Origin of the sequence: Tamlana sp. I1, from assembly GCF_015355625.1 — a bacterium.
GTDB lineage: Bacteria > Bacteroidota > Bacteroidia > Flavobacteriales > Flavobacteriaceae > Pseudotamlana.
This window is the reverse complement of the sequence record NZ_JACLAF010000003.1, coordinates 115344-310860: the sequence shown is the minus strand read 5'-3', so window position 1 is coordinate 310860 and position 195517 is coordinate 115344. Positions and strand designations below refer to the sequence as shown.

The following is a 195517-nucleotide window of genomic DNA, read 5'->3' as shown; positions in this document are numbered from 1 at the left end:
TAGTTTCTAATTGGATTTACAAATAATTCAAAATTCATATCCCCTATTATAAATTTATCTAAAAAGACAAATGAAATCCGTGATTGTCAGACTGAGCTTGTCGAAGTCTTTTTCATAAAAAACTATTTTTTAAAAACGCTTCGACAGGCTCTGCGTGACAGTTTCGTTTCGATTTGGATCAAAAAATGGTTCAAATATTTTAATTCCAATTAGCATTTTCAGTATAAAATATATTTCAAAAAACAACATGTTCCACGTGGAACGTATAAATTTTTACATCAATATATAGTTATCAAAACAAAAAGATTCATGTATTCTTTGGAATTATCTTCCCATATAAACTAGCAATACAGAAATGTCATTTGGTGAAACACCACTAATTCTTGATGCTTGAGAAACCGTTGCCGGTTGAATTTTTTTAAGCTTTTCACGTGCTTCAAAACTCATGGATTTGATTTGAGAATAATCAAAATTCTCTGGAATCTTTACATATTCTAAACGCGATAATTTATCGGCATTACTTTTTTCTTTAGCGATATAACCAGCATACTTTACTTGAATTTCAGTTTGCTCGATTACTTCACGATCTAAATTATTTTCTTCAATATAATCTGAAATACTTTTAATCTTACGCATATCGTCCATCTCGATATTAGGGCGTGCAAAAACCTTAAATATCTTTCCAGATTGATTTACCAAAGCAGAACCTTTTTCTTCTAAAACAGGATTTATTTCTTCTGGTTTAACACTCGTTGTTTCGAAAAAACTAACGAATTTTTCAGCAGCTTCATGCTTCTCCTCCATCCGTTTTAATCGTTTTTCTGAAGCTAAACCTAATTCAAATCCTTTAGGCGTCAAACGTAAATCAGCATTATCCTGACGCAGTAAAGTTCTATATTCAGCACGAGAGGTAAACATACGATAAGGCTCTTCTGTACCTTTTGTAATTAAATCATCAATTAAAACTCCAATATAAGCTTCATCCCTTTTCAATGTAAAAGGATCACGTTCTTGAACTTTTAAACTTGCATTTATTCCAGCCATTAATCCTTGCGAAGCGGCTTCTTCATATCCTGTAGTTCCGTTAATTTGACCAGCAAAATACAAACCATCAACAAGCTTTGTTTCTAAAGTATGTTTTAATTGTGTAGGCGGAAAATAATCATACTCGATAGCATATCCAGGCCTGAAGAATTTCACATTTTCAAAACCAACCACAGAACGCAATGCTTTAAATTGCACATCCTCTGGAAGCGAAGTTGAAAAACCATTTACATAAACCTCACAGGTATTCCAGCCCTCTGGTTCAATAAATAATTGGTGACGGTCTTTATCTGCAAAACGATTTATTTTATCTTCAATAGACGGACAATAACGCGGCCCTAAACTTTTAATTCGACCATTAAACATTGGCGAACGATCGAAGCCTTCACGAAGCAAATCATGCACCTGAAGACTCGTGTAAGTCATGTGACAAGATCGTTGTTTTTCTAAAGGTTTTGTAATATCTAAATAAGAGAATTTTTCAGGATTATCATCACCGGGTTGCTCCGTCATTTTAGAATAATCTAAACTACGCCCATCTACCCTAGGCGGGGTTCCTGTTTTCATTCTACCAGATTCAAAACCCAAACTGACAAGCTGTTCAGTAATTCCTGTTGCAGCACTTTCTCCTGCTCTACCACCACCAAAATTTTTATCTCCAATATGAATTAAACCGTTTAAAAAAGTACCGTTTGTAAGCACTACAGATTTCGCTTTTATTTTAATACCAAGCGAAGTTTTTACACCTACCACCTTGTTATTTTCAACCAATAAACCAGAAACCATTTCTTGATAAAAATCAAGATTAGGCGTACCCTCCAATAACAAACGCCAATCTTCAGCAAAACGCATACGGTCGCTTTGAACCCTCGGACTCCACATTGCAGGACCTTTAGATTTATTAAGCATTTTAAATTGAATTGCCGATGTGTCGGAAACAATTCCGCTATACCCACCAAGCGCATCAATTTCACGAACAATTTGCCCTTTAGCAATACCGCCCATAGCAGGATTACAAGACATTTGAGCGATGTTTTGCAAGCTCATAGTAACAAGCAGTGTTTTACTACCCATATTCGCGGCAGCGGCAGCGGCTTCGCTTCCAGCGTGACCAGCACCAACTACAACAACATCATATACTTCGTTAAACATAATTTTCGTTTTCAATAACATGTTCCACGTGGAACACTAAATTTAATTTTGCAAATATACACTGAAATACTGAATTCTATTTAAATTGCTTTAAGTAGAAATTTTCCTTCTCTCGCATGATTTTAGCTTCTTCATCAGACTTATCCTTATAACCACAATAATGTAAGACACCATGAATAATAACACGTTTAATTTCCTCTTCAAAAGGCACACTATACTCATTAGCATTATCAATAACACGTTCTACAGAAATAAAAATATCGCCTTGAATAAGCTTTCCAATAGAATAATCGAAACTGATAATATCTGTTAAGGTATCATGATCTAGAAATTCTACGTTAAGTTTATGAAGGTATTCATCATCGCAAAACACATAATTAATTTCTTCTAATTTGTAGTTTTCAGATGCTATGGTATTAGTAATCCATTTTGAAATTTCATTCTCTGCATCGAGATTGAAATCAGTTTCGTAATTAAAATTAATCATTGTTTTCCTTAAAATATTCTTTTACACGTGCTTTATAAACCTGCTGCAAAGGTAAAGCTTGTCGGTTTAATATTTCGGTAGTTTTAAAATATTGTTTAGCCTGTGGAATTTGATTATTTGAAGAGTTAAAATAAGATTTAGTATTAGATTCAGATTCTCGCTTTTCTTCTTCGCCTTGCTGAAAAGTTGCGTTTTCCATCTTTAGTAATTGATGTTTTAATTGCATCATTTTTTGAAGTGTTGCCGTTGTGAAACCCTTATTTAACAATTCCATTTCTACAGCTTCCATTTGACGCACTAAAGAACCTGCAGCACCAGATTTACCTTCTTTAGCCAAACGGTCTTCAAGAGCTTGGCGTAATTGTTGTTGCTCTTTATAAATTTCAAAAAGCAAGCCTTCTTGGTCTTCAGAATTCCCCTCACCTTCACCAGGGTTTCCACTTTCTCCAGGTTTTCCATACTTACCTTTTTTACCTTTTTCTCCGGACTTACCATTTTCACCTTCCTTTTCTCCCTCGCCCTCCTTAGAACCTTCACTTTCTTTTGGCTTGCCTTGCTCTCCTTTTTTAAGCCCCTCTTCAATTGGATTTACAAATAATTCAAAATTCATATCCCCTATTATAAATTTATCTAAAAAGACAAATGAAATCCGTGATTGTCAGACTGAGCTTGTCGAAGTCTTTTTCATAAAAAACTATTTTTTAAAAACGCTTCGACAGGCTCTGCGTGACAGTTTCGTTTCGATTTGGATCAAAAAATGGTTCAAATATTTTAATTCCAATTAGCATTTTCAGTATAAAATATATTTCAAAAAACAACATGTTCCACGTGGAACGTATAAATTTTTACATCAATATATAGTTATCAAAACAAAAAGATTCATGTATTCTTTGGAATTATCTTCCCATATAAACTAGCAATACAGAAATGTCATTTGGTGAAACACCACTAATTCTTGATGCTTGAGAAACCGTTGCCGGTTGAATTTTTTTAAGCTTTTCACGTGCTTCAAAACTCATGGATTTGATTTGAGAATAATCAAAATTCTCTGGAATCTTTACATATTCTAAACGCGATAATTTATCGGCATTACTTTTTTCTTTAGCGATATAACCAGCATACTTTACTTGAATTTCAGTTTGCTCGATTACTTCACGATCTAAATTATTTTCTTCAATATAATCTGAAATACTTTTAATCTTACGCATATCGTCCATCTCGATATTAGGGCGTGCAAAAACCTTAAATATCTTTCCAGATTGATTTACCAAAGCAGAACCTTTTTCTTCTAAAACAGGATTTATTTCTTCTGGTTTAACACTCGTTGTTTCGAAAAAACTAACGAATTTTTCAGCAGCTTCATGCTTCTCCTCCATCCGTTTTAATCGTTTTTCTGAAGCTAAACCTAATTCAAATCCTTTAGGCGTCAAACGTAAATCAGCATTATCCTGACGCAGTAAAGTTCTATATTCAGCACGAGAGGTAAACATACGATAAGGCTCTTCTGTACCTTTTGTAATTAAATCATCAATTAAAACTCCAATATAAGCTTCATCCCTTTTCAATGTAAAAGGATCACGTTCTTGAACTTTTAAACTTGCATTTATTCCAGCCATTAATCCTTGCGAAGCGGCTTCTTCATATCCTGTAGTTCCGTTAATTTGACCAGCAAAATACAAACCATCAACAAGCTTTGTTTCTAAAGTATGTTTTAATTGTGTAGGCGGAAAATAATCATACTCGATAGCATATCCAGGCCTGAAGAATTTCACATTTTCAAAACCAACCACAGAACGCAATGCTTTAAATTGCACATCCTCTGGAAGCGAAGTTGAAAAACCATTTACATAAACCTCACAGGTATTCCAGCCCTCTGGTTCAATAAATAATTGGTGACGGTCTTTATCTGCAAAACGATTTATTTTATCTTCAATAGACGGACAATAACGCGGCCCTAAACTTTTAATTCGACCATTAAACATTGGCGAACGATCGAAGCCTTCACGAAGCAAATCATGCACCTGAAGACTCGTGTAAGTCATGTGACAAGATCGTTGTTTTTCTAAAGGTTTTGTAATATCTAAATAAGAGAATTTTTCAGGATTATCATCACCGGGTTGCTCCGTCATTTTAGAATAATCTAAACTACGCCCATCTACCCTAGGCGGGGTTCCTGTTTTCATTCTACCAGATTCAAAACCCAAACTGACAAGCTGTTCAGTAATTCCTGTTGCAGCACTTTCTCCTGCTCTACCACCACCAAAATTTTTATCTCCAATATGAATTAAACCGTTTAAAAAAGTACCGTTTGTAAGCACTACAGATTTCGCTTTTATTTTAATACCAAGCGAAGTTTTTACACCTACCACCTTGTTATTTTCAACCAATAAACCAGAAACCATTTCTTGATAAAAATCAAGATTAGGCGTACCCTCCAATAACAAACGCCAATCTTCAGCAAAACGCATACGGTCGCTTTGAACCCTCGGACTCCACATTGCAGGACCTTTAGATTTATTAAGCATTTTAAATTGAATTGCCGATGTGTCGGAAACAATTCCGCTATACCCACCAAGCGCATCAATTTCACGAACAATTTGCCCTTTAGCAATACCGCCCATAGCAGGATTACAAGACATTTGAGCGATGTTTTGCAAGCTCATAGTAACAAGCAGTGTTTTACTACCCATATTCGCGGCAGCGGCAGCGGCTTCGCTTCCAGCGTGACCAGCACCAACTACAACAACATCATATACTTCGTTAAACATAATTTTCGTTTTCAATAACATGTTCCACGTGGAACACTAAATTTAATTTTGCAAATATACACTGAAATACTGAATTCTATTTAAATTGCTTTAAGTAGAAATTTTCCTTCTCTCGCATGATTTTAGCTTCTTCATCAGACTTATCCTTATAACCACAATAATGTAAGACACCATGAATAATAACACGTTTAATTTCCTCTTCAAAAGGCACACTATACTCATTAGCATTATCAATAACACGTTCTACAGAAATAAAAATATCGCCTTGAATAAGCTTTCCAATAGAATAATCGAAACTGATAATATCTGTTAAGGTATCATGATCTAGAAATTCTACGTTAAGTTTATGAAGGTATTCATCATCGCAAAACACATAATTAATTTCTTCTAATTTGTAGTTTTCAGATGCTATGGTATTAGTAATCCATTTTGAAATTTCATTCTCTGCATCGAGATTGAAATCAGTTTCGTAATTAAAATTAATCATTGTTTTCCTTAAAATATTCTTTTACACGTGCTTTATAAACCTGCTGCAAAGGTAAAGCTTGTCGGTTTAATATTTCGGTAGTTTTAAAATATTGTTTAGCCTGTGGAATTTGATTATTTGAAGAGTTAAAATAAGATTTAGTATTAGATTCAGATTCTCGCTTTTCTTCTTCGCCTTGCTGAAAAGTTGCGTTTTCCATCTTTAGTAATTGATGTTTTAATTGCATCATTTTTTGAAGTGTTGCCGTTGTGAAACCCTTATTTAACAATTCCATTTCTACAGCTTCCATTTGACGCACTAAAGAACCTGCAGCACCAGATTTACCTTCTTTAGCCAAACGGTCTTCAAGAGCTTGGCGTAATTGTTGTTGCTCTTTATAAATTTCAAAAAGCAAGCCTTCTTGGTCTTCAGAATTCCCCTCACCTTCACCAGGGTTTCCACTTTCTCCAGGTTTTCCATACTTACCTTTTTTACCTTTTTCTCCGGACTTACCATTTTCACCTTCCTTTTCTCCCTCGCCCTCCTTAGAACCTTCACTTTCTTTTGGCTTGCCTTGCTCTCCTTTTTTAAGCCCCTCTTCCATCATTTTGTTAAGCTCTTCTTGTCCCATAATGATGTCTGGCAATTGCATTTCGCCTTGACCGCCTTTACCTTGCGACATGCTCATACTTTCTTCCATATTATCTAAAACATCACTTAAAAAATCGGCTAAATTATTAGTCGCCGTGATAGCGAATTGCTGATTGGAAATCCCCTGATAAACTTGGTTCTCGGCAAATAATTCTAAAGCTTTATCGATATTATAATACACCTCTGAAATTTCCTTATTAACCTGCTCGGATAGTTTAGGCTGACGTAAAGAAAGCGAAAACAAACTATCATCGACATGAGAAAAATGCTCACGCAAATAATTCTGTTTCTTTAAATAAGTAGCAAATTTATTATGATCACCTTCTATGTTTTTAAAATCATTCATTAGCGCTTCTTCATCAAAAGAAAACAAAACCAAATTATCTAAAATTTGACGAAGCATATCCATATCTTCTTGCATTTGTTCTGCTCCACCAGATTGCATAGCGTCTTGCATTTGAGCACTCATTTGCTTCATTTTTTTGGCAGCCTTTTTTTGACTTTCTTTAGTTTTTTGAAAATCCTTTTGAATTTTCTCTTGGTTGGTTTCGGAATTTTGAGAAGGTTCGTTCTCTAATTTTTCAAGCGATTCTGAAGCCTTTTTTTGTTCATTTTCAACTTCATTTTCATCCAATTTATCTCTAGGAATATCAACTGGTTTTTTCAAAGCCTTACTTTCCTTTTCTAAATCTTCAAGCTGTTTTTTATAATCTTCAAAAGCATTACTCAAAGAATCTTGTGCCTGTTTCGTATTTTCTTCTTTAGATTTATTTGATAGTGCTTCTTGTTCATCAGCCAACTTATCTAAATCGTCTTGTAGCTTTTCTAATTTCTTTTCAACATAAAAACGCTTGGTAAGTTCAAGCATTTGTTCAAGGCTACGCTTCTTATTTTTATTTTGTTTAGAAAGCTCTTCCATTTTATTTAATAAATCTTCTTTATTAATTTTTTCTTGAAGACGTTCTAATTCACGAAGCAACCTTTCATCTTTTTTAAGTTGCTCTTCGTTATCTTTTAAACGCTTTTGAAGTTCTTCTTTAAACTTATCTTCTTTCTTATTTTCCTTTTGAAATTCTTCTAAATTATCGTTCAGCTTTTTGTTGAAATTTTTCATCATTTCATCCTGCTGCTTTTGCTGTTTTATAAACGATTCTAACTTCTTTTTATCGTTAAAATTTAAATTGTTTTTTTCGCGCTGCGTCTTGGTTAGCTCCTCTAATTTTTTATCCTGTTCATCAAACTTATCAAGCGATTTATTTAAATCTTGAATGCTTTCTTGCTGTTCTTGTAAATGACGTTGGTCTTCCTCATCTTGGGTACGTTTTCTATAAGTAAACACCTGACTTTTAGCACTTTTATACTTATTAACTACATCATTATCAAATACTTGAAAGTATAAATCATAAGAAACACCAGCTTCAACAGTAAAATTATTAGGGAATGCACTAATAAATTCGGAAATATTTGTATTTGAAGTAGGAATACTAACAACCTGTTTATCCATGTCATTCTTTGAAGGATAATAAACCATTTGAAGTTTACTAAATCCGTAGTCGTCGCTAACCTGACCATAAAAATACAGACTTTGTAAATCCAAACTATCTTGCTGAACTTTCAAATGTATTTCAGGATACTCGTCTTTAATCACATCGATATTAAAAGCTAAATTTTCGTAATTATGAAGATGTTTATTGCTTGTACTAAGCGTATAATTAAAATTGTTATAAATGCTTTTAGAAGCTTCAAAAGCACCATTTTTATCAGAAATAAAATCAATAGTATCTTTAGAAAATAATTGCACAGCATCAGTCGCTTTTGCCTGAAGCTCCCATGTAATTTGAGTGCCTTCTGGCACAAGAGCATTTCCTGTACTTTCTAAAACTTCATCTTTCTTTTTTGTGTAAGCGGGATAATTTAAAACCATATTGAAACTAACCAACGAAGGCGTTTCAATAATAGCTATGTTATAATCTTTTGAAACAACATTATTGGCAGATAAACGAAATTCTATAGACGATTTTGGTTTGGAAAAAACATATTCAAATTCGCCAACGCCATTTTGTTCTAAAAAATAAGTTTCGTTGTTGTAAGTGATTTGAACATTTTCAGGAACCACCTCCCCTGCTGTTTTTACAATCAGTTTGAAATCTTTATTTTCAATGGCATTCAAATTTTCATTCAATACAAAAAACTGAAATGGTGCTGGTGGTTCGTAAGCGGTTTTATAATCGATCACCCGTTTATAACTATCGCTAAACCAATTATGATTTCCGAATAAAAAAGTAATTAATAAAATAAGAATTGGAATCGCTGCATATTTTAAATAACCAATATTGTCTTTAAAATTAACAGCCATTTTAAATGGCACTGGTTGTAATTCGATGGACTTTTGTTCTATACTTGCCAAAAGTAATTCCGATTGCGAAGCGTCCTGATGAAGCTGTAAAACGTTTAATAATTTGTCGTTCACTTCTGGAAAATGTTTTCCTATTATTTTGGAAGCATCTTCGTAATTAATTCCTTTTTGAAGTTTGAATAACTTCGCCAATGGCAGAAAAATAAATTTTACAAACAGCGAAAATTCAACAGCAATAAACAACCAAAATAAAACCGTTCTAAAAGTGGTATTTAGCCATAAAACGTATTCGATAAAAAGTGTGAATAACAAATACAACAAGCCAATGGCAAAAAATAGAATCACACCTTTTAGTAATTCATTAGTGTAATACCTTCTAATAAAGGCTTCTAATTTTTGCTGTATGGCTCTGAAATTAGTCATGATTGGGATAGATTCCTGCTTTAAAGGAAATTAAAAAATAATTTAATAGACTAAACTACAATTTTATTTCTACAAGAGTAAAAAATGGCTGAAATTTTAAGAAGCTATTAGTCAGATATTTTGACACAAATTACAGGCATTAGCACCGTATTTTAATAAAGAAAATGATTTAATTCGTGAAAAACTATGAAATCGGTGTCGAGAAACAAAAAATTCAAGCTTATCCCTTTCGGCTTCTCGCTTAATACATATCTTTGCCACAAATTTAGAAAACATGACCAAAAAAGTTCGTGTGCGTTTTGCACCTAGCCCAACGGGACCCCTACATATTGGTGGCGTAAGAACCGCTTTATTCAACTATTTATTTGCAAAAAAACATGGTGGCGATTTCATTTTACGTATTGAAGATACCGACCAAAACCGTTATGTTGAAGGTGCAGAGCAATACATTATCGATGCCTTAAAATGGTGCGGAATGCCTTTTGATGAAGGCGTAGGAAACCCAGGAAAATTTGGCCCGTACAGACAAAGTGAACGTAAAGCATTATATAAAAATTACGCTGATGAGTTGATTGCTTCAGGCAATGCCTATTATGCTTTTGATACTGCTGAAGATTTAGATTTTCACCGTAAAGACCATGAAACAAAAGGAAAAACTTTTATTTACAACTGGCATAACCGCTTAAAATTAAGCAATTCTTTATCGCTTAGCGCGGAAGAAACGCAAGCTAAAATTGATGCTGGCGAGGATTATGTAATTCGTTTTAAATCGCCTCAAGATGAAACCCTTCATCTTAAAGATATTATTCGTGGCGATATTAAAATTGATACCAATATTTTAGATGATAAAGTGTTGTTTAAAAGTGATGGCATGCCAACCTACCATTTAGCGAATATTGTAGACGACCATTTAATGGAAATTACACATGTTATTCGTGGTGAAGAATGGCTACCATCTTTAGCCTTACACTACCAATTGTACACGGCTTTTGGTTGGGAAGCTCCAGAATTTGCACATTTACCTTTAATTTTAAAACCAACAGGTAAAGGGAAATTAAGCAAACGTGATGGCGATAAATTAGGCTTTCCTGTATTTCCTTTACAATGGGAAGACCCAAAAACTAACGAAATTTCAAGAGGTTATAAAGAAGATGGTTATTTTCCGGAGGCCATGGTTAATTTCTTAGCCTTTTTAGGATGGAATCCAGGAACCGAACAAGAAATTTTTAATCTTGACGAACTTATTGAAGCCTTCGATTTAGAACGCGTAAATAAATCTGGAGCACGTTTTGATCCGGATAAAACAAAATGGTTTAACCACCATTATATGCAAGAGCAAAATGATGATGAATTGGCCGAATTGTTTAAACCAATTGTAGACGAAAAATTAAATGCTGATATCGACGCGCAATACATTGCTATGGTAGTTGCCTTAATAAAAGAGCGTGCCACTTTTGTGTCAGATTTCTGGGAATTAAGTCATTATTTCTTTACTGCGCCTACTTCATACGACGAAAAAGCATCGAAAAAAGCCTTTAAAGAAGAAACTAAAGGTATTTTATCTGAAGTTATTTCTATTGTAAATGGAATTGAAGATTTTTCGGTTGAAAACATTCAAACTGAAATAAAAGGCTGGATTACAAGCAACGAAATTGGTTTCGGAAAAGTAATGATGCCTTTGCGTTTAGCTTTAGTTGGTGCTTTACAAGGCCCAGATGTTTTTGATATTATGTATATGATTGGTAAAAACGAAAGCATCAATCGTATTGAAAAAGTAGTTTCAATACTTTAATAATTTCTTTATCCTGAACCTGTTTTGATTGAATTTCAGAATAGGTTCAGGATTTTCAAAATTCTTCACTAAAAATTGATTTCAAAATAAAAGAAATATGGGATTAGACATGAGACCAATGGGCAAACCTAAACAAGGGTTTGAAAAAAGATTTAAAGAAATTTTTAAAATGGTTGAATCTAATAATATTCCCGAATTAAGTTTTATTGACAAAATACTTGGTAAAAAGAAACCTACTAAGGATGAATTAATTCAAGAATGGTTTGAAAATCAAATACCTACTTATGAAACCATAAAAGCTCCAATGGTTGGAAGAGATAAAGAAGCTGAAGAATGGATTATTAAAAGATATGAAGAGTTAGAAAACAAACCTCCTTTAGAAGAATTTTTAAAAGAGCACAATGGATTTTATGTTATTCCTTTAGCAAAGGAACAAGATGGTGTTCCTTGTTATATTTCGTTTGGTCAAGATGAAAATGTGTTTAGGGGGCAATTTTTGGCAGAATGTGAAGACTTAATAGGTGAAGATTTAGTTAATGAAGCATGGGGAACAAAGCTCGCAGAAGACACACTCGATTATGGAAATAGATTAATGAGTGCAGCTGATGTAATTGCTAAAGAAAATAATCTTGAATATTTAAAAGATCAAAAAAATGCTCCTGAAACAGATGAAGACCAAATAGAATCTAAATTACATATCATATTTTCATTAGCCAAATGGCTGATTTTTTATGGTAAAAATGGACACGGATATGAAGCAGATTTCTAATTGAAAAAATTAATTTTTCAATAATTTAATAAAAAAATCAGTGAAAATCTTTGCACATAGTAATAACATTTTAAAACGTAACAATTGCAGCAAAAACTAGCATTTGTTGATTTCCTTTAAAGCTAGATTCTCCCCCAATAGTATCCAAAGCATTCGTGTTTAGCTTATTCAGAATATTGGTAAAACCATAAATATATTGAGCTTTCAGCATAAAATTTCTAATACCAACCGAAGCGCCAATAACACCATTAACATTAAATTTTGAAAGATCGGTAATGTCTTCAGCCGTTAAATTTGTGTAATTATTTACGTAATAATCTTTTTGATTGTCTTCTTTAAATTCTAGTTGTCCATTATGTTGCAGCATGGGCCCTACATCAATAGTAAAATGATTTCGGTACACTTTTATATGCAAAGCAAAATCCAATTGAACTACTAAAAGTTTATATTTAATATATTCGTTTTCTGAACTTAATAAAGAAGGTCTTCCTAAAATTTCAACATTATTTTCTGATAACTGCATGCCATAACTTAGGTTATACCATTTATGCGGTAAATCGACAGAAGCGCGTAATCCACCCAAAAAACCATTAGAAGATTTGGTTGTAAAATTATCGGTAAGTATATCATATTGGGTAAGTCCACCAGTGATTCCAAACCCATTAGAAGCTCGGTAATAGCCTTTTTGAGAAAAACTTTTTGTAACAAAACATAGTAATAGTGCTACTAATACTAAAAATGACTTATATTTCATACGTTTAGCGGTTTAGCCGCCAAATATAGTATAAATTTTGTATTTTAATTATTCTAAACTTTTTAACAAAAAACTATCATGAATTTCATTTCCATCCCCTTTATTATCATCACATTGCTTGTTATTATTTCGGCATTTTTTACTGTAAAACAACAAAGCGCAGCCATTATTGAGCGTTTTGGGAAATTCCAAAGTATTCGTCATTCTGGACTACAGCTTAAAATTCCGTTGGTAGATCGCGTTGCAGGACGCCTGAGTTTAAAAATTCAGCAATTAGATGTTATTGTTGAAACCAAAACCAAAGATGATGTTTTTGTTAAACTGAAAGTTTCGGTACAATATAAAGTGATTAGAGATAAGGTTGAAGATGCCTTTTATAAACTAGATTATCCGCATGAGCAAATCACGTCTTATGTATTTGATGTGGTACGTGCAGAAGTTCCAAAAATGAAATTAGATGATGTCTTTGTTAAAAAAGATGATATTGCATTAGCTGTAAAAGCTGAATTAAATGATGCGATGCTAGATTATGGTTTTGATATCATTAAAACCTTAGTTACCGATATTGATCCAGACCCACAAGTGAAAGCCGCCATGAATCGCATTAATGCTGCCGATAGAGAAAAAACAGCAGCGCAATATGAAGGTGATGCCCAACGTATTTTAATTGTTGAAAAAGCAAAAGCTGAAGCCGAAAGTAAACGTTTACAGGGTCAAGGTATTGCCGATCAGCGTCGTGAAATAGCTCGTGGTTTAGAGGAGTCTGTTGAAGTATTAAACCGTGTTGGCATAAACAGTCAAGAAGCTTCGGCATTAATCGTTGTCACGCAACATTACGATACGCTGCAATCTTTGGGCGAAGAAACCAATAGCAACCTTATTTTATTACCAAATGCACCACAAGCAGGTAGCAACATGCTAAACGATATGGTGGCTAGCTTTTCGGCAAGTAATCAAATTGGCGAAATGATGAAGGAAAATAAAAAGAAAGCTCAAGAGAATAAAGATTAATTTACTCTTTGTTGATTTGTTGATTTGACAAAACGCAACTGTTTGCAAAATTTTAAATAAATAAAAAAGCCTTATGTTATAACGACGTAAGGCTTTTTTATTGAAGATTGTAACTGTGTTGAATTTGAAACTAAGTTGTTCTTTATGAATTTTAGTTTAAACAAGTTACAATTGTTTGTTTTTCGTCATGCCGAACTTGTTTCGGCATCTCATAATGTATCAATCTATATTTTATAATATGACCCTGAAATAAATTCAGGGTGACGTGAAACTTTACTAACAACAGCAGTTATTCAAAAAATTAACACACTTAAACAAATCAACAATCTTCAAAAATTAAACAGAGATTCCTCCTAGTGTCGGAATGACAAAAAATAAACAGAAAACACATCCACAAATAAACAACCCTACTTAAACGGATGCCGTTCCTCCCACTCCTGCTTGGGATTCATGAGTTGAAAAACAGGTTTTAGCAACCCATTTAAATACGGATTTGTGTGTTTCATGTACACTTGCATGGGTTTTGCATAGGCGCCAACCGAACTCTTAATGGCCATAGCAGTTCGGGCATAAACGATGTTTTTAAAGTTGTTTTCTATACCAAATTGAAGCATATCATAAAGCATGTTTAAATAAAGCTGATTGCTATATTGGTGCTCGGAATCATAACCCAAGAAGTAGGTTTCTAACTGATTTCCGTTTAAAATAAGGGAATAAAAACCAACCAAGACATCATCTAAGAAATAACCGAAAACTTTAAAATTTTCACCCAAATGTGTCTTAAAACTTAAAAAATGATTTTCGGGAAGTATAAAACTATTAAACTTCGCATTGTTTGAAACATTTAAATACAGCTTATGTAATTTTTGATTATTAGCCTGTACCGCTTCTAAATTCAATTCAACAGTCGTAATTTTTCCTAATTTCTTTTTTGAACGTTTGTAACGGTCTCTATATTTTTTGGTTAACGCCGAAGTATAATCTTGAATATTTAACCAATCTGATGGGATGTCTAACATCATATTGGGTTGCACCGAAACTTGATGTAAATGTTGTTTTTTAAAAACCAGAGGTCTGTTGTAAACGGTATCATCAATAAAGAAATCTTTAAACACGATTAAACGCACCGTTTTACCTTGTCTCTGTTTAATTTCAATTTTAATGTCGTTTAAAGCATTTAAAATTAAATCTGTATACTCTGTTTCAGAAATAAGTTTTTCTTCAAAAAATAAGCCGTGTTGCCCTGTATGGGTTAAGTTACCCACAACTAATATATTTCCCTTTAAAACCTTTGAAATAGCATTCTGAAAAACCTCTTTTAAACAAGACACTTCGGTTTTTCTAAACATGTCTTTCAAATATAATTTTACCCGCTGTATAATGGCTACACCTACCAAATTTTCATCTAAAAAAACACCCACATAAAAAAGCTGAATATTATCGGGAGCACCGTTTTCCAGAGCTTCTAAATAATGTGATTGCAGAAAAATATCATGACGCACTAAAGCATCCCAAGAATTAGGAAGGGTTTTACTAGAGTAATAAATGCGATAGGTTTTCAAAAGGAATAAAAAAAGACTGAAAAATATTAATTCTCAGTCTCAATATAAGTTAAAAGTTTACAAATTTATTGCCATCCGCAAATAATGCCACCCATAACGGCTAAAGTAACAATCCAATAGCCACTATTTATAAAAATGTATTTAGCACTTTTACGCTCGAATAAGGCATTGGTTCCTAAAACAGGTAAAACAATAAAAATGCCTGTAAGTACACCGTGTAACGCACCATGTTTAAAGGTTCTAAAGGCATTAGAATAATCGGCTAAAAAAGCAGAGTAAGAAGGTAAAGCTTGCGATGCATCGCCACCAATTAAACTTAAAGCACCCATTTGATGAATAACAATTCCTGGAAGAGCTGTAGCAAGCATAAACGCAAAAATTAAAGCCAAAATAAAAATTTTGGCCATGTTGCCTCCTTTAATTTTTTCATCGGTCATGCCAGCAGCATGCATCCAAGCGGTTCCAAAAACTTTGGGGTTGTACCAAATAAAGCCAATAACTAATGCTGAAATTGCAGCAACAAGCATGGCAACAGGGTTAAGATATTCCATTTTAAAATATTTAGTGTTAGTATATAAATATAGTTAAAATAATGCCAATCACTTTATTAAGATTGAAAGTCATTCCTAACCTAAACAATATTTCTGTTCATTTTTTCCATTGATGAAAAAACGAACCAATCCTTCGTCAAGCTCTGGACAGGCAAATCTAGGCTTACGAATATTTATCTAAATTTTTTGTTCCACACCTAAATTCCAGGAACTCGCTATCAAAATTATAGATAACTTAAAAAATACCTTTAGCTCAAACAGCCTGAAATTTTACGGTGTTTTCACTTCAAATTTTACGATAAATTTTCGATAGGCCATAAAAAACTTGTATCAATAAAAACAATCCGAATTCGTCAATATTTTAGAATTTTAATTAAAGTCCCTGAGCTTCAGCTACTAAAATTTCATTTTTATCTTCCAATGCTTTTGTTATAAAATCGTTTATATCGTCGTTTTTAGTTTGTCCGTTTTTCAACAACACACCTAAAACCAGCATGGCTGCAATACGTGTTCCTACTTTTTTAACAGCGGTTCCAAACAAAGGTTGTAATTCCTCATAAGAAATGTTTTCAGCTAAAGTTTGAATTTCAGCTTTTACCTTTTCTTGCTTAGCTTCAGGCAAATTGGTGTATTTTTTACCCAATTGCTGAATCACATCTATAGCCTTACGTTGTGGTAAATTTTGCTTTTGCTTGTTGTTGTTTTGGGCAGGTTTGTCAGCTGTTTTAGGCTGAGCTTTAGCCCAAGAATCGCGTAAACCAACGGTTTTATTAAAAACTAATTGATCTGAAGAGGAATCGTTATCCACATTAAAATACCCCAAACGTTGAAATTGGAAACGCTCCCCTACTTTGGCATCTTTTAAACTTGGCTCGACAAATGCGGTAATGACGTTTAAGGAATTCGGATTTATAAACTCCATAAAATCTTTGTCTTGATGGCTATCTGGAGCCTCATCATTAAACAAACGATCGTATTCTCTAACTTCAGCTTTTACAGCATGCGGAATTGATACCCAATGTAAAGTACCTTTCACACGTTTTGCAGTATCATTGGAATACGTACAATGAATTTCGGTTATTTCGCCATTTTCATCTTTCACAACACTTTCAGCTTTAATGATGTAAGCATTTTTAAGACGGACTTCACCTCCTAATTTTAAACGGAAAAACTTGTTGCCTGCTTCTTCTTTAAAATCTTCTTTTTCAATATATATTTCGCGTGAAAACGGTACTTTTCTATATCCTGCAGACTCGTCTTCCTGATTATTTTCAGCATCAAACCACTCTACTTTATCTTCAGGGTAATTGGTAATTACCACTTTTACAGGATCTAAAACCGCCATAACTCGCGGTGCTGTTTTGTTTAAATCTTCACGAATACAAAATTCTAAAAGCGACACATCAATAATATTATCGCGTTTAGCAACGCCTACGGTTTCAACAAATTTTCTAATGGCGTTTGGCGTATACCCTCTTCGGCGTAAGCCAGAAATGGTAGGCATTCTTGGGTCGTCCCAACCGTTTACAACACCTTCTTCAACCAATTTAAGCAACTTACGCTTGCTCATAATGGTGTAACTTAAATTTAAACGTGCAAATTCGCGTTGTTTTGGTCTAAGCTTATCGTCTTCTACAACTTGGTCTAAAAACCAATCGTAAAGTTCTCTGTGGGGTTTAAATTCTAAAGAACATAAAGAATGTGAAATTTGCTCTAAATAATCACTTTCACCATGTGTCCAATCGTACATCGGATAAATGCACCAATCGTTTCCTGTTCTGTGGTGATGCTTCTTTAAAACACGGTAAATAATAGGATCGCGCATTAACATATTAGGATGCTGCATGTCTATTTTAGCACGCAAAACATGCTCCCCTTCATTAAATTCGCCTTGTTTCATGCGTTCGAATAAATCTAGATTTTCGGCAACAGTTCGGTTTCTAAAAGGCCCATCAACTCCTGGTTGCGTAGGGGTTCCTTTTTGTTCGGCCATGGCTTCACTAGATTGCGAATCGACATAAGCTTTACCTTCTTTAATTAAAAGGATCGCCCAATCGTAAAGTTGTTGAAAATAATCGGATGAAAATAATTCTTTATCCCATTTATAACCCAACCAAGCCACATCTTCCTTAATCGCATCTACATACTCCTGCTCTTCTTTAGCAGGGTTGGTATCGTCGAATCTTAAATTAACTGGCGCATTATAAAATTCGCCCAAACCAAAGCTAATGCCTATGGCTTTCGTATGGCCAATATGTAAATAACCATTGGGTTCTGGCGGAAACCTAAAACGTAAACTGTCTTTTGGCATGCCATTAGCCAAATCTTCTTCTATAATTTGTTCAATAAAATTGAGTGATCTTCTTTCTTCAGACATTTTCTGATAATTTTCAACTGAATAAGCCCCAAAATTACGGAAATTCAAGTTATTTTTGCCTAATATATCTAATAAGCGTTACAAACTTTTATTTCATTCTTAATAGCATCGCAGCGATTTTAAGAAGAATGAAAAAATTAAAAGCTGAATTCAATTTTTTTACAAACAACATGGGAATTATTACAGTTGAAAATATCAGGATTTTTGCACACCACGGATGTTTAAAAGAAGAAACAACCATTGGAAGCGATTATCGTGTCGATTTAGAAATTGAAGCCGATTTACAAACCTCAGCACTTTCTGATAAACTTAATGATACTGTTGATTATGTGTTTCTAAACCGCATTATAAAAGAGGAAATGAACAAACCTTCACAGCTTTTAGAAACGGTAGCTAAACGTATTTTAACGCGTATTTTTAATGAAGATAAACTCGTTAATAAAGCAACGGTTTGGGTGAGTAAATTAAACCCACCAATTGGTGGCGATGTGGAACGCGTAACCATAAAAATGAGCGAAATACGTAAAAAGTGATTTTATACATTATAAATTCACAATTTTTTTTACATTTGCAGCAGATTTCAGGATTCTTGGAATTTAATTATAATTGGCGTCATGGCCGAGTGGCTAGGCAGAGGTCTGCAAAACCTTCTACAGCGGTTCGAATCCGCTTGACGCCTCAAAAAAAAAGCTTTCAGTTTATTCTGGAAGCTTTTCTTTTATAGGACTAATTTGTTCTAATTTCTCTTTATTTTTTTCGTAAGCTTCTGGAAATAATCCTTGTAGAAAGAGTAAAATTCCGAAGCCAAAAATAACAATCGCTATAATTTTCTTGGTTTTAAAAATTAAACGTGGTGTTAATTTAGCTTTAAGGCGCTTAGCAATTAGTATTTTAACTAAATCGCTAATAAAATAAGCGCTTAGCATAGAAATTATAAAAATAGCGCCGCCGTTTTTAGAGGTGGTTAACGAATCTCCTAAAACGATAAAACCCAGCCAGCCTAATAAAACACCTATGTTTATAAAATTGAGTAAAAAGCCTTTAATAAAAAGCTTTCCGTAGTCTTTTTGAATTTCAACCTTATGGTATTCTTTAACAATAGACCGAAATGATTTTGATGTTTTTATAAAAGAAATAATGCCATAAACAATAAGTAACGCACCGCCAAAGATTAAAAAACTAGGGTCGTTTCCTATTTTTCCTCTTAAATTATTGGTGCTATAAAAGGCGATTAAAATAAAAATTATATCGGCAAAAATAACGCCTAAATCGAATATTAAAGCTGCTCTAAAACCCTTAGTTGCACTAGTTTCAAGCAACACAAAAAAAACAGGCCCTATGGTAAAAGCGAGTATAATCCCGAAAGGAACGGCTGTTAAAATATCATCAAACATCTATGTGGAAGTCTTTACACAAAGTAAAGAAATATTTAAATTAATAGGATAAAGAAACCTATATAAAATAAAAAGTCCTTTAAAATTTAGGTTTTAAAGGACTTATAATTAAGTAAATACGTTTAATCCATACGTTTTACGGTACCGCCTAAAGCTTTGTTTTCGTTAATAGTTTCTGGGTGCCCATAAATATAAGCGTTACCCCCTGCTCTAATTTTTACATTAACTTCATCGGAAGCATGTACATAAGCATCGCCACCAGCTTTAATAGACACATCGGTGTTTTCGGTTTTTAATTCTTCACCTTTGTAAATACCACCTGTATATAAATCTACTTTTTGGTTTTTAGCTGTACCTGTAGTGGTTATAATACCGCCTGTAACGGCTTTAAAATTACCGTGTGTAACATCAACCGGAATGGTTATTGTACCACCTTCTTGAACGCTTAAATCGATTTCAAATTGCTTGATAACCTCTTTTGAAGTTACTTGAGCGCCTTCATTAACATCAATAACATCCAAATGTTCATAATGTAAAGTCACTTTGGTGCTATTGCCATTAAACGCTTTCTCAAGATCCATTTTTATTTTAAGCTTCCCGTTTTTATTATTGGTTAAAACATGTTTTACATTTTCTCCAGTAATAATAATTTTATTTTCGGTCGATTTAACCAATTCCACTTGTATTAAATCGTAAACCTTAACTTCGGTAAAATCACCAATTTTCTTTTCAATCGTTTCTTGGGCAAAAAGTGCTCCAGAACAGATTACTGTTAACATAAAAAATATACGTTTCATAACTATGGTTTTTAATTAATAACGAACAAAACTATCAATAATTATGATAATCTGTATCGTCTTTAATACAATTTTAAATCGATTCTTCAGCTTTTCCTAATAAGGTAAAATCTAAATGTTTTTTAACTAAATCGGTGTTTTTAACTTTTACAACAACTTCATCGCCAAGCTGATACATGATTGAAGAATTTCTACCAACCATAGCATATTGATCTTGATCGAAAGCATAATGATCGTCTTTCATATCGCGCACACTTACCATGCCTTCACATTTATTGGAGATGATTTCTACATAAATACCCCAATCGGTAACACCAGAAATAACCCCTACAAAAGCCTCATCTTTATGGTCTTCCATAAAACGAATTTGCATGTATTTTATAGAATCGCGTTCGGCTTTAGTGGCTAAATTTTCCATGTTACTGGAATGCTGACATTTTTCCTCGTAAATGGCTTCATTAGCCGATTTTCCGCCATCTAAATACTGTTGTAATAAACGGTGCGCCATCACATCGGGATAACGACGAATAGGCGATGTAAAATGACTATAATAATCGAAAGCCAAACCGTAATGCCCAATATTATGGGTGGTATATTCGGCTTTACTCATAGTTCTAATGGTTAAAGTATCTACTAAATTTTGTTCCTTTTTACCGTTTACATCTTTAAGTAAACCGTTTAAGGATGAAGACACACTTTTACGATCTTTAAGATTTAATTTATAACCAAATTTACTAACCACAGTTTGTAAAGTGGCTAATTTACTTTCGTCTGGCTCATCATGAACACGATAAATAAACGTTTTTTTAGGCGATTGTTTACCAACAAATTCCGAGACTTTTCGGTTGGCTAATAACATAAATTCTTCAATGAGTTTATTAGCATCTTGACTGGTTTTAAAGAATACACCAATTGGATTAGCTTCTTCATCTAAATTGAATTTTACTTCAACTTTATCAAAAGAAATCGCACCAGAACGCATTCGTTTAGATCGCATTTTTTTAGCCAATTCGTCCATTTTTAATATGGCATCGGCTATTTTTTGATCGGTTTGATATGTTTTTCCTGTTAGAGAAACTTCGGCTGGAATGGTATTGGTTTCAGATTCTATAATGGCTTGAGCTTCTTCATAAGCAAAACGCGCATCGCTATAGGTTACGGTTCTACCAAACCATTCGTTTTTAATTTCACATTTATCATTCATTTGAAACACTGCTGAAAAAGTATATTTTTCTTCATGCGGACGTAAAGAACAAGCATTGTTTGAAAGCACTTCGGGCAACATAGGTACCACACGATCGACTAAATACACCGAGGTTGCACGCTCGTAAGCTTCATCATCTAAAACGGTGCCTTCTTGTAAATAATGCGATACATCGGCAATATGTATGCCTATTTCGTATAAACCATTCTCTAAGACTTCAAAAGATAAAGCATCATCAAAATCTTTAGCGTCTTTCGGGTCTATGGTAAAGGTTAAATCTTTACGCATATCGCGACGTTTTGCTATTTCTTCTTCAGTTATTGAGGTATCTATTTGATTTGCAAACTGTTCTACTTCAAAAGGGAACTCGTGCGGTAAACCATATTCGGCTAAAATGGCATGAATTTCGGTATTGTGTTCGCCTGGTTTTCCTAAAACCTGAATCACTTTTCCGTATGGAGAATCGGCTTTTTCTGGCCAATCTTCCAATTTTACTAACACCTTATCGCCGTCTTCAGCTTTAAAAGTTTTATTGATAGGAATAAAAATATCCTTATACATTTTATTGCTATCGGCAATTACAAAAGCGTAATTATCGTGTAATTGAATTACACCAACATACTCCGATTTAGCACGTTTTATAATATTAGTAATTTCGCCTTCTAATTTACCACGATTTCTACGTTTGTAAACGTAAAATTCAACTTCATCATCGTGTAAAGCTTTATTAATATTGTTTGATGAAACAAAGACATCATCATCGAAATCTTCGCAAATGATATAACCATTTCCTTTGGCTGCTAAATCCAGTTTACCAATGTGGTATTCTGTGTTTATAACCGCTTTAAATTTACCACGCTCTACTTCTTCAATTTCTTGTTTGCCTTGTAAATCGCGTAATTTTTTTATGATTTGATTTCTGCTACTCGCATCGTTAACGCCAAGTTTGGCCGCTATTTGTTTGTAGTTGAAGGTTTTGGTTCTTTCTTTTTTTAAAATACTTAAGATTGTATTTGTAAGGTTGGAAATACCTTTATTTTTGGATTTCCCTTTTCGTTTTCTTGTCATTTAATTTTGTAATCATTTTCATTTCCTAAGATACTGGAAATTGTGTTATTAAATAGCATGGTTTTGGGAGAAGATATGCTATTTATTTTCTACAAAGCTACGGTTTATAATTTAAAGCCATGTTTCCTTAAGTTTATTAAAAGAAAAAGACTTACAATTTCATGTATATTTTAAATTTTTTGAAATACCAATTTAGTTTTAGGAATTAGAAAATCAAATTTAAAAAAACGTTAAACCGAAGTTATCCACACATATCTATATATTATTATTTTTCTTTTAAAATTTAAAAAAAACAATGGTGGTTATTATAGGGTGTTAATAAGTGGTATAACTTTTTTAAGTTTTGTTTTGATGGCGTTAAATTTACAGTTTGTTAATAGGTTCTTAACATAGTATAATTTTTTAAAAGCTTTATTTTGAATGATTTTCAATTTTATATACACAGTTGTTAACAACTCCATTTAACCACTTTTTACTCATAAGTTTTTTCAATTTTATGTTTATAGCGATCAATTTTTAGGCTCATAACATTGAAAAAAAAAGTGAGTTAAATATTTGCTTTTTTAGTTCCGGTTTTTGATTGGAAAAATAAATGGATATTCAATATTTTTCTTTTAAAAAACTATCAACAGTTATTAACAAGTTGTTAAAAGCGATGTTTAAAGTAATCAACATTTATAAGGGATGGCAGTGATTTATGAATAAAAATACGCCATTAATTTGATTATGAACCACTTGTGTTTTTTAGGGTAAAAAGTGTTGGTAAAAACACTTTGTGAAGATTATTTTTAGTATAAAAAAATAACAGTCTCGTATATCATTTGTAGTGTGATTCTGTACCAAATTTAGCAAATAAAAACGAATAGATAATTAGAAAGGATTTTGGTAAGCAAGCTTGAACTAGTCCTAAATTTTACATTGCGTTGTGCTCAATTATTTTATACGATAAATTGTCTTATTTTTTTCTCCGATTTTTTCAAATAAACCTAATTCAGTTCCTTTTTTTAAATCTCTACTAGCTGTTGCTGAAGAAATATCTTTAAAAATATTCATATAATCTTTTCTCGAAAATTCAGTTTTATTTAATGAAACAAAATATTCTAACCTATCTTTTTCATTTAACGTTCGATTATTAAAATCTAATAATTCACTTATTGACATGTTAATTACGTTTAGCATATATTCAATAAATTTCGTTGATTTTCCTGATTTATCACTTTCAGCCAAAGCTTGATAATATTTATCTTGGTCGTTACTAATTAAAGTTTCAAAAGGTAAAAACTCAAATACTGGATATTTTTCCATTAAAATTAATGTTTGCCATAATCTTCCCATTCTTCCATTTCCATCTAAAAAAGGATGTATAAATTCCATTTCATAATGGAAAACGCAACATTTAATTAATTCAATGTCATCAGACTTTTTCAAATATTCAAAAAGGTCTTTCAGTAAGTATCTCACATTTTCAAAAGGAGGTGCTAAATGTTCAACTTTTGAACCTTTTACAATTCCGACACTTTGATTTCTATATTTACCTGGATTTTCAATTAATCCTGTCATTAAATCTTTATGAGCTTTTAAAAAAGATTTTTCATTAAAAGGATTGTATTGTTCTAAGTTTTCATAAATTTTGATAGCATTTAAAACCTCCAGAACATCTTTTTTAGGACCAATAACTTTTTTGTTTTCAAGAAGTGCTGTTATTTGTGCTTCTGTTAGTGTATTACCTTCTATTTTTAAAGAGGAATGAATCGTTTTAATTCTATTTTGTTTTCTCAATTTTGGTGAAGGTTTGTTTAGTAAATTAGCGTTTACTTCACCTATTTTCTCTGAAATAGAAGTTATTAATTTTAAAATGGTTGATGTAATTTCGTATGGTGGTTTCATTTTATGATACTATCATTTGATACTATCAAATATACTATCATTTATTCTGAATTATCTTATCAAATTATATTTTTTAATAGACGATTTTAAGTCCTTTTTAAAAAAGTCAAGATTATTGATGCTCTTATCAAAGCGATCCAGATTCTTAACAACAAAACAATGATATATTTAGTAACTTTGCCACTTAAAATAATTAGAACTTAAATCATGACAATTTCTATAGGTAACGATCACGCTGGAACAGAATATAAATTCGCTATTAAATCATTATTAGAATCGAAAGGTATTACCGTAATTAATCACGGAACCGATGCGAATGATAGTGTAGATTATGCCGATTTTGTGCACCCTGTTGCTGAAGATGTTGAAAACCAAAAATCGACTTACGGTATTTTAATTTGCGGAAGCGCTAATGGTGTAGCGATGACGGCAAATAAGCATCAAAAAATTCGTGCGGGATTATGTTGGAACAAAGAAATTGTACACCTTATTAGAAGTCATAATAACGCTAATATTTTATGTATTCCAGCGCGATTTACTGCTATTCAGCAAGCTTTAGAAATGGTTGAAGAATTTTTAAATACCGATTTTGAAGGTGGCAGACACCAAAATAGAATTGACAAAATTCCATTGTCTTGCTAGATGAGTCATCATCATGGGCATCATCACACACATGATCATCCCGATTTAAAAGGTCGGAATCTTGTTATATCCATACTTTTAAATATTGTTATCACCGTTGCCCAAGTTATTGGCGGACTCCTTTCTGGGAGTTTAGCCTTACTTAGTGATGCCTTACATAATTTTAGCGATGTTATTTCATTAATTATTAGTTATATAGCTAATAAGTTAACCAAAAAAAAAGCATCATTTCAAAAAACATTTGGCTATAAACGTGCCGAAATTTTAGCTGCTTTTATTAATGCGGCCACTTTAATTATTGTGGCTATTTTGTTAATAATTGAAGCTGTAAAACGTTTTCAAAACCCGGAGACTATAGAATCCGATTTAGTTATTTGGTTGTCTATAGTCGCTATTTTAGGAAACGGTTTTAGTGTCCTTTTATTAAAAAGAGATTCTAAATCTAACATGAATATGAAAAGTGCGTATTTGCACTTACTAACCGATATGATGGCGAGTGTTGCCGTATTGGTTGGTGGAATTTTAATGAAATATTTTCAGCTGTATTGGGTAGATAGTGTGCTAACTTTTGCCATCGCTATTTATTTAGTGTGGATGGGTATGGATTTGCTAAAAGATTCCACTAGAGTACTCATGCTTTTTACGCCAGATTCCATTCCAATAAAACAAATTGTTGATGAAATTAATGCTTTTGAAAGTATTAAAAACGTGCATCATGTACATGTTTGGCAGTTAAATGAAGACGAAGTGCATTTGGAAGCCCATATCGATTTTAACGAGAATATTACCTTATCTCAGTTTGATGAAATTTTGCATAAGATTGAAGATTTAGTTTTTAAAAAATACGACATCAATCATGTTAATATTCAGCCAGAATATGGTAAAGATGATGCTAAAGACGTGATCGTTCAAGATTAATTCCTGCGAAGGCAGGAATCCCATCATAAAAGGCAGTAAATTTCAATCTAAAAAATAGTTTTAATGATGCTGCGTAAATTTTAGAATCTGCGTTCACAAATAAATAAGGCTTTCGAAGTCGAGAAGTGAAAATTAAATCAATATAAAAGTTCTCGTCTCCGCTCCTTTAAATTAGAAATTTTAAACTCAATTATATTTTTTCAAACTATGACCTTAGACATCAAACTCAAATCTTTTGAAGCATTAAGCAAACAAGAACTCTACGATGTTTTGCAATTACGCAGCGAAGTTTTTGTAGTAGAGCAAGATTGTGTGTATCAAGACATTGATGGAAAAGACCAAAAAGCATGGCATGTTTTAGCTTATAAAGAAGGAAAATTAGTGGCTTACACACGTATTTTTAAATCGGGTATTTATTTTGAAGAATCTAGCATTGGTAGGGTAGTTGTGGCTAAAAATGAACGTAAACACAAATATGGTTATCAAATTATGGAATTTTCTATTAATGCGATTAAAACACATTTCCGCGAAAGCGTAATAAAAATTTCGGCACAGTATTATTTAAAACAATTTTATACTAATTTAGGGTTTAAAGCGGTGGGCGATACTTATTTAGAAGATGGTATTCCGCATATAGCGATGTTTCAAAACCTATGAAACAATTTGTAGATTATATAAAACTCAATTATCTAATTTTAATAATTAAACTATTAATAATAGCTTTATTTATTTTACCAATCGTTGGTAATTATGATAGAATCTATTTTGATTATCTTTTTATTTCAGAACAGGACAAAGGTTTATTACACAATCTGTTTGTTATTATACAAAACACTAATTTTAGACCAATTTTAATAGTATTTATACCATTTATTGGTGTGTTTTTAAATAGAAAAATTGGATGGATGTTAATAAGCTCTTTTTTTTATTTCTTACTTTCATCTTGTGTTTTTAAGTTTGATGAATTAGATTTTTCAAATGAGATTTTCTTATTTATAATTATTATTACAATACTCTTATCTATTATTTTTATAATGAATATTAGAAGAATCAGTTATTTGTATTATGGTATTCCCAAAACTGAATTATTAGGTGAAAATGTTATTGCTACTATTATCGGTATGTCCTTAACTATTGGAGTACTTTTATTACAGTAATTATTTTAGAAAACATAAAAATGGAAGAAACATCAAAAAGCATCATTATTCAACATCTTGAAAATCAACGCGCTTTTTTTTCTACCCATAAAACGAAGGCTATTCATTTCAGGTTGGAGCAACTTTATAACCTGAAAAAAGCCATTTTAAAAAATAAGAAGCAACTTGAACAGGCTTTATGGGAAGATTTGCATAAATCGCCTGAAGAAGCTTACCTCACCGAAATTAGCATTGTTACAGCCGAAATAGACAACCATATTAAACACTTAAAAAAGTGGGCCAAACCTAAAAAAGTTTCAACACCTATACATTTATTACCGTCTTCAAGTCAAATAAATTACGAACCATTAGGATTAGCGCTTATTGTTGCGCCTTGGAATTATCCGTTTCAGTTGTTAATAAATGCTTTAGTGGGTGCAATTTCAGCAGGTTGTTGCAGTCTTTTAAAGCCATCGCCAGACGCACCAAAAACGGCAAAAGCAATGCAAAACATGATTGAAGACACTTTCAATTCCAATTACATTGCTGTTGTACAAGGCGGTAAAGACACAAATACCATTCTATTTAAGGAACGTTTTGATATTATTTGCTTTACAGGAAGCCCGAAAGTAGGGAAAGTGGTTATGAAAGCTGCTGCCGAACATTTAACCCCTGTTATTTTAGAATTGGGCGGAAAAAGCCCTTGTATTGTTGATGCAGATGCGAATATTGACGTGGCTGCAAAACGGATTGCTTGGGGCAAATTAATAAATGCCGGACAAACCTGTATTGCGCCAGATTACCTTTTTGCCCATCACACGATTAAAGATGAGTTATTAGATAAAGTTGCCAAAAACTTTACGGAAATGTATGGCAGTTCCATTAAAGAAAGTCGTTTTTATCCGCGTATTGTAAATAACCAGGCCATGGATCGGTTAGAAAACTTAATGAAACAAGGCAAAATACACACTGGCGGAACTGTTGATAAAAACGAAAAATTTATTGAACCCACGATTATTGATCAAGTAGATCCAGATTTTCTCATCATGCAAGAAGAAATATTCGGACCTATTTTACCGGTGATGACTTTTAATCATATTGATGAAACCTTCGATTATATCAATAAAAACGAAAAACCTTTAGCCTTTTACTATTTTGGTAAAAATGAAAATGCCAAACAGGTTCTAGCGAAAACAACTTCAGGAGGCGCTTGTATTAACGATACTTTGTTACATGTTGCCAACCATAATTTACCTTTTGGTGGCGTTGGAAATAGCGGATTTGGTAGCTACCATGGATACGATAGTTTTCTAGCTTTTAGTAACAAAAGAGCCGTTGTAAATACACCAACTTGGATCGATTTACCTTTAAAATATGCGCCCTTCAAATATTTTAAATGGATTAAAAAGTTAATTTGATAAGGCATAAACTACTACTAACTGAAGATGTATTACAACAATTAAGGCATTCATATTATTCAAGAGGATTGTTAAACTTTCCAATTGCTCTAAAATTTTAAAATATTAAGTGAATCTAATAAGTTTGATTTGAAAATAAAGCAGATGCCCTTTAACGCTTCAACGCAAAACAGCCTCTTACAATTTCACCAGAATTTAAAACCATTTCGTACCAATAACTATCGCTAGACATGGGTTGTCCTCTGTACTGGCCATCCCAACCGCTAGAATTTGGTGGTAAAAACTTAATGAGTTTACCATATCGGTTATAAATGGAAATAGTATTAACGTGGTTTGATGCGTCTAATATTTGCCAAACATCATTTTGACCATCGTTGTTGGGGGTAAAATATTTTGGAATATAATAAAGGGCAGCGCTAATAATAACATTAAAAACCGATTCGTTGCTGTAACAGTTTATTTCGTTGTAAATATAAATACTCTGCGATGTTGAAATTAAATCACCTGCAAATAAAGGCGTTCCCATACCTCCAGAAGCTGTAAAATAATTGCCGTTATTAATTATAGGCAGTTGGTAACTTTGGCCAAAATAATCGTTTAAAACATCTACAGGCACGGTTTGTTTACACGCTTCATTAGAATTTACATAATTTGGAAAGCTGCTAGGTTGCCAGGTACTAAAATCGGCTTGAGGATTATCAACAACCACACAATTTAAAATTGGGTTTCCACTAAAATTTACAGAAGTCATCTTCATGTTATTACCGTTTTTAATGTTTAATTGACACAATTCATTATAACTGCAATCTAAATCGCTTAGCGTTTTGTTTTGTGAAAAATCTAAAGATTTAATGGCATTATTAAAACATAAAACGACGTTTAGTTCGTTGTTTTTACTCAGGTTTAAGCTGGTTAATAGATTGTTTTCGCAAGCCAAATAACCTAATATGGTATTGGTTGAAAGCTCTAAATTTAAAAGTAAATTGTTGCTACATTCAAAACGGCTTAGTATAGTGTTTGTTGAAACATCTATTGCCGTTAGGTTATTATCCGAACACACCAAAACGTTTAAATTCAAGTTGTTTGAAATGTTTAAAACCGATAAATCATTGTTTTCACAACGTAAGGAAATCAGTTTTGTGTTTTTAGAAACATCAAGGTTTTGAAGCCCATTATTAAAGCACCAAAGCCGTATTAAATTATCGATCGGATTAACGTTTATAACGGAAATTAGGTTATTACTGCAGTATAATTCGGTTAAATTGGTGTTTGCTGAAATGTTTAAAACCGTCAATAAATTATCGGAACAATCTAAGTTTTTCAATGCTAAAAAGTCTTCGATTCCTGTAAGATCTTGAATGTTTTTTTGGGCAACATCTAAATCTGTAATACCGCTAATATTTGCTGTGGGAACAAAGGAATCTAAAGGCCCTGAATCTAACCCCAAATCGATTAAAACTTGCTCAAAATTAGGATCTGGAACATAGGTATTTTGAGAAAACCCTTGTAGTTTTAAAAAGTATAAAACAATGAAAAAGCACCCGATTTTAGGCATAGTTTTTATTTTACTTTGTCGTCTACGTAGGTAATCACGATTTCTACGCGTCTGTCAAATTTAGGGTCGCCGCCAAGCGGAAATTTTCTGCGCATGCCTAAGTGTCGCATGCGTTTTTTGCTTACGCCTTTTTTTGCAAAATAATCGTAAATATATTCGGCTCGTGCTTCAGAAAGATTGCGTTTTTTAGTTTTTCGGTCTACCGCATCTCTTGTAAATTGGGTACAACACACATGGCCTTGAATGGTAAAATATATTTCTTTTCTTTCTACTAAGGCATCAGCAATAGCTTCTAAATTTTGCTTAGAATCTGATATCATTGAAGCCTCGCCAGAATTAAATAATATGTCTTTAAAAATGATTTTGTCTCCTTTTTCAGCTTCTTTAATAAGTTCTACCGTGGTTTTTTCTTTTTCAACTACTGGCGGTTCTACTTCAACAACAGGTGCTGGTTTTGGTAATTTGGGTTTTACAATAACTTCTACTTTTCGGTTTAAACCTCGAATTTTTAAAATATTTTCTTCTTGAACAATTTTCAGTAGAATTTTGCCTTTACCATCTACATTGGTAATTAAACTTTCGCTTATTTCATTATTTGAAAAAACGGTTTTTATAGCATCGGCACGTTGTTGGGAAAGGATTAAATTATAATTATCGGCACCACGATCATCACAAAAACCAAATATTGAAATAGATTCAATATCAACTTCACTTAAATTGGCAATGAATAACAGCAGGCGGTTTTCTTCGGTGCTAGGGACTTCGTATTTATCGGTTTCAAAATAAACTTCATGGGTAAGCTCTGTTTGCGAAAAAGCAAACATAAACCGAAGTGTTATTAATATGGATACCAATAATTTAGTCATAGTAGGCCGTCGTAATCGATATAAATATAATATTTTTAATCGATAAAAACACGAGATGACTATGTATCTAGGTTTTTCATGGATGAAGTGTAGATCCGTGAAAAAAAGAGGTAAAATTAACCGATTAAACGTAGTTTATTTTACTTTAAATACCCTTGATAAGCGGTTGGGTTGCCTAAAATTTCGGTAGCTTTTTTAATTTCAGAATCGTGTATTTTATAATATTCATACAAACCTTCACGGTACACGTAACATTTTACAATGTCTTCGGTTAGTAGCTCCAATAAAAAGTCTTTATTTTCATCGATAAGCTTGGTTTTAGACTGATTTAAATTTGAAATTAACGTATTATAATCACTTTCAATATTATCGTTTAAAGCTTCTTTTTTCGAGGTTTCGAAGGCTTTTTTAAGCGCTTTTTCGGTTTCGGTTTCAAATGAAAACTGATTCTTTTTTAAATAATTTTTAAAGTTAGAAAAGTCCTTATCTGTAAGCGTTAGGCTATTAACATCTTCAACTTTATGGGTGTAATAATAATCGGTTGCAAAATTGAAAATTAAATCGTTGTTAATAATAGCATCTGTAATAGTAGGATTTTTAGTTTTCCCAATAGCTACATCTGGAAACACGCCACCACCGTCAAAAACTTGACGTCCATTTTTAGTTTTAAATTCGTGATAATTTTCTTTTTTCACACGAACGGCTTCGCCTTTTTCATTTCTATTCCAATAATCTAAGGACTGAATGCAACGTCCTGAAGGGGTGTAATATCTAGAAATGGTAATTTTAACCTGCGTGCCGTAAGTAAGTTGTTTGGGGCGTTGCACCAAGCCTTTTCCAAAACTTCTAGACCCTACAATAACAGCGCGGTCTAAATCTTGTAAAGCACCAGACACAATTTCGCTCGCCGATGCACTAGAACCATCAATTAAAACCACTAAAGGGATTTCGGTATCAATAGGTTGACTTTGTGTGATGTAGGTGCGGTTGTATTGTTTTACTTTAGATTTTGTAGTAACTACTAATTGGCCTTTAGGCACAAAAAGGTTTACAATTTTAATGGCTTCATTTAATAAGCCGCCAGGGTTTCCTCGTAAATCTAAAATTATTTTTTGAGCGCCTTGTGCTTTTAAATCACGCAATGCATAATTAGTTTCGATATAGGCTTTATTGTTAAAACGGCTTAAAACAATATAACCGGTTTGCGCATTAACCATTGAAAAATGGGGCACGGCTTTAATATCGACTTCGGCGCGTTTTATAGTGGCTGTATGTGTTTTTCCTTGGCGTAAATAAGTCACTTCAACCGAGGAATCGGCGGTACCTTTTAGCAATTCGCCAGCATGGTCTTTGTAACCTTTAACTAGGGTATTTCCTATTTTAATAATTTCATCACCAGGTTTTAAACCCGCTTTATCGGCTGGATAATCTTTATAAGGTTCTACAACTAGCAGTTTGTCTTTTAGAGTTTTTATTCGGGCACCAATGCCTGTATAATCGCCTGTATTATTTATGCGAGCCGCTTCTACATCTTGCTCGTTCATAAAATTGGTATACGGATCCAGATCGGCTAACATGCTTTTAATAGCTGTATCCATAAGGTCGCCAGGATTGGTTTCATCGACATAATTCATGTTTATTTCCTTGAATAATGTGGTGAAAATTTCAATCTGTTTAGCTATTTCAAAAAAATCATTTTTAAAGGCCGATGTTGTTAAAAATACAACGCAGGCTAAAATTGGAATTATAATTCTTTTTTTAAGTAACTTTTTCATGGAATACCTTATGTTTCAGAAATTTTGCTTTGAAATTTATCGAATAAAAGTTTCATTCGTGTTACAACTTCAATAAATTTTGGTTTGTCTTTACCAATGTACAAAATCATAAACGCATATTGCTGCGTTAAATTGTTAAAATATATGGCTTTATTCAGCCTATAAGATTCACGCATTAAACGTTTTATGCGGTTTCTATCTACGGCTTTTTTAAAATTGCGCTTACTTACAGAAACCCCTGTTTTTGCAGGAACGGCATCTTCAAAAGTTGTGGGCAGAAAAACAAGCCGTAACGGATAAGCGGAAACCGATTTACCTTCAGCAAATAACTGCTCAATAAGTTTTTTGCTTTTAAGTTTTTCTTTTTTATTGTATGTGAAACGCAAGTTGTTTGTTTTGATTGCTCAAAGGTAATGAAATAAAAAAGTTGGTTTTTAATTATCCGCTTTAAGTACTATAAATTTATGTGTATTTATTGAGTATATAACTATAATTAATAGACTTAGACCTTTCAGGTTTTTAAAACAGAAGTGTTCGGACCACCAAATTATAATTAAAATAGATTAATTAGATTTAGTTTGTTCTAGAAAACATTAATAAAACTTGCTCCTCACTTCGTATTGAAGGGAGGAAAATTTCGATGAAATCGAAATTAGGAGGGTTAAAAACTATAAAAAACATATGAGCTTTCAACTTCCGAACAAAAGTGTTTTAAATCCTGAAAGGTGTGAAACTTGAAAAGAAAAAAAATAGTTGGTTAATAGCTGATTTTCAGTTTTTAATGCGAATTCACATAACTCCTATCCCAATCTTTCCAAACCACTTCGTAACCTTGCGATTGAATCATATTTTTAATAGCATCGGTTGAACGTTCATCTGAAATTTCAAACTGTTCTAACGATTGGGGTGCTACGGCATAACCTCCCGGATTTGTTTTTGACTCGGCACTTATAGAGGTAATTCCTAATTTGATGATGTTGTTTCTGAAGGTTTCACTTTCGCGCGTAGACATGGATAATTCGACATCTTCATCTAACATTCTATACGCACAAATGAGTTGCACCAAATCGGTATCGGTCATTTCAACTTTGGGTTCTACATCGCCTTGATGCGGACGTAATCTTGGAAATGAAATGGAATACTTTGTGCGCCAATAGGTTTTTTGAAGATATTTTAAATGCAATGCCGTGTAAAAACTATCCACACGCCAATCTTCCAGACCGAATAAAGCCCCTAATCCTATTTTATGAATGCCTGCTTTTCCTAAGCGATCTGGCGTATCTAAACGGTAGTTAAAGTTCGATTTTTTCCCTTTCGGGTGATGGGTTTTATAAGTGGCTTCATGGTAGGTTTCCTGATACACTAAAACGGCGTATAAACCTTCAGCTATAAGCGCTTCATATTCCTCTTGATCCAAAGGTTGTACTTCAATACTAATGTTTGAAAAATGCTTTTTTATAAGCTGAATGGCGTGCTTTAAATACGAAACTCCAACCGTTCTATTCGCTTCGCCCGTTACCAATAAAATATGATCGTAGCCTAGTTTTTTAATGTGTTCAACTTCTTTTAAAATTTCGGCGTCACTTAAAGTTTTTCGCGGAATTTTATTCGTCATACTAAAGCCGCAATAGGTACAAATGTTTTGACATTCGTTAGACAAATACATAGGAATATACATTTGAATGGTATTCCCAAAACGCTTTTTAGTGAGTTGATGACTGCGCTGCGCCATATGCTCGATAAATGGTTTTGCTGCAGGAGAAATTAAGACTTTAAAATCGTTTAAAGTTATTTTTTCTTTGGCCAATACAGTTTCAACATCAGTTTTAGAAACCGCATATATTTCCTGTTCTAGAGTGTCCCAATTGTATGTTTCAAAAACAGTTTTGAAATTGCTTTTAGCTATAGGCTGTTGGCTATTGGCTATTTGTGTTTTCATTTTAAATGGTGTTTTTTAAGTAATCGTTTTTTCTAATAGCCAAAAGCTAAGCGCTAAAGGCTAAAATTTATTGTAAAAACGACGTTAAAGGGCTACTTGCTTCGGCATGTTGCTTTACAGGCGCTAATTTGGCGTTATAGGCCATTCTACCGGCTTGTACAGCCATTTTAAAGGCTTTGCCCATTTCAACTGGATTTTGCGACACAGCCATGGCGGTATTTATTAAAACCGCATCGGCACCAAGTTCCATAGCATAAGCTGCGTGCGATGGCGCGCCAATTCCAGCGTCTACTATTACAGGCACGTTGCTTTGCTCGATAATAATTTCTAAGAAATCCATTGTTTTTAAGCCTTTATTGCTTCCAATTGGTGCGCCTAAAGGCATCACACATTGCACGCCAACTTCTTCTAAACGTTTGCATAACACAGGATCGGCATGAATATAAGGCATCACTACGAAACCTAATTTTACTAACTCTTCAGCAGCTTTTAAGGTTTCAATAGGATCGGGTAATAAATATTTTGGATCGGGATGAATTTCTAATTTTACCCAATTGGTTTTTAAAGCTTCACGAGCCAATTGTGCAGCAAAAACAGCTTCTTTTGCCGTGCGAACCCCCGAGGTATTTGGTAATAAACTAATATGATTTTCCTGTAAATGCACCAACATATCATCCGATTGGTTGTCCATATCCACGCGTTTTAAAGCCACGGTAACGAGTTCGCTTTCCGAAGCTAAAATACTATCGCGCATCATGCTTGAACTGCTAAATTTTCCTGTGCCAGTGAATAATCTAGAACTGAATGTTTTATCTGCTATTTGTAATGTGTCTTTCATGTTTTTTATTTGTGATAGCGATTATATGGTTAAGGTGCTATAGAATTTGTAAATGTTATCGTATTTATTTTAACTATTTAACATTATAACAGCATAACTATATAATCTTATAACTTTTTAAAGCGTCAAATGTCTTTAGGTTTCCAAACTTGTTCTTCAAGAGTTTCAGGGCCTTTTAATAGCTCCTTAAATGCCTTGATCGTATTAAAGTTTTTGGTAATTTCTCCCGAAACGGCGATGCCATAAACACCAGTTTCAAGCAATTCGGAAACATCGTGTGTGGTAATGCCTCCAATGGCGATAACCGGAATTTTACTGTGCAGCTTTCCAAGGATGGTTAAATAACCACTGAAGCCAATTTCGGGACTTAAATTTTCTTTAGTAGTTGTAAATCTATAAGGACCTAAACCAATATAATCAACGTTTTTATCTACTAAATCTTTACAATCCTTAAGGGTGTTTGCGGTGCCTCCAATAATTTGCCAGCTGTATAATTCTTTTCGTGCGATGCTAGGGCAGGTATCTGTTTTTCCTAAATGAACCCCATCGGCTTTTACGGCTTTAGCAATTTTATAGTGGTCGTTTATAATTAATCGTGTTTGGTAATGGTTGGTGATTTCTCTGGCTTCTTCAGCAGCTTTTAAAATCTTTTTTTCTGAAACCCCTTTTATACGTAATTGCACCAATTCGGCTCCAGACTGACATGCTTTTTGAATGTTTTCAAGATGTTCTTTTGGTGAATTGCCTTGTGATATGTAATGTAATTTTGGTATCATTTGTTTATAATTTTCTAGTTATGCAGTTATGTCGTTAAAAAGTTAAAATTGAATTTTAGGAGTTAGAATTATGTAGTGCTTAATTTTTTGTAACCTTCTGAAATAGTTGCGGTTATTGAAATGGCAGTACGCCTAAACGGTGAAGTTAAGCCGTAAACGACATCTTTTAGGAAATATTTCGTGATTTTATAAACCTCCAGAACAAATTCATGTCCTGTTTGCCAAACCATTAAAGCTTCAAAAGTTTTAGTCTTTTCCATTTTTTATTTCTTCTAAGGCCTTGTTTTCTTAACTCCTATTAATAACTATTCATCAGTACATGCCTTCCCAACAAGCCTTCATGACTTCTCAGAAAATTTTCAGTATATATTTTGGTGTTTATTGCAGCATCGTTTAAAGGAAAACCTGCGGCGATATTACAGGCTAAACTCGATGATAACACACAACCACTTCCATGTTTTTCGTAAATGGTTTTGTAAATAGGATAAATTTGAATCGCATCTGTTTTATCGAAATACAATTCGTCCCAACCTGTTTTATCGGTTCTATGACCGCCTTTTAAATAAATTTGAGTAAAAATTGAAATATGTTCTATAGTTTCTTCAACAGTTAATTTGGGATATAAGCTTTTAATTTCATCATAATTAGGGGTAATGATGAAACACTTTTTCCAAATATTATCTAATAGATTTTGATTCTCTGTTGAATGAAAATCGAAACCAGAACTGGCTTTAAAAATAGGATCTAAAACCACTTTAATTTCAGGGTTTAAATCGTGTAATTTATTTAAAATGAGGTTTAGGGTTTCCCAATTTTCTACAATGCCAATCTTAACCACATTAATTTTAAAACGTTCGAAAAGTGTTTCTATTTGGTCTAAAATAACCTGAGCGTTTATCCAAAAACAGTTTTTAAAGTCGGTATCATTTTGCACGGTAATAGCTGTACAAACCGAAAGACCATAAAAACCATGAGCTTCAAACGTTTTAATGTCTGAAGTCAATCCGGCACCTCCCGAAGGATCGTGTCCTGCGATGGTTAAAATGCAATTATCAATTGGCAATGAACAATGTACAATTGGCATAGAACAATTATTAATATGTGTTTTGTTTTTTGACATTATTTTACAAATTATTTCTAGATGATTTTATTATTGAAAACAGTATTTTTAAAATTTCTTCAATGGCAACAAAATATTTTTGAAATTCGTTTTCTGTAATGTACCCCGTGTCTTTTAAAATTCGCAACCAGTATTTTGTTTCTCGTGCTTCTTTGTATGCTATGGATAACTTAGCAATAAAATCTTTTTTAGATATTCCACCGATAGCTTCTTCAGTATTTGCTCCAACAGAAGTCCCTGAACGAAGTATTTGTTTTGATAAAACATATTCTTTCTTTTCTGAAACTAATTTTTGAGACAGTTTGACCATTAAAACAGCGAAACTATAGGTCTTGTCTAAAATAATATTATTGCCCATTCTTAATTATAAATTGTTAACGGCAAATTGCTAATTTTCAATTGCAGATTGTACATTGTTCATTACTAATTGTTCATTACCAATTGTTCATTGCTAATTGTTCATTGCCAATTGTTCATTGTTATAAAATCTTCCACAGGGTTTTCACTATGCCAAATACCACCTAAAACACCAACACCTTTATAGCCTAATTTTTTAAATTCGCTGAGGTTTTTGGTTGTTACGCCTCCCATACCAATAATGGTTTTATCAATATGATTCACATCAAATTCGCGACCTTCATAGCCTTTTTTAGATATGGATGAAAACACGGGACTTAACAAATGATAATCGAATTCGAAATAACATTTTTCTAGTTCTTCAGGACTATGAAAGGAAGCACTAATTGTTTTTCCGAACATATTTAAATTTTTAAAATACTGCCCTGGATTATCGATATGATCCCGTCTTTTTTGTTCCTGAAAATGAATCCCCTTTAGTTCAAATGCATTTACCAATTCATGAAAATGATGCACGACTACCCTATTGTGATATTTATTATCAATTTGATTTAAGTAGTTCACGTATTGCTCGTAAGTTTTACTTGGTTTTCTTAAATGATAATATTGTAAACCTTCTTGAAATAGCTGATGTAGTATTTCAATTTCGTTTGGAATATCATTTTCTGGAGCTATAAGGACTATCATTTTGTCAATTGATAATTAACAATTGACAATGTGCAATTTTAATAACTGGATGTAATTGTTCATTGCACATTGTAAATTGAATATTGATTAAAGATAAACCTCTGAACCTTTTTCTTTAAATTCTTGAGATTTCTCTTCCATGCCTTTTTGGATCACTTCGTTATCGACAATATCATTTTCGGCAGCGAAATCGCGAACCTCTTGTGAAATTTTCATCGAGCAGAATTTTGGTCCGCACATCGAACAGAAATGCGCTACTTTGGCGCCATCGGCAGGCAGGGTTTCATCGTGATATTCTAAAGCACGCTCAGGGTCTAAACCTAAGTTAAACTGATCTTCCCAACGGAACTCAAAACGCGCCATACTTAAAGCATTATCACGGTGTTGTGCGCCTGGATGTCCTTTTGCTAAATCGGCAGCATGTGCCGCTAATTTATAAGTGACCACACCAACACGAACGTCTTCTTTATTAGGTAAACCTAAGTGTTCTTTTGGCGTTACATAACATAACATCGCGCAACCAAACCAACCAATCATCGCGGCTCCAATACCGGAAGTGATGTGATCGTAACCTGGTGCAATATCAGTCGTTAAAGGACCTAAGGTGTAAAAAGGAGCTTCGTCGCAAACTTCAATTTGCTTTTCCATGTTTTCCTTAATCATGTGCATTGGTACGTGACCTGGACCTTCAATAAAACACTGAACTTCGTGCTTACGTGCAATTTGTGTAAGTTCACCAAGGGTTTCTAATTCGGCAAATTGTGCTTCATCATTCGCATCGGCAATCGATCCTGGACGTAAACCATCGCCTAATGAAAAGGCAACATCGTAAGATTTTAAAATTTCACAGATTTCTTCAAAATGTGTGTATAAGAAACTTTCTTTATGATGTGCTAAACACCATTTAGCCATGATGGAACCACCACGAGATACGATGCCAGTTACACGATTGGCGGTCATTGGTACATAACGTAACAATACCCCAGCGTGGATGGTGAAATAATCGACACCTTGCTCGGCCTGTTCTATTAAAGTATCACGGAAAATTTCCCAAGTTAAATCTTCGGCAACGCCATTTACTTTTTCTAAAGCTTGGTAAATTGGTACGGTACCAACTGGAACTGGCGAGTTACGCACGATCCACTCACGGGTTTCATGAATGTTTTGTCCGGTTGATAAATCCATGATATTATCGGCACCCCAACGGCAAGCCCAAACAGCTTTTTCTACCTCTTCTTCAATAGATGAGGTGGTGGCTGAGTTTCCAATATTAGCGTTTATTTTTACTAAGAAGTTACGACCTAAAATCATAGGTTCGGCTTCTGGGTGATTAATGTTTGAAGGTATAACGGCACGGCCTCTAGCAACTTCCGAACGTACAAATTCTGGTGTAATTTTTTCTGGAATAGCGGCTCCAAAGTGTTCTCCTTTGTGCTGCTTTCTTATTTCGGTCATTTCATCGATACGCTGATTTTCACGAATGGCAATATATTCCATTTCTGGCGTGATAATGCCTTGTTTAGCATAGTGTAACTGCGTCACATTTTTACCTTTTTTGGCACGTTTTGGTTTGTGTTTTAAATCAAAACGCATGTGGTCCAAACTTTTGTCGTTTAAACGCTCGTTACAATATTTAGAAGTAAAAGCATCTAATTCTTCCACATCGCCACGGTCTAAAATCCATTGTTCCCTAATACGTTCGATACCGTTATGAACGTTAATTTCTTTATTCGGATCGGTGTATGGGCCAGAAGTATCGTAAACCGTTACCGGTTCGTTAGGCGTTTTCTTTTTGGTCATCGAATCGGTGGTATCGTTTAAAGAAATTTCACGCATCGCTACTTTAATTTGCGGATGAATTTTTCCTGATACATAAATCTTTTTCGAATTTGGAAAAGGCTTTCTTGTAATTTGACCTTCTTTTGGAGCCGTGTCTTTGTTTTTCATTTCTTTTATTTTGTTCCCCCTAACCCCCGAAGGGGGAATAAAGAGAGGTTATTTTTAAAGTGTTTAATTTCCCCTTTTGGGAGTTAGGGGGGTTACCCGCCCTGTGTAGCCTGTATAATGAGAATGTTATCGTTTTCGGAAAAATTTTGCGAAGCCCAAGAATCACGTGAAATAATGGCGCTGTTTATAGCAACCGCGATACCATTTTGGGATGTGTTTAATTTTTCTAGTAATTGAAGAATATTGAAGTCTTTAGCAACCTCTAAAATTTTCTCGTTAACCCGTATTTTAATCATAAACAGAATATTTAAATATGCTGTAAATTTTTAAGGGTCGAGAAAAATGGGCTTTGAAAAGAAAGTGCGCATGTTGGCACTAAAATGAAAAGGTTTGTAAACACATATTGCAATGTGCTTTTCAACTTTTCCCTTCGGCGGTACTAACCGCATCAGGTTCAAAGGGTTTTTCTCAGTTCGATTTAACGAACACCCCTAAAGTTTACATTACAAATGTATTAAAAATTTAATAGGGTTTAGGGTGATTTTAGGTTTCTTTTAATTTGGTGAAGTTTTGAAACTAGGAAAACAGGCTCTTAAAGTCCTCTTGAAAGGAGAATCTAAACGAAGAAGTTTTTGTTGTTATTAAAGTGAGCTACAATATATCCAGTATGGATTATCGGGGGTAGCTTAATAAACGTAAAATAAAAAGCCCTTTCGAATTAACAAAAGGGCTTTTTAAAATGATTTAATAAATGGTTACTTCTTATTATTTTTTCTATCCACATCGGCCATCATTTCGTTGGGGTCGATGGTTACCGACTTTACAGTTTTTGAAGCTTCAAAAGTGTAAGTCGGGTAGGACCACGCCCAATCTTTAATGGTGGTTGCTGTTGTTGGTTTTTCGCCACGCATCATTTGAAGCGGAATGTAAAAATCTTCCGTAGAACCATCGGTGTAGGTTACCGATAAATCTATAGGCATAGGCATTAACCCGATGCGTTCTAAAGTTATGGTTTTCCCTTCAACAGTTTTTACGCCATAATCAATGGTGTTTGTTGTACGAGTAAAATCGTTTAAATACCAGTCTAATTCTAAGTCAGAAACTTTTTCAGCAATGCGAATAAAATCGTTACCATTAGGGTGTTTAAACGCCCACGCTTTAAAGTATTCTTTTATGGTTTTCTCTTGATTTTCTTGTCCGATAACATAAGCCAATTGGTTTAAAAACACATAACCTTTGTAATAGGCTGCAATGGATGATGAACGGTTATAATTAAAGCGATCTGCCTGCGTGGTTAAGGGTTGTTCTGTTCCAGAATTTGCATAATAAGCATACACATCATAGGTTTGTTTTGTTTCCTTTTTAAAGGAGGTGTTTATTATTTTGCTTCCAGCAAGCTCGCCAAAATACTGTGTAAACCCTTCATCCATCCAGTAGTTTGTTAATTCGTTTGTGGCTAATAAAAACTGAAACCAAGAGTGTGCCATTTCATGTGCCGTAACACCAAATAAACCATCAAATTCACCTTCACCAAGAATTAAAGTACACATGGCGTATTCCATTCCACCATCGCCACCTTGAATGATAGAGTATTGATCGTAAGGGTATTTCCCAATATTTTCGCTGTAAAACTGCATGAGTTCAACCGCTTTAGGTTGTAATTTTTTCCAGTTTTCTAACTTGTCCTTAGGCATGGTACTTTTATATAAAAAGTGGAGTAGAGGCCCGTTAGGAACTTGCATGGTATCATGACGATAATCAGGATCGGCTGCCCAAGTAAAATCGTGTACATTTGGTGCCTTAAAATGCCAGGTTAATTTATCGGAATTTGGTCGCTTAACAGTTCCGGTTTCGTAACCATAACCCACTTCATTCGGATTTTGAAGATAACCGGTTCCACCAACCACATAATTTTTATCAATATGAAGGGTCACATCAAAATCGCCCCAAACACCGTAAAACTCTCTACCAATGTAAGGATCGGCGTGCCAACCTTCATAATCGTATTCGGCTAACTTAGGGTACCATTGTGTCATGGAAAGCGCTACACCTTCTTTATTGTTTCGTCCAGAACGACGAATTTGAATAGGGAGTTGCGCATCAAAATCCATATCGAAAGTGACACTTTCTCCGGGCTGTATGGGTTTTGCTAAAGCGACTTCTAAAACAGTTCCAACGGTTTCATAACTAAGTTTAGAACCGTTTTGTTTTAGTGAATTTACTTTTATGTAGCCTATTTCATTAGGTTTTAACTTGCTAATTCTATCTCCAACACGTTTATCTGGATCGGGAATTGTACGCGAACGCACATCCATTTCGCTTCCAGGTTGAAAGGCATTTAGGTATAAATGATAAAAGACTTTGTTTAAAACGTCGGGCGAATTGTTGGTGTAAACCAATTGCTGCTTGCCTTTATACTGATAGGTTTTTACATCAACATCAATGTCCATTTTGTAATCGACATGCTGTTGCCAATACGTGCAAGTGCTTTGGTTATTAGAAGCTGCTGAAGCTGTTTCAGATGTTTTTGAAGCCGTTGCATTTTGTGAAGGTTTACAAGAAAATAGAAGGGAAACACAAAATACCGTGTAAAAAAAACGTTTCATATAATAGGTATAAAAAGGTTATTCTAAAATTATAAAAAAAATGCCTGTTGGACATTATCGCGTGTTTTATAAACTAAAGTTTATGAGAACCCGACGATGTGCAACAGACATAATTTATTTTTTAATGAACTTAAAATTATTCAGCAGACATTTTTGCAGCCATAATTAAAGCGTTATAAGCGTTAACCATTTTTCCAGATTTTGTTAAATCAGCAAAAGGTCTAATATCAGCAGTATCTCCACCAACAATAACTTTTCTGTTAATGGCTAAACCAGAGTCTAAAATAATTTGTTTTACTTGAGCTGCCGTTAATTTTGGGAAATAAGAACGGATTAAAGCAGCCACACCTGCAACAGCTGGAGCCGCCATAGAGGTTCCGCCTTTAGTGTCGTATTCGTTTTCTGGAGTTGTTGAGTAAATACTTGCTCCTGGAGCAAAAACATCAACATTCACCTTTCCGTAATTCGAGAATCCAGCCACCATTTTAGAACCGTAAGTTGGGGCTAAAGCGCCTACTCTAATATAAGTATCTGAAATTTCTTTACCATTGATATTATCATCTGGAAAGTTGTCTTTAACGTCTACATCATTACTGTCGTTTCCTGCAGCGTGTACAAAAACCACATCGTTTTTTGCAGCATAGGTTATAGCATCGCGAACCCAATCGCTATGCGGCGAATAGCTTTTACCAAAACTTCCGTTAATTACTTTAGCGCCATTATCTACAGCGTAACGAATAGATAAAGCCACATCTTTATCGTACTCATCGCCATTAGGCACGGTTCTCACACTCATAATTTCTACATTATTTGCTACTCCATTGGCACCTTTGCCGTTGTTACGAACTGCAGCAATAATTCCTGCTACGTGCGTACCATGGCTTTCGGTTTTAACTACAGGTTTTACATTTCCGTCGCCATAATATTTGGTAGACATATCGTCTGGATCGTCACCAGTTACACGGCCACTAAATTCTTTATTTAAATTGTAGTTTAAACGGTCGTTAATACTTTCAAGGTAACCTTCAATTTCTTTTTTAGCACCAGATAAAGAGTCCATACCGTTGGCGTACATATTCATGGCCATTTGTTTTGCTTTCAACAAATCGGCATCGGTTGTAGTGATTTCTTTTACTTCTTCTTTGGTATAATCGGCTTTTCCGAAGTGTTTTGTAAGGGCATCATCAGAATCTTTTATAAAGCCATAAATTTGATCGTATTGAAGTTTTCTAGCTAACCATTTTTCGTATTCTGAATCAAATTCTGCATTCGCTTTTTTATAGTCTTCAGAATTTTTATCGCCATGCACGATAATTCTAACCATTTCTAGTTGTTCGTTGTAGCCTTTTCCTAAAAAGTTCCAACCGTGTACATCGTCAACATAACCGTTTTTGTCATCATCGATACCATTGTTTGGAATTTCACCTTCGTTGGTCCAAACGTTTTCTCTTAAATCTTCATGATCGATATCAATTCCAGAATCGATAACAGCAACAATAACCTTTTTACCTTTTTTATTTTTAATTAATTCAGCGTAAGCTTTATCGACACTCATTCCAGGGATGGTATCTTTAACAAGATCTAAATGTCCCCAATTGTGAGCTTCGGCTTCGGTAAGTTCTGAAACTTTTAAAGGAGATGAATCAATATTTTCAACTGGGGTAGATGCAATGCTTGCCGTTCCACCGCAGCCATAAAGTAATACAGCTGCAAAAGCTGATGTTGCTATTGTTTTAAATGTTTTCATAGTTACCATTTTAATGTGTCTGTTTTTAATTGAATATATCTTGTGTTTTAAATGTATTTTTTAAGCGTACGCCTTTTTCGGTATGTTGCAGGGTAATTATTTCGTTATGGGCATCGTGTTCTAAAAATAAATAAAGATTGTTATCGGCTGCCATGTTTAAAAACTTTTCTTTTTCATCCATGGTAAGTAAAGGCCTAGTATCGTAGCCCATCACGTAGGGTAGTGGTAAATGCCCAACAGTAGGTAATAAATCGGCCATAAATGCAATGGTTTTGTCTTGATATTTAATGATAGGAATCATTTGCTTTTCGGTGTGGCCGTTGGCGAAAAAAATATCGAAACCCAAGGCAGAGTTTTTAAGCATATCATGTTCTGGAAGCGCGGTAAATTTTAGTTGTCCGCTCTCTTCCATAGGCAGGATGTTTTCCTTTAAGAAAGAGGCTTTTTCACGGCGATTGGGTTGTGTTGCCCATTGCCAATGGTTTTCGTTAGTCCAAAAATGTGCATTTTTAAAAGCCGTTTCATAACCTGTTTTGTCTTTATTCCATTGAATGCTTCCGCCACAATGATCAAAATGTAAATGGGTTAAAAAAACATCGGTAATATCATCGCGATGAAATCCGTATTGTTTTAAAGAGCTGTCTAAACTAAAGTTGCCCCACATGTGGTAATACCCAAAAAATTTATCCGATTGTTTATTTCCCATGCCGTTATCTATTAAAATAAGGCGGTTACCATCTTCGATAAGAAGACATCGAGAGGCGATATCAATCATATTATTGGCATCTGCGGGATTGGTTCTGTTCCAAATGGATTTAGGAACCACGCCAAACATAGCGCCACCATCGAGTTTAAAATTGCCTGCGTTAATGGGATATAATGTCATAAGTAACAAAATTACGGAATCTATTAAGAAACCATCGTTTTGTTAAGAATTTATTAAGATTAAAATAGTCTTAAAGTTAAGTGTCTCTTTAAATTATCACAAATAAAAATTATGGTTACAAAACTTTTTCTTATTAAATAGTAATATTCATTTTTTCCATTGATGAAAAAACGAACCAAAAAAATCTAGGCTTACGAATCTTTATCTAAATTTTTCATTCGACACCTAAATTTCAGGAACTCGCTATGAAATTTAGAGGTTCTTTCAATAATACATTTAGCTCAAACAGCCTGAAATTTTACGGTGTTTTCACTTCAAATTTTACGATAAATTTTCGATAGGCCGTAAATCGTTCCATAAAACAATCTCAAATAAATTATAAAATTGAACTTCTATTAAATAAATACTTGAATAAGATTTTTTTGATTTATTTTTGGCTTCCTTAAAACGGTTTCATTTTAAGTGAAGGTATATTTATCATATTTATTATTTTTTGTATTGGCTTTACGACCTATTTATAATATGGGTTGTGTTGCGTATTACGAATTAAATATCGATTATATTATTGAAACCTATTGTGTTAATAAGGAAAAGCCAGAATTTAAATGTAATGGTAAATGTCACTTAGCCACGCAGTTGGCAGCAAACACGAATCCTCAAGACGAGAATTCATATTTAACCTTTTTGTTTGAAACCTTTATTCCTGTTTACTTCCAAGAAGCACAACCTATTACTTTTTATAAAAATAATGCTAACCGTATAAACTACTGGCATTATAAAACTTCTCATAATGCTGTTTTTAGAGATCAACCCTATCTTCCTCCACAAGTTTAATCGTCTTTTTTAACGAACTACATTTTTTAATAACCTATTAAACTAGGTTGTTATGGCTATACATTAAACTTTTATACAGCCGAGTTTCACACTTGCGTACTTAAATAAGCATGGGTGAAAATGGCACATCTAAAATTAAAAAACAGATGAAACATTTATTAATGCTTGCTATAGTTTTAGCAAGTCTATCTGCGTACGCTCAAAACACGTATGCAGGAAAAATTGTTGATGCAAATAATCAACCTTTAACAGGAGCAACCATTCAATCAAAAACAAATACGAACCTTGCGGTTATTTCAGATGGTAACGGAGATTTCACCATAAATCTTAATAATGATCCTGCGGTTATTGTAAAATTCATGGGGTTTTTAACCGTAACCAAAACGCTTTCAGAAGCTAAAAATATAATTACACTTACCGAAAATGATGAACTTTTAGACGAAGTCGTTATTTCTGCAAGTAGAGAAAAGCAGCAAAGAAAGGAAGTACCGGCATCTATTTCGGTTATTTCTTCGCAAGACATTGCCGAATCTAAAGCTTTTGGCATCGACCAATTGGTAAACGATGTGCCTGGGGTTAATATGTCTACGTCTAGAATGTCTGGCAACGAGCAGCATTTAATGTCGGTACGTTCGCCAATTTCCACAAGATCGTTGTTTTTGTATGTTGAAGACGGTTTACCCATTCGACCAACGGCGGTTTTTAATCATAACGCCCTATTGGAAATGAACGATGTAGCTTTTGATAGAATTGAGGTTTTAAAAGGGCCTGCATCGAGTATTTACGGTAGTGAAGCTATTGGTGGGAGTTTTAACTTTTTAACTAAAAACCCGACGCAAGATTTTACGGGCGATGTTGGTTTTCAAATTAACGATATGGGCTTAACCCGTTATAATTTGGAGTTGGCTAAATATGCCAACGACGATGTTGGTTTTTATTTGGGAACACAATATATTCAACGAAAAGATGGTCCAATACAGCACAGCGATTATGAAAAATTTGCCTTAACCTTTAAAAATGTAAATCATCTATCTGATAATTTAAACTGGACGAATGTGTTTGATGTGGTCGATTATCGATCGGATATGTCTGGGTCTTTAAGCGAATCCGATTATTCGGGAGGCAACTACGAAAGCGATCAAAATTTTACCGAGCGTGTGGTTTTTGCTTTTCGCTTCAGAAGTACGTTGGATAAACAATGGAATGCTAAAAATAAAACAGCAGTTAACTTCATATTTAGAAAGAATGAAACCAGCCAAAATCCGTCGTATCGTATTACACAATTCCGTGAAAGCGGTCAATTAACAGGCTTAGGGGTTGGCGAGGTTAATAGTAATTATTTTAACAGTTATGTGGGTTTATTACAACATAAAATGGATTTCAATTTTGCGAATTCGTCATTAATTTTTGGCGCTTCCGCGGATTTTTCTCCGCAACATTATCAAGCAGAAACCATTGCTGTTAGGGTAGATGTTAACACAGGACAAAACATAGATTTTACCTTAAATTCTGGTGATTATATTCTTAATTATGATGCTGATATACTGAACTATGCTGGTTATTTTCAATATGAAATTAATCCGTTAGAAAAACTAAAATTAACAGCCGCATTACGTTATGATGGTTTTAATTACAGCTATAATAATTTAGTTGATACTATTGCAGGGCCACAAGATTCTAAAAATAATTATAGCAATGTCTCGCCTAAAATTGGAGCCAATTATAACCTATCTAGAAATTTAGGTTTGTATGCCAATTATTCAAATGGATTTACACCTCCGCAAACATCATCTTTATACCGAAATAGTCTTGTTGGCGTTGGCGGCGTGGTATTCGATTTAAAACCTAGCGCTTATAATAATTATGAAATAGGAACCTATTTTAGTATCGCTAATCAATTAAAAGTTGATATGGCTTTATATCTGTTAGACGGTAGAAATACACTAGTTACAAACACGACCGATACCGGCGAATTTTTTAATGCTAATGCAGGAAAAACGAGTTCTTACGGATTAGAATACGGACTTAATTACACGCCAATTAATAGCTTAACCTTTAGTTTTAACGGAAGTTTCGCCAAGCATAAATATGTGCGTTTTTATGATAGATCAGGAAATTCTATAATCGATTACTCTGGAACCGATAGGCAATCGGCACCAAGCTTTATTGGAACTAATAAAATAATTTATAAACCTCATTTTATTAAAGGTTTAACGCTAACGGCAACTCAAGAGTTGGTTAGTAAATACAACACAAGTTACGAGAACCAAATCGATAACGGCGATGGCACTTTTAGCACCGTAACCTACGGTGGTCATGATATTATTGATGTGCTTATCGCTTACAGATATAAGAATTTTGAAATTTGGGGACATGTCTTAAATGTATTTGACGATTTATACGCCACCTATGCCAGCTACAATAGGTATGCAAATCAAAACAATTATACCATTGGTAATCCAAGAGCCTTTCATTTAGGTGTTAATTACAATTTTTAATAAAACAGCAGCTATGAAAAACAGAAAATTAAATCAATGGCTTTGGAAATGGCATTTTATTGCCGGAATTATAGCCTTACCTTTTGTAATCTTATTAGCTGTTACAGGCGGGATTTATTTGTTTAAAGATAATTATGATGCCTCTAAACAAGCCCCTATAAAAACGGTTCAGGTTGAAGGTGAAGCCATCCCGTTTCAAGAACAATGGCAATTGGCAAAAGAAGCCTTACACAAAGCGCCTAATGCCATGGTAATTCCCACGGAAGCTACACAGGCTACCGAGTTTTCTTCAGGCATGTTTTCTCATAAAAACAATGCTTATGTGAATCCGTATAAAGGTGTGGTAACTGGAAATATCAGTCCGAAAGACTCCAACATGCATACCGTTAGAAAACTACATGGCGAGCTGCTTTTAGGGAAATTTGGCACCAAAATAGTCGAGCTTATTGCCAGTTGGATGTTTGTATTAATTATTACAGGTATTTATATGTTTTGGCCAACTAAAAAGGAAGGGATCAAAGGTTTTTTTAGAATTCGTTTTAGCCAAGGAAAACGTACTTTGTTTAGAGACTTACATGCGGTTTTAGGCTTTTAGATTTCTATTTTATTATTAATGACTTTGACTGGAGGCATGCCATGGACCGACGTTTTTGGTGCCAATTTTAAGTGGTTGCAAGATGCCACCAATACCGGATTTCCAAAAACTTGGGATGCCAGAGCATTAAAATCTGATGTAAAAGGGGAACCCATTTCATTAGATAAAATGGTGGCGCTAGCCAAGTCAATGGATTTGAAAGGCGAGGTAAGCATTGGTTTGCCTAGCAGCCCCAATGGTGTTTATAGCATTTATAATTCGACATTCGATTTAGGGGCTCAAAAGCGTTTTCATTTCGATCAATATTCGGGCGAACAATTGGTAAATCATAACTGGGAAGATGTTGGTGTTTTAATGCGTGGGCGTATGTGGTTTATGGCTTTTCACCAAGGACAGTTCGGACTCTGGAACTGGGTTTTAATGCTTTGTGTAGCGCTATTATTGGCCTTTGTTGCCATTGCCGCTTTGGTATCGTATTTAAAACGTAAAGAAACAGGCAAATGGGGCACCCCAAAAGTGCCTGCTAAATTTAATGTTGGTTATGGAATTGTCGCGCTCATTGTATTATTAGGCGTTATTTTTCCGTTATTCGGATTGAGTGTTATTGCGATAATAGTTGTGGAGTTTTTAAGGAAGCAAAAAACACAAAACAAGCTGGCTTAAATTAGCATTTTCAAACTGGATTTCTGAGATATTGTTTTCATTTTTATAATCCTCTAGGGTATAACTAATTGTGGTTAATTGAATTTTATAAAAAACTTTTATAATATGTAGTTTGAAATCATGTACTATTTCTAAATATTCTTTGTTAGGAATATCCCCTTTAGGGGATTATAGGGGTGTTTTTAATACATTATTTCAGAATCTCATCATAATTCTAACCAATCTAGATGAGCCCCTGAATCAAGTTCTGGGTGACGAAACATAATATTTTAATCATGATTTTTAAACACCTCATGCAAGCGTTTGCCATAATCAAATAAGGCTTTTATTTCTTTAACACTTGCTAAACGTTCCTTTCCAAAAATTAAGATTGCGGTACCGTTAGATTCTACATGATAATAAGGATTGCTTTCAAAAAAGTGCGTGATATCATCATTAAAAAACTGAGCAATACTCTTTTTATTATCACCAATTAAGTGAAAACGGCTTGAAAAATCGTCGTGGTTTTCAATATCAATGTCTTTAATTCCAGCGAAAGCAGAAACTTTTTCTAAAAACCCTTCGCGATCTAAGGTGAATTCTGGAATGGTATGGTCTAAATCAAAATGAAGCATGGTGGTTCTTATCACTTCTTTTGCTATAAATTCACCTTCGGAAAATTCAATATCAAAAAGTTTGATGCTTTTATCTTCATTTGATAATTTATTGTAAATATGATTGATGTGCTTGGTGCCGAAAAAAGCAAAATGATTTAAAAAAGAAACCTCTTTTTTTCGTTTTGGGGTGTAACTTAAAAGGTAATCTTTGGCTAGTTTTTCCAAACTGGTTTGGCGTCTGGTTAAGCTGTTTTTTATAATTTTTGGTACGGGTAATAAGCGTCTGGAAGCAAACGGATGCGTCGAGTCGGTGTCGTGCATATCCAAACCAATAACATCAAAATGACCGCCGCGTTTGGCGAATAATTCTTGATAATTGTTAATGTTTTCCATCACGGTATGGTCTACAAAACTACAAAGTGAAAAATCGACAATCACATCTTGATTTTCAGGAACTTCATCCAAATGTTTTTTAAGTCTGAAATAATTTAAAAAACTACAAAAATGCTTCACACTCACATAATAATTGGCTTTTCCGTCTTGCTCTTTATACATTAAAACATTGGGTTTTAAAACATTTCTTAAAAACAGTCCGGCGCTTTTATTGATGATGATTTGAATGATTAAAGTGGCGATTACACCAGCAATAATACCTGTAATTAAACCTATTTTTAAAGTAACTATAAGGGTGATAAAAAAGATGATGAGCTGTTCTTTTCCAATGGAAAACATTTTGGTAATTACGCTTGGCGCCGCAAGTTTATACCCTGTATACACCAAAATAGCCATTAAAGCAGGCAGCGGAATACGTGTTAATTGGGTGCTAAAAAACACAATAAAAATGACTAAAAACAAAGCATGGAAAAAGTTAGAAGACCGATTGCTTCCTCCCTGATTTACGTTTACCGAACTTCTAGCAATAACGGTAACAACGTTAATACCGCCCAAAAAACCACTACCAATTGTTGCTAAACCTAAGGCTTTTAAGTCGCGATTTACGTTAGACCGGCGTTTTTCTGGATCTAATTTATCAACTGCTTTAATGCTTAAAAGCGATTCTATACTCGAAATAAGTGTAAGTCCTAAAACGCTTCCCCAAAAGGGTAAACTCCAAACACCACTAAAATTTGGGGTTGGTAATTCAGCTATAATATCTTCAAAAGCAGGGATGCCAGAAATCATGTACTCTTTAGATATGGGATTGGCTTCATGCAGCCCAATTTCAAAATAATAACTAAAGGCAATGGATAAAATAACAATCCACATGGGCGCCGGAATTAATTGCAAGTATTTGTTTCTTACTTTCGAATAAAAAAACATGATCGACAAACTAAGTATGCCTGCTAAAGCAGCGAAAATCAAGCCTTTATTTTCATAGTGTATCGCATCGTTTAGCGTAAATGGAATTTCTAAAATATAATCAATGGTATCCGATCGATTTATTTTATGTGCCAGCATGATGTGAAACTGTTTGCCTAAAATTATAAGTCCTATGGCTGCCAGCATGCCTTGAATGGCCGACGAAGGAAAAAAATCGGCAAGAGCTCCCATTCTAAAAAAACCTAAAAGGAGTAGTAAAACACCAGAACACATAACAGCAACAAAGGCGGTTTCTAGTCCTAAGGTGGTTATGGCTACTAAAGTTACGCCCACTAAACCATTTCCAGGGCCTACAATAGTTACGTGACTTCCGCCTAAAATAGAAACTACAATACCCCCAACTATGGCGGTTATAATTCCAGCAATTGGCGGTGCATCGCTAGCCATAGCAAGCCCTAAGCCCAAAGGCAAGGCAATTAAGCTAACCACAAAACCAGAAAAAATGTTTTGAGGCAGGCTTAGAAAAAAGTTTTTTATATTGTTTTTTTTAGAATTCATTGAAGAATAAGGACATCGGTTGGTAGTTCGGTTAAAATGTGTTCTATATCATGCGGAAATAAGCGGTCCCAAAAGGTCATTTTTGAAGGCGCATTCATCACTAATAAATCGGCACGTGAAATTTGAGCATAATGCCCAATAGAATAGCCTTGTTTACCAAAAATAGGCTGCAATTTAATGGTTTTATCTAGGGTGTATTCGGTTGGAATATGGCTAATTATGTCTTTAATTCTAGAGTTTTCACGTAATTTTATACGCTCTTTTGCAATATTGGCGCGTCTAAGCGATTTGTCATCTTCAACTTTTACAGCCACTTGATTTTCTCTAATTTCTTCAACAATGGTTATTTTTTCAGCTTCAAGCTTTTGGGCAAAATAAAAGGCTGAGGTAATGGTTTGTTCGGTTTTTGGATCTTTCAAGCCGTTTACAACAATGTGCTGACATGGTACACGTTGTTCTGAAGGTTTTACTAATAAAAGGATGGAACATTTCGCTTTTCTTGTAATTTTCCGAGCAATCGAACCGACATAATATTTTAAAAAACGTTCGCGTTGTAAGGCTCCAAGAATAAGTAAATCGATATTTTTTTCTTCGGAAGTTGACAAAATTACATCTACAGGATTGCCCGTTTTAAATACCACTTCGTAATCGAGTTGGTCTTTTTCAAAACTTTTTAAAATTTGGCTTAACTGATTTGTTTTTTCTTCGGAAGATGCGCCAACATGAATTAAGTAAAGTTTAGCACCCAAAAAAATAGATAACCTTGCGGCTTCATATAAATTAGCTTTGAGGTTTGGTGAAAATGCCACCCCAATTCCTATGCTTTTAAAAGGGTTTAATGTCAAAAAACGGTTAATTTAATAGTTAAAGTTGAAAGATAGCATTTTTTAAAAACTTTAAATCATCTGTTTTCTTTAAATTCGTGTTTTATATTTAAATTAAAGCATGTTAGAACTCGCAGGAATTATAATTTTAGGGATATTGGCACAATGGGTTGCTTGGAAATTTAAAATCCCTGCTATTTTACCTTTAATTTTAATCGGGCTTTTGGTGGGGCCAATTGCTGCCGAATTTATAACCCAAGATGGCTCGAAATGGATTGAGCCTGTTTGGAACGGTACTACTGGTTTTTTTCCTGGTCAAGGCCTGTATTATTTTGTATCCTTAGCCATAAGTATCATACTTTTTGAGGGCGGATTAACTCTTAAAAGAGCCGAAATAAAAAACGTAGGCCCTGTAATTACTAAACTTATAACCATTGGTTCGACCATTACATTTTTTGGAGCAGCCGTGTTGGTACATTATATTTTTGATTTAAGTTGGGAGATTTCATTTTTATTCTCTGGACTTATTATTGTTACAGGACCCACAGTAATTACGCCTATTTTACGTAATATCCCCCTTAAAAAAGATGTCTCTACCGTTTTAAAATGGGAAGGTATTTTAATCGATCCTATTGGTGCTTTAGTGGCCGTTTTGGTTTTCGAGTTTATAAGTGTTGAAGGCGATAGTGGGTTTACAAAAACAGCATTAATTGAGTTTGGGAAGATTATTTTATTCGGAACTACCTTCGGATTTACCTTTGCCCATGCTTTGGCTTTTATGATTAACCGAAAATTAATTCCGCATTATTTATTGAATGTGGTGTCTTTATCTACCGTTTTATTAGTGTTTGTAGAGTCGGAGGTTTTTGCTCACGAATCCGGACTTTTAGCGGTTGTGGTTATGGGCATGGTTTTAGGGAATGGGAATCTTAAAAATATTAAGGAGTTGCTTTATTTTAAAGAATCGCTTAGTATTTTATTAATCTCTATCCTTTTTATTTTGTTAGCAGCAAACATCGATTTTCAAGATTTAATGCTGCTTTACACATGGAAATCGGTTGCTTTATTCTTTTCGGTGGTACTTTTAATCAGGCCCATTGGCGTTTTTTTAAGTACTTATGGTTCTAAATTAAAATTTAATGAAAAGTTATTTATCAGTTGGGTGGGGCCACGTGGTATTGTTGCAGCAGGAATTGCTTCACTTTTTGGAAGTAAATTGTTAAAACAAGGTGTTTCTGGTGCCGAGTATATTACGCCTTTGGTATTTATGATTGTACTAGGTACGGTTTTATTAAACGCTACAACCGCACGTTTATTTGCTAAAATGGTAGGCGTTTTTCTTAAAAAATCTGATGGTATTTTAATTGTTGGCGCATCAAAAGTATCACGTCTTTTAGGTCATTATCTTTTTACAAACGGCAGGCATGTGGTGCTTATTGATAGTAATGAAAAAAATATTGAAAAGGCGCAAGAACTTGGCTTAGAAGCGATGACAGCCAATATTTATTCGGATACATTAATGGATAATATTGAGCTTAACGACATGGGCTATGTTATGGCCTTAACAGGAAACACCGATATTAATAAATACGCCATCAATAAGTTTGGTGAAACTTTTGGAGAAAATGGTTCGTTTAGGCTGGTAACACCACAGGAGATGTTAGATGATACCGATGCGCCTAAAGAAGGTTTGTTCTCGCATCGCGATGATTTTATGTCATTATCAGAATTAACACGTAGGCATCCATCCATTCAGGAGATCGATTTAGATGATAAAGAACACTACATTAGTTTAATTGAAATTACTAATAAAGACAAAGACATTATTCCTCTGTTTATAAAAGATAACGAGGGCGAATTGCATATTATTTCTTCTTATAATTTAGAAGTTGAAGCGATTGAGGAAGGTTATCAACTCGTGTATCTAGGTAAGCCTTTTGATGTTGAAAAAGTACCAACAACGGAGGTTAATACACCTAAAGAAGCTTAAGTTTTTAATAATTGGTATAAACTTCATTTTAAACCTTAAAAACGTGTAGCTTTTTTACAAACTTTTGGCGCTGATACCAATCGTTGTAAACGAGTTCAAAATTTTCAACTTTAAAGGTTCCAAAATCGAAATTCTTATAGGTCTCAACGGTTTTTAAAAATTCAACTTTATTGTTCAATACTGATTTAAAACGTACAATGGTTGCATGTGCTGTTTGTATGGCGTAGCGTTTGTCTAGGCTTTGTTCTAGATTTGAGTTTTTAAATGCGATTCTTAAACGATCTCGTATGTCATTTATGGTTGAGTCCGACATGTAACCCTGTAACATAATACACGAATTTGAAGCTGTTAAACCTTTAAATTGAATGCGAACTTCCTTTGTGTTTGTTAAGCAGTTTTGAATAATTTCTATGTATTTTGAAAGGTCTATTTTAGAAAGATTAAATCCGTTATAACATGAAATAATGGACATGATGGTAATGTGAATGTCCGAATTCGGATAGTAATATTGATTCGGTTCTCTGTGTTTAAGCTCGTCAATACATTTTTGAATATTTTTTTTAACAGCCTCAGAAGGTCTTATTAAAAGTGTGATGCCGAACCTATTATCTGTTTTTGAGTCTATTAAGGGGTCAATTTCATAAGCATCGGCTAAAATTTGGCTTTTAGATGCCTTGTAAAGTTTATTATAATGCGCTTCTAAATTCATTAAAATTTGATTGTTTCACGATTCCTTGGGATTTCTCACAAAGATGAATAGCGTGTAAGTTAACCGTCAGTTAAATATAAAAAGTATCGACATAGATTTCCCAGATTTTTACGAATTGTTTCCAATCAAATTTATCTGTGAAATTCAGTGAAATCCGTGACTGAAAAACAACGCGAGTCCTCTGCGAAATATAAATCTTCATCTGAAATAAAAAAGCCTTCATTTTAAATTAAATGAAGGCTTTAATGATGTTTTAAAATCGGTGTTAATTATTCACCAATAATATGAAGCTCTGTAAATTCTTTGGTAAGTTTTAAGCTTGTACCACCTTTAAATCTTAGTTCTTCGAAAGGAATAATAACGTTATCTATTTCAATTTCTTTAATCTCGAATGGTAACCCGTGGAAATTAATTCTAAAGGTTTTATACGAGGTTATAAACTTTCCAGATTTATGTTGTTGTATAATAACTTCGTTTGCTTTGCCTTCAAATTTAAAGTTTCTTAAGCTGTAACGGCCTTTAATATAGTCGTAACCATCGGTGGCATCTTCATAAACTTGCGAAGTATCACTACCAGATTTGTAATACATGTCTAGCGTTAATTCTTCAACAACCTTCTCGCCAACATATTGTTGGATTGGATATTTAGGTATAATAGCGCCTTCTTTTACAAAAATTGGCATGCTGTCTAAATCGGCATCTACCCAAATTTCTTGTCCGCCACTTACCATCTCATCGGTCCAGAAATTGTACCATTTCCCTCTAGGAATGTACATGCGTCTTCCTTTTTGGTTAGGGCCTGTAACGGGGCATGCTAATATTTTTTCACCAAAAATAAACTCATCATTTCTATAATGGGTTTGGGCATCTTCTTGATCGTAAAGCACCAACGATTTTAAGATTGGAATGCCTTCTTCAGCATACCTCCAAAAAGCGGTGTATAAATACGGTAGAAGTTGGTATCTTAATTCGATAAATTTTCTAACCACATTGGTAATCGTATCTCCAAAAGCCCATGGTTCTTGATCGCCGTGGTCTCCAGAAGAGTGCGTTCTACAAAACGGGTGGAAAATACCTAACTGAATCCAACGAGCGTACAATTCGCCGTTTGGTTGTTCTGCAAATCCGCCAATATCCGATCCTATAAACGAGAATCCAGACATACACATGCGTTGTGCTTGTAAATTAGCAATGTTTAGGTGATCCCAAGTGGCCACATTATCGCCTGTCCAGCTAGAGGTATAACGTTGGGTACCCGAATAGGCAGCTCTTGTAATTACAAAAGGGCGTTTAGGGTACGAAAATTTCTTTAAACCTTGGTAAGTGGCGCGCGCCATTTGCATGCCGTAAACGTTATGAGCTTTACGGTGGCTACAGTGGTTACCATCGTAATCATGACGTACATCGTTAGGGAATGTTTTTCCAGGAACGTCCATTACTGCAGGTTCGTTCATATCGTTCCAAACGCCTTTTACGCCTATGTCTTCAACAAGTTCTTTAAATAAATTAGACCACCATTCTCTTACTTCTGGTTTTGTAAAATCAGGGAAGTAACACTCTCCAGGCCATACTTTTCCTTTCATATAAGGGCCATCGGCACGTTTACAGAAGTAATCTTTATCAAGCCCTTCTTTAAACACCGAATAATCCATGTCTATTTTTATTCCTGGATCTATAATAACAATCGTTTTAAAACCATCGTCTGCCAGTTCTTTCACCATGCGTTTAGGATCTGGAAAATGCTCTTCACTCCAAGTAAAGCATCTAAAGCCTTCCATATAATCGATGTCTAAATAAATAGCATCACAAGGAATTTGTAATTCTCTAAACTTTGCGGTAATTTCTTTAACGTTTGATTCTGGATAATAACTCCATTTACATTGGTGGTACCCTAAAGTCCAAAGCGCTGGCATTTCGTGCGGTTTTCCTGTTAAATCGGTGTAGTTTACAACCACATCAGACATATCGGGGCCGTAAATGAAATAATAGTTCATTTCGCCACCTTGTGCCCAAAAACTAGTAATGTTTCTGCGCTCTTGGCAAAAATCGAAAAAGGATCTAAACGTATTATCAAAAAAGATACCGTAGGATTTTTTGTTGTGCAAGGCCGTATAAAACGGAATAGCTTTATAAATCGGGTCGGTATCGCGACCATAGGCATAAGAATCGGTCACCCAGTTTTCAAAACGTTTGCCTTTTAAGTTGTTGTCTACAGGTTTATCGCCTAAACCATAGTAACTTTCTCCGGGCTGAGCGGTTTTCGACATTTTTACAATATCGCTTCCAAACTCGTAACTTTCTTCCCAATGAAAACCTAATTCATCTTCACAAATCAATGAATTATCCTTGGCATCATATATCGATGTGCGTAAGTCTAACTTTGAAATGTTACAAATAAGTTTTGCGGTGGTTATAATGAAATGATTATCGGTTTCGGTAACTTCAAGGTGATTATACCCTCTGCTTGCATATTTTGTAATGGCATAAGAGAAATCTTTTTCAAAAATACCTGTTGTTGTAAATCTAAAACGTAAAACACTATCTCTACGCACGGTAACTTGCAAAACAACGCCGTTTTGAGTGGTAAAAGAAAGAACGTTTAGGTTCTTTTCATATTTTACTATTTGGGAAGGAAATAGGTTTCCTTTATATTCTAATTCGGTGTTTAAAATCATATATGTTGGTATTAGAATTAGTAAACGAATTTAATAAAATTAACTTCGGATTCATATCGGTTTTCATTAAAAAATAATTAGATATGCTGTGTAATACTCAAATAATGAGGGTCTTAATTTATTAATTCCTAAAACCTTTGAAAATGCAGGAATTTTATTGCGAATAATTTAGAGAAAAAGGTTGGGCTATTTTATTTTTTGAACTGAGTTTATGAAATGCTATAATCATTTATAAATTTTCAAGTCATGTAGAATCATTCTCAAAAAAATAACCAAGCGACTTAACTTGATTTTGTTTTTTTGTTTTGGATTCTTTTGAAAAGGATTATTGGCAAAAATATATTTCATTGAAGATGACTAGTGGTAGTTACAGAGCGGACACCCCTATAATCCCCTAAAGGAGATATTTATTCACGTTTTAATTAATGATATTTTATGAAGCCTGATATCGGTATTTTTAAACTTCCTCTAAAATTGATGTGCCTTTCGAGTGGTCGCCCGAAGTCCATTGCCAAGTTTCATGAAGCCGTATTTTACCATTTTTCATAATTTCAGGTTGCGATGTGCACATCCCTGTCTTGAATTCCCCTTTTTGGTTTATTTGATGGTAACGCATTTCAATAGCGCCATTTTCCTGTACTAAACCGATTAAATGTCCTTTTTTAATGTTTCCGCCATGATATTCTGAAGTTAATAGGTTGCCTTCTTGCTTATATTTAAAGATGGTATCTTCAGTGGTTTCGCCATTTTCAGAATTTTTTATGGGTTTAAAAATTTTGTTGTTGTAGTTCATTTTACTTCATTAACCTAAAAACAATTCCATTTAATAAAAACACGTTTCAAACGAGAATGGATTCTTAAAAATCCCTAAATTTTATGATGAAGGCTTAATTGTATCTGATTTTTATTCCAATTGTTTGTAGTTTGGTTCATAATACCAAGTTGCACCTTGAGGTTGTCTTTTATCATATAGCCTACAGCGGAATAAAAACGATTTCTATCAAAAATTTCAACATCTATACCGTGACCAATGTTGCGTTGTCCGTTGATGAAAATTTCATTGTAAAAAGCCAAATAAAAGGTGTTTTTTTCAAAATTAACTTTATTTAAAGGAATGTTTAAAAAGAGGTTATAACGGTAGCGTGTTCTAAAATCTTGGTGTTCAACAAAGCGTTGCTCGAAACGAAACCTGTGATTGGTATAAAAGCGTTTTCCAAATTTTACAGGGAAAAGGGCTTCTTGGTAAATTCTGCTTTCGGCGTTTGTAGCATTGTCGTCACCAAAAGTGCCTGTGGTAATATGGGCATAACCCAGCGTGAATTTTATGTCGGCTTGTTTGGGTTTATAGGTTAAACCGCCTCGTATTAGAAGTTGCTCTAGGTCGCCACCCATGTTCCAATTTCGGTATTGTATGTCGCCTTGAGCACCCCAGGAACTATCTTTAAATGTGGTATCGAAGAAATACATGTACCATGCGCCAAGACTCCTTTCGTTAATTTGTGCGTTTCCAATTTTTGGAGTTAAAAATAAAATTGTGATGAGTATTAAAAATTGGTTCTTTTTCATTTTGTATCATTTTTTGTAAAAATAGAATTATCCTTTTAAAATCCGGTTTATTGTAGGATGATTACTAACTTTGACTTATAAATTATAAACAACCCTTTTCATACATCATTATTGTGTGAATTAGGTTCAATTATTCAACAAGTATTTTTTTGTGCTTTTTTTTGAATAGAATGAACCCCTAATATTTACCCTACTTTATATGTCCGATTACCTTAGTGTTCTATTAATTATGATGGTTATAGGACTTTTGTTATTAACTCCTGCGGCTTATTTTGGAGGGAAAACAGCTTTAATTATAACGTGGATAATTTTAACAGCGTTTAGTTGCTTTGTATTAATGTACGGTATGGCATTAGGCAAATCTTTTGCAAACAGTAGTTCGCCTACGACTTTTAACGTAGAAATACTTCTCCTTTTTTTAAGTTTTGCTGCATTATATGCTTTTATTGGTTATGGTGCTTTTTGCTTTAGTCAAATGGCACATGGGGTAGCGGGCTATAAATTAAAATGGCTTGTTTGTACTTTAATTTTGGTAGGCTATCCTTCATTTTTATTGGCAAGAGAAACTTATAGTGCCTATACTACCAAAGTAAAAAATTATAAAACGGAGGTTATTATTGCGCATCCTATAGATTTTCCAATACAAATAGACCAGCTGAGGTTTTTTAATTCTGAAACAAATCAATCATCGATTCCATATTCTCGATTTCTAGAAACCGATCGTGAATTATCTAGAATTGAAGGGTTGAATTACGAAAATGAAGACATGCAAAGTCAAAGATATTATAGGAAACTAGCAGCTACATTAATTCCTATAACTTTTAATGCTTTTGAATTGTCTTGGTATTCGGTTTTAGAACATCGTTTTTATAAAGATGTTTTTCCTTTAGATCAGAAGAAGTTAAAGGTAAGTAAAACTTATGAAGGGCAAATGCTAATTAGTGATATGCTGATTAACATTTTACCTAATGGACATGTGGATTTATTAAAGCACAGTTATAGTAATTATAGCCACATAGCACCTTATTATGATGTGGCTTTTACCGATGTTGAAGGGCAAAGCCAAGAGGCTATTTGGGAACTTTTTACGCCTATTGGGAAACCTGAGGAACATAAAGAAAACTTAAAAAGAGATTTTGCTGAGCTTGAAGCTAATACACGAACCTTATTAACGCCCGAAGAAATTTTAAGTTTTAGACGTGTGTATCCCTATGGAATGACTATTGAAATCAATGAAAAACCAAATGAAATTAACGAGCTACAGGAAATTAAAATCATCGATTTCTATTTGAATCAGTATACCAGACAAGTAGATTCCTTAAAAGTAATTAGCACCAAACCTTTGCCTAGTTATATTGAAATAAAATTGTTAAATGATAAGGATGAAAGACGTAGGATAGCTATTGCCTTCGATAAAAAAGCATTATTTAATGCGTATAATACCTTTACTGAAATATATAAAGACGCTGTTTATTTTGATATTTCAGTGGATATTGAAGATTTAAGTTTGAGTGAAATCACTTTGAAATCAAAAGAAGCTAAAACCATTTTACAAGATTATCGTATTTACGAAAGGTAATTTATACCCCATACTTTTCATGCAAAGGGGCATTAATTGTATTTCGTAGTTGAATGCGTAACGCGTCGGCATCGGCTTTTGTTATTTGTTAATTTTTTTGAAGCTGCTTAAATGGTACTTGCTTGTGAAAAAGTTATAACTTGAGTAGTTAGCTTCTGTTTTGTATTTCTGCTACTGCCAAACGCTCTTGGTGCCTTTAAGAGAAGATATTAATACTAGCCTGATTTTATTCCCGCCACTAAGCAAAGCTTAGCGGGAGTGGAGGTTACGTCTCTTCAATCTCACATCCTCAATTTTTGGTATGAAAACACATTTGTAACATGCGGAATAATTCGGGATGTTTTTTTTCCATTTGCTTTGGGTTTTCAAAAAAATATTCGGAGGCTACAGCAAAAAATTCCGCTTGGTTTGTACCACCATAACTTCTAATATCCGATTTGTTTTTACGAATGGCTTCTATTTCTTTATGAATGATATTAAGCCACGGAATACTATAAGCGTGTTGCATGATGTACTCTGGAACACCATCGGTGTCGCCGTCCATTTTATCAATTAGATGTACAAATTCATGTATGGCAGTGTTGCTTTTATCGTTTGCGTTAGAAAACCCATGGTAAAGGGCTTTTTTAGAAAGGATCATTTGTTTTTCTAAACGGCCAGTACCAATCATGCCCATAATATTTCTATCCTGCTGTTTGGTGTCAAATTCGTTATCGGCATTAAAATTATCGGGATATAAAATCACGCCGCTTAAATTATTATAATGCCATTCTGGAAAACCAAATACAGGAATTACCGAACTGGCGGCAACCAATATTCGGTCTAAATCTTGTAATTCTAACTGAACGCCTTCAATATTAACTTCTTTTAAAAAAAGCATCATTCTGTTTTCAAATAAGGTTTGCTTTTCAGGAGTGAGTTCCCGATAAAAAGCAACATGTTCTTCAAGAAGGGGTTTCCATGCTTTAGGAAAAGTGTCGGGTTTTTTCGTTTTTGTTCCGCGTAAAGCGAAAATCACGAAAGCGAGTATGATTAAAAATAAAACCGTGTATATCATATTCTAATTTTAGAAAAAAATTCAGCAAGTGAAGATAAAAAAGTAAAGGGATATAAGGTTTTAATTTATGAAGAAGTCTGTATAAGTGAAATTTTATCTGGTAAAGGCTTCTCCTATTCTAAAATAAACGCCCCAATCTTCGCGACCAACAGCCAAATCTATTCCTACGTTAATATTAGCTTTAGGAATGGCTAAATACCGTATTCCAGCCCCAATGGCAGGTAAAATATTATCGGAATTTAAATCGTTAAGCCCATTAATAGCAGTGGCTACACCACCAAATGCCACATAACCCCAACGCGGTTTAAACCAATGCCTGTATTCGGTTTGTGCATCGTAGACTTGGTTGGCGCGGTGTTTCCCATTAGAGTATCCTCTTAAATCGTCTTGACCAACAACATTTTGTCCGGAAAAAGGCACATTACCCGTCGCTATTTGTCCGTAAGCCCTAATAAGCAAGGTGTTTTTGCCTTTTAGGTCTAGGTATTTATTCACTTCGTAATTTATATTTGTGTAGGTATCGGTGCTGCCTAAACTTTCAAAAAAGGAATTGGTGCTTAACTTTGCATTAATTCCTTTTGTAGGTTGAAATTGATTATCGCGAATATCGTATTCTGAAGAAACCCCAAAACCAATTTGAATCACTTCTTCATCAGGCTTTAAATTCGTATCAAAAGTGGTGTAAGCATGTGAAAATAAAATACGTCCGCCAACATAGAGCTGCCCGTAAACGCGACCTAAAAATTCTAAAAACACAAACTGAAACTTATTGTTATAATTTACAAATTCGCCTTCATCACCTGGAATGGGTAGAATGCCATTTGGTAAGTTCGGAAAAAGGTCGCCCCATTCTAAATAGGTTTGAAAATTTACAGACCCTAAACCAGAAACTAATTTACCACGATATATATTTTCTTTAAAATAAAAACGATTGGGCTGCACCACATACCAAGTTTTATTGGTTGAATAATTGGCAATTAACATGGTTTTAGATAAGGGTGAAATGCTATCGTTTTTTTGCATCCTATAAAAGCCTGAAGCCATGGCGCCGAAAATGGCTCCAAAACTATTATTATAGGTTATTGTTGGAATAATAACCGTATTGACGCGTTTTTCTTTTTTAGGGTTTTTACCTTCATTTTCTTCCGCTTTTTGAGCAAACAGAAGTACTGGAAAAAACAAAATACAGAAGAAAATTTTTAGTGCAGTTTTCATAGGAAGGCGTTTGTTTGTTAAAAATAAACAAAAGTTCTTACTCTTTAGAGGATCGTTTACTATATTAAAACACAAGTTCAATCTCAAAACCCTCATTTCTAAAGATTATAGTGTCACCAACAGTTTTTCCCATTAATAGTAAACCTATAGGTGTATTTGGGGAAATGGCGTAAAATTTTTGGGTATTTATTTGAAGTTCTCCAGCGCTAATGGCTATAAAATAATTGGCTTTGCTGGTATAAACTACGCTCCCTAAACCTATTATTTTGGAAGTTTTAGAAGGATTTACTTTGGAAAGAATTTCTTTAGTTTTTTCAACTTCTGCCAATTGTTGTCCTGCTTTTTCACGTTCTAATTGAAGCATGGCTCTACCGGTTTCATGCTTATCGCCAGCACTACTTTTAGTTTCTGAAGTTAAAGAAAGCTGTATTTCATTGATTGTACTTTGAATAGTTTGAAATCTGCGATTTACAAAATCATCACACAAACGGTATAAAGTGGCTTTAATTTTTTCGTTTTCCATCGTCTTTTTCTTCAAACTTTAAGGGACCAAAATAGCGCATTTGTCTTACAATCCAATCTTTTCTAGATTGAATATATGCAGTTGCTGGGGCGGCTTTATACTTTCTAGGGTTGGGTAAAATGGCTGCTAAGGCTGCTGCTTCATACGGCGTTAATGTGCTTGCCGATTTTTTAAACCAATATTGCGAGGCTGCTTCGGCACCATAAATGCCTCGGCCCATTTCGATACTGTTTAAATAGACTTCTAAAATGCGTTCTTTGCTCCAACACAACTCCATTAAGAAGGTGAAATATGTTTCTAAGCCTTTTCTTAACCAACTGCGCTCTGGCCATAAAAATACGTTTTTAGCTGTTTGCTGACTTATAGTACTTCCGCCTTTTAGGCGTTTTCCTTTGGCGTTATGAGTCACCGCTTTTTGTATGGCGCCATAATCTAAGCCTTTATGTTTTAAGAAATTTTGATCTTCACTACAAATTACTGCCAGTTGTAAATTTTTAGAAATCGCACTGATTTCAACCCAATCGTGTTTAAGAATTTTAGGGCTGTCTTTTTCAAAATAACGCAGTAGCATTAATGGAGTTACAGGCACAGGAACCCATTTAAACAGAAGCACAAAGGCTAATGAGAGTAGAACAAACCAACAAAAAATTTTAAATAAAAATTTGAAAAATCGCTGAATCACTTAGGGTATTAAATTATCAGATTAATCGCAAAAGTAATCTAAAAAAAAACTCCGAAAATGACTTTCGGAGTTTAAATGTTTTATTCTTCAATTTGCTTTTCTATAACAAAATCTTCCATGAATTTGGTGGTATAATTACCAGCCAAATAATCTGGATGTTCCATTAATTGTCTGTGAAAAGGAATGGTTGTTTTAATGCCTTCAATAACAAACTCGTCTAAAGCACGTTTCATTTTATGAATGGCTTCCTCTCTGGTTTGTGCTGTTGTAATTAACTTAGCAATCATAGAATCGTAGTTTGGCGGAATGGCATAACCTGCGTACACATGCGTATCTAAACGCACACCATGACCTCCTGGGGCATGTAATGTTGTGATAACGCCTGGCGATGGTCTGAAGTCATTAAAAGGATCTTCAGCGTTAATTCTACATTCTATAGAGTGTAATTTTGGTAAGTAGTTTTTACCAGAAATTGGCACTCCTGCGGCAACTAAAATTTGCTCGCGAATTAAATCGAAATCAATTACTTGTTCGGTAATTGGGTGCTCTACTTGAATACGTGTATTCATTTCCATAAAGTAGAAATTACGGTGCTTATCAACTAAAAACTCAATGGTTCCAGCACCTTCATACTTTATATATTCGGCAGCTTTTACAGCGGCTTCACCCATTTTCTTACGAAGTGCAGGCGTCATAAATGGCGAAGGTACTTCTTCAGTTAATTTTTGATGGCGACGTTGTACCGAGCAATCTCTTTCAGATAAATGACACGCTTTTCCTGTAGAATCGCCCACAATTTGAATTTCAATATGTCTTGGCTCTTCAATAAGTTTTTCCATGTACATATCGTCATTTCCAAAGGCAGCTTTACTTTCTTGTCTTGCTGAATCCCAAGCATCTTTAAGATTTTCAGGTTTAAAAACGCCACGCATTCCTTTACCACCACCACCGGCAGAAGCTTTAAGCATAACCGGATAACCAGTTTCTTCGGCAATTCTTTGGCAATCTTCAAACGACTCAATCACACCATCACTCCCTGGTACACATGGTACACCGGCAGCTTTCATGGTGGCTTTAGCGTTTGCTTTATCCCCCATACGGTCAATCATTTCTGGAGAAGCTCCAATAAATTTTATACCGTGTTCTTCGCAAATTTTTGAAAATTTCGCGTTTTCAGATAAAAATCCGTAACCTGGATGAATGGCATCTGCATTAGTAATTTCGGCAGCAGATATAATGTTAGACATTTTTAAATAAGACTCGCTACTAGCTGCTGGTCCTATACAAACCGCCTCGTCTGCAAATTTTACGTGCAAACTTTCTGCGTCTACTGTAGAGTAAACTGCAACTGTTTTTATGCCCATTTCTTTACAGGTTCTAATAACACGTAATGCTATTTCCCCACGATTGGCAATCAATATTTTTTTAAACATCTTTTTTGAATTAGATTAAATAGACAATTGGATTTTTCAAACATTAAAATGATGTACACTTTAATAACTGAAAATCTAATAATCTAAAATTAAGATGGATCTACTAAAAATAATGGTTGATCGAATTCAACTGGTGAAGAATCGTCAACTAATATTTTAACAATTTTTCCTGAAACTTCAGATTCAATTTCATTGAAAAGTTTCATGGCTTCAATAACACAAAGTACATCACCAGCTGCAATGGTTTGTCCTACCTCTACAAATAAAGGTTTGTCTGGAGCTGGTTTTCTATAAAACGTTCCAATAATTGGCGATTTAATTGTAATATATTTTGAGTCTTCTGTCGCTGCTGGAGCTGGTGCAGCAGGAGCGGCAGGTGCTGTTGCTTCTACTGGTGCAGTGGCTACTGGTTGTGCAGCTAACTGTGGTGCTGGAACTTGATGCACAATAGTTGTGTCTGATTCTGATCCTGTTTTAATAGTGATTTTGATATCATCCATTTCTAATTTAACCTCGCTTGCGCCAGACTTGGCAACAAACTTAATTAAGTTCTGAATTTCCTTTATATCCATAATATGCTTGTTATTTAGTCGTTAATTCTAAGCGTTGTAAGCCCATTTTAAATAAATAGACCCCCAATTAAATCCGCCACCAAAAGCGGCAAATATAATATTATCTCCTTTTTTTAATTGTGATTCGTAATCATTTATTAGCAAAGGTAATGTAGCAGAGGTCGTATTCCCATATTTGTGAATATTAATCATTACTTTTTCCTCAGCTAAATCGATACGTTGTGCCGTAGCATCAATAATACGTTTGTTTGCTTGATGTGCAGCCAACCAATCAACACTATCCTTTGTTAAGTTGTTTCGTTTTAAAATTTTCTCTGCGGCATCGGCCATATTAAAAACAGCATTTTTAAAAACAGTTCGTCCTTCTTGGAAAGCGTACTGTCCGCCTTTTTCTAAAACTTCTGGTGTAATGGTGTGCGAAGATCCGCCGTAAGTGGCTTGTAAAAAGTCACGTCCCGTACCATCACTTCTTAAATATTCGTCTTGAAGTCCTAAATTTTCTTCATTAGGTTCAAATAAAACAGCGCCAGCACCATCACCAAAAATAATACAGGTGGCACGGTCTTTATAATTAATTATTGAAGACATTTTATCTGCTCCAATAAGTAATACGTTTTTATATCTTCCAGATTCAATATAGCTTGCTGCTACAGACATGCCGTATAAAAAACTTGAGCATGCTGCATCCATATCGAATGAAAATGCATTGGTTGCGCCAATTTCTGAAGCTGTATATGAAGCTGTTGAAGCGGCTTTCATATCTGGCGTCGCGGTAGCTACAATAACCAACTCGATAGCTTTAGGATCTAGTCCTTTTTTATTTATTAAATCTTGGGCTGCTTTAATGGCCAGGTAAGAAGTTCCTTTGCCTTCGTCTTTTAAAATTCGACGTTCTTTGATACCTGTTCTGGAGGTTATCCATTCATCATTTGTATCAACCATCGTTTCAAGAATCTGATTGGTTAATACGTATTCTGGTACATACGCACCTACAGCTGTAATAGCCGCTGTGATTTTACTCATAACTTTATAGTTAATTTGACCAAAAATTCGTTAAAAATGGACAAAAACATTCAAAATTTGGCGAAAACTACTAAATTTTGTCGTAATAATATGCAAATTACGTGTTTTTGTTAATCATAAAAATTATTTCATAAAAAAAACGCTCATAAATGAGCGTTTTTTAATATGCATGCATAATTAATTATGCAACATTTTCTATTTCTTCAGAATTATCAATCAATACTTGACCTCTGTAGTATAATTTTCCTTCATGCCAGTGCGCTCTGTGATATAAGTGAGCCTCACCTGTTGTAGGGCATGTCGCAATCTGTGGCGCAGTTGCTTTATAATGTGTTCTTCTTTTATCTCTTCTGGTTTTCGAGATTTTTCTCTTAGGATGTGCCATTTTATATGTTTATTTATCCGTTAATAATTTCTTTAATGTATTCCAACGAGGATCGATATCCTCTGTTTTGTCTTTCTTTTTATCTTCTTTAAGCTTTGGGCTTAATTCTTCTAATTTTTTGAGTATTTCTGAATCTAAGGTGCCGTCTTCAACGCCTGGATGAATACGTTTAATAGGAACAGCAAGTATAATTAATTCATATATATATTGCTGAATATTAATTTCGTAAGTTCCGTGAGGTACAATTAATAAGTCAATGTTTTCATCATTATACTCATTTCCAAAGTTTACCACCAAATCAAATTCATTTTCAATGTCTTGATTATAGGGCTCGTTGGTTAAATCGCAATTCACATTAACCCATCCAAAAATTTTAAAATGTAATTCTAATAAAGTTGATTTTTTTTCTAATATTAAATCAACATGTACGTCTACATCATTAAAATCTTCGTACTCAAAATGTTTAAAGAACGCCTCCTTAATGTCATACTCAAAATGATGTTTGCCAATTTTTAACCCTACAAATGGAATTGTAAACTCTTTTAACGACTTCATTATCACATCTATTTTGAGCCTGCAAATATATAAATTTTTATTAATGCAGCATTACTTATTAACATTTTTTTGTTTATATCCTAAAAGACTGTCCTTTTAACCAAAAAAACTAGAAATCAATTGCTTAACGGCGCTCGTTTCGCGCTGCCTTTTTTAAGGGGTTTGCAGTAAGGGTTTCGTAATCGGTTCGGTTTTTAAAAATTTGCATGGCACTATAAACCGCTTCTTTAAACGAGTTTTCATCGGCAATGCCTTTTCCTGCAATTTCATAAGCGGTACCGTGGTCTGGCGAGGTTCTTACTTTACTAAGTCCTGCCGTAAAATTAACGCCTTGCCCAAAAGACAGGGTTTTAAAAGGAATTAACCCTTGGTCGTGATACGATGCTATAATGGCATCAAAGTTTTTGTAATTATTCGATCCGAAAAAACTATCGGCAGCATAAGGGCCATAAACTAATTTTCCGCTGTCTTTAATTTTTTTAAGTGTTGGCCTTAAAACGGTGTCGTCTTCAGTTCCAATAACACCATTGTCGCCTGTATGCGGATTAATGCCCAAAACAGCAATTTTAGGTTTCTGAATTTTAAAGTCTTTTTTAAGACAATTATAAACCGTTTCTATTTTTTGCTCGATTAGTTTTGGTGTAATATGCGCCGCAACATCTTTAACAGGTACATGGTCGGTAAGTAAACCAACGCGTAGCGTATCGGTAATCATGAACATTAAACTATCGCCTTCCAATTGCTGAGATAAATAATCGGTGTGGCCAGGGAATTTAAAATCTTCAGACTGTATATTGTGTTTATTTATAGGTGCTGTTACTAATACTTGAATGCTGCCCTCTTTTAAAGCTTTGGTGGCTGCTTCTAAAGATTTTATGGCATAAGCGCCTATTTTAAGGTCTTCTTTGCCAAATTCAATTTTAACAGGTTCGTTCCAGCAATTAAACACATTAACTTTACCAAGGGCCACTTGGCTCATGTCGTTTATGTTGAAAAAATTGATTTCCGACTTAAAATGGGTTTTATAAAAAGCCATGGTTTTCGACGAAGCAAAAATTACGGGGGTGCAGAAATCTAGTATTCTAGCGTCTTCAAAAGTTTTTAAAACTATCTCGCCGCCAATACCGTTTAAATCACCTATTGATATGCCTACAACTATATTTTCCATCTGCTTCATTAAAAATGATAACTTTTGTTCGTAATTTTGATGCTGCAAATTTAACTAAATAAACAGAGAATATTATGTTTACTGGAATTATTGAAGATATTGGTGTGGTTTCTAATTTAAAAAGTGAATTGGACAATCTTCACATCACGATAAAAAGCCGCATTTCTTCCGAATTAAAAATAGACCAAAGCGTTGCACATAACGGGGTTTGTTTAACTGTGGTAAACATAAATGAAGATGAATATACCGTAACTGCGATAAAAGAAACCTTAGACAAAACAAACTTGGGAACTTTAAATGTAAATGATCAAGTGAATTTAGAACGCGCTATGAAGCTTGGCGATAGGCTTGATGGCCATATTGTGCAAGGGCATGTCGATCAAACAGGTGTTTGTACCGAGGTAAAAGAAGCGAACGGTAGCTGGATATTTACTTTTAAATACGATGCTTCATTAAATAATCTTACTATAGAAAAAGGCTCAATAACCGTAAACGGCACCAGTTTAACCGTGGTGAATTCTAAAAAAGATGCATTTAGTGTGGCAATTATACCATACACCTATGCGCATACCAATTTTAATACTTTTAAAGTAGGTAGTATTATAAATTTAGAATTTGATGTATTAGGAAAATATGTAACAAAGCTTACACAATTAAATAAGTAGCCTTATTTTTTTTCTTTTTGAAACAGTAATTTTTTTGCCCCATAACCTAGCGCAACAAGAATACCTGCCAATACCCCGCCATCTATAGGAACAAGCCCTGGTACTACTGGTCCCGCGGGAGGTGGAGGAGAAACTCCCTGAGCCAAACAAGCAAAACCTATTAATAAAAATAGGATTGTGGTTAATATTTTGGTTTTTGGTATAGTCATAAACGTGGCAAATGTAAAAAAAAAAGTGAGTTAACAATATTATGATATGTAATTTCACTATAAAAACGTCTGTAAAAAACAAAATAATCCGATAAAATACAGGTTTTTAGCTTTAAATCGGTCTTCTCTTAGGTTTTATAAAAACAGGAAATAATAATATATAGTATGTTTTCTTCAACAAACAAGAGTTGAAATTTCTTCTTATAAAATACACATATCAGCATTGAAAAATATCACATTAATAGTGCTTATTTTTTAATCTAGTTTAGGGGTTTAAATTACTTTTTTTAAACGCTTAAATCAGACATCTTTTCCATAGCAGATGCAAGCATAAATTTTCGAATAAAATTGTAAAAAAATACTTCATTTTAAATAAAACAAACCTAGTTTTTTCAATTAAAATGGAATTTGAAGTCTCAAAAAATCCTGTTAAAAAATCCGAATAATTCAATACGAAAACCATTTTTTTTATAATAAATCACATTTTAACTTAAAAAAAATACAGACTGCAAAAATTGGCCTATTTGCTTGATACACGTGAGATAAGGGCTGTTAACAGCCATTTTTTGGGCTGTTAAAATTGAAGAAGCGAAAGGTTAAATTCTAAAATCACTTTTTTTTTAACAAAAAAATAACATACATTTGGAAAACCAGATTGGGAAACCACTCTGGAAAACCAAAAAAACTAAAACTAAACAGAATGATTCAAAACAAAGATTAGCACACTAAACAGGTGGGTAAAAACCTGCTCTTTTCAAAAGCGTATTTCTTGCATGTAAAACAAGTAAGAAGTACTTCCAAAAAACATGTAATATTTTACTTTTTAAGTTTTCTTCTAAAAAAGCACTTTAATAATGCTGAAGAAAGTCGTATTGGTGAAATAAAAAGAATTGAGAAAACTCTCAATTTTATTTTAAATGCTTTGAACAAGCATAAAATATGTCAAACATAATTAACAAAACCACAATGAATTTAAAAACTAAATTAACATTAACGATGATATTGTTATTCAATATCACATTATTTGCACAGGGCGGTTATACCTTGACTGGTCAAATAACCGACGATAAAAATGTGCCCATTACTGGAGCTAATGTCATTATTAAAAACACCAAAACAGGTACTTATGCCGATTTTGATGGTTCTTTTACTATTGAGGTAAAAAATGGTGATATTTTAGTGTTTTCTACCTTAGGTTATTCTTCTAAAGAAGTTGCTATAAACGGACAAAAAACATTAAGCATTACGCTTATGGAGGACGCTAGTCAACTTGACGAAGTAGTCGTAGTAGGATATGGATCTCGTAAAAAGAGTGACATAACCGGAGCTGTTTCTTCCGTAAAAACAGAAGAATTAACAGCATTCCCTGTGTTAGACGCTTCACAGGCGCTACAAGGTCGTGCAGCAGGTGTAGATGTACAGTCTAATAATGGTGGTGAGCCAGGTGCACCTATAAGCATTAAAATTAGAGGTAACACTTCAATTAATGCTAGTAGTTCACCGCTTATTGTTGTAGATGGGTTTGTAGGGGCAACTATGCCGCAACCTGGAGATATTCAGTCTATGGAAATCTTAAAAGATGCCTCTGCAACTGCGATTTATGGTTCTCAAGCTGCTAATGGTGTAGTTTTAGTAACAACTAAAAAAGGTAAAACAGGTAAAATAACTGTTGATTTTAATTCAACATACCAGATACAAGCTAATTCTAACAGATTAGATTTGTTAAATGCAGATGATTTTGCAGACTATCAAAATGATATCCGTGTAAACCGAAACAATTCAAATCCTTACATTCAAGGGGCTGAGAATACAGATTGGCAAGACATGATTTATAGAAATGGTAGTGTTGCAAACCACCAATTGTCTGTTTCTGGGGGTTCTGATAAAATTAAGTTTTATAGTTCAGCGACTTACTATGGTCAAGATGGTGTTTTAGTAAATTCTGACTATGAAAGGCTTACCTTTTTATCTAATGTAGATGCTCAAGTTACAGACAAATTAAACGTTGGTGTAAACTTAGTTGGTGGCACAAGCAAGAAAAGCGGTGTAACTACGCAGTCTAATGGTTCGGTAACAGTAGGTGGTGATGATGTAGTTTCTTTGGCAATGCGATTTGCTCCAGACAAAGGTGTGTATAATCCTGATGGAACATTTACAACAAATGATCAAATTGGTGATGAGGTAGATAACCCATACGCTGTAGCAACTCAAAGAGATGATGATACTGAGATTGATAATTTCAGAGCTAATCTTTATGCTAGCTATGATATTTTAGAAGGATTAAATTTCAAAACAACTTTTGGTATTAGTACAGAAAATATTTTTAGAGGAATGTATATGCCTCGTACCTTAAAAGTTACGGCAAGTACAGAGCAAGGTAGAGCTATTATGCAAAATTGGAAATCGAATAGTGTATTAAGTGAAAACTATTTAACTTATAACAAAGAAATAGGTAAAGGTAATTTAACCTTATTAGGAGGTTATTCGTACCAGAGAAATATAAACCAAAGCTCTTATAATGAAGGAACGGGTACTATTTCTGATTCATTTTCTTACTATGGGTTGTATACTGCAACTAATTTAATTCAACCAACTTCAGGTCAAATTTATAAAAATGAACGTACTATTCAGTCTTTGTTTGGTAGAATTAACTACGATTATAACGACAAATACTTATTTACTGCTACAGTAAGACGTGACGGAGCTTCAAACTTTGCAGCAAATAAGAAATATGCTATTTTCCCATCAGGAGCTTTAGGATGGAAAATTTCTAATGAAGATTTCTTAAAAGATAGCAACATAATTTCTAACTTAAAGTTAAGAGCTAGTTATGGTGAAACAGGTAACCCTTCTATTGCGCCTTACCAATCTTTAGCTAGTGCAGAAGTTATTTATGCTTCAAACGCTGGTAGTACTGTAGCTGCAATTACTCCTTATCAAATGGCAAACCCAGATTTAGAATGGGAGAAGTCTTATCAATCTAACTTTGGTTTGGATTTAGGTTTCTTAAAGAATAGAATTACACTTTCTTTAGATTACTATAATATCGATACTGAAGATTTAATCATGGTAAATAGAGGTCAACCTGATTACTTAGGGTTTTATAATGACTCATCACTAGTTAACGCTGGGGCTATTAACAATACTGGATTTGAAGTGTTTTTAACGACTAACAATATTAGTAACGATAAATTTACTTGGACTACAGACTTTGTGTTTTCTAAGAACACCAACACAGTTACTTCTTTAATTAACGGAGATGATTGGTTTGGGAATGGAGCACCATCATACTTTAGTTTAAGTGAAACTTTTATCTTAAGAGAAGGAGAAGAAGTTGGACAGTTCTGGGGTTATGATTATGTAGGTGTATATCAAGGAGGAACACTTCCTAATGGAACTGCTGTAATTCCAGCTTCAAGAGATGCTGGCAACCCAATACCAGGTGAGCCTTTATTTAGAGATTTAGATGGTAATGGTGATATTGATGATGCTGATAGAACGATGATTGGTAACCCAAATCCAGATTTTACTTGGGGTTTCACAAATAACTTTACTTATAGAAACTGGGATTTAAACATCTTTTTCCAAGGTTCTCAGGGTAACGAAATTTTTAATATGACTCAAGTACAATTAAATAACGGAGATTCTAATACAACCTACGATTATTATAACAACGCTTGGACTCCTACTAATACGGATACAGACCAACCGCGTGTAGGTAATTTTAGTACTAGAGAGATTTCATCTCGTTTCGTAGAAGACGGAAGTTATGTTAGATTGAAAAACTTAGCTTTAGGTTATAACTTTTCTTCAAAAGTTTTAGAAAATATTGGTGTAGAAAAATTAAGACTTTCAATAAGCGGACAAAATTTATTGACATGGACAAATTACTCTGGTTTAGATCCTGAAGTAAGCTACTTTGGTGCTCAAGGGGGAACTAATGGTAACAACCAGGCGACAAACACAACTAGAGGTTTTGATTTTGGATCTTATCCAACAGCTAGGTCCTACAGTTTTACTTTAAACTTAACATTTTAAGAATCATTTTAATAAAAATAAATAATGAAAAACACAAAATATATAATATGGTTATTGGTAATTGGATTATCAATAATGGGATGTTCAGATCTTGAAGAAGAACCGGTAGGGCTATTGTCTCCTGATGGATTCTTTAATACAACTGAAGACATACAGATCGCTGTAAATGGTGCGTATACCCATGCTATTAACGAAGAGATTTGGGGTAGAAAATTATCAGTTTCGTTAATGCTACGTTCAGATATGGTTAACCTACAATCAAATCAGACACACAGGGTAGAAATGGATATGCATACAATTTCAGGAAATAACGAAATGGTATATGATCCATGGAGACGAATTTATTTAGGTATTGCTGCAGCTAATACAGCTATTGCTGGCGCAGCCGATGTAGATGCAGCCGCTGACTTAAAAAACCCGGTTGTTGCACAAGCTTATTTTATTAGAGCATGGTATTATTTTCACTTAGTACGTTTATTTGGTGATGTGCCTTATATCGACGAGCCTATCACAGGTGCTAATGCTGAGGTTTATAGAAATATTAGTTGTACACCTGAAGCTGAAGTTTATGCTAATATCATTTCTGATTTAGAATTTGCTGAACAATGGTTGTATCCAGCTTCAGAAGCATCAGGGATCCCTACTACTTATTCAGCTAGTTCTTATTTAGCATTGGTTTACTTAACAAGAGCAACTAGTAATTTTGGTAGTGCTAGCGATTTTAGCACAGCTTATTCATATGCGAAAAAAGTAATTAATAGTGGTGCTTATACTTTAGATAGTAACTTCCAAAATTTATTTAATGCCGCTGAGTCAGGTGCTTCTCCTGAAATGATTTTCACTTTAGATTATAACAATGTTGAAGCTGATGACAATGCTTATGATCAAGTTGCTCCAATGACTGGTATTAGAAGTGACGATGATGATCAAGGTTGGTCTGTTGCTGTTCCAGTAATGGCTGTTTACAATTCATTTGATCCAGCAGATTACAGAACACGAGTAAGTTTTCAAACAGAAGCTACTATTGGTGGTACAACTGTAGACTATACAAACTTCTCTATTAGTGGACACGGTGATGCTGGTAATATGCCTTACATAGCTAAGTATACACGTTACCCTGGTGATTATGCAAGAGGAAATAAACGTGCAACAAGTATTAATTACCCTATGATGCGTTATGCAGAAGTGTTATTAATTGCAGCAGAGTGCGCTGTTGAAACTGGAGATAATGCTGGTGCATTAAACTACATTAACCAAGTTAGAGAAAGAGCAAGAAAGGGTGGTGCTTCTACAAATGGAGGATATGTACCTGAGACGGTGCCAGCTAGTGCAGTTCCTGCAGATCTTTCAGGAACAGTTACTTTAGATGACGTGATTGAAGAGCGTAGAATCGAGTTAGCTTTCGAGGCTAAAAGATGGTATGATATTAAGCGTAGAAATTTAGGTGATCAAGTATTTAGTGCATCTGGTTATGAAGGAGCTAAACCAGATTGGAATGCATCAGTTGATTATGATACACCAATTCCTCAAGATGAAATTGAGAGAAATCCTAATTTAGATAAACTTACAAATTAAGCTATTAAATAGGCTTATAAACATAAGTTTATATAATGTCATTGGTAAATTTTAGGTATATCTAATACTAAACACTAATTCCAATCATTTCAAATTTTGTTTATTTTGATTGGAGTTAGTTCCTGTTTAAAGTCTCTTACCGGCTATTTTTAGCCGGTAGAGTCTTTAATTGTTACTCATTAAATTAGTGTCTGCTATCTAGCTTAACATATAATTTACACCACTTTCCAACCTACATGATTAGCCTTATTAATGATTAAGTATTTTACAAATGAAGTTAGAACCACTAACCAATAATGAAAATCTCGAACTTCAAAATGATATTATTTCTAAAATTCAAGAATTAATAAATTTTAAAAATTTAGAACCAGGCGACAAACTGCCTTCGGAACGCATGTTATCCGATAAATTTGGAGTAAGTAGAACCAGTGTACGCGAAGCCATACATAAACTGGAATTTTATGGCATATTAATGTCTAAGCCACAAAGTGGCACTTTTGTAGCAGATATAGGTCAAATTGCCATGAATGGCATGATGGAAGACATTCGTAGGTTAGACGAACCCGATTTTAAATCGTTGGTAGAAACTAGAATTCTTCTCGAATTAAATGCAGTGACTTTAGCAGCAAAACGACGAAAAAATTCCGATTTAAAAAAAATGGCTCATGCTCTAGAAGCTTACAGTGAAAAAGTACTTAATAAGGAAGATGCTGTTCAAGAAGATTTGTTATTTCATTTAACTATTGCCCAAGCGAGTGGAAATAGTACCATAAATAGAATGATGCTTATTATTACTCCAGAAATAATTACCAATTTCGAAAAGCATCATGTATGTCCTAAAGATAGAAGTAGTAGAGATTTACAAGAGCACCAAGGTATTTTTCAAGCCATAAAAGAACAAGATCCAGAAAAAGCAAAAGAGCTAATGAAAAGTCACTTTAGCGCTTTGTATCAGTATTGTTATAACATAGACTAAGTAATACGGTAATAATTTACAGTATACCCTTCTCTAATAGTTTTATAAAATTATTCTACAGTCTATAAAACGGGTTAATTACTAATGCCATGCTCTTAATTTATATGGTATTTTTGGTGGGTGTTAAAAAATAAGATTCGATTTTTTTAAGTCTTTATCCACTTTTTAACTTCAGATTCATAAAATATTTTCAATAAAAAAGCCTCACAAACATAATGTTTACAAGGCTTTTGTGGTTTTTAGTGGTGGTCTTAGCTATCAGTATTGCAATCAAACCCTGAAAATGTTTGAAAAACTTCAATATAAGTACCATACTACTCTGAAATTCGACGAAGTCTTTATTAATTATCAAAGTTTATAGCGCTATTAGAAGGTGAACGTACGCCATTCTTAAGACATAAAATTAAAACGGATTTTATAAATATCTATGAATAGAAAAAGAGCAACAGGTATTGGTAGTTTTTAAAAACGATTTTTAAATAACATAAAACAAAATTTTGTTTTAAAATTCAAAATTCAATATTATCTTTGTGATCATAATGTATAAATAATGCGTATTGTAACTTATAAACGAATACAAGCGTTTTCAATAAAACACGCCGATGCAGAAACGTCTTTAAATGTTTGGTATCATACCACAAGTGCTAAATCTTGGAAAAACCTACATGATATAAGACAAACTTTTAATAATGTAGATTATGTGGGTAATAATAGGTATGTATTTAATATAAAAGGTAACGATTACAGGTTAGTGGCTATTATTTCTTTTAACGCTCAAAAAGTATACATATGTTTTATTGGTACACATGCGGAATATGATAAAATTACCGATATTAAAAACATTTAGCTATGATACAGACAGAAAAGCAATATAACGTTATTTTAGCTCGTATAGAGGAGCTTTTACAAGACTCTAATAACATAGAAAGTCAAAACGCCAAAGGTTATGTGGAGCTCAATATTTTATCTGACCTTGTTGCCGATTACGAAGAACAAAACTTTCCTGTTAATAAACCATCATTAACAGAAGTTATAAAAATGCGTATGGTAGAATTGGGATTAAACCAAAAACGTCTTTCCGAACTTTTAGGTGTGAGTACTTCAAGAGTTAGTGAATACTTAACAGGCAAAAGTGAACCTACTCTAAAAGTAGCAAGAGAAATAAGTAAAAAATTAAGTATTGAGCCGTCTATTGTATTAGGTGTGTAATTTTATGTTGAAAACTTCACGTGATAGAGGTTGTCGAAACAGTAAGTAAAATTTGATTTGTCTGGTTGTCGATACCGATATTGATTAGCAATAAGTTTATGACATCTGGTCTACTTTTTAGGTAGCCTCTTTTGTTTAATATTACAAGTCAGATAGATTTCCTGTTAAAGTTCATTTTATCACCCTGTCAAGCACTCTTGAAACAATAAAAAAGCCTCACAAACATAATGTTTACAAGGCTTTTGTGGTTTTTAGTGTTGGTCTTAGCTGGAGTAAACAAGGTTTTTAATAAAAAAGATACATTTTCCACTAATAATCAAATTGTTATAGATTAATTTAAATAAGTTTTAATTTTACCCCAACATACAGCGGTAAAAAAGGGTCTTAGCTCATAAACCTTGTTTTCATCAAAGACTAGCCCTCTATCCTTATAAACGCAGAAGCTTTTAATTCTTGTTCTCTTCTATACAAACCATATTTGTTAGCTATTACCTTCCAATTACTTACAACTTGAGTTATTTGGTTTATTATTTGTGATGCCTCTGCTTCTTCTATCCTAAAATAAGCAGCCACTTCTAAAGCTAAATCAAGATCTAAAGCATTATCATCTTCAGAAATATTTAATTTTAAACCCGTTCCCGTTTCTACTGGATTTATGTCATAGGCTGGTGATAAAATCCAACCCTTGTCTGTTAATAGAAAACCGTGATTTCTTAAGTGATCGTCGGTATTCGACACGCAAATACTAAAAACAATTCTTCGCCATAGTTGTTTTAAATCCTTGTCAGGGCTTGCGCCATGCTTCGTGATAAAATCCACCAATTCTAGATAGCTAGCTCCCGAGGAAGCATCTGTGCCATCGGTATAGCCTAATAGGGTCATTGCTGATGCAAAATGAATTCTTTCACCCGCATTAGTTCTATCAAAACGCTTTGTTAAAAATGTATGTTGGTTGCTACTAAATTTTTCAGCTTGAGAGTCCGCCATTATAATTCCAGACTGAATGGCTAATTCGTAAGTTACCATTTCCCATCCACCAATATCATCGTCGTCATTTTTACTTGGGAATTTAGCAATCCATAAATGACCATCGTTATCAAGTACACTTGCTTTTGGTCTTGCGCCACCTAAAGAAGAACCAGGAGAAACCAACATTTGTAACCACTTTAAATAATCGGGATCATCCAGACTATCATCATCTTCTAAACGCAGGCTTATTTGCTCCAATTCCCTTATTGATGTCCATGGTGGACTTGCTAACGCTTTATTATCATTTAAAAAAGGGCCTTCTTTATCCAATTTAAAACGTAAAGCCCCCATTCTATGTCCATCAAAAACGCCTAATAAAAAATCTGTTTCGAATAATTTATCTGCTCTTCTTTCTTCTTTTCTAGCTAGTGCCGCTTCTCTTCTTTTCATAAGCACTCTTCCCCAACGATCTGGAGAAGAATCTAAAAACAAGCCGAAATTAGACTTTTCATCATGCAAATATTGTACACCTTCAAACAAGTCTAAATCTGGATCAAGCTGATAGGCATAATCGGATTGTAACCAATCATTATGATAAGCGAAAGAAAAAATTTCTTTCCCCCTTAAAGTCTCTGAATATAATGTACCAACTAATACAGGAGCACCTAACTCCAGCCAATCGGCATAAACATATATAGTCCGTTTCATTTTTAGCTTCTTTTTGGAGCACGCTCTTTAGTTGTTAAACCAATATCTTGCAGTTTTCGACCTAGAACATCATCTTTTGCTATGTGTAAAACGTCCTTTTCCAAACCAAGTACATTTAAAACTTTAATGTAAATACCGATACTAACAGAGCTTTTTCCTTTCTCGATGGAATATAGCGTTTTTCTACTAGTACCTGCCCGTTCCGCAACTTGATCTGTACTTAGTTTTCGTCTTAGACGTGCTAATTTTATTTGCTCGCCCATTTCTTCCAATAAACGCTCTAGCTTTGGTAATAATACTGAATTATTTTTAGACATAACGTGTAATATATAACACAAATATACCTATTTTGAGTAATATATTACACGTTATAGTCCTAATATTTAATCAAGGAATGAGAAACTGCTTATAAAAATAATATAGAAGATATAGAATATGTGACTTCACCAGGTCTTATTATTTCCCAAAATTAAGTCTAGTAAAAATTTGAACACGAAAAACATTAAATAAGCGCATTAGAGATCTCTCAGAAATTTGAAGCCTTATAACAAGTCCTGTAAACAAAATAGCCTCACAAACATAATGTTTACAAGGCTTTTGTGATTTTTTTGTGGTGCTCCCATCTGGGCTTTCCGCTAAAATAGCGGGATAAACTTCAAACCCAGGATTTGTTCCAAAAAAAAGCCCAAACTACATTTGTAATTTAGGCTTTAAGGTGGTCCCACCTGGGCTCGAACCAGGGACTTTCTGATTATGAGTCAGATACTCTAACCAACTGAGTTATAGGACCGAAATTGGAGTGCAATATTACCACTTATTTTAATTTCTACCAAGAAAAATTATGGCTTTATCTCCTGGCATAGTTCAATTAAAACACTGTTGGTAGTTTTAGGATGTAAAAAGGCAACTAGTTTATTGTCGGCACCCAATTTGGGGCTGTCATTAAGCACCGTGAAACCTTCATTTTTAAGTCGCTCAATTTCAGATAAAAGGTCTGTTACTTCAAAAGCAATATGATGAATACCCTCACCGTTTTTATCTAAAAATTTGGAAATCGGACTGGTTTCTGAGATCGCTTCAAGCAACTCAATTTTATTTTCACCTACCTTAAAAAAAGAGGTTTTTACGCCTTCACTCGCTACGGTTTCTGTTTTATAAGGTGGCGCCCCAAAAAGTTTGGAGAATAAAACATTCGATGCTTCAAGGCTTTTAACCGCAATACCTATATGTTCTATATTTTTCATGATCATAGTCTTTTTCATACTCTTGAAGAAGCGTGTCTTTTTAAATCCAACCTAAATTCATCCATCAAATTACGAAATTAAGCCTCTAAAAGTAACATAATCTTTAAATATCCGTATTTTTGCATTCTAAACCCCTTAACGGGTTATAATTTTTATACTGTGGAAGAAGAAAGTCAAAGACAAAAAAAAATAGGAACGGTTTTACAAAACGATTTAGTTGAAGTATTACAAGGCGCCGCTACACAAGGTGGTATGCGTGGTGTTTTAATTTCTGTATCGAAGGTAAAAGTCACGGTAGACTTATCGGTTGCAAAAGTGTATTTAAGCATTTTTCCTAACAATAAAGCCAAAGAACTTCTTGAAGGTATAAAATCTAACACCCCTTTAATTCGTCATGAAGTAGCGCAACGTACTAAAAATCAATTAAGACGTATGCCGCATTTAGAGTTTTTTATAGACGATTCTTTAGAGTATATCGACAAAATTGAAAAATCTTTAAAAGGCGAAGAAAACCCTATTAAAGACCCTTCAATTTTAGATAAAAGGAAAAAATCCTAATTTTTTCGCCAATTTAGAACCCTTAATTTTTATTATCGCGTTATCAGAACATTCATTAATCACTATTTTTTTATAATATTAGCGTTATGAATGTGTCTTTATATATAGCAAAACGGTATTTACGCTCTAAAAGCACAAATAATGCTATAAATTTCATCACCTATATCGCTATTATTGGCGTTATTTTAGGTGCCGCATCCTTATTTATTGTACTTTCTGGTTTTGCCGGTTTAAAAGATTTTACACTACAGTTTACAAGTGTAGTCGACCCCGATTTAAAAGCTGAATCGGCCGCAGGGAAATCCTTTTTCCTAAACGACAGCACGATTGAAAAGCTAAATAACTTAGACGATATTGCTTTTTATTCCAAAACCATCGAAGAACGTATTATCATAGAATCGCGCGATAAAAACGCTTTGGCTGTAATAAAAGGAGTCGATGAAAATTTCGAAAAAGTAGTGAGCATCGATTCTGTTATCGAAGATCCCGGAAGCTGGTTGTCACAAAAAACCAATCAAATTGTAATAGGTTGGGGCATTTCAAACAGTTTGTCGCTAGGAGTTTTAGATTTTTCAAAACCCATAAACCTCTATGTTCCCAAACCAGGAACAGGACAAATAACCTCGGCAAAAACAGCATTTAACTCAGTAAAAGCCTTTAATGTAGGCATCTTTTTTATAAACGAAGATTTAAACGAAACTTACGTTTTTGCGCCTATCGATTTGGCAAAAAAACTATTAAATTATAAAGACAATCAAATTTCATCCATAGAATTTAAGCTTAAAGACGGCTATAATGTTGAAGAATCTCGTGTAAAAATTCAAAAAATATTAGGCGATAACGTTATTTTAAAAAACCGTGCCCAATTAAACGATGCGCTTTACAAAATGCTAAACACCGAAAATTTAGCCGTTTATCTCATTTTTACCCTAGTATTAATTATCGCTTGTTTTAATGTAATTGGCTCATTAATCATGATGATGTTAGACAAAAAACAAAGCCTTTCCACCCTATATAATATTGGAGCAACCCTTAAAGACATTCGAAAAATATTCTTTCTTCAAGGCAGTTTAATGAGTGTTATTGGCGGAATAATAGGCTTGATAGTAGCTGTAATTGTCGTTTTAATACAGCAACATTTTAGCCTACTCATGATTACTCCAACACTCGCATACCCTGTAGCCATAGAGGTTGAAAACTTTTTCATTGTATTTTTTACCATATCTGTATTAGGTATAATCGCCTCGAAAATCGCCTCGGTACGCATTACAGAATCTTTAATTCAAAACATATAATTTGGGCAAGTTGCCATGAAAAATGGCAAACAGGCTTTCGCAACTCGCTCTCTGCGAGGAGCTCAAACAAATTGCTCAATCCTTCTTGCGGGCGTATTTGCTAAGTTCGTTTTTATTTGCTACAAAGGGCTATTCTAGGTTTTAACCGTATTTGAGAGTCGTCGAGAATCAAAATTTATGATTTAAAAAAATTAAACCCCTTCCTTTATTCCCACTTTTTTAGGAGGGAAACTGTTTTCCTTCTTTAGAAATAATATTAGCACGTTCTAGTTTCCACTCTAAAATGAGGGGACTAAGGGGTGTGTTAGTAACAATTTTATTATCAGGTATTTAAAGCGATATTGAAACATCTTTTTTTTGAATTACTGAAATATGAAGCGATATTCACCTGTAATTTACAGGTTCTCGACTGCGCTCGAACACCCTAATATTGAAGCTTTAAATTCAACTTCATATTCTAACCTCAAAAATAGGGTCTTCGAGCGGCGTCGAGAAGTACACTTTAAACTTGTTGTTTTACGTCACCCTGAATTTATTTCAGGGGTCTCAAAAGAACATAGTACTTTTATGTAATTGCTCTGTCATCCGACGCTCGGAGGAAACACAAAGCAGTGTGTATATATATTTCATTGAGTTACGTTCTAATTAGAACGACACAGGTTTTTGTCACATAGAAGGAGTACGGCTAAAGTATCTTAGTTTTAGGTTAGAAGATTCTTCAGTTTCGCTGCACAGGTTCTGAATGACAGTTTAAAATATTGTAGTGATTTAAAATGAAGAGGCTAGCTTATTTCATGTGACGAAGATTACTAAAAAAGAAGCGATAACTTTGAAGTAATTCCATTAAATTTGCTAGGAGATAAAGTTAAAAAATTAAAAACGAGGCCATTGAAAAAAGTTTTAATCACAGGAGCAGCAGGATTTTTAGGATCACATTTATGCGATCGATTTATTAATGAAGGTTATTCCGTTATAGGAATGGATAACTTTATTACTGGAGACGAAAAGAATCTTGTTCATTTAGAAAACCACCCCAATTTTCAATTTATTAACCATGATGTTACGGAGTTTGTATCTATTGAAGGCGATTTAGATTATATTCTTCATTTTGCCTCACCAGCAAGTCCTATTGATTATTTAAAAATCCCTATTCAAACCCTAAAAGTAGGTTCGTTAGGAACGCATAATTTATTAGGGTTAGCCAAAGCTAAAGGAGCAAGAATTCTTATTGCTTCTACTTCCGAAGTATATGGCGATCCATTGGTACATCCTCAGACTGAAGATTATTATGGTAACGTAAATACTATAGGGCCACGCGGGGTTTATGATGAAGCCAAGCGTTTCCAAGAGTCTATCACGATGGCTTACCATCGTTTTCATGGCTTAGAAACCCGTATTGTTCGCATATTTAATACATATGGGCCTAGAATGCGTCTGAATGATGGTCGAGTTATCCCTGCATTTATGGGGCAAGCACTAAGAGGGGAGGACTTAACTATTTTTGGAGATGGTTCGCAAACCCGATCGTTTTGTTATGTAGACGATCAGGTGGAAGGGATTTATAGACTGCTATTAAGTGATTATGCAGAACCCGTGAATATTGGTAACCCTCACGAAATAACCATAAAAGAATTCGCAGAAGAGATTATAAAGTTAACTGGGACGACTCAAAAAGTAATCTACCAGGACTTGCCTATAAACGACCCTTTGCAAAGACAGCCAGATATTAGTTTAGCTAAAAAATTATTAGGTTGGGTTCCTAAAGTAGATAGATCTGAAGGCATGAAAATTACTTTTGATTATTTTAAAAGTTTAACTGAAGAAGAGCTTTATAAAAGTGAACATAAGGATTTTAAAAGTCATATAAAGGTATAGTGGATTTATAAAAAAAAACAGATATTCAGGGTCTATAAAGTCGCTCTTTGGGTTTATAGATTTAGATAGGGTCTTCGAGCGGCGTCGAGAAGTAAATTTTGAACCGTAATTATAAGTTCTCGACTTCGCTCGAACACCATTTTATTGAATACTTTAGGCTATTTAAGTAATAAAAAATGTAGTCGTTATAGAACACCTCCCTTAATCCCTCCTTTGTAGGAGGGAAACTGTTACGTTTGAGTTTATTCGCTAGAAATCGGGAGCTAAGAGGCGTGTTGAAAGTGTGTTGACTTGAAAATAGTTATAAGGTCATGAAGTTAGAAAGTAAGGAGAGATTCTGTAGCCTCAGCCAACATTCTTGGTTTTATTTGAGTGAACATATTGCTATAAGCGGTTGTTTTTTGCTGTTTTTTTGTTATTGATGGAGTCTTCGAGTTGAGTCGAGAAGTACACTTTAAACTTGTTGTTTTTACGTTACCCTGAATTTATTTCAGGGTCTTACAAGAACAGAATACTTTTTATGTAATAGCTCTGTCCGACGTTAGGAGGAATCTCAAAGTAGTGTATGGTGATGATTCATTGTGTAATGCACTAATTAGTAAGACATAGTGTTTTGTTATACAGAAGGAGTACGACTTAAGTATCTTAGTTTTAGGTTACAAGATACTTCACTTTCGCTACGCACGTTCTGATAATAGTTAGAATTTTTTTATCGTAATTTTAAGTTCTAAACTACTCCAAAACAAGTTTAAAGTTAAAGATTTTAAACACTCCCTAAATTTTGATGATATACACAGGCCTATTCGAGGCAGTCTAGCAAGTTCTAATAATAGGGTGTTAGAGTATAGTCGAGAACATTCACGTTTGAATCAAACTGTCTGTTATTTTCATTCATACAGTTTAAATGGTTACTTGATTCGCAATCTCAATTAAAATAACCTTCTCGACGCCGCTCGAAGACCATTACCTTTAGACTTTAGAATATGAAATTAAATTTAAGGATTGAATATCAAGGTGTTCGAACGTATAAAACATTTTCTTAAAAATAGGAAACGTTAGCACAACAGTTTCCCTCCTAAAAAGGAGGGATTAAGGGAGGTGTTTTAATCCAATTACCCCCCAGCAACTATTAAAACTCCCTATCCTCCCTATCAAAATTAGGTTTCTTATTTCTTATAAAAGTGACACTCTAACTTTGTCTGTTGTACATTTTTTTATTTACTATACTTCATAAATCCATCGCCAAAACGGTAGCTTAAAACAATACCGTGTGTGTTATTAATGGGCGTGTTTTTTAGTGTTACGTTATAATTATAAATAAATCTTAAGTGGTTAGTAACACGAAAACCTACTAAGCAATTAAGCGAGGCGTTGGTTTTATAGCCGAGTCCGAATTCAACTTTATTCTCATAATTAAAAGTAGCATTGAGCTCAACCTGTAGCGGTGCACCTGCTTCATATTTAAATAACATACTGGGTTTAATTAATACGCGAACAAACAGGCGTTCGCGGTTATATAGCACCCCAATCCCTAAAGTGGGCATGGTGGCGTTAACATTATTAGCAAACTCGTTATCGTTTGTAATGCCTAATGCGGTTAAATTTTCATCGTATTTGGTTAGGCCACCTGTAATTCCGAAAGACAACACACTTGGGTTGTAGTTCCACCAACGTCCGCCTCTCTGGTCGTCATCTAAATTTATTTTATAGGCATAAGCACCAAATAAACTTGTGGTACGTGTAACCCCTACCTGATCGCTATACACACCTGCCCCTAAGCCAACACGCCTTAACCCCATAGGCGTGTTAACTGTTATACCAATATTCCGCGGACTCCCTTCAATGTTATTGAAGTACCCCAAGTTTGTCATGGTAATATCGGTATCGGGATAGAACCCAGCATGCGCCGGATTTATTATAACCGTATTATAATTATAGTTGGTAAAAACAGGTGTTTGCTGAGCAAAAACGGAACAAATCATGCCTCCTGACAACATAAACACCATTATTTTTATAAATTCTTTCATAAATTAACGCTTTAAAACAAGGAAGCCTGTTTCTTTTTTTAAATGGTGCTGACCTTCTATTTTGATGTTGAAAAAGTAAGTGCCTTCAGGTAGAGCATCGGCACCTAGTTGGCGCTTTCGGTTGGCAATACCTCTAAATACCTTACTGCTGTTATTGTAGCCTTCGGTTTCAAAAACCAAATCGCCCCAACGGTTGAAAATGGATACTTTATTTTTAGGATATTGTTCTATACCGTGAATTTCCCAATAATCGTTAACACCATCGCCATTTGGTGAAAAACCGTATTTAGTTTCATCTTCTTGTTTTTTAATAACGTATACCGTAACCGTATCTTCTACAGTACAACCTTGGTTGCTCGTGTAATAAACCGTATACGATGTAGTTTCGGTTGGCGTAGCAATTGGGTTTAAAATATCGACATTACTTAAGCCTGTACTAGGATACCAAACCACACTACCAATATTAGAAACCAAAGCCTCCAATTGAGCGGCTTCCCCTTGTTCAATCTCAACATCGGTTCCTGCATCTATAGTGCAAACAAGCTCCTCTTCGTCTTCATCTGACAAAATAGTAACCTGAAAACTACAGCTAACTGTATTTCCTGAAGTATCGGAAATCTCGAACGTGTTTGTTGTTACCCCTATAGGAAATTCGGCTCCCGAAGGCAATCCCTCAATTTGCGTTGTCGTGGTAGCCGAACAATTGTCGGTTCCTACTGGAGCGGCATACGTTACCATAGCTGTTTGCATATTTGCAGCTACGTATTGAGAGAAATCTGAAACGCAATTTACCGTTGGATTTGTGGTATCGTTTATTGTGATGATTTGTTCTACATCTATAAAATTTCCTGCTGCATCCTCTACACGATAAGTTCTTGTGATGATTTCTGGATTGGTATTGCCATCGCTTACATCACTGATGAAGGTCACAATTGGAGTACTACAATTATCGGAAGAATCATCAATTACTGAAATATCTGCTGAAGGCACATCGCCAGAACATTCTACATGAATTGAAGCTGGCGTGCTTGCCGTTGGATTTGTGGTATCATTGATGCTGATGATTTGTTCTACATCAATTGAATTCCCTGCAGCATCCTCTACACGATAAGTTCTTGTGATGGTTTCTGGATTACTGTTGCCATCGCTAACATCACTAATGAAGGTTACAATTGGAGTACTACAATTATCTGAAGCATCTTTTATTACTGAAATATCTGCTGAAGGCACATCGCCAGAACATTGTACATTAATTGAAGCTGGCGTACTTGCTGTTGGATTTGTGGTGTCGTTTATAGTAATGATTTGTGCAACATTTATAAAATTCCCTGCTGCATCCTCTACACGATAGGTTCTGGTGATGGTTTCCGGATTGGTATTACCATCGCTAACATCATTGATGAAAGTTACAGTTGGAGTGCTGCAATTATCGGAAGCATCATTAATTACTAAAATATCTGCTGAAGGTACATCGCCAGAACATTGTACATTAATTGAAGCAGGCGTACTTGCCGTTGGATTAGTGGTGTCATTGATGCTGATGATTTGTGCAACATCTATAAAATTTCCTGCAGCGTCTGTAACACGATAGGTTCTGGTGATGGTTTCTGGATTACTGTTGCCATCGCTAACATCACTAATGAAGGTTACAATTGGAGTACTACAATTATCTGAAGCATCTTTTATTACTGAAATATCTGCTGAAGGCACATCGCCAGAACATTGTACATTAATTGAAGCTGGCGTACTTGCTGTTGGATTTGTGGTGTCGTTTATAGTAATGATTTGTTCTAAATCAATTGAATTGCCTGCCGCATCAGTAACACGATAGGTTCTTGTGATGATTTCTGGATTGGTATTGCCATCGCTTACATCACTGATGAAGGTTACGGTTGGCATACTACAATTATCGGAAGCATCATTAATTACTAAAATATCTGCTGAAGGTACATCGCCAGAACATTGCACATGAATTGAAGCTGGTGTACTTGCCGTTGGATTAGTGGTGTCATTGATGCTGATGATTTGTGCAACATCTATAAAATTCCCTGCTGCATCCGTCACACGATAAGTTCTAGTGATGGTTTCCGGATTGGTATTACTATCGCTAACATCACTGATGAAGGTTACAGTTGGAGTGCTGCAATTATCGGAAGCATCATCAATTACTGAAATATCTGCTGAAGGCACATCGCCAGAACATTCTACATGAATTGAAGCGGGCGTGCTTGCCGTTGGATTTGTGGTATCGTTTATAGTTATGATTTGTGCAACATCTATAAAATTTCCTGCTGCGTCTGTAACACGATAAGTTCTTGTGATGGTTTCTGGATTATTGTTGCCATCGCTAACATCATTGATGAAAGTTACAGTTGGAGTGCTACAATTGTCGGAAGCATCACTAATTACTGAAATATCTACTGAAGGCACATCGCCGGTATCGTTTATTGTGATGATTTGTTCTACATCAATTGAATTTCCTGCTGCATCCTCTACATGATAAGTTCTTGTGATGGTTTCTGGATTGGTATTACCATCGCTAACATCATTGATGAAAGTTACAGTTGGAGTGCTACAATTGTCGGAAGCATCACTAATTACTGAAATATCTACTGAAGGCACATCGCCAGAACATTCTACATGAATTGAAGCGGGCGTGCTTGCCGTTGGATTTGTGGTGTCGTTTATAGTAATGATTTGTTCTAAATCAATTGAATTGCCTGCCGCATCAGTAACACGATAGGTTCTTGTGATGATTTCTGGATTGGTATTGCCATCGCTTACATCACTGATGAAGGTTACGGTTGGCATACTACAATTATCGGAAGCATCATTAATTACTAAAATATCTGCTGAAGGCACATCACTAGAACATTCTACATGAATTGAAGCTGGCGTACTTGCCGTCGGATTTGTGGTATCGTTGATGCTGATGATTTGTTCTACATTTATTGAATTTCCTGCTGAGTCCTCAATACGATAAGTTCTTGTGATGGTTTCCGGATTGGTATTGCTATCGCTAACATCGCTTACATAAGCAACTGTAGGTGCTATGCCACTATCATCGGCTTCATCGGTGACTACGTTAATGTCTGCCGCAGGAACATCCGCTAAACATTGTACGTTTACGGCTGCTGGGTTACTGGCCGTTGGATTTGTGGTATCTGTTAAAGTAATAGTGACATTAAAACTTTCCTCGGATGCACCACAACCTGTGCCTGGATCGTAAGCATATAGAGTTACAGGGTAGCTCGGAAAATCGGCGTAATTTAAGGCATCGCCAATTTCGTAAGCAGTTCCTGTACCGCCAGTTTGTGTATAATATTTTTGGTTTCCAGATAAATTTGTCCCTGCTATGGTTGGTAGGGTATAGCTATCGCCTTCATTTACATCTGTAATAGGTGTAATTGCTGCCGAGTTGACTTTACCTTTATCATAGATCGTCCACCCATAGGTGTCAATCATAGATTGACGCTCTGCTTCGGCTGTACAATATTTACTGTATCCGCCACGAAAATTTACTCCAGATTGTAAGGATTGGGCACTCCAAGCTTTTAGTGTAGCATCATAATTGGCAACAGATAAAGCATTTTCATTAAAAAAGTACGATAAATTGGTTGCATTTTGTATTTGCCAAGCGCCTAGGTTTTGATCAAAAGCCATAGCGTTATTAAATACAAAACTCAAATCGGTTAACTGAGAGACATCCCAAGAACTTACATCTTGATTAAAAGCATCAGTTGTGGAAAACATCCCATGAATGTATTTTAAACTATCAATATTCCAACCACCAATATCTTGATTGAAAGCCCTTGCTCCAGCAAACATATATCGCATATCTTCCACATTGCTAACATCCCAATTCGTTATATCACCGTTAAAGTCAAAAGTATAATTGAAAGTATTATACATACTACGCACGGCACTTACATCCCAAGTATTTAAATCCTGATTAAAAATGAGAGCACCAGAAAACAGAAATGCCATATTTTCTACAGTGCTTACATCCCAATTTGAAAGCGGTGCATTAAAAGAATTTGTGCCAGCAAACATAAAAGACAGGTCTGTAACCAGAGATAAATCTGGACTGTCTATAGCCAGATTGGTAATATTAAGATTGGTACATCCGTAAAAAGCACGATTCATAGAAGTCCATGCAATATCACCCCATTGCTCTATGGTTAATATTTTATCTTTATCCCCTGAATTATTAAAAAAAATTCTAGAAAAATCACCCGATATACTTACTGTATGCACCCCTGCTGTGGTATAAATATGACTTGCGTTTCCCGTTTGATTCGCATCTACTGTACCATCACCCCAATCAATTGTGTAGTTGTTCCCTAAACCTATAGTTGGAATAGTAATCGATTCATTAACTGTAGTGGTTTGCCAAGTGGTGATAAAGGGCGCTGTTGGTTCTGCTAAGGTTGTTACATTATCGCCACTAAAAATTTCGCCTTGGTTTCCTGCAGCGTCTTCTAAAAACAAGTACACATCATAAGTGGTATCTGGAGATAAGGATGAAATAACCTCTGAAATATCGGTATTTGCAGTATCCATTAAAAAACTACCATGCGCTACGGCTCCAGTTCCAGAAAGTATCGTGTTGTAGTTATTTACCGGAGCAGTTGTTACTGGAAAAATAGCATAATGAATGCTGCCTGTTTCCGGTCCATTAACCACAAAGGTAAAGCCTGAAGTGGTTACATTTCTAACCACATGTGTGGTTAAAGGGTTTGCATAATGATCGCCTCCAAAAATAACATAAACTGCGCCATCTGAAGTTGTAGCTCTATCTCCAAAAATAAAATCGGTAATGCCATCACCATTCAAGTCTCTACCGCCATCAATGGGTCTGCCAATATTTGAATTGCTAACAGGAATTCTAAACCCATTAGTGCCATCCAATGTCGTTGGATCAAAAGATGAAGGAAAACCAGCATCAGTTCCAAATACAACATAATCGCCAGCACCAGCTACAATAAAATCATCTATACCATCATTATTTATATCGCCCGTTGGAGCTGCACAAATAACATTATTTGCTAATACAAATCCATTAGTACCATTAAGGTCGCTAATGGCTAGTTTAGCAGAAAAAGGATTATTGGAACCAAAAATGATGTTACTTTCTGAAAAACAATCATCTATACCATCATTATTTACATCGCCAATGGGGCCAACAAATGTTATAAATGAATTTCCTGTATTATCAATTTGAAAACCGTCGGTTCCATCTACCGCTTCAATATCAACCAAAGCATCAAAAGGTGTATTTTTTCCAAATAAAGCATAACTCCATGGATCTGTTAAACTATTCCAACTCCCAATCAGCATGTCATTAATGCCATCGTTGTTAATATCACCTGCACCGCCTACCTTATAGGAGTCCCTACTTGTTGTAAAGTCACTTGTTCTAAATCCATTAATCCCATCTAACCAAGAGGAATTTATGGATGCAGGAAAATTACTGCTTCGCCCAAATACAATCCACGATTGCCCCGACCAATGTGGAGTGCCAATTATAAAATCATTAATACCATCATTATTAACATCGCCTAAAGCAGCAACTTGTTTACTCCCTGGAGCATCTATTAAAAAGCCATTGGTACCATTAATATCGTTTACAGTCATTTCTAAAGGAAAGGAAGTACGACCATAAATAACCATATTATTGGCAGTTGTATTACTCGTTCCTACAATTAAATCATCAATACCATCACCATTTATATCTCCAGGCCCAGCCACTGTAGAGCCTCTTCTTTCATCATAACCAATACTTTTTACAATAAACCCATTGGTGCCATTTAAAGACGTTAAATCAAAAGGATTAGCATAGCCAGTTGCAGACCCAAAGATAATGTATGCCCTTCCTGCTAAATCTAGACTGTTTACCGTTTCATCACCGTTACCAAGACAAAAATCTTCTAACCCATCGTTATTTATATCCCCAATAAATTGTATTTCAGCACCTAATTTAGCGCCTGTACTAAGTCCGGGAATAACAAAACCATTGGTACCATTTAATATATTGACATCAAAATTTGCTGGATAAAGCTGCTGAGACCAAGATATCATAGAAAAGAAATGACAGACAACAAGGAGTAACGTGAGTCTTAATGCCTGAATATTACGATGTAAACGCCTCATACTTGATTAAATAATTTGTTTTGGCAAAACTATTTATACCCGTTTTGGCATCCATCACTATAAATGGGGTTTTCCTTTAAGCATGACCCCCTGTTTATGGGGTGTTTTTGGCTTTGTGTTTTTACTTAATACAGCAAAAAGGATAAACCCTAAATAATTAAATACTAATGATTTAAACTAACAACAAAATACATTATAAAATATATTGCCACATACATGATGTAGTATTATATTTACACACTTATAATCCATTGAAACAACCCCCAAACATGAAACTAAATAAGAAGTCCCTATTTCTAACGCTACTAACACTAATTAATTTAATAGCGTTTTCGCAAACCCCTTATGGTGTTAATCTGGCTGGCGCCGATTTTGGCAACAACATGCCAGGAACTTATAGTGTAGACTACACCTACCCAAACGAAAGCGAATTGGAGTATTACCACAGCAAAGGCTTAAACTTAATTCGTTTACCCTTTAAATGGGAACGCATACAGCAAACCTTAAACGGAAATTTAGATACCGATGAATTGTCAAGAATGAAAACCGTTTTACAATTCGCTCAAGACAGAAATATGCAAGTCATTCTCGATTTACACAACTACTGCCGTTATAAATTAAATGGGAACGAAGTGCTAATTGGCTCAAGCAACCTAAGCATTGCGCACGTAAAAGATCTTTGGACAAAATTAGCCTTGGCGTTTAAAGATACCCCAAACCTTTACGGTTACGGCATTATGAACGAGCCACACGATTTGTTAGCAAACACCCCTTGGTTTAATATTGCCCAAGAAATTATTAATGGCATAAGAACTAAAGATGCCCAAACCAAAATAATTGTTGGTGGCGATAGTTGGAGTTCGGCAGAGCGTTGGATGCAGTATAGTGATAACCTAAAAAACCTTTCAGACCCTTCAAATAAGCTTGTTTTTGAAGCGCATGTGTATTTTGACAAAGACGCTTCTGGAACTTATCCAAATAGTTACGATGCCGATGGAGCTTATCCAAACATTGGCATAGACCGTGTTACGCCCTTTGTAAATTGGCTTCAAACAAATAATCTAAACGGATTTATTGGCGAGTACGGTGTACCTGCAAACGACAGCCGTTGGCTTACCGTACTTGATAATTTTTTAAACTACCTCAACCAAAATTGCATTAACGGCACCTATTGGGCAGGTGGCCCATGGTGGGGAAACTATATCCTGTCTGTTGAACCCAACGGGAATGTAGATAAACCACAAATGAGCATTTTAGAAAAGTATAAAACAACAGGTGCGGCTTGTCCGTCTTTAAGTAGCAATCTTATAAATAACCCAAATAACAATTATAAAATCTATCCGAATCCGTTTAAAGATTACTTAGTTATAAACGGATTACATGATGGCGATTTGGTTAATATTTACAGCATTCAAGGACGCTTAGTCGTTTCTAGTAGGTTGCAAAATGCTACAATTACCAATTTAAATGCTTTAACTTCGGGAGTGTATTTGGTAAAACACGAGCAGAACTTTATTGGTAAAATCATTAAGTAATCAGCCTTTATTTTAAAACATCAACCACATCACAAATTTGAATTAATTAATATATTTGCCCTGTTTTAATTTAACTTAAAAATATATAATGAAAAAACTATTGGTAATTGCCGCTATACTTACAGCATCGTTTGCAAATGCACAAGCTTTTACAGGAAAAGGAGACCAAAAACTACAAGTGGGTGTAGCTTTTCAATCGCATGCCACAGGTATTAATGTGAGTTACGATCATGGTATAGGCGAAAGTGCCTCTATTGGTTTTAGCACAGGCTATGTTTTAGATGTGGCCGATCATTTAGACGCTGGTTTCGACGATCGTTTTGATGCCAAATTACGTTTAAATGCTAACCTTTGTAACGTTATAAATGTTGATGAGAACTTCGATTTATATCCAGGACTTACCTTAAGTTTAAAAAACTTTGGAGGCCAATTAGGAACACGCTATTTCTTTGGCTCTGGACTTGGTGTTTTTGCCGAAGCTCAGTTTCCTATTGCCAAATACAATAAAAATTTAAGCCCTGCTGAAGAAATTAACAACCAGTTTGTTATGAATATTGGGGTGTCTTTTGAACTTTAAGTTCTAAACCACGCATAAAAAAGCTGTTTAAAAGGATGACTTTAGTCAAACTGAACTTGTTTCAGGTTCGCTCCCTTTTAAACAGCTTTTTATTTTATCCTGTAGTGGATTTCTATTTTAAACCACTTAAAACCAATACAGGAACTTTACTACTAAACAAGCTTATAGCATTACACAATTTCAATATCTCCCAATTAATTTCAAAATCATATTAAATACATACCCCTAATAAAGGTCTCAACTTTACTGTATACATTTGCATAGCACATAATTTGCAACAAAAACTTAATACTAAATTCATCTGTGTCCATTAGGTCTATAAACTCAATTAATGCAAACAAATATTAGTTTTAAAAATATAAACAAACTTGCTATTCCTGCTTTAATTTCGGGTGTATCGGAACCTATTTTATCACTTACCGATGCTGCTATTGTTGGAAATATACCCAATAACGCTACCGAATCTTTGGCAGCAGTGGGCATTGTAACCACTTTTATTTCCATGCTTATTTGGGTGCTGGGGCAAACCCGAAGCGCCATTTCCTCCATTGTTTCGCAATATGTAGGGGCAAATAATTTAGAGAAAATTAAAAACCTACCGGCGCAGGCTATTTTTATAATCACCTCACTGAGTATTATCATTATTTTAAGTACTTATCCGTTTGCTAAACACATATTTCAACTGTATAATGCCACAAACCTTATTTTAGATTATAGTGTCGATTATTACAAAATACGCGTTTTAGGTTTTCCTTTTACACTTTTTACCATTGCCATTTTTGGTGTTTTTAGAGGGTTGCAAAACACCTATTACCCTATGGTTATTGCCATTATTGGAGCAGCTTCAAACATTGTTTTAGATGTGGTTTTAGTCTACGGTATTTCAGGATACCTAGAACCCATGAATATAAAAGGTGCTGCTTACGCCAGTGTAATGGCTCAAATTTTAATGGCTGGGTTTTCGACCTATTTTATTCTGAAGAAAACAAATATTCCCTTAAAGCCTTCTTTTCCTTTTCATCCGGAAATCAAACGCTTTATAGGAATGATTCTCAATCTTTTTATACGCACCATCGCCTTAAATGTAACCCTGTATTTTGCGAGTGCCAAAGCCACAAGTTACGGCGCCGAATATATTGCAGCCTATACCATTGCTATAAATTTATGGTTTTTAGGTGCTTTTATTGTTGATGGTTACGCAAGTGCCGGCAATATATTATCGGGAAAACTCTTTGGCGCCAAAGCCTACAGCACGCTTATAGCATTAAGTAATAAGCTTATTAAATACGGACTTATTGTGGGTGTTATTATCGGTTTAGTTGGTGCTTTATTTTATTACCCTATCGGAATGATTTTTACAAAAGAACCCGAAGTTTTAGAGGCTTTTTATAATGTATTTTGGATTGTTTTAGTAATGCAACCCCTTTGTACTTTGGCTTTTATATTTGATGGTATTTTTAAAGGGCTTGGCGAAATGAAATACCTTAGAAACGTCCTTTTATTTTCAACCTTTTTAATATTTGTTCCCATATTATTTTGGTTGGATGGTTTCGACTATAAATTGCAAGGCATGTTTATAGCGATTACTTTTTGGATTATTGCCAGAGGCGTACCTTTAATCATAAAATTTAGACAAATGTTTATGCCACTAGCCCAAAACTCGTAACTTTGTGCTCGCAATTTAGCCCCGTATGAATCTATCTTTTGCTCTATTTCAAGATGTAAACATTGAAGAAAAACTTAAAAACGCCCCAAGTAGTGCTTACGAAATTGGCGTTTTTATAGGTTCCATGTTGCCCTTTGTTTTACTTGTGCTTCTTGCTTATTTAATTTATTATTTCAACAAAAAAAAGAATCAATAAACGTTATGGATATTATGTCATTTTTAAGCGGAAACGGTTTGTTTCTCGTTCTTGCTCTAGTTTTAGTTATTGTCTACATTGTAAACCGCAAAAGGAGACCATAATCTCATAAAAACAGATTTCTTGTTTCCGTCATGCCGAACTTGTTTCGGCAGCCCATCATGATATGTAAATCATTTTTATTACAAATAAAATACCCTGCAAGAGCTATTCTAATCAAGGCTAAACTCCTATAATCACTTCTAATAAATCGCTCCACAAGGGATTGTAGGGGAGAATGTTTGCCCAAAAAAAAGGCTCCAATCTCTTGGAACCCTTATTAACACTAGTGGAGAAGATGGGATTCGAACCCACGACCTCTTGACTGCCAGTCAAGCACTCTAGCCAACTGAGCTACATCCCCAAATACATACTTTGTAAGATTTTGTAAATGTATACATTTTACGTTAAATTCCTAACACTAAAATGTACAGCACATCATATTTATTGTGTATAAATGTATTCCATAAAAAACACAGCATAACTAAAGCCTGTGAGACAGACTAAGCCAGTTTACCTAGTTAGTTTATAATAAGTCTAGTATCCTAAAATTATATTAATTGAAAAAGTTATATTTTTGACTTATTATTTTCAATTAAAAAGAAGTTTACATACAAGAATTTAGCATTGTATTTGCTTTTACAAGCCTCAAAAAAGCAAGCACACAATGTTTCTTGTTTTAATAATTTTAAACCTATTGAAACGACCTACTTAAAATGCCCCAACCACTTAACCACCTTATTCTATTTATATTTTTATGCCTATCGCTTACAAACTGGGCTCAGGTTATCGATAATACCCATACAACTTCAAATATAAATCTTGAAAGCCAAGAAAAGGAACGTGTTTTACAGGCATTTCAAGATTTTAACAAGGGCAACCCTAATGTGGTTAATACCGCCCATAGTCTTTTAAAAACCGTAAAAACCAGATATGCTAAAACGGCCACCAATTTATTGTTGGCTTACTACTATAAAAGCAAAACGGCTATAGATTCTTCAATATATTACGTCAATCAATCTTTAAAATACAATACCCAAAGTAACGACTCGCTACAGGCTCGTGGCAATGCCATTGCATATAACATTCTAGCCATTAATTACAAAAACAAGGGCTTGCTTAACGAAAGCAAAAAATGGCATATTAAAGGCATTACAGAAACCCAAAAGTTTAACGAAACCTATTTGTATTACATGCACATTCATGGTTTGGCTTTAACCTATAGCGCATTAGAAAATTACGAACAGGCCTTAATACATTTTAAAGAATGCCTAGGCTATAAGGCAGACCCCGAAATAATTATGGGGAGTTATATTAATATTTCAGATATATATACCCAACTCAACAAATTTAAAACTGCAATACCTTATTTAGAAAAAGCCAATGCATTAGCCCAGAAAAACAATTCCCAACAAGCCAAAGCTGTTGTTGCCCTTAACCTAGGAATTAATTACGATAAACTAAACAAATACCCCGAAGCAATTAACCAATACCACACCGCTATTGGTATTGCCGATGCGCATGAGTTGTACCCCATTGCATTAACCGCTAAAAATAATTTAGGCGCTGTTTACACAAAATTAGGTCAGTATCAAGATGCCGAATTAATGCTCTCATCGGCGCTGCATATTGCTAAAAAATTAAGTCTTCTAGCCGATGAAATGGATATTTATAACCAACTTAAACACCTGGCAGAAAAAAAAGAAGATTATAAAACCGCCCTTAGTTTTGCTAATATGGCTTACAGCATTAAAGATTCTATTAATAAACTACAAAAGGATAAAGACATCAATATTTTAGAGGTTAAATACCAAACCTTGAAGAAAGAAAAGGAAATCACACTTTTACAAGCCGAAAATGCCAACAGAGAATTAGAGTTAAAAAATAGGGAGGAAGCCATTAAAAACCTGCTATTAGAACAAAAGATTAACGAAAAGGAAAACGAAAATAACCTTTTAGAAATCACCAATACTAAGGAGCGCATACAAAACGAAAACCTCATCTTAAAAAAGGACAGCGAGCTACAGCAGGCAGAAACCATAAGACAGAAAAGTATAAAAAACACCATTCTGTATTCGTCTATAATACTCATGCTACTTCTTATAGGCCTGCTAATTACTTACTACCAAAAGCAGCAAACCAAAAACGAGCTGAACAAAAAACGCGAAGAAATTAGCGAACAGAAAATATCGTCGTTAATAAAAGATCAAAAATTAAAACTTATTAAAGCAACTGTCCAGGGGAAAGACAAAGAGCGTAAACGCATTGCCCAAGAACTACACGACAGTATTGGCGGAAACCTAGCCGCCATAAAACTGCAATTAAACACCACGGCAGAAAAAAGCAATATGCCACAATTAAAAACCATTAATTCGCAGTTGGATGAAACCTACGAGCAGGTTAGAAACTTATCGCATAATTTAATGCCTAAAAAGTTTACCGAGCAAAAATTTTGCAATCTGCTTGAAGACTATTTTAACAATATTAGTGGTAACAGTAACTTAACAGCCACTTTTTCCGTATATCCTAGAGCAGAAATAGATGCGCTAGATGAAACCATACAAATTGAAACCTTTAAAATTATTCAAGAATTAGTAACCAATACCATTAAACACTCTAAAGCTTCCGAAGTCGAGCTGCAACTAAACTTATTAGAACATTGTTTTAATATTTTATTTGAAGACAATGGCATAGGGTTTAAAACAAAACACACCGTAGATGGTATTGGGTTTAAAAACATTAAAAGCCGCTTAAAAAAAATACAAGGTACCTTGAGTATTGATTCCCGTTTGCACCGAGGCACCATAATAAACATAGAAATTCCAACCCTAACCCCCGCCCTAAATGATGTATAATTTAATGATTGCAGACGACCATAAAATGTTTTTAGATGGTCTGCTTAGCATTCTTAGTGAAGAAAAAGAATACCGTATTCTGCTCACTGCCAAAGATGGAAAGCACATTATAAAATACTTAGATGTAAACCCCAACGAACACATCGATTTAATTATTACCGATATTTCGATGCCAGAAATAAGCGGTATTGAACTTAATAAAATAATTAAACAAAAAAATAACAAGATTAAAACTCTTGTGGTAACCATGCATAACGATGCCGATATGATTGATAGGCTTATCGAGGATGATGTAGATGGTTACGTACCAAAAAACGCCGAAAAAGAAGTGTTTTTAGAAGCCATAAAAACCATATTAAATGGCGACAAATACTTTTCTAAAGACATACAATCCATTTATTTAGAAAACAAATTTGCCAAGAAAAAGCAGGAAGACATTACACTAACCAAAAGAGAAATAGATGTTATTACGCTTATCGCGGAAGAATACACGAGTCAGGAAATAGCAGATAAACTCTTTTTAAGTAAGCATACTATTGAAAGTTATAGAAAGAACCTCATCTCGAAACTTAATGTTAGAAATCTAGCTGGTTTAACCAAATATGCTTTAAAAATGGACTATATAAAAAACGTATAAAACACAGGTCGCTTTTAAACACTCCCTAAATTTTGATGATATACACAGACCTTAGTAAACAGGTGCAAAAGCGATAGTAGTGGATAGCTTTTGGCGAGGCGTGCATCGAGCCAAAACTAGTAACGGATAGCGCGGTGGCTTGCCATTTGCCAAAAAAGTTTAAAATCTATTCGGTGAATTGGTAGCCTGCAAACTTTTCTAAAACCTCATCGAAAGCCGCAAAAACATCTTCAGAATGGTCTGATGTTACCATTTTCATACGGTGTTCTTTAAAATGCGGAATGCCTTTAAAGTAGTTGGTGTAATGTCTGCGGGTTTCGAAAACGCCAAGGATTTCCCCTTTCCAGTCGATAGACATCTGTAAATGTCTGCGGGCGGCTTCCACACGTTCTTCTAATGAAATGGGCGCTAAATGTTCACCGGTTTCAAAAAAGTGCTTCACCTGCTTGAAAAACCATGGGTTACCAATGCTAGCACGACCAATCATACAGCCGTCTAAACCAAATGCATCACGCATAAGCATGGCTTTTTCTGGAGAATCGACATCGCCATTTCCGAAAACAGGAATGTGCATACGCGGATTATTTTTCACTTCCATAATGGGTTTCCAATCGGCTTCGCCTTTATACATCTGGGCGCGTGTGCGGCCATGAATAGCAATGGCTTTACAGCCTACATCTTGCAAGCGCTCGGCAACTTCGACAATGCGGATAGAATCATGATCCCAGCCCAAACGCGTTTTTACGGTAATTGGGATGTTGGTACGTTTTACCATTTCGGCAGTGAGTTGCTCCATTAAGCAGACATCTTTTAAAATACCAGCTCCGGCACCTTTACTCACCACTTTTTTTACGGGGCAACCAAAATTAATATCGATAATATCGGGTTTAGACTCGGCTACAATATCTATGGTTTGTAGCATGCTATCTAAATTAGCTCCGAAAATTTGAATGCCTACAGGGCGTTCTTTCTCGTAAATATCCAATTTCATAACGCTTTTTGCTGCGTTACGAATTAAGCCTTCGCTTGAAACAAATTCGGTATATACCACATCGGCACCCTGTTCTTTACACAAGGCACGAAAAGGCGGATCGCTAACATCTTCCATTGGCGCTAAAAGCAATGGAAAATCTGGAAGTTCTATGTTGTCTATTTTAACCACAAAAAAAATAATTGGGCGCAAAATTACAGCTTTTAAGTTAAATATGAGCAGTTTAAGCCGTACGAAATTGTAATAATTAATTTTTAAACTATTGAATTTTTTCGATTATTATTATCTTAGGGTACATTAATCCACTCATTATGAAAAAACTACTACTCCTTTCAATTTTTATGTTGGCATCTTTTTTTGGTTTTTCACAAAATCAATGTGGTGTAACACCAGAATACACACAGCAACAAATTGCATTATTTAAAAAAACATATAAAGTTAATTTTAATGCGAAAACAGTGTTTGCAGACCCGAGCCCTAGCAATATTCAGCGAATTCCACTAGCTGTATATTTAGTTAGAAATACAGATGGAAGCTTTTCTGAAAACAAAGATCTTATAGCCTTTAGGTATTCTTTAATTGAAACCAATCGCATACTCTCGCAACTAGGCATTCAGTTTTATATTGACAGATTTGCTTATTTAGATAACAGTAGCTGGGTGCGCCCCGAAAGAGGTAGTACCGAGCACAACGCTTTGTTAGCAAACAAAACACCAAATATGGTAAACGTCTGGATAAACGATGGTTGGTCTGGCCCAGGTGCTGCTGCTACCGCTACGGGTTACGGAGGTGTTTCTGGTGTGGAACTTAAAGACACAACGGAAGCAACGGTTCCTCATGAGTTTGGTCATTTCTTAACTCTGGCACACACCTTTGAAATCGCAGATGGGGTAGAACTTGTTAACGGTAGCAACTGTGCTACTGCGGGGGATAAAATTTGTGATACCGCTGCCGATCCAGGAACCAATGGTGTAACCATAACAAATTGCATGAATGCTAACGGTGCAACAGATTCCAACGGCGATGTTTATAGTCCGCCAATAGATAATATCATGTCCTATTTCGGAGGAAGTTGTGGGATGATATTCACACCCCAACAATATGACCGGATGAAAGCTGGCTTTAATCAATACCACACAGCTTATGTGGGAGATGGTGAAATTACAACCGCCCCAACAGGTTTGATGATAACTCATAATCCAGGTTACGATGAGTTGTCTTGGACAAACGCAGCTTCGCAACGCGGTACACTGGTTGAGTATTCGCCTGATGGCACTTCATGGCATGTTATGAATGGCGTTTTAGATACCGAAAACACTTTAATTTTATCGGAAATAAAAAAAGGAACCAATTATAAACTAAGGGCACGACATTTAAATAGTAAAACCTATTCGGCAGTTCTAGATTATTCACCTACCGAAAATCATGTTTTTGTACCCTACGTTGTACATAGAGACGAAGCGTTTTTAGGAGGCATTGGTGAATTTGTGGTTGCTAACACCCCCATAAATAATACATCGAATAAAAACAATTCGTTTTCAATTATTACCTATCCAAATACCCCCGAGCTATTTATTGGCGGCTCTAACGATGTTATCTTAAAAATACTAACAGGTTCTGGAGGTCAAGGTGGTTTTGCCTTTTTCTTGATATATTTAGATGAAAATGGGGATGGTGATTTTGATGATCCTGGCGAGCTTAAATACCAACATCCAGATAATAATTTAGAGTTTACCGTAAATACTAAAATTAATATTAGCGCTACAGCCACCGAAGGCTTTACAAGATTAAGAGTTCGAACTACAGCCCAAAACGCCTCTGAAAATCCAACAGAGTTTTTTAATTTTAGTGAAACAGAAGATTACGTAGTAAAACTGGTTACAGAGCAACCTCCTGTATTAGCAGGTACATTTAATAGCACAACAAACGAGGTTGAATTAACATGGACAGATCCTGTAGACACAAATAAATACGATATTGAACGTAGTATAGATGGTGTTAATTTTACGAAAATTGGTAGTACAGCAGACGGTACAACAAAAAACTACAACGATAAAACAGCTCCACCCAATTCGCAGGTAGAATATCGTGTGAAAAAAGAAACAGGTACAGCATATAGTAATGTAGTCGCTATTAATACACCAAACACTACCACCAACTACTGCCCACCAATAAGCACAAATGGGTGTGAAAACAACTACGGCATCACTAAATTAAGCATTGTTTCTATCGCTTTTGAAAACGATAGTAATGGTACTTGCGGGACGACTTCTACAGGATATTCGGACTATTTTAACAGTAAAACCATGAATTTAACTGCTGGAACCACTTATACTATAGATAGAGAAAATATTAATTATGGCCCACAAGGTAATTTCGCTGTCTTTTTAGACAGCAATCAAGACGGCGATTTTAATTATACCGTTGCTAACCAGAGTGCTGCATCCATTCAGATAACAATTCCTTCTGATGCTACTAATGGCGAAACAAGAATAAGATTTAGATTGTATTTTAATACTATAACTGATGCTTGTGCCGATGCTAACTTTGGCGAAACCGAAGATTACAAAGTCATTATTTCAGGAGGAAAGGAATCTTCTGTCATTAATGCCATGGCCGATAATGCCACCGATACCTCTTTAAATTTAAGTTGGGATATTGCTTCTGGTGCAAGCCCAACAGGATTTCAAATAAATAGTTCAACTGACGGTACAACGTTTACACCATTAGCAACCCTTGGTGCTTCAGATAGAACTTATGCCGCAAGCGGATTAGCATCTGGCACAAAACATTACTTTCAAATTATTGCAAATGGGACACAAAACTCCGATGCAAAATTGGTTTGGGGTACTACCACAGGAGCTCTTGGGGTTGAAGATGCTATAGCGCAATCGGTTAAAGTGTATCCGAATCCTACCAACAATGGCAGAATTCATATCAAAACGACCAAACAGCTAAATTCAGTTAAAATTTTAGATGTTAGAGGTGCTTTAATTAAAGAGATTAAAAATCCAGTTTTGAATACGCAAAACGAATATATTATTGAAAATCTAAGCCAAGGTTTCAATATTTTATCGCTTAATGTTGAAGGGCGAAACTTGATTAAAAAAATAATAGTAAATTAATTACTTAAGCCTTTTTCAGATGGATTCTATTTTTTCTGAAAAAGGCTTAAATAGACTTCCATACTAAGCTGTTAAAAACAATAGATATAAACCGATAAAACGTCTATATTTGCAAATTAAATCTAAGTATTAGATTCTTTTATGAAGCACATTAGAAATTTTTGCATTATTGCACATATAGATCACGGTAAGAGTACCTTAGCCGATCGATTATTAGATCATACAGGCTCGGTAACAGACCGAGAGAAACAAGATCAATTGCTAGACAATATGGATTTGGAACGCGAGCGTGGTATTACCATTAAGTCGCATGCCATCCAAATGGATTATGAATATCAAGGTGAAAAATACGTTTTAAACCTAATTGATACTCCGGGTCACGTCGATTTCTCTTACGAAGTTTCTCGATCTATTGCTGCCTGTGAAGGCGCTTTACTTATTGTAGATGCCGCTCAAAGCATACAAGCACAAACAATTTCTAACTTGTATTTAGCTTTAGAAAATGACTTGGAAATTATTCCAGTACTTAATAAAGTTGATTTACCAAGTGCAAACCCTGAAGAAGTAACCGATGATATCGTAGATTTATTAGGTTGCGACCCTGAAGAAGTGATACACGCGAGTGGAAAAACAGGTTTTGGAGTTGATAATATTTTAGCGGCTATTATAGAACGTATTCCGGCACCAAAAGGTGACCCTAATGCACCTTTGCAAGCCCTAATTTTCGATTCGGTTTACAATACGTTTAGAGGTATTGAAACCTATTTTAGAGTTTTTAACGGTGAAATTAAAAAAGGCCAAAAAATTAAATTCGTTGCTACCAACAAAGAATATTTTGCTGATGAGGTTGGTACTTTAAAACTGACTCAAGTTGCCAAACAAAGCGTAAAAGCGGGCGATGTTGGTTATTTAATTACAGGTATTAAAACGGCTAAAGAAGTAAAAGTTGGTGATACCATTACCGATTTTGCAAAACCAACTACTAATATTGTTGAAGGTTTCGAAGATGTTAAACCAATGGTTTTCGCTGGAATTTACCCTGTTGATACCGAAGATTACGAAGAGCTTCGTAACTCTATGGAAAAATTGCAGTTAAACGATGCGTCTTTAGTATTTGCTCCAGAAAGTTCGGCGGCTTTAGGTTTTGGTTTCCGTTGTGGTTTCTTAGGAATGCTACACATGGAAATTATTCAAGAACGTTTAGAACGTGAGTTTGATATGACGGTAATCACAACGGTTCCCAACGTATCTTATCACGCGTTTACAAACAAAAATCCTGATGAAGCTTTTGTAGTAAATAACCCTTCTGATTTACCAGATCCTTCAACCGTTAACCGTGTAGAAGAACCTTATATTAAAGCGACTATAATTACCAAAGCCGATTTTGTAGGTAACGTGATGTCTCTTTGTATTGAAAAACGTGGTAACATTATAAATCAGACCTATTTAACACCAGAGCGTGTTGAATTAATTTTTGAAATGCCACTTGCTGAAATTGTATTCGATTTTTATGATAGATTGAAAACAGTATCAAAAGGCTACGCGTCTTTTGATTATTCGCCAATAGGTATGAAAGTTTCAAAATTAGTGCGTTTAGACATCTTATTAAACGCCCAACCTGTTGATGCGCTTTCAGCATTAATTCACGCCGATAATGCACAGAATATCGGACGAAAAATGTGTGAAAAGTTAAGAGAGTTAATTCCGCGTCAGCAATTTGATATTCCAATTCAAGCCGCTATTGGTGCTAAAATTATTTCTCGTGAAACGATAAAAGCCCTGCGTAAAGATGTTACGGCTAAATGTTACGGAGGCGATATTTCTCGTAAGCGTAAACTCCTTGAAAAGCAGAAAAAAGGTAAAAAACGTATGCGTCAAGTTGGTAATGTTGAAATTCCGCAGCAAGCGTTTATGGCTGTTCTTAAATTGAACGACTAAATTTCTGCTTTCGCAGGAATTCAATAAAAACCATTTATCATTTTAGTCTAAACTAACTTGATAAATGGTTTTTTAATTTAAATGTTTTTCTTCAACAAAAAGTTAAACCCTAGTTACAGGTTGTTACTTTTTCTAAAGAATCCACATAAGCATCATAATTAACAAGTAAATCTACTCCGCCTACAATAGAACTGCCAGTGCTACTTTTACAAACCTCGACTGCTGGAAATATTTGGCCTTGAGCTTCGTAAGGTTCACAAGAGGAGCAATCACCTCTTTTTGTTTCGCCTTCATCAGACGAGCAAGCCAATACAGAAACTGATGAAATAACTGTACCGACTAACATAAAATTTCTCATAATTATTCGATTTTTGATTAATGAAAGTCGAATATATCACAAGAGAACTGAAAGAAAATTCACTTTAACATGTAAGCTGAATAATTTAACATACAGGAATAATTTTACGTTAAACTTTTGTATGCCAATAAAAAAACTATTATAGGGATGCCTTTAACGGCTTAAACAGTAAGAGGGGAAGTTCTAATAAAAAGAAAAACACATCAAAAACTTTACAAACTTAAAAAACATGAGCATAACCACTGCTGTTAAGCTTAATTTGATAATTTTAATCCTTTATAATCTGTACTGATTATTAAAAACAAGCTACAACTACTAACCAACTACTAAACTACTACTTTAAACATGAAATACACTAATTACCTTATTATAGTATTTATTGTTGCGGTATCTTTATTTTCAAAAAATCTATTAGCCAACAATAATTTACCAAAACTTACTTGCTACGATAAAAAATCCTATCATGCTGGACGCCAGAACTGGGATATTGATATAGACCAAGATGGGGTTGTATATTTCGCGAATACCGACGGATTATTATATAATATTTATGGAGAATGGCACCTAAAAACCATGTCTGAAAAAGGTATTATTAGGGCTGTTCTTGCAGATAATGATAAGATTTGGTGCGGAGGGAATGAGTATGGCTATTTTACTAAAAACACGGGAGATTTAATTTTTCATAGTTTAGGTTTTTTAGAATACGAACAGGTATGGGATATTATTGCTTATGAAAACTACATTGTTTTTTTAGCAGAAACACAAGTTATTTATTACAATAAAACAGATCAAACTACTACAATAAACAAATTTACTCCTGGAATTTATTCCATTGTAAAATGGAATGGTAAAATTTGGAGTGCGCATAAAGACGGTCAAATTGGCTTCTTAGAAAATGGTGTGCTTCAAAACGCAACAACACTTAATGAACTAAAGAATGTAGAAGTACGAAAACTATTTGTTCATAATAATAAACTTTATATCGTAACCCTTAAAGGAGCTGTTTATAGTTTTAATGGAGAAAAGTTAACAACGATAATATTGCCCGACATTCTTAAGGGTAAAGCTTTGTTTTCAGGGATGTCCTTTGATAGCGACTCTTTTTGCTTGGCAACCATTTCGGAAGGATTTGTAAGAATTAATGAAAATGGAACTGTTTTTAATGCTGTAAATTCTAAAAATGGCCTCTTAGATAATACGGTTTTATCGATGGCAAGCGATGAATTGGGCAATGTTTGGCTTGGACTTGATTATGGTGCTGCAAAGGTCGAGCTTCAAGGGCCTATCAACCAGATTTTTAAGGGTGCTGCAACTTATGATATTAAAAACTTTAATAACAAAACGTTTATTGCAACTAATAAAGGTTTGTATTCAAATTTTAATGAGAAGGGGTTTCAATTGATGGAAAATTCTGGAGGGCAAATCTGGTCTTTAAAAGTGGTTGAAAACGAGCTTTACATCTGCAATAACAATGGGCTTTCAAAAGTAAAAAATAACAAAGCATTACCGTCATCAATAAACTACACCGGCATTTACGATTTGGCTCATTTTGAAGGAACAAATTATTTTATATTCGCTACCTATCATGGTTCGGTATTAATGGAAAAGGTTGGAGAACAATTTAATTACATAAAAAACCTAAACCTCTGGGGAAACAGAAAATTAAATTACGACAAAACAAACAGATGCATTTGGGGAGAATTTACAGATAAGGGGATTTGCCAATTATCCCTCAGTCCTAATTTTACAGTAGAAAAAAAGGAGTTTTTAAATTTTTCTAAGGTTATTAAAACTGAAAATGGTTTTTATTTTAGTGATAATAAAGCGCTTTTTCAATATAAAGAAGGTGCATTTCATCCTTCAGAACATGCTTTAGTAAAAACTGTTAAAGGTCCAATACAAGCTATGGCTTTTAATAAAAAAGGCTACTTGGCTTATGTGCAAAATAGAGAAATAAAACTTAGTGTATTACTTCCTGATGGTCAGATTCACTCTTACAACACATTACTAACTTCTTTAGGGGAAAATACAATCTCTGAATTTGAATTTATAGATTTTCACAACGATTTACTAAGGCTTGCCACCGATAGAGGTGTAACTACATTTGATATAAACTACCAATCGAATCTGAAAAAATTTAGTAAACCAGTTATTTCGTCTTTTACCGTTTTAAACGAAAAAAATAAAACATTTCACTTGCCCTATCCAAAAGACGGCATTCACCTAGATTCTGGAAACAAGGATTTGAAATTCAAATTTGGCATCAATAAATCGAATTATGATGTTGTAGAGTATAGGTATAAACTCGCTCCTAAGCAGAAAAACTGGACTGAATGGGATCAAGTAAAAAAAGAACTTTTACTACCACAAATAAAGGGTGGAAATTATACGCTCTACCTTCAAAGTAGAGTAAATGGCGGTCTTTCTCAAGAAACATCGTTAACATTTTCTATAAAAAAACTATGGTATCAAACCGCTTGGGTTATCCTGCCTATCGTTTTAGTTACATTGGTATGGGTTTTTGGTGTTATTATAATTATGACACGCATAAACCGTAAGAAATTAAACAGACAAAAAAATGTATTTATAGATCGTGATACCCATAAAACGCTTCAATTGAAAAACGATCAATTATTACAATACACAGAAATTATTAGTCATAAAAACGAATTTCTTAACAAAATAAAGAATGGTTTAGAGAAAATGCGCAACAGCGAAGCCAAGCGTTGGGTAAACATGATTACCAACGAGGTTAATAATGAAAAAAAGGACTTTCTGTTTCATAAACTATTTTCTGAAATCCATCAAGATTTTATAAGTCGTCTTACAGAAAAATACCCAACACTTACTTCAAATGATATAAGAGTACTTTCTTTTATTAGAATAAACCTTGATAAAAACGAGATTTGTAACCTAATGAACATCTCTTCGAGGAGCTTAGACACCAATAGATACCGTCTTAAAAAGAAATTAAACCTCGAACAAGGCGCCGATTTAAATCAATTTATTCGCGATTTGTAATATTACTTTGCGCTCTTAATAATCTAATTTACAGATTGTTATTTATTGATGTAGTAGCTACACCTACACCTAAATTTAGCTTGCTGTAATTTAGTCAACACCCAATATTTTGGAAAACTGTTTTTTCAAGATAATATTGGGTGTTGTTATTTATTCAGCATACCAGCTAACCCTTTCTTAACCAAAAAGGAGTTTATAAGTAACAATTAATCATCTAACTAAACTCCCCAATGAAAAGTAAAGTCATCTTATTTTTACTATTGTTTTGCGTCACTATAATGTATGCGCAACAAACTTTAGTAACAGGAACTGTAATTTCTTCAGAAGAAAAACTCCCGATAGCAGGAGCAAACATAATTATACAAGGTAGCAACAGAGGAACGATATCAGATTTTGATGGCGGCTACCAAATTTATGTGTCTCCAGGTGAGAAAATAACCTATAGTTATGTTGGTTTTGCTACACAAACTGTGACCGTTACAAACCAAAAAACCATTAACATTATCCTTGCAGAAGAAATGGCCTCCTTAGGAGAAGTTGTTGTAGTGGGTTATGGTACACAAAAGAAAAAAGAAGTAACTGGAGCGGTATCTGTAGTAAATACAAAAGATATTGAAAAGTTAAACCCAACACGAATTGAGCAAGCATTACAAGGACAGGTGCCTGGAGTAAACATTACCTCTTCTTCTGGATCTCCAGGAAGCGCATTGAATATCAATATTAGAGGCGTTTCTACCAACGGAAACAATAACCCTTTAATTTTAGTAGACGGCAATCCAATTGAAGATTTATCTGTAATTAACCCGAACGACATTAAAAGCATCAATATATTAAAAGATGCTACCGCAGGAATTTATGGTGTAAGAGCTGCCAATGGTGTTATTTTAATTGTAACTAAATCTGGTATAAAAAACACAAAAACAAAATACAATATAGACACGTATTACGGTGTTCAACAAACAGGCAGGAAATTAGATTTACTAGGCTATAAAGATTACGCTAATATTATAAATGAAGCTTATTATAATTCTACATCACACCCTTTATTTTCTGTAGGATACGATCCAAGGTTTACATCTGTCCCACAAACAGGAACGGATTGGCAAGACGAAGCTTTTGATCTTGCTCCAATTATGAACATTAATTTTAATGCAAACGGAGGGACAAAAAAAGCAACATATTCTATTGGTCTTTCTTATTTAAATCAAGATGGAATAGTAGGTTTAAACAAATCAGACTACGACAGAATAACGGCAAGTGCAAACTTAAATTACGACATCACAAAGAAGCTAAAGTTTTCGGTAACAACATTGCTTACACATGCCAACAAAAACTATTTACAAGAAGGAGGCGTAGGCTCTGTACTTTACAACGCAATAAATATAGCACCAACACAACTTGTACACGACAAAAACATAGAAGGCGGATTTACGCAAGCTGATGGGTTAGGGAATGAAATTGTGAATCCTATAGCTCAAATGCAAAATAGTTTTGATAATGGCCAAACTAATAAAATTAGCTCTACAATAGGTTTAGATTACACCATTATTGATGGCTTAATCGTATCTGCAAAATATTTATCAAACTATTCTACAATCAATGGGCTAACTGTAAACCCGATGTTTGATTATGGGAATTCTAAAAACCCGAATACAGATGTAAGTAGTATGGCTGAAAGAAAAGACAACTACTTTGATTTTACCATGGACACCTACATAAACTACTCTAAAACATTTTTAAAAAATCACGCTTTAACCGTGCTTTTAGGAAATTCAATCTATAAAACAACGGGTACTTTTAATGGTATTAATGGGATAGATGTAACCTATAATGGCACGCCTATTAATTCTTTTAAAAATGCAGTTTTAACCAATGCTAAGGAAACACAAAATTTTTATACCGAGGAACAATTGGCAAGAGAAGAAAATACTTTTGATGCTCGCCTACTTTCTTACTTTGCTAGAATGCAATACAATTACAAAGAAAAATATTTATTATCTGCTGTAATTCGTAGAGATGCTTCTAGTAAATTCGGTCCTAAAAACAAAGTTGGTTACTTCCCGTCTTTCTCTGCAGGATGGAATATTTCAGAAGAAAACTTCCTGAAAAACAGCTCTGTAATTTATGGCTTAAAACTAAGGGCTAGTTATGGTACCATTGGAAACGATAGAATTCCAGATAACAAATGGGTTTCTCTTTTAAACGGAGGTGCTACTTATGCTTCCGCAGATGCCGCAAACAACCCGAACCCCGATGATGAAAGAATTTATGGGTTTGCAGAAGGAACTTTAGGGAATCCTGAGTTTAAGTGGGAAGAACAAAAAACCTCAAATATAGGATTAGATGCGCAGTTTTTTAACAACAAACTAAGCATTTCCATGGATGCCTACATAAAGACTACCGAAAATTTATTGCTATCTCCTGAAATCTCAGGTTTAGTTGGCGCCAATTCTCCAGGCAACTATGGAGGTAGTGCTTTTAGGCCTACTGTAAATGCTGGAACGGTAGAAAACAAAGGTTTTGAATTTCAAATAAATTACAACGAAGTAGTGTCTGATAATTTTCAATTCAACACGAGCTTTAACCTTTCTACTATTAATAATAACGTGTTGTTTGTTGCCAGTGAAAATGGTTTTGAACAAGGTGGTGGTTTTGGAATTACTGGGCAACTTACTTCACGAATGGAGGCAGGTTATCCCATAGGGTACTTTTATGGGTATGAAACTGACGGCATTTTTCAATCAGATAGCGAAGTGGCCAATAGCGCCGTAACAAATGCGTATACAAGTGCTGGAGATTTAAAATTTAAAGATTTAAGCGGCCCAGACGGAACTCCGGACGGGATAATTGACGAACATGACCGAACTTATATTGGAGATCCTATTCCCGACTTAACTTTTGGTTTTAATTTTGGATTCACTTATAAAAGACTTGATTTTAACAGTTCTCTTTTTGGCTCTGTTGGAAACGAAATGGTTAGAGATTACGAGCACAGAGACGAACCTTTAGCAAATAGAGGGAGCTATGTTTTAGATAGTTGGAGCTCTACAAATACTAACAGTCCAAACCCGAAATTAAGTTTAATACAAACCCCAAGCACTAGTAATTTTTCAGATTACTATGTTGAAGACGCCTCATACGTTAGAATTCAGAATATTCAATTAGGGTACACCTTTAAAGAAGATTCACTTTCAAGATTTGGTGTTAAAAAATTAAGGTTATACCTCTCTGCTAACAATTTACACACCTTTACCAACTACTCTGGTTACGATCCTTCCGCAAGTTCTGGAAGCCCTATTGGGGCAGGAGTAGACAAAGGGTTTTACCCTGTAGCAAAAACATACCTTTTTGGAGTTAACCTAAAATTTTAATCACAATTATGAAAACATATCAATTAAAAATAGCAATCATTTTAGTAGCAGTTTCATTGTCTACCATAGCTTGTAGTGATGATTTTGTAAATGTGGATCCGAAGTTTGAAAATACCGATGCTTTTTTCAATACTCCAGACGATTACAATAAAACGTTAATAGGCGCATATGATGCTTTACAACCTACCTTTTGGAATGTACTGCTCGGAGAAATAGCCTCAGACAATACCTTGGCAGGTGGAGATCCCTCTAAAATCGACGGACCCGACACCCATACCATAGACAATATGATTCCTAATGACAATAATACATTACTAAGAAATATTTGGCAATGGAATTACGTGGGATTAAACAGGGCTAATTATATTCTTGAATTCCAAGATAATATAGACTTTAAAGGGAAAGACAATATTATTGGGCAAGCCTATTTTTTAAGAGCCTATTTTGCTTTTGAACTCGTAAAATGGTTCGGAAACGTCCCGTTACTTACCAATAACAGCTCCGGAACACTTCGTATTTTAAATTCAAGAATTAAACCCGGAGACCAATACACAATGAATAGAATTAAAGACATTCCCACAGGATATGCTTTAATTGAAGAAGATTTAAAAGATGCCATTAGCAAATTAAATCTAACTCAAAATTATGAATATCAAATAGGAAAAGGTGCTGCTCAAGCCTTATTAGGTAAAGTTTACCTATTCCATGGTAAATACGATGATAGTAAATTTCAATTAGCAGCCGACGTGCTTAAAGATGTTATAGATAGCAACGTTTATAGTCTTGTTAATGACTATAATCAAATTTTTGAAAACGAAAATGAAAACAATATAGAGTCCCTTTTTGAAGTGCAGTATACGAATGAACCTGGGGTTGAGTGGGGCTGCTTACAATGTGGCAATGGTAATGTTGCTGTAGGATACAGCGGCATTAGAGATTACCCATCTGCAGCTCCATTTTTCTTTGCAGGCTATGGTTACAATACGCCTACCCAAGAAGCGGTAGATGAATTTGAAATGGGAGACTTAAGAAAGGAAGTTGCAATTTTAGATATTGTAGACTGGGCTTCTAAAAACAATGGAGTAACGTACACACTAAGCCGAGGCGAAACCGGGTACTATAATAGAAAATATCTTCCTAGAAAAAAAGACTATAAAACTCACGGAAATTTCACCTTAAACAATCCGAACAACTATAGAGCCATCCGTTATGCTGATGTTTTATTAATGGCTGCCGAAGCAAACAATAGAAAAATTTCTGCTGATGACTCTCAAGCTCAAGATTACTTAAATCAAGTGCGTCGACGTGCTTTTGGTGTTAGCGATGCTAGTCACGATGTAACCCTCTCTGGGACTGCATTAACAGATGCTATTTATCATGAAAGACGCGTTGAACTTATGGGCGAGGGACATCGTTTTTTCGATCTCGTAAGAACAGACAAAGCGGCACAAAGTATACCAGGATTCACAACAAACAAAAATGAGATATTCCCCATTCCATTGGTTGAATTAGAATTGGCCAATGCCGTTGAAAGATGGGGACAAAATCCTAATTATTAATCTTTAATACAACTAAATTAACTAATTGTATTACAAAGCTTTACCATCTATTGTAATACATCTTAAAACTAGAAAATTATGATACGTAAAATTACATTACTAATTGCAATTTTTGCAATAACACTTGGAAATGCTCAGAATTTAGCAGCTGGCAAAACAACAGCATCAAGCTTTGTAGTTACCGACCCAGCGCAACCAGGCCCTGCAACCGACACCAGTAGCGATGCTGTTGATGGTAATATGGCAACACGTTGGGAATCGCAACATACCGATATGCAATGGTGGTCTGTAGATCTTGGAGCTTCTTACCACATCGGGCAAGTCATTATTTATTGGGAAGGGTCTTATGGTAGCGAATTTAAAATTCAAATTTCTTCAGACAACGCAACATGGACAGATTTATACACAGAAACTGCTGGAAATGGAGGGACAGACGACATAAGCGTTGATGGAACTGGACGCTATGTAAGATATTATGGAACTGCGAGAGCTATTCCATACGGACATAGTTTTTGGGAGTTTGAAGTTTATGAATATATAGACACATCTATTGATGCTAACCTAAGTGATTTAACAGTAAACGGAACTACTATTGATGATTTTACTTCCAGCAAAGTAACTTACAATATTGAATTGCCAATTGGTACTACAACCGTACCTACGGTAGTTGGAACACCTAAACAAGCATCTGCCAATGCTACTACTACAAATGCTTCGGCATTACCAGGTACTACAACGGTTCTGGTTACTGCTCAAGACGGCAGCACAACAAAAACGTATACCCTTAATTTTACTGTAGACAAAGAAAATATCGCCTTAGGTAAAACAGCTATGGCTTCTACAGGAACTGCTAATCTTGCTTTTGATGGAGATGCCAATTCGCGTTGGGAATCTGATGCTACAGATACAGAATGGATTTATGTCGACCTTGATGGCACCTACGATGTAGAGGGTGTTAACATAAGCTGGGAAGGGGCTTACGGAAAAGAGTATAGTATTGAAGTATCTGATGATGCAACCAATTGGACTTCTGTTTATGATGAAACTGCTGGTGACGGTGGTATTGATGATATTTCATTTACGCCTACAAGTGCGAAATACGTGAGAATGAACGGGAAATTAAGAGGAACACCTTACGCCTTCAGCATATTTGAGTTTGAAATATATGGTGCCTTGGATAGCGCATTAAGTCTAGACAATGCTATTGAGAATATAGAATTTTCGGTAGCTCCAAATCCAACTTCAGGAATTATAAACATCAATTCTAATATTGCCATTAATTCTGTGGAAGTTTATGATATCAACGGAAGAATACTAATAAGCACAAATTCAAATACTATTGATTTAAGTAGCCATAACAACGGCTTATATATTTTAAAAATAACAACAGAAAACGGCGTTGTAAAAACTTCAAAACTAATTAAGCAATAATTAGAAAGCCTAGTTATTCTAAGGAGGCTGATGTTTTATTCAACCTCCTTAGTATACAACTGCCTTGAATTCCCCGAGTTACAAACTCAAATAACCCAATTATTAATTTAAATATTAAAACCATGATTAAAATCAAATTTTTATTAATTACCTTATTTTGTGCAGTTTTTACCCTAACAGGCTGCAGTAGTGAAGATAGTACAGACGATTCTGATAACGGAGGCGGAAACGAAAATCCAGCTACAGGAATTACATTGGATAAGTCAACCTTAGACATCGACGAAGGAGAAACAGCAACTTTAACAGCTACATTAGAACCTTTAGATGCAGAGGGTACCATTACATGGAGCTCTTCAAATGCAGCAGTTGCAACTGTAGATAGTGAAGGTGTAGTAACAGCCATAAAAGAAGGAGAAGCTGCTATTGTTGCTGCCATTGGTACACTTACCGCAATTTGCGATGTTACAGTTACTAAAGAAACCGTAATTGTTGATTCTGAAACATTAAAAGGTAGCGATTACTACATCATTCAATTAGATGAAACCTCTTACAATAGTATTTCAACTAAGGTTATTAATGATTTCCGTCCAGATGGAGTTGATAAAAACCTATATATCTGGGAAAACACTTTTAATGGCGGAACTTCTACAGGACCTAACTTTTACGGTTTAGACCAAGGATGGATTAGTTTTACCGTAGCTAATGTGGGATGGTCTGGTGCTGGTTTTAGTATTGGTCCTAACTATGGCGATATTGATATGACGCGTATGTTTGATAATCCAGAAGATTATTATTTACATATTGGCCTTAAAACAGGACAAGCAGCATCTTCATATTTGTTTATTTTAACCGACGGTCAAGCAGAGGCTAAAATAGCTATTGGAGATAACTTTGTAGATGATGGTACTACATACCAAGCTTTTTCTCAACTTACTAGAGACAATACTTGGAACAGTATTGATATTCCTGTAACACACTTAAATGAATTGGGTTTATTTTTCAACCAACCTTTTAGTGATGTTAATATTCTTGCACTTTTAGCAGGTGGTACTCAAGGCACCACTTTTGATATGGATGCTGTTTTCTTCTATAAAAAGAATAAATAATAGCTAAACATAAATTTAGGAGGAGCATTTCGTTCCTCCTAAATAATTTACAGATTATCTCATTCAACTTTGAAAACCCTATAAACATGCGTCCCAAATTTATATTTTTAATCACCCTTTTTTTATGTGCTTTTAACTCCTGCTCGGGCAATTCTGTAGAACCTGATAGCACTTCAGATTATCTAGAATTAAATACCAATGCTTTAGCAATGAATGTTGGTGAAGAGGAAACTTTAACCATTATTCAAGCGCCATCTACAAATGAAACATTAGTATGGACTTCAGACAACCAAACAATCGCTACTGTTTTTAATGGTTTTGTAACCGCGCATCAAAGTGGTACGGCCACAATTACTGCGCGTTTAGGTGATATTGAAACAACTTGTATTGTTACTGTTGCTGAAAGAGCTTATGAATTGGTGTGGTCGGATGAATTTGAAGGCACCGCATTAAACACAGACATCTGGACCTATGAAACTGGTACCGGATCCTGGGGCTGGGGAAATGATGAAAAACAATATTATACAGACAGGCCTGAAAACATTCGTGTGGAAAACGGTTATTTACTTATTGAAGCAAGAAAAGAAGACTACAATGGTAGTGCCTATACTTCGGCTCGTATAAAAACCGCCAACAAAAAAGACTTTGCATATGGTAAAATTGAAGCGCGTTTAAAAGTGCCTAGTGGTAGAGGAACTTGGGCAGCATTCTGGATGCTTGGTTATGGCTCTTGGCCACGTGCTGGGGAAATAGACATTATGGAGCATGTGGGTTACGAACCTAAAATATTTCATACCGCCTTACATACAAAAAACAAAAACGGAATGAATGGCCAAAATTTTCATTCGAATCAAGAATTAACCGAAAATGTAGCCGATGATTTTCATATTATAACCATGGAATGGACTGAAAAAGAAATATCTGGATTCGATCGTATTCATATTTATGTAGATGGTGTTAAAACCAAAACCTTTGGAGAAACCTCACAATTACAAGAATCAGACGATTGGCCTTTTAACGATAAATTTTTCTTCATATTAAATTTAGCGATTGGCGGACAATGGGGCGGCGCGCAAGGTATAGACGATAGTATGTTTGATAATCCTGTAATCTATCAAGTAGACTACGTTAAAGTTTACCAACTAAAATCAAAACAATAAAGCATGAAAATATTAAACATCTCATTACTTTTATTTACGGTAACATCCTTCTTTTTTGGCTGTACCAGTGATGATTCTAACGATAACGATACTGACAATTACACGCCAAAAGCGCCTGTAGTACAAAAACGCAGCATTAAAAGAGGCGCTTCTTTTGATTATCAATATGTAGACGACATAAATGCTTTAGGAAAAGGCATGTCTTGGTCTTATAATTGGGGAATTTCTCAAAGCGCTAGTTTTGATGGAGCCATGAAAGAGAATAACATGGAATATTTCCCAATGGCATGGAACGGTGTGAATAAAGATGCCTTGCGCGAGTATGTGAAAAACCATCCAGAAACGGAATACCTTTTGGCTTTTAATGAGCCTAATTTAACCGATCAGGCTAATATGACACCGCAAGAAGCGGCCGCAAAATGGGGCGATGTTAAATCTATTGCCGATGAATTGGGCTTAAAAATTATTTCGCCAGCTATGAATTACGGAACATTGCCAAATTATAGCAATCCCATTAAATGGTTAGACGAGTTTTTCGCTTTGGTGCCTATAGATGATATTGATGGTATTTCCATACACTGTTATATGCCAAACGCATCGGCGCTTAAATCTTATGTAGAACTTTTTAAAAAATACAAAAAACCTATTTGGCTCACCGAGTTTTGTGCTTGGGATGGTTTAAATCAAGATTCATTTACACCCGAAGGCCAGCAAAAACACCTTTCGGATGTGTTTAATTATTTAGAAAGTGATCCCGATATCGAAAGGTATGCTTGGTTTATTCCAAGAGCAGGAAATGTAGACGGATTTCCATACATGTCCCTTTTGACACGGTCTGCAAATGTAGAGTTAACCGAACTTGGTAAAATATTTACACAAATGTCGTCTCAAGATAAAAGCACTTTTTATGTTGAACAGCAAACCGTTGAAGCCGAACATTACAGCTCGATTAGTATTGCCGATGGCCTTGAAGGCGGTTGGGCAAAAGGCCCACGTGTAAAAACAACCACCGATGCGCCTAACGAATCCTTAGAGCTTTACGATTTCTTACCGAAGCAATGGGTAGAATATCAATTTGAAGTAGATAGGACTAAAGATTTTATATTAGAATTAAGATATGCTTGTTTTGTAGATTCTGAAATCCGTATTGAAGTAGACGGTAAACCTGAAACAACTTTTTTACTAAATAATACCGATCGAGAATTTATTTGGAACAACGCTGAAGTGCCTGTAAAATTAAGCTCGGGGAAACACACTATTAGAATTTTTCTAAATTCAGGGAAATTTCATTTAAACTGGTTAAAGCTTTATTAATTAGATTAGTTTTCGAACCCTTCAAGGTTTTAACACAAGCTAACCTTTGTTTAAACCTGAAGGGTTTTTTTAATCATTTTCAAGGTATATGTAATGCATTAACTTACAGTGTTGTACAACACGTATTCTTTCTCCTGGAGCAACCATAATAATTAAACAAAACACCTATGAAACCTACAAATAGTCACAAAAAAGTAAAATATAAATCCGTTATTTATCTGCTTTTTTATCTTAGTTTATTTATTGGAATAACTGCCTGTTCAGAGAATGAACCCGTTGATGATTCCAAGGTTACAGAAGAAGTTTATGGTACAGAATTTTCACAATTCCAATTCTTAAAATCAAACAACCCGAGTTTAGCGGCAGACATCAATCTTAGTTTTGAAAACAATCACGTTTGGATTAATTTACCACTAAATACAGATATGGAAAATTTGGTGGCTACTTTTTCTACCAATAGTAAAACAGTTCTAGTAAATGGAACTGAACAAACAAGCGACCAAACAGGCAACGATTTTTCAAAAGAAATAATATATACCTTAAATGGCTCTGAAAATCAAACTGAAGAGTATAGTTTTAATTTAGAAAAATTTACGGGTCTTCCAATAATTTATTTAAACACAAACGGTCAGGCTATCGATTCAAAAGAAGGTTATAGAACAGGAACAGTATTAGTGGATGGAAATTACGATTATGCCAACCTAAACAGCACCGCCATGGAAATTAAAGGCCGTGGAAATTCCACCTGGTACACTCATCCCAAAAAGCCTTATCAAATGAAATTTGATGATAAAACCGAATTTCTAGGGATGCCTAAAGATAAAAAATGGTTGTTTCTTGCCGAATACTCAGATAAAACACTATTAAGAAATAAAATAGCCTTCGAAATGGGGTATTTAAGTAATCTAGATTGGACGCCACAAAGCGAATTCGCCGAGGTTTTTATTAATGAAGAATATGCAGGAACCTATAATATTACCCAAAAACTTGAGTCGAGTGAAAACAGAGTAAATCTTGGTGATGATGGCTACTTATTAGAAATAGACCAAATGGATCGTTTAGATCCTGAAGATGTGTATTTTGAAACAAACGATTTTTTAATCAATATTAAAGAACCTGAAATAGAAACAAATAGCGAAGCGCATGTTTATATAAAGGAGCTAATAATTGCTTTTGAAACCGCGTTACACGCCTCAAATTTTAAAGATCCTATAGAGGGATACGCGAAGTTTATAGATATAAATAGCTTTGTAGATTGGTATCTGATAAGCGAAATTGTAAAAAATCAAGACTCTAAAGATTTTTCGAGCATTTATTTGAATGTAATCCCCGGCGAAAAAATTAAAATGGGACCGCTTTGGGATTTCGATTTAGCCTTTGGAAATGTAGATTATTCAGATGCCCGTTACCCTGAAGGTTTTTGGGTAAAAGACCACACTTGGTACGCCCGTTTGTTTGAGGATCCTAAATTTTTAACACAAGTAAAAGCGCGTTTTGCTTACTTTAGAAGCAAGGAAACCCTTATTTTAGATAAAATTGATGCTTACACCAAACAACTGCATTGGGCACAAGAAAAGAATGATAATAAATGGAATCTTTTTGGGAATTATGTTTGGCCAAATCCTGTGTATTTCAATACGCATCAGGAAGAAGTTAATCATTTAAAAACCTGGTACACCAAAAGAATGAATTGGTTGGATACCGCTTTAAATAGCTTATAGTAAGACTGATAAAACAATCCTTATTACTTTTGTGAACACTATTAAAGGGCTTAAAATTTTAAATTTAAATGAGTCGGGTCGATAAAGTTGTAATTATTAGACAGCCTCTTAATTTTAAAAATTTAAGCTTTTTAATAATCGGAGTTGGTTATTAAGAGCAAGGTGTTCTATAAAACACTGCGAGTCAATTAAATAAAAAAAATATGTTTTTTACTACATTTTTTTACTGAAATAAGCATATTTTTTTAATCCCGCATTTTTTCTCACTAAAAAAAAATTAGCACGATTAATAGATGATATTTTCGTAATTTTAAAAACGAACCTAAATATCCATGCTAATTTTTTTTAAATGAATATTATTCATATAAGTGCTGAATGTTACCCAATTGCTAAAGTTGGAGGCCTAGCCGATGTGGTTGGTGCTTTACCAAAGTACCAAAACGGCCCTAAAATAAGGTCGCAGGTTATCATGCCTTTTTATGATAACGCCTTCACAAAAGAAAATACATTTGCTTCAATTTACCAGTCGAATGTTACATTAGGAGATCATACTTATCCTTTTAATGTTTTAGTTTTAGATAAAAAACCATTAGATTTTGATGTGTTTTTTATAGACATCCCAGAGTTATTATTCAAAAATTATGTATATTCTTCATCGGATACCGAACGCTTTTTAGCTTTTCAAATAGCGACTTTAGATTGGTTACTAACTTGGGATATTTACCCAGACATCATTCATTGTCACGACCATCATACAGGGTTAATCCCGTTTATGCTTCAAGAAAGTTACAAATACGAAGCCTTTAGAAAGATTCCAAATATTTTAACCATACATAATGCGCAGTATCAAGGTTGGTTTTCACACGAAAAAGTAGGTTTAATACCGCCATTTAATTTCGATCATGTAGGTTTACTAGATTGGGGTGGCAATATCAATCCGTTGGCCTCAGCCATAAAATGTGCTTGGACGGTAACAACCGTTTCGCCAAGTTACATGGAAGAGCTTAAAAAAGAAGCCAATGGTTTAGAACACTTATTAAGTGCAGAATATAAAAAATGCACCGGAATTTTAAACGGCATCGATAACGCCGTTTGGAACCCCGAAACCGACACCTATTTAATTGATAATTACACGATTAAAACAGTGGTTTCTGGTGCTGCTGCCAATAAAAGCTATTTATGCAAAACCTTTAATCTCGATCCTAAAAAACCGCTTTTTGCCTTTATTGGGCGCTTGGTTTATGAAAAAGGATCTGATCTTTTCCCCGAAGTTTTTAAACAAGCTTTAGAAAAACAAGATATATCCATTTTGCTTTTAGGCTCAGGAAATCCTGAAACCGAAAATCAGCTTGAAGCTTTAAAACCTCAATTTGAAGGTCGTTTTAATGCCCATATTGGTTACGACGAACAATTATCGCACATTGTTTATGCAGGTGCCGATTTTTTACTCATGCCTTCGCGCGTAGAACCCTGTGGTTTAAACCAAATGTACGCCTTACGTTATGGCACCATTCCTATAGTAAGAAGTATAGGTGGTTTAAAAGACACCGTTATGGATATTAAACAAGAAAACGGCTTTGGTATTTGCCATCAAAACGTTACAGTTTCAGAAATTACCGAAGCTATCGACAGAGCTGTTGAGCTTTTTGAAAATCAGAAAAAATATAAAGCCATTCAAAACCAAATTATGGAAATTGACCATTCCTGGGATGTTTCAGCACGCGACTATATTAACTTATACAATTCTTTAAAAACTAAATAAATATGATTAACAATAAGGTTTTATCCATTATTTTAGGAGGTGGACAAGGTTCTAGATTATACCCATTAACACATCAACGATCAAAACCTGCGGTACCCATAGCAGGAAAATACAGATTGGTAGACATCCCTATTTCTAACTGTTTAAATGCCGATATAAAACGCATATTTGTGTTAACTCAATTTAATTCAGCATCATTAAATCGTCATATTAAAGACACTTACCACTTTAGTTTTTTTAGTAGTGCTTTTGTAGATGTATTGGCTGCAGAGCAAACCCCAACCAATAAAGGCTGGTTTCAAGGTACTGCCGATGCCGTAAGACAAAGCATGCATCACTTTTTAAGACATGATTTTGAATATGCATTAATTCTTTCGGGCGATCAACTTTACCAAATGGATTATGACAAAATGATTGAAGCTCACGAAAAAAGTGGTGCCGAAATATCAATTGCAACCATTCCCGTAAACGAAAAAGATGCTCCAGGATTTGGTATCTTAAAATCTAATGAAGAAAGTATTATTACCTCGTTTATTGAAAAACCAGATCCTAGCTTATTACCAGATTGGACTTCGGATGTAAGTGATGAAATGAAACAACAAGGCCGTCATTATTTAGCCTCGATGGGTATTTATATTTTTAATAAAGACTTATTGGTGAAGCTAATGGCTGATGAATCTACTATAGATTTTGGTAAAGAAATTATTCCACAATCCATTGAAAAACATAAAACCTTAAGCTTTCAATATGAAGGGTATTGGACAGATATTGGGAACATAGATTCCTTTTTTGAAGCCAACCTTGGGTTAACAGACGATATTCCTCAATTTGATTTATACGATAAAACCAAACGTATTTACACAAGAGCGCGTATGCTTCCTACCACCAAAGTAGCTGGTACAACGCTAGACAAAGCCGTGATAGCTGAAGGTTGCATTATTGGAGCTGCAAAAATTGAACGCTCGGTAATTGGTATTCGTTCTAGAATAGGAACGGAAACTACTGTAATAAAAACTTATATGATGGGTAGCGACTATTATGAAACGCTTCAGGAAATTGAAGAAAATAAAATAGAAATATTAATGGGTATTGGCGATCGTTGTTTTATAAAAAATGCGATTATCGATAAAAATTGTCGCATTGGTGATGATGTAAGAATTAATGGAGGCCCGCATTTAGAAGACGTTGAAACCGAAACTTACGTTATAAAAGACGGCATTGTAGTAATTAAAAATGGAGCAACTATCCCTCATGGATTTGTAATATAACATATGGCACAAGTAAAACCTTATAGTCTATTTACCGAATTTGATATCGCACTTTTTAAAGCTGGAAAACACTTTAGACTATACGAAAAGTTTGGATCGCACATAGTTACCGTTGATGGGATTGACGGTGTATATTTTGCCGTTTGGGCACCCTCGGCTAAACAAGTTTCTGTAATTGGTGACTTTAATTTTTGGACCGAAGGCGAACACCAACTTAATGTACGCTGGGATTCTAGTGGCATTTGGGAAGGGTTTATTCCGCTTGTTGGAAAAGGCACCACGTATAAATACAAAATTGAAAGTCATAATAACGGTATAAAAACCGAAAAGTCCGATCCCTACGCTAGACGTTATGAGCATCCACCAAAAACAGCTTCTATTGTTTGGGATGATTCCTATAAGTGGAAAGATAAAAGCTGGATGAAAAGCCGTAAAAAGCACAATGCTATTGATGCGCCTTATTCAGTTTACGAAGTCCATTTAGGCTCTTGGAAAAGACATGCCGAAGAAGACCGCTTCCTGTCTTATTATGAATTGGCAGACGATTTGGTAAACTACGTAAAAGACATGAATTTTACCCACGTCGAGCTCATGCCCGTTATGGAATTTCCTTATGATCCTTCGTGGGGTTATCAAATAACAGGTTATTTTGCGCCAACCTCGCGTTTTGGATATCCTGAAGAATTTAAATACCTCGTTGATAAATTACACCAAAATGATATTGGAATTATTCTCGACTGGGTGCCTTCACACTTCCCTGAAGACGTACACGGTTTAGGCTTTTTTGATGGTTCCAACCTATACGAACATCCAGATCCTAAAAAAGGCTACCATCAAGATTGGAAAAGTTTAATTTTTAATTACGAACGTAACGAAGTCCGTTCCTTTTTAATAAGTAATGCCATTTTTTGGTTGGACCAATACCACGCCGATGGTTTACGTGTTGATGCCGTAGCGTCTATGTTGTTTTTAGATTATTCTAGAGAAGAAGGCGAATGGGAACCAAACATATATGGGGGTAGAGAAAATCTAGCCGTTATTTCTTTATTGAAAGAATTGAATGAAGAGGTTTACGCCTCGTATCCAGATGTTCAAACCATTGCCGAAGAATCTACAGCCTTTCCTATGGTATCTAAACCTACTTTTGAAGGTGGTTTAGGTTTTGGTATGAAATGGATGATGGGGTGGATGCACGATACTTTAGAGTACTTTGGGAAAGACCCTATTTATAGAAAATACCATCAAAACGATATAACCTTTAGTTTAGCATACGCCTTTACTGAAAACTTTATGTTACCGCTTTCGCACGACGAGGTGGTTTATGGTAAAAACTCAATTCTAGGCCGCATGCCTGGCGACGAGTGGCAGCGTTTTGCAAATCTGCGTCTTTTATACGGCTATATGTTCACCCATCCTGGTACAAAACTTTTGTTTATGGGAGGCGAATTTGGTCAGTATAACGAGTGGAATTTTCAAGAAAGTTTAGATTGGAATTTACTAGAATTTAAACCGCATCAAGACGCACAAAACTACTATAAAGCTTTAAATAAACTATATAAAACCACACCTGCACTTTACGAAAAAGGCTTTAGCCACGAAGGTTTCGAATGGATTAGCTACGGCGACCACGAAAACTGTGTGATCTCCTATATAAGAAAAGGCTATCACGAAAAAGACCATGTTGTGGTGGTGTGTAACATGACGCCTAACGTTTTGAAAAAATATAAAATAGGATTGCCTACAAAAGGCAAGCTAGTTGAAATATTTAATAGCGATGCTAAAGATTTTGGTGGTAGCGGCATAGCAAATAATAAAGCCATTACCATTAAAAAATCTGCTTGGAATGGTAAAGATTTTTCTGCTGAGGTCACCTTATCGCCTTTAGGGGTTACTATTTTTAAGTTTAAATAGAACTGCTGAAAAATTAATTTTGCTTATTAAAGCTAGATTATATTATACGAATCTTACAAATTTAAGAAATTGAATTTGTGAGCTTTTTTGTTGAAGGATATTTTTGAGGCCACTAAGCAGAGCTTAGCGGTAGCGGATGAAGCTTACAACAATATTGAAATAATACCCTTTCAATATAGCAGCTATCAACTTAAAACTTATTTAACCACAGAAAGACAAACAACCTCCGAAGACGCTAATGCTTTGTCATATTCAAAAAGCACGGGTTTTCCGTTTAACTCAGCTTCAATTAAGTAGAAATGACCTTTAAAATAACTTGTTTTTACCGTGGCTTTTAACTCTGAATGATTAACCACTTTTAATTGATGCGCATAAACCAGGGTGTTATTTATCAAATTAAATTCGCCAAAAAACGAAGCAACCAATGGGGTTTTTGGGTTTTTAAATAAATGTTCAGGGGTGTTGTTTTCAACAATTTGCTGTTGGTTTAAAACAATCATTTTGTCGGCAAAACCAAGCACATCTTCTTTGTCGTGAGTGGCTACCACGCAACTAATGTTTTTAGCTTTTAAATATTTAAAAACATTGCGTCTTAAACTTTGCTTTTTAAAATTATCAATATGACTAAAAGGTTCGTCTAATAGCATGATTTCAGGCTGTTTGGCTAAAGCGCGTGCCAATGCCACCCGTTGTTTTTGTCCGCCACTTAAAATTTTAACTTTGGTTTTTGCAAAAGCCGTGAGTTCTACAACTTCAAGAAGTTCGGCGGTACGTGCTTTCTTTTCTTCGGGATAAAAGTTAGAGAGGAACTTTCCAATATTTTCTTCAACCGAAATAAAAGGCATTAAATCAAATTCTTGAGCCACGTATTTCATAAAATCGTAACCCACAACCAGATTAAATTTCGGGCCTAAAACCTCTTGATCTTTCCAAAAAACATGACCTTCATCTAAGTCGTATTCACCGTATAAAACTTTTAAAAGCGTGCTTTTTCCAGAGCCACTTTCGCCAATTATAGCAAGGTGTTCGCCAGGTTTAACTTGAAAAGAAATGTTGTTTAAAACAGGCGATTTGTTATATGAAAAAGTAAGTTTTTTTACGCTAAGCATGCAGGGGAATCTAAAAATTGGAGGTTTTTTAGCTTGTTCTTTAATTGACTTAAATCCATTTATTCTATTGCTTTCACATTGGTGTTATTTGGTAAAGTTTTAAAACCCATGTTAAATAAAGTAAAGCCATATATGTCGGCATATTGCTCTATGGTTTTACTAACAGGTGTTCCTGCACCATGCCCAGCATCGGTTTCAATACGGATTAAAACAGGGTTTTTTCCAGTTTGTTTACTTTGAAGTTCGGCTGCAAATTTAAAACTATGCGCAGGCACCACACGGTCATCATGGTCGCCCGTAGTAATTAATGTGGCCGGATATTCTATGCCTTTTTTTACGTTTTGAACAGGCGAATAGGCTAATAAATAATTAAACATTTCAGGATTGTCTTCGGCCGTGCCATAATCGTATGCCCATCCTGCGCCTGCTGTAAAAGTGTGGTAACGCAACATGTCTAATACACCAACTGCAGGCAATGCTACTTGCATTAAATCGGGACGCTGTGTCATGGTTGCTCCCACCAGTAAACCGCCGTTAGAGCCGCCACGAATAGCGAGAAACTTAGAGGAAGTGTATTTGTTTTCAATTAGATATTCTCCAGCGGCAATAAAATCGTCGAATACATTTTGCTTTTGCAATTTTGTGCCTGCATCATGCCATGATTTTCCGTATTCGCCACCACCACGTAAATTAGGAACAGCAAATATGCCACCTTGTTCCATCCAAACTACATTAGGAATGCTAAAGCTAGGGGTTAAACTAATATTAAATCCTCCGTAGCCATAAAGTATGGTTGGGTTTTGTCCGTTTAATTCTAAGCCTTTTTTGTGGGTAATCATCATCGGGATTTTGGTGCCATCTTTTGAAGTGTAAAACACTTGATGACTCTCATAATCTGCACTGTTAAAATCGATGGCTGGTTTCCAATATAAATCAACCGCTCCTGTTTCAACATTTAAAGTGTAAATGCTTGCAGGAGTATTGTAGTTTGTAAAACTAAAATAATCTGTTTTTTCAAGTTTTTTGCTGCCAAAACCTTCAGCAGTACCTAAACCAGGCAATTTAATGTCTCTAACTAAAGTGCCATCTAAATTGTACTGTTTCACTTGAGAAATCGCATCAACCATATAATGTGCCAAAATGTAATTTCCGCTTGTTGAAGGTTCTAAAACGTGTTCTGTTTCCGGAATTAAATCTGCCCAATGTTCTGGCGTTGGGTTTGATGCATTTACAGTAACTATTTTTTTATTTGGTGCATTTAAATTGGTAAGTAAAAACAGTTTACTGCCTTCGTTATCTAAAACTTCCGTATCGCTATCTACATGATTTAAAATGGTAATAAACTTACTGTTTGGCTTTGATAAATCTTTAATGAAAAGCTTGTTTCCAGAAGTTGAGGTGCTGGCAGAAATCACTAAATAACGATTGTCTTCGGTAACTTCGCCAAAAATATAACGGTGTTTTTCTTCGGGCGTTCCACCAAAAATTAGAGCATCATCTTTTTGTGAAGTGCCTAATTTATGGTAATACACTTTATGCTGATCTGTTTTTGCTGAAAGTTCGCTACCTTCAGGTTTATCGTAGCTAGAATAGTAAAACCCTTCATTTTTATACCAGGAAACTTGAGAGAATTTTATATCGACTAAAGTATCTTCTGTAATTTCTTTGGTTTCGGTGTTCATGATGATGACTTTTCGCCAATCGCTACCGCCTTCAGAAATGGCATAGGCTACTATTTTTCCGTTTTTAGAAAAATTTACACTTCCTAAAGACACAGTGCCGTCTTTAGAAAAGGTATTCGGGTCTAAAAAAACTTCAGCATCACCATTTGCTGTTTTTCGGTATAGGACATATTGGTTTTGTAGTCCATCATTTTTATAAAAATAGCTGTGATCGCCTTCGGTAAATGGCGCACCAACTTTTTCGTAGTTCCATAATTCTGAGAGTCTACTTTTTAAAGTATCTCTAAACGGAATTTGGCTTAAATAGCCAAAGGTTGTTTTGTTTTCTTGGGCAACCCAAGCCTCGGTTGCTTTGCTTCTGTCGTCTTCTAACCAGCGGTAGGGGTCTTTAACTTCAACACCAAAATAAGTGTCTACCGAATCGACCATTTTGGTTTCAGGATATTTCAAGATAATGTTTTGTGTTTTATTATTGTTTGGTTTGCAGGCCATGAAAGTAAGAAGAACTAATGCGGAATAGACTATTTTATTCATTATTAAAGGCTTTTTAGATACCTTCAAAAATAAGTAAAACTAGGTAGAAATTGCGTTAAAATACTGAGATATAAGCTGTAAGAATCACCTTTTTAATTCTGTAAGCTTCTTTGTTTTTCTAAACAAAAAACTCCTACAAATGAATGCAGGAGTTTAAATTATAAATTTAATTTGTGATTAAACTAATTTGTTCTCAATTAAATATTCAGCAATCTGAATCGTGTTAGTTGCAGCGCCTTTACGAAGATTATCGGCTACAATCCACATATTTAATGTATTTGCTTGAGATTCATCACGACGAATACGACCTACAAAAACCTCATCTTTATCATGCGCATAAATTGGCATTGGGTAAGAGTTTGTTTCGGTATTATCTTGAACTACTACACCAGGTGTTTCGCTTAATATTTTGCGTATATCGGCTAAATCGAAATCATTTTCAAACTGTACGTTCACAGATTCTGAGTGTCCGCCTGCAGTTGGAATTCTAACCGCCGTTGCCGAAACAGAAAATGAACTGTCGTTTAATATTTTTTGAGGTTCTTTAGCTAATTTCATTTCCTCTTTGGTGTATCCGTTTTCTAAAAACACATCACAGTGTGGTAATGCATTTCGTCCAATAGGATAAGGGTAAGCCATTTCACCTTCTACTCCAGCAATTTCGTTTTCTAGTTGTTTTACGGCTTTAATACCTGTACCAGAAACAGATTGGTAGGTTGAAACGACTACACGTTTCATGTTATATTTTTTATGCAAAGGCGCCAATGCCATAACCAATTGAATGGTTGAACAGTTTGGGTTTGCTATAATTTTATCGTCTTTTGTAAGCTCGTTAGCATTAATTTCTGGAACCACTAATTTTTTACTAGGGTCCATTCGCCATGCTGAAGAATTATCGACAACTGTTGTTCCGGCTTCTGCAAATTTAGGAGCCCATTCTAAAGAAGTGTCACCACCTGCTGAAAATAAAGCGATATCTGGACGCATAGAAACTGCGGTTTCTAATCCAACAACTTTATAATCGGTTCCTTTATAGGTTACTGTTTTTCCAACAGAGCGTTCTGAAGCAACAGGAATTAACTCTGTTACAGGAAAATTACGTTCTGCAAGAACTTTTAACATCACTTCGCCAACCATACCAGTGGCACCAACAACTGCAACTTTCATATCTATATTTTTTGTAATTAAAATAAATTTCTGAGTGGCAAAACTAAGTATTAATTCTATTTTAAATTCTAAAAAAAGCCCTCATTTTCACAAAACAAGGGCTTTTTAACAAGAAATAACACCTTGTTAAATATTTAACAGTATTTTATTTTTTTAACAAATCTCTTATTTCAACTAGTAATTCTTCTTGAGTTGGACCTTTTGGAGGTTCAGGAGCTGGTGCTTCTTTCTTCTTCATTTTATTAACAGCTTTAACGACCAAGAACATTACAAATGCCACAATTATAAAGTCGATAACGTTGGTTAAAAAGGCTCCCCAAAGCACAGATACTTCGCCTTGTAATACGCCTTCGGCATTTGGTGTGCCTTCAGTTATTACGTATTTTAAATCTTTGAAATCTGAGTTGAAAATTAATCCGATTAACGGAGAAACAATGCCTCCTGTAAATGATGTTACGACTTCTTTAAAAGCGGCACCCATAACAAAACCAACAGCAATGTCGACTAGGTTGCCCTTCATGGCAAACTCCTTAAATTCTTTAAGCATGTGTATAAATTTTTGGTTAGTACTCAAAAATAGTCAAAAAAAAGTATAAAATAAGCGTTTGTTATTTTATAAAAATTCTTTTAACACGCTGAGAGATAGAGGTTATTAGTTCGTAAGAAATGGTGTTTGCTGCTCCTGCTAATTCTTCGGCGTTTGGCGATTTTCCAAAAATAATCACTTCATCCCCTTCGTTACAGTCTATATCGGTAACGTTTACCATGATCATATCCATACAAACATTGCCTAAAATGGGGGCTTTTTTACCGTTTATGGTTACAAAACCTTTGCCATTTCCGTAAGGTCTGCCAATGCCATCGGCGTGACCAATAGGCAGGGTTGCCGATCGAAGATGAACATCGGTTTTATAGGCGCGGTTATAGCCTATAGATTCGCCAGGAACAATATTGTGAATTTGCGAGATAACTGTTTTTAAAGTTGCAACGGGTTTAAAAAACGGGTTTTCTTTTTTAGAATTCCCAAAACCGTAAAGTCCGATACCCGAACGCACCATATCAAAATGGGCTTCCGGATAATTTAAAATGCCCGATGTATTACAAATATGATGCAGCGGTTTGTAGCCCACCTGTTTGGTGAAATTCTCGCTTATGGCTTTAAAATCTTCAATTTGTTTTAAAGAGAATGCTTTTTCGTTTAAATCTTCGCTTGCAGCCAAATGCGATAGTAACGATTCTACTTTTACCGTTGTTGTTTCGCTTAGTATTTTGGCAATGGTTTCCACCTCTGTATGCCAAAAACCCAATCGGTTTAAGCCCGTGTTAAACTTGAGGTGAATGGGGTAATTTGCTATTTGCTTTTCAGAAAGTTTGGCAATAAATTCGTTAAGTATTTTTTGGTTGTAAAGACTAGGTTCTAGGTCGTATTCAATTAAATATTCAAAATCTACCGTTTGCGGATGCAGCACTAAAATAGGTTTAGTAATGCCTGCCGTTCTAATGGCAATGCCTTCTTCAGTATAAGCTACAGCAAAATAATCGACCTCTAAATCTTGTAAAAACAAGGCGATTTCGCAGGGGTCGCTACCGTAAGCAAAGGCTTTTACAACCGCTAAAAATTTGGTGGTTGGTTTTAATTTCGATTTTAAATATTCAAAATTATGCTGTAGTGCTTTTAAATCGATTTCAAGCACAGTTTCTTGTGCTTTAGGCATCAGAATCTTTTTTAGTATTTAGTTCTTCGGCATCATTAACCTTCATATTTCTAACCTTATCACGCATCATGGCTTTGTGATATGCTGCTCTACTTAAAGGTTCGTATTCGTTAACTTCACCTAACAAAACAAGGCTATCGTTTTTGTTTTTTCGGTAACTATATTGTGCTAAATTCCCCGTTCTTGTACAAACGGCGTGTACTTTGGTTACATACTCGGCAGTCGCCATTAAATTTGGCATGGGACCAAAAGGATTGCCCTTAAAATCCATGTCTAATCCAGCAACTATCACACGAATGCCTTTATTGGCTAAATCGTTGCAAACTCGTACAATTTCATCATCAAAAAACTGAGCTTCATCAATACCAACCACATCGCAACCATCGGCTAAAATAGGAATATTGGCTGCGGCAGGAACAGGGGTAGAACGAATTTCGTTAGCATCGTGAGACACCACCATATCTTCATTATAACGCACATCTAACGAAGGTTTAAAAATTTCAACTTTCTGTCTTGCGATTTGTGCACGTTTTAATCTTCGGATGAGTTCTTCCGTTTTTCCAGAAAACATCGAGCCACAGATTACTTCAATCCAGCCAAATTGTTCTTTATGATTTACTGTATTTTCAAGAAACATTTTGTAATTTTAACAAGGAACTTGTTTTCGTTAATAAAAGTTGAAACGAGTTCATTAAACAAAGGAATTATTCGTTTGCATAAAGGTGGCGCAAATTTATTAAAAATCAAACGTCCATAATGCATTAATTAAAAAATTATATCCAATGAAGCAGAAGTTAGAGTCGGAACTTGTTAGCATAGCGCACAGAATTCTTAAATTAAAAGGTAAAGAAGATGTTGTAAAAATGCATGCCGAAGTTGCGGTACTTTACGAAGCCCTTACTGTATTAAAATTTGCAGAGGAGAATTTTGATGGCGATTTGCCAAAAATAGGAAACGATTCTTCTTTTTTTGGGATGCTAGACAGCGCTTTTAACAATAAAGTGAGTGATAATATTGAAGTTGAAGATAAAATTTATGTCGATTTAGACGATAGTAATCGCGATGTAATTACCGAGCCAGCCATGGCGAAAATAAAGGACATGTTACAGCATATGCCCGAACCTCCAGAAACTATTGAAACTGTTTTTGAAGAAGCCCTTCCGCAGCAACCTACTAAAAAACACGATTTTGATGATATTACTCAAGGGTTTAAAGATATGCCTGTTTTTGAGCCTGCTTTCAACGCGCAAAATGGGGTTTCAAACGGAAAAAAATCATTGAATGACAAGCTTAAAATTGGAGGATTTAATATTGGTTTAAACGATAAAATTGCCTTTATAAAGCATTTATTTGAAGGGAAAAGTGAAGATTACGACCGTGTAATTTCACAGTTAAATACCATGGATTCTTTTGAAAATGCGCTTAATTTTATTCAGAATATGGTGAAGCCCGATTATAATAATTGGGTAGGAAAAGAAGAGTTTGAAGAGCGCTTTATTGCTATTATCGAAGCAAAGTTTAATTAAAAAAAGTAGGCTTCAATAAAAGATCAAGCTTACCTTTGTGGATTGGTTTCTCGCAGTATGGGAATTTCAAATCAAGGACAGCTTCAATCATAAAACATGAGTAAACTTTATATTGTACCCACCCCAATTGGGAATTTAAAAGACATGACTTTTAGAGCCATCGAGGTTTTAAAGGATGTCGATTTAATTTTAGCCGAAGACACCCGAACTTCGGGAAAATTGCTAAAACACTACGAAATTTCAACACAGATGCAATCGCATCACATGCATAACGAGCATAAAACTATTGAAACCATTATCCGAAAACTAAAATCGGGAACTACAGTTGCTTTAATTAGTGATGCCGGAACGCCTGCCATTTCAGATCCTGGATTCTTGTTATCGCGTGCTTGTATCGAGGAAGGCATTGCTATTGAGTGTTTGCCTGGAGCTACCGCTTTTGTGCCTGCACTTGTAAATTCTGGTTTGCCAAACGATAAGTTTGTTTTTGAAGGGTTTTTGCCTGTTAAAAAAGGACGCCAAACCCGATTATTACTGTTGGCCGAAGAAACTAGAACCATTATTTTTTATGAAAGTCCGCATAAATTAGTGAAAACTTTAGGGCATTTTTGCGAATATTTTGGTGAAGACAGAACCGTTTCGGTATCCAGAGAATTATCAAAATTATTTGAAGAAACTATTCGAGGAACCGCTAAAGAAGTTTTAGAATATTACACCAACAAACCACCAAAAGGGGAAATTGTTGTTGTAGTTGGAGGAAAAAAATAGCCTGATTTTACGGCTGAAAATGATTATAAAAAAGGTTAAAAATGAATTTAGAGACATTTAAAAATAAATTAAAAAATACACCAAACGCTATAGCCTTTTCTGAAACTATGGAAACCATTGAGGCTAATTACGAGTTTACACCTACGGCTTTTAAAAATGGGGTTTTAGAAAATGCTGCGGGCGAAAATTCAGGGTCTTGTAAATTATTCGCATTTGCAAAATTACAAGGGTTTACTAAAGAAGAAACTTTAGCTTGTTTCGGAACTTTTTATTCTGAAGACGTTTTAAATGATCCAAACGGCACAGGGCATCAAAACATTAGAAACTTTATGAAAACTGGTTTTGATGGTTTGACTTTTGATGGTGTTGCTTTGCTGGCGAAGTAAATTGAAAAGGGAGAAGCTAGAGGAATAAGTATTGAAGAATTTAAGGAGAACTTTCGGACTAAATCAAAGTAAAAAATAGCCGACGGGGTAATTCCCACTTTGAAGGGGGTTGCCCGCAGGGTGGGGGAATGTAGTCTAAAGAGGTTGGAAATATAAAGTTAAATAATTCAACTTTTTCAGACACGGATTGCATCCCAATATCACGAGCGTCTCGCTCGTGACCATAAGAGTAAGAAGTTAAGCAAAACAAGAAACCTGTGGAAGAACTCCTCCAAAATATAAAAGATTGCAGACTTTGCGAAGCGCATTTACCACTTGGTCCGCGGCCTGTGGTTTCGGCGCATCCAGATTCTAAAATTGTGATTATAGGACAAGCACCAGGAACAAAAGTACATGCTTCGGGAATTCCGTGGGACGACCCTAGCGGAAATCAGCTTAGAAAGTGGTTAAATGTTTCGGTTGAAGATTTTTACGACAACACCAAATTCGCGATTATTCCCATGGGGTTTTGCTATCCTGGAAAGGGAAAGTCTGGCGATTTGCCACCGCGAAAAGAATGCGCTCCACAATGGCATAAGCCTTTGTTCGACGAACTTAAAAATGTAGAGCTAATTCTTTTAATTGGAGCTTATGCACAAAATTATTACCTCGGGAAATTGGCAAAGAAAACGCTAACCGAAACCGTTAAACATTATAACGACTACTTACCCAAATTTTTACCATTACCACATCCTTCGCCACGAAATAGATTTTGGCTTACTAAAAATCCTTGGTTTCAGGTTGATGTTTTGCCGGAATTAGAAAGACGTGTAAAGGAGTTGTTATAGTGCTTGATTTAAATAAAACCATTAAAAAGTTGCTTGTATTTATTGGCTTCTTGTGGGTTTTCTTTTAAGTTAACTCGTTTTATTTCTTTTCCATTTTTATCCCGTTCGATAATAAAATCATTATAACCATCACTAAGTGTTTGGATAAATAATTTTAGAGAACCATCTTCATTATAAATTTTCGTGGCTTCAAAATTATCATAAGTAGAAGAGATTTCTTCAAAAATTACAGTGCCAGCTTTTATATGTTGCTTAATTTTTCGGCCTTCTTTAATAAACATTTGAGATTTAATATCGCCTATAGAATTAAATGTGGTACTTTCTATTATTTCTCCATCCTGAATTTTTGCTTCATGTTTTATGTCTCCATTTTCAAAGAAACTTAAGCTTTTACCGTATTTTACACCATTTCTGTATGTGTTAAGCCTGCTTAATTTTCCAAATAAAGTGTATTTTTTTTCTTCTCCATCGAGCTTTCCATTGCTATAGTTACTTATCGAAAATATTTCACCATTTTTATGAAAAACAATCGATTGACCATGTAAAAGACCATTTTTAACATTAAATTCCTCCCATTTTTTAAATTTATCGCCTACTACGTAATAGCCATTAAGAGGTTTATTTGTTCCATTGTTTATATAAATACTTAAGCCATTAGATGTGTCAATATAATAGCTATTTCTTTTTATGAGTTTAAAGGTAGCTTGCTTAGTCGTATTGTCTTTTTTACAATGACTCATGATTAAAAAAACAGAAAAAAACAAGATGCAAAAAAAAGGGTTTTTTAAAGTCATACGGTTAAATAATTATTCATGTGATTTATCGGGTTCAAAGTAATAAATATTTTACAAATTTATTTTAGAGAGTCTAGGTTTTATAGAATTATAGATAGTCGAAAACACAATTTTAGTTTTTAAATAGTATTTTTGAATCATCAACAAATAAAAAACAAAACATGGCAGTACAGGTTTCTACAAAATGGTTAGGGGAGATGCGATTTGAAAGCACAAACCCTTCTGGACATAATTTATTTATAGATGCAGGCGAAGAGAATGGCGGAAAAAGCGAAGGCTATCGTCCGAAAGCCTTAATGCTTTCTGGTTTAGCAGGGTGTTCGGGATTAGATGTAGCCTCGTTAATTAAAAAAATGAAGTTGAAAGTTGATGATTTTAAAGTCGATATCGACGCTAATCTTACAGACGAGCATCCAAAAATTTACGATAAGGTAACCATGGCATTTCATTTTTACGGTGATGAATTAAATGAAAAAAAGCTTCAAAAAGCGGTAGATTTATCGGTTGAAAAATACTGTGGCGTTATGGAAATGTTCCGCAAATTCGCCGAGCTTGATGTACAAACGCATTTTCATAAAAAATAAGTTTAAACCCACCCCCTTGGGTCTTTTAGTTATTTGATGAAACGTTGGTTCGAGTCATTTTCAATAGTAAATGATATCTAAAAAAAACCTTCTTCAAAAGATACCATAGGGTTGAGTGAAAACCTTTTAAACTTGTTTAACTTGAAATTTTAAACCAAAATATGCGTTGGACTTTGAAACCAATTCCACCCTCAGAAAAGGTTAAATCCTTAGCAAAATCACTTCAAATAGATCCTGTTTTAGCCAGTTTATTGGTGCAAAGAGGCATTGTAACCTATAATCAAGCGAAACAATTTTTTCGTCCGAGTTTTGAAGATTTACACGATCCGTTCTTAATGAAAGATATGGATAGGGCCGTATCGCGCATTGAAAAAGCCTTTGAAAATAACGAGAATATTCTGGTTTATGGCGATTACGATGTCGATGGTACTACCTCGGTAGCCCTAATGGCGTCTTACTTAAAAACCAAACACGAACAGGTTTATACGTATATCCCCGATCGCTACGACGAAGGTTATGGCGTGTCCTATAAGGGGATTGAGTTTGCGCATGAAAACGATTTCACTTTAATAATTGCTTTAGACTGTGGTATAAAAGCCATTGAAAAGGTAGCGCATGCCAAATCATTAGGGGTCGATTTCATTATTTGCGATCACCACAGGCCTGGTGATGAAATTCCAGATGCTGTCGCTGTTTTAGATCCGAAACGCGAAGATTGTAACTATCCGTATAAGGAATTATGTGGTTGCGGCGTGGGCTTTAAACTCATTCAAGCTTTAGCCTCTAAGGAAGGAAAAACAGCAGAAGATTTAATCGCGTATTTAGACCTTGTAGCCACAGCTATAGGTGCCGATATTGTCCCTATTGACGGGGAAAATCGAGCGCTTGCCTATTTTGGTTTACAGGTGGTAAATAACACCCCTAGACCGGGTATCCAAGCCATTTTAAAACAGGTTCATAAAACTGAGTTTACCATAACGGATGTGGTCTTTATTGTAGCGCCTAGAATTAATGCTGCTGGCCGAATGAAACACGGTAATTATGCTGTGACTTTGTTAATGGAAACCGATGAAAAAGCAGCTGAAGCTTACGCTGAAGAAATTAATAATTACAACTTAGACCGACGTGAAACAGATAAGCAAATTACTGAAGAAGCACTGCAACAAATCGAAGCTAATCAAGAACAAAACCGCCTTACTACTGTTGTTTACCACGAAACTTGGCATAAAGGCGTTATTGGTATTGTGGCTTCTCGATTAACCGAAACCTATTACCGACCTACATTAGTGTTTACGAAAAGCGGCGATAAATTAGCAGCATCGGCACGATCGGTTAAGGGGTTCGATGTTTACAATGCCTTGGAAGCCTGCCAAGAATACATCGAACAGTTTGGGGGCCATAAATATGCTGCAGGTTTAACTTTAGCTGAAGAAAATTACGAAGCCTTTAAACAAGCTTTTGAAGATGAGGTGTTTAAAACCATAGATCGAAACCTTTTAACGCCCGAAATTCAAATTGATGCACAAATCGATTTGGAACAGATTACCCCAAAATTTTACCGCATTTTAAAACAGTTTGCACCTTACGGACCCAGTAATATGTCGCCCGTATTTATGACTGAAAACCTTGTAGACACAGGCTACGGCAAGTGTGTTGGCGCCGATGAAACCCATTTACGATTAACAGTAAAACAACCGCCATCACCATCGCAAATCGTGTGTATAGGTTTTGGTTTGGGTGAAAAATTAGCTTTAACGACAGAAGGAAAACCATTTTCGGCCATTTATTCTATTGATGAAAATGAGTGGCAAGGGAGTGTTTCGTTACAGTTGAAATTGCGGGATGTTAAATAAATTGAATTATTAAAGTTATAAAAATCGGTTTTTAGGGTTTTGTCATTTCGAGAGAAGGAGGAACGACTGACGAGAAATCTTTTAACGTGAAGATTCTTTCTCATACTTCGTCAGAATGACAGTGCCATTACGAAATAAAGCTAATCTAACCCGTATTAAATAAGTGTATTATGTCTAAAAAAGATCCCTACGCAGCACTCCGAATCAAAGAATTCAATATTTTTTTATTGGTGCGTTTTGCATTGGTTTTTGGATGGACCATGCAATTTATTGTTATTGAATGGGAAGTGTATAGTTTAACCAAGGATCCGTTGTCGCTTGGAGTTATTGGGCTTATGGAAATTATTCCAGCGTTTACTATGGCATTGTTTGCAGGGCATATTGTAGACCAAAAGGAAAAACGAAATCTTTTGGCGCTTTGTATTGCCGCGTTTTCCCTAATTAGTTTAGGGCTATTTTTACTCACCTGGGATGTGGTTATTGCAGGCTGGGATAACAAAACGATTTTATATTCTATATATGCTTTGGTGTTTTTTGGTGGCTTTTTACGCTCGTTTTTTGGGCCTACTATTTTCTCGTTAGTAGCCCTAATTGTGCCTAAAAAAATATATCCGAATGCGGCCACTTGGAACAGTTCAACATGGCAAATGGCTGCTGTTTTAGGGCCTGCCTTTGGTGGGTTTGCTATTGGTTGGATGGGCGTGCATTGGGCTTTATGTATTGTTTTCGGATTAATTATGTTATCCTTTTTTATTCTACTTTTTATAGAAAAAAAACCTGTTTTAAATCCGAAAATAGGCGAACCAGTAGTAGAGAGTTTAAAAGAAGGCGTGCGTTTTGTGTTTAAAACCAAAGCCATTTTAGGGGCGATGACTTTAGATATGGTAGCCGTTTTATTTGGTGGAGCCATTGCGCTTTTACCTGTTTTTGCTCAAGATATTTTAAAAGTGGGTAGTGAAGGTTTTGGGGTTTTAAGGGCCGCACCAGCAGTTGGTGCTTTTATTACTATGTTGGTTACCGCGTATATCCCCATTAGTAAAAATGCCGGAATGAAATTGTTGGTGGCTATTTTTGGTTTCGGATTGAGTATTGTGGTTTTCGGATTATCCTCGGTGTTTTGGATTTCATTATTGGCGCTGTTTTTTAGTGGGATTACCGATGGGGTTTCTATGGTAATTAGGCAAACGATTTTACAAATAAAAACACCCGATCATATGCGCGGTCGCGTGTCGTCGGTAAATTCGATGTTTGTGGGTTCTTCTAACGAACTGGGGGCTTTTGAAAGTGGCGTAACAGCTAAACTCATGGGGGCTGCAACAGCGGTTGTTTTTGGAGGGACCATGACTATAATTACCGTAATTACCACAGCGGTAGTATCGCCAACCTTTAGAAAATTGGATTTAACTAAGGATTTGGAAGCGCATGAAAATGCAGAATAATACGGTTTTTAATACGTTTTCAATGCCATCGTCTCACCATCAAAAACTCCATAAGTGTAATACTTAATCCAGTCGCCCAGATTGATGTATTTTGAAGTTGCATTCAAATCGATGTTTAGTGGTAAATGTCTGTGGCCAAACACAAAAAAGTCGCGGTGTTTGTCTTCTAATTTCCGTTTGCAATACTGTACGAGCCATTCATCATCATTACCTAAAAATTTAGCATCATCATCACCAGAAATCAGCTTGTTCTTTACAGAAAGATGTTGTGCCAAACGAACCCCTAAATCGGGGTGTAACCAACGAAATAACCATTGGCAAAACGGGTTGGTAAACACTTTTTTCATGCGTTTATAACCTTTATCCCCAGGGCCTAAACCATCGCCGTGACCAATAAAAAAAGTCTTGTTGTTAAAAGTGAATTCTTTAGGTTTATGATACACAGGAATGTTCAATTCTTCTTCAAAATAACCATTCATCCACAGGTCATGATTGCCCACAAAATAATAAATAGGGATGCCCGAGTCGCTAATTTCTGCAAGTTTGCCTAAGGTTCGTGTAAAACCTTTAGGGATAACGGTTTTATATTCAATCCAAAAATCGAACATATCACCCAACAGAAAAATGGCTGCGGCATCGTGTTTTATCTCGTCTAACCACGCGACGAATTTCTTTTCACGCGGACGTGATGCTTCGGCGGTTGGGGCTCCTAAATGATTATCGGAAGCGAAATATATTTTTTTTCCTTCAGGGATTTGCATGCTGTAAATATAGTAATTCCTGCCATTCGACTATATATAAGATAGACTTTAGCAGGAATTTTAGTTTAACTAGATTGTGTCGGTTTTAATTCTGTTTATGGAATTATTTATTATCTAATATTTGACCTGATTTGACAAGTAAAGGCTGTAGTTCGCTATAATTTACATCTTGTACGTTTACTTTATGTTGTAGCGCAAGACTTGCTATTTGGGCTGCAGATTCGCCAAGAATCATAAAAACAGGTTCCATTCTAATACTGCCATAGGCGATATGAGAACTGCTCACACAAACGGGAACAATAAGATTGGTGCATTCTGTTGCTTTTGGTAATATCGTGCCTTTGTCAATTTTATAAGGATGCGGAGGTTGTACGCCCACATCACCTTCGTTTTCCACACGGCCTTTGGCTGTAACATAACGCTGTGTATTGTGTGAGTCTAAAGCATAAGAGCCAATACCAATAGAGGCGTTGGTGTCTATTTTTCCCATAACATTGTGTTCGGTCATAATATAATCGCCAATCATACGTCTAGCTTCTCTAACATAAAGTTGATGAGGGAATCCACCATTGTCGGTAAATTCATCTTTGGCATAGCCCCATTTTTGCATTTCTTCTCTTATCTTTTTTGGCACACGAGAATCTGTTGCTGTAAAATACAATAAGCCTTCTTGATAGCGACGGTGTTCGTCTGCAATGGCTTTTCTATCTTCATAAGAAGCTTCAGGGTAAGCATAGTTCATGCCAATATTATCCATGCTAAAAGGACCATGATTATTTACATCTGTTTTTAAATTAGGGATGCCATCAAATTTTCTAAAGGTTTCTTTCCATCCTTTTTTATAAATACGCCCTAATAATTCATAATCATTAGGGTTATAGCCTTCAGGTTTTGTGATAGGAATTTTATTTTGTGGTTCTTTAGTTAAACACATTCTAAAGCAGTAAGCTTCTACGCGATGATCGCCATCTCCATTTTTTCCAGGATCTTGGTCTGATATTTTAGCTATGAGTCCAGATGTTGAACGATTTCGTTTTTTGTAAGGCGAAATTTTTAACTTTTTAAAATTATGTTGATGTTGGTATACTTCTTTTTGAATACCATTATAGGTTTCATTATAAACCGAATTTGCTTCACGTCCTACATGGTAAGAGATGCCAGCAGCAGCCATAAGATCGCCCTCGTAAGTAGCATCAATAAAAATTTTGCCTACAATTTTTTTTCCGCTTAAGGTATAAAAAGACTGGATGGTGTTTGCTTCTTTTTTAATGGGTTTGTTGCGATCTAGCCACTCTTCTTTAAGAACTTTAATGTTATTGTCTGCTATCCAGCTATCAAAAATATGCTCTGCAACATGAGGTTCGAATACCCACATGGTTTTTGATTCTTGATCAATGGCCGATGTGCCTTGACCTTCACCATGAAAGTCATCCATGCTTTCCCAATTCCATGCGTTACTTTTTTGATAATAGTTGTAGATTTTTTGGTAGAAAGTTCTTGAAAGTCCTCCAATTAAATGACTGTTTCCACTATCTGTATACCCTAATCCGGAAGAAGAAACGCCTCCCAAATGTTTGTCTGGAGAAACGATTAATACTGTGTGACCAAGTTGTTTGGCTTTTACGGCTGCGACAACGGCTGAAGATGTGCCGCCATAAATAACAATATCAGCTTTGTGTGTAGTGGGGGTTTGTGCTTTTATGTTGAAGCAAAACAGAACGAGAAATACAGAAAAAATTGGTTTCATTAAAACGGGTTAGAGGGTTAGCAGTATATAAATACATCAAGGAACATCTAATGTAATTCCTTTTGTGCTACTAATTTAATTGTTTTTTTGTGTTTAAAACTTTTTAGAAGCAGATGTTTCTCTCTAATAAATGGTAACCCCTATAATTCCTCATTAGATTTAGCTTGGCAAAACCGATCATGTTGTGTTTGGGTGAGCTGTTTTTACTTTTCGTTAGGCAATTGATTTTGTTAGTTCAACTGTTATTTTCATAATCACTTTAATCATAATTGTATTAACTAAGACATATGATTTATAATCGAATATTTCTACCAACTTTAAAGGTGCAGCGTTTTATTCCGCGTAAGCGCCAGAAGAATAGGTTAATTCGTAGCTGTGTGTGTAGATTTCGAAACAATTCCGAAAGAGTCTTCAACATAGCACATTTTAAAGGGTTTATCATCTGGATAGTACGACCTAATTGGCATTCTTTGTTTTCCGCCATAAGCCACAATTTTTTCAATAAGGGCTTCAATATTTGGATCTTGCACACAAAAATGAAATAATCCTGTGTTAAACGGATTAAATTCTGGGGCTTCTTTAATGCCGTTAACACCTATTTTTTTTATGAATCTTAAACAACGTTTTTATTCATATCCGTATTTTTTTTTCCAGTCTGAAATATCAATTTTATCAATTTCCTTTTGTTTAGCCTTCAATGATTGTTCAAAAGTATAGTTGATAAAAAAGTACCATGCCATAAAACTTAATATGAATAGTATAATTCTTTGCTTAAACTTTAAGTAATAATTTTCACTCCTTAAATTAAAAAGCGTAAATCGTTCAAAGCCAAAAGGGAATCGATCTATAAAAATAAATGGTCCAAATAAAAAAAGCTTAATCATTTCAAGTTTTGTATAGCTTTCTGTTTTATTCTTTTCTAATCTTACAATCTCTGCTTCTAATTTTTTTTCTAATTTTTATCCCCATTTTTCAATTACTTGGTTTTGCTCCTCTTGTGATATATCTCTTTTAACAAGTTCATTTTTGGCTTGTAAAGTTGCTTCTCGTTGCCAAATATTCTCGTCATTACAATTTGCAATTTCGATTAACTCTAAAGTTTCTCTCTCAGAAATTGGAGGATTATACTCACTCATGTGAAATGTTGAATAGCGTATTATGTGGTGTTTTGTAGATTATATTTAGTGCAAAATGCGTTGTATTACTTCTTTTCTACGCGCATAATTTTTTCCATGGTACGGCCTTTTGCTAATTCATCAACAAGCTTGTCTAGGTAGCGACATTGTTTATAGGTTTCAAACTCATCTGGGATGTCTTCAATACGATAGCCGCATATAACGCCTTTAATGAGGTGTGCATTAGGGTTTAATTTGGCGCTTTTAAAAAAGGCTTCGAAGGTTACTTTTTCATCAAGAAGCTCCTGTAATTTAGCAGTATTAAATCCTGTTAGCCATTCAATAATTTGATGTAATTCGGCTTTAGTTCGTCCTTTTTTTTCAACTTTATTTACGTAATGCGGATACACCGATGCAAATATCATTTTTGCAACTTTTTCATTTTTTTCGGAAGTAACTTTCATTGTGTTTGAATTAATGAATTATAACTCTTTTTTATCAATCACACTTGGTTTAATTGGTTTTGTAAAAGTGGGGGTTTAAGAGTAAAAAGGAAAGCTTAAGCGTTTGTGGTGTTGGAATTGGAGTTATTGCTTCCAGTTTTGAAGTCGGTCAAGATATAAATAGTCTTCTACAAATGTTCTATGCTCAGCACTCGTCATAATCTCTACTAAATTTAAAGCTGGAATATAGCTTGTTAAGTTGCCATTGGAAGAAAGAAATTTTCCGTCTTTTAAATACGTGACTTTACTATCGTCTTGAACTTTTAAATTGGGATAATCCTTTTGTAATTGTTCGCCACCACCAATCCAAGTTACAATTTTATGACCATCGGCAATTCCTGAAGCTCCTATAAGTTGCGCGCCACCACAATTACTTACGGTATATTCTGTTTCTTTATTTTTCTCTCTAATAAAATTTATAAGTGCTTCATTGTGTACTTGTGCATACATGTCATAAGCACTTGGTACAAATAACACGGCTAATTTGGGGCAATTTTTAAAGGTATAATCAGGAACAAAATGCATGCCTTCTTCAGTTGTAACAGGCTTGTTGGTTTCGGCAATGGTAATTACATTAAAAAGCTGTTTTCCTTCTGGTCCATCTGGTTTAGAGAAAACATCGGATGTTGCAATTACCTCACTTTGCAAAACGCCATTATACATTAAAAGCCCAATTGTTGGTAATTTTGGATTAAATGGTTTTAGATGTTTTGTTAGCGTATCGGTTTTATGTTTGGTTTTTGTGAATTCCAGATTTTCAATTTTGGTTTTTGATTTGTCTGTGTTACAATTCATCAAAATAATTGAAAAAATTACGGTTAGGATTCCTAGTTTTTTCATGATTATAAAGGGTTAAAGGTTATTTCTCTAAAATGCCTTTTTTAACGTTGTCATCAAGAAGGTTTTTAGCATATTCCCATAGTTTTGTTGAGCCGTTTTTAATTACTTTTTTCTTGTTGTAAACTGTTTGATATTTTACAGCAAATTCTTTCCATGTTCCTCCATTGTTTGAAGTGTTTTGTAATAAGGGTTCAAGTCTATCCATCGATCTTGCAAATTTTGCTTCGTTAGAATTTCCTTCTTCAAACTCTATCCAAATTTGCAAGAATTCCTCAGCTTGTTTTTTGGGTAACATTCCAAAAATTCGTTCCGCACATTTCATTTCTTCTGTGGTGTTTTCGTGATTTTTATTTTGGTCGTATAAAAAAGTATCACCAGCATCAATTTCAACAATGTCATGAATTAACACCATTTTAATCACTTTTAATAAGTCAATTTCACTATCTGAATAGTCGCTTAAAACAATTGCCATCATGGCTAAATGCCAACTGTGTTCAGCGTCATTTTCGTTTCGGTCGCTATTAAATAACTTTGTTCGTCGTTGAATATATTTTATTTTATCAATTTCTTTTATAAAATCAATTTGCTTTAATAAGTTTTCGGAATTCATTTACTTATATTTTCTCATAATTCAATTTAATAAGTATTACAAGCGCACAGCCTTTTCAATAAGCACATCGTATACATAGCCTGCACCAAAGTCTTTGTTTAAAATAACGGTGCCTTTTATGGTTGCGACTTCACCTATTTGGAAGGTGTCGTTAGTGGTAATTGTAATATCAAATTTGCCATTTCCTGTTGTGCCATCTTGTAAATGCACAAAATTAACCTGCATAATGCCGTTGTTTACTTTTACAACTTGGCCTTTAATAATAACTTCTTTGTTAATAAAGGCTTCTGGGTTTTCAAAAAGTTCGGCAATGCGTATGCCATTTGGTGCCTTTTCAATGTTTGCAACGCTTGTTTTGCCTTGTTGAACTTGACTCTTTTTAGTTTGCTTTACAGCATTATTATCCGCTCGAATACCTTCGGCAAAAATGACGCTTTTAAAAACTCGGTTTAGGGTTTTGCTTTCAAAATCTTTCATTTCCATACCGCCATCGTAATAATAAGTGGCGCCAATTTCAACATCTCTATCGGGTATAGACATCCAGTAGTCTTTGTCGTTTTCTTTTACTTTAAGGTAGATGTAACCTCCAGAGGCAATTTTATCTGTAACAACAATTTTATGGGTGTTTCCAGATGTTGAAGGCTCTGTTTGACTAACCGCTTCATAAGTGTTTTTTTCTTCTTTAGGTGCTGTTTTTGGGGCGTCTTTACAACTTACTAAAAGGCATAACGTGGTTAAAGAAAGGGCAATAATTTGTTTCATTATTCGATAGGTTTTCATGTAGGGTAAATTTAATCAAATTGTTTGAAGTGGCCTGTGATATAGTGTGGTTTTTCGTTATTAAACGTTTTTGGGTGCTGAAAACAGGAGGGGGTAGTTCTAAAAGTGAAATTTTAACAATCAGTATTCTAAGTGAGAAATTTTAGAATACTTTTAAAAGCATTATTGTTTTTTAATAAGAATTTCTTAATTAGAATTGTTTGAAAATATGTCATTGTAATACCAAATGATAATAAAAAAACAATTAGAGTGATAAAAACAACCAAAGAATTGGTGTAATCTCCAACTAAGATTTTAGTTGAAAATCGCCATAAATAAGAAGCAAATATATGCCATAAATAAATCCATAGTGAATTAGAAGACAACCAAACGATTAAATTTTTAATGCCTTGATTTGTTAGTGATATGAACCTGGTTACGATGTAATAACATAAATTGATGCAGAAAAAAGCATAGGATAAATAATATAAAGTTGGAGGGTATTTATACTTCTGCGTTGGGACAAAGGCTCCAAATTCATTATATTTTTGAATTGCTAAAATAACAAACAACAGCAGTGAGGTTAACATAATCACTTGAAGTGTCTTGTTGTTGAACAAATGTAGTCTAAGTCCGTATAAATAGAGAATTGAATAGGGAATGAAAACTAATACAAATTGATTTAAAATATATTTAATATTTGAAGGTATATCACTGTTTAAAAATAATTGATTTATGACTTCATAGGCTACATAAAAAATAATAATTAAGGTGAAATATTTTCTATTGGTTATAGATGATTTGCTGAGTTTTAGACAATACGGTGTAATAAGTGCTAAAATTATATAAACTTTAAAAATCCAAACAAAGCCTATTCCATCATAGAAAAAATATGATTCAATTATTTTACTTTGAGAAAAAGGGTAATCGTATTTTAATATTAATGATGCTGTCCAAAAGAGTAGAAAGAAGAATGTTAAAAATATCCACAATGGAATGGTTAGTCTTGTAAGTCTTTTTTTTAAAAAAGGAATTAGATTAATCGATTTATGTCTATAGATGTACGAATATGTTAAGGCTGAGCCCAGAATTAATAGCGGGGTTCCAAAATTCCTTAATTGGTAAAACCAACTAGGAGGACTTGAATGCGCTATCATTATTATCATAACACCTGTAAATCGAATTAAATCCATTTTAGTATTTCGCATATTAATTGTTTTTGTATTTGGGTGTAGAAGTTGATGTTTTGGAAATCTGTTTAATTTCTCAAATATTCTACAACCTAATTATATGCAGGTTATTCTCTTATTGTTCTGCTGTTGTGGTGACCTTATAACTGGTTTTAGTTTTTTTAATCATTTTAAGTTAATTGCAGAAAATTATTAAATTATAAATATGGGGGAATTTATAAGTTGCCATATGATTTTTATTTTTCAGGAAATGAAAGAACAAAATTTCATTAAGAGTTGTTTTGTTTAAAACACTCATATTTAGGCTTGTGAGTTACAATATAGTAAAATATTTAAAGCGATTTTATGTTTGTAGCTTGTAAATTATTGAAGTTGTATAGGAGGTATAGAATGAAGTGGGTATTGAATGTAACTTATTTATATAGTGAGAAAATGTTTTTAAAACTCACTAATTACAGTTTGTTTCTTTATGCTTGTTGTTAACGTGTATGTGTATGGTTAGTTCCGTGTAAGTACGTGATAATTCTTTGATATGCAATATAATAAAAAGTAGAGAAGGACCATCGTCTTAGCCAACACAAGCAATTAATCATACACGTTGGTAGTACCTGTACTTATGCTATATTCCATTTTTCATCGTACGCTAATTTGTAAATTTCCCGAGTAACAAAAACCTGAATTTTAGCTAGTAATTCGGTATTCTCTTTATTCAGATTGTTTATGAACTCGTTTTCATATTCATTTTGATAACTCGCAAAACTCTCTTGAATGAACTGATTTCTAATAGAAGTCAATTCTTCAAATCCGATTGTGTCTGTTTCTTTTACTTTATTCAAGTAATTTTCCTTTATAGAATATTGTATTCTATTCAGAACCTTTATTAATTTTTCTTTACTCATTTTTAATATGTTTTAGAATTGCAAAATTAGACTAAACATATATCACCTGAAAAAGCATTAATTTTTTTGCCAGTTAGACTGAATTTAAAGGTGTTTCAAGAGGTTTTTAATTCGATATTTTCAATTATCCAGTTGTTGGATATTCAGACGTTATATTTTCGAGTTGGTCAATCAATTTTGGAAGTTGGTTTGTTCAAAATCAAATTCACATTGTAATTAATTTCAAAATATGAATTGGTGTTCGTCATTTCAGTATTATTGCCAACAGGTTATATAAAAAACGTTCTTCACCAAACCTCAGCACAGATGTACATTATACAAAAGTGATATACTTTTCAACAACCATATCCTTTCTGCCGAAAATTCTTACGCGATAAATATAAGTTGAATCTATAAGTTACCAAACCACTTTCTGTTTTTTTACATTGATAAAAGTAAAATACAGGTGTATTTAATGGTAATTATGTTTGCAACCTGCTGTTTTTGTTGAAATAAGCTGTGGGGTAACCATTTGTTTTGCTAATGGTTTTAATCTAGAAATAATAGCCAACTGAAAGTATGTGGGCAGTATTTTCTTTGGTAATGGTTATAGCAAATTCGGAGTAAGTTTCATGTGGGATGATAACATAAATAAAGTTATCGTTTCCACTTAAAGTATACGTTTTTTCTGCAATACTGTTTAGCACAATGTTATAATCAACTTCATGGAAAAGTCGTTTCGAAATCCATAACGCTTTGTCAAACCAATAATTAAAATCGTTTATGGGGTGTTTGCTATTTGGTTCTGTTAAAGTTCCCGAAATACCAAAATGATCGCAACCACCACGAAAAGCAACTAGGGTATCGCCGTTTTTCAGAATTATTTTGGCTTCCTTTTTCTTATCGTCCCAGTGGTAATTAGAAAACTCCTTGATGTTTTTATAAAATCATCGGTTTGGGTCGACTGGTCGAAAATGCAACCCGCTTCGCTTTCTTGCCCATAACCATTTTTAATGGCAAGCAAAAAAAGGATGATAAGAACATGTTTCATGGAATTGCAAAAGCTAAAAAATAACTGACTTAAATATTATCGTAAGCAAACCACTGCGCGAACGAACTATCGGTTTCTTGTAGTTTTAACGAGTGTAGTTTAATATGCTCAGGCAAACGCTTTTTTATTTTGCTGGCAAAGTCTAAAACCATCATTTCGCTAGTAGGTTGGTAATCTACAAGCAGGACGTTATGGTCGCGTTGTTGTAGTTCTTTGGCGAGTTCAACATGGGGAGTGTTTTTGTTAAAAACGGTAGCGTGGTCGAAAACATCAACAATTTCCTCCTTAACAATCTTTTTTAGATCGCCAAAATCGATAACCATACCGTACTTTACATGTTTAGTATCGGTAATGGGTTTGCCAATTACGGTTACCGAAAGTTTGTAGCTGTGGCCGTGTACATTTTTACATTTTCCGTCGTAGCCATAAAGCGCATGGCCCGTTTCAAAAGAGAATTGTTTGGTAATGCGAATGTTGTTTCCCATGTTCTTTTTTGTGTTGGTAGTACAAAGATATTCATTTTGTTGAAGCAAACGATTTTTAGATTACATTTGCCCGCTTTTATCTAAATAAGGATAGGTTTTATAGTTGAAATATGAGTCATCTTTTTGAAGCGATAGATTTTGTTGAAAACCCAATTTACGAACAGATTATTTCTGATCTTGGTAGCCAACAATTTAGTATAATCGATGGTTTTTTGTCCCTTGATGAGGTTGAATTATTGCGTCAGGCTTTAATAGACAGGCATGAGGAGGATACTTTTAAAAAGGCTGCTATTGGAAATCGTGTAAACGAAACGATTGAAAAATCTATTCGTGGCGATTTAATTCTTTGGATGGATGAAACTAAAGCAACCCCTTCTGAAATGTTCTTTTTTAATAAGATAAACGACTTGGTAGCCTACCTAAATCGCACTTGTTTTATGGGGATTTTACAAAAGGAATTTCATTATGCCATTTACCCAACAAACACCTTTTACAAACGCCATATTGATACCTTCCAAAACGACGATAGACGCAAATTATCCTTTGTCTGTTATTTAAATGAAGACGGTTGGTTACCCGAAAATGGTGGCGAATTGGTTTTGTACTTAAACAAAAATGGCCAAGAGGTTGAAAAGGTTATTTACCCCTTCCCTGGGCGCATAGTTGTTTTTGAAAGCCAGATTATAGAGCACGAAGTACGTCCTGTAAAAACCGAAAGACTAAGTATTACGGGTTGGTTAAAAACGCGGTAGATTTTATTCGTAAAATCCCTATTGCGCTACGCGAGGTATCTTCAATGAAATTATATTTTCATTTCGATAGTCCACTAGGTGTTACACCCCTATAATCTCCTCTAGGGGATATTTATTCTCGTTTCCATTAATATTTTGAGTAGCAATTAAAATTGGTAGCAATAAATAATGTATTAATTGTATAGTTTGTTGGTTTGGAATTCCCCTTGAGGGGGCTGGGGGTGTTTGCGTACTGTGTGAACACCTCAATTATGCTGCGAAACACCCCTATAATCCCCTCTAGGGGATATTTATTCACGTTTCCATTAATATCTCGAGTAGTAATTAAAATTGGTAGCAATAAACAAAGTGTTAATTATACAGTTTGTTGGTCTGGAATTCCCCTTGAGGGGGTTGGGGGTGTTGCGTATGGTTTGTGCATCCCTGTTTTGCTTTGTGAACACCCCTATAATCCCCTCTAGGGGATATTTATTCACGTTTTTATTAATATTTCGAGTAGTAATTAAAATTGGTAGCATTAAACAATGTATTAATTGTAAAGTTTGTTGGTATGGAATTCCCCCTTGAGGGGGTTGGGGGTGTTGCGTATGGTTTGTGCATCCCTGTTTTGCTTTGTGAACACCCCTATAATCCCCTCTAGGGGATATTTATTCTCGTTTCCATTAATATTTCGAGTAGCAATTAAAATTGGTAGCATTAAACAGTGTATTAATTTTATAGTTTTTTGGTATGGAATTCCCCCTTGAGGGGGCTGGGGGTGTTTGCGTATGGTTTGTACATCCCTGTTTTGCTTTGTGAACACCTCTATAATCCCCGCTAGGGATATTTATTCTCGTTTCCATTAATATTTCGAGTAGTAATTAAAATTGGTAGCAATAAACAATGTATTAATTGTACAGTTTGTTGGTATGGAGGGTTATAGATTCGACTTATATTTATTGATTTTAATTTGCTAAATTAGGTTCTAAACCAGGCAACTAATCACACATAAATCCCGTTAGCATCCCTTAAATAAAACAAATGAAAAGTAGAAATAAAGACTTATTAATAGGCGGTATATTTTTAATCTTGACAATTGCTTTCATTGTAATTTCAATGACTAACAAACCCTTCTTCGATTGGGTTTTTGAAAGACACCATAATCAATGGAGTTGGTATTTAAGACCATTGTTTTTACTTCCATTTTGCTATTTCGCTTATAAAAAAAGCTTTGCAGGAATGATGGTTTCAATTTTTGCCTTGTTTACAAGTATGTTTTGGTTTCCTAAGCCCGAGGTTGTAAGTGAAAGCGTAATAGAGTTTTTAGAATTCGAGAAAGCGTATCTGTACGGCGAATGGAACTTGAGTAAACAACTACTAATCTTAACCATTCCTGTTTCATTTATTGCATTAGGATTGGCATTTTGGAAACGAAGTGTAATAATGGGCATTGCTGTAGTTGTACTTATGGCAACAGGTAAAATGGTGTGGAGTATTCAAAATGCGGGGGAATCAGGAAAATCAATAGTGTTACCAGCAATTCTTGGCTTATTAATTTGTTGTGGTTTAATTTTTTATGGATTTAAAAGGTTTGAAAAAAATAACACCTAAACTAAACGAATACGCGCTTCTTGTCGAAAATAAAAGAAATGTATTTGGCGGGCTGTAGAAACCATTTATATTTATCGCATAAGAATTTTCTACCGTGTGGACTGTAAATACTTAAACGTGTTTACTATAACCATTTTGGTAATAATTTGAGCAAAAATAATGGCAGCATACAAATCAAAAAATCCAGCTTTAAGCACTGAAGTATTTACGAAAGCAAAAAGGATTGATGAATCATTGGAAGTAATGACTATTTCTCGATACTTAGAAAAATATTCGCAGATTTTCTAATCGTTTTTGTTTACAAATTTTAGTGAATAAATCACGAAACAAACCATATACAAATATGATGTTTGTGTATCAACTTAACCAACAAAATAAAAAAAATTGAAAATAATTGGAACTACTGAAATTTCATTTGAAATTGAGCAGCTTTTGAATAGTACTGAGCACTACTTAATATTAGTTACACCATATTTAAAACTAAATCAGAGACTAAGAGTGAGATTGTCAGATGCTTTTAAAAGAACTGAAAGTGTATTCATTTTGCATAGGGAAAAACAGCTGAATTACAATGATTCTAAATGGTTAAAATCATTTGATAACATAAATATTTTCTCTGTTAAAAATTTACATTCTAAAATCTATATAAATGAAGAGGTCGCTCTAATTTCATCAATGAATTTATATGAATATTCACAAATTAATAATCATGAAATTGGAGTTAAAATAGAATCTGTTGATGACCGAGAATACTATAAAAATACACTAAATGAAGTGCGAATTATTTTAGAATCTGAATACACAGATCATAAATTTAATGAAATTCTTGAAGGCAATGAGTACTATACAATGGGGGCTTTATTTTGGAGGTTAAATGACAAATACGCTTTCGGAAATTATAACAGTGGTTCGCCACATTTATATAAGTTTATGTCTGATAGAGCAAGAGAAATAATTGAGTTTGATAGTAATGAATTGTACCAAGATGGTACAGCGGTATTAAGGTCTACTGAACTCGGTAAGGAGCGGTTTAGAATATTAGAAAGAGAATTAAAGAAATTTTCGAACTAAAAAAATACTACATACAATACAGACTTTAAGAATTATTAGTTCTCTCCTTTAGAGCTAGTACCCAGTAGTGCTGTAAAAAAATAACACCTAAACTAAACGAATACGCGCTTCTTGTCGAAAATAAAAGAAATGTATTTGGCGGGCTGTAGAAACCATTTATATTTATCGCATAAGAATTTTCTACCGTGTGGACTGTAAATGCTATAACGGGTAAAACTTTTATAGAGCACATTTTAGTTTTAGGATTAGGTGAAGTGAAATTCTTTATATAAACAAGTTGTAAAACATTAAAAAAAACTATGAAAAATCTAATTTTATTAATTTTAACTTCTTTTCTTTTAATTTCTTGTGATAATGATGACAACCCTAGTGAAGAATTATCTAACGACCCTGTTATTGGTAAATGGGTACAGATTGCAAGAGCATTTAATGGTGAAAATGATGAAAATCTCGATGAATGTGAACTTATGGAAACTATAGAGTTTAAATCAAATAACATTGTATTAGAAGAAGATTACGACCCTGATTTCTTATATCCTGATGACACGAGTTCATTTGAATATGATGGGTGTAAATTGAGTAAAGTTCTTGAATACACATGGACAAAAAATGAAAATGCATATCAATTTAGTTTAGATGGAGAAACTGCTGAACCAATAATAACTTTCGAAAACGGAAACCTGAAAATAACTTTTGAAGAAATATATAATGGTGTTAAACTAACAGACTCGAGAACATTTAGAAAAATTGAATAATAAACGTTTTACAAGCCGTATAATAATTTATGGCTAGTGCAAGCTTACTTATGAAAATCTCCACAGATTTTCTATTCGGTTCATATTTACAATTCAGGTGCCCCCTGAAAGCACCATTAAAAAATAACAACAAAAACGATACTATAGCAGTATCGTTTTTTTGTGTTTTAGAGTGCTATGTATGTGTTATTCATTAAATTAGATAAATCTCAATTAGGCAGACATTGTCATGCTTGATGAAAACCCGTTGGAAGCAATAAAAAACACCCAAAAAATTAATGCCGTGATTACTCATGGTATTTATTTAAACCGAACCCAGCTAGATAGCTTACTACACGACGTAGAGACGTTTTATAGCACTAAACGATTAAATTAAAATATGCTAGTATTTATAGGTGGCTAAAAGTGAATGATTACTTAATTAAAGCAGAAATACACATAAAAATGAGTGAGAAAGTAGCCTTTAAAACGGTTGATGAATACTTTAATTCTCAACCCGAAAACAGTAGAAAAGCGCTTTTAGAATTGAAGGCCTGTATTTTAAAAGCAGCGCCTTATGCAACAGAATTACTAAACTATAATATTCCTGCTTATGCATTGGTTAAGCATGGTAAAAGAGAGCAGCAAATCATGATTGCAGGGTATAAAAATCACGTAGGCTTTTATCCGCATCCATCAACTATTGAAAAGTTCGACTCTGAATTAAGTGCATTTAAACGCGCAAAAGGATCGGTTCAATTTCCTTTAAACAAACCATTACCAAAAGACCTGATTGTGCGTATGGTAAAATACCGAATGGCATTGTTGCAAGAGTAATTAAGGTTATAAAAAACTCCAGATACCTAGTTTGATGTTTTGTAAACTATTGATAATTAATGTTTATGATGAGTTGGGCTTAATTTATTCTTTTGTTTTTTGATTATTTAATACTTAAATTTAGTGGAGAGAACTTGGCAATATAAATATAGAAGTTCTTAAGTGGTTAACTAATAAACATCAATTACGAAACGAGAATTTGAAGCTATTGTATTAAATGAGGAAGATTTTCGTACCCTAATCAACTAGATATTGTGTGTTATGAGGAAAAGGGTGCAATTAAAAACGATGAAGGTTAACGGTTGTATTAAATTTAAGAAGCAATGAAAAAAATACTCTTATTAATACTGTTTATTCCGTTCTTAGTATACCCACAGGTAGGTAATCAGCCCATTATAGATATGCACCTTCATGATTATTCTGAAAAGTCCTATTATACAGCACCTGCCCACGATGGGGTTATGTCTCCAAAAGATTATCAAACCTACAGGGTTGAGTTACTTAAAGCTTTAAAAAAATGCAATGTTGTAAAAGCAGTAGTTAGTACTATTGGAGGGGAAAATAAATTAGACGATGATGGCATTTTAATTCCAGGGTATTATGCAAGTGCTCCACCAAAAGATACCACGGCCTTTAAGGTGTTAATTGAATCGGGAAAACTTAAGGTTTTCGGGGAAATAGGTGCAATTTATGACGGTTATACTTTATCTGACCCGGAATTTGAACCCTTCTTAAGAATCTGTGAACAATATGATATTCCTGTTGCGGTGCATACAGGAGGTTCAGTTGAAGATATTACGTATAGATGTTGTCCAGATTTTAGAATAAAGCTGGGAGACCCCTATACTATAGAAAACGTACTTGCTAAATTTCCGAAATTACGAATTTACATGATGCATGCAGGCGAAGCTTTTTACGAGCATGCATTAAGATTAATGCTTCAATACTCTCAGTTATACACCGATTTGGGAGTTATTCTTTGGGTTCACGAATTTGCTTTGGATTGTGCCGAACAATTTTTAAGAAAAGCTAAAAAATATGGATTGTTAGATCGCGTTATGTTCGGCTCAGATCAAATGGTATGGCCGCACGCCATTGAGAAAAGTATAAACCAGTTAAATAGTTATGATTTCCTTACTCAAGAAGATAAGAAAAAAATATTTTATGATAATGCGGTCACATTTTTAAAATTAAAAAACTAGTGATTTATACGAGTATAAAACCAATTCTAATGTTCAGCTAAATGCTCTACTTCAACCGTTAACCATGCCACGAGCAACCACCATACAAAACGTACTTGATGAACTCGATCTTATAATTGAAGAGTGCATAGCAACCAACAGCAGGTTAGGATTGTTTGCCTATATCTATAGACGTACAACTTACGAGATTGCCTCGGAAATAGCCTTAGGTAATTTTGAGGATAATCAGCGCTTAGAAATCATGGATGTGGCTTTTGCTAATCTGTATTTAGATGCGTATAAAGCCTATAAAAACGGACAACCTGTAAGTGCTGTTTGGGCCTATGCTTTTAATCATGCTCACGAGCCTTTAACCATACTGCAGCACATTATGCTCGGGATGAATGCCCATATAAACCTGGATCTTAGCATAGCAACTGCAGCAACCATGTCTGGACAGGATATTCTTGATATTGAAGCCGATTTCAATAAAGTAAATGATATTCTCTTTCAAATCACTAACGAGATGCAAGACCGCCTAAGTCGTGTGTCGCCCTTAATGTTTCTTTTAGATTTTCTAGGTAAAAATAACGATGAAAAGATAATAGACTTTAGCATGCGAAAAGCCCGCGAACAATCTTGGAATGCAGCAAATCTTCTTTGGTCATTGGGCGATGATAACAACCACGAAGCCATAAATAAAATTGATATGCTGGTGCTTAAACTTAGCACATGTATTAAAACCCCTAAAACAAAAATGATTCAATTTATATTGAAGCGCATACAAAGTTTTGAAATTAAAGAGGTGTCTGTTATTATTTCCAAATTAAAGTCGGATTAAGTAATGGGATATATGGTTTACACACTTAATTGCTTTAATAATAGAGAGGCGCTGGGGTATATTTGTAAAGAAGTTATAAATAATTAAAATAAGCGGTTTATAATAGTTAGGAATAGCTTAGTATGCCAACTAAGTAGTAGCAAGAAACACATGATAAATGAAAAAATTAAAAGAATTAACAAATGCTAAAATAGAATCAGGTCGCCAAAAAAATCCTGAGTTTATGAGTGGTGTTGATGCTGTTATTAAACAAGAAAAAGCCTTTAATAGAGGTGAAAATGCTATTAAAATAGGGCAAAAAGCACCCGGTTTTAAGCTGCCAAATCCTGAAGGTAAAAACATAGTATTAGATAATTTATTAGAAAAAGGCCCCGTAGTGATTACGTTTTATAGAGGGAATTGGTGCCCATATTGCAATTTGCAGCTTAGAGCCTTGCAAGCTAGGTTAGACGAAATACATGCTTTGGGTGCCACATTGGTGGCTATTAGTCCGCAAGTAACCGATGGTAGTTTAACAAAAGACGAGATTAGTAATATGGACTTTATTGTGTTGTCCGATCAAGATGCAAAGGTAGCTTTACAGTATAGAGTAGCCTGGGAAGTGCCCGAGTTTTTGGCAGAACACATGCGGGTAGATCGTAAGCTGGATTTAGATAAAATAAACAATGGAAGTGGTCATGTTTTACCCATTCCAGCAACCTTTATTTTAGGGCAAGATGGCGTGGTAACTTGGAGCAATGTTAATGTAGACTACCGAACACGATCTGAACCGGATGAAATTATTGAAGCCCTAAAAAAGTTGTCTTAATTTTGGCATAAGTGATTACAGCTATCATAGAACAGTTTCAGCTGGATTGAGTCTGAATCAAAAAGTGGATTAAAGTTCTATATGTAATTTAAAAAATAGTGTTAATTTAGATATGATTTAAAATCAACAGCCAAATAGTATATTTTTATACTGAAAATAGTACAGATAATATTACGCTTGGATGCCGTATGCTAACCAAAATCATAATTCTAAAATGCTAAGTTTTAAAAGAATTAATATCTTAATTCTTATGTTGTATCTGTGTTCTTTTACAGGACAGGCACAAAACACAAGACTTGGGGAGGAGAGTTCGTTTACCGAGCAATTTTGGCTAAGTTTAGACCCTTCTTGGCAACTTAAAGACAGCACCTACCTTAAAATAGATATAGGTTATCGAACCGTTAATTCTGATGGTTGGCAACGCTATATTGCAAGAGGAGGTTATGAAAAACAAATTAAACCATTTGTTTTAAAACATCTTGAGCGTTATGAATCTTACATAGGCGGTGTCGGTTTGTTTTATTTTGATAACAATCAGGGTTATAATTCTTTCGAAATTAGACCTTTTCAAGGGTATCGTCTCGGTTTTAATGTTTCCAAGCGTATTCAGCTTTCTAATTATTTTCGTTTAGAGGAACGTTTTTTAATAACACAAGACCCTAATAATAATCACTTTGGGCTGCGCTTAAGGTATCAAATTATTGCAAATTTTGGTTTACAGGGGTTTTTATTTGGCGATGAACGCGGTTTTTATTTTCCAATGGGCGTCGAGTTTTTCTATAACATCGTCGAGCTTTCACAGTTTAGCGACGTGGTGCGTATTACCCCTGGTGCAGGCTATCAATTCGACCCAAGTTTTAAAATTCAAGGCATGTTGGCCTATCATTATACTCGGCAAGAAGATTTAGGCGGCTTATCTAAAACAAATGATATTGTATTTAGAATTAAAGTCATAAAGTCTTTTTAAAAAAAACATTCTTGCTTTTCAAGTTTGTTTAGTTTTAAGAAAATGCTCCTTTGCCCTTATGTTTAGGGAGATTTTCTTGTAGAATAAAGCCCTTTTTTCTGTATCATTTAAAAAAAATGAATTAATTTAACCAAATATTAATTAATAACGAAGTCAAATGAAAAAAACACACTTTTTAAAATTATTTAGTGCGCTAATGTTTATCCCTCTGATTGCAACGGCTCAAAAAAAACCAAATGTCGTGGTGATATTTGGAGACGATGTAGGTATGTGGAACATAAGTGCTTACCATAACGGTATGATGGGTGGTACAACTCCTAATATTGATAGAATTGCCAACGAAGGGGCTTTATTAACCGATTTGTATGCACAACAAAGTTGTACTGCAGGACGTGCTGCTTTTGTTTTAGGACAACATCCTTTTAGAACTGGTTTATTAACTATCGGTATGCCAGGCTCTAAACACGGAATTAATCCTGCCGATCCTACCATTGCTGAATTATTAAAAGCACAAGGGTATACAAGCGGTCAATTTGGTAAAAATCACTTAGGTGATCGTGATGAGCATTTACCAACAAACCATGGTTTTGATGAATTCTTCGGAAATTTGTATCACTTAAATGCTGAAGAAGAGCCAGAAACAGAATTTTATCCTAAAGATCCAGAATTCAGAAAAAAATATGGCCCTCGTGGTGTAATTAGAAGTACTGCCGATGGTAAAGTTGAAGATACAGGTCCATTAACTGTAAAGAGAATGGAAACTGCAGATACCGAGTTTATCGATGCGGCATTAAAGTTTATTGATAAAAGTGCTAAAGGAGATAAGCCTTTCTTTACTTGGATTAACTCGACTAGAACACACGTTTGGACACATTTATCTGATAAGTACTTACATAAATCAGGTTATGGTTTATACGCTGATGCTATGATGGAGTTAGATGATGGTGTTGGTCGTGTTTTAGATAAATTAGACGAATTAGGTATTGCAGATAATACCCTTGTAATTTTTACAACCGATAACGGTGCCGAGAAATTTACATTCCCTGATGGTGGAACCATTCCATTTAGAGGTGAAAAAGGAACGACTTGGGAAGGTGGTTTTAGAGTACCAGGTATGGTTAGATGGCCAGGACATATTAAGCCAGGTACGGTTATTAACGATATTATTTCGCATGAAGACTGGATGCCAACTATTTTAGCTGCTGCAGGAAATGCTAATGTGAAAAGTGAGTTATTAAACGGAAAATCTTATGCAGGTAAAACGTTTAAAGCGCATTTAGATGGGTATAACATGTTACCTTTATTAACTGGTGAAGTTAAAAAAGGAGACGGACCAAGACACGAAATTTTCTATTTTGATGCTGCAGGACACTTAAATGCATTACGTTACGACGATTGGAAATTGCACTTCTCTATCATGGAAGGGTCTATTAACGAAGCGTATAGAAAGTCACCAAGCTGGCCAATTATTTTAAACTTAAGAAACGACCCGTTTGAAGTATCTATGGATGCTGCATTATTCATAAGAAATTATGCAGACCAAATGTGGATGATGGTACCAGCACAAGATTATGTTGGTAAGTTTTTAGGCACTTTTAAAGAATTCCCTTCAAGAAAAGGAAGCTCTTTAAGTGTAGATCAGGTTTTAGAAACTTTAAAAACACCTACTAGAAACTAGGGTTTTTGTTATAAATGGATTAAAAAGAGGCTATCTGAAAAGGTAGCCTCTTTTTTTATTAGATATATTTATATGACTAAAATATTTTTTGTAAGTTTAAAGGAGCAACATATTGGTTATTAAGACTGTGTTGTTTTATTAAATATTAATTAATCCATTAAATTTATGAAAAAAATTAATTTTTTTACATTACTGCTGTTGGGTTTAAGTATCCTAGCTAGCGCACAAAATAAACCAAATATTTTGGTTATTTGGGGCGATGACATTGGTCAATCTAACATTAGTGCTTATACATTTGGGCTTGTTGGTTATCAAACACCAAATATAGATCGAATTGCAAAAGAAGGTATGATGTTTACCGATTATTATTCTGAACAAAGTTGTACAGCGGGACGTTCTTCTTTTATTTTAGGACAAAGTGTTTTGCGAACTGGTTTAAGTAAAGTAGGTATGCCTGGTGCTAAAGAAGGGATTTCAGAAAAAGATCCTACAATTGCAGAAATGTTAAAGCCATTAGGTTATGCAACAGGGCAGTTTGGTAAAAATCATTTAGGAGATCGTGACGAAATGTTGCCTACTAACCATGGTTTCGATGAGTTTTTCGGAAATTTATATCATCTAAATGCAGAGGAAGAGCCGGAATTACCAGATTATCCAGACCCAAAAAAGTATCCAAATTTCGCCAAAAAATATGGCCCTCGTGGTGTAATTCATAGTACTTCCGATGGTAAAATTGAAGATACAGGGCCGTTAACAAAAAAACGTATGGAGACTATAGATGATGAAACGTCTGATGCCGCCATTGCATTTATAAAAAAATCTGTAAAATCAGGGAAGCCATTTTTTGTGTGGTGGAATGGAACACGTATGCATTTTAGAACACATGTAAAAGCAGAACATCGCGGAATTTCTGGTCAGGATGAATATGCCGATGGTATGGTAGAACACGACATGCATGTTGGTAAATTATTAGCTGTACTTGATGAATTAGGTATTGCAGACAATACTATTGTGCAATATGGTACAGATAATGGACCTCATAAAAACACATGGCCAGACGCTGGTGTAAATCCGTTTAGAGGAGAAAAAAACACCAATTGGGAAGGTGGTTGGAGAACACCCTCAATGGTACGTTGGCCTGGAAAAATAAAGGCAGGATCTGTTTCTAATCAAATTATGTCGGGTATGGATTGGTTTCCAACTTATTTGGCGGCAGCAGGAAATCCAGATGTGAAAACTAAATTATTAAACGGTGTAACAGCAGGTGGAAGATCGTATAAAGTGCATTTAGATGGTTATAACTTTTTGCCTTTCTTAACAGGTAAAGAAGAAAAAGGTCCTCGTCAGGAATTGTTTTACTTTTCAGATGATGGTGATTTAATGGCGCTACGATATAATGATTGGAAAGTGACTTTTATGCATCAAAATTCTAAAGGAACTTTGGAAACTTGGTCTAAACCTATGGAAACGACTAGAATACCTTGGATTTATAATTTAAGAAGAGATCCTTATGAATTTGCTACAATTACCTCTAATACCTATTGGGATTGGTATTTAGATCATGTATTTTTGTTATTACCAGCTTCAGAGTATGTTGGGAATTTTATAGCAACATTTAAAGAATACCCTCCTAGAATGAAAGCGGCTAGCTTTAATTTAGGAGATACCATGGATGCTTTAACATCTCCAAAAAATAATTAAATTTTTTAATCAATAAAAGGTCGTCTAATGAGATGACCTTTTTTTGAATACCTAGTTCGTTAATCGGAATGAAAAAAACAATTTTCTCATTAAACCAATTAATCAGAAAATAAACTGTATCAGTAATTACACTCTAGATAAATATTTCACTCAAAAAAGTCTTTAATAATATTGCTCGGTCTGGATTTTAACTTAATATTTGATTGAGATGTAGTTTTAAGTTTAATAAACATTCAGTGTTAGTAGGTCTTGTTTTTTATGAGACTTTAGTCTACTTGTATGAATACTAATGTGTAGTGACGAATATAAAATGCTTTTAATATGATAAAAAAAATACCCTCAATCATCTTTTGTTTTCTAGCTGCTTTTATAGCTACAGCTCAAGACGCTAATAATCCTATAGATCCAAGTCCGACATTAGGCATTTGGAATCGATTTTATGCCGATGATTTTTCAAGAATTCAATTGCTAGGAAATATGACTATTAACGGAAAATGGTTTGTGCGTTTTACTACCGAATATCAAGCCAATTACCATGAAAGTAGCGAGTTTACAAGTACAAACTTTCTCGCCGCTCGCTTGTTTCAATCTGAAAACGGAAAGCATCAGTTTGGTGTAGGTGGTGTTGTAAGTTATATAAATCATGCCGGATGGGCTGGTGGGGTTAACTTTGTGTCGGTAAGTAAATTTGGGGCATGGAAAGTTATAACGCTAACCACACTTCAAGGTGGCGATGATATTTTTCTTATGGAATTTCAGCCAGGTTTGTATCACGACTTCAACAAAGGTTGGTATTTTAGAAGTCACCCACGGATGCTTTTTAATTTTGAAACAGGACAACATGAAGTGCCTTTAGGTGCAGGTGTTGGAAAAATAATTAATACCAATGGCCCAGTAGTTAATTTGTTTTTTGAACCCCAATACGATGTAGTTAATAGCAGGGCGATGTTGTATACGGGTATTAAAATGTTGTTTTAAATAGTTAAAATCATAAGATTTATGAATTCTTCATTATTAAAATATTCAGTAGCACTCTATTTATGCTTTTTGGCAATTCCAATACAGGCTCAACAGAAACCTAATGTGGTAGTAATTGTTATGGATAACTTAGGATGGGGAGAAATCGGTGCGTATGGAGGTGGTCTCTTGCGTGGTTCAGAAACACCTAGACTCGACGCCTTTGCAAATGAGGGGATGAAGTTATTAAATTTCAATGTAGAACCACAGTGTACGCCAAGTCGTTCAGCTTTAATGACTGGGCGTCATCCTATACGTTCTGGGACAACTAAAGTGGTTTGGGGCTTGCCTTATGGATTAGTTGGTTGGGAAAAAACAATGGCCGAATTATTTTCAGATAACGGCTATGCAACCGCCATGTATGGTAAATGGCATTTAGGGGATATGAAAGGGCGTTTTCCAACAGATCAAGGATTCGATGAGTGGTATGGTATAGCAAATACAACGGATGAATCGCAGTATACTTCACAAACCGATTTTGATCAAGAAGTGGTAGAGCCACCTCAAATTCAAGAGGCTATAAAAGGCGGAACTCCAAAAAATATAAAGGAATATAACGTGGAAACACGTAAAACAATTGATGGAGAGCTTACAGAAAAGTCTATTGCTTTTATGCAAAAACAAGTAAAGAATAAAAAACCATTCTTTCTGTATTTACCATATACTCAAATGCACTTACCTACACTGCCGCATCCCGATTTTAAAGGGAAGTCTGGTAATGGTGAATGGGCCGATGTGTTGTTTGAAGTAGATTATAGAGCAGGACAAATTTTTGATGCTATAGAGGATTTAAAAATAAAAGATAACACCATAGTAATTTGGATGAGTGAAAACGGACCAGAAGAGGCGCCTTCATGGTTTGGAACAGCTGGTTATTGGCGAGGTTTTTATTTTACTGCCTTAGAAGGCTCATTGCGAACGCCATTTTTAATTCGTTGGCCAAATCATATTCCGGCAGGTTCTGTAACGAATGAAATTGTACATATTACAGATATTATGCCAACCTTAGCGGGTGTAGCTGGTTATAAAGTGCCACAGGATAGAAAGATAGATGGTATTAACCAAATGCCATTGTTTTTAGGTAGAACAATAAAATCTGATCGAGAAGGCTTTCCGGTATATAACGGCGATAATATGTTTGCCTATAAGTGGCGGAATTTTAAAATACATTACTACAAACATGAAAGTATGTTTGATAAACCTGTAAAACACAATTTTCCTCGAATTCATGATTTATTAAGAGATCCAAAAGAGCTCTATGGTATTGCAGGTGGGAATGGTACAACCGGTGCACAAAACCTAACCTGGATTTTACCTGCCGTAACAAAACAGGTGTTAAAATTTCAAGCAACTCTTAAAGAAGAACCTCCAATTTTATTAGGTACGCCTGAACCATATAATCCTAAAAAATAATATTTCAGCTTTAAAAGTATAGATGATTGTAAAAATAAGAATCAAAGATATTTTAATCATTATTGTTGTTTTCTCAGCTTTTTATAATGGTTTGGCTCAAGATGCATTTGTGTCTCGTTTTCAAACTGGGGCATACATCCCTGGCTTAATAGGTGTTAGGGATTTAGTGGCTCCTTCAGGTTCAGGTGTGATGTTTGCGAATTATAGTGCTATGCTTTTTTCTAATCGTTTTAATGACGCTAAGGGGAATTCCATTTCATCCATTCCAAATCAAAATTTACAAATTACAGACATAAATATTCGGGCTTATAATAATACATTGGACTTTATGTATGTGTCTCCAAAATTAGAATTTCTTAATGGCATAAAATATATGGCTTATATAGATATACCTTATAATACTAGTAGTTTGCAAGTTGCGTCTACAGAGGTGTTAAGAGTTTCAGAAACAATAAAAGGGGGTGCAGCGGGTTTTAGTGATATAACTGTATCCCCCTTGACTCTAAGTTATTCTAAAGATGATTTTGAAATTACAGGAGGGTACACCTTTGTAGCCCCGACGGGGAGATACGAAACGGGGGATGATACTAATACTGGATTAGGATATTGGTCGCACATTTTGCAAATAGGTGGATATTTTTATCTAAATAATAAAGCAACAGCCATTTTGGTGTTGCCAACATATGAGTTTCATGGCAAGTTAAAAGATGCCGGCCTAAAAGTTGGAGATCGCTTAGCTTTGGATTATGGAATCAGTCATTATTTTACAGAAAAGATAGAAGTTACACTCCAGGGTGGACATGTATGGCAGGTAGGAGAGGATAGTGGGTCTGCTGTGTATTGGAATACTACTGTTAAAGATAGATCAAGTGTTGTTAGTGCTGGTGTAGGATATTGGTTTCTTGCTGATAAACTTTATGGCCATTTAAAATGGATTTCTTCTTATGGAAATAGACAGTTTTTTCAGTTTAACGGGGTAGAAGCGCAATTGATATTTGTGCCCTAGTATTTAATCGTTTATGTCTGAAAAGTTGAGGCTTATTTAAGGCTTATTTTTCTCTAACTCTACTTCATCTAAATTCTTCTGTGCCAATTCATCGGTTATAAAAGGCAAACTTAGGTGTACTGCAAAATAACTACTTCTGTTCGTACCCGATGCAAAACTATCTTTAAACACATCACTAAAACCTTGGTAGTATCTCACATTCATAATGATACCTTTGCCTTGGTGACCCGCTTTAAAAAAGTAACCTAAATTGGCAATCATACCATAATCGGTTTTGTTGGTAAACGATTTAATGTTTTGAGTAAATTCGCCTTCGGCACCTTCATAAGTAGCCTTTGCTTTGTTTAAGAATGAAATTTGCGGACTTAGTCCAAATCTAAAGTTCGAGCCATTAGGTTGGTAGGCAATCAAGGCATTCACATCAATATAATTTAACTTGTAGTTCGCAGGAACACCTGTATATAGTGTATTTAAATATGCATCGTCGGAATTAAGACTGGCAGAAGATAATGTGGCTGTTCTAGACGATAAGAAGTAAGCAGTTGGACTTACAAACCAATTATCCGAAAGTTTAATGTTTCCAGCAATGCCAAAATTAATACCACTTTTAATTTTAGAGTTTTCTAAGTTGGAAAAGGAGTTAAACGGAATACCAATTTCCATACTAAGATTGAAATTTTCCGAAGCGACTTTATCGCCAAAAATCATGGCAAGAATAGCTGCTTGCGAAGAGCTAAATTGTGGAAGACTTAATAGTATAAAAATAATTAAGCTTTTAAGTGATTTCATAAATTTTAGGTTTGTTAAGCGTTGTGTCATTACAACGACATGCATAATCTTTACAAAGTATAAAAAAGGAGGTAGAAATCATAACTAATTTTTTTTAGCTTCTTAATGTGTTCGTTTGCTTTGAGCTATCTTTTTTCTTCGTAGTTTAAGGATTTTCAGATGTGATTGCACAAGATTTAGGTAAGATAGAGTCTTAAAATTATTTAAGCAAGTTTGTGATAATTTTCTAGCAAAATAAAGAACGGTAATGTTCTAGGTTTTGATAGCTATGGTTTTAAGGATGAGTGCGAAAATTTCTTATGGGTATTGTGCCCGGTATTAAGGATTTATTACAAGTTCATTCGGCTACTGAAGAGTGTTTACATCGTGAAAAAACTTTAACTTTTCCTATAAAAGGCCAGCAAAAAGGTGATGTGTTAACTTCAATTTTAAGAAAACTAATTTTTTGAATTATAGCCTTGAAATATTGAACAGGTAAAAAGTTATTTTTATCTTTAAAACTCAATTGTTTATTCACTTTATATAGAAGCTTAAAAACTATATTTAATTTTAGATCACAATGACTCCACACGAAGCGATAGCAAAATTAAAAACAGAAATGTCTGGATCAATTATCGGACAGCAAAATTTAATTGACAGACTTATTTTAGTGCTTTTAGCCGATGGTAATATGCTATTAGAAGGGCTTCCAGGATTAGCAAAAACCCGTGCTATTAAAACCTTGTCTAAATATTTAGATTGTGATTTAAGCCGAATACAATTTACACCAGATTTATTACCTACAGATATTACAGGAACTGAAATCTATCAGCCTGAAGCCGAAGAGAAATTCTCTTTTCAAAAGGGGCCTATTTTTAGCAACCTTATTTTGGCCGATGAGATAAACCGTGCACCAGCAAAAGTGCAGTCTGCACTTTTAGAAGCCATGGAAGAACGCCAAGTTACAGTTGCAGGAAGCACGTACCCAATGGCGCCGCTTTTTATGGTTATGGCGACTCAAAACCCTATTGAACAGGAAGGCACATATCCTTTGCCAGAAGCGCAAATGGACCGTTTTATTATGCATGTGGTGATTGATTATCCAGATGATGCTTCAGAATTAGGTATACTGCGTTTAAACAAGCAAGAACAATCTGTAGTTTCAAAAGAAAGCAAAGCAAAACCAGAGACCATTTCGCAGCAGCATATTTTTGATGCGCGAAATGAAATTAATACTATAAAAGTAACTGAAGAACTCGAAAAATACATGGTGAGTTTAATTTCAGCAACACGTTACCCAGACCGTTTTGATAAAGATTTAGCCGAATGGATCGATTTTGGTGCTAGCCCGCGTGGCACCATTGCTCTAGACCGTTGTAGTCGTGTAAACGCTTGGATGGAGGGTAAAGATTTTGTGTCGCCAGATAATATTCAAGCCGTAATTAAAGATGTATTAAGACATCGTATTGCATTGAGTTATAAAGCCAGAGCAGAAGGTATAACCGTAAACCAAGTTATCGAAAAGATTTTAGAAGTGGTAGCCGTTGTTGCATAATAGTTAAAATCTAAAACATGGCTTCAAAACCGCACACAGATTCTGTTTTTTTAACCCTCGAGCATTTACTAAAATTCGAGTGGCTTAAAACGGTGCTTAATTTTAAAGTAGGTACGCAAAAATCCAACAGTGTATTATCTGGAAGATATGCGTCGCGCTTACGCGGAAGAGGTTTAGATTTTGAAGAAGCCCGGCCCTATGTTATAGGTGATGATATTAGAAACATCGACTGGAAAGTCACAGCAAAAACAGGAGTTACACATACCAAAGTATTTACTGAAGAAAAAGAAAAACCAGCCTTTATATTTGTCGATCAATCCCCAAGTATGGGCTTTGGCTCAGTAAATAAAACAAAAGCCGTTATTGCAGGCGAGTTAGCTGCCATTGCAGCCTATAAAATCATGAAAGGTGGCGATCGTGTTGGTGGCATGGTTTTTAAAGGCGATGGTTACGATTTAACCACGCCAAAACGGGACCAACGTAATATGCTTCAGTTTTTTCAGCATATTGTCGATGCGAATAAAGAAATATATCAGCATAAAACCTTCGATTTTCCTGAAGCTCTAAAAGGGGTGATTTCTAAACTTCAAAACATCATCACTCACGATTACCTAGTCATTGTTATTAGTGATTTTTACAGATATAATAAAGAAACTATTCAGTATTTAAGCCTGCTTTCCGAGCATAATGATGTGGTTTTGGTAAAAGTTTTCGATCCGATGGAGGCATCCCTTCCGCAGGAAAAAATAACCCTTACCAATACCGAAAAACAAATCAGTATCTCTAAAAATAGAAAGCGTATTGTAAAGGACTTAAACCAAGATTTTAAAACCAATTACGATAGCTTTAAAAAGGAAACTGAAAAATATAACATTACATTATTTAAAATCGATACCGTCGATCCTATTGAAGATCAATTGGTAAAAGTATTTACCCAATACGAGTCGAAATAAGCCATGATAGTATTAAAACTACATAATTTGATAGTCTTTCAGGATGCCAATACCGCACCCGATTTGTCTATGGGTGATATTATAGAACCTGCACCCGTACCGTTTTCGTTCGATACTTTAGGGTGGAAAATCGTATTCGCACTAGTCGCTTTACTTTTAGTCTTTATTGCTTTTAAAGTATATAAGTATTATAAGAAGAAACATTACCTACGTAAGGCAGTTGCTGAAATTCATGCTTTAAAAAATCAAAACGATTTGGATGTGGTCGCTTTTGTAAATGCGGTGATGTTTCAAATAAAACAAACAGCTTTACAAACTTTTGGAAGACAAGAAGTGGCTGGTTTATATGGTGAAGATTGGTTGAGGTTTTTAGATGAAAAAGTAAAAGGTTCAAACTTTAAAGCAGACGAATCATTAATATTAGCCGCCGTTTATAAACACGAGATGTTAGAGTCTGCAACATTTAATAAAGAACAATTTAGTAATAAAAGCATTAATTGGATAAGAAAACATGCCAGATAATTTTCATTTCGAATATCCGTTAGTTATTCTTTTACTACCATTACCACTATTGGTATACTGGTTGCTGCCAGCTATAAAAAATAGAAGCAGTGCCTTGCGCTATCCTTATTTTAATAGAGCTGTAGTGGTGTCTCAACAAAAACCTAAAAAATCATCGCAAGTTAAAAAACGCAGTTGGTTGGCATGGTTGGTTATGTATAGTATATGGGGCTTATTGGTTGTGGCCTTAGCATCGCCAGAATTGGTAGGAAAACCAGAAAAGAAGATTAAAACTGCCCGAAATTTTTTAATTGCTGCCGATATTTCATTTAGTATGGCCAATACCGATTGGTTTATAGACGACAAACGTACCACACGTTGGGCAGCGGTAAAGGATATTATGAAGGACTTTGTAAAAGAACGAAAAAGTGATCGTTTAGGGTTGCTGTTCTTTGCTTCCAATGCCTACATACAAGCGCCATTTACTTCCGATTTACAAACGGTTGAAACCATGTTAGATGAAGCCGATGTAGGTATGGCAGGACAAATGACCAATATTGGGAAAGCCATTGTGAAAGGGATGGACATGTTTAAACGCGATACCATTCCGCATAAAGTCATGCTCATTTTAACCGATGGCGTCGATTCCGGAATGGAAATATTACCTCTAGATGCAGCGAATTTAGCTAAAAAGGATTCTACGGTTATTTATACTATTGGTATTGGCGACCCTACTGCAGCGGGTTCAGACTTAGACGAACGTACCTTACAGGAAATATCAGATATGACTAAAGGCAAGTACTTTAGAGCAAAAGATACCGAAGCACTTCAAAATATTTATAAAGAATTAGATGCCTTAGAGCCTATAGAATACGAAGAAGAAAGTTATACGCCAAAAACCTTGTTGTACTATATTCCACTTGGTATTGCCTTAGGATTAGGTGCTTTATCCATCGCTGTTAGCCTTATTGTTTTAATTGTAAAACGTGTTAAATCGACTTAAATATGGAGGTTTGGAAAGACATAGATTGGGATAAATTCCACTTTTTACGAGCCGAATATTTATGGTACGGACTTCCTGTGGCCATACTCCTTTTGTTGTGCATGGTGTTTTATGGCGAAATCAATGCTTGGAAAAAACACATCGCAAAACATTTACAGCCCTACGTAATTCAGAAGGGAACCACTTGGAAATCACGACTGCTTTATCTTTTTGTTTTACTCATTTTTGCCCTAGGTTTTATTGCTTTTTTAGGACCGACTTGGAACGAACAAAAAGCACCTGCAAAAAAAGTGGCTTCAAAACTAGTGATTGCTTTAGATTTATCGCAAAGTATGTTAACCGCCGATGTATCACCAAACCGATTGGAGCGTGCCAAGTTTAAAATAAACGATTTATTAAAAGCCAATCCTCGTGCAGAAACAGCGCTGATTGTTTTTGCAGCCACAACCCATACCGTTATTCCTTTTACTACAGATTATAAAATTATTACCGATAACCTAGATGGTTTGCAGCCGCACATGATGCCCGAACGGGGTACAGGGTTTAAAATGCTGTTTCAAAAATTAGACACCTTATTTTCTAATAATAAAGCACCAGGAAAAATACTATTATTTACAGACGACTTGGAAGGGATGGATACGCCATCGGTAAGCACTTTTGTTCAAGGCCATAATGTGGCATTAAATATTTACCCTTTAGCAACCGAATCTGGAGGTGAAGTCCCCTCGTTTTATAATCATAAAGTAGCTTTAAAACACGATAAAAAAACAGTTGCTTCCAAGCTACAAACAGAGACATTAAACGCATTAAAAAGTATTGAAGGGGTTACTGTTTTAGATATGACATTGGATAAAAGTGATGTCACACTTTTTGCAAAAGACATTAGCGACCACCTGATTTTTGAAGAAAAACCAAAGAAAAAAGATGAAAATTGGCAAGACGATGGGTATTGGTTGTTAATTCCATTAATGATTTTATTTCTGTTTAGTTTTAGAAAAGGGTGGAGTTTATTGGGAGTGGTATTACTTATAAGTTTGTCTTCCTGTGATGCTTCTGATAATGACAAATCAAAAGACAAAAAAGCAGGTTTTCAATTTAAAGATTTATGGTATACCAAGGCTTATCAAGCGCAACAGGAATATGATGCTAAAGATTATCTGGCTGCAGCTAAAGATTTTAAAGATCCGCTTAGAAAAGGCGTTGCCTATTATAAAGCAGGGAATTATACAAAAGCTAGGGAGTATTTTGAAAAAGACACCACTAGCAACGGACAATATAATTTGGGAGTTACTTATGCCAAGTTGGGCGATTTAGAAAAGGCTCATGCTGTATTTGAAACCCTAGTTTCTAACGATTCAACGAATACCCAAGCAAAGCAAAATCTATCAAAAGTAAATGAAGCTATGCTTAAAAAATCTGGTATGTCTGCTGAAGAAAGCAAAGTTGAAGACGGTAAACCCAACGCCAAAAACAAGAAAAATGATTCGATGGAAGATTTTAGTGGTGGTGGGCAAAAGGCAACTAAAAAGCAGATGGAAAAACAGCGCATGGAAGAAGAAGTTGCTACAGGAAAGCGTACAGGAAAGGAGATGGATGAACTGCCAGACGATTTTAAATCTGGAAAAGGAGGTATTCCGAACAATATTTTAATGCGTAAAGTTGATGATGATCCCGCTTTGTTTTTAACACGGAAGTTTAAATATCAAGTTAAAAAACATCAAGTTAATGTTGAAAAAACTCAAACAACATGGTAGCTAAACTTAAAATAACAACTCTATTATTTTTGCTGTGTAGCTACTTTGGCTACAGTCAGAAGTTAATGAGCTATGTTACCATAAATCATGATGAAGCTTATATTGGGCAACCTATACAAATGACGGTTTCTGTATATTCTAGCACATGGTTTACCTCTGGAATAGACCTTGGGAATATACAAGTTGAAGGTGCTTTAACCGTGTTTTTTAGATCGGTTACTGGTTCAAAAAACATAAGAGGAACGCAGTATTCTGGGGTCGATTTTATTTATAATGTGTTTCCAACTCAGGAAGGCGCTATTACAATTCCCGCAATAGAAATTCATGTAGAATCGCCAAAAACAGGAGGTTATAAAGGTATTAAGCACGTTATTCATACTAAACCTAGATCCATAACGGTTAAAGGGGTTCCGCTTGGTTACAATCCCAATAATTGGTTGGTGTGTGGAAATTTGACTATTCAGGAGAAATGGAACACAGATATTAAGCATGTTAAAGTTGGCGACGTGTTGCAACGCACGATTAGCCGTACAGCATCTGGGACTTTAGGGGAGTTTATTCCAGCTGTGGTTTGGGATACTGTGCCAGGAATAAGTATTTATCCTAAGCGCCCTTCGGTTAATACCAATAAAACCAAAACCTATGTGTCTGCAAGCCGAACTGAAGCTGCAAACTATTTATTTGAAAAGGAAGGTCCTATAACTTTACCGCGTATAGAGTTTGTACATTGGAACTATAACACGCGTAAATTTTATAAAAAAGTTATCGATTCTGTAACCATAAATGTGGCTCCTAATCCAGATTTAAAAATGCTTTCTGGCATTAAAAAACAATTGCAAGCCGAAATAGATGCCGAAGCAGAAAAAGATAAACCGTTTTTAATATTAGGCATGACAGTAAAAGCCTTTTTAAAACTTTTATTGTTAAGTATTGTTGGCTTATATCTGCTTTATAAATTTTTACGATGGGCTATTACAACTGGAATTAAACGCCATAAACAATACAAAGTTTCAGAAGCTTATGCCTTTAAAAGATTAGAACAATCTATTAGAAGTAATCAAAGTTACAAGACTCTAAACGCATTAAAGATTTGGTTGTTAAAACTAAATCCAGACATTCCAAGCATGGAAGCTTTTATTAAGGCCTATGGCGATTCCGATTTATCGCTACAATACCAAAATTTAGAGCAAAGTATGTCTAATCCAACTAGCGCTTCATTTAATAGTAGTTTGTTTAAAAAAGCTTTGCAAAAGGCAAGACACACCTATTTAAATCATATAAAAACCGTAACACAACAAGAAGCAGATGCTTCTAATACAGTCTGGTTAAATCCTACCTCTACTAAAAACAAGTTTTAAACTCAAAGAACAAATATCATTCGTAAAACTTAGGGATGATTCTTATTGAAAGCCTCTTTATTGAAGAGGAGTTATAAAGCTTGTAGTTCCTTTTATCAAATTGATTTAAATGTATTCAATCTTTTAAAATCTCTTTCGTTAGAATATCTATAGGTGAATAAATTTTCCTTTTTGGTGTTTTGTTTTTTACCAAAATATCACTCATTAAATGAATAGATTCGTAGCCTTGTTAAAAAGGTTTTTGAGAAATTAAAAACGCAACTTTATCGGTTTCTAACAGGCAATATTTTGTTGGGTATTATCAAAACCAATTCATTTAGAGATAGCATGATAATTGGCAAGGTTCATTCTGGCATGCACAATTAAAATAGGAGCTTTATTTCCTATGCTTAAATGTGTTAATTTACCAGCTACATAACCGCCCATAAATGAATCCTGTCCTATAACGACATGTTCTTAAAGCCATCTAAGTCAATATTAAGGAAGGAATAAGGGGTTTTTAAAGAGTCTAATTGTTTTACAATTTGCTTAGTTTCAATAATAAAAAATTTTGTGTACGCACACGAAAATTAATTATATTAGCTGAAATAGATTTTAACTAAACAATATTATGAAATTAAAATTTAAAAGTATTGAGAGCTATGGTATAGTATTTTTGGCATTGTTAATCATCATGTCTAGTTGTGGACAAGCTAAAAAGGACGCTACTCCGTGGGTAAGTTTATTCGATGGAAAGACTTTAAATGGGTGGTCTAAAATTGGAGGTAATGCGACCTATGAAGTTAAAGACGGTGCTATTGTAGGGACATCCACCTTAAACACGCCAAATACTTTTTTGCGAACCGATAAGATGTATGGCGATTTTATTTTAGAGTTGGATTATAAAGTAGATCCTAAATTAAATTCAGGAATTCAAATACGAAGCAATAGTCTTCCTGAATATAAAAACGGACGTGTCCATGGCTATCAAATCGAGATTGATCCTTCAGAAAGAGCTTGGAGTGCTGGTATTTATGATGAAGCTAGGAGAGGTTGGCTTTATAACCTTGAAGGGCAGCCAGAAACTCAAAAAGCCTTCAGACAAAATGCTTGGAATCATTACCGCATTGAAGCGATTGGCGATACATTAAAAACTTGGATTAATGGGGTGCCTGCAGCTTACTTAGTAGATGATATGACCGCTACAGGCTTTATAGGTTTACAAGTGCATAGTATTGGACAAGATCAAGAAAAAAATGGCACTCAGGTTATTTGGAAAAATATAAAAATAGTAACAAAAAATGTAGCTAAATATACTAAAACAAGTACTTTGAAGCCAATATATACCACTAATAACCTTTTTGGTGAAGATGAAAAGTATGGTTGGAAAATGCTTTGGGATGGAAAAACGACAAATGGTTGGAAAGGTGCCAAACTGGATTCATTTCCAGAATCTGGTTGGGAGATTAAAAACGGAGAACTTACTGTGCTGGCTTCTGGAGGTCAAGAATCTACAAACGGTGGCGATATAGTAACAACCGAAAAGTATGGCGATTTTGAACTTCAAGTGGATTTTAAAATTACCGAAGGTGCAAATAGTGGGATTAAATATTATGTAGATACCGAAATTAATAAAGGAGCGGGTTCTTCAATAGGTTTAGAATATCAGATTTTAGATGATGCTAGACACCCTGATGCAAAACTAGGAAATCATTATGGAAGTAGAACTATGGCTTCTTTATACGATTTAATTCAAGCAGATGTTAACAAACATGTTAACCCAATAGGAACGTGGAATCATGCACATATTATTTCAAAAAATAACCATGTAGAACATTGGTTAAACGGTAACAAAGTTTTAGAATATGAGCGTAAAAGTCCAGAATATCTTAAACTAGTCTCTGAAAGTAAATACAGTAAGTGGCCAAATTTTGGTGAAGCAGATCGGGGTAGAATTTTGCTTCAAGATCACGGTGATAAAGTGTCTTTTAGAAATATTAAAATACGACCACTAAATACAGTCAAAAACTAAACAACTATGAGTACAGATAGACGAAGTTTTATAAAAAAAGCAGCGGTAGGTGCTATAGGCATTACTTTAGGCAGTAAAGCAAATGCCATGACTGCCAAAAGTTACTCCAATATTATTGGGTCTAATGATAGAATCCATGTGGCAATACAAGGCTTAGGAAGGCGTTATGGCGCTTTTAAAGCCCCCATTGTAAATAAAAACAATAACATTAAGTTACTTTATTTGTGCGATGTTATGAAAATACAACGCGACAAAGCTGCAGCAAATTTTACCAATGATTTAAATTATAAGGTAGCTTTAGAGAATGATATTCGTAAAGTTTTAGAAGATAAACATGTAGATGCGGTATTCATGGCAACTCCAGACCATTGGCATACTCCAGGGGCTTGTATGGCCATGCAAGCAGGAAAGCATGTTTATTTAGAAAAGCCATGCAGCCATAATATGTATGAAAATGAATTGCTAGTAGCTGCTCAAAAAAAGTATGATAAATTTGTTCAAATGGGAAACCAACAGCGTTCTTCTGTTGAATCTAAAGCTGTCATTAACGATATTTTAGAAGGTGCAATTGGTAAAACATATAAAGCAACAGCCTTTTATATTAACAAAAGAGGAGCTGTACCGAACCAAACAAAAAGTGCCGCACCAGAAGGATTGGATTGGGATCTTTTTCAAGGGCCAGCGCCAAGACGAGATTATACCGATGATACTTGGAATTATAATTGGCATTGGTATGGTTGGGATTACGGAACAGCCGAAATGGGTAACAATGCCACCCACGAATTGGATATTGCGCGTTGGGCATTAGGTGTAGAACTACCTGAATATGTTGATGTGCGATCAGGTAAAAATCAATTTTTAGATGATGGTTGGGAAATGTACGATTCGATGGAAGCAAGATTTAGATTTCCGAATAAAAAAATTATTGAATGGGATGGTCAAAGTAGAAATGGCTATAACAAATACGGAAAAGGTAGGGGTACGATAATTTACGGATCTGAAGGATCCGTCTTTATTGATAGAGAAGGGTTTGAGGTGTTTGATTTAGGAGGGAAATCTATTCGAAGCAATAAGTCTGCTGGAACAGAAGGCGGTTTAGCTTTAGGTGGTGGTGGCGATTTAACCGACAAGCATGTTACTAATTTCTTTGAAACTATTCGAGGTAAAAGTACCTTGGCAGCACCTATTGAGCAAGGGGCCGTTAGTCAAGCCATGACCCATTATGCGAACATTGCATCTAGAATAAACAAACCTTTTGAAATTGATTCAAATTCAGGAAGGATTTTCGATAGAGAAGCCATGGCACTATGGTCACGTAGTTACGAACCCGGTTGGGAACCAAAGCTAACATAAAAGAGCGTTTATGAAAAGAAGGGATTTTATAGTAAAAAGTGGCTTGTCTTCCGTTGGTTTAGTAGCTGGAACATCTGCAATTTATGGGCTGTCTAAAAATATTATGGCCAATGATATGGTAAATGTTGGTGTGATTGGAACAGGTGACAGAGGTAGTGGGTTAATACCTTTACTTAATGAAATTGAAGGCATTAATGTAGCAGCTTGTTGTGATGTATTGCCGTTTAGGCTCGAAGCAGGTTTGGTTAAAACAAATTATAAGGCTAAAGGCTATAACCATTATCAAAAACTTTTGGACAACAAGGATATTGACGCCATTGTCATTTCAACTCCATTTAATACCCATTCAAAAATTGCTATGGATGCTTTAGATGCAGGAAAGCATGTGTATTGCGAAAAAACTATGGCAAAAGGACTCAAAGAAATTGATGCTCTTGTTAAAAAAGCCGAAGATACACCTAAAATATTTCAGACAGGACACCAATACCACAATTCAAAACTTTACAAACATATTGTAAAGCTCATTCATGACGGAGAAATAGGAAAAGTAGTTGCTTTTGATTGTCAGTGGAATAGAAACGGGAACTGGAGGCGTCCTGTGCCAAAACCAGATTTAGAACGAGCTATTAATTGGCGAATGTATCGGGAATATTCAGGTGGGTTAACGGCTGAATTGAGCTCGCATCAAATAGACTTTGTTTATTGGGTTTTAGGTGAAAATCCCAAAAAAATCATGGGTGTTGGAGGGGTTGATTATTGGAAAGACGGTAGAGAAACCTATGATAATACGCATTTAATTTATGAATATCCTAGCGGCGTAAAAGCAACTTTTAAGTGTTTGACAGCAAATGCTTTAGACGATTATCAAATAAAAGTACAGGGCGATAAGGGTACCATTATTATTGATTATAAACAGGCATGGATTTATTACGAAAATGGTTTTGAAAAAGAATATGGAGATTTAGATGGTGTTTCTGGCGCCACGATCAACCCGCATTCTAGAAAAGCAGTTCCAATTGATATGCCAATACAAGATCCGAGTAAATTGGCTTTAAGAGATTTTAAAATCAATATTTTAAACAATAAAACACCAATTTCAAACGTACATACTGGAGCTTATACCGCCAAAACGGTGCAGTTATCTTTAGATGCGATGTACCAAAATAAAATCGTTTATTGGGATAAATAGTTCATTTTCTTGATTAAAAGTAAAAGCGACTGAATAGTTACTAAAATTTATTTGGCAGGAGCTTGTTGAAACCGATATTGATTGGCAATCAGTTAAAAATATTTTGACAAGCTAATATACATCAAATATATTTTTTAGAGACTTCTCGCAATCCGAGTAAAAAACTACTCCAAATGCTGTTCCAATAACCAGCTGTAAACAGCCTCGTTATTGTAAGTTTCTGTCCAACAATCATGGTTAGCCGTTGGGTAAAGTGTGAGTTTGGTATTGGGATTTAATTTTTTCATTGCTTCATAAGCGGTTTTCGTTTGTTCAACAGGAACTACAGCATCTTTTTCGCCATGAAAAAACCAAACAGGAAGTTTTTTAGCCCATTTTAAATAGATTAAAGGAATGTTTGCTGCACATACAGAGAGCATGGCGGCATAGGTGTTGGGGTTATTTACGGCCATGCGCCAAATACCATCTCCACCGCGACTAAGTCCTGCCAAATAAATTCTTTTTTTATCAATAGGTAAGGAGTCTGCGAGCTTTGTTACCATGCTGTGAATAACACGGTCGTCCCATAAACCATTTTTGTGCGGATTTAAAGGTGCAAAAACATAAAACGGAAACGCTTCACCATGAGCAATACGTTTAGGAATTCCATGCGCTTTTACCAAACTAAGATCGGTACCGCTTTGGGCACCACCATGAAGAAAAACAACTAGCGGATATTGATTCTGATTTTCCGTAGGGGTATATAAATAATATTGCATTTCCTCTTTGCCAAATACTTCGGTTTTATGTGGTTTTAGTTGTGCAAAAAGGCTAGAACTAAAAAGTATTAAGAGTAAAACGTGTTTGTATATCATTGATTTTAGGTGTATAAAATTAGGGTTTATCTGTCATTTTTAGCTCATGGCAAACCGTGTCTAAAATAACAATTATCAGATTAAAATCTTTACAATCAACTAAATTATACTTTAAAGATATGGCTTATTAGTAGGACTTTTAAAAACCAACCTGGTTTAATACCAATAAATTAAAAAAAGTACTTAAACCTTTAAGTGGTGGTTTATAGGTTGTCAGAATTCTTATAAAATATTTTTAATATTCTGATAATTAGTATTTTATGTATATTTTTAGTCTTGTGTATTGAGTAGTAATTTACTGATTTATTAATCATCTAATAAAAGGTAAAATTTAAACTTTATTTAATTTTAGTCAAAAACTGCCTAATTTCACATTTAAAATAATGTGTTGTCAAATTATTGTTGGTAAAAGGTGCTTTTCCTTAATAATAACACATTCCATCATAAATATATTTTTATTAAACATGTATCACTTAGGAATAGATTTAGGAAGTTCGTCGGTTAAAGTGGCTTTAGTGGATGCCGTTAGTGGAAAGAAAATAACCTCGCTACACGAACCACCAAATGAAATGGAAATTATAGCCATTCATCCAGACTGGGCAGAACAAAGCCCGAATATGTGGTGGCTGCATGTTTGTAATGCCATAAAACGTGTTATTATTGAAGCTAACATTAATGCTTCAGATATAAAAAACATTGGAATTTCGTATCAGATGCACGGTTTGGTTATTGTTGATAAGGATGGTAATCCGTTGCGAAATTCAATAATTTGGTGCGATAGTCGCGCTGTTGAAATTGGCAGACAAGCCTTGAAAGATTTAGGCAAAGATTTATGTGGTGAACACATGTTAAACGCGCCAGGGAATTTTACAGCTTCAAAATTAAAATGGGTGATTGATAACGAACCCGAAATTTATAAAAACACCTATAAATTCATGTTACCAGGCGATTTTATTGCTTATAAATTGACTGGTAAAATGGCGACAACCAAAAACGGTTTGTCTGAAGGTATTTTATGGGATTATAAAAATGAAGATGTTGCTACCCATTTATTAGATTACTACGGGATTGATAAAAATTTAGTGCCAGAAATTGTTGAAAATTTCACCAATCAGGGTGCTGTAAATGATGAAGCTTCAAAAGAAACGGGGCTTCCTAAAGGCGCTCAGGTTACCTACCGTTCTGGAGATCAGCCAAACAATGCCTTATCGCTTAATATTTTTAACCCTGGAGAGGTTGCTGCAACTGGCGGAACTTCGGGCGTAGTTTATGCCGTTTCAAATAATTTACAACCTCAAGAAATTTCAAAAGTAAATCATTTTGCACATGTTAATTACACCGAAAAACAGCCTGTAATTGGGACGTTGCTCAATATTAACGGTGCCGGAATTCAGTACCGTTGGTTACGCAATAATAGCGGTAACGATACTTATGAAAACATGAACCATAAAGCCGCAAAAATAGATGTTGGTTCTCATGGTGTAGTAGTTATTCCTTTCGGGAATGGTGCCGAGCGTATGTTAGAAAATAAAAACGTAGGCACGCATATTTTAAATCTGAATTTAAACATTCATAACAATAAGCATTTGTATCGTGCTGCTTTAGAAGGTATTGCGTTTGCTTTTGTGTATGGTATGGATATTTTGAAAAATGATATAGGAGATATTAAAGTGATACGTGCAGGAAACGACAATTTATTCCGTTCTGAAATCTTTGCGAATACGGTAGCTACCTTAATCGATCATGATATCGAAATTTATAATACAACAGGTGCCGTTGGTGCTGCTAGAGCTGCAGGCTTAACCGATGGCGATTTTAAGAAGTTTGGTGAAAATATTACCAAAAACGACCATGTAATGACTTACAAGCCCTTAGGAAACAAAGCACCTTATGAAGCGGCTTATAAAAGATGGAAAAACGAATTAGAAATGATATTAAAACACAAATAAATTATGGCACTTATAGGAAACAAAGAGTACTTTAAAGGTATTGGCGACATTAAATTTGAAGGTAAAGAATCAGATAACCCTTTAGCGTTTAAATATTACAATCCAGAACAAGTCGTGGCTGGAAAAACCATGCGCGAACATTTTAAGTTTGCCATTTCGTATTGGCATACTTTCTGTGGCACTGGTGGCGATCCATTTGGGCCTGGAACACTAAATTTTCCTTGGGATGCACCTTCAGATGCGATTGATGCTGCAAAAGAAAAGGCTGATGCTGCATTCGAATTTATTACCAAAATGGGTTTCGATTATTACTGTTTTCACGATATAGATTTAGTTAGAGAAGGATCTTCTTTTGCCGAATTAGAAAGCAGGTTAGCAACTATAACCGAGTATTTAAAAGAAAAACAAGCGGCTTCTGGCGTTAAATTACTTTGGGGTACAGCAAACTGTTTTTCTAACCCGCGTTACATGAATGGGGCATCAACAAACCCAGATTTTAACGTGGTAGCAAGAGCGGGAGGACAGATTAAATTGGCTATGGATGCTACCATTGCTTTAAATGGTGAAAACTATGTATTTTGGGGTGGTCGTGAAGGTTACATGTCTTTACTTAATACCGATATGGGTCGTGAATTAGACCACATGGGACAGTTTTTAGGCATGGCTAGAGATTATGCCAGAGCACAAGGATTTAAAGGAAATTTCTTCATCGAACCTAAGCCTATGGAGCCTATGAAGCATCAGTATGATTTTGATTCGGCTACCGCTATCGGGTTCTTAAAAGAATATGGTTTGGATAAAGATTTCAAAATAAATATAGAAGTGAATCATGCTACATTAGCGCAGCACACATTTCAGCATGAAATTGAAACCGCTGCAAAAGCTGGCATGTTTGGGAGTTTAGATGCTAACCGTGGCGATTATCAGAATGGCTGGGACACCGATCAGTTCCCTAATAACATTCAAGAAACTACCGAAGCCATGTTGGTTTTCTTAAAAGCAGGTGGTTTACAAGGTGGTGGTGTTAATTTTGACGCTAAAATTAGACGTAATTCAACCGATTTAGAGGATGTGTTTTTAGCTCACATTGGTGGTGCAGATACTTTTGCTAGAGCTTTAATTACAGCCGATAAAATTATCACTTCTTCAGCTTACGATAAATTAAGAACTGCACGTTACAGTAGTTTCGATTCTGGAAAAGGAAAAGATTTTGAAGCGGGAAAACTAAATCTTCAAGATTTATACAAAATCGCTCAAGAAAACGGCGAATTAAAATTACAAAGTGGCAAGCAAGAATTATTCGAGAATATAATTAATCAATATATTTAGAATCACAGGCATAAAAAGTACTGGTCATGACAGTTTGTAGCTCATGATTCAGTACTTTCATTTTCTTAACAACTAAACCAAATCTAAAATGGAAGCAACAAATTCAAAATATCTTATTAAACTAACTCTGGTTGCCACTTTAGGCGGACTTTTATTTGGGTACGATACAGGTGTCATATCAGGAACAGTGGGTTCGTTAGAAAGTTTCTTTGTAACTCCAAAAGGCTTAAGCGAAACGGCTGCAAGTGCTTTTAAAGGATTTTTGGTTTCTAGTGCTTTAATTGGTTGTGTTATAGGTGGTATTTTTGGTGGTCTAATTAGTAAAAAATTAGGCAGAAAGAAAGGTTTAATTCTAGCGGCCATACTATTTTTAGTTTCAGCTTTAGGTTCGGCCATGCCAGAAATGTTTATAAAACCTATAGGGGAATTGGATCATACATTTTCAACAATATTTATTTTTTACAGAATTCTAGGCGGAATTGGTGTTGGGTTAGCATCTATGTTATCCCCGCTTTATATTGCCGAAATAGCGCCTGCGAATAGCAGAGGTAAATTGGTATCCTTTAATCAGTTGGCTATTGTTGGTGGTTTTATGGTGGTTTATTTTGTGAATTATTTTATTTCTAGAAGTGGCGGATCTGATGCATGGTTAAACGAAGTAGGATGGCGATGGATGTTTGCTTCGGAAGTGATTCCGGCAGGTTTATTTTTAATCTTATTATTTTTTGTACCAGACACCCCACGTTCTTTAATGTTGAAGCATAAACCAGAAGAAGCTTTAGATGTTTTAACTAAAGTTAATGGTGAAGCTGAAGCACATAAAATTTTAACTGAAATAGAAGGAACCTTAGTGCAATCTTCAGGAAAACTTTTATCCTACGGATGGTTAATCATTATTATTGGAATTACGTTGTCTGTTTTTCAGCAATTTGTAGGGATTAATGTCGTACTGTACTATGCGCCCGAAATTTTTAAATCAATAGACCCAAATACCGATGGGGCCTTATTACTAACTATTATTGTGGGTATTGTAAACTTCTTGTTTACTATTATTGCGGTTAAAACAGTTGATAAATACGGAAGAAAACCTTTAATGATGATAGGTGCCTTAGGGATGTCTATTGCCATGCTTGCCTTAGGTTTTGTGTTCTTTTCTGGAGCAACTGGTTATTTGGCTTTAGGCTGTATGATGCTTTATGTGGCAAGTTTTGCCATGAGTTGGGGGCCAGTGGTTTGGGTGTTGCTTTCTGAAATTTTCCCAAATAAAATTAGAGGTAAAGCCATGGCTGTAGCTGTTGCTGCCCAATGGATTTCCAATTACTTGGTATCCTTAACTTTTCCTATGATGGATGATAACACCTATTTAACCGAACAATTTAATCACGGTTTTGCATACTGGGTTTATGGTATTATGTCGCTATTAGCTATGTTTTTTGTTTGGAAATATGTGCCAGAAACCAAAGGCAAAACCTTGGAAGAAATGGAACAGCTTTGGGATAAAAACACAACTGAAAATTAGGGTTTTATAAGTGATGAAGACTTATTATGTATGTTGAAATTCCAGTTTGAAACCTGTGTGAGTTTTTAGAATTTCTTCATAAATATTATCAGTATTAAAATCTCAGGTTATTTTTAATCTGAGATTTTTTTAGTATCAAATTGTTTAATCTCCATTATTTTTTCTTCAAAAGTATCTTTAAACTTAGATCTGTTTTTAATTCTTGCTTTATAGGAATAAATGGTGGCGACAGACAACTCTAAAAAATTTGCCACTTGATTACTGTCTTGAACACCTAAGCGGTATAGAGCAAAAATGCGCAATTCGTTATTTAGTGAATTTTCCTTATCTAATAGCACTTTTTCGCTTTCAGGAAAAAGCTTGTAATAATCATTTATAAAGTTTGGAAAGAGTTTTAAAAAGACCTCATCAAACTCCTTAAAAAGGTCTATTCTCGCCTTTTTAACATTATATTTTTTAAGGATTTGAACAACCTCTTTTGGTCTTTCAGTAATAATTTTGTGTAAAATCCGTTTTTGCAACTGGTCTATTCTATGGATATAATCTGATGAAGCATTTAGGAAGTAAGTAATGTATTCTTGTTTTATTCTATCGGCTTCTCTAAGATCTGTATTCACTTCCTGTAATTTTAAATTCGATTCGGCTAAAATGCGTTTAGACGCACTGCGTACCCTTAATTGTTTAAAGATGATAAAGGAAAAAATAACAACGATTATAGCAAGAATAGAAAGGGCGATAACAATTTTTTGCAAGCTACTTTTTTGTTTTTCGGTTTTTTGAAGTTGTGCTTCTTCAATAATAGGTAGAATTGAAGATATTTCTATTTTTCTGTGTCGTGCATTATAGAAATTAGCATCTTCCATAGCGATAGAAATGTATCGGTTGGCTTTCTGTAAATTGCCTAATTTAAAAAACTCATTCGCCAAATGCCTTAAAGCAACGGTTTCCATAATTGCATTTTCTATATCGGCGATTGATGCTAATGCTAAATAATCTAAGTTTTTTTGTTTAAATCCCTGTGCATCATAAACATAAGCTAATGAAGAGGTTGCAATGGCATAATATTCAGGGGTAAGTTTGTAATTATTAATCCAAAAGTTTAATGCTTTTTCAGCAGCTTTCCATTGGCTCGCTTTAAGGAGTTTTAAACCTGTTAAGTTCCAATATTCGTTAGAGTTAGGAGCGACATAGTTTAATGCTTTCTCTAAAAAGGCATTGCCTTTTTTTATATACGTTGCACTATATCTGCTGTCCCTTGTATAATCTGCTAAATCAAAGTAGGTTCTAGCTTTAACCGAATAATAATCACATTTATAAGACTTCGGAAGCGTTTCAATGTTGATACTATTTAAAGTGTCATTTGCTTCTTTAAATAATCCAGACGACATTAATGCAAAACTTTCATTAATCTTTGTTTCATTAATTTTTAATGAATCCTTTAGTTCATGTGCTAAAGATTTAGCTTGTTCAATATAGAAATAAGCCGAGTCGTATTGAAAGGATTTATATTCTTCAAAAAGCGATAGGTATGCTTTATATAAGCCTGTTCTATTTCCGCCATAAGCATTTTTTTCGGCTATTTTTTTTACTAAAGCGATTTGCTTGTGTTTATTCTTAATGTAAATATCTTTTTGAGAAATAGCTTGGTCTAGCTTCTTAATAATTGAATCGGTTTGAAAAGCATAGTTCTTTCCAATTGCAAATAAGAAACAAAAAATGAAAATATATTTACTCATAGACTTAAAATTGAAGTTATAATCCTTGAATTGGAACTAGATTATTTTGTGAATATATCAAAAAAACGATATATAATTGATGAAAATTGAATGCGTAACCTTGATTTTTTAAAAAAAAACCTTGATTTTAAAACATATGGTTTTTTTATAATCAATTGGTAGTTAAGTTCTTGTGTGTTTTATTTAAGATATATTTTATTGATTTTCGATTACTAATTTTTTTGAGGCTGCAGATTGTGTCTAATTTTGGAATATGCTTTTACTATTTAAAACTGTAAGCGCATAACTAATTAAACTAAATTAACGAACCTATGAAAACTAAACTAAAACAAACTACCCCATGAGAAAGAAACTTTTAATTAAGAATAGACATTGTTTGGTAAAGGCAATACATGCTATCCTATTATTGTTTTTTGTAACAAGTATGCATGCAAAATCAGACACTACATCACGTAAAATGTATGGTTTTGAAAGCAGTAATTTCATTATTCAGCAACTTACAATTAGTGGTAAAATTATTGACGAAAACGGCATGCCTTTACCAGGAGCCAATATTATTGAAAAAGGAACAACAAATGGTGTTGTTTCCGATTATAGTGGCGACTTTTCCATTTCGGTCTCCAGCAGTACATCTGTAATTGTTATAAGCTACCTTGGTTATAAGAATACAGAAATTGAAGCTGGTAAACATTCCGGAGTCATTCAACTTGAATTGGACGCAGCTACTTTAGATGAAATTGTACTTATAGGGTATGGTTCTTCTAAACGTAAAGATGTTACTGGAGCCGTGTCTTCCATAGCCGATGGCGATATGAATCAAGGAGCAATAACAAATCCACTACAATTAATTTCGGGTAAAGCTTCTGGTGTGGTTGTAACCCAGACAGGTAATGAGCCTGGTGCTACACCAAGTGTAAGAATTCGTGGAATATCTTCTTTAATTGGTGGTAACGATCCGTTAGTGGTGGTTGATGGAATTCAAGGTAATTTGGATTTATTAAATCAAATCCCACCTAGCGAAATTGCTTCAATGGATATTCTAAAAGATGCTTCAGCAACTGCGGTTTATGGCTCTAGAGGTGCTGCTGGTGTGATTATAGTAAGCACCAAAAAGAACAAAGCAGGAAGTTCGAGCTTGGAATATGTTGTAAGCTCTTCATTAGATTTTATTCCTAAGAAATTGGATATGTTGGATGCTAATCAATGGTGGACTGAAGCACAACGTGTAGGTGTACCTGCATCAGCAAACCATGGCTCAAACACCGATTGGTATGATATTTTAACAAATAGTGGTTCTACACAAACACATGCTCTATCTTTTGGAGGCGGAACAGATAAATTTAATTATCGCGGTTCAATAAGTGCCATTCTGCAAGATGGTGTGGTTATCAATTCAAATAACCAAAAATATATTGGACGAATTATAGCGACTCAAAAGGCGTTAGATGATCGCTTAACTTTAACCTATAATCTTAACAGTGGTATTGTTGAAAATACGGGTACAGTTCAAAGTATTGGTCGGGCGTCTTTTACATCCAATCTAATTACAAATGCTTACATGATGCGTCCTACAGATCCTGTTTTTGATGTAGATGGAAGTTATTTTAACGACCCAAATGTATTTCAATACCTTAACCCTTATGCTGTTGCTCAAACAGTTGTAAATGAAGCTCAAGAAGATAATTTATTTGGGAGCTTAAAAGCCGATTTAGATGTCTATAAAGGCTTAAGTGTTGGTTGGTTTGGAAGCTGGAGAAAAACAAATTATACAAATGGTTTTTTCCTTCCTGTAGAATCTACAAGTGCTAATGCCATAGACCAAAATGGATTTGCGAATATCAATAACAGCAGTCAGAATGAAAAACTGATGAATATTAGTCTCTCTTATAAAAAAGTATTTGGAGATCATAATATTAATGCTCTAGCTTTATACGAATGGCAAAACCAAACTTATCAAGGTAATTTCGCTCAAACAAGAGGTTTTATTAATGATATCACCACATATAATGCCCTTCAATTAGGCGATTTATCGAGTGTACGACCAGGAGATATTACTTCATATAAAAATGATCGTACTCTAATATCATTTTTAGGACGTGTTAATTATTCTTTTAAAGACCGCTATTTATTAACGGTGAGTATGAGACGTGATGGTGCTTCAGTATTTGGAGTTAACCACAAATGGGGTAATTTCCCTTCTGCTTCCGTAGCTTGGCAAATAGATCAAGAGCCTTTTATGAGAAATCAAAAGGTGTTTAATGAGTTAAAAATACGTGGAGGTTATGGTGTAACAGGTAACCAACAAGGTCTTTATCCTCAAAACTCACTGTCTTTAGTTGGAGGTTCTGGAGTTACTTATTTTGGTGGACAACAAATTACAAACTTTAATGTGATACAAAATGCAAATGCCGATTTACGTTGGGAAACAAAAAAACAAACGAATATTGGATTGGATTTTGCCTTACTTAAAGGGCGTTTGCGTGGTACCATTGATGCTTACACAGCGACAACAGATAATTTATTATTCGATTATACAGTACCACAACCCCCTTTTCCATACAGTACCATTAAAGCTAATGTGGGAAGTATTGTAAATGAAGGTTTAGAAGTTTCTCTTGGTTATGATGTGATTAGTCGAGAAGACATGACTTTAACTTTAGCAGGAAATGCCGCTTTTCTACGAAATGAAGTTCTAAAATTAAGCGGTAGTATTAATGGGGTACCCTTAAATACAAATTATGTGCCGTGGGGTCCAAACTCTTATTTAATAGAAGGTCAGCCAATTGGTACTTTTAATATTCTTCATCATACAGGAAAAGATAATTCTAACTCAGAAACTGTTCAAGATGTTAATGGAGACGGAGTCATAGATCAAGGAAATCAAAGTCCAGATCGCTTACTGCAAGGTTCTGCATTACCAACTTATACCTATGCTTTTAATCCAACATTCCAATATAAAAATTTCGATGTGTCTATGTTGTGGAGAGGTTCTGGTGGTAACAAAATTTACAATGGCTTAAGATCTTCCTTAAGTTATTTAGAAAACATCGGGCGATCAAATGTATTAGAAAGTGCTGTTAATTTAGGGATTGAAACGTCTCAATACGGTTCAGATCTTTGGTTAGAAAAAGGTGATTTTTTAAGACTTGAAAATCTAACAGCGGGATATACTTTAAACTTTAACGACATAAAGTTTTTGGACACTATGCGAATTTCAATAACAGGAAACAACTTATTGTTAATTACCGATTACACAGGAATTGATCCTGAACTTAATTTTTCTGGAGGCAATGGCTTTGGTGGAGATAATGGTATTTATCCACGTACACGAAGTATTGTTATTGGTTTAGATGTGAAATTAAAATAAAATGAATCGCGCATGCAGCGCTAATTATATTCGCGGGAATATCAAATAGCTAACTGCATGTTACGATTAAAAACAATATATAAACTCATGAAAATGAAAAGAAAAAATATAGTATTAATAGGGTGCTTAAGCATACTTTTAATGGCCGCTTGTACAAATGTAGATGAGGTTGTTTATGATAGATATCCTGCTGAAGACTTTTACGGAACTCCAGAGGGAGCCGATATTGCTCTAGCTAGTGTATACGCAGAAATTCCAGGTGAATTTGTACGTAATAATGCCTCTGGTGTAGGCTATGCTGGAGCCGATAATGGCTGGTACGACATGAATTGTATGGCTTCCGATGAACAAGTTATTCCTCACAGAAATACAGGCGATTGGCAACAAGATTTCGCACGCTTACATAAACACGAGTGGTTACCAACCGATTTTATAATTAATAACACTTGGAACTGGCTATACAAATCTATTTTTAATGCTAATCTAGCTGTTAGTTTGTTAGAAGATTCTAGAGCCGACGAAGCAAAAATTGCAGAAGCAAGAGTATTGCGTGCTTTCTTTTATTATTTGCTTATTGATGATTTTGGTGATGTGCCTTTTTATACAGAAAATACCATTACAGTCGATCAAATACCACAAGCATCACGTAAAGAAGTATTTGATTTTATTGTAAAAGAATTAACCGAAAACGTAGAACTACTTTCTGGAACAAAAGGAGGTAATTTTTACGGAAGGTTTAATAAATGGGCGGGTTACATGCTGCTCGCAAAAGTGTATTTAAATGCTGAAGTATATACAGGTGAGGCAAAATGGGCTGAATGTTTAGAAGCTTGTTTAAAAGTGAGTGAAGGCGGATTTAATTTACATCCTGCTATAACTGATGCTAATTTACCTTTAGGAAACACCTATTACGAATTATTTGGAGATGTGCTTCCAGACGATGAAACTATTTTAGCTATTTATGCTACGCTCGATGTTTTATCTCGTAATATTTATACAAATCGAAGTTTGGCAGGATCGCATGCGCAAGCATTATTTGGGTATAGTGGTTGGAATGGAACCATTGTTCCTAAAGATTTCTATTTAAAATATGATGATAACGACATCCGTAAACAACAATATTTAGTTGGAGAACAACCAGGTGGTGTAAATTATACCCTTGATGTACAGTCTATCGATAGTCCTGGAGCAGCGCCACAAGCGGGAGTTAGAAACATTAAATTCTATCCAGTAACACCTAGAACAGGTGGGGGAGCTTCTAACGATTTTCCAATCTACAGATATGCCGATGCCCTTTTAATGATGGCCGAATGCCATGTGCGTTTAGGAAATTCTGCAGCAGCAAAACCATTTGTAGATGCCATTAGAGAACGCGCGGGTCTTGCTGCCTTAACCACTAATCCAACTTTAGAAGATATTTATAATGAGCGTGGGTTTGAACTGAATTGGGAAGGACATAGACGTCAAGATATGATTCGTTTCGGAACATTTTTAGAACCAAATGAATTTAGAGGTGCTAGTAGCGATTATAGAAAAATATTTCCAATACCTACGTCTGCTTTAGATGCAAACCCAGGTCTTCAACAAAATCCAGGTTACGAAAACTAAAAACTATGAAAACATTTATAAATAAATTATTTGCAATTAGTTTATTGCTATTAACATTTTCCTCTTGCGAGGACGATGCAGAATTTCAACACCCAGCTGGGTTAACTACTTTAGCCGATGTAAGTTTTTCTGCCCCAATTGTTGCAACACCAAATAAAGTTGTACTCTCTGAAGCTAATAGTTTTGAATCGGTACTAACGGTTTCATGGTTGGATGTAAAATTTCCAATTGAAGCTCCCGTAACCTATACATTAGCCATTGATGTTGTGGCCGATACTTTTGGCGAAAATGCTTGGGCTAATGCGAAAAGAATTTCAGTTGGCGAAGATGTGTTAAGTGTTTCCTTATTAGGAAAAGAACTAAATGAGTATGCTGCAAGTCTAAATTTAGCGCCAGATGTTAAAGGCGAATTGGTTGTTCGAGTTGAAGCTTACATGGATCGTTATGTATATTCCGATTCTGTTGTAGTTCAGGTTACGCCATATTTTGAAGAGATTGCAACAGGAGAGGTTTACATACCAGGGTCTTATAATGGTTGGGATCCTTCTACGGCATCAAAATTAATGGCCATTGGACCGGATGTTTACGAAGGTTATTTAACAATTAATGCGCCTCATGGTTTAGGGTTTAAAATTACACCTGAGCAAAATTGGGATAAATTTTATGGTCTAGATGGCAATGGTAGTTTGGCCTTAGGAGCCGATGGCGATTTAACTTTTCCAGATTATGGGGCTTATAAAATAACGGTAAATCTTAATACACTTAGTTATAGTATTGTCCCACATTCATGGGGAATTATCGGTCCTTCAACACCAGGTGGCTGGGATGCCGACACCGACATGAGTTACAATTATACCACAGGAAAATGGGAATATGTTGGGTTATTAGCTCCAGGAGCGATGAAGTTTAGGCTAAACAATGATTGGGCTGTTAACTACGGAACTGAAGATGGAAATAGTGGGGAAATTGAAAATGGCAAAGTGTATTTAGATAACCCAGGAGCACATACTATAACAGATGGTGGATTCTATAAAGTAACATTTTCTGTTGATCCAAACACTCCAGAGGAGGCCATATATTCGGTAACTAGCGAGCCTTATTCCTGGGGAATTATTGGCGACTCAACGCCTGGTGGCTGGGATACCGATACCGATATGACCTACGATTTTAGTATTTCAAAATGGAAATTTACAGGCGCTTTAGTTCCAGGCGCACTTAAATTTAGACTTAATGATGAATGGGCTGTTAACTATGGTACTGAAGATGGAAACAGTGGTGATATTGTCGATGGCATTATGTACCTAGACAATCCTGGCGCACATACTATTACCGAAGCAGGGGATTATGAAGTAGTTTTCAATTTAGATCCTTCAAATGCAGGAACAGCAATCTATTCAGTAACGAAATTATAAACAAAAAATTCGATGAAAAATTTATTTTTAAATATATTAATAACGCTGTGTTCAATCACAGCGTTTACATCCTGCAATTCGGATGATGATGGGGCTGCTGCAGTTTCATCGCCTTACAAGCAATACGGTTCACCTTTTGCCAATATGCCTCAACCTAAGGATGCTATTATCTATCAAGTTAATCTAAGGGCTTTTAGTAACTCAGGAACGCTTAACGGAGTTAAAGAAGGTTTAAGTCGTATTAAATCGCTTGGCGCTAACGTGGTTTATTTAATGCCAATTTACCCTGTAGGAGTTTTAAATTCTGTAGGCGAATTAGGGTCTCCTTATTCTGTTAAAGACTATAAAGCAGTTGGAGAAGAGTACGGTACTTTAGAGGATTTACGTACCCTTGTAGATGAAGCCCATAAAATGGATATGGGAGTGATTCTAGATTGGGTAGCCAACCATACGTCTTGGGATAATGCTTGGATTACCGAACATCCTGAATGGTATCAAACAGATGATTCTGGAAATATTATAGCGCCTCCTGGAACGGGTTGGAATGATGTTGCTCAGCTAGATTATAACAATACTGAACTAAGAAAAGCAATGATTGATGCCATGTCGTATTGGGTTTATAATGCCAATATTGATGGATTTAGATGCGATTTTGCCGATGGCGTACAACAAAGTTTTTGGTCTGAAGCCATTTCAACCATACGTTCTATAAAAAACCAAGAAATGATCATGTTTGCTGAAGGCACTCGAAGAGATCATTTTGATGTTGGATTTGATTATACTTTCGGATTTAAATATTTTGAAACTCTTAAAAAAGTATTTTCTGAAGGCCAACCGGCATCTTCAATACAAAATGCAAATGCTGAAGAATACAGCAATAATTATGATGACAAAAACCGTATAATACGCTATACAACCAATCATGATGTGAATATTACCGATGGAACGCCTTTAGAGTTGTTTGGAGGTAAACAAGGTTCGTTGGCTACTTTTGTGGTTGCAGCATACATGAAATCTGTTCCTATGATTTATAATGGTCAAGAAATTGGGTATGCAGAACGTATTCCATTTTTTAATAGAAGCCCTATTGATTGGAGCACTGCTGATGCGGATGTTTTAGCGGAATATCAAAAAATCATCGAGTTCAGAAAAAATAGCGACGCCATAAAAAGAGGTGCTTATAGCGGCTATAGCAGTAATACCGTGTCTGCTTTTACCATGAAAACAAATAACGAAACCGTACTGGTGCTTTCTAATTTAACAAATAGTAATGTTAAATATATTGTTCCAGCAACACTTTCTGGATCTTGGAGTAATGGCTTTACAGGGCAAGCTACACCTTTAAACACCGAAATAACCCTAAGTCCCTACCAGTACCTAGTTTTAAAGAAATAATTCTAAAAAATATTATGTTTTACCACACAAGATTTTCATTAAAATCCAAGGCTAACTATGTCTTTACTTTACTTGTATTTGTAATTTTTAGTCAGGGGTTACAAGCGCAAACCATTACGTCACCAGACAAAAACCTGTCTCTAACTTTTGAAGTTAATCAACAAGGTATTCCCGTATATCAACTTCAATACAAAGG

At 34.8% G+C, this 195517-nt stretch carries 153 protein-coding genes, 3 tRNA genes, 2 pseudogenes and 1 riboswitch (1 of these 159 running past the window's edge); of the genes and pseudogenes, 81 read left to right on the top strand and 77 right to left on the bottom strand.

What is annotated here, in order from left to right; genetic code table 11:
- Positions 1-324 precede the first annotated feature (324 nt).
- The 6 genes from mnmG (H6X70_RS04170) to H6X70_RS04145 form a co-directional block, all read right to left on the bottom strand.
- Complete coding sequence (gene mnmG / locus H6X70_RS04170; RefSeq protein WP_194766413.1) at positions 325-2196, bottom strand: tRNA uridine-5-carboxymethylaminomethyl(34) synthesis enzyme MnmG; 1872 nt, start codon at positions 2194-2196, stop codon at positions 325-327.
- Positions 2197-2272: 76 nt separating this feature from the next.
- On the bottom strand, positions 2273-2683 hold the full coding sequence (ybeY, locus tag H6X70_RS04165) for an rRNA maturation RNase YbeY (protein ID WP_194766412.1): 411 nt from the start codon (positions 2681-2683) through the stop codon (positions 2273-2275).
- Positions 2676-3293 (bottom strand): hypothetical protein, encoded by a 618-nt coding sequence (locus tag H6X70_RS04160; RefSeq protein ID WP_194766414.1) that lies wholly within the window; start codon positions 3291-3293, stop codon positions 2676-2678. Before H6X70_RS04160 ends, ybeY (H6X70_RS04165) begins: the two co-directional genes overlap by 8 nt.
- A gap of 286 nt (positions 3294-3579) precedes the next feature.
- Complete coding sequence (gene mnmG / locus H6X70_RS04155; protein ID WP_194766413.1) at positions 3580-5451, bottom strand: tRNA uridine-5-carboxymethylaminomethyl(34) synthesis enzyme MnmG; 1872 nt, start codon at positions 5449-5451, stop codon at positions 3580-3582.
- A 76-nt stretch (positions 5452-5527) separates the two neighbouring features.
- Positions 5528-5938 (bottom strand): rRNA maturation RNase YbeY, encoded by a 411-nt coding sequence (gene ybeY / locus H6X70_RS04150; RefSeq protein ID WP_194766412.1) that lies wholly within the window; start codon positions 5936-5938, stop codon positions 5528-5530.
- Positions 5931-9347, bottom strand: coding sequence for a DUF4175 family protein (locus tag H6X70_RS04145; protein ID WP_194766411.1), 3417 nt, complete (start codon positions 9345-9347; stop codon positions 5931-5933). The genes ybeY (H6X70_RS04150) and H6X70_RS04145 overlap by 8 nt, the downstream gene beginning before the upstream one ends.
- Positions 9348-9621: 274 nt before the next feature.
- Between H6X70_RS04145 and gltX the strand changes: the two genes are divergently transcribed.
- Both gltX and H6X70_RS04135 read left to right on the top strand, forming a co-directional pair.
- The gene (gene gltX / locus H6X70_RS04140) at positions 9622-11139 is read left to right on the top strand and encodes a glutamate--tRNA ligase (RefSeq protein ID WP_194766410.1); all 1518 of its coding nucleotides are present in this window, start codon (positions 9622-9624) and stop codon (positions 11137-11139) included.
- 97 nt (positions 11140-11236) lie between these two features.
- The gene (locus H6X70_RS04135) at positions 11237-11908 is read left to right on the top strand and encodes a hypothetical protein (RefSeq protein WP_228530250.1); all 672 of its coding nucleotides are present in this window, start codon (positions 11237-11239) and stop codon (positions 11906-11908) included.
- A 70-nt stretch (positions 11909-11978) separates the two neighbouring features.
- Here H6X70_RS04135 and H6X70_RS04130 read toward each other — a convergent pair whose 3' ends face one another.
- Positions 11979-12662: an outer membrane beta-barrel protein gene (locus H6X70_RS04130; RefSeq protein ID WP_194766409.1), complete on the bottom strand. Its 684-nt coding sequence runs from the start codon at positions 12660-12662 to the stop codon at positions 11979-11981.
- 78 nt (positions 12663-12740) lie between these two features.
- Between H6X70_RS04130 and H6X70_RS04125 the strand changes: the two genes are divergently transcribed.
- Complete coding sequence (locus H6X70_RS04125) at positions 12741-13673, top strand: SPFH domain-containing protein (RefSeq protein ID WP_194766408.1); 933 nt, start codon at positions 12741-12743, stop codon at positions 13671-13673.
- Between the two features lie 407 nt (positions 13674-14080).
- Here the strand turns inward: H6X70_RS04125 and H6X70_RS04120 are convergent, their stop codons facing one another.
- The 3 genes from H6X70_RS04120 to H6X70_RS04110 all read right to left on the bottom strand — a co-directional run bounded on the left by H6X70_RS04120 (position 14081) and on the right by H6X70_RS04110 (position 18163).
- The gene (locus H6X70_RS04120; protein WP_194766407.1) at positions 14081-15235 is read right to left on the bottom strand and encodes a GNAT family N-acetyltransferase; all 1155 of its coding nucleotides are present in this window, start codon (positions 15233-15235) and stop codon (positions 14081-14083) included.
- A gap of 65 nt (positions 15236-15300) precedes the next feature.
- On the bottom strand, positions 15301-15786 hold the full coding sequence (locus tag H6X70_RS04115) for a DUF1761 domain-containing protein (protein ID WP_194766406.1): 486 nt from the start codon (positions 15784-15786) through the stop codon (positions 15301-15303).
- 373 nt (positions 15787-16159) lie between these two features.
- Positions 16160-18163 (bottom strand): glutamine--tRNA ligase/YqeY domain fusion protein, encoded by a 2004-nt coding sequence (locus H6X70_RS04110; protein WP_194766405.1) that lies wholly within the window; start codon positions 18161-18163, stop codon positions 16160-16162.
- A 170-nt stretch (positions 18164-18333) separates the two neighbouring features.
- On the opposite strand from H6X70_RS04110, the gene folB reads away from it, so the two are divergent.
- The gene (gene folB / locus H6X70_RS04105) at positions 18334-18696 is read left to right on the top strand and encodes a dihydroneopterin aldolase (RefSeq protein WP_194766421.1); all 363 of its coding nucleotides are present in this window, start codon (positions 18334-18336) and stop codon (positions 18694-18696) included.
- Between the two features lie 75 nt (positions 18697-18771).
- Positions 18772-18842: transfer RNA gene (locus tag H6X70_RS04100), tRNA-Cys, on the top strand.
- Positions 18843-18861: 19 nt separating this feature from the next.
- Here H6X70_RS04100 and H6X70_RS04095 read toward each other — a convergent pair.
- The 4 genes from H6X70_RS04095 to H6X70_RS04080 form a co-directional block, all read right to left on the bottom strand.
- A complete protein-coding gene (locus H6X70_RS04095; protein ID WP_194766404.1) occupies positions 18862-19557 on the bottom strand; it encodes a LysE family translocator in 696 nt (231 codons plus the stop codon).
- Between the two features lie 122 nt (positions 19558-19679).
- Positions 19680-20354 carry a head GIN domain-containing protein gene (locus H6X70_RS04090; protein WP_194766403.1) on the bottom strand — a complete coding sequence of 225 codons (675 nt, stop codon included), beginning with the start codon at positions 20352-20354 and terminating at the stop codon, positions 19680-19682.
- Positions 20355-20427: 73 nt separating this feature from the next.
- Positions 20428-22626 (bottom strand): ribonuclease R, encoded by a 2199-nt coding sequence (gene rnr / locus H6X70_RS04085; protein ID WP_194766402.1) that lies wholly within the window; start codon positions 22624-22626, stop codon positions 20428-20430.
- A 933-nt stretch (positions 22627-23559) separates the two neighbouring features.
- The gene (locus H6X70_RS04080; RefSeq protein ID WP_194766401.1) at positions 23560-24513 is read right to left on the bottom strand and encodes a Fic family protein; all 954 of its coding nucleotides are present in this window, start codon (positions 24511-24513) and stop codon (positions 23560-23562) included.
- A 207-nt stretch (positions 24514-24720) separates the two neighbouring features.
- Here H6X70_RS04080 and H6X70_RS04075 point away from each other — a divergent pair, with 207 nt between their 5' ends.
- From H6X70_RS04075 to H6X70_RS04055, 5 genes are all read left to right on the top strand, one after another.
- Positions 24721-25155: an RpiB/LacA/LacB family sugar-phosphate isomerase gene (locus H6X70_RS04075; RefSeq protein WP_194766400.1), complete on the top strand. Its 435-nt coding sequence runs from the start codon at positions 24721-24723 to the stop codon at positions 25153-25155.
- The gene (locus H6X70_RS04070) at positions 25156-26073 is read left to right on the top strand and encodes a cation diffusion facilitator family transporter (RefSeq protein ID WP_194766399.1); all 918 of its coding nucleotides are present in this window, start codon (positions 25156-25158) and stop codon (positions 26071-26073) included. It abuts the gene before it with no gap.
- 207 nt (positions 26074-26280) lie between these two features.
- Positions 26281-26730: a GNAT family N-acetyltransferase gene (locus tag H6X70_RS04065; protein ID WP_194766398.1), complete on the top strand. Its 450-nt coding sequence runs from the start codon at positions 26281-26283 to the stop codon at positions 26728-26730.
- Entirely contained in the window at positions 26727-27230 is a 504-nt protein-coding gene (locus H6X70_RS04060; RefSeq protein WP_194766397.1) for a hypothetical protein, read from the top strand. Before H6X70_RS04065 ends, H6X70_RS04060 begins: the two co-directional genes overlap by 4 nt.
- A gap of 20 nt (positions 27231-27250) precedes the next feature.
- The gene (locus H6X70_RS04055; RefSeq protein WP_194766396.1) at positions 27251-28627 is read left to right on the top strand and encodes an aldehyde dehydrogenase; all 1377 of its coding nucleotides are present in this window, start codon (positions 27251-27253) and stop codon (positions 28625-28627) included.
- 151 nt (positions 28628-28778) lie between these two features.
- On the opposite strand, the gene H6X70_RS04050 is transcribed toward H6X70_RS04055, so the two are convergent.
- From H6X70_RS04050 to H6X70_RS03975, 16 genes are all read right to left on the bottom strand, one after another.
- A complete protein-coding gene (locus H6X70_RS04050; RefSeq protein WP_194766395.1) occupies positions 28779-30182 on the bottom strand; it encodes a T9SS type B sorting domain-containing protein in 1404 nt (467 codons plus the stop codon).
- 5 nt (positions 30183-30187) lie between these two features.
- Positions 30188-31048 carry an OmpA family protein gene (locus H6X70_RS04045; protein ID WP_194766394.1) on the bottom strand — a complete coding sequence of 287 codons (861 nt, stop codon included), beginning with the start codon at positions 31046-31048 and terminating at the stop codon, positions 30188-30190.
- Between the two features lie 140 nt (positions 31049-31188).
- Complete coding sequence (locus H6X70_RS04040) at positions 31189-32823, bottom strand: S41 family peptidase (protein WP_194766393.1); 1635 nt, start codon at positions 32821-32823, stop codon at positions 31189-31191.
- 8 nt (positions 32824-32831) lie between these two features.
- A complete protein-coding gene (gene rnpA / locus H6X70_RS04035) occupies positions 32832-33209 on the bottom strand; it encodes a ribonuclease P protein component (RefSeq protein ID WP_194766392.1) in 378 nt (125 codons plus the stop codon).
- Positions 33210-33601: 392 nt separating this feature from the next.
- Positions 33602-34762, bottom strand: coding sequence for a 2-iminoacetate synthase ThiH (thiH, locus tag H6X70_RS04030; protein ID WP_194766391.1), 1161 nt, complete (start codon positions 34760-34762; stop codon positions 33602-33604).
- 67 nt (positions 34763-34829) lie between these two features.
- Positions 34830-35600, bottom strand: coding sequence for a thiazole synthase (locus H6X70_RS04025; protein ID WP_194766390.1), 771 nt, complete (start codon positions 35598-35600; stop codon positions 34830-34832).
- A gap of 125 nt (positions 35601-35725) precedes the next feature.
- A complete protein-coding gene (gene thiE, locus H6X70_RS04020; RefSeq protein ID WP_194766389.1) occupies positions 35726-36376 on the bottom strand; it encodes a thiamine phosphate synthase in 651 nt (216 codons plus the stop codon).
- Positions 36377-36444: 68 nt separating this feature from the next.
- A complete protein-coding gene (locus tag H6X70_RS04015) occupies positions 36445-36636 on the bottom strand; it encodes a four helix bundle protein (protein WP_194766388.1) in 192 nt (63 codons plus the stop codon).
- A 38-nt stretch (positions 36637-36674) separates the two neighbouring features.
- Entirely contained in the window at positions 36675-37496 is an 822-nt protein-coding gene (locus H6X70_RS04010) for a hydroxymethylpyrimidine/phosphomethylpyrimidine kinase (RefSeq protein WP_228530249.1), read from the bottom strand.
- Between the two features lie 4 nt (positions 37497-37500).
- Positions 37501-37854, bottom strand: a complete 354-nt coding sequence (locus H6X70_RS04005; protein ID WP_194766386.1) for a four helix bundle protein — start codon at positions 37852-37854, stop codon at positions 37501-37503.
- A 101-nt stretch (positions 37855-37955) separates the two neighbouring features.
- Positions 37956-38540 (bottom strand): thiamine phosphate synthase, encoded by a 585-nt coding sequence (locus tag H6X70_RS04000; RefSeq protein WP_194766385.1) that lies wholly within the window; start codon positions 38538-38540, stop codon positions 37956-37958.
- Positions 38541-38627: 87 nt separating this feature from the next.
- Positions 38628-40487 carry a phosphomethylpyrimidine synthase ThiC gene (gene thiC / locus H6X70_RS03995; protein ID WP_194766384.1) on the bottom strand — a complete coding sequence of 620 codons (1860 nt, stop codon included), beginning with the start codon at positions 40485-40487 and terminating at the stop codon, positions 38628-38630.
- 92 nt (positions 40488-40579) lie between these two features.
- A complete protein-coding gene (gene thiS / locus H6X70_RS03990; RefSeq protein ID WP_102997157.1) occupies positions 40580-40783 on the bottom strand; it encodes a sulfur carrier protein ThiS in 204 nt (67 codons plus the stop codon).
- Between the two features lie 112 nt (positions 40784-40895).
- Positions 40896-40990, bottom strand: a riboswitch (TPP riboswitch).
- Positions 40991-41242: 252 nt separating this feature from the next.
- A complete protein-coding gene (locus tag H6X70_RS03985) occupies positions 41243-43093 on the bottom strand; it encodes a M1 family metallopeptidase (protein ID WP_194766383.1) in 1851 nt (616 codons plus the stop codon).
- Between the two features lie 136 nt (positions 43094-43229).
- The gene (locus H6X70_RS03980) at positions 43230-44840 is read right to left on the bottom strand and encodes a S8 family peptidase (protein WP_194766382.1); all 1611 of its coding nucleotides are present in this window, start codon (positions 44838-44840) and stop codon (positions 43230-43232) included.
- 25 nt (positions 44841-44865) lie between these two features.
- Positions 44866-45726, bottom strand: coding sequence for an MBL fold metallo-hydrolase (locus H6X70_RS03975; protein ID WP_194766381.1), 861 nt, complete (start codon positions 45724-45726; stop codon positions 44866-44868).
- A gap of 462 nt (positions 45727-46188) precedes the next feature.
- Between H6X70_RS03975 and H6X70_RS03970 the strand changes: the two genes are divergently transcribed.
- The 3 genes and pseudogenes from H6X70_RS03970 (at position 46189) to H6X70_RS03960 (ending at position 50316) form a co-directional block, all read left to right on the top strand.
- Positions 46189-46560, top strand: coding sequence for a hypothetical protein (locus H6X70_RS03970; protein ID WP_194766380.1), 372 nt, complete (start codon positions 46189-46191; stop codon positions 46558-46560).
- Between the two features lie 146 nt (positions 46561-46706).
- Entirely contained in the window at positions 46707-49058 is a 2352-nt protein-coding gene (locus tag H6X70_RS03965; protein WP_194766379.1) for a TonB-dependent receptor domain-containing protein, read from the top strand.
- Positions 49059-49071: 13 nt separating this feature from the next.
- Positions 49072-50316 (top strand): annotated as a pseudogene (locus tag H6X70_RS03960) (PepSY-associated TM helix domain-containing protein).
- Positions 50317-50585: 269 nt separating this feature from the next.
- On the opposite strand, the gene H6X70_RS03955 reads toward H6X70_RS03960, so the two are convergent.
- Positions 50586-52790, bottom strand: a complete 2205-nt coding sequence (locus H6X70_RS03955; RefSeq protein ID WP_194766378.1) for a SulP family inorganic anion transporter — start codon at positions 52788-52790, stop codon at positions 50586-50588.
- On the bottom strand, positions 52787-53635 hold the full coding sequence (locus H6X70_RS03950; protein WP_194766377.1) for a universal stress protein: 849 nt from the start codon (positions 53633-53635) through the stop codon (positions 52787-52789). Before H6X70_RS03950 ends, H6X70_RS03955 begins: the two co-directional genes overlap by 4 nt.
- A gap of 100 nt (positions 53636-53735) precedes the next feature.
- On the opposite strand from H6X70_RS03950, the gene H6X70_RS03945 reads away from it, so the two are divergent.
- Positions 53736-55604 carry a cation:proton antiporter gene (locus tag H6X70_RS03945; RefSeq protein WP_194766376.1) on the top strand — a complete coding sequence of 623 codons (1869 nt, stop codon included), beginning with the start codon at positions 53736-53738 and terminating at the stop codon, positions 55602-55604.
- 28 nt (positions 55605-55632) lie between these two features.
- Here the strand turns inward: H6X70_RS03945 and H6X70_RS03940 are convergent, their stop codons facing one another.
- The 4 genes from H6X70_RS03940 to H6X70_RS03925 all read right to left on the bottom strand — a co-directional run bounded on the left by H6X70_RS03940 (position 55633) and on the right by H6X70_RS03925 (position 60554).
- Positions 55633-56313: a 2'-5' RNA ligase family protein gene (locus tag H6X70_RS03940; RefSeq protein WP_194766375.1), complete on the bottom strand. Its 681-nt coding sequence runs from the start codon at positions 56311-56313 to the stop codon at positions 55633-55635.
- 269 nt (positions 56314-56582) lie between these two features.
- Entirely contained in the window at positions 56583-58988 is a 2406-nt protein-coding gene (locus H6X70_RS03935) for a glycoside hydrolase family 31 protein (protein WP_194766374.1), read from the bottom strand.
- Positions 58989-59445: 457 nt separating this feature from the next.
- Positions 59446-59781, bottom strand: a complete 336-nt coding sequence (locus tag H6X70_RS03930) for a n-acetylglutamate synthase (RefSeq protein WP_194766373.1) — start codon at positions 59779-59781, stop codon at positions 59446-59448.
- 74 nt (positions 59782-59855) lie between these two features.
- Complete coding sequence (locus tag H6X70_RS03925) at positions 59856-60554, bottom strand: DUF2490 domain-containing protein (protein WP_194766372.1); 699 nt, start codon at positions 60552-60554, stop codon at positions 59856-59858.
- Positions 60555-60753: 199 nt separating this feature from the next.
- On the opposite strand from H6X70_RS03925, the gene H6X70_RS03920 reads away from it, so the two are divergent.
- Positions 60754-62133, top strand: coding sequence for a hypothetical protein (locus H6X70_RS03920; RefSeq protein WP_194766371.1), 1380 nt, complete (start codon positions 60754-60756; stop codon positions 62131-62133).
- Positions 62134-62422: 289 nt separating this feature from the next.
- Here the strand turns inward: H6X70_RS03920 and H6X70_RS03915 are convergent, their stop codons facing one another.
- The 10 genes from H6X70_RS03915 to pdxA form a co-directional block, all read right to left on the bottom strand.
- A complete protein-coding gene (locus tag H6X70_RS03915) occupies positions 62423-63190 on the bottom strand; it encodes a zinc-dependent peptidase (protein ID WP_194766370.1) in 768 nt (255 codons plus the stop codon).
- Between the two features lie 93 nt (positions 63191-63283).
- Positions 63284-64405: a BamA/TamA family outer membrane protein gene (locus H6X70_RS03910; RefSeq protein ID WP_194766369.1), complete on the bottom strand. Its 1122-nt coding sequence runs from the start codon at positions 64403-64405 to the stop codon at positions 63284-63286.
- 64 nt (positions 64406-64469) lie between these two features.
- Positions 64470-64928, bottom strand: a complete 459-nt coding sequence (locus H6X70_RS03905) for a 3-oxoacyl-ACP synthase (protein ID WP_194766368.1) — start codon at positions 64926-64928, stop codon at positions 64470-64472.
- Positions 64909-65610, bottom strand: a complete 702-nt coding sequence (mtgA, locus tag H6X70_RS03900) for a monofunctional biosynthetic peptidoglycan transglycosylase (RefSeq protein ID WP_194766367.1) — start codon at positions 65608-65610, stop codon at positions 64909-64911. Before mtgA ends, H6X70_RS03905 begins: the two co-directional genes overlap by 20 nt.
- Positions 65611-65690: 80 nt before the next feature.
- Positions 65691-67043: an acetyl-CoA carboxylase biotin carboxylase subunit gene (accC, locus tag H6X70_RS03895; protein WP_194766366.1), complete on the bottom strand. Its 1353-nt coding sequence runs from the start codon at positions 67041-67043 to the stop codon at positions 65691-65693.
- An 89-nt stretch (positions 67044-67132) separates the two neighbouring features.
- On the bottom strand, positions 67133-67615 hold the full coding sequence (accB, locus tag H6X70_RS03890) for an acetyl-CoA carboxylase biotin carboxyl carrier protein (RefSeq protein ID WP_194766365.1): 483 nt from the start codon (positions 67613-67615) through the stop codon (positions 67133-67135).
- Positions 67616-67642: 27 nt separating this feature from the next.
- Positions 67643-68638 carry a beta-ketoacyl-ACP synthase III gene (locus H6X70_RS03885; RefSeq protein ID WP_194766364.1) on the bottom strand — a complete coding sequence of 332 codons (996 nt, stop codon included), beginning with the start codon at positions 68636-68638 and terminating at the stop codon, positions 67643-67645.
- A gap of 181 nt (positions 68639-68819) precedes the next feature.
- Complete coding sequence (rpmF, locus tag H6X70_RS03880) at positions 68820-69023, bottom strand: 50S ribosomal protein L32 (protein WP_109352001.1); 204 nt, start codon at positions 69021-69023, stop codon at positions 68820-68822.
- A 9-nt stretch (positions 69024-69032) separates the two neighbouring features.
- Positions 69033-69578 carry a YceD family protein gene (locus tag H6X70_RS03875; protein ID WP_194766363.1) on the bottom strand — a complete coding sequence of 182 codons (546 nt, stop codon included), beginning with the start codon at positions 69576-69578 and terminating at the stop codon, positions 69033-69035.
- A 124-nt stretch (positions 69579-69702) separates the two neighbouring features.
- On the bottom strand, positions 69703-70755 hold the full coding sequence (pdxA, locus tag H6X70_RS03870) for a 4-hydroxythreonine-4-phosphate dehydrogenase PdxA (RefSeq protein ID WP_194766362.1): 1053 nt from the start codon (positions 70753-70755) through the stop codon (positions 69703-69705).
- A gap of 65 nt (positions 70756-70820) precedes the next feature.
- On the opposite strand from pdxA, the gene H6X70_RS03865 reads away from it, so the two are divergent.
- Entirely contained in the window at positions 70821-71411 is a 591-nt protein-coding gene (locus H6X70_RS03865) for a riboflavin synthase (RefSeq protein WP_194766361.1), read from the top strand.
- 2 nt (positions 71412-71413) lie between these two features.
- Here H6X70_RS03865 and H6X70_RS03860 read toward each other — a convergent pair whose 3' ends face one another.
- A complete protein-coding gene (locus H6X70_RS03860; protein ID WP_194766360.1) occupies positions 71414-71620 on the bottom strand; it encodes a hypothetical protein in 207 nt (68 codons plus the stop codon).
- A gap of 996 nt (positions 71621-72616) precedes the next feature.
- On the opposite strand from H6X70_RS03860, the gene H6X70_RS03855 reads away from it, so the two are divergent.
- The 5 genes from H6X70_RS03855 (at position 72617) to H6X70_RS03835 (ending at position 79418) form a co-directional block, all read left to right on the top strand.
- Positions 72617-75658 carry a SusC/RagA family TonB-linked outer membrane protein gene (locus H6X70_RS03855; RefSeq protein ID WP_228530248.1) on the top strand — a complete coding sequence of 1014 codons (3042 nt, stop codon included), beginning with the start codon at positions 72617-72619 and terminating at the stop codon, positions 75656-75658.
- Between the two features lie 24 nt (positions 75659-75682).
- Positions 75683-77233, top strand: a complete 1551-nt coding sequence (locus H6X70_RS03850) for a RagB/SusD family nutrient uptake outer membrane protein (RefSeq protein WP_194766358.1) — start codon at positions 75683-75685, stop codon at positions 77231-77233.
- A 271-nt stretch (positions 77234-77504) separates the two neighbouring features.
- Positions 77505-78209, top strand: a complete 705-nt coding sequence (locus tag H6X70_RS03845; RefSeq protein WP_194766357.1) for a FadR/GntR family transcriptional regulator — start codon at positions 77505-77507, stop codon at positions 78207-78209.
- Positions 78210-78759: 550 nt separating this feature from the next.
- Complete coding sequence (locus H6X70_RS03840) at positions 78760-79056, top strand: type II toxin-antitoxin system HigB family toxin (RefSeq protein WP_194766356.1); 297 nt, start codon at positions 78760-78762, stop codon at positions 79054-79056.
- Between the two features lie 2 nt (positions 79057-79058).
- A complete protein-coding gene (locus tag H6X70_RS03835; protein ID WP_194766355.1) occupies positions 79059-79418 on the top strand; it encodes a type II toxin-antitoxin system HigA family antitoxin in 360 nt (119 codons plus the stop codon).
- A 414-nt stretch (positions 79419-79832) separates the two neighbouring features.
- Here H6X70_RS03835 and H6X70_RS03830 read toward each other — a convergent pair whose 3' ends face one another.
- The 4 genes from H6X70_RS03830 to mce all read right to left on the bottom strand — a co-directional run bounded on the left by H6X70_RS03830 (position 79833) and on the right by mce (position 82339).
- The gene (locus tag H6X70_RS03830) at positions 79833-81095 is read right to left on the bottom strand and encodes a type II toxin-antitoxin system HipA family toxin (protein WP_194766354.1); all 1263 of its coding nucleotides are present in this window, start codon (positions 81093-81095) and stop codon (positions 79833-79835) included.
- 2 nt (positions 81096-81097) lie between these two features.
- The gene (locus H6X70_RS03825) at positions 81098-81433 is read right to left on the bottom strand and encodes a helix-turn-helix transcriptional regulator (protein ID WP_228530247.1); all 336 of its coding nucleotides are present in this window, start codon (positions 81431-81433) and stop codon (positions 81098-81100) included.
- 378 nt (positions 81434-81811) lie between these two features.
- Positions 81812-81885: transfer RNA gene (locus H6X70_RS03820), tRNA-Ile, on the bottom strand.
- Positions 81886-81934: 49 nt separating this feature from the next.
- On the bottom strand, positions 81935-82339 hold the full coding sequence (gene mce / locus H6X70_RS03815; protein WP_194766353.1) for a methylmalonyl-CoA epimerase: 405 nt from the start codon (positions 82337-82339) through the stop codon (positions 81935-81937).
- A gap of 159 nt (positions 82340-82498) precedes the next feature.
- Between mce and rbfA the strand changes: the two genes are divergently transcribed.
- The 3 genes from rbfA to H6X70_RS03800 all read left to right on the top strand — a co-directional run bounded on the left by rbfA (position 82499) and on the right by H6X70_RS03800 (position 86067).
- Positions 82499-82897 carry a 30S ribosome-binding factor RbfA gene (rbfA, locus tag H6X70_RS03810; RefSeq protein ID WP_194766352.1) on the top strand — a complete coding sequence of 133 codons (399 nt, stop codon included), beginning with the start codon at positions 82499-82501 and terminating at the stop codon, positions 82895-82897.
- 86 nt (positions 82898-82983) lie between these two features.
- Positions 82984-84192 (top strand): ABC transporter permease, encoded by a 1209-nt coding sequence (locus tag H6X70_RS03805; RefSeq protein ID WP_194766351.1) that lies wholly within the window; start codon positions 82984-82986, stop codon positions 84190-84192.
- A gap of 888 nt (positions 84193-85080) precedes the next feature.
- Positions 85081-86067 carry a UDP-glucuronic acid decarboxylase family protein gene (locus H6X70_RS03800; RefSeq protein ID WP_194766350.1) on the top strand — a complete coding sequence of 329 codons (987 nt, stop codon included), beginning with the start codon at positions 85081-85083 and terminating at the stop codon, positions 86065-86067.
- A 1214-nt stretch (positions 86068-87281) separates the two neighbouring features.
- Here H6X70_RS03800 and H6X70_RS03795 read toward each other — a convergent pair.
- Positions 87282-88094 (bottom strand): PorP/SprF family type IX secretion system membrane protein, encoded by an 813-nt coding sequence (locus H6X70_RS03795; RefSeq protein WP_194766349.1) that lies wholly within the window; start codon positions 88092-88094, stop codon positions 87282-87284.
- A gap of 3 nt (positions 88095-88097) precedes the next feature.
- Positions 88098-94175, bottom strand: coding sequence for a BspA family leucine-rich repeat surface protein (locus H6X70_RS03790; RefSeq protein ID WP_194766348.1), 6078 nt, complete (start codon positions 94173-94175; stop codon positions 88098-88100).
- A gap of 341 nt (positions 94176-94516) precedes the next feature.
- Between H6X70_RS03790 and H6X70_RS03785 the strand changes: the two genes are divergently transcribed.
- From H6X70_RS03785 to H6X70_RS03770, 4 genes are all read left to right on the top strand, one after another.
- Positions 94517-95782, top strand: a complete 1266-nt coding sequence (locus tag H6X70_RS03785; protein ID WP_194766347.1) for a cellulase family glycosylhydrolase — start codon at positions 94517-94519, stop codon at positions 95780-95782.
- A gap of 88 nt (positions 95783-95870) precedes the next feature.
- Positions 95871-96359 (top strand): DUF6646 family protein, encoded by a 489-nt coding sequence (locus tag H6X70_RS03780; RefSeq protein ID WP_194766346.1) that lies wholly within the window; start codon positions 95871-95873, stop codon positions 96357-96359.
- Positions 96360-96690: 331 nt separating this feature from the next.
- Positions 96691-98025 carry an MATE family efflux transporter gene (locus H6X70_RS03775; protein ID WP_194766345.1) on the top strand — a complete coding sequence of 445 codons (1335 nt, stop codon included), beginning with the start codon at positions 96691-96693 and terminating at the stop codon, positions 98023-98025.
- Positions 98026-98050: 25 nt separating this feature from the next.
- Complete coding sequence (locus H6X70_RS03770) at positions 98051-98221, top strand: hypothetical protein (protein ID WP_194766344.1); 171 nt, start codon at positions 98051-98053, stop codon at positions 98219-98221.
- A gap of 329 nt (positions 98222-98550) precedes the next feature.
- On the opposite strand, the gene H6X70_RS03765 is transcribed toward H6X70_RS03770, so the two are convergent.
- A tRNA-Ala gene (locus H6X70_RS03765) sits at positions 98551-98624 on the bottom strand.
- 352 nt (positions 98625-98976) lie between these two features.
- On the opposite strand from H6X70_RS03765, the gene H6X70_RS03760 reads away from it, so the two are divergent.
- Positions 98977-101115 carry a tetratricopeptide repeat-containing sensor histidine kinase gene (locus H6X70_RS03760; protein ID WP_194766343.1) on the top strand — a complete coding sequence of 713 codons (2139 nt, stop codon included), beginning with the start codon at positions 98977-98979 and terminating at the stop codon, positions 101113-101115.
- Entirely contained in the window at positions 101105-101752 is a 648-nt protein-coding gene (locus H6X70_RS03755) for a response regulator (RefSeq protein WP_194766342.1), read from the top strand. Before H6X70_RS03760 ends, H6X70_RS03755 begins: the two co-directional genes overlap by 11 nt.
- A gap of 166 nt (positions 101753-101918) precedes the next feature.
- On the opposite strand, the gene dusB is transcribed toward H6X70_RS03755, so the two are convergent.
- On the bottom strand, positions 101919-102914 hold the full coding sequence (gene dusB, locus H6X70_RS03750) for a tRNA dihydrouridine synthase DusB (RefSeq protein ID WP_194766419.1): 996 nt from the start codon (positions 102912-102914) through the stop codon (positions 101919-101921).
- A gap of 140 nt (positions 102915-103054) precedes the next feature.
- On the opposite strand from dusB, the gene H6X70_RS03745 reads away from it, so the two are divergent.
- Complete coding sequence (locus tag H6X70_RS03745; protein WP_194766341.1) at positions 103055-105868, top strand: GEVED domain-containing protein; 2814 nt, start codon at positions 103055-103057, stop codon at positions 105866-105868.
- A gap of 141 nt (positions 105869-106009) precedes the next feature.
- On the top strand, positions 106010-107806 hold the full coding sequence (gene lepA / locus H6X70_RS03740; protein WP_194766340.1) for a translation elongation factor 4: 1797 nt from the start codon (positions 106010-106012) through the stop codon (positions 107804-107806).
- A 109-nt stretch (positions 107807-107915) separates the two neighbouring features.
- Here lepA and H6X70_RS03735 read toward each other — a convergent pair whose 3' ends face one another.
- Positions 107916-108164 carry a hypothetical protein gene (locus H6X70_RS03735; protein WP_194766339.1) on the bottom strand — a complete coding sequence of 83 codons (249 nt, stop codon included), beginning with the start codon at positions 108162-108164 and terminating at the stop codon, positions 107916-107918.
- A gap of 345 nt (positions 108165-108509) precedes the next feature.
- Here H6X70_RS03735 and H6X70_RS03730 point away from each other — a divergent pair, with 345 nt between their 5' ends.
- From H6X70_RS03730 to glgB, 11 genes are all read left to right on the top strand, one after another.
- Complete coding sequence (locus tag H6X70_RS03730) at positions 108510-111185, top strand: hypothetical protein (protein WP_194766338.1); 2676 nt, start codon at positions 108510-108512, stop codon at positions 111183-111185.
- 230 nt (positions 111186-111415) lie between these two features.
- Entirely contained in the window at positions 111416-114556 is a 3141-nt protein-coding gene (locus H6X70_RS03725) for a SusC/RagA family TonB-linked outer membrane protein (RefSeq protein WP_194766337.1), read from the top strand.
- An 8-nt stretch (positions 114557-114564) separates the two neighbouring features.
- Positions 114565-116115: a RagB/SusD family nutrient uptake outer membrane protein gene (locus tag H6X70_RS03720; protein ID WP_194766336.1), complete on the top strand. Its 1551-nt coding sequence runs from the start codon at positions 114565-114567 to the stop codon at positions 116113-116115.
- 78 nt (positions 116116-116193) lie between these two features.
- Positions 116194-117546, top strand: coding sequence for a discoidin domain-containing protein (locus H6X70_RS03715; RefSeq protein ID WP_194766335.1), 1353 nt, complete (start codon positions 116194-116196; stop codon positions 117544-117546).
- A gap of 122 nt (positions 117547-117668) precedes the next feature.
- Positions 117669-118652 (top strand): Ig-like domain-containing protein, encoded by a 984-nt coding sequence (locus H6X70_RS03710; protein WP_194766334.1) that lies wholly within the window; start codon positions 117669-117671, stop codon positions 118650-118652.
- A gap of 86 nt (positions 118653-118738) precedes the next feature.
- On the top strand, positions 118739-119812 hold the full coding sequence (locus tag H6X70_RS03705) for a family 16 glycosylhydrolase (protein ID WP_194766333.1): 1074 nt from the start codon (positions 118739-118741) through the stop codon (positions 119810-119812).
- A gap of 3 nt (positions 119813-119815) precedes the next feature.
- On the top strand, positions 119816-121126 hold the full coding sequence (locus tag H6X70_RS03700; RefSeq protein WP_194766332.1) for a glycosyl hydrolase: 1311 nt from the start codon (positions 119816-119818) through the stop codon (positions 121124-121126).
- A gap of 167 nt (positions 121127-121293) precedes the next feature.
- The gene (locus tag H6X70_RS03695) at positions 121294-122847 is read left to right on the top strand and encodes a CotH kinase family protein (RefSeq protein WP_194766331.1); all 1554 of its coding nucleotides are present in this window, start codon (positions 121294-121296) and stop codon (positions 122845-122847) included.
- Between the two features lie 349 nt (positions 122848-123196).
- Entirely contained in the window at positions 123197-124609 is a 1413-nt protein-coding gene (locus tag H6X70_RS03690; protein ID WP_194766330.1) for a glycogen synthase, read from the top strand.
- A 2-nt stretch (positions 124610-124611) separates the two neighbouring features.
- Complete coding sequence (locus H6X70_RS03685; RefSeq protein ID WP_194766329.1) at positions 124612-125877, top strand: glucose-1-phosphate adenylyltransferase; 1266 nt, start codon at positions 124612-124614, stop codon at positions 125875-125877.
- 3 nt (positions 125878-125880) lie between these two features.
- Positions 125881-127788: a 1,4-alpha-glucan branching protein GlgB gene (glgB, locus tag H6X70_RS03680; protein WP_194766328.1), complete on the top strand. Its 1908-nt coding sequence runs from the start codon at positions 125881-125883 to the stop codon at positions 127786-127788.
- 197 nt (positions 127789-127985) lie between these two features.
- Here the strand turns inward: glgB and H6X70_RS03675 are convergent, their stop codons facing one another.
- From H6X70_RS03675 to H6X70_RS03650, 6 genes are all read right to left on the bottom strand, one after another.
- The gene (locus H6X70_RS03675; RefSeq protein WP_194766327.1) at positions 127986-128897 is read right to left on the bottom strand and encodes an ABC transporter ATP-binding protein; all 912 of its coding nucleotides are present in this window, start codon (positions 128895-128897) and stop codon (positions 127986-127988) included.
- A gap of 59 nt (positions 128898-128956) precedes the next feature.
- Entirely contained in the window at positions 128957-131071 is a 2115-nt protein-coding gene (locus H6X70_RS03670) for a prolyl oligopeptidase family serine peptidase (protein WP_410529808.1), read from the bottom strand.
- A 219-nt stretch (positions 131072-131290) separates the two neighbouring features.
- Positions 131291-132280: an aspartate-semialdehyde dehydrogenase gene (locus H6X70_RS03665; protein WP_194766325.1), complete on the bottom strand. Its 990-nt coding sequence runs from the start codon at positions 132278-132280 to the stop codon at positions 131291-131293.
- A 145-nt stretch (positions 132281-132425) separates the two neighbouring features.
- Positions 132426-132827 (bottom strand): large-conductance mechanosensitive channel protein MscL, encoded by a 402-nt coding sequence (gene mscL, locus H6X70_RS03660; protein ID WP_228530245.1) that lies wholly within the window; start codon positions 132825-132827, stop codon positions 132426-132428.
- A gap of 61 nt (positions 132828-132888) precedes the next feature.
- Entirely contained in the window at positions 132889-133995 is a 1107-nt protein-coding gene (alr, locus tag H6X70_RS03655) for an alanine racemase (RefSeq protein WP_194766324.1), read from the bottom strand.
- Complete coding sequence (locus H6X70_RS03650) at positions 133988-134632, bottom strand: thymidine kinase (protein WP_194766323.1); 645 nt, start codon at positions 134630-134632, stop codon at positions 133988-133990. The genes alr and H6X70_RS03650 overlap by 8 nt, the downstream gene beginning before the upstream one ends.
- A gap of 145 nt (positions 134633-134777) precedes the next feature.
- Between H6X70_RS03650 and H6X70_RS03645 the strand changes: the two genes are divergently transcribed.
- The 4 genes from H6X70_RS03645 to H6X70_RS03630 all read left to right on the top strand — a co-directional run bounded on the left by H6X70_RS03645 (position 134778) and on the right by H6X70_RS03630 (position 137502).
- Positions 134778-135521: a hypothetical protein gene (locus H6X70_RS03645; protein WP_194766322.1), complete on the top strand. Its 744-nt coding sequence runs from the start codon at positions 134778-134780 to the stop codon at positions 135519-135521.
- 96 nt (positions 135522-135617) lie between these two features.
- Positions 135618-136289, top strand: coding sequence for a 16S rRNA (cytidine(1402)-2'-O)-methyltransferase (gene rsmI, locus H6X70_RS03640; RefSeq protein ID WP_194766321.1), 672 nt, complete (start codon positions 135618-135620; stop codon positions 136287-136289).
- A gap of 41 nt (positions 136290-136330) precedes the next feature.
- Entirely contained in the window at positions 136331-136675 is a 345-nt protein-coding gene (locus tag H6X70_RS03635) for a HopJ type III effector protein (RefSeq protein WP_194766320.1), read from the top strand.
- A 257-nt stretch (positions 136676-136932) separates the two neighbouring features.
- Positions 136933-137502 carry a uracil-DNA glycosylase family protein gene (locus H6X70_RS03630; RefSeq protein ID WP_194766319.1) on the top strand — a complete coding sequence of 190 codons (570 nt, stop codon included), beginning with the start codon at positions 136933-136935 and terminating at the stop codon, positions 137500-137502.
- Between the two features lie 8 nt (positions 137503-137510).
- On the opposite strand, the gene H6X70_RS03625 is transcribed toward H6X70_RS03630, so the two are convergent.
- On the bottom strand, positions 137511-138242 hold the full coding sequence (locus tag H6X70_RS03625) for a toxin-antitoxin system YwqK family antitoxin (protein ID WP_194766318.1): 732 nt from the start codon (positions 138240-138242) through the stop codon (positions 137511-137513).
- A gap of 215 nt (positions 138243-138457) precedes the next feature.
- On the opposite strand from H6X70_RS03625, the gene H6X70_RS03620 reads away from it, so the two are divergent.
- The 3 genes from H6X70_RS03620 (at position 138458) to H6X70_RS03610 (ending at position 142172) form a co-directional block, all read left to right on the top strand.
- Entirely contained in the window at positions 138458-138880 is a 423-nt protein-coding gene (locus H6X70_RS03620) for an OsmC family protein (RefSeq protein ID WP_194766317.1), read from the top strand.
- Positions 138881-139041: 161 nt separating this feature from the next.
- Complete coding sequence (gene recJ, locus H6X70_RS03615; RefSeq protein ID WP_194766316.1) at positions 139042-140733, top strand: single-stranded-DNA-specific exonuclease RecJ; 1692 nt, start codon at positions 139042-139044, stop codon at positions 140731-140733.
- A gap of 170 nt (positions 140734-140903) precedes the next feature.
- Entirely contained in the window at positions 140904-142172 is a 1269-nt protein-coding gene (locus tag H6X70_RS03610) for an MFS transporter (RefSeq protein ID WP_194766315.1), read from the top strand.
- Positions 142173-142180: 8 nt separating this feature from the next.
- On the opposite strand, the gene H6X70_RS03605 is transcribed toward H6X70_RS03610, so the two are convergent.
- The 11 genes and pseudogenes from H6X70_RS03605 to H6X70_RS03550 form a co-directional block, all read right to left on the bottom strand.
- Positions 142181-142933: a UDP-2,3-diacylglucosamine diphosphatase gene (locus H6X70_RS03605; protein WP_194766314.1), complete on the bottom strand. Its 753-nt coding sequence runs from the start codon at positions 142931-142933 to the stop codon at positions 142181-142183.
- A gap of 103 nt (positions 142934-143036) precedes the next feature.
- Complete coding sequence (locus H6X70_RS03600) at positions 143037-144680, bottom strand: FAD-dependent oxidoreductase (RefSeq protein ID WP_194766313.1); 1644 nt, start codon at positions 144678-144680, stop codon at positions 143037-143039.
- 333 nt (positions 144681-145013) lie between these two features.
- Positions 145014-145270, bottom strand: a pseudogene (locus tag H6X70_RS03595) (glyoxalase); the annotation flags it as partial.
- 369 nt (positions 145271-145639) lie between these two features.
- Positions 145640-145816 (bottom strand): hypothetical protein, encoded by a 177-nt coding sequence (locus H6X70_RS03585; protein ID WP_194766311.1) that lies wholly within the window; start codon positions 145814-145816, stop codon positions 145640-145642.
- A gap of 65 nt (positions 145817-145881) precedes the next feature.
- A complete protein-coding gene (locus H6X70_RS03580; RefSeq protein ID WP_194766310.1) occupies positions 145882-146259 on the bottom strand; it encodes a DUF2200 domain-containing protein in 378 nt (125 codons plus the stop codon).
- 123 nt (positions 146260-146382) lie between these two features.
- A complete protein-coding gene (locus H6X70_RS03575) occupies positions 146383-147138 on the bottom strand; it encodes a DJ-1/PfpI family protein (protein ID WP_194766309.1) in 756 nt (251 codons plus the stop codon).
- Positions 147139-147157: 19 nt separating this feature from the next.
- Complete coding sequence (locus tag H6X70_RS03570; protein ID WP_194766308.1) at positions 147158-147748, bottom strand: HD domain-containing protein; 591 nt, start codon at positions 147746-147748, stop codon at positions 147158-147160.
- 36 nt (positions 147749-147784) lie between these two features.
- On the bottom strand, positions 147785-148510 hold the full coding sequence (locus H6X70_RS03565; protein WP_194766307.1) for a DNA-binding protein: 726 nt from the start codon (positions 148508-148510) through the stop codon (positions 147785-147787).
- Between the two features lie 146 nt (positions 148511-148656).
- Positions 148657-149715, bottom strand: a complete 1059-nt coding sequence (locus H6X70_RS03560; RefSeq protein WP_194766306.1) for an acyltransferase family protein — start codon at positions 149713-149715, stop codon at positions 148657-148659.
- Positions 149716-150311: 596 nt separating this feature from the next.
- Complete coding sequence (locus tag H6X70_RS03555; RefSeq protein WP_194766305.1) at positions 150312-150596, bottom strand: hypothetical protein; 285 nt, start codon at positions 150594-150596, stop codon at positions 150312-150314.
- A gap of 1059 nt (positions 150597-151655) precedes the next feature.
- Positions 151656-152111 (bottom strand): 6-pyruvoyl trahydropterin synthase family protein, encoded by a 456-nt coding sequence (locus tag H6X70_RS03550; RefSeq protein ID WP_194766304.1) that lies wholly within the window; start codon positions 152109-152111, stop codon positions 151656-151658.
- A gap of 110 nt (positions 152112-152221) precedes the next feature.
- Between H6X70_RS03550 and H6X70_RS03545 the strand changes: the two genes are divergently transcribed.
- The 14 genes from H6X70_RS03545 (at position 152222) to H6X70_RS03480 (ending at position 167707) form a co-directional block, all read left to right on the top strand.
- On the top strand, positions 152222-152863 hold the full coding sequence (locus H6X70_RS03545; RefSeq protein ID WP_194766303.1) for a 2OG-Fe(II) oxygenase: 642 nt from the start codon (positions 152222-152224) through the stop codon (positions 152861-152863).
- Between the two features lie 1020 nt (positions 152864-153883).
- On the top strand, positions 153884-154453 hold the full coding sequence (locus tag H6X70_RS03540) for a hypothetical protein (protein ID WP_194766302.1): 570 nt from the start codon (positions 153884-153886) through the stop codon (positions 154451-154453).
- A gap of 384 nt (positions 154454-154837) precedes the next feature.
- Positions 154838-155524: a phospholipase D family protein gene (locus H6X70_RS03535; protein ID WP_194766301.1), complete on the top strand. Its 687-nt coding sequence runs from the start codon at positions 154838-154840 to the stop codon at positions 155522-155524.
- A gap of 299 nt (positions 155525-155823) precedes the next feature.
- Entirely contained in the window at positions 155824-156279 is a 456-nt protein-coding gene (locus H6X70_RS03530) for a lipocalin family protein (RefSeq protein ID WP_194766300.1), read from the top strand.
- A 444-nt stretch (positions 156280-156723) separates the two neighbouring features.
- Positions 156724-157095, top strand: a complete 372-nt coding sequence (locus H6X70_RS03525; protein WP_194766299.1) for an iron chaperone — start codon at positions 156724-156726, stop codon at positions 157093-157095.
- A gap of 323 nt (positions 157096-157418) precedes the next feature.
- The gene (locus H6X70_RS03520; protein WP_194766298.1) at positions 157419-158297 is read left to right on the top strand and encodes an amidohydrolase family protein; all 879 of its coding nucleotides are present in this window, start codon (positions 157419-157421) and stop codon (positions 158295-158297) included.
- Positions 158298-158361: 64 nt separating this feature from the next.
- Positions 158362-159117, top strand: a complete 756-nt coding sequence (locus tag H6X70_RS03515) for a DUF5995 family protein (RefSeq protein ID WP_194766297.1) — start codon at positions 158362-158364, stop codon at positions 159115-159117.
- A gap of 157 nt (positions 159118-159274) precedes the next feature.
- Complete coding sequence (locus tag H6X70_RS03510; RefSeq protein ID WP_194766296.1) at positions 159275-159925, top strand: peroxiredoxin-like family protein; 651 nt, start codon at positions 159275-159277, stop codon at positions 159923-159925.
- Between the two features lie 214 nt (positions 159926-160139).
- Entirely contained in the window at positions 160140-160892 is a 753-nt protein-coding gene (locus H6X70_RS03505; RefSeq protein WP_194766295.1) for a DUF2490 domain-containing protein, read from the top strand.
- A 157-nt stretch (positions 160893-161049) separates the two neighbouring features.
- Positions 161050-162570: an arylsulfatase gene (locus H6X70_RS03500; RefSeq protein ID WP_194766294.1), complete on the top strand. Its 1521-nt coding sequence runs from the start codon at positions 161050-161052 to the stop codon at positions 162568-162570.
- 165 nt (positions 162571-162735) lie between these two features.
- Positions 162736-164271, top strand: a complete 1536-nt coding sequence (locus tag H6X70_RS03495) for an arylsulfatase (protein ID WP_194766293.1) — start codon at positions 162736-162738, stop codon at positions 164269-164271.
- A gap of 321 nt (positions 164272-164592) precedes the next feature.
- Positions 164593-165249, top strand: coding sequence for a hypothetical protein (locus H6X70_RS03490; RefSeq protein WP_194766292.1), 657 nt, complete (start codon positions 164593-164595; stop codon positions 165247-165249).
- A 21-nt stretch (positions 165250-165270) separates the two neighbouring features.
- Entirely contained in the window at positions 165271-166701 is a 1431-nt protein-coding gene (locus H6X70_RS03485) for an arylsulfatase (protein ID WP_194766291.1), read from the top strand.
- A gap of 22 nt (positions 166702-166723) precedes the next feature.
- Entirely contained in the window at positions 166724-167707 is a 984-nt protein-coding gene (locus tag H6X70_RS03480) for a transporter (protein ID WP_194766290.1), read from the top strand.
- A 36-nt stretch (positions 167708-167743) separates the two neighbouring features.
- On the opposite strand, the gene H6X70_RS03475 is transcribed toward H6X70_RS03480, so the two are convergent.
- The gene (locus H6X70_RS03475; protein ID WP_194766289.1) at positions 167744-168496 is read right to left on the bottom strand and encodes a porin family protein; all 753 of its coding nucleotides are present in this window, start codon (positions 168494-168496) and stop codon (positions 167744-167746) included.
- Between the two features lie 559 nt (positions 168497-169055).
- Here H6X70_RS03475 and H6X70_RS03470 point away from each other — a divergent pair.
- The 9 genes from H6X70_RS03470 (at position 169056) to H6X70_RS03430 (ending at position 180152) form a co-directional block, all read left to right on the top strand.
- Complete coding sequence (locus H6X70_RS03470) at positions 169056-170030, top strand: AAA family ATPase (RefSeq protein WP_194766288.1); 975 nt, start codon at positions 169056-169058, stop codon at positions 170028-170030.
- Positions 170031-170047: 17 nt separating this feature from the next.
- The gene (locus H6X70_RS03465; RefSeq protein ID WP_194766287.1) at positions 170048-170983 is read left to right on the top strand and encodes a DUF58 domain-containing protein; all 936 of its coding nucleotides are present in this window, start codon (positions 170048-170050) and stop codon (positions 170981-170983) included.
- A gap of 3 nt (positions 170984-170986) precedes the next feature.
- The gene (locus H6X70_RS03460; protein ID WP_194766286.1) at positions 170987-171505 is read left to right on the top strand and encodes a DUF4381 domain-containing protein; all 519 of its coding nucleotides are present in this window, start codon (positions 170987-170989) and stop codon (positions 171503-171505) included.
- Entirely contained in the window at positions 171495-172487 is a 993-nt protein-coding gene (locus H6X70_RS03455) for a vWA domain-containing protein (protein ID WP_194766285.1), read from the top strand. The genes H6X70_RS03460 and H6X70_RS03455 overlap by 11 nt, the downstream gene beginning before the upstream one ends.
- Before the next feature lie 2 nt (positions 172488-172489).
- Complete coding sequence (locus H6X70_RS03450; RefSeq protein ID WP_194766284.1) at positions 172490-174241, top strand: VWA domain-containing protein; 1752 nt, start codon at positions 172490-172492, stop codon at positions 174239-174241.
- Positions 174235-175599, top strand: coding sequence for a BatD family protein (locus H6X70_RS03445; protein WP_194766283.1), 1365 nt, complete (start codon positions 174235-174237; stop codon positions 175597-175599). Before H6X70_RS03450 ends, H6X70_RS03445 begins: the two co-directional genes overlap by 7 nt.
- 610 nt (positions 175600-176209) lie before the next feature.
- On the top strand, positions 176210-177610 hold the full coding sequence (locus tag H6X70_RS03440) for a DUF1080 domain-containing protein (RefSeq protein ID WP_194766282.1): 1401 nt from the start codon (positions 176210-176212) through the stop codon (positions 177608-177610).
- A gap of 6 nt (positions 177611-177616) precedes the next feature.
- Positions 177617-178963, top strand: coding sequence for a Gfo/Idh/MocA family protein (locus tag H6X70_RS03435; protein WP_194766281.1), 1347 nt, complete (start codon positions 177617-177619; stop codon positions 178961-178963).
- Positions 178964-178973: 10 nt separating this feature from the next.
- The gene (locus H6X70_RS03430; protein WP_194766280.1) at positions 178974-180152 is read left to right on the top strand and encodes a Gfo/Idh/MocA family protein; all 1179 of its coding nucleotides are present in this window, start codon (positions 178974-178976) and stop codon (positions 180150-180152) included.
- A gap of 164 nt (positions 180153-180316) precedes the next feature.
- Here H6X70_RS03430 and H6X70_RS03425 read toward each other — a convergent pair whose 3' ends face one another.
- A complete protein-coding gene (locus tag H6X70_RS03425) occupies positions 180317-181006 on the bottom strand; it encodes a prolyl oligopeptidase family serine peptidase (RefSeq protein WP_194766279.1) in 690 nt (229 codons plus the stop codon).
- Positions 181007-181470: 464 nt separating this feature from the next.
- Here H6X70_RS03425 and H6X70_RS03420 point away from each other — a divergent pair, with 464 nt between their 5' ends.
- The 3 genes from H6X70_RS03420 (at position 181471) to xylE (ending at position 185803) form a co-directional block, all read left to right on the top strand.
- Complete coding sequence (locus tag H6X70_RS03420; protein WP_194766278.1) at positions 181471-182955, top strand: xylulokinase; 1485 nt, start codon at positions 181471-181473, stop codon at positions 182953-182955.
- Between the two features lie 3 nt (positions 182956-182958).
- The gene (xylA, locus tag H6X70_RS03415; RefSeq protein WP_194766277.1) at positions 182959-184284 is read left to right on the top strand and encodes a xylose isomerase; all 1326 of its coding nucleotides are present in this window, start codon (positions 182959-182961) and stop codon (positions 184282-184284) included.
- An 88-nt stretch (positions 184285-184372) separates the two neighbouring features.
- Complete coding sequence (gene xylE, locus H6X70_RS03410; protein WP_194766276.1) at positions 184373-185803, top strand: D-xylose transporter XylE; 1431 nt, start codon at positions 184373-184375, stop codon at positions 185801-185803.
- A gap of 113 nt (positions 185804-185916) precedes the next feature.
- Here xylE and H6X70_RS03405 read toward each other — a convergent pair whose 3' ends face one another.
- The gene (locus tag H6X70_RS03405) at positions 185917-187539 is read right to left on the bottom strand and encodes a DUF6377 domain-containing protein (RefSeq protein WP_194766275.1); all 1623 of its coding nucleotides are present in this window, start codon (positions 187537-187539) and stop codon (positions 185917-185919) included.
- A gap of 340 nt (positions 187540-187879) precedes the next feature.
- Here H6X70_RS03405 and H6X70_RS03400 point away from each other — a divergent pair, with 340 nt between their 5' ends.
- The 5 genes from H6X70_RS03400 to H6X70_RS03380 all read left to right on the top strand — a co-directional run.
- Positions 187880-190906 carry a SusC/RagA family TonB-linked outer membrane protein gene (locus tag H6X70_RS03400; RefSeq protein ID WP_194766274.1) on the top strand — a complete coding sequence of 1009 codons (3027 nt, stop codon included), beginning with the start codon at positions 187880-187882 and terminating at the stop codon, positions 190904-190906.
- A 93-nt stretch (positions 190907-190999) separates the two neighbouring features.
- Complete coding sequence (locus H6X70_RS03395) at positions 191000-192514, top strand: RagB/SusD family nutrient uptake outer membrane protein (RefSeq protein ID WP_194766273.1); 1515 nt, start codon at positions 191000-191002, stop codon at positions 192512-192514.
- Positions 192515-192519: 5 nt separating this feature from the next.
- Positions 192520-193926, top strand: coding sequence for a SusF/SusE family outer membrane protein (locus H6X70_RS03390; protein ID WP_194766272.1), 1407 nt, complete (start codon positions 192520-192522; stop codon positions 193924-193926).
- Between the two features lie 12 nt (positions 193927-193938).
- Complete coding sequence (locus H6X70_RS03385; RefSeq protein WP_194766271.1) at positions 193939-195321, top strand: alpha-amylase family glycosyl hydrolase; 1383 nt, start codon at positions 193939-193941, stop codon at positions 195319-195321.
- 14 nt (positions 195322-195335) lie between these two features.
- A protein-coding gene (locus tag H6X70_RS03380) for a glycoside hydrolase family 97 protein (RefSeq protein WP_194766270.1) crosses the window boundary here: on the top strand, positions 195336-195517 show its start. The gene runs 1993 nt beyond the window's last position; 182 of the gene's 2175 nt are visible here — the first part of the coding sequence; its start codon is at positions 195336-195338; the stop codon falls past the right edge of the window.

Coding starts and splice junctions, on each gene's coding strand:
- H6X70_RS03645 (WP_194766322.1), top strand. CDS start 134,778: ATGAAGCAGAAGTTAGAGTCGGAACTTGTTAGCATAGCGCACAGAATT.
- H6X70_RS04080 (WP_194766401.1), bottom strand. CDS start 24,513: ATGAAACCACCATACGAAATTACATCAACCATTTTAAAATTAATAACT.
- H6X70_RS03925 (WP_194766372.1), bottom strand. CDS start 60,554: ATGAAAAAGAACCAATTTTTAATACTCATCACAATTTTATTTTTAACT.
- H6X70_RS04115 (WP_194766406.1), bottom strand. CDS start 15,786: ATGGAATATCTTAACCCTGTTGCCATGCTTGTTGCTGCAATTTCAGCA.
- H6X70_RS03420 (WP_194766278.1), top strand. CDS start 181,471: ATGTATCACTTAGGAATAGATTTAGGAAGTTCGTCGGTTAAAGTGGCT.
- H6X70_RS03565 (WP_194766307.1), bottom strand. CDS start 148,510: ATGAAACAAATTATTGCCCTTTCTTTAACCACGTTATGCCTTTTAGTA.
- H6X70_RS03470 (WP_194766288.1), top strand. CDS start 169,056: ATGACTCCACACGAAGCGATAGCAAAATTAAAAACAGAAATGTCTGGA.
- H6X70_RS03910 (WP_194766369.1), bottom strand. CDS start 64,405: ATGAAAACTGCACTAAAAATTTTCTTCTGTATTTTGTTTTTTCCAGTA.
- H6X70_RS03745 (WP_194766341.1), top strand. CDS start 103,055: ATGAAAAAACTACTACTCCTTTCAATTTTTATGTTGGCATCTTTTTTT.
- H6X70_RS03940 (WP_194766375.1), bottom strand. CDS start 56,313: ATGAATTTAGAAGCGCATTATAATAAACTTTACAAGGCATCTAAAAGC.
- H6X70_RS03930 (WP_194766373.1), bottom strand. CDS start 59,781: ATGAACTACAACAACAAAATTTTTAAACCCATAAAAAATTCTGAAAAT.
- H6X70_RS03675 (WP_194766327.1), bottom strand. CDS start 128,897: ATGCTTAGCGTAAAAAAACTTACTTTTTCATATAACAAATCGCCTGTT.
- H6X70_RS03790 (WP_194766348.1), bottom strand. CDS start 94,175: ATGATATCTTGGTCTCAGCAGCTTTATCCAGCAAATTTTGATGTCAAT.
- H6X70_RS04075 (WP_194766400.1), top strand. CDS start 24,721: ATGACAATTTCTATAGGTAACGATCACGCTGGAACAGAATATAAATTC.
- H6X70_RS03865 (WP_194766361.1), top strand. CDS start 70,821: ATGTTTACTGGAATTATTGAAGATATTGGTGTGGTTTCTAATTTAAAA.
- H6X70_RS03385 (WP_194766271.1), top strand. CDS start 193,939: ATGAAAAATTTATTTTTAAATATATTAATAACGCTGTGTTCAATCACA.
- H6X70_RS03525 (WP_194766299.1), top strand. CDS start 156,724: ATGAGTGAGAAAGTAGCCTTTAAAACGGTTGATGAATACTTTAATTCT.
- H6X70_RS04130 (WP_194766409.1), bottom strand. CDS start 12,662: ATGAAATATAAGTCATTTTTAGTATTAGTAGCACTATTACTATGTTTT.
- pdxA (WP_194766362.1), bottom strand. CDS start 70,755: ATGAAGCAGATGGAAAATATAGTTGTAGGCATATCAATAGGTGATTTA.
- H6X70_RS03980 (WP_194766382.1), bottom strand. CDS start 44,840: ATGAAAACATTTAAAACAATAGCAACATCAGCTTTTGCAGCTGTATTA.
- H6X70_RS04000 (WP_194766385.1), bottom strand. CDS start 38,540: ATGATAGTCCTTATAGCTCCAGAAAATGATATTCCAAACGAAATTGAA.
- H6X70_RS03400 (WP_194766274.1), top strand. CDS start 187,880: ATGAGAAAGAAACTTTTAATTAAGAATAGACATTGTTTGGTAAAGGCA.
- H6X70_RS03440 (WP_194766282.1), top strand. CDS start 176,210: ATGAAATTAAAATTTAAAAGTATTGAGAGCTATGGTATAGTATTTTTG.
- H6X70_RS03735 (WP_194766339.1), bottom strand. CDS start 108,164: ATGAGAAATTTTATGTTAGTCGGTACAGTTATTTCATCAGTTTCTGTA.
- H6X70_RS03690 (WP_194766330.1), top strand. CDS start 123,197: ATGAATATTATTCATATAAGTGCTGAATGTTACCCAATTGCTAAAGTT.
- H6X70_RS03580 (WP_194766310.1), bottom strand. CDS start 146,259: ATGAAAGTTACTTCCGAAAAAAATGAAAAAGTTGCAAAAATGATATTT.
- H6X70_RS03795 (WP_194766349.1), bottom strand. CDS start 88,094: ATGAAAGAATTTATAAAAATAATGGTGTTTATGTTGTCAGGAGGCATG.
- H6X70_RS03520 (WP_194766298.1), top strand. CDS start 157,419: ATGAAAAAAATACTCTTATTAATACTGTTTATTCCGTTCTTAGTATAC.
- H6X70_RS03610 (WP_194766315.1), top strand. CDS start 140,904: ATGTCTAAAAAAGATCCCTACGCAGCACTCCGAATCAAAGAATTCAAT.
- H6X70_RS04045 (WP_194766394.1), bottom strand. CDS start 31,048: ATGACTAAATTATTGGTATCCATATTAATAACACTTCGGTTTATGTTT.
- H6X70_RS03460 (WP_194766286.1), top strand. CDS start 170,987: ATGATAGTATTAAAACTACATAATTTGATAGTCTTTCAGGATGCCAAT.
- H6X70_RS03530 (WP_194766300.1), top strand. CDS start 155,824: ATGAAAAATCTAATTTTATTAATTTTAACTTCTTTTCTTTTAATTTCT.
- mscL (WP_228530245.1), bottom strand. CDS start 132,827: ATGCTTAAAGAATTTAAGGAGTTTGCCATGAAGGGCAACCTAGTCGAC.
- H6X70_RS03575 (WP_194766309.1), bottom strand. CDS start 147,138: ATGAAAAAACTAGGAATCCTAACCGTAATTTTTTCAATTATTTTGATG.
- H6X70_RS03780 (WP_194766346.1), top strand. CDS start 95,871: ATGAAAAAACTATTGGTAATTGCCGCTATACTTACAGCATCGTTTGCA.
- H6X70_RS03585 (WP_194766311.1), bottom strand. CDS start 145,816: ATGAGTGAGTATAATCCTCCAATTTCTGAGAGAGAAACTTTAGAGTTA.
- H6X70_RS03425 (WP_194766279.1), bottom strand. CDS start 181,006: ATGATATACAAACACGTTTTACTCTTAATACTTTTTAGTTCTAGCCTT.
- H6X70_RS03885 (WP_194766364.1), bottom strand. CDS start 68,638: ATGAGTAAAATCACAGCGGCTATTACAGCTGTAGGTGCGTATGTACCA.
- thiH (WP_194766391.1), bottom strand. CDS start 34,762: ATGAAAACACAAATAGCCAATAGCCAACAGCCTATAGCTAAAAGCAAT.
- H6X70_RS03915 (WP_194766370.1), bottom strand. CDS start 63,190: ATGATATACACGGTTTTATTTTTAATCATACTCGCTTTCGTGATTTTC.
- H6X70_RS03600 (WP_194766313.1), bottom strand. CDS start 144,680: ATGAAACCAATTTTTTCTGTATTTCTCGTTCTGTTTTGCTTCAACATA.
- H6X70_RS04090 (WP_194766403.1), bottom strand. CDS start 20,354: ATGAAACGTATATTTTTTATGTTAACAGTAATCTGTTCTGGAGCACTT.
- H6X70_RS03875 (WP_194766363.1), bottom strand. CDS start 69,578: ATGAAGTCGTTAAAAGAGTTTACAATTCCATTTGTAGGGTTAAAAATT.
- H6X70_RS03480 (WP_194766290.1), top strand. CDS start 166,724: ATGATTGTAAAAATAAGAATCAAAGATATTTTAATCATTATTGTTGTT.
- H6X70_RS03755 (WP_194766342.1), top strand. CDS start 101,105: ATGATGTATAATTTAATGATTGCAGACGACCATAAAATGTTTTTAGAT.
- H6X70_RS03635 (WP_194766320.1), top strand. CDS start 136,331: ATGAATTTAGAGACATTTAAAAATAAATTAAAAAATACACCAAACGCT.
- H6X70_RS03445 (WP_194766283.1), top strand. CDS start 174,235: ATGGTAGCTAAACTTAAAATAACAACTCTATTATTTTTGCTGTGTAGC.
- H6X70_RS04025 (WP_194766390.1), bottom strand. CDS start 35,600: ATGAAAGACACATTACAAATAGCAGATAAAACATTCAGTTCTAGATTA.
- rsmI (WP_194766321.1), top strand. CDS start 135,618: ATGAGTAAACTTTATATTGTACCCACCCCAATTGGGAATTTAAAAGAC.
- H6X70_RS03540 (WP_194766302.1), top strand. CDS start 153,884: ATGAAAAGTAGAAATAAAGACTTATTAATAGGCGGTATATTTTTAATC.
- H6X70_RS03725 (WP_194766337.1), top strand. CDS start 111,416: ATGAAAAGTAAAGTCATCTTATTTTTACTATTGTTTTGCGTCACTATA.
- H6X70_RS03850 (WP_194766358.1), top strand. CDS start 75,683: ATGAAAAACACAAAATATATAATATGGTTATTGGTAATTGGATTATCA.
- rnr (WP_194766402.1), bottom strand. CDS start 22,626: ATGACAAGAAAACGAAAAGGGAAATCCAAAAATAAAGGTATTTCCAAC.
- H6X70_RS03405 (WP_194766275.1), bottom strand. CDS start 187,539: ATGAGTAAATATATTTTCATTTTTTGTTTCTTATTTGCAATTGGAAAG.
- H6X70_RS03555 (WP_194766305.1), bottom strand. CDS start 150,596: ATGAGTAAAGAAAAATTAATAAAGGTTCTGAATAGAATACAATATTCT.
- H6X70_RS03720 (WP_194766336.1), top strand. CDS start 114,565: ATGAAAACATATCAATTAAAAATAGCAATCATTTTAGTAGCAGTTTCA.
- H6X70_RS03845 (WP_194766357.1), top strand. CDS start 77,505: ATGAAGTTAGAACCACTAACCAATAATGAAAATCTCGAACTTCAAAAT.
- H6X70_RS03670 (WP_410529808.1), bottom strand. CDS start 131,071: ATGGCCTGCAAACCAAACAATAATAAAACACAAAACATTATCTTGAAA.
- glgB (WP_194766328.1), top strand. CDS start 125,881: ATGGCACAAGTAAAACCTTATAGTCTATTTACCGAATTTGATATCGCA.
- accB (WP_194766365.1), bottom strand. CDS start 67,615: ATGGATATAAAGGAAATTCAGAACTTAATTAAGTTTGTTGCCAAGTCT.
- alr (WP_194766324.1), bottom strand. CDS start 133,995: ATGCCTAAAGCACAAGAAACTGTGCTTGAAATCGATTTAAAAGCACTA.
- thiC (WP_194766384.1), bottom strand. CDS start 40,487: ATGAAAAACAAAGACACGGCTCCAAAAGAAGGTCAAATTACAAGAAAG.
- H6X70_RS04005 (WP_194766386.1), bottom strand. CDS start 37,854: ATGGGCAATAATATTATTTTAGACAAGACCTATAGTTTCGCTGTTTTA.
- H6X70_RS03705 (WP_194766333.1), top strand. CDS start 118,739: ATGCGTCCCAAATTTATATTTTTAATCACCCTTTTTTTATGTGCTTTT.
- xylA (WP_194766277.1), top strand. CDS start 182,959: ATGGCACTTATAGGAAACAAAGAGTACTTTAAAGGTATTGGCGACATT.
- H6X70_RS04110 (WP_194766405.1), bottom strand. CDS start 18,163: ATGTCTGAAGAAAGAAGATCACTCAATTTTATTGAACAAATTATAGAA.
- H6X70_RS03455 (WP_194766285.1), top strand. CDS start 171,495: ATGCCAGATAATTTTCATTTCGAATATCCGTTAGTTATTCTTTTACTA.
- H6X70_RS03485 (WP_194766291.1), top strand. CDS start 165,271: ATGAATTCTTCATTATTAAAATATTCAGTAGCACTCTATTTATGCTTT.
- H6X70_RS03775 (WP_194766345.1), top strand. CDS start 96,691: ATGCAAACAAATATTAGTTTTAAAAATATAAACAAACTTGCTATTCCT.
- ybeY (WP_194766412.1), bottom strand. CDS start 5,938: ATGATTAATTTTAATTACGAAACTGATTTCAATCTCGATGCAGAGAAT.
- H6X70_RS03395 (WP_194766273.1), top strand. CDS start 191,000: ATGAAAAGAAAAAATATAGTATTAATAGGGTGCTTAAGCATACTTTTA.
- H6X70_RS03860 (WP_194766360.1), bottom strand. CDS start 71,620: ATGACTATACCAAAAACCAAAATATTAACCACAATCCTATTTTTATTA.
- H6X70_RS03430 (WP_194766280.1), top strand. CDS start 178,974: ATGAAAAGAAGGGATTTTATAGTAAAAAGTGGCTTGTCTTCCGTTGGT.
- H6X70_RS03695 (WP_194766331.1), top strand. CDS start 121,294: ATGAAACCTACAAATAGTCACAAAAAAGTAAAATATAAATCCGTTATT.
- H6X70_RS03505 (WP_194766295.1), top strand. CDS start 160,140: ATGCTAAGTTTTAAAAGAATTAATATCTTAATTCTTATGTTGTATCTG.
- H6X70_RS03945 (WP_194766376.1), top strand. CDS start 53,736: ATGTTAGAACTCGCAGGAATTATAATTTTAGGGATATTGGCACAATGG.
- H6X70_RS03450 (WP_194766284.1), top strand. CDS start 172,490: ATGGAGGTTTGGAAAGACATAGATTGGGATAAATTCCACTTTTTACGA.
- H6X70_RS04065 (WP_194766398.1), top strand. CDS start 26,281: ATGACCTTAGACATCAAACTCAAATCTTTTGAAGCATTAAGCAAACAA.
- H6X70_RS03665 (WP_194766325.1), bottom strand. CDS start 132,280: ATGAAAGTTGCAGTTGTTGGTGCCACTGGTATGGTTGGCGAAGTGATG.
- H6X70_RS03495 (WP_194766293.1), top strand. CDS start 162,736: ATGAAAAAAATTAATTTTTTTACATTACTGCTGTTGGGTTTAAGTATC.
- H6X70_RS03570 (WP_194766308.1), bottom strand. CDS start 147,748: ATGAATTCCGAAAACTTATTAAAGCAAATTGATTTTATAAAAGAAATT.
- H6X70_RS04095 (WP_194766404.1), bottom strand. CDS start 19,557: ATGTTTGATGATATTTTAACAGCCGTTCCTTTCGGGATTATACTCGCT.
- H6X70_RS03975 (WP_194766381.1), bottom strand. CDS start 45,726: ATGACATTATATCCCATTAACGCAGGCAATTTTAAACTCGATGGTGGC.
- folB (WP_194766421.1), top strand. CDS start 18,334: ATGGGAATTATTACAGTTGAAAATATCAGGATTTTTGCACACCACGGA.
- H6X70_RS03685 (WP_194766329.1), top strand. CDS start 124,612: ATGATTAACAATAAGGTTTTATCCATTATTTTAGGAGGTGGACAAGGT.
- H6X70_RS03830 (WP_194766354.1), bottom strand. CDS start 81,095: ATGAAACGGACTATATATGTTTATGCCGATTGGCTGGAGTTAGGTGCT.
- H6X70_RS03840 (WP_194766356.1), top strand. CDS start 78,760: ATGCGTATTGTAACTTATAAACGAATACAAGCGTTTTCAATAAAACAC.
- H6X70_RS03955 (WP_194766378.1), bottom strand. CDS start 52,790: ATGAATTCTAAAAAAAACAATATAAAAAACTTTTTTCTAAGCCTGCCT.
- H6X70_RS04160 (WP_194766414.1), bottom strand. CDS start 3,293: ATGAATTTTGAATTATTTGTAAATCCAATTGAAGAGGGGCTTAAAAAA.
- H6X70_RS04015 (WP_194766388.1), bottom strand. CDS start 36,636: ATGGAAAAGACTAAAACTTTTGAAGCTTTAATGGTTTGGCAAACAGGA.
- H6X70_RS03920 (WP_194766371.1), top strand. CDS start 60,754: ATGTCCGATTACCTTAGTGTTCTATTAATTATGATGGTTATAGGACTT.
- mce (WP_194766353.1), bottom strand. CDS start 82,339: ATGAAAAATATAGAACATATAGGTATTGCGGTTAAAAGCCTTGAAGCA.
- H6X70_RS03805 (WP_194766351.1), top strand. CDS start 82,984: ATGAATGTGTCTTTATATATAGCAAAACGGTATTTACGCTCTAAAAGC.
- H6X70_RS03510 (WP_194766296.1), top strand. CDS start 159,275: ATGAAAAAATTAAAAGAATTAACAAATGCTAAAATAGAATCAGGTCGC.
- H6X70_RS04040 (WP_194766393.1), bottom strand. CDS start 32,823: ATGAAAAAGTTACTTAAAAAAAGAATTATAATTCCAATTTTAGCCTGC.
- H6X70_RS03620 (WP_194766317.1), top strand. CDS start 138,458: ATGGCAGTACAGGTTTCTACAAAATGGTTAGGGGAGATGCGATTTGAA.
- H6X70_RS03730 (WP_194766338.1), top strand. CDS start 108,510: ATGAAATACACTAATTACCTTATTATAGTATTTATTGTTGCGGTATCT.
- H6X70_RS04060 (WP_194766397.1), top strand. CDS start 26,727: ATGAAACAATTTGTAGATTATATAAAACTCAATTATCTAATTTTAATA.
- rpmF (WP_109352001.1), bottom strand. CDS start 69,023: ATGGCACATCCTAAGAGAAAAATCTCGAAAACCAGAAGAGATAAAAGA.
- H6X70_RS03515 (WP_194766297.1), top strand. CDS start 158,362: ATGCCACGAGCAACCACCATACAAAACGTACTTGATGAACTCGATCTT.
- H6X70_RS03605 (WP_194766314.1), bottom strand. CDS start 142,933: ATGCAAATCCCTGAAGGAAAAAAAATATATTTCGCTTCCGATAATCAT.
- H6X70_RS03905 (WP_194766368.1), bottom strand. CDS start 64,928: ATGGAAAACGAAAAAATTAAAGCCACTTTATACCGTTTGTGTGATGAT.
- H6X70_RS03465 (WP_194766287.1), top strand. CDS start 170,048: ATGGCTTCAAAACCGCACACAGATTCTGTTTTTTTAACCCTCGAGCAT.
- H6X70_RS03545 (WP_194766303.1), top strand. CDS start 152,222: ATGAGTCATCTTTTTGAAGCGATAGATTTTGTTGAAAACCCAATTTAC.
- H6X70_RS04070 (WP_194766399.1), top strand. CDS start 25,156: ATGAGTCATCATCATGGGCATCATCACACACATGATCATCCCGATTTA.
- H6X70_RS03560 (WP_194766306.1), bottom strand. CDS start 149,715: ATGCGAAATACTAAAATGGATTTAATTCGATTTACAGGTGTTATGATA.
- H6X70_RS03715 (WP_194766335.1), top strand. CDS start 116,194: ATGATACGTAAAATTACATTACTAATTGCAATTTTTGCAATAACACTT.
- ybeY (WP_194766412.1), bottom strand. CDS start 2,683: ATGATTAATTTTAATTACGAAACTGATTTCAATCTCGATGCAGAGAAT.
- H6X70_RS03835 (WP_194766355.1), top strand. CDS start 79,059: ATGATACAGACAGAAAAGCAATATAACGTTATTTTAGCTCGTATAGAG.
- H6X70_RS04135 (WP_228530250.1), top strand. CDS start 11,237: ATGGGATTAGACATGAGACCAATGGGCAAACCTAAACAAGGGTTTGAA.
- H6X70_RS03475 (WP_194766289.1), bottom strand. CDS start 168,496: ATGAAATCACTTAAAAGCTTAATTATTTTTATACTATTAAGTCTTCCA.
- H6X70_RS03760 (WP_194766343.1), top strand. CDS start 98,977: ATGCCCCAACCACTTAACCACCTTATTCTATTTATATTTTTATGCCTA.
- gltX (WP_194766410.1), top strand. CDS start 9,622: ATGACCAAAAAAGTTCGTGTGCGTTTTGCACCTAGCCCAACGGGACCC.
- accC (WP_194766366.1), bottom strand. CDS start 67,043: ATGTTTAAAAAAATATTGATTGCCAATCGTGGGGAAATAGCATTACGT.
- mnmG (WP_194766413.1), bottom strand. CDS start 2,196: ATGTTTAACGAAGTATATGATGTTGTTGTAGTTGGTGCTGGTCACGCT.
- H6X70_RS03700 (WP_194766332.1), top strand. CDS start 119,816: ATGAAAATATTAAACATCTCATTACTTTTATTTACGGTAACATCCTTC.
- mnmG (WP_194766413.1), bottom strand. CDS start 5,451: ATGTTTAACGAAGTATATGATGTTGTTGTAGTTGGTGCTGGTCACGCT.
- H6X70_RS03785 (WP_194766347.1), top strand. CDS start 94,517: ATGAAACTAAATAAGAAGTCCCTATTTCTAACGCTACTAACACTAATT.
- H6X70_RS03550 (WP_194766304.1), bottom strand. CDS start 152,111: ATGGGAAACAACATTCGCATTACCAAACAATTCTCTTTTGAAACGGGC.
- H6X70_RS04010 (WP_228530249.1), bottom strand. CDS start 37,496: ATGTCAAAAAACAAAACACATATTAATAATTGTTCTATGCCAATTGTA.
- H6X70_RS03625 (WP_194766318.1), bottom strand. CDS start 138,242: ATGAGTCATTGTAAAAAAGACAATACGACTAAGCAAGCTACCTTTAAA.
- recJ (WP_194766316.1), top strand. CDS start 139,042: ATGCGTTGGACTTTGAAACCAATTCCACCCTCAGAAAAGGTTAAATCC.
- H6X70_RS04145 (WP_194766411.1), bottom strand. CDS start 9,347: ATGACTAATTTCAGAGCCATACAGCAAAAATTAGAAGCCTTTATTAGA.
- H6X70_RS03500 (WP_194766294.1), top strand. CDS start 161,050: ATGAAAAAAACACACTTTTTAAAATTATTTAGTGCGCTAATGTTTATC.
- H6X70_RS03710 (WP_194766334.1), top strand. CDS start 117,669: ATGATTAAAATCAAATTTTTATTAATTACCTTATTTTGTGCAGTTTTT.
- H6X70_RS03650 (WP_194766323.1), bottom strand. CDS start 134,632: ATGTTTCTTGAAAATACAGTAAATCATAAAGAACAATTTGGCTGGATT.
- thiE (WP_194766389.1), bottom strand. CDS start 36,376: ATGATACCAAAATTACATTACATATCACAAGGCAATTCACCAAAAGAA.
- H6X70_RS03490 (WP_194766292.1), top strand. CDS start 164,593: ATGATAAAAAAAATACCCTCAATCATCTTTTGTTTTCTAGCTGCTTTT.
- H6X70_RS03435 (WP_194766281.1), top strand. CDS start 177,617: ATGAGTACAGATAGACGAAGTTTTATAAAAAAAGCAGCGGTAGGTGCT.
- thiS (WP_102997157.1), bottom strand. CDS start 40,783: ATGATTAAAATACGGGTTAACGAGAAAATTTTAGAGGTTGCTAAAGAC.
- H6X70_RS03390 (WP_194766272.1), top strand. CDS start 192,520: ATGAAAACATTTATAAATAAATTATTTGCAATTAGTTTATTGCTATTA.
- lepA (WP_194766340.1), top strand. CDS start 106,010: ATGAAGCACATTAGAAATTTTTGCATTATTGCACATATAGATCACGGT.
- H6X70_RS03965 (WP_194766379.1), top strand. CDS start 46,707: ATGAAACATTTATTAATGCTTGCTATAGTTTTAGCAAGTCTATCTGCG.
- H6X70_RS03855 (WP_228530248.1), top strand. CDS start 72,617: ATGATATTGTTATTCAATATCACATTATTTGCACAGGGCGGTTATACC.
- H6X70_RS04125 (WP_194766408.1), top strand. CDS start 12,741: ATGAATTTCATTTCCATCCCCTTTATTATCATCACATTGCTTGTTATT.
- H6X70_RS03985 (WP_194766383.1), bottom strand. CDS start 43,093: ATGAAACGTTTTTTTTACACGGTATTTTGTGTTTCCCTTCTATTTTCT.
- H6X70_RS03770 (WP_194766344.1), top strand. CDS start 98,051: ATGAATCTATCTTTTGCTCTATTTCAAGATGTAAACATTGAAGAAAAA.
- H6X70_RS04055 (WP_194766396.1), top strand. CDS start 27,251: ATGGAAGAAACATCAAAAAGCATCATTATTCAACATCTTGAAAATCAA.
- xylE (WP_194766276.1), top strand. CDS start 184,373: ATGGAAGCAACAAATTCAAAATATCTTATTAAACTAACTCTGGTTGCC.
- H6X70_RS04050 (WP_194766395.1), bottom strand. CDS start 30,182: ATGCCTAAAATCGGGTGCTTTTTCATTGTTTTATACTTTTTAAAACTA.
- H6X70_RS03935 (WP_194766374.1), bottom strand. CDS start 58,988: ATGATTTTAAACACCGAATTAGAATATAAAGGAAACCTATTTCCTTCC.